Below are 230,686 nucleotides of genomic sequence, written 5' to 3' on the forward strand. Positions count from 1 at the left end.
CACATACACACGCTTACCAGGGTCTACCGATAGCGTTAGTTGTACTTCTTTATTTTCGTCATCAATTTCAGGGACTGTTCGCACTTCAGCGTTGGCATATCCAAAACGCGCCAAATAACTCTTAATGAAGTCTTCCGTCGCCGTTACAACTGAGCCGTTGTAAAGCTCACCAGCGCGAAGTGGCACAATACCTTTAATTAAGTCTTCACGGCCTAGTAAGTCACCAATGAAATCAAATCCTTTAACGGTATACTTTTCACCTTCGGTGATGTTTGCCGTAACATAAACTGATTCACGTTCTGGGCTTACTGAAACTTGCGTTGAATCGATGTTAAAACGTAAATAACCACGGTCTAGGTAAAAACTGCGGATCTTTTCTAAATCGCCTTCAATGGTTTGTTTTTGATAACGGTCATTAGATAGGAAGCGCCACCACGGCAAGTCCTGCTGAGATTCAATTAGGTTAAGAAGTTCTTCGTCCGAGAACAGTTCATTACCAACAAGGTTAATTTGACGTACAGAAGCAGCATCACCCTCTTCAAACTTCAGCATCAACTTCACACGGTTACGTGGCAATTCTACAATGCTCACCTCAACCTTAGCATTGTATTTACCAATACTGTGGAAGAATTCCGTTAAGCCTTTTTCGATACTATCGAGTACCGTTCTGTCTAACGGCTCACCTTGGCGAATATTTTGCTGTTCTAAACTCTCATTTAGCTGCTCGTCTTTGATGTCTTTGTTGCCATCAAATTCGATTGAGCTGATAGTTGGACGTTCTTTAACCTTAAAAATAATCTGATTACCATCACGGAATACCGCAATGTTGTCAAAGTGGCCAGACTTATACAACGCCTTGATTGTGCGTGAAATAGTAAACTGATCGACATTGTCACCAACGTTGATCGGAATATGTGTCAATGCAGCACCTAGTGCAACTCGCTGCAGCCCTTCTACTTTTAAATCTTCTACGATAAAGGAGTTTTGCCCTAAGGCAGCAAAACTAGCGCCCAGTAAACTGGTTACTGCAATGTGTTTTTTTATAGGCATTTTATTATCTTTATCCTTTACAACAATTTTGGCGCGATACGCTAAGGCCCACTACATCACAACATTCAAACGTTACAGCTTTTGTATTATGTTATCCGTTGTATGCTTGAACAAAAATGCAAACATTTAAACTGCATATAATGTGCGCTTTTTAGCACCGCACGGCTTAAAGCCGAGAAACATCATTAAATAGTGCAAAAAACGTTAAGGCAAGAAGAAGCGCTGCTCCAATCTTAAACCCAAACTCTTGTGTCTTTTCAGAGACTGGTTTTCTGCGAATTAGTTCAATTAAGTAATACATTAAATGCCCACCATCTAGGACAGGGAGCGGTAATAAGTTAAAAACTCCTAAATTCACGCTGATAAGCGCTAAGAAGCCTAAAAATGCAACTAACCCGTAACTAACGCTATTTCCGGCACTAACCGCGATCCCCACAGGCCCGCTTAAGTTTTTTACCGAGACTTGGCCCGTGATTAAGTTGCCGATCATGTCGAAACTTAAGGCAATCAAGTCGTAAGTTTTACGAATGCCAAGCACCATACTATCTAGGATGCCATATTGTCTAGTTTCAATATAACCATTTGGCCATTTTTCCATCACAGGCACAACGCCCAAGTAGCCTTGTACGACACCTTCTGATGACGTTTTTGCCCGAGGGGTTACCGTTAGGGTTTGTGGCTTACCATCGCGCAGAATATCAATGCTTATGGCTTGATTTGCAGATTTTTGAACTCGGCTCACCAGCTGTTGCCACGACGCCAATTTGTCACCATTTATCGCAACTAGCGTGTCTTCTACTTGTAAGCCACCTTTGTCGGCAGCCGCACCTTCTTCAATATAACCGAGCTGCAGCGTCAGCGGCGGCCTATATGGCGTAATGCCGACTGAGGTCAGCGGCGCTTCGTCCTGCTTTTCCAGCTTCCATTCACTCAAACGTAGCGTGCGAATTGCTAAGCTACCCTTTTCATCTTGTACTTTGGCAACCAGTGATGGTTCACCTAAATGCGCCATCAATTCAAACGTAACGTCTTGCCATGAGTGCACTAACTCATCATTCAGTGCAATGATGTGGTCGCCTGATTGAAACCCTGCATCCGCCGCGATACTGGTTGGTGTCACAGCTCCAACGACGGGTTTTACTGATTGAACCCCTACCATATACATTGCCGCTAACGTGACAATGGCAAACAAAAAGTTCGCAATGGGGCCTGCAGCTACCACAGCGATACGAGAAAGTACTGGCTTATTATTGAAGGCAAGGTGGCGCTCCTGCTCTGGCACATCGTCGACACGTTCATCGAGCATTTTGACATAACCACCAAGTGGAATTGCGGCGATAACGTATTCGGTTTGGTGTTTGTCATACCACTTAACTAAAGGCTTACCAAAACCGATAGAAAAACGTAAGACCTTAACGCCGGCTTTTCTGGCAACCCAAAAATGGCCATATTCATGAACGGTAACTAAAATCCCTAAAGCAAGAATAAATGAGCCTAAGTGCCAGAAAAATTCAAACATGGTTACCTCAATGTGGCGATAATTTGCTGCGCTCGGTGGCGTGCCGTTCGGTCTGTTTCCATAATAGACTCAACGGATTCTAATACGCTTAGCTCACTGTGCTCAAGCGTTAAGGCATTGACTCGATAGATATCACAAAACCCTATCTTACCCTCTAAAAATGCCGCAACGGCAATTTCATTTGCAGCATTCACTGTTGTTGTTGCGGCCTGACCACTACGACATGCGTCAATCGCTAATTTGAGGTTGGGATAACGGTTAAAATCTGGTTTGGTAAAAGTGAAATCGACAATCTGAGAAAAATCTAATGGCTTGACGCCCGCGTCAATTCTGTCAGGATAGGCAAGCCCATATGCAATCGGCGTTCGCATGTCTGGTTGCCCCATTTGTGCCAGCACCGAGCCATCGCGATACTGCACCATAGAGTGGATCATGCTTTGTGGGTGTATCACCACTTCAATATCGTCAGCTGAACAGTTAAATAACCACTTAGCTTCAATAAACTCTAACCCTTTATTCATCATGGTCGCAGAGTCGACAGAGATTTTTCTGCCCATAGACCAATTAGGATGTGCAACCGCTTCTTCTACCGTTACTGAAGCTAAGGTAGCCAATGAACGCTGCAAGAAAGGTCCACCTGAACCGGTTAATAAAATCTTACTAACACCGCTGTGGCTTAGATTTGAAGATTGTCCCGTTTGTATAGTCGTTGGTAGGCACTGATAAATGGCATTATGCTCACTGTCGATAGGGAGTAAAGTCGCACCATGCGCTTTTACTTTATCCATAAACAGCTGGCCACTCATTACTAACGACTCTTTGTTCGCCAGCAACACTTTTTTACCCGCTTCGACTGCCGCTAAAGTCGGTAACAACCCAGCTGCACCAACGATTGCAGACATCACGATATCCACATCCACGTGGCGAGCCATCTCAGCCATTGCTTCAACGCCATGGAGTACTTCGGTGGTAGTGTCCGTCAAACGTTGAGAAAGTTGCTGAGCTGCGTGTTCAGAGCTCATAACCGCGTATTTGGGTTGATGATGTAAACAAAGCTCAGCCATCTTTTCCGCGTTTTGCCCTGCGACTAAGGCAAATACACGATATTGTTCTGTATTGCGGCTGACGACGTCTAAGGTTGATAGTCCAATTGAGCCTGTCGCCCCCAGTACTACCAAGTTTTGCTCGCTCATAGCACTACCGTCCAAGCGTAGCAAAAAGCAAAAATGGGTGCTGCAGCCGTTAAGCTATCAATGCGATCTAGGATACCGCCGTGACCTGGCAAACAACGGCCTGAATCTTTAAGGCCTACTTCGCGTTTAAACATACTTTCAAGCAAATCACCAACGGCGGAAAATAGCGCGATAATAATGGTCATTGCAGCGTAAATTGGCCACATGTTGAGATCAATCGCAGCGAAGTGACAAAACACCAAAACAAAAACAACCGCGGTGATCACACCACCAACTAGGCCTTCAATCGTTTTATTAGGGCTCACTTTAGGCATGAGCTTGTGCTTACCTAAATTCTTTCCAGCGAAGTAGGCGCCAATGTCTGCGCTCCACACTATACCCAATACCACCATGATAAGAACCGAACCTATGTGTTCGCCATCTTCGTATCCGGCACTACGCATCACGTTTAACGCAAGCCACAGCGGTACTAGTGTCAGTACACCAGCGATGGAGCGCATCATGATCCCTTCATTCCAAGCACGAGCTGCTCGTGGATATTTAACTACCAAGAAAGTAGCAACCAGCCACCACGCAAAAGCGAGCGTAAATACATAATTAGCATCAGCGACTAAGCGCCCTTGCTGCCATAAATCCTGTATTGGCCAGTGGGTGTTAAGCAATAGAATTAACACCGCCATGACGCCAACGAAAGTAAAACGCTGACGCTTTTGACATAGGCCAGCAAGCGCCGACCACTCCCATGCACCAAGCAAAACGATTAGTGCGGCAATCGTACTAAACATTGCCAGCGGTGTATAAAACACCAAAAGTAGAGCCAGAGGTGCAAGCACCGCTGACGTTAGAATACGTTGTTTTAACAAATTTGAACCCTTAACTTGTTGCGTCTTTCTCTGCGAGGAGCTGCTTTATCTGCTCTCCTGTGCATCCGAAGCGTCGCTCTCTAGACACGTAACAAGCAATGGCTTCAGAGAATGCTTGCTCGTCAAAATCAGGCCAAAGCGTGTCGGTAAAATAGAGTTCGGCATACGCAGCTTGCCATAGCAAGAAGTTACTGATGCGGAAGTCGCCTCCCGTTCTGATCAGCAAGTCGAGATTCGCTTGATCGGCCATCGTCATCTGCTCTGTCAAGGCATCTTCGGTTATATCACTTGGTTGCAATTCACCCGCAGCAACTTGTTTTGCGAGGTGTTGTGCTGCCTGTGTGATATCCCAACGTCCACCGTAATTTGCTGCAATGTTTAAGTTAAGCCCTGTATTGTCCTGGGTCAATGTTTGAGCTTCATGAACACGCTTTTGGAGGCTGTCAGGAAAACGAGAAAGTTCGCCAATAATGGTTAGCTTTACGTTGTTCTTATGTAATTTTTTAACTTCTTTAGTCAGCACATAAATAAATAATTCCATTAACGTGCTGACTTCATCTTCTGGCCTACGCCAGTTTTCACTACTAAAGGCAAATAGCGTCAGAGACTCTATACCTAACTTGGAACAGAATTGTACAGCACTACGAACAGAATCTACGCCCTTCTTGTGTCCGAAGGCGCGTGGACGCCTGCGAGCTTGAGCCCAACGACCGTTGCCATCCATTATTATCGCAACATGTTTTGGCAATGATTGCTGCGAAATAACCTCTGCTTTTAAAACCATAATTCCAATTTAAGTGAAAAAAAACGCCGCCTAGTATACCTTAGGCGGCGCTTCAAACCTAATAAATTTGTCAGTGTACCTAGCCCAAAAAAACCTAACTGCTCAGAAACAAAGCAGAATTTTCTGCAATACGTAAACAGTGCGTAAATATAAACGCTAGGATAAAGACATTTAGATTTCCATCAACTCTGCTTCTTTCGCGCTTAGTTGAGTATCCATTTCTTTGATGAACTTGTCAGTCAGTTTTTGGATATCATCTTCAGCTTGACGCGCTTCGTCTTCAGAAATTTCTTTGTCTTTTAGCAATGATTTAATATCACCGTTTGCATCACGGCGAATGTTACGTACTGCAACACGACCACCTTCAACCTCACCACGTACGATCTTGATGAGATCTTTACGACGCTCTTCAGTTAGTGGAGGAAGTGGAACACGGATCACAGTACCTGCTGACATTGGGTTTAGGCCTAAGTCAGAAGACATAATTGCTTTTTCTACCGCTTGTGCAAGTGACTTGTCGAATACGCTGATAGCCAGCGTACGAGAGTCTTCCGTCGTTACGTTTGCTACTTGGTTTAGCGGTGTATCTGCACCGTAGTATGAAACAGAGATACCATCTAGTAGTGCTGGGTGTGCACGACCTGTGCGGATTTTAGAAAGCTGGCTTCCAAGTGCCGCCACACTTTTTTTCATGCGCTCTTGAGCGTCTTTTTTAATATCTTCGATCACAATACTTTCCTAGTCTGTTCTTGTTATGCCAGATTATACTCGCAATTTAGAGATTCGCTACTTAACTGCGAGTTGCTGAAATAGTCGTCAGATTATTCTGCTGCTTGAGAAGAGATAAGGGTACCTTCCTCTTCACCCATGATGACATTTTTCAATGCACCCGGTTTATTCATGTTGAATACGCTGATTGGCATATTGTGGTCACGTGCCAATGTAAATGCAGCTAAATCCATCACTTTCAATTCTTTATCGATCACTTCGTTGTAAGTCAACGTGCGGTATAGCGTAGCATCTGGGTTTTTCACCGGATCGTCACTAAATACCCCTTCAACCTTAGTGGCTTTAATCACGGTATCCGCTTCAATCTCTATACCGCGCAAACATGCTGCTGAGTCTGTAGTAAAGAAAGGATTGCCCGTACCTGCTGAGAAAATAACAACACGGCCAGATTTTAATAGGCTAATTGCTTCTGCCCAATTGTACGCATCACACACACCATTTAGCGGGATAGCAGACATCAAACGTGCGTTTACAAAAGCACGGTGCAGCGCATCACGCATCGCAAGGCCATTCATGACGGTCGCCAGCATGCCCATGTGGTCGCCCACCACTCGGTTCATGCCCGCTTCTGCAAGTGAACCACCACGTAAGAAGTTACCGCCACCGATAACCAAACCCACTTCTACGTCGAGCTCTACTAACTCTTTGATTTCTTGTGCCATACGATCCAATACTTTTGGATCGATACCAAAGCCTTCATCTCCCATTAAAGCTTCACCACTAAGCTTTAAAAGAACGCGTCTAAAAACAGGTTTTTTATTGATAGTCATAATATCCGGGCCAATTAAAAGTGAGGTAAAAAATAACCGCGCTTATGCTAGACATAAATGCGCGGTTATTTTAGAGAATTTTCAGCAATGACGCAAAGCTAATGTCAGCTTTTACGTCATTAGGCATCACAATAAGTGATTACTGACCTTTTGCTGCAGCGATTTGTGCTGCAACTTCTGCTGCGAAATCTTCTTCTTTCTTCTCGATACCTTCACCTACCTCTAGGCGAACGAATGAAGAAACAGATGCATTCTTCTCTTTAAGGTAGTCACCCACTGATTTCTTAGGTTCCATGATGAAAGCTTGACCAGTAAGAGAGATCTCACCAGTGAACTTCTTCATACGACCAACAACCATTTTCTCAGCGATTTCAGCTGGCTTACCTTCGTTCATTGCGATTTCAACTTGAACCGCTTTTTCTTTTTCAACTACTTCAGCAGGTACGTCTTCTGGGTTTAGGTAGTCTGGCTTAGAAGCAGCAACGTGCATTGCAACGTGCTTAAGTGTTTCTTCGTCAGCATCACCAGCTACAACAACACCGATACGCTCGCCGTGACGGTAAGCAACTAGCTTGTCACCTTGAATGTAAGAAACACGACGGATGTTCATGTTCTCACCGATTTTAGCTACTAGTGCAACACGAGTCTCTTCAAACTTAGCTTGTAAGTCTTCGATAGTTAGTTGCTCAGCTACAGCTGCGTCAGCAATTTCGTTAGCAAATGCAAGGAAGCTTGCATCTTTTGCTACGAAGTCAGTTTGACAGTTAACTTCTACTAGTGCAGCAAAACCTTCGCCTTGCTTGATGATGATTGTACCTTCAGCAGCGATGTTGCCTGCTTTTTTAGCAGCTTTAGCAGCACCACTTTTGCGCATGTTTTCGATTGCTTGATCGATATCACCGCCAGTTTCTGTCAGTGCTTTTTTACAATCCATCATACCAGCGCCAGTGCGGTCACGAAGTTCTTTTACTAGGGCAGCAGTTACAGCCATTAGAATATCCTCAAATCTGAATTCAGTTCTTGATAAAACCAACCTTAGGTTGGCTGAATATCAAATCAAGTACAGCTCGCCTCAATTTGATAAAAATCCGTTATCTTTCAAGGTCTGCTTGGCAAACAACGGGATAAGCAGTTAATCACTTATAAAGAATATCAAGTCTTCATCAATAATTTGATGAAGACTTGATGACAGCTAATACCTAATCAGGTAATTACTCAGCTTCAACGAAGTCGTCGTTTTCTGCTTGAGCAACGATGTTGCTTTCACGACCTTCAGTGATAGCAGTCGCTACTGCACCAGTGTATAGCTGGATTGCACGGATAGCGTCGTCGTTACCAGGGATGATGAAATCAACACCATCTGGGTTAGAGTTAGTATCAACAACAGATACTACTGGGATACCTAGGTTGTTAGCTTCACGGATAGCGATGTGCTCGTGGTCAGCGTCGATAACGAAGATAGCGTCAGGAAGACCGCCCATATCTTTGATACCGCCAAGGCCTTTTTCAAGCTTTTGCATTTCACGAGTAAGCATTAGCGCTTCTTTCTTAGTAAGCTTCTCGAAAGTACCGTCTTGGCTTTGAGTCTCAAGCTCTTTAAGACGCTTGATTGATTGACGAACTGTTTTCCAGTTAGTCAACATACCACCTAACCAACGGTGATTTACGTAGAACTGCTCACTTTGGATAGCCGCTTCTTTAACTGCTTCGCTTGCAGCGCGCTTAGTACCTACGAAAAGGATTTTGCCTTTGTTAGATGCTACGTTCTGTAAGAACTTAAGAGCATCGTTGAACATAGGAACAGTTTTTTCTAGGTTGATGATATGAACGCGGTTACGTGCACCGAAGATGAACGGCTTCATCTTAGGGTTCCAGTAACGTGCTTGGTGACCGAAGTGAACACCAGCTTGAAGCATATCGCGCATTGAAACGTTTGCCATTGTATATTTCCTCTAAAAGTTAGGGTTAGGCCTCCACATATCCCATAGCACCAACACGAAGTTTTTATAACTGCATGCACCCAAGTGTATGTGTCGATATGTGTGTGTGTTAATATTAATAAGTGTGTTGTCTTAACTACAAACATTCAATCTCATCGTGTGAGGAAGAATTATTTGTAAAAAGACGGCGCGCTTTATACCATATATAAAGAATTAACTCAATCTTATGCGTAAAATTTGTGCATAATAAATGTTCATCTAAATTGACTTGGAGTCTAAATGAGTGCTGTGATCAAAACCCCTGAAGAAATCGAAAAAATGCGTGTTGCCGGGCGTTTAGCCGCGGAAGTACTGGAAATGATCGAGCCGTTTGTTAAGCCAGGGGTGACCACCGACGAATTAAACACCATTTGTCACAACTACATTGTTGATGAGCAAGGTGCTGTTCCTGCACCGCTAAATTATCACGGCTTTCCGAAGTCTATTTGTACCTCAGTTAACCACGTTATCTGTCACGGTATCCCAAACGATAAACCGCTAAAAGAAGGCGACATTATCAATATCGACATCACTGTGATCAAAGATGGGTATCATGGTGATACGTCAAAAATGTTTTACGTCGGTACACCAACGATCCAAGGTAAGCGCTTAAGCGAGATCACGCAAGAAAGCCTATACCTTGCGATAAAAATGGTAAAACCGGGCGTGCGTTTGGGTGATATTGGCGCTGCAATTCAAAAGTATGCAGAAGGCTTTAACTACTCTATCGTGCGTGAATATTGTGGTCACGGTATTGGTAAAGAATTCCATGAAGAGCCACAAGTAATGCACTACGGCAAACCAGGTACTGGCGAAGTGCTCAAAGCTGGCATGTGTTTGACTATCGAGCCTATGGTTAACGCCGGTAAGCGCCAATGTAAGCTACTAAAAGATGATTGGACTGTCGTTACCAAAGACCGTAGTCTTTCGGCGCAGTGGGAACACACGCTGCTTGTCACAGATAATGGCGTTGAGATCTTAACGCTGCGCAATGACGAAACGATAGACCGCGTTATTACGCATTCAGCTTAATTGCAAAAAGCATTTATTAAAGCCAGCCAGATTGCTGGCTTTTTTATTGCAAAACTCACACAACAGCGATTACAGCACCCCTTGGTTTAGATATCAGTTACACACGATGATAGTTGTCCAATCCTTGACCCTTCACCTCCTCGTCACTCGCAATTCTTATTTATTTAGTGTAAAACAGGACTCTACTGTTTTTGCGCGCATGACACAGGATCCTAAGTGGCATTACCGAACAAAGTGAAGACGCTTCTTGACGAAGCACAAGAACTTACCGATTACCGTGATTGTCTTGCTTTTTTCTACAAATGGTTAAGCAATCAATTTGCCAAGCAACCCGTTAGAAATCTAATTAACTCTCGAGCCGAATTTATCGATCGATTGTTGATTAAATTGTTTAATGAAACTGGGCTAGCGCACCAACCAGACTTGTCGTTAATCGCCATTGGTGGTTATGGTCGTGGTGAGCTACACCCGTTCTCTGATATCGATTTTTTGGTGCTGACTAAATCCGTTCCCTGTGAAGAAGTGACCAGCTGTTTAGAGCGTTTTGTCACTTATTTATGGGACTTAGGTCTAGATATTGGTCATAGCGTAAGAACCCATGAACAAGTCCTAGAACAAAAACAAAATGACGTTCACTTTGCCACAAGTCTGCTAGAAAGCCGCCTAATTTGTGGTAACCACATTGAGTATGAACACCTCAAACGACATATCGTTGAAACCCCAATTTGGCAATCTAGTGACTTTTTTATCGCCAAGGTCAACGAGCAGAATATTCGCCATAAAAAATGCCACGGTACCGCCTATAACCTTGAGCCTAATATTAAAGAAAACCCCGGTGGCCTTCGCGATCTGCAAACCATTTTTTGGGTCGCTAAAAAGCACTTTCGCGCTGAAACTTTGGAAGAGTTGATCAATCACGGTTATTTGACCCATGAAGAATATCAAGAGCTGTTAGAGTGCATCGAAAACCTGTGGAACATTCGCTTTGCGCTACACCTGGCTGCTGGTCGCAGTGAGAACCGTTTACTGTTTGACCATCAACCACATGCCGCTGAGCTCCTCGGTTTTGGCTCTGAGGGTAAAGCCTCGGTCGAGCGCATGATGAAACGCTTATTTAGGATCATGAGCCGAGTGCGCGAAATGAACCAGATGCTACTTTCCTATTTCGAACAAAGCATTCTTCCCGAGCAGTTGGAACAAGAAGCCGTGCCACTCGACAGAAACTTTGAGCGTATTGGCAATAAAATTCGCGTTAAAAATCCTTCGGTCTTTTTTCGTCGAGAGAATTTGTTTGTCCTCTTTGAGCATATTGCGGACAACCCTAAAATCACTCACATTGACCCAAGTACCATACGTACTATGCGCCAAGTCAGACGCCGTTTATTAGGCGATTTGCAAGATTACGCAGGCTGTCGTGACGCTTTTTTAAGGTTATTGAAACACCCTAATGGCATGGGACGAGCGTTTACTCTGATGCACAAACACGGGATCATCGCTGCCTATTTACCGCAGTGGCGTAATATTTTTGGACAAATGCAGTTCGATCTGTTTCACGCCTACACGGTAGATGAGCATACCCATAAACTCATCAATAACATCTACCGCTATTTCGATAAAGAGCATATTAGTGAATTCCCGATTTGTTCTGAGATTGTTGCCCGCATGGACAAACCAGAGCTACTCTACTTGGCTGGGATCTTTCACGATATTGCCAAAGGTCGAGGTGGCGACCATTCCGAGCTTGGTGCCGTTGACGCCATGGCATTTACCAAAATGCACGGTTTTACCGCTTCCGACGCTAAATTGGTAGCTTGGCTGGTGCAAAATCACCTCCTGATGTCTGTCACAGCCCAGCGTAAAGATATTAACGACCCCGATGTTATTGCAGAATTTGCACAAAAAGTGAAAAACGAACGTCAGCTAGATTATCTCTATTGCTTAACGGTTGCCGACATTCGTGCCACCAACGACAACCTCTGGAACGACTGGAAAAACACCCTCTTACGCGAGCTATATCTACATACTCAACGGGCATTGCGCTTGGGTCTTGAAAACCCAATGGATATGCGCGACCAGATCCGTGATAAGAAACGCCAAGCCAAGCAACGACTGATTAATTTGGGCTACTTCGAAGAGTACATTGACCTTATTTGGTCACGCTTTAAGGCCAATTATTTTACTGCCTTTAGTGAACAGCAGATCTCTTGGCATACTGAGCACTTATTACAGTCTGATGATTTAAGTCAGCCAAGCGTGATCGTCTCTAACAAGCCCATGCATGGCGGGACGCAAGTATTCGTATACAGTCCTTATGAATCGGCGCTATTCGCCAAGCTAGTCAGTGTAATTGGTTCTAAAAAAGCACAAATCCAGCATGCTCAGGTCATGACCACAAAAGATGGCTATGTTGTCTTTAGTTTTGTTATCCTAGAAGTGAATGGCGACCCACTCAGCACCAGTCGTGCAGCGGGGATCAGGAGAGGCTTAGAGACACTCTTAAAAGACCCAAAAAAGAAAATCAGAGTCAAAAAGAATCGCTCACAGAAGTTTAAAGATTTTAATATTAGGCCAAAAATTATCTTGCGCCCTCATGCTAGAGCAAACCGTAGCCTTATTGAAATTCAGGCCATTGATATTCCGGGGTTACTGACTAAAATTGCTGAGGTATTTCAGGCCTATTCACTACATATTCATGCCGCACGCATTACAACCGTCGGCGAACGCGCAGAAGACTTTTTCGTCGTCTCAAACAAAGATTACAAGGCACTAGATGAAGTACAAAAAGCTGAGCTTCATCGCGCCCTACTCAAAAAATTAAATGCTGAAACAGATTAACGAGGAATTTATGTCTGATTTAAAAACGACTATTGAAACCGCGTGGGAAAACCGCGATACCATTACTCCAACCACGGTATCGGACGAAGTAAAACAAGCGATTGTCAACGCATTGGAAATGCTAGATTCAGGTGCAGCGCGTGTTGCTGAAAAAATTAGTGGTGAGTGGGTTGTACATCAATGGTTGAAAAAGGCGGTACTCCTGTCTTTTAGAATTCGTGACAACCAACCAATGAACGATGGCGTTAACCAGTTTTACGACAAAGTACCATTAAAATTCTCAGACTATACGCCAGAGCAGTTCCAACAAGGTGGTATGCGAGTAGTACCAAACGCGGTAGCGCGTCAAGGCAGCTTTGTCGGTAAGAACGTGGTACTTATGCCGTCTTACGTTAATATTGGTGCATATGTTGATGAAGGCACTATGGTAGACACTTGGGCGACCGTAGGCTCGTGTGCACAGATCGGTAAAAACGTACATCTATCTGGTGGTGTGGGCATTGGTGGCGTTTTAGAGCCGCTACAAGCCAATCCAACGATTATTGAAGACAACTGTTTTATCGGCGCACGTTCTGAAATCGTAGAAGGTGTGATTGTTGAAGAAGGTGCCGTCATCTCCATGGGTGTCTATATTTCACAAAGTACTCGTATTTACGACCGTGAAACAGGCGAAACCCATTATGGCCGCGTACCAGCCGGTGCAGTGGTAGTACCAGGATCGCTACCAAGTAAAGATGGCTCTCATAGCCTGTATGCAGCAATTATTGTGAAAAAAGTAGATCAGCAAACCCGCGAAAAAGTTGGGATCAATGCACTACTTCGCTCACTAGACGACTAAATATCACGATAGTTTCACAAAGGGAGCTTTCTGCTCCCTTATTCATGTATTACCAGCGGTAGTCCAGTGACACTAGAATGTTTCTTGGTCTTCCCGGAAAGTACCTGTCACCACTAAATGAAGTGTAATCGGCACGCTCAGCATAACGTTCGTCGGTTAGATTTTTCACTCTCATCGTCAACGCCAAATGCGGATTTACCTGCCACTTTCCTCGTAAGCTCAGTAAATCGTGACCAGAATAACGATGAAGATTTTCGGGGTCAGTAAAATACTCTCCTACATGGTGCCAAGCTAAAGACCAACTGAGATTATCCCGTGCTTGCCAGTGTAATTGGGCGTTAATGACGCTCCTTGGTGCTGAATCTAGATCGTTGCCGTTAATATTGATGCCACCAAGAATATTATCTTGTTCATAGGTATGCTTAGCACGCGTTGCGGCGAGATCTAGTTGCCAATGTGCTGTGAATGAATAACTCAGCTCCAACTCCACACCTCGGTGTCTTGAGCGACCATCGTTGATATAGAAAAAGTCACTATCTCGGAAGATCAAATTTTCTTTTTCCATGTCATAAATCGCGACCTGATAGCCAAGACTATCTGCACTCCCTTTTAGGCCAAGCTCGATATTGTCCGCCTTTTCTTCCTCTAGCGATGCTTTTACCTGCTCTCGCTGCAATTGGTAAAGCTCAGCAGTTTGTGGTGCGCGATAGCCTTGAGACACGTTAGCATAGGCAATATTTCGCTCAGTGAACGCATAGCTTAGGCCAAATTTTGGTGAAAAATAAGCAAAGCTATCTTTGCCACTGGCTGGGCGACTATAACGACATCCTCCCATTGCACACACCGAGCCATCTTCTTTGGTGCGCCCAGTAGGCAAAAAGTTGCGATAATCGTACTTCATTGACTCAAAACGACCGCCCAGTTCAACTAACCAGTTACCCTGTCGCCAACTGAGATTTGCAAAAGGCGCGAGTTGCCTTGCATCTACTTCATAGTCGTAATGCTTTCCTGTAGGAATAGTTGAGCGCAAAAATGCAGAGCCTTCAGTCGGCGTAGGCTGATACTGCAACATCTCGCCTTGGGTATATTCCGCATCCATTCCCCAATCTAGTTGTATTGAGTCACTTAATTCAGTGTGTATAAGCGTTTGCAGCCCCACACCAGTTTGACCATTTTCTTCAAACGGCTTACCCGGCAAGAAATGCTTAACAAATTCCATCTCTTGCCAGCGTACATAAGGTTTTATCAGTATGGTGTTACTATCATCAAAGTGCCCGGTTATTTCTGTCCAAGCTCTAAATGACTCTGCCTTTCTAAATGCTTCAGGGTTTTCGTTTTGCTTTGCCAATTGCTTATTTTTATAGCTGTCCACTCCGGTTACATAACCCGCAGTTTGCTGATCTAAGTGGGTGTATGTCATTCCAGATACGACACCAACCTTCTCACCTTCATATTGGTGTTTGACGCTCAACTTTTGTTGCTCAACGCTTTCATCCTCACGATAACCCGTATCTTTTGTAAGGGTTAACGCTGCGCCCAAGCCAAGGGCTTTATCGCCAGCTTGTATCCGAGTTCGGCTATAACCATAGGAGCCGATATCTAATGCAATCCTAGGTGTCTTTTGAATGCTGTTTGAAGTAATCACATTAACCACTCCATGCACCGCATTAGAGCCATACAATACGCTGTTTGGCCCTTTTAGCACTTCTATACGATCAGCCGCTTCAAAGTGCGATTCAAAGAGTTCATTAATATTACAAAAGCCTGCGGCTCTGAGTGCAATACCATCTTCAGCCATTAAAATGCCGCCACATGCGCCTGCACCAGAGAGCACTTGTGAGCGCAATGCAGGTAGATACTCTTGACCATTACCATGTTGTACATTTGCGCCAGCAACGAGCCTCAACGCCTTTTCGATATGCGTGACGCCTGTATCATCTAATTGAGCTTCTGTTAGCAAAGAGAGGCTTACAGGGCGCTCTCCTGCCGCCTCAGCCAATCTGGATGCCGTAGAAGTGATGATTTCAAATTCGTTGTTCTCTGTCGCTTCGCTAAGTTGTGGTGCAAGGGCACAACTTGCAAAGACCAACACCATTTTTTTCATTTTGATACCAACTGTATTAACTCGATTACAAGGCAAAAAGAAAGGGCTACACAGCCCTTTCGTTTTCTTTACCACTAAACGTTATGCTTGTCTCGCCTCTAACATCAAACGCTTCATATCTCGTACTGCCTTTTCCAGCCCATCAATTGCTGCTCGAGCAACAATGGCATGACCAATGTTAAGTTCGTAGATTTCTGGCATTTGTGCAATCGGTTTAACATTATGGTAATGCAAACCATGGCCAGCATTGACGATAAGACCTAGGCCATGAGCATACTTAACGCCTTCACGAATGCGCTCAAGCTCGGCGCTCATTTCGGTGTCGTTCTCAGCATCAGCATAAGCACCGGTGTGGATCTCAATGTAAGGGGCACCGGTTTGCTTTGCAGCATCTAGCTGCTTTTTATCCGCGTCGATGAACAAGCTTACTTTGATACCTGCATCAGCTAGGCGCTGAGTTGCCGCTGTGATCCTATCTAGATTACCCGCAACGTCTAAGCCACCTTCCGTGGTTAACTCTTCGCGTTTTTCTGGCACTAGGCAAACATATTCAGGTTTTACTTCGCAAGCGATGTCGAGCATTTCGTCAGTTACTGCAATTTCTAAATTCATACGTGTTTGGATGGTTTTTGCCATCACATAAACATCACGATCTTGAATATGGCGACGGTCTTCACGCAAGTGAATAGTAATGCCGTCGGCACCTGCGTGCTCAGCTACTGCAGCTGCATGTGCTGGATCAGGATAGCTAGTGCCACGCGCCTGACGAAGCGTTGCAATATGGTCTACGTTGACGCCAAGTAAAATATCTTTCATCGTTTATCCCTTGATAATATGACGTAGCAAGTGGATCACCCACTTATTACTGCGATACCAATTTATCGATTTATACTTTTGATTAAATTGGTATTATTTCTTTGAAATAAATAGTTCTCTACTTTTCAGCCCTTGCTTACCAACCAGCGGTGCCATTAATTTTCGTGTTAATAGCTTAGCCGCCCTTCTCACGGCAAGGTCTTGGAAATCTTGATTGGCAATGGCCAATAACATACTGCCCGGTATCGTATCAGGTTCACGACCGACTGCAATAAAACCGTACTCAGATACGTACTTATACGCGGCTTTTGGCCGCACTGGATTACCTTCAGCGTCAAATTCCAGTTCCACCCCGAAACCCAGCTCACCTAACAATTGCAACTCAAAGCTACGTAAGATAGGTTCCACATCTTCATCTTGGGCCAAACGCATTAAATGTAGCTGATAGAGCGCAAAGATCTGCTCTAGCGGTTCGTTGGTTGGTACCACGCGTTGCGTTAATTCATTGAGATACAAACCACAATATAACTGCCGCCCAACGAGTTGGATTTGATTGTCTGTGGGTTCAAAACGGTTTAGGTATTTAAAATCGTATCTGCCTGCATATTGCAGTAAAAGTAATGAAAATGGCCGCAGCTGGGCATTATGTTTGAGGGATTGCTTGCCCTTGACTCGGGCAAGCATTTTAAGTTGTCCAACGCCTTCGACCAGCACGTCAAGCAGTACCTGAGAATCGCTGTAAGGTCTGCGATGTAACAGATAGGCCTGTCGAAAGTCGCTATCCAATCAGTCTTCTCCGTACCCTAAGCTACGAAGAGCACGTTCGTCGTCTGCCCAGCCAGATTTCACTTTAACCCAGCATTCGAGATAGACTTTGTTGTCTAGCATGTTCTCAAGATCTTTACGCGCTTCGCGACCGATAACTTTGAGCTTTTCGCCTTTGTTGCCGATCACCATGCGTTTTTGCGATTCGCGCTCAACAAGGATCAACGCGTTGATCTGCCAAACGCCGTTGTCTTGCCACTTAAACTGTTCGATCTCTACCGTCACCGAGTACGGTAACTCATCGCCCATAAAGCGCATCAACTTTTCACGCACGATCTCTGCCGCCATAAAACGCATTGAACGATCGGTAACATAATCTTCAGGGAAATAGAATTCACACGCAGGCAAACGCTTGTGCACTTCTTCTCTGATCATTTCAACGTTCTTACCTTGCTTCGCAGAGATAGGTACGATCCCGATAAAATCCCCCTGTTCACTCAACCACTGAATATGTGGCATCAACAAGTCTTTATCTTTTACCTGATCGGTTTTATTCATCACCACCAAGATAGGACGACCGCTGTCTTTAACTTTAGCCAGTACCATTTCGTCATCAGGCGTCCAATGCGTCCCTTCTACGACAAAAATAACCAGTTCAACATCGCCGATTGAGCTTGATGCTGCTCGGTTCATTAAGCGGTTAATTGCACGCTTTTCTTCAATATGAAGTCCTGGCGTATCAACGTACACCGCCTGATAGTTACCCTCTGTATGGATCCCCATGATGCGGTGACGAGTAGTTTGAGGTTTACGCGAGGTAATACTTACCTTTTGCTCAACCAATTTATTTAATAGTGTCGATTTACCTACATTAGGTCTACCGACAATGGCAATCATGCCGCAATGTGTATCAAGCGTCATTCTTTAATATCTTAAGCGCTTTTTCGGCAGCTTTTTGCTCAGCTTTACGTCGCGAGCTGCCTACTGAAATTATACTTTCCATCCCTTCCACTATACATTCGACCGTGAATGTTTGGTTGTGAGCTTGCCCTTTGGTATCTATTACAGTGTAGCCCGGTAAAGGTAATTTTCGAGCTTGTAGATACTCCTGCAGCAGCGTCTTCGGGTCTTTTTGGTTATGACCAGGTGAAATCGCAGTTAAGCGTGATTCGTACCAACTTAGTACCAAATCTCTACACACGTCGATGTCAGAGTCTAAGAAAACGGCACCAATTATGGCCTCTACTGCATCTGCGAGCGTTGACTCACGGCGAAACCCGCCGCTCTTCAGCTCACCTGGGCCTAGGCGCAGATAATCACCAAGCGCGAATTCCACACCGAATTCCGCCAGCGTTTGACCACGCACTAACGTTGAACGCATGCGGCTTAAATCACCTTCACGCGCTTTTGGAAACTTGTGATACAAAGCATTTGCAATCACAAAGCTTAAAATAGAGTCGCCCAAAAATTCGAGACGCTCGTTGTGCTGGCCTTTGTGACTGCGATGCGTCAAAGCCTGCTCAAGCAGCGCCTTATCAGAGAAGTTGTACCCTATTTTATTATAAAGTTCTTCTACGTTTCTTTTCATTTTTACTGAATACTACCTAGGCGTTCAAAACGAACACCAGTTGGAACCCACCCTGGCAAAATGCTGTCTGGGCCATTATCAAAATCAAAACTTAACCAAATAAATACCGCTCTTCCAACCAAGTTTTCATCAGGTACAAAACCCCACATACGACTATCTTGGCTGTTATTACGGTTATCACCCATCGCAAAATAACTTCCCTCTGGTACTACCCACTCATCGCGGCGAGTACCTGGTTGTTGATAGTAGCGATCTGTTAACTCTAACACTTCAGGATTAATTAAAATATCATGTTCTACGTTTGGCAAATGCTCGGTTAGACGCACTAACTGCATTGGACCTTGCGTAAACTCGTCACGATTTACAATGTCTACATCAATCTTGTTATATTCGCCACACGTCAACCCGTTTGCTTCGCTCTGCCCGTCTTCACACTTAGGTTTAATGTAAAGCTGACGATTGCGATAAACAATATGGTCGCCCGGTAAACCAACAATACGTTTGATGAAGTCAATTCTCTCATCTAGCGGAAACTTGAACACCGCAATATCACCGCGCTCAGGGGTACCCGTTTCAACGATTTTGCTACGCCACACTGGGTCTTTAATCCCGTAAGCATATTTTTCCACGAGAATAAAATCGCCATCCAATAAGGTTGGCATCATTGAGCCGGATGGAATTTGAAACGGTTCAAAAATAAACGAACGGAAAATCGTGATTGCGGCAATCATAGGAAAAATTGATTTCGCGTTTTCAACAATGGCAGGTTCAGGTGCGATTTCCGCAATGATGTCGGCATCCAACTGAGTGTCAGACGCACCTTGCGCAATAGCAAGCCTAGCTTGTCTTTTTGGTGCATACACCAAATGATCGATCAACCAAATAAGGCCTGAACCGACCGTGAGTAGCACCAATAAAATTGAAAAATAACCTGCCATTTGTATTTCCTGTTACTTACCTACTTTCAATATTGCTAAGAATGCGTCTTGTGGCACTTCAACGTTACCAAGTTGCTTCATACGCTTCTTACCTTCTTTTTGCTTTTGCAGTAGCTTTTTCTTACGGCTCACGTCACCACCATAACATTTTGCGATTACGTTTTTACGTAACTGCTTAACTGTACTACGCGCAATGACGTGATTACCAATTGCAGCTTGAATAGCAATATCAAACATTTGGCGAGGGATCAATTCTCTCAGCGCTTCAGCTAACTGACGGCCACGCGTTTGTGAACCATCGCGGTGAACAATTATTGCAAGCGCATCAACGCGGTCACCATTGATCAGAATATCCACACGCACCATGTCTGATGCTTCAAAACGCTTGAAGTTGTAATCGAGTGATGCAAAACCACGGCTGGTAGACTTCAACTTATCAAAGAAGTCCATCACCACTTCTGACATCGGCAGTTCATAGGTTAACGCAACTTGCTTACCGTGATAGGTCATCTTGGTCTGCATACCACGCTTTTCAACACACAGCGTGATCACGTTTCCTAAATATTCTTGCGGAACGAGAATATTTGCTTCAACGATTGGTTCACGAATTTCAATAATGTCGTTTACTGGCGGTAAATCAGACGGATTATCGATTCTCACCACACCGTGCTTAGTTTCTACTTCATAAATTACCGTTGGAGCTGTGGTGATCAGATCCATGTCGTATTCACGTTCAAGGCGCTCTTGAATAATCTCCATATGCAGCATACCTAAGAAACCACAACGGAAACCAAAGCCTAGTGCTGTTGAGTTTTCAGGCTCGAAGAATAGTGATGCATCGTTGAGGCTCAATTTATTAAGCGCATCGCGGAAGTTTTCATAGTCATCAGATGAAATTGGGAACATTCCCGCGTATACCTGAGGCTTCACCTTTTGGAAACCAGGCAAACGGTCTGTTGCAGAATCACGAGCCATGGTAATGGTATCACCAACTGGTGCACCATGGATGTCTTTGATACCTGCGATAACAAAACCTACTTCACCTGTTTTCAACACCCCGGTATTAGTCTGCTTAGGAGTAAAGATACCAACCTTATCTACTTGGTGAGCTTGCTCTGTAGACATGATCTTAATCTTTTCGCCCGCTCTTAATTCACCGTTTTTAATACGCACCAATGACACTACGCCTTGGTACGGGTCAAACCATGAATCGATAATCAGTGCCTGTAGTGGCGCATTTGGCTCACCTTCTGGCGGTGGAATATCACGTACGATCACTTCGAGTACTTCATCAATGCCGATCCCCGTTTTCGCACTACAACGAACCGCTTCTAATGCTTCAATACCAACGATATCTTCAATTTCTTCGGCAACGCGAAGTGGATCAGCCTGTGGTAAGTCAATTTTGTTCAGAACCGGAATAACTTCCAAGTCCATCTCAAGTGCGGTGTAACAGTTCGCTAGTGTTTGTGCTTCTACACCTTGACCCGCATCAACAACCAATAGCGCACCTTCACAAGCGGCTAGAGAGCGTGAAACTTCATAAGTGAAGTCAACGTGTCCCGGTGTGTCGATAAAGTTTAGCTGGTAGGTTTCACCATCTTTTGCTTGATAGTTAAGCGTTACACTCTGTGCTTTGATGGTAATGCCGCGCTCACGTTCGATGTCCATCGAATCCAGTACCTGCTGCTGCATTTCGCGGTCTGTTAAACCTCCACAAACTTGGATTAAGCGGTCTGATAGCGTCGATTTTCCATGGTCAATGTGGGCAATAATAGAAAAGTTACGGATATGCTTCATATACTGGATTCAATACTTCTGTTAGTCACAAATAGAGATTAAGGCCTCGATTTTACATTTTATTTAGTACAATCACCATCTATTTGCGTTATTGGTAGGCTAATTGGGTAAATTTTTATCACTTTTACCTGATGTTTGAGTTTATCCCCTTGGACTCTGGCGAAAAATAAACCGAGTGCTGCACTCGTAAATGCAATAAGTATCTGCAAAGGTTCATTGAGACCAAGTACGAGGGCTGCGATAAACATGCCGGCAAAAGCAAAAAGTAATGGCATCATGTAAACATAAAACGCATGTTTCACCACATTAGAGTCGTCTAATGCCAACTTAATTTTTTGGCCAATTTCGACAGATTCCATCAAATCTATAGGGAATTGTTTTTTGTGGGTGCCAAAGAGTTTGGCGAATACTTGGGAGCCGCACTTGCCGTTACAACCTTCACAGGCGGGCTTTGGCTGTGCTTCTAAGTAGACAGTTGCGCCTTTTATGGCGGCAACTGTCAGAGTTTGTTCTATCATAAAGGTCTTTTCACAGACTCAGCGATTGCTTTTGCGGTCATTGCTGGAATATTTCCAACTACAGATACGTCAAACGCACCTGTGTTGTGTACGTACACCGTTGTCGCACCTGACGAAAGCGCTCCACTTGGGCGCTGGCCCGGTAAAGGACGTTGTACAAATACCGAAATATCGACAAGGCCGTCGGAAAACAAGTAGTAGTCTGCCAGCTCATTGTTTAAATCTAACTTATGTCTGTCAGATTTTAGCAGCTCAAAGCCCTGAGGTAACCAACCAATTTGCCAATTGTTTTTTGTGCCATTCTCAAGTGTCTTCAACAACCCAGATACGGCTTCAGGAAACTGTTTTTGGGAAAGTTCTAACAATTGTTCAGCAGGGGTTTCAGTCACTCTGATATGGGTAAGCTGAAGCTGTTCTAACAACTCGCCTTGTTGGTTTACGTAAGCGGATTTTAGCAACAGAGATGACTCGGTATCGATCCACAACCAATAGTTGTATTTAGCGTCGTCCTTTGCTTCTAACCTGACAAGCTGAGCAGGTCTGTCAACGATCCGACCTTTACCACCTAAGACAAAATCATAGCTTTCTTTGAGGCTGTCGATATTTTTGAATAAAACTTCGGGAATTGGACCTGCTATCGAATCTGTTTGGATGGTGTAAGGCTCAGACTTTGGTTCAAAATAAGTTACTTTGTCACCAATGCGGATCATTTCAAGTCCAGCGCCATTGAGCAAACTTAAAAGCTCAAATTCAGTCCCATCTTGGTTACCATGAAGCCAACGGTAAGGCTCCATAGATTTTCCTTTCACCACGACAAACGATGCATCAAAGTTTCTATGATGCACCGCTTCGGCCATGTCTTTTAGCAGTTGTTTGGCTGATACGCTTTCATTTGCCCACAGCCAACTAGAGAAAAATACACTTACTACAACTAACAGTGCTCTCATTTATTGCTCTTTTTCCTCTTGCTTTTTAGCGGTGTTGTTTTCACCAGATTGCTGCAGCGCATACGCCATACGTGACTGTCTTTGATGCTCTAGCACCAATGCACCAATACGTTGCTGCTGTAACTCTCTAATGCCTTTAGCCGCTGATTCAAGCGCAGGCTCAGTTGATAAGCTTACAGGAGAAACGCCTCCGGCAAAAGGAGTTGATTGCAACTGTAACGTATCGCCCGCAGGTAAAGTCGCGTCAGTGCTTAACGTATTAACCCCAAGCACAGCAAACAATGACACACTTGCCGCGATAGCCACTTGTGCAAACGGCTTACGCCATGCACTTAGCTCAATCACATTGCTCTTCGGCGTCGTTTCTTTCACTTGCCCAACGGCCGGATCACTATACGTTTGCTCTTGTTCAAGTGCCGCTGCAAAGCTGCTGGTGATATCAATGCAAGGTGTGTCTTGCTTTTGACTACGCATTACATCACCAATCAAGGCATACCGAGCAAACTTTTGTTCGTCTAAACGAACATCGGTTTCAGCGTTGAGTGACAGATCACCGTCAAAAATTTGCGATGTCGTTAAATCTTCTGTCACTTGTTTTTCAGCTTGTGCCATATTAAGACTCACCTATTAATGGGTTCAAATTGTTATCTATCGCTTCCCTTGCGCGAAAAATTCTCGAACGAACTGTACCAACCGGACAATCCATAATGACAGCTATTTCCTCGTAGCTCATACCTTCGATTTCACGCAAAGTAATTGCGGTTTTTAAATCGTCAGGCAAGCGCTCGATAGTTTTGAAAATCACTGCTTTCACTTCGTCGCTTAACAATAGATTTTCCGGTGAAGCGTTCGATCTTAATTGGTCTGCACCATCATAAAACTCGGCTTCTTCCGCATCTACGTCGTTTGCTGGCGGCTTTCGACCAAGCGCCACCAAATAATTTTTTGAACAGTTAACCGCGATTCTATACAACCAAGTATAAAATGCGCTCTCGCCCCTAAAGTTAGGCAACGCTCGATAAGCTTTAATGAACGTTTCCTGTGCCACATCTGCCACATCGCCTTGATTCGCTACATAACGAGAAATCAGCGCTGCGACTTTATTTTGATACTTGGCAACTAACAGGTTGAATGCGTTTTTATCTCCCTGTTGAACGCGTTTAACTATATCTAGATCTAAATCCTGCTCGCTCATTCGAGCCGGTACTCCTCTTTTTGCTTTTCTAAATCGTATCTAGTTGCCATCATTCACAGCTACTCTGACTTAGTACTGAATAAAAAGTTCTGTTTTTTTGTATTTTTTTTTAAAATAAACGAATTCATCCATCTTTGCGTACTAGTTTCTTGGCTGCTTTTTAGCATTATTCCATTAGCAGTCACACAAAATGTTCTAAATGATTCTCATTAAACGGAACAAACTCTCTGCCTTCTATGATAGCAGATGTGGTATAAATAGCAGAATTAAACGCAAAAACAGTAAAGATCTTCGAATATGAAAAATACGACTCACCACAATACTGATGTAGTCATTATTGGCAGTGGCGCTGCTGGACTCTCTCTTGCGCTCTCTTTAGCAAACCACTGTAAAGTTACCGTGATAAGCAAAGGGGCGTTAAAAGAAGGCTCCACACTTTATGCTCAAGGTGGCATTGCCGCAGTATTCGATAAGAAAAATGACAGTATCGAATCACATGTCGAAGACACACTTGCGGCAGGCGCTGGCTTATGTGACCGCGATGCGGTGCACTATACCGCCTCAAATGCAAAAAATTGCTTGAAGTGGCTGATTGAGCAAGGCGTACCATTTGATATGGAAGTGGATAGCAAAGGGAAAGAGCGCTTTCATTTAACCCGCGAAGGTGGGCATTCACATCGTCGTATATTGCACGCAGCTGATGCAACGGGTAAAGCCGTTCAAACCACATTAATTAGCCAAGTACAGTTACACCCAAAAATTAATATATTAGAGCAATACAACGCCATCGATCTCATTAAAGATAAATATGGTGACTCAAGCGATATTAAAGGTGTTTACGTCTACAATCGCAAAGCAGATAGAGTTGAGAGCATCTCGGCTAAGTTTGTCGCTTTAGCAACGGGTGGCGCAAGTAAAGTTTACTTGTATACCTCAAATCCAGATGTTTCTTCAGGTGACGGCATCGCAATGGCGTGGCGTGCGGGTTGCCGTGTAGCCAACATGGAGTTTAACCAATTTCACCCGACCAGCTTATACCACCCTGAGCTACAAAACTTTTTAATAACCGAAGCCATGCGCGGTGAAGGCGCGCTGCTTAAACGTCCTGACGGCACACGCTTTATGCCTGACTTCGATGAACGCGAAGAACTTGCCCCTCGCGATGTAGTCGCCCGTGCCATTGACTATGAGATGAAGCGATTGGGTGCAAATTGCGTCTATCTGGATATCTCACATAAAGACAAAGAGTTCATCATTGAGCACTTCCCTACGATTTATGCTAAGTGCTTAAGTGTTGGTTTAGATATCACCAAAGAGCCAATCCCCGTAGTGCCAGCGGCGCATTATACTTGCGGTGGTGTTATGACTGACTTTAACGGTCGTACTGACATCGACAATTTATATGCAATTGGCGAAGTGGCTTACACAGGTCTACACGGCGCAAACCGCATGGCGAGTAACTCGTTGTTAGAATGCATTGTGTTTGCCCACGCTGCCGCAAAAGATATTTTAGCTAAAATCGATAATCGTCCTGAGCCATCTAAGTTACCAGATTGGGACGAAAGCCGTGTCAGCGACTCGGATGAAGAAGTAGTTATCACCCACAACTGGCATGAACTTAGATTGTTTATGTGGGATTATGTTGGCATTGTTCGCTCAACTAAACGGTTAGAACGTGCGCTACGCCGCGTTGAGTTATTGCAGCAAGAGATCCACGATTATTACGCCAACTTTAGAGTGAGTAACAACCTGCTCGAATTACGTAACTTAGTACAAGTAGCTGAACTTATTATTCGCAGCGCGTTAGAACGTAAAGAAAGTCGCGGACTGCACTACACCATTGACTTCCCTGACATGGCTGAAAACTCCACACCGACCGTTTTGTCACCGACAAAATAATAATATTTGCATGTAGAGTATGTGCTGATTTTTATCGCCATGCTCTCGTTGCTTTTTCTAATTGGCTTGCAGTACGGTGCGACAAAGTAAACGCCAGTCCGCTTCTGGTATTGCCCGTCGAGTCAAAAATATCTGCTGCTTAGCTTGGTTCGCATCCATGATTTTTAGCGCTATTTGACTATCAAACCATATGGTCGCACCAATAAGCTGCCCTTTGAAATTTATCGTTTTCGACTGTATTTCAATGAAGTTTTCCTTCGGGATCAAGAGTACAGTACCCGCCTTTGGTGTACGAGATAGAACAGTTTGCCAACTGCAATAACCCGTAACAGCAAACACGATTGCGACTAACCACCACAGCGCTGGAAACAGCAGAAAAAGGATAAAAGTGAGGCAAGAAAAAAGAACCACAAAGAAGGTGTGGTTCTGAAGATTGTGTTGAAAGTCGATTCTATACGCGGATCCGATCAAGGATTAACTTAACCATGCGTTTTAGCTCTGGATCTGGACATTCTTCATGGCCCATAAACCAAGCAAATAAATCTGGATCCTCACAGGTAACTAGACGCTGAAACACGTACTTACCTTCGTCGGATAGCGCGTCATAAGCCTGCTCAACAAACGGCTCTAAAATAACGTCCAGCTCTAACATGCCACGACGGCAAGCCCATTTAACTCGAGCTTTAGGCAGTAACTCAACCATAAACTGATTAACCCCTCATAAACTATTGAGAAAATTATACCCACTGTGCAGGACATATGCCATAAAACTTATAGAAATGGCACATTGAAATCGTCCGTCCCTATCTCCACTTATGATTTTACGGTAACATTACGAAAACACTTTAATAGGGATCAACATTATGTCAATTGCTCGTGCTTATGCGCTTCCGTTCAAGGTTATTCGCATTTCAGGACAAGATAAACTTAGCTATTTGCACGGTCAGGTTACTCAAGACATTAACCTTATCAAAGAAGATAATTTTATGTGGTCTGGGCATTGTAGCCCTAAAGGCAAACTTTGGTCTGTGTCGCGCTTAACTCGCTATCAAGACGACTACTTAATGCTTGCAGGTGTAGCCGAAGCTGAAGCATCACTTCGTGAGCTAAAAAAGTACGGCGTTTTTGCCAAAGTTGACATTGATTTTGCTGACTGCGAAGTCTTTGGCTTAATGACTCAGGACAGTAAAGCGCTTGCTACTGCCTTTGGCGTTGAGCTTTCGTCTGACGCAAGCGCTGTGGATGTTGCCAACGGCAAGCTGCTAAAACTCGCAGACGAGCGCTTTGTTTTCATCGCGTTCGAAGGCGCAAGTTTACCCACGGACGTGGAACAACAAAGCAATCCAGCACCGTTTATTGCGGCCAGCATTTTAGCAGGAGAGCCAAGCCTTGATGCCGATCACGTGGACGAATTTGTACCACAAATGGTTAACCTTCAAGCCCTTAACGGGATCAGCTTTAAGAAAGGTTGCTATACTGGTCAAGAAACCGTAGCTCGTATGCGCTATCTTGGTAAAAACAAACGTGCCATGTACATAGTGACAGGCAATGCTGCAGAGCGCATCGAAGAGGCAGACATTGAACTGCAGATTGAAGATAACTGGCGTCGTGGTGGCAAGGTTATTCAACAAACCTTCGATGCAAGCAGCGGCCGTTATTATGCGCTGGCTGTGATGCCAAATGACACACCACAAGACGCGGTGCTAAGAGCAAAAAATTCACCAGAGGTGAGTCTTACTATTCAACCTCTACCTTATTCTTTAGAAGACAACTAACGGGATCTTATATGATTATTGGCCCTAACTCGGTAGTGACAATCCACTACTCAGTTCAAGACAAAGACAACAACACGATTGATAGCACATTTGATGATGAGCCTGTGATAGCGATGCTTGGCTCAGGTTATCTGATCCCAGGTCTTGATGATGCCCTACAAGGCAAACAAGCTGGTGACACTTTCAGTGTGACCATAGAGCCACAAGAAGGTTATGGTGAGCGCTTTGACGAATTGACTCAAGCTGTTCCTAAGTCAATGTTTGAAGGCATGGAAATCGAAGTGGGTATGCAATTTAGAGCTACCACCGACGAAGGCGACCAAATCGTTGTGATCATTGGTATCGAAGACGAAGAAGTCATTGTTGACGCGAACCACCCGCTTTCTGGGATCACACTAAATTTTGACGTTGAAGTGCTTGAAGTACGTGAAGCAACAGCAGAAGAAGTTGCCCACGGCCATGTTCATGGCGAGGGCGGTTGTGGTCACGACCACTAAGATTAGTCGAGTTACTAATAGAAAGCGCTGATCATTCAGCGCTTTTTTCTTGTTTAAGTTTACTTTCCATTGCCGTAACCAAGTTGGATTGGTCATTGGTTCCTAAGCGATATTTAGTGCCATCCTTCATCACCACTTCAAGTGCCTTGAATCCGGCAACTGTGTATACCCAACCATCTGTGCTGATCCGCATGCCAATGCCATGACGAAGAGAATTAGTCACAGGCTGAACATAATCGATATCGTCAAACTTTAAGGTCATTTTGGCGACCGATGGTCCAAACCACCAGCTTAACGTTTGTTGCTCTTGGTTCACTTGAATGGTTAAGCCGTAAAAAATAAACGCAACAAGCGCGAGGATCACCAAAAAGCTGACAAAGGCTAGATTGCTACCAGTTAGGAAAATTGCCAATATGGTAAAACTGGCGATAAAGGCTAGAAACAGCCATATAACCCATGCAAACTGTGTATTTTTATACATCGATAATCTTCTTAATCAAAGCTGTAAACTAATGTAGCACCAAGTTCGGTGTCTACCTTTTCTTTTTCATTTTCTGGCTGCGAATTATAACGGTAAATAAACGCAAACTTCAGCGCAATCCCGCCAATCACTTGTGTAACTAGCGCGGACTCAGCAAACAATCGGGAGTTTAAACCTGACAGCGATTGCTCAAAACTGACGTCTTGATTAAAGCGGGTGCGCTTTGACACGTTTCTTTCCCACTGCAATGCCATACGCAAAAGCTGGCCTTGCTCCGTTCTATCTTCTTCCGGCTCAAGCTCGATTTCGTTATCCACACGAGAGATAGACATACCGGGACCGATGTCGACATCTACCGTGTTCTTTCGTCCCTCATACACACGATTGCCATAACCGAGCGCAAATGTCGTGGTATATTCCTTGCCATTAAACCTGTCACGCTCATAGTCACCGTACATAAAGAACGAGGCGTTATCGTCCCCTAGCTTATAGTTACCTTGCGCAGAGCCAAAATAGCGCGACGCTGAGACATCTTCGACGTCTGTTTCTGTATTTTGCTCGCGGCGATAAAGGCCATTAAATTTAAATTGATTACGCCACTTGGGGAAATCTTGGTAAAGGTTACTTTTAAACTTAAATGACGTGTTTTGCGTATTACCTTTGTTAACGATAAAGCCAAATTCAACGTCGCCGTACAGCATTTCGCCCTTGTGTTTTTGATGAATTTCGTCATCGGGCATTTTGCCATATTCGTGAAAATCTTCGAATGGATCCGTAGCTAAGCTTGGTAGCGAAACCAAGCCAATTGCAAATAAGGCGAAAGTTCTAAAAAACGGCACTGACAACTACTTTCCGGTTATTGCTTCCAAATGATATGACAAAACGGCGCATCTAAATCTCTGCTAATCAAGATTTTTGCGTACACCTGATCCGAGTCATCAAACTCGATACCGACCAAAACCTGAACGAAGTGCTCTGGTTCTGCTTCTTGTTCATACGCAGTGATGCTCGACCAACTCTCGTCCGGCTCACTTTCTTCAATAAAGCCACGATCTTCGCGATGTTCGTTGAACATATTAATATCGTGTTCTTCAAGATTATCCGGGGCCAACTCAAGGAAGATATCATATGCTTGGTGAGTGGCTTCTTCGATGCTACAAAGTCTCGCTGTCATGGACGCTAGCCTGTTGTTTTAAAGTTGGCGCAATGATAGCAAAATGAGGTAAAACATAAATACTTAGTCGCGATAATCAAACAGAAAATAACGCTAAATGACGAACAAATTATCGGTAAAAGTTGAATGTCACACCGCTTTTGAGTTATTACTCTAAAACTATCGCATAAAACCCGCAGGGAGCATCTCATCATGATTTCATTTTCCGAAGCGAACAACATCGCATTTGTGACCTTATCTCGACCAGAAAAACAAAACGCGCTGTCTGTTGACATGTTTGTTGGTTTAGATAATGCGATAAAGAAAATTAGAAAAAGCAAATCAATTAGGGCTGTCGTTCTCCAAGGTGAAGGCGCACATTTTTGTGCTGGCCTAGATGTAAAAAGCGTGCTGAATAAACCTTCTGGGATCATCAAGCTACTTAAAAAGTGGTTACCTGGCAATGCTAACTTAGTACAAAGAGTCGTACTCGGCTGGCAAACTTTGCCAGTTCCTGTCATCGCCAAGATCACAGGCAATTGTTTAGGCGGAGGCTGTCATATTGCATTAGGTGCAGATATTCGTTTAGCCGACAGCAGTGCGCAGTTTGCCATTATGGAAGCCAAATGGGGACTTTGCCCTGACATGGGCGGCAGCTTACTTTTGCCTGCCACAATGAACAAGGATAAGGCATTGCTAATGACAGTCCATGCACAGCGAATAGACGCCCAGCAAGCACTAAAGGACGGTCTCATTACCGAGATCTGTGATGATGTTGACGCTAGACTCTCAGAGTTACTCTCTCAATTTAGCGCACGCTCGCCAGATGCCATTGCAGCAATTAAGAAAGTGTATAATCGAGCCTACAACCAGCCCGCACGTAAACTATTGTGGTTAGAAACGTGGTCACAAATTAAATTGCTCGCCGCTAAAAATACCAAAATTGCAATGAAGAATGCCTCTGTAGCAGATGATAATAAAAAGCCATTTTTGCCTCGCATGAAGTGGTGACGCTAGATTGAATGCCTGTTTGCCCAAAGTATAATGGTCATCGCAATACGAAAGCGTACAATGAGCCATCATACATACTAGAGCCATTACAGCGCTAAGGATTTACATTTAATGGTACACAGAGCGAAGTTGATATTACAATTTGCACTAGGCTTTGCCATCATTTTAGCGTGCCTCTTCAGCGCTAAGTGGATAATTCAGCTTAGTGCTTTACAGATCCCAGCCGCCCTACTTGGCATGGTGCTTCTTGTCATACTCCTTGCCACAAAAATCATTAAAGTAGAATGGTTAGCCCCCGCAGCAGAGCCCATCTTAAAATACATGGCGCTGTTTTTTATTCCAGCGGGAGTGGGCTTGGTAGAGCATCTCAGTTTGTTTCAATCCCACTGGCTTATGCTACTGTTATTGCTAGTTGGTGTACCAACAATAAGTCTTGTATTGTTAAGCCCTATCGTTAAGAGCATCAAGTTTCGTGATTAATATGATTATGGCGTCAGCGCTTACTGTGCTGTTATTTTTTAGTGCTCGCAAACTATATCAGCGTATCTCCTTACCGATATTAAACCCTGTGCTGATCTGCATTTTGGTCATTTCGGCATTTCTACTATTCACGAAGTTCGACTACAAGATATATCAACAAGCAACGCTACCAATTCATTACTTGTTAGAGCCAGCGGTCGTTGCACTCGCTTACCCTTTGTATAAACAATTTCACCAAATTAAACCGGTATTTTTTGCATTGTGCTTAACCAGTTGGTTGGGTGTTTCACTGTCTACGTTAAGCGCTTTTCTTATTTGCCAGTTTTTCGCAGCCGATCCACAGCTCTCAGCTTCAATGGCGGCCCTGTCGGTTACAACACCAATCACTCTACTCATTAGTGATTATCTCGGGGGGATCCCCGCTATTGCAGCGATTATGGTGATACTAATTGGTGTATTTGGTGGCGTGTTTGGGCTACATATCTTGCACTGGTGTAAAGTTGACCATATGCAAGCGAAAGGCACTGCGCTTGGTGTTGCTTGCCATGCGATAGGCACAGCCGCAGCGATAGAGCATCACCCCATGGCTGGCGCTTTTGCTTCAGCGGCGATGACAATTACCGCCATGATAACTGCACTTTGGGTGCCTTTGTTTTATCATTGGTTGGCTACTCTAATTTAATAACTCGGGATATGACTGTGATCAATCAAGAAATCGAGCAAATAGAACACTATTACAACATTATTCGAGAGTATCTGGTGACGTACAGTTTCCAATTGCTCGCTGCGATATTCATCTTCCTTCTCGGTTTGTGGTTATCAAGAAAGCTGTCTAAAGCGACTGAAAACTTGATGCTAAAACACAATATCGATCCTGCTTTAACCAACTTTATTGGCAATGTGATCAAGGTGCTTATCATTGCCATGTTTGTGATTATTTCTCTTGGCAAGGTTGGCATCAGTATCACACCATTTGTCGCCGCCATCGGTGCAGCGTCTTTAGGTGCAGGTCTTGCACTGCAAGGTATGCTAGCAAATTATGGCGCAGGGCTTGCCATCATCGCTACCCGCCCATTTGTGATTGGCGATACCATCAGCATCAAAGGCGTTAACGGCCAAGTTAAAATGATTGAGCTTGGACATACCACGCTCATCAACGAAGACAAAGTAGAGATCACAATCCCAAATAAACATGTGGTGGGAGAAATTCTCCATAACTCGTTTGCAAACTCTTTGGTTAAAGGTGAAATAGGGATAGCTTATGATGCTGATTATCAAAGTGCATTAACACTTATCAATCAGGTACTCGCTGATAATGCTAAGGTCAGTCAAGACCCTAAGCCGCAGGTGGGGATTGAGGAATTTGCCGACAGTGCAGTGATATTGAGCTACCGCTACTGGGTGCCTACGACTTCACTTATCGAAACTAAATTAGAAGTGAATAGAGCGGTGTTTGCCGCGATTAAAAATGCGGAAATCGAAATTCCATTCCCGCAACGAGTGGTTAAAATCATTCACTGAGTAAACTCAATAACGGCTAGCACCCTAGCCGTTATTCTACCCTCAGTTTTCATCAGGCTTTTCCATAGAAAAGCCACTGCGTAAATGAAGATCGCGCTGTGGAAACGGGATCTCGATTTGATATTTTCGAAAGGCATCATCGATAGCCCAGAGGTAATCAGAAACCAGCGCTGTTGGTCGCTTTACCTGCTCAGGTTGCACCCAAACTCCTAGCGTGAAATTCAAGCTACTATCACCAAACCCTGTCATCCATACCGTTGCTTCTCGCCCCGGCGTATTCAAGGTATATTGGACATTTTTGGCCGCTTCCAATGCGGCACGCTTCACCTTCTCTTTGTCGCTGCCGTAGGCCACCGAAAAAGGAATACGGAAACGACGATATTTATCCGACATTGTCCAATTGGTAATTGTATTTGACACCATTTCCGAGTTTGGAATAAGCAGGTCGACGTTGTCATTTGTACGGATCCAAGTTGAGCGCATGTGAATGGCGATGACTTCTCCCACCACCCCGTTGGTCAGCTCCACAAAGTCCCCAACTTTGACGGTTTTCTCTAGCAGTAACACCAGACCTGAGACAAAGTTATTCACCAGACCTTGTAGGCCTAAGCCAATCCCAACGCCGAGCGCACTGGCAACAAGCGCTAATTCAGTGATCTCTATTCCTAACGCCGTCAGCGCAATAATAAGACCAATAAATAACACGATGTAGTGAATGATCCTGCCTATCACATAGGCTGAGGTATGCTGGATCACCCCTTGTCTTGACGCGAGACGATTAAATGCTAGTCGTAGGATCTTGGAGATCACCAAAGTCGCAACGATCACCGCGATAAATGAGAGTGCTTCTCCCACCTCTAATGAAAATTTACCTAATGAAAATAGCTTTTGGTCAAGCCACGGAATATCTACGTCTATATCTATTGGTGCTTTTATCATGGTTATATTTTTTGTTATCTCGTGAAGTTAAGTGTGTGTGGCTAGCAGCAAAAATACAAGTTTTAAAGACGCCTAAATCATGCTTTGTTCAGGCTACTCGCTTGACCTTTTACAGGGCTCGTGACTAAATAAAGGACAAATAAATAACAACAATACTACTGCGGATTGGTAAAATACGTCATGAAAAAATCCCTACTCGCTTTAACCACTTGTCTCGCGCTTGCGTTGCCAGCTTATAGTCAATCGCTTGCGGACCTTACCACGCTCGAAGCACAAACCAAAATACAAAATCGAACTTTATCAGCAACGCAACTCACTGAGTTTTATTTAAAAAGGATTTCACAACTTGACGACAGTGGCCCTATGCTCAATGCAGTGATCACGCTCAATCCCAACGCTTTACAAGACGCTAAAAAGCTTGATGCCGAACTACGCGCGGGAAAATACCGAGGGCCACTTCATGGCCTGCCAGTTATTGTTAAAGATAATATCGACACCAGGGCGCCAATGGCAACAACCGCAGGCGCGCTCGCCCTGCAACACAACGTCAAAACCCAAGCTGCACCGCTTATCATCCAGTTAGAACAAGCCGGCGCTATCATCCTTGGCAAAGCCAATTTAAGTGAATGGGCAAACTTTAAATCAAGTTTCAGCTCGAGCGGCTACAGCACGCTCGGTGGTCAAACCAAAAACCCGTATGTGTTAGACAGAACACCATGTGGCTCAAGTTCCGGCTCTGCTGTTGCCGTCTCCGCAGGTCTTGCACTGCTCGCCATTGGTACGGAAACTGACGGTTCTATTGTTTGTCCTTCAGCACATAATGGCGTTGTAGGTATTAAACCGACTGTCGGTTTGGTTTCTGGTGAAGGCATTATTCCTATTAGTCATAGCCAAGATAGCGCTGGCCCTATGGCAAAGTCGGTGATGGGCGCCGCCTTATTGCTCAATGCTATCGTTAGCGATGCAAAACAGCCGATTGATTTTACCCAAGGCTTAAATGCAGCCAGTTTCAAAGGCAAACGAATTGCTATCACCAGTCATCTAGGTCAGTTTCCACCAGCAGTTCAAGCGGTATTTGCAAAAGCCGTTGCAACCATGAAAGCAAATGGCGCAGAAATAATTGAAGGGTTAGACTTACCTGAGCTGGAAGCTTTAGGCTCCGCCGAATTGGATATTTTGCTCTATGACTTTAAACATGATCTCAATGCTTACCTTGCCAAGACACCAGAGCAGGTAAAAGTAAAAAACCTAAACCAGCTCATCCAATTCAACCAGCAACATCCCTCCACCATTAAGTACTTTGATCAATATTTGATAGAGGAAGCAGCAAAGAAAGGCGATATCACAGAACACCGATATCAAGAAGCCCAAGCTTTGGTTAAAAAATTTGCCCGCCAACAAGGCATTGATAAAATAATACAAGAACATCGCCTTGACGCATTTATCGCACCAACGAATACCCCAGCTTGGAGTATCGATATCATTAACGGTGATAATTTCTCCGCTTCCTCGTCATCTCCTGCCGCGATTGCAGGATATCCAAGCATTACAGTACCGATGGGTTTTCATCATGAGCTACCGCTGGGTATTTCTTTCTTCGCTGAGGCTTATAGCGAAGCGAAATTAATCAAGCTTGCCTATGCTTTCGAGCAGTTGACTAATGCACGCAAAGCGCCTGAGTTTAAGGCGACATTAACGCCTTAGCAGCACAAATAAAAAGCCTCCGCACCACTGCAGGAGGCTTTCTGTTAAAAATAGCGATAATACCGCATTTCTTTATGCTCCTTTGTATTCAAGGTAACATTTCAGCTCAATTAAACTAGTTGTACATAAGGCCTCAAAATCAGTGATTACATCTGGAGTTGGTAGCTGTTTGTTGCTTTCACACTCTCTTTGTAATTTAGAACTAAGCTGACCAAGCTTTGAGCACCCGAGGTTCATCGCAGCTCCCTTAACTTTGTGAAAAAGCTTAGCCAACTCACCGACATCACCAGAGGTGAGGCAAGACCTTAAATTAGAAATTTCTTCATCAATGCTGCGCTCAAAACTTTTAGATAAGTTACACAGAAGTGCTAAAGGCAAAGAGTTTAGTCTATCAATGTCCAATAACTCAGAGTCTGGTTCTCTAGTCACCTTAGGTGTTGCTTCACACTCACTACTCTCAATTGGTGGTGTGCTAACTTGTTCAGACCGTAGTTTTTTCGAGCACTTCTGCAGACAAGAGACCAAGTCAGCTTCTACAACTGGTTTAGTCAAGAAATCAACCATACCTGCAGCTAAGCATTGCTTTTTATCTGCAACGGTTGCATTAGCTGTCAGAGCCACTATTTGAGGAGCTTGATCGCCATAAATACGGAACACTTCGCGCGTAGTTTGCAATCCATCAAGTACTGGCATTCTCATATCCATTAATATGAGATCATATTGCTTCTCGCAAAGCTTATCTAAAGCAATTTGTCCATTTTCAGCAAAGTCCGCTTTGTAGCCACATGCTCCAAGATAGTGCTTCATAAGCTCAATATTAACGAGATTGTCTTCTGCTACGAGGATCTTTAGTGGATAATTTTCTGCTAAATAAGGTAACTGGTCAATCGCTTGGGTGCTTTCACTATTGGATTCATGGCGATAACCTGCAAACAATGTGCTCATCAAGGCATCATAAAATGCCGATAACCTAAAAGGCTTATATGCTATATGCTCAAAAAGGTTTCGCGCGTTATTAGGTAGCGTTGTTGATGACGAAAATAGCATCATTGGTGGCCCATATATGAGCTTTTCTTTTAATTGCGCAGCAAGCTCAATACCATTTACTTCCGGCATTTGGTAATCAAGAATCACCAAATCTGCTGATTGCGCATCTGACACTATCGCTTCTATATCTAGAGGGTCCTGAAAGGTAGAAACTTTCATTCCCCATAATTCAAGATTGTGCTTAATCACTTCAAGGTTTACTGATAAATCATCTACCGCTACAACGGTCTTCCCTCTTAAAGCAGGGAGTTCACCTTGAGTATAAGGACTGCTTGTTGTTGGATTAACTCTAACGGGTAGAGTGAAAAAGAACTCTGACCCCTTGCCTTGGCGGCTGTTCCATCCAATTTCTCCTCCTAAAGCTTCTACGATACTCTTGCAAATTGCCAGCCCCAGTCCTGTCCCTCCATATTTTCTTGTGGTGGCACTTTCAACTTGGGTGAAAACGTCAAACAATTTATGCTCGCCACTTTTAGGAATACCAATTCCAGTATCTTTTACCGAAAATCTGAGCACGGTATGAGGTAGCTCAACACCTGTTTTAGAGACATGTATTTTTACATATCCCTCTTTGGTAAACTTAATTCCATTGCTAATCAAGTTACAGAGAATTTGAGTAATGCGAGTTTTGTCAGCAATACATGTAACTTGCGCATTAGCTTCAATGTTATAGACAATTTCAAGGCCTTTTTCTTGGGCTTTATTTGCATATAACATGACACAATTTTCAACTAGTTCGTTCAAATCAAAAGAAATATTCTCAAATTCCATCTTCCCTGACTCAATTTTTGAAAAGTCCAAAACATCGTTAATCAAAGACAGCAAATGCTCACCACTATTGTGGATCGTTTGCAAAAAGTCAGCTTGCTTTTTGGAAAGGGACTCTCTTGCAAGTAGGCTCGTCATACCTAAAATACCATTCAGCGGTGTTCGTATCTCATGGCTAATATTCGCAAGAAATGTAGACTTAGCCTGATCCGCTTCCTCAGCAGCGCGGCGCGCGCGTTCTTCTTCGGTGATATCGTCTAGCACCACTAAAATTTGTTGTTGTTCATTGTGTTGAAACTGCTCTAAAGTGATAGTAAAAGTACGCAGTGATGTCCCTTCTTGAGGGCACCATAAGGTTTTAACGAGTCTATTATTGTTCTTTTCTTTTAATTTACTGACTAATGTATCTTGGCTAGCTAAATAGTCGCTCAACTCATTTTTTAGACTACAGTCCAAAGCTGGCTTATTAACCGCTTTCAAATCCGGTAAACCATTGGAAATAAAAATAGCGCTAGGCACTGAATTCAATACTGTTTCATTGAAGCAGCGCCAATATTCTGATTGAGCCATTGTGTATTGTAACTCAATCTCCTTTCGCTTTAGCTCAACAAACACATTCACCTTAGCAAGTAGAATATCTTCGTTAAGTGGTTTGTGAATGAAATCGACTGCACCAAGTTGATATGCCTCAATTAGGTCTTCTCTTGATTGCTCACCTGCTGTGATGAAGATGATCGGTGTGGCAACTAAGGCTGGGTCATCCCTCATTAAGCTGGCCACTTCGAATCCAGACATATCAGGCATGTTTACATCTAACAAGACTAAGAAGATATCAGGGTGCTTTACTAACTTTTTCAATGCTTCATTACCGCTAGCCGCTTCAATACGTTCTGCAGCCACATTTTTCAATAACTTTTGCAGCACAATAATGTTTTCTTTGCGATCATCAACGAGAAGTATTTTCGGTAAATTAGTATCCATGACTTGCTCCTGCAATAAGTTGTGCTATCGAATAGTGGCTAAGTTCAAGATCGATTTTTGTCGTACTTTTTGCCGCACTTACCATCTGCGGGAACTCACAAAGTTCAGGTGCAAGTATAGTTGTTAAGGCGTTGACCTGACTCAGCCCTAACATACCCTGTACACCATCTTCATTGGCACCAGAGAGTAAAATCCCAATTGCTCGATGTTGGTAAACATTGGCAATACTTAAAAACAGATTGTCAATGGCAGGGCAACAGCCATGGATAAGTTCACCAACATCTAATCGAATACAGTGATCCGTTGAAATGCTGATATGTAGGCGTGAGGGGGCGATGTATATGTGGTTCTTTTCTAAGGGCGCACCATCTATTGCAATAGATACAGGGTAACGGATCAAGTTAGATAACGTCTGCTGCAGCGCAAGCCCACCTATTTCACTAGAGTGTAGTACTAAAACCAGCGGCGGTATTATTTCTCCATTGAGTAAGCGACATATAGAAATAAAATCTGACGTCGCACCGGCTGAGCCTCCAATACCAATGACTTGACATACATCCTCAATTTCGTTTGTACACCGAATTTCCACTCGATAACTCCTTAAATTGCCGTGAATTAAGTAACGACTCCGACTCTCCGACAACCAAATATGCGTCTTTTTTCATCGCTTTTGAGATTGTTAACAGCACTTCATCCTGCGCGTGTTGAGTGTAATAAATAAGCATGTTACGGCAAAATACTAAATCAAACTCGCCCTCAGGTAAGGCTTTCGTCACATCACAAACAGAAAAAATAGTATGTTCTGTTAGGGCGGGATTAAAATGAACCACACCAGATTGATACTCAAAGTAATTGCGAAATTCCTGTTTTCCACCAGCGCTAAAATAATTGCACGTAAATTCTTTAAAATCTGAAATTTTGTATATCGACTTCTTTGCGACACTAATCGCCCTCGGACTTATGTCATAGGCAAAGCTGCGTGTGTTCCCCAACATACCCAGTTCAAGCAACATAATATTTGCACTAAGAACCTCTTCACCTGTTGAACAACCAATATGTGCAATCCTATATTGTTTATTGCTATCCCAGTTTTGAGAGAGTAAAGCCCGAAGATATTTGAATACATGCGGTGCCCGAAACATACTAGTAACGTTGATAGTTACTTCGGCGAGCACATCACTACACTCCTTTTCACCAGATAAGATTTTTGGAATCAACTCTGTGATATGCGACACGCCTAACTCGTTTCCAGCTTTAATAATTCGCTGTTGTAAAAAGTCATCAGAGTAACGTACAAGTGCATAACCATTTTTGTATTCCAATGCTCGTACTACAAGACCTATTGAAAACGCATCACTTTGCATTATGCTATTTACTCTCTATTGCAACCAAACATGTAACACTGACATTAAGCGTTTGCTATCAACAGGCTTCGAGATAAAGTCATTCGCACCCACATCAATACATTTAACTCGCTCAGTTGCCATCGCTTTTGCAGTAACGGCTATTATAGGTACTGTTTGCCATCTATCGTTTTCCCTTATCTTTGCAATAGCTTCATAACCATCCATCACGGGCATCATGATGTCCATCATCACCAAGTCAAACTCTTGTTCTGTCATTAACTCTAGCGCTTCTGCGCCATTACATGCCTTGCTTACTTCAATTCCCTCTTTGTTTAACACCTTAGCTAAAGCAAAGGTATTGCGCATATCGTCATCAACTAGCAACACTTTTTTACCCTTTAAGCTATTAGTATTATGTTGATATTGATACAGCAGCTCCCTTTGCATCTCTGGCAACTCAGATTCTAAGCGATGCATAAATAATGTTGTTAATTGAATTAAATGGGCTTCTTGTGCATCTTCAGATACCACAAAATGTCCCTGATACGCCTTGAGTTGTTGGCTCAGGACTTCAGGCGATTGCGCGTTGTATAACAAAACTTTCGGTGGGATATCGTATTCTAATATGGCATCGAACAATTTCATCAGTTGCTCAGACCGAATACTGGTTACGTCGATTAAAATTAGATGGGGCTTAATCTCCTTGAATAGCTTACAAGCAGTGGTAATATCATGACAAGATTCAAGTGCGACGTTTTGCTGTTCAAACACCGTTTGCAACCGTTTCAGTTCAACCAATGACGCAATCATTAAAAGCTGCATAACATGCTGTTGATTTTCAACAGAGATCTGATTAGCAAGCCGCTCAATATCGTCGTCTTTCAATGGTTTATTCGTTATCCCTAAAGCACCAAGCTGAAGCACATTTTCAACATTTATTTCAAGCCCGGTGATGATTTCAACCGGTATTCTCATCGTTTCGGGGTGACGCTTTAACCTTTCTAGCAGACGAACGCCATCTTCGTCTGGCAGACCAACATCCAGTAAAATACCATCAGGTAACATAGACACAGCCAACTTGAAGCCATCCGCCGCACTGTGTGCTAGAGCTGAGTTAAAGCCTTGTTTAGCTACCATCTGTGCAATTATTTTCGCTAACTGAACATTATCCTCTATTACGAGTATTACTTTATCTGCTTTAGAGGGCGCTTCAACAGCTTGCTCTGTTTTAGTCATTCCTTCATTACTCTCTAGGACAGAACCAGCTTGCTCACCAGCTAGCATTGAAGTCGATTCTTCGCCTATCTTACGGGAGATATCTGCTAGATTATCTGACACTGATGAATGCGTTTGCTTTGACGAACGAATATCAACATTACTGGCGCTCCCATTAAATGGTAATATCAGCTTGAAAGTACTACCTTTACCAACTTCACTGTCAACAGATATCAGTCCCCCTAGCAACTCGGTCAACTGTCTTGAAATTGTCAGCCCCAGACCAGTACCACCAAATTTTCGACTAGTAGAGCCATCTTCTTGCTGAAAAGCCTCAAATATTAATGACAATTTAGACGTGCTAATCCCTATACCAGTATCTCTTACAGTAAACTCAAGCGCATCGCCCATATCCTCAAAGGTTATTTGCTCGGTACTAAGAGTGACTTTTCCTTCACTGGTAAACTTAATTGCATTACTCAACAAGTTTTTCAAAACTTGCTCTACACGCTTTCTATCAGAGTTGATAAGCGCTCCTTGGCAATGATCATTAATTTCGAAGTGAATGTTTTTCCCATTTGCCACTGGAGTAAACATTCTTTTCATGTTTTCAAGTAGTAAGTTAACTGAAAATTCCTCTTTAATGATCTCCAACTTACCAGCTTCTATTTTTGATAAATCTAAGATTTCATTGATCAAACTGAGTAAGTCATTACCGCTTTGGTGAATAATGGTTGCAGATTCGACATCTTCGTCTGTTAGCTGCCCACTCTCATTGTTCATAAGGCCTTTTGCCAATAACAACAAACTGTTAAGTGGTGTACGTAACTCATGCGACATATTCGCTAGAAACTCGCTTTTATATTTGCTCGCAAGTTGAAGCTCATCGGCCCTTGCTTCGAGCTCAGCTTTCAAGGTGTTAAGTTTGAGATTTCGCTGCTCTAACTCTTCCTTTTTCTGTTCTAATTCAACGGTTTTCTGCTCTAAATCAACATTACTTTGCTCTAATTTGTCTTGCTTTCGTTCTAAGTCCGCTTGAGTCGATTGGAGTGTTTGCGTTTGCTCTTCCAATAAACAGCTCTGCTTTTGCGTTTTTTCGAGTAGCTCATCCACCTTTTGCCGCGCTTGCAAAATATTCAGCATAACAGCAATAGACTCACTCGATTGAGCGAGAAACTCTTGGATGACCTCATCTTGCTTTTCGCTATATGCAATCTCAATAATACCTTTTAGATCTTCTTCAATTAACAATGGCAAAAAAATGATTTCCGTTGGCTGAGCTTTACCTAAGCCAGAACTAACCTCAATATAGCCTTCAGGTACAGGGCTAAAGGTCACTATTTTCTTTTCTTTCATGACTTGCCCAACTAACCCTTCGCCAACCTCAAATGTATGTGTCGACTGCTTCCTATTGTCAAAAGCATAGCTAGCTTGTAACTGGCACTTATCCTCTTCAACGAGATATATGCCGCCAACACATGCTTTTGTATAGCTCGCAAGATAATGTATTGAAGCTTCAGCCAACACAGCTGTTTTGTCGATGCTACGCAACTCAACATTTAGCTGATTTAGGCCATTTTTAATCCAGCTCTGGGCCCTATTCTCCATCTCGCTCCGTTGCAATGATTCAAGCATGTCACGCAACGCCGATGAGAGTCGATCTTTGGGTCCTCGCTGCTGTATATCAATATTATAATTATGCTTGGCTATCTGGTTTGCCTGCTGCTCAACTTGCTTAAAACTCAAACGCATATCCGACAAAGTTCGAGCGATTAAATCTCGGTCGCTTCTTTGCGAAAACTCCACATCCAGCTCTCCTTGAGCCATCAGTTGTGCTTTAGCTAAAATCGCTTTGAGATTATCAGATACTGTATTTACGGCTGTGGACAATTCATGTAATTCGTCATTGCTTGATAGAGTAAGTCGCTCACCATCAAGGAACCCCTGAGCAAGCTCTTCTGATTTATGTTGAATTGCACCAATAGAGCGGGTGAGAAAACGTGAGAACCCCAGTGCAACAAAAAGAGACAGAAGTATCGCAACCAAGGTGGTTACCCAAATAATATTGAGGATGGCATTTTCAGCATCAAATAAAGCTGTCACATGCTCTTCTTCTTGAATAGACATCATCTGGTCGAGTTCATCGACCGTTAGATTAATATCATTTACTAAAGGGATTGCACGATTCGTTAAAATAAATTGCGCTTTGTTCCAGTTTTTTTTATTCCTTTCCGCCACTATGTTTTTTGCACTATCCACATATATATCTTTGAGGCGTAGAATATTCAACCACGATGCGGAACTGCCCATCGTTGATTGATAGCTAGTATCTATACTGTCAATAACACTGCTAAACTCACTCAGCTTGCTGTAAAGCTCTGACTCGCCACCATCAAAGTCACCAGAGAGATAATAGCCAAGTTGAGTTTCAATTAACGTCGTAATATAGCGAAGGTTAGCGAGTTGAATAGAAGCCTGTTGCGGCACTTTATTCGTGTTAATTAACGTTGACAGACTTTCTTGTAAGCTTTGAGAAGAGGGTTTAAAACTATTTGTAAATAAGTCTTTCGAGGGCGTATTTTCACGACTCCAAGCGATATTCTCGATTTCGTATTGGATCTCCCTAAACTGCTTCAGCTGTGCATTCAATTCGTCGAGTGAAATAGCTATACGACCACTTAACTTCATTTCAGATAAACGTGTCGTTTGCCTATCAATAATCCGCCAAGACTTAGCTCTTTTTGCGATAAAATACTTGCTTTCAGTCTCTATATTCCCCAACAGCATATAACCACGTAGCAACGCGAGAGAAGTTTGTAATTCAGTTTCTATTACACCTAACGATCTGACCATTGGTAGCACATGATCAGAAAGGTACTCTCGCATCGTTTTTACATCTACGGTTTTTTGATAGATAAAAATCGAAGAAAATACCACTATCAATAAAATTGAAGAAAATGTAACGGTAAGTTTATGTGCCAGCGTCATTGATGTTCCCTTTGCTTTGTTCATCCAATACGGATAGGAATGCGGCCTCAGGCATTGGCTTATAAAACAAAAAGCCCTGATACATCTCAACACCAAGCTGAGTCAAAAAAGTAAATTGATCGCTATTCTCGACCCCTTCTGCAACCACCTTCAAATTCAATGCATGTGCCATATTGATGATGGCGGTAGCGATTGCCACATCGTCTTTACTGTGTGGTAAATCATCGACGAAGGATTTGTCGATCTTCAGCTTTTCAATAGGTAGCCTTTTTAAATACGCCAGTGAAGAATAGCCGGTGCCAAAGTCATCTATTGAGATGGTAATACCCCGGTCTTGAAACTCTTTTAAAATGAGCACAGCACTTTCAACATCATGTAGTATTGTTGATTCGGTTATTTCTAACTCAATTTGCTGCGACGAAATATTCCATTCATCCATAGTACTAAACATAAAGTCACATAATCGCGGGTCCAAAAACTGTTTCCCAGAGAGATTGAATGCAATTTGAATCGTTAAGCCGGCGTCTTTACATTTAGCCAAGAAACAACATAATTGCCGAAAAAGTAACTTACCTAGACCAATGATTAGGCCTGACTGCTCAGCGATTGGAATAAAATCAGCGGGCGAAATAAATTGGTTATTTTGATTTCTCCACCTTACTAGAGCTTCTGCTCCTTGAATTGTCCCATAGGCATCAATTTTAGGCTGATAATAGAGCTCAAATTCATCGTGCTCGATGGCATGATGAATCGCTTCCTCTAGTTCTACTCTGTCTTTTAAAGATACCTGTTGCGTAGGTTTGAAGACTCGGACTCTATCACCATCTTGTTGAATTAGACCCGCTAATGCAATTTCAGCATCACGCAAAATATCATGTGAGTATCGATATAAATGCGTATCAAAAACTAACGACGCAGAAAAGCTAATATGAAGCTTTTTTTCACCTGCTAATAAAGGCACCATCATCGTTTCCAATACTTCCTCATTCAGCCATAGCAACACCTCGTTTATAGGAGCAGGGTTTTCTATAACAAACGCTAGTTTATCGTTTGCTACTCTGGCTAAAGTGCTTTGAGGCTGTAGTACACTCGTAACTCTACTTGTAACTTCAACGGCCATGTGATCGCAAAAATGGTGACCATAACTGTCACTGATCAATTTATAGCGATCGATAGAAATCAGCACCACAGCAAAGCTAGTAAGCTGCTTACTTTTCCGCGCTTGAATGTACATATCAAGCTTGTCGAGAAAAGCCGAAGTATTTAGAGTTTGAGTCAGTGGATCCAGTACTTTGCGTTCAGTAATATCACTTATTGAACCGGCCATCCGGTAGGGCTTACCATTATCAAAACGTAAAGCGGAACCGCGCATCAACAACCACCTAAATGCGCCGCTTTTATTTTGCATTCGACATTCATATTCAAAGTAGTCTGTCACTCCAGACAAATGTGCACGCAAGGCTCGTTTAAAACCAAGCATGTCATCGTCATGTAAGCGCGTTACAAATGTGGAAAAATCTGGCTCTACTTCGCCCTCTTCTAGCCCTAATATCTGTTTCCATCTAGCGGAAAGGTAAATCTCATCTGTGGTAATAAACCAGTCCCACAGAGCATCATGTGCTCCTTTTGCTGCAAGCGCGAAGCGTTCATTTGCAACATCAACATCCTGCTTTAGTCTCTTAATAGTCAAAATGGTACCAATACGAGCCATTAGTACCTGAATGTTTATAGGTTTAGCTACAAAGTCGTTAGCTCCTAATTCTAAACACTTCACAACATTGTTAGTCTCATCATCACCGCTAATCATGACAACAGGCAGTGAAATAGCAGAGTGTTTTGCTCGTATAGAAGTAAGTACTTCGACCCCTGATCCATCTGGTAGACCAATATCCATCAGAACAATATCAAAACGATTTTTTGCCAGACAATCATACGCCATAGCAACACTGTCTCCAGCGACAATCTGCTCAAATTCATATATTTTTAAGCATTCGACAATTAACTCTCGGCTTACGAGGTCATCATCAATAACTAAAATGCTCACTTTTTTGTAATCTGGCATAATCCTTCTAACATCCTTAATTCGTAATGCTCAGAGTGATCAACATTAGACTTGCGTTAAATTCACTTCCAATAGCCAGCTATTGGTGCGTAAACTCGCCTTGCCATCTCAAAAACTCCTTGGTTAGATAAGGAAATAATTTAATATACATTTAAAAACAATGAGTTAACTCATTTCTTACCCAAGCCTAGAGTTAGTTATCTAACTTCCCGCGATTCTAACTTCAAAGATGAGCATATTGAGATCCCCAATACTATTATTAGAGATTAGTCTAAAAAGTGTATGTTGATAAATATTTAACCAACTAAGTCCGCAAGCTTTAACTGCTGATGAAAGAGTTGGTTGTCCTCTTTCCAATATAGATATGAACTATCTAACGATAGTTAAGTACATAGTATCTTTGTACGAGGGTGCTAATATCTCCGCCTCGAATGTAGAGGAAAAAGATAAAATACTTTGTGAAAATATTAGAAGTGAGTTTTAGTTAAAGGCTGTGATAGGGCCTGTTTATCCTGCAAGTTTGTTTTTGCAGCAGTTTGATTGGTATTTTACAAGACAGAGCCTGCGTAGCATAGCTATTCCATGTGAGTCAGGCGACAAAGACTTTGTGCTCCTACAAAGTTACCTTACCCCACATCCTTGTGGGGTAACACAGAAAAATGCCAATTTAGCGCAGTCTTTTGGGTTCACCTGAGTCCGCTTTGTTCATTGTTGCTCAACTTTTGCCTAGATTACTAGGCGGTAAGTCGAGTGTCGCGATCAAAACACACTCAGGAGAACAAAAATCGAACAGAAAAGATGAACAGGCCCAAGAGAATAGTTCGAATGACATCAGCCTATTTGATTACATAGATCAGCATAATACTAGAGGCTACTTATCTCGCAATTTTTTAATAACCCTACTCCAGCGCCCTGTGTCACCAAGACAGCTAGAGCGGCTATTCATTAGCCTAAACTACGGTTAATTAAGCTTTACGCCAAGTTGTTTTGCCCGCGCTATCTTCTAACACAACGCCTAAAGCAGTTAGCGCATCACGCGCTTCATCCGCTGCAGCCCAATCTTTATTTTCACGAGCGCTGCGGCGCTTTTCAATCAATGCTTCAATTTGCGCTACTTCGTCGTCGTCTTGTTCACCTTGTAAGAAAGATTCAGGGTCTTGTTGCGCAATACCTAAGACTTCCGCGAGTTTCACAAGAATAAATGCATGCTCACCTGCAGCTTCTGCGTCACTCTCTTTTAAGCGATTCACTTCTTTTGATAATTCAAAAATCACTGGCAGTGCTTCTGGCGTGTTAAAGTCGTCGTTCATTGCTGTCTCAAAACGTTCAGCGTAAACATTACCTTTAAGCTCGACTTCCACCAGCTCAACGCCACGTAGCGCAGTGTAAATACGCTCAAGCGACGAACGTGCTTGTTCAAGGTTTTCTTGTGAATAGTTTAGCTGGCTACGATAATGACCATTGATCAAGAAATAGCGTACTGTTTCTCTATCAAAAGCTTTTAGCACTTCACGTACGGTAAAGAAATTGCCAAGAGACTTAGACATTTTCTCTTTGTTAACTTGTACCATGCCGGTGTGGATCCAGGTGTTCACATAACGGCCATTATTTGCGCAGCAAGATTGGGCAATCTCGTTTTCATGGTGCGGGAATTGCAAATCTGAACCCCCACCGTGAATATCAAAAAATTCACCCAAATGCTTTGAACTCATTGCGCTACATTCAATGTGCCAACCCGGACGACCTTCGCCCCACGGAGATTGCCACGCAGGCTCACCCGCTTTGGCTTTTTTCCACAATACAAAGTCGAGTGGATCATCTTTGTCTTGTGCGACCTCAACGCGTGCGCCCGCTTGTAGCATTTCTAAATCTTGCTGAGATAACTGACCATATTGCTCAAACGTTGAGACATCAAACAATACATCCCCATCCTTCGCAACGTAAGCATGGCCTTTTTCAATCAAGCGCGCGATCATCTCGATGATTTCATCCATATGCCCTGTTACCGTCGGCTCAATATCCGCAGGTAGCATATTCAACGCAGTAAAGTCTTCATGCATGGCTTTGGTCATGCGAACGGTTAGATCATTAATCGACTCTTTGTTTTCCGCGGCGCGTTTAATGATTTTGTCATCCACGTCAGTAATATTACGCACATACGTGACGTCATAACCTAAATAACGTAAATAACGGTTCATTACGTCAAATGAAACGTAAGTGCGTGCGTGTCCTACATGACAGAAATCATAGATAGTGATACCACACACGTACATATCAACCTTGCCTTCTTTGAGCGGTTTAAAAGGGGCTTTTTGGCGAGTGAGTGTGTTGAAAATCTGCAACATGTAGTTTTCTTCCTAAGTACGGTTCATTTTTTAACAAAAGTGCTTTTAATCATACCACCTGCATAGCAGCGCCTCTAGATTTTAATAACAAATTACGACAGTTTTTTGATTTTTTACGCTGATTTTTAAGGAATGCTTTTTCACAAAAGCCCAGTTGATATAAAATAGGGTTTTATCATTCAACACGATGGACACTAACATGGTTGTTTTAGAAACAAATCACGGCGAAATCCGTATTAATCTTTTCGCTGACAAAGCGCCTGAAACGGTAGCTAACTTCCTAAACTACGTAAACAGCGAGTTTTATAACGGTACTATTTTCCACCGTGTAATCGACGGCTTTATGGTTCAAGGTGGCGGATTCGCATCGGGTATGGAGCAAAAGCCAGTTGAAGCACCGATCAAAAACGAAGCAAACAACGGTGTTGCAAACAAAGTGGGTACTCTAGCAATGGCACGTACGCCAGATCCACACTCTGCAACTGCACAATTTTTTATCAATGTTAACGACAATGACTTCCTTAACTTCTCAAGCGAAACATCGCAAGGTTGGGGTTACTGTGTATTCGGTGAAGTTGTTGAAGGCATGGATGTGGTAAATAAGATTAAAGGTGTTGCTACTGGTTCTTCTGGTTTCCATCAAGACGTACCGCTTGAAGATGTGATCATCGAAAAAGCATACGTTGCTGAGTAATATACAACTTTTTATTCAAGGCCAGTATTTATGCTGGCCTTATTAGTTTTGAGGTCCCATGGGTAAAACCTATTTTATCGCCGACTTGCATTTAACCGAGCACCGCACTGATATCACCGACGCATTTTTCGCTTTTCTCGACCATCATATGACCGCCGATGTCGACGCTTTATATATTCTGGGTGATTTTTTTGAAGTGTGGATTGGAGACGATGAAAAAGACCCCTACGCCCTAAGTATTGCACAAAAACTGCGAAGCTTGAGTCACCTTGGCATTCAAGTATTTTTTATTCACGGTAACCGTGATTTTTTAATCAAACAAGCCTTTGCTGACGAATGCCAAATGACTTTGCTACCTGAACAAGCGGTGATAGATCTATACGGCACACCAACGGTGATTTTGCACGGCGACGAGATGTGTACACAAGACGAAGCCTATCAAAAGTTTCGTAAGAAGAGCCGCGGTTGGTGGTGGCCAAGACTGATGCTTGCTATGCCACTTTGGTATCGTCGCAGAGTCGCTGCAAATGCAAGACGTAAGAGCATTGAAAACCAAAAAGGCAAGCCCCTCGAGATTCTAGATGTCACCGAAGAAGCAGTGGCAGACATGTTCGCAAAACATGGCGTAGACAATATGATCCACGGCCACACCCACAGACCAAAGGTGCACACATACCAAGGCGGTAAGGTACGCACTGTGCTTGGCGATTGGTATTCACAAAGTTCATATATCGTCGTTGATGACGGTGGCAAACAGCAGCTCCTTTGCCACCCTTTTGAATAAATTTAGTGCTTAAATAGGCGCACCTGAGTGGAACTTGAAATCAAGGTCCGGTGAGCGGATAAGCTCGTTTTCCACTTGCTGAAATAGTTGAATGCGCCCAGCTACGTCACAGCGCTTAGGATCGGTTGCGTTGGCCACTTGATGCGCCAAATCAATATAGTCTTGGTAATGTCTGGCTTCAGAACGCAATAGCGACACATAAAACTTAGCAATTTCTTGATCTAAGTGTGGCGCAAGTTTAGCGAAACGCTCACATGAACGAGCCTCAATGTAGGCACCAATGATCAGTTTATCAACCAGAGCTGCGGGTTCATAAGTGCGAATGTGTTTAATCATTCCAGACGCATAGCGAGATGCTTGTACGTACTCAACAGGAATATCACGTGCCCTTATGATTTCTAGCACCTGTTCGAAGTGATGTAGCTCTTCTTTGATAAGCCTCACCATCTTACTCAAAATATCTTGATTGTAAGTATATTCAGGTCGTGCAGTTAGCTCACCAATCAATTCATTTTTACTGCCTGAAAACTCGCCATCACCAACACTGCGATAAATAAAATCTTCGTAAGGTTGCAACCAACTTAACAATGTTTTTGCAGACGCATCATCTATTGCATATTTACGAATTAAGAAGGCCGCGCTTTGTGCCGCTTTTAACTCACAATGCATATGATCGATAAGCAACAATGGTAAGTGCTCGCTTTGTTTTGCTTTTTCAATCCAAGCTTGCGGGGTTTCACAGCCTAAAAATTGGTTAATAGGCGCAAGTAAATCTGTGTACTTTTCTAACATAACAACAAAAGACTAATGTGTTTGCGCCATTTTATCATAACTTCTCGCTACAAGGTGCACCACTAGGCTATTCCCCAAGAAGTTTTAGATCATTCTGAAAATAGTAATATTGCTATTCAACTACATTTTCTTGACAAAAATTAACTCATCTCTCATAACTTAATTGAATTGTACAAAAATAGTACAAACCTATGTTTGAGGGGCTAACTATGATCTTTAATCATCTATGGGGCTTATATGCTCACCCGCACGAAGAGTGGCAAACAATTGATAACCGTCACGAAAGTATGTTTTACAGTTTGTCACATATTGCACTTGTTGCGCTGATCCCAAGCATTATGGGGTATTATTCTTCAGTCTACTTAGGCTGGAGTGTTGGTACTGGGGATGCTGTCTATTTAACTCATGAGTCGGCAATATTAATTGGTGTTGCAATGTACTGCGCATTAATTGCAGGCGTCTTTATTCTGGCGTATCTCGCCCACTGGATGGCCATCACTTTTGGCTCAACACCGACCTATACACAGACTCTAGAGTTATCGGCTTACACGGCAACACCAATGTTTATGTCGGCTTTTGCGGCATTTTATCCTGAGCTTTGGTTTGTCGTATCGGTTGGGATGGTTGCACTGGCGTACTCCGTTTACCTGCTTTATACGGGCGTGCCTATTCTTATGCATATTCCTGAGGAGCGTGGGTTTATTTATGCCAGCTCGGTTGTGACTTGTGGCCTAGTGCTGTTAGTCATCATTCTTGCTGCAACCGCTATCTTGTGGACTAATGGCATAATTAGCCCTACGTTTACGTAGCCTGAGGGTGGGATAAAAATAGATTAATCTATGTCTGCTAACGCTAGTTGTATTTGCTTGGAAAATGAAAAGACGAACGTTTTCTTGGCTTTTATCCTAAATGATGAATAAAAACGGCGCTTGTTTAGCGCCGTTTTTATTTTGTAGGTCGAAATATGACATGGGTTGTCGATATTTGTCGATATTTGTCGACATAAATGTCGACCTACTGTGCTGCGAATACTTCGTCAGTTTTAGCGGCACAAATAAAATCGTTTTTATGAAGACCTTTAATAGAGTGGCTCCACCACGTTACCGTCACTTTACCCCATTCGGTAAGTAGACCTGGGTGATGGCCTTCTTCTTCAGCCATATCACCCACCTTGTTTGTGAACGCAATTGCTTGTTTAAAGTTTTTAAACTTGTAAACACGCTCAAGCTGCATAATACCATCGCGTACTTCAGGTACCCAATCAGGGATCTGTTTGATCAGAACCGCTAGTTCTTCATCTGATACTTTAGGCGCATCCGCACGACACGCTTCACATTTTTGTGCACTTAAATCAGACATTGATAATTCCTTAACTTGCTAGTTTTTCTTTTGGCGGAAACTTAGGTTCAAATAACCCTAGCTCTTTTGCTTGTTCAACCTGCGACATGATATCCATTTTAGAGATCTCAAATAAGTCGTTGATTGAGTTAATTGTATAGTAAACAGGTTGCATAATGTCGATGCGATAAGGTGTACGTAACACATCTAACACTTTAAGCGGATTAATTTCTGGTTTGTCAGAGTAAACATATTGAGTCTCACCTGGGCTTGACAGCACACCGCCACCATAGATACGTAGACCTTGCTCAGTTTGCATTAAACCGAACTCGACGGTAAACCAGTATAAGCGTGCAAGGTATACGCGATCTTTCTTCTCAGCGGCATAGCCTAGCTGACCATACTTGTGTGTAAACTCAGCGAATGCTGGGTTTGTTAGCATTGCACAGTGGCCAAAAATCTCATGAAAGATATCTGGTTCTTGCAAGTAATCAAATTCTTCTCTGGAGCGAATAAAGGTCGCTACAGGAAACTGTTTGTTGGCAAGTAATCGAAAGAACTCATCAAAATCAATCAGTGCCGGCACTGGTGCTACCTGCCAACCCGTTTCTTTCGCTAGTGCTTCGTTTAATTCACTTAGTTGTGGAATGCGGTCTTTTGGTAAGTTAATTTTCTCAAGGCCCGCCAAATATTCATCACAGGCTTTGCCTTCGATACACGCTAGCTGACGTGCAACTAACTCTGACCAAATTTGGTTCTCTTCATCTGTCCAAGCAATAACGCCATTTTCATCTGGCTGCTTAGATACATATTTACTTGCTTTAGCCATTTTACATTCTCACTTACTTCACCCCGAGTTTATGATCTTGCAATTTCAATTGCCGTCCTGTTGATGGTTCGGAGCGCTTCAACTTGTGACTTTGATACTAAGTAAAAGTGAAGGAAAGTTTAATAGTGCGCACGTTTATCACATTTCGCACAACAAGCATTTTCGTAAACTATAAAATACACACCTGTAAAACCAAAATTACACACATAATAAAAAGGGGCTAAACCCACCCCCTTTGTAAAAATTAACTTACAGCGATATTTTATCAAACGCCTGCTTAAGATCGTCAATAATGTCTTCTACGTCTTCAAGCCCCACTGAAATCCGAATTAGTCCATCAGAAATTCCCGCAGCTAACCTTTCCTCTTGTGTATAAGGAGAGTGTGTCATTGATGCCGGATGTTGAATGAGCGTTTCCGGATCACCTAGACTTACCGCTAACGTACACAGCTCAGTCGCATTGATAAATTGCTCACCCTGCTCTAGCGAGCCGTTGATTTCAAAAGCAATTACCCCACCAGCCCCTTTCATTTGTTCACCAAGAAATTGGTAACCAGGATGCGAAGGTAAACCAGGGTAGTAGACTTTATTCACTTTAGGGTGCGCTTCTAGGAACTCTGCTACCGTTTGTGCGCTTTGGCAGTGGCGTTGTACACGCAAAGCTAAGGTTTTCAATCCTCGATTGATTAACCAAGCATCATGCGGACTGATTGTAGCGCCAATGTCTTTTAACACGGTTAATTTGATAAGTTCTATGTGCTCTTTTGAACCGCACACGAGCCCTGCTACCACATCCCCATGACCATTTAGATACTTGGTTGCGCTGTGCACAATAAGATCAGCACCATAATTCACAGGCTTTTGTAAAAGCGGTGTCATAAAGGTATTGTCAACGACAAACAAGAGCTCGTACTGTTTAGCGATCTCTCCTAACATTGTCAGATCTAATACCGTCATGTTGGGGTTGATCGGCGTTTCGGCAAACAATAGTTTTGTATTTTCCTGTACCGCATCACGTAACGCGTGCTCATCGGTTAAGTCTACAAATGACACCTCAATACCGAATTTAGGCAACATATGCGCAAATAGTGCGAAGCTACAGCCATATAATGCGCTTGATGCAATCATATGGTCGCCTTGCTGCAAAAAGCTCAGCACCGATGCAGACACAGCCCCCATACCAGTGGCGGTCGCCGCAGCATCTTCCATTCCCTCAAGTCGAGCTACTTTTTCTTCTAGCTCTCGCGTCGTAGGGTTGCCTAAGCGAGTATAGATATAGCCGGGCTCTTCACCGGCAAACCGTGCGGCTCCTTGCGCTGCGTCTTTAAAGTGGAATGTTGAGGTTTGATACAAAGGAGCGGTTAACGCCCCATGTGGGTCGTCAAAATGATTGGGTCCGTGAATACACTGACTGTCATCTCTTAATTTTTTCATACTTGCCTGCTGATTTTATTATTGCCAACCAAATAAACATGGTAGTGAATTGATTAGCGTCGTTTTTGTGTAATAACCAATATGTAGGGCAGTTTAGAATAATAGACAAGCATGCCAGATGGGGAGACGGCTAGTTCACTTATTGTGACTAGCCAATTTTACTTAAAGAGGTGTATAAAATTGTTGCCGCTTAATCTTTTTTGCTACGCCTTAATAGCACATCAACGACTGAGCTAATCGCATTTTTTAAAAGACTTTGTTTGTGCTCCAAGCGTGGCAATGGTCGACAAAGTTCCATCGCCTTATAGCCCAAGCGGGCTGTGAATATCCCAGCACTTAGGCCCTGTGCCGAACGGGTAGAAAGCTTGCCAAGTAATTCAGCCCCCACACTGGTCGCAGCAAGGTCGCTTACCAGTTCACTTGCGCCAACAAACACCATTTGCTTCAACAACATTTTATACAAGGTGATGCGGCTACGATACGCTAATCGAATACCATAATGTTTGCTGATCTTTTCCACCAGCACGACTCCGCGCCAAAGCACCGCCAGCATATCCACAAGTGCAAGTGGACTTAAAGCAACTAAGAGCGCCGATGTTGTTGCATGCTCCTGAATTAGCTTTTTAGCTTCAGCATCTTGGCCTCGGAGCAAAGTTTTTTCATATAAAGTGATGACTTCTTTGTCTGTGTGGTGAGGCTGTAACGCCTCTTCAAATGCGGCAACCTTTTGCTCTGGATGCGCTTTTAATAGTGGCCCAAGCCAAGCTCGCGCCTCGCCAATTTGGTCACTCTGTAATAAGCGCTGGGCATCATGCTTAATTTGCTGATGTTGTTTAAGCTTGCTAAGTGCGATGACTTCCGAAAATAAGAACTTAAATAGCGCAAGTAAACCAAGAGACAACACGGTGGTGTATAGACTAAACAGCAGAATATTTTGCTCATAGCTCTCTATCAAGGTCAGTGCTGCTTCCACAATGATAAGTATTAATAGCGCAAGCAAAAAGCACTGCTTAAACCCAAATCGCCAAGGCGATTCGTAAATACGTTCAATTTTCGGTAACTCGGGTTCAGGCACAGCATCAAGGCTTTCACTCACAACCAGCTCGTTGCCGAGAACTTTGCCTTCACCACCCAAATGTTGAGACTCATCTTGGCGTTCAGTATCGATGTTTAAGCGCCTACCCGAGCCTTGGTAAGATTTTGTCTGATCTGTCATCTTAATTTATCTCCAATTAAGAACTGCAAAGCATGATCAAGCCTAATATGCGATAAGTTTCCTTGCCTCGCAGGTAGCGGTTCAAACGCTAAAAACTCAAACCCATTTCGGGGCCAAGCCTGCGCTTTTGGAACGTGATCGGGCGGGGTTGGTGGTACATAATTAATAAACTGCTGCTCGCCGACTGGCTTGCCGTAAATACATTGCACATGTTGCGTCCCCTCTTTCACCGCTCTCGACTCAACACTTCTCACCGAAGAGAGAGACATCGTGTCCACGGTTACCCCATTGAAGCGAAGCTCATTGGCGCTGTCCACCAACATTTCATTTAACAACCTTGTCAGATTGGTCTGCTGCTCGTTCAAAACGCCATCACATTTGTTGGCGGCAAATAGCACCTTATCTATTTTTGGGTTAAATAAACGAGACAAAAAGCCACTTTTACCATGGGAAAACATGGCGAGGATCTGCTTTAACGCATCTTCTTGCTCTTTCAGTGTGTCATAGCCATCACTTAGGCTACCCAATAGATCAACTAACACGACTTGGCGGTCAAACTGACAAAAGTAATCTTTGTAAAAAGGTGCGACGACTTGCTTTTTGTAGGCTTCAAAACGCTCCACAAGCTGTTGATATTGTGAATGCTCGGTAATGTCGTTTGGGTGAACTTGTACCGGGAAAAACAGCAATATTGGCGCTCCCTCAAGGTCACCTGGGATCAACGCTCGGCCAGGTTGCAGGTTAGATAAACGAGTATTCCGCTGCAACTGCGCTAAAAGCGCATGGTAACTTTGTGCAAGCATTTTCAGCTTACTTTCATCCACCGCTTCAGTCCCATCAAACTGCTCGAGGAGCTGTAAAAACGTTTGTGCAAATGGCTGATATTTAGGCTTATTTAATAATGCAAATTGCTGCTCACACCACTCGGGAAAAGTCATTTTAAGTAGCGGCAAGTCCATTAACCATTCACCCGGGTAATCATATAGTTCAAGGTATAGTGTATGAGTTTGCGCTAAGTGCTGTTTGAGTCCGCGTTCACTATGATACCTAAACGCCAATGTTAAGGTATTGATACGTTTGGTTGACGCAGGCCATGTTGGCGGCTCTTCCAACAAACAAGTTATTGCTTGCTGATAGTCAAAAGTGGGTACCGCCAGTGCCTTCTGTGGCTCAGGACGACACGCAACAAGACGCCCTTCACTCACGACATCTAAAAACGGTAAGTTGTCGGTGCTCGTTTGGGTAGTCAGATGCTTGATAAGAGCCGTGATAAATGCGGTTTTCCCGCTGCCACTAAACCCGGTTACGGCAAGCTTTATATGCTTATCAAAAGAGCGGTGGAGCGTTTTTTTGGCTTGTTGTTTTAACTTATCTAGGGAAGATGGGGTTCGAAAACGTGACGTAGTCATAAGTAGAAAAGTGCCCCTCAAGAAAATGCCAAGGCGGCCAATACCGCCTTATAGCTTGTCAATTTCTCTGCTAACCGTAAATTCAGGGGAAGTTACGTAGCGTTCCATGTTCTGAATGCGACCATCAAGTCGTGATAACCTGTCTTTTAGGTCATAAAGTGCCTGTCTTGGCGGCTCGCCTTTTTGCCACACCTTAAACTTCACCGATACTTTATCCTCATCTTTCGCATCAGGCGAACGGTTTGGTGTCACTTCACGTTTATCTAAAATAAACCAGCATGCCACATACACGACGATAAATAATGGACCACCAGATAATAGCACGGCTGTGATGAATAAAATCCTAACAAGCCATAACTCCATGTTGAAGTAATCGCTAAGACCTGCGCATACTCCGGCTACCTTGCCGCGACTTGGGTCACGATATAGCTCTCGCTTTAGTCTACTCATAACTTGCGTCTCCATTGTGGTGACTCTTGATCAAGTAAAGCTTCTAACGTTTCAACACGATCTGCCATTTTTTCTGCCTTGCTGGCTAATTCGATAAGCTGACGATGCTCGTGTTCACTTAACCCTTGGCTTACCTGCTTTTTGCTACGGTAGTGCAAAATTAACCAAAGTGGTGCCACGATGACCATAAAAATAATCAACGGAGCCATCAAAACTTCTGCGTCAAACATAATCTTCTCCTGCCTTCAACCTGGCTGTTATTAATGTAGTTGGTTAGCACCTACCCTGACAGTAGGTGCGACTATTTTCACTTTTCAGCCATTTTCTTTTTCAGCTGTTCAAGCTCATCGTCAATCTTTTCGTTCTTTTGCAGATCAGCAATCTCATCCGCTAAAGATTTCTTACCTAAATCGTAAGATTCGATTTGCGACTCTAGGCCATCGATTTTGCTCTCATAACGCTCAAAGCGATTTAGGGCATCATCTACTTTACTGCTGTCGAGTGCCTTTTTCACCTCTAAACGAGATTCTGCTGAGCGCTGACGTAGTACAATCGCTTTTTGGCGCGCTTTTGCGTCGGCCAGTTTATCTTGTAATGTACTGACTTCTTGCTGCAGCTTTTCAATGTGCGTGTCTACATGCTCTAGCTCTTTTTCAAGGGCTGCAACATCTTCCGCAGACTTTTGCTTTTCAAGTAAAGCAGCACGTGCTAAATCTTCACGTTCCTTACTTAGTGCAAGCTCTGCTTTGGTTTGCCAATCATCTACCTGTGCTTTTAGCTGATCTAGACGGCGTGTTAACTCCTTTTTCTCAGCGAGTGTTTTTGCTGAGGTCGATCTTACTTCGACTAGTGTATCTTCCATTTCTTGGATAATTAGGCGAACCATTTTTTCTGGATCTTCGGCTTTATCCAAAATAGCATTGATATTAGAATTCACTATGTCTGCAAAACGAGAAAAAATTCCCATAGTGGTTACCTCTTTGGTTAATAGCTAAATTGCTTACTTCTATGTATCAAATAGCTTGCCAACTTTAACAAAATTAAAAACATAATAAAATCATAAGGTTATTTTATTTTTAAAAAGCCTTTAGTTATCACTTTTTTTAAAATACACTAGTTATTAGTAAAAACCACTAAGAGTTAGGCAATATGAGCCGTTTTCGCCAACAGGATAATTTATTAGGCCAATCTGACAGCTTTTTAGCTGTGCTAGACAAGGTTTCACAGCTCGCTCCTTTAGAAAAGCCCGTGCTTATTATTGGCGAGCGTGGCACAGGTAAAGAGTTAATTGCGGCACGTTTGCATTATCTCTCAGAGCGGTGGGATCAGGAATACGTCAAACTAAACTGTGCAGCCCTAAACGAAAACCTTTTAGAGAGTGAATTATTTGGTCACGAGAGCGGTGCCTTTACTGGTGCAAGCAAGCGCCATGAAGGTCGATTTGAACGCGCTAACAGTGGCACACTGTTTTTGGATGAGTTAGCTAATACCTCTGCGATGGTGCAAGAAAAGCTCTTGCGTGTAATTGAATACGGTGAGTTCGAGCGAGTTGGCGGCAAGCAAACCGTAAAAGTAGATACTCGACTGGTATGCGCTACCAATGAAGACCTCCCCACTCTTGCCGATGCTGGAGAGTTCAGACACGACTTATTGGACCGCCTCGCATTTGACGTCATCACCTTACCGCCATTAAGAGCGAGAAAAGAAGACATCTTATTATTGGCCGAACATTTTGCGATAAATATGGCTCGGGATTTAGGATGGGAGTTATTTAGCGGCTTTACCCGCAAAGCCATCGAAAAGCTGCTTGATTACCCGTGGCCCGGCAATATCCGTGAGCTCAAAAATGTAGTTGAACGTAGTTTATATCGTCATGGCAATGATCAAATTCCGGTTCATGATATTGTGTTTGACCCCTTTGCTAGCCCATTTAGGCCGAGCCAACGGATCAAAGCACCAAATGCCCAGCCAACAACTGCTGCCATTCATAAAGTTGAGCCTTTGCCTGCAGCGCAACCGAGTAACGAACAACAGGCAGATCCTGCCCTCGAATTCGACTTCCCTTGTGATTTAAAATCGCTTTCCAACGACTATGAAATCACAATGCTGCAAAAAGCACTTGAATTTAGTCAATTTAATCAAAAGAAAACTGCACAAAACCTTGGTTTGACGTATCATCAACTTAGAGGTTATTTGAAAAAATACAACCTACTGGACCAAAACCAAAAACAAGAGGCATAGTGGTGCGTAAATTGTTTTTTGGTGTGCTGTGTACCGCTTTATTTGGCTGTACAGATCAGGCGCCAAATAAAGTGAATGATAAGTCACAAGGCTTAGTATATTGTGCAGAAGCGAACCCTGTGTCATTTAATCCACAAGTGACCACAACTGGGTCTACGATTGATATTATTGCCAATCAGCTTTATGACACCTTGATCAGTATTGATCCTGAAAGCGGCGAATTCTTACCTGAGTTGGCAACGTCTTGGCAGGTCAGCGATGACGGTAAATCTTTCACTTTTACCCTGAGGGATGATGTCCAATTTCACGATACCCTCTACTTCACACCAACAAGAAAAATGAATGCCGATGATGTGGTATTCTCATTTAACCGTTTATTTGATGTTTACAATCCGTACCACTTTGTTGGTGATGCAAATTATCCTTATTTTCAAAGTATTGGACTCGACCAACTGATCCGCCAAGTAAAAAAAGTGGATGAACATACCGTTCGCTTTGATCTGTTCAACGCGGAAAGTAGCTTTTTATCCAATATCGCCACAGACTTCGCTGTCATTCTTTCTAAAGAATATGCCGATCAGCTTATACAGCTTGAACATAAGCAAGATTTTGATCAAAAGCCCGTAGGCACAGGTCCGTATAAGTACCGTGAATTTTTACGTGATAACCTGATCCGATATTATCGCCATGAGCATTACTGGAAACACCCGGTATACATGGAACAATTGGTCTACGATATCACCACCAATGGCACTAGCCGCATCGCAAAAATGCTAACTAAAGAATGTGATATTACGGCGCACCCCAGTGCTACCCAGCTCACCGTGCTTGAGCAAAGAAAAGACATAGAAGTTGAAAAGGCCGCAAATCTGAATATAGGCTACTGGGCATTCAACACCGAAAAGCCACCATTTGATAATCCGTTGGTCCGCAAAGCGCTGGCGCACAGCATAGATTTTGAAAAAATCATGCAAGCGGTATTTTACAACAATGGGATTTTAGCCCGCTCAATGCTTCCCCCTTCTTCATGGGCATTTGAAGCGCAACAAAAAATGCCAACATATGACCCTGAAAAAGCCAAAGAGTATTTGAAACAGGCTGGTCTTGAGGATGGTTTTTCCATGACCTTATGGGCCATGCCGGTGTCGCGAATTTACAATCCTAACGCGCGGAAAATGGCAGAGCTTATTCAACGTGATTTACGTGATATTGGCGTCAATGCCAGGATCGTTGAGTACGAATGGAATACCTTTATTGAACGCGTTGGCCGCCATGAGCATGATAGCGTGTTGTTAGGCTGGGCAGCAGATACACCTGATCCAGACAATTTCTTCAGCCCATTATTGAGCTGCACTGCAACATTTAGTGGCAAAAACCCTTCCAACTGGTGTAATCCGGAGTTTGACTTATTGCTCACTCAAGCGTTAGACACCAACAATATGGAAGAAAGAAAATACTATTATCAGCAAGCACAAAAAATGGTCATTGAGCAACTGCCTCTCGTTCCAATTGCGCACGGGCTAAGGTTCCAAGCAACTAGCTCTGATATCAAGGGCGTCTCATTACGTCCATTTGGTGGTATTTCGCTCGCTGAGGCAAGGAGAGACTAACATGTTCGCAAAATATGCTTATCGACGACTGAGCTTGCTTTGCTTTATGTTGTTTACCCTAACTATATTTACTTTCGCCCTCAATTACCTGTTTCCTGGTGAGTTGATCACTAACTTCAGTGGTGAAGTCAACTCGAGTTATGCCCAAACGCAAGCGCTAGTTGAAAAATACCGTATCGAAGAAAATATCTTTGTGCAATATGGCGCGTTTATGGCTCGTATGTTTGAAGGCGACTGGGGTTTATCTTTATCATCGGGGCAGCCCGTGCTTTCTCATGTGAAACATCTATTTCCAGCAACGCTTGAGCTGTGTTTATATGCTTTGACGGTTGCAGTCTTGATTGGTGTACCAAGTGGAGTAATAGCCAGCGCTTATCATAAAAAGTGGCCAGATAAGCTCATTAACTCATTAAGCTTGATGGGATTTTCCATTCCAGTTTTTTGGTTAGCCCTGCTGCTTATTATGGCATTTTGTCTGGGCCTTGGGCTTTTCCCCATGTCCGGTAGAATTGGCTTACTTTATGAAATACAGCCCGTTACTCATTTTATTCTGATTGATATTTATCTTGAAGATTTTCCCTATGGTGGTGCCGCATTTTGGGATGCACTTCATCATTTAGCGCTGCCGACAATTGTGCTGGCTATGTACCCAACGACAGTTTTGATCCGCTTTACTCGCGACTCTATGCTCGAAGTCCTCGACCAGAACTATATTAAAACAGCTAGAGCAAAAGGCCTTAATCGCAGCCAGCTTATCATCCACCACGCGCTGAGAAATGCGCTGCTTCCAGTGATAAAACAAATTGGTCTCCAATTTAGCACGCTCATCACACTTGCGATGATCACTGAGGTGATATTCTCTTGGCCTGGGATCGGTCGATGGTTAATTGAAAGCATCTATCAACGTGATTTCCCCGCCATCCAAGGGGGACTGCTCGCGGTGTCTTTCTTTGTTATCATTGCCAACATGTTGTCTGATTTTATTCACTCGATACTCGATCCGCTCGCAAGGAATCAGGCTCATGGCAAAGTTTAATCTATTTACCGAAGAGTCTAATCGCTCACCTTTATTTAGGTTATGGCGTAAATTCCGCTCAAACCACGTTGCGCTAGTGGGTTTATGGCTGTTTGTTGCTCTGACGGTGTTGGCTTTAACAGCGCCGCTGATCGCGCCCTATGGTGTTAACCAGCAGCATGCTGATGCCCTGTTGCTACCACCTTCTTGGCATGACGATGGCGATGTGCGCTTTATACTCGGTACAGATGATTTAGGGCGAGACATCTTATCGCGCTTAATGAATGGAGCAACCTACACGTTTGGTTTATCTATCATTGCAGCCTTGGTTACCACGGCGCTCGGCGTCGTACTTGGTACGCTTGCTGGCGCCAGTCGAGGCTTAAAATCCAGCTTTCTTAATCACTTATTGGATATTACGCTCGCCATTCCTTCGTTACTGCTGGCCATTATCATCATTGCTATATTGGGGCCAGGTTTGATGAATACAGTGTGGGCAATTATCTTCGCGCTATTGCCACAATACATCCACTCGATTAGAAACTTAGTGGTCACTGAGCTGAGTAAAGACTATATCATCGCCTTTAAGCTTGATGGTGCAACACGCTGGAAACTGCTCGTCCGTGGCATACTGCCTAACATTTACGAGCATATCGTGGTTATCTTCACCATGGCGCTGTCGACTGCTATTTTGGATATTGCGGCACTTGGTTTCTTAAAGCTCGGTGCGCAGCCTCCATCGACCGAATGGGGTGCAATTCTCCAAGAAAACTTAAGTTTAATTTATCTAGCGCCTTGGACTGTAGGTCTCCCAGGTGTATTGCTCTTTTTGGCAGTACTGTCTACCAACTTGGTTGGTGATGGACTGCGTGAAGCGCTGAAACAACGTAAGGCAGATTAATGCAATTACTAGACATTAAGAACCTCACCATTGAACTACGTACCGAAGACGGTGTTATTCGCGCGGTTGATAAGGTCAACCTTAGCCTTAAAGAAGGCGAAGTACATGCGCTTGTCGGTGAGTCTGGCTCTGGTAAAAGTCTAATCGCCAAAGCCATTGTGGGGGTACTCAATCAGCGCTGGACAGTAACCGCAGACCGCATGCACTGGCGTGGCGTTGACCTTATGCGTTTATCTTCAGAAAAGCGCAGAAAGCTCGTCAGCCAAGATATTGCGATGATTTACCAAGAGCCAAGTCGAAGCCTTGACCCAACCGCTACCATTTTCGACCAAGTCGCGGAATCTATTCCCGATAGCGTCTTAAAAGGTGGCTTTTTTGGTCGTAGAAAAGCACGAAAAGAAAAGGTCCGAGCGCTATTGCACAAAGCTGGGATCCGAGACGATAAAAAGATCTGCAGCAGTTACCCACATGAACTTTCTGAGGGGATGTGTCAAAAGATCATGATTGCGATGGCCATCGCCAGAAGCCCAAAACTACTTATTGCCGATGAGCCAACCACCGCACTTGAAAGTACCGCCCGCGCGCAAGTATTTCGATTGCTCAAGGCATTAAACCAGCTTAAAAACATGTCGATATTAATGATTTCGCATGAGCTAGAAGAGATCTCCGACTGGTCCCACGCAATGCATGTGCTCTATTGCGGACAGATGGTTGAAGCAGGTCCTACTCAGGCTATTTTTAAACAGCCATTACATCCCTACACCCAAGCGCTAGTTAAGAGTTTACCTGACTTTGGTCAAGGGCTCGGCCATAAAGAAGCATTTTATGCCTTGAAAGGCACTATTCCCCCATTACAGCATTTACCCATCGGATGCCGCTTGGGGCCGAGATGCCCTCAAGCACAAAAAGAATGTGTCGTCACGCCAAGACAAAGTCGCTCGCATGGCCATAGTTATGCTTGCCACTTTCCGTTAATTAAGGTGAAGCAAAAATGCAACCCGTCTTAAAAGTACAATCTTTAAACAAGTCCTACACTTCTCGTCAAGGACTGTTCAGACGCCGCTCGTTGCAGGTACTCAGAGATGTTTCGTTTGCGCTTGCTCCCGGACAAACCCTCGCAATCATAGGCGAGACTGGCTCTGGTAAAAGTACGCTCGCCAAAGTACTTGCCGGTGCCGACATGGCAGACTCAGGACAAATATTACTAAACGGCCAAATTGTAGAAGACGCTGGTATTCGCAATCATGACTGCCGTACTATTCGCCTTATCTTTCAAGACCCAACTCGCTCGCTCAACCCGGGTCTCACCATTGGGGATATGCTTGATGATTGTCTACAATACAATACTGAACTCACCGAAGAGCAGCGTTATAAGAAAATCCGCATCACACTCAGCCGCGTCGGGCTACTTGGCGAACACATAGACTATTATCCTCATATGTTTAGTGGCGGGCAGTTACAGCGGGTTGCCTTAGCGCGGGCCCTTATTTTAGACCCAAAAGTGCTGGTATTGGATGAAGCGTTGTCATCATTAGACCCATCCGTACGCGCGCAAACCGTAAATCTGCTGCTAGAGCTACAAGCAGCAACGGGACTTGCGTACGTGCTTATCACACATCATTTGAGTTTGGTTCGTCACATGAGTGATGAGATTTTGGTATTAAATCGCGGTAAAGTCGTCGAATATGGCGAAACCGAACGTGTGTTCAATACTCCAAAATCTAAAACCATGCAGAAGCTGCTATCTGCTTAATTTCGCGGGGAATAAGTAATGGATTTTAGTGCCCATCTGTTATTTTTCTTCTCACTTATCGGGGTGTTTAATGGCTTTATTCTCAGCGCCCTACTGCTAATAAAATTTCAGGAGGCAAAAGCACTGCGCTGGGTGTCGGTGCTTCTCATTTTACTTTGTATTCGAATTGGCAAATCAGTCCTTTTTTACTTTAACCCAGAGCTGGATAAAACGATTCTGCAAATAGGTTTGAGTGCCTACTTTTTGCTTGGCCCCTGCCTGCTTAATTTTGTACTTGCAAGCTACAGTGAAACCAAAAATCGTTATCTAACAATACACTTTTTGGCATTAAGCGGTTTTATTATTGGATTTGGTATACTTATGCCCTATCAGCTTCACCCTGAAATTTGGCAAATGTGGGGTTACAAAGGCACATCCTATTTTTGGCTAGGTTATTTACTGATAAGTTCTTATACTTTTTATCGTCTAGCTACAGACAAAAGCGCCAATGGCAACGCTGAGTTTCATCTAACTTTGGTTGTGATCTGCGGTTGCTGGCTCATTTGGGCCGCGTATTTCTTTTCGTCATTCACTTCTTACATCACAGGAGCACTCACGTTCAGCTTTGTGCTCTATTTAAGCATCCTTTTCGCACCCAAATTACTACGAAAACCAACTGCTAATGAAAAGAAATATGCCAATACGCACATAAGCGACGATGAATACAATCAGCTCATAGCCAAACTTGAGTCGTTAATGTCAGAAAGCAAGCTATTTACTGAGCCGGATTTAACGCTCCCCCGATTGGCCAAACGATTAGGCACGAGCCACAACAAATTATCGCAAATAGTAAATCGCCACTATCATTGTAACTTTAAACAATATCTCAATGGCTTGAGAGTTGAATATGCGAAACACTTGCTTTCGAGCACCAACATGCCGCTGGAACACCTTGCACTGGAGTGTGGTTTTAATTCTGCATCCACATTTTTTGCCGCATTTAAGAAGCTCACGGGGTACTCTCCAAATAGCTTTAAGCACTCCGAGAACATACTCTCAGACTCCTAAAATATACTCTAGGTGACTGCTTTAATTAAATAAGTTTATGTTTCTTCTGAGTCATTACAGGAGAAGCTTATGACCCTATCAAAACTAGTACCATTGTTATTTTTACTACTTATCCAAACCAGCATCGCCATCGCTTTTGAGGATGAGACCGCTAAAATTACCGCTACATTAAACCACTACATCGGTGGCACCGCGAATAACCAGCCTGAAATGATAAGAAAAGCGTTTCATCCCGATGCGATGCTTATTTTAGAAAAGTCAGACCAAGCGATGTGGCAAGTCCCGTTGAAAGAGTATTTGAGTTGGTATAAAGGTCCGAAAAAAGACACAGGCAGGCGCGCAAAAATTCTAAATATCAGCGTGAATGATCACCTTGCACAGGCCAAAATCCGCATTGATATATTGAAGTCAAACGTGCAGTACATCGATCACCTACTCCTAAAGAAAATAGCTGGCACATGGAAAATCATCAGTAAATCTGCGCAGCAAACCACGCTAACTTCCGAGCAAGTAACGAACTTAGGTCGCCGAGTGCTCATTGTCGCGTCAAGCAAGGCCTTTCACGGCGATAGTCAGCTGCCAGCTGGCACGAGCTTCGAAGAGCTTCTCAGTGCCTATGACGTATTTACTCAAGCAGGACTAATTGTTGATTTTGTCAGCACACAAGGTGGCGCGCTAAACCTGAGCTATATAAATACTTCAAACGGTGAACATAAAAAGTACCTTTACCAACCTGACTATATGTATGCGCTCAGCAACACAATGCGCCCAGCTGAAGTCGACCCTAGCCAATATGCGGCAATCTATTATGTAGGCGGCAGTAATGCCATGTATGAAGTAGCAGAAAACCTTACTCTACAGCGTATTGCTATGCATATATATGAACAAAACCAAGGTGTTGTTGCCGCTGTATGCCACGGCACAGCTGGTATCGTTAATTTGCGCTTGAAAAATGGCGAGTATCTCATCAAAGGAAAACAAATCACCGGTTACCCTACCGCATTTGAAAATCCAGATAGAGCGTATTTCAAGCATTTTCCTTTTCAAATTCAGCCTAAAGTGGAAGAGCTTGGAGGGAATTTTGTATATGGAGAGCGGGATGCGTCTTTTATCAAGGTAGATAGCCGCATAGTGACGGGCCAGAATTATCAGTCTTCACTAGAGGTTGCAAGCACCGTACTTGAGCATATTCAATAATACCGATATCCCTTCACAAGGCATAAAAAAGGCGCCGTGTTGGCGCCTTTCTGCTATCTAAAAACGATTATTGCTGCTCTGTGACCTGTAACTGTGGTCTTTTCACTTCAGACTTAGCTTCAAGTGCTGCTAGTAGCTCAAGATAGTTTTTGTTTGCATAAGAAGCCGTGATTGACTGCTTCTGCTGCGCATCAACTTTGCCATCAACTTCAGGCGTGGTTACAGACTTCAGCACCACAAATGCCGAGTCACCATTACCAAGCTCTACAAGTGCAGATTCTGTTTCTGCTACACCAGGCTGAGGCAATTTAAATGCTTCTGCTGCGATAGCTGGCGGTACGTCGTAGCTACGACGCTTAAGCTCAGTCACGCTTTTCACTTCGATATTTTGTGCTTTGGCAATCTCAGCTAAAGTAGAACCACCTTGTAGTTGCTCAAATAGCGACTGTGCTTTCTCTGCAATTAATGTAGACGCTTTTTCATTGCTCAACTGCGTTTTGATCTGCGCGCTGACTTCCTCAAGAGGCTTAGTCGCTGCCGCTTTATGTTCAGCAACACGAACCACCACGATATGCTCTGGTGCAACTTCTAACACTTCTGAGTTTACGCGGTCTTCTAGCAGCTCTGGCGTGAAGATAGTATTGCTTATCGCTGGCGAATTCAGTGGCTCAGGAAGCGCGTTACGACTTACCAGCTCAGTTGATTTGATCTCAACGCCTGCGGCTTCGGCAGCGTCTTGTAGCGAGTCAGCCATTTCAAAAGCAAGTTCAGCTACACGGGCTTGCTTTTGATAGAAGGCATCGATCTTAGCTGCTTTTTCAAGCTCTGCACGAAGGTTGTCTTTTACGTCTTCAAAAGATTGCGCTTGTTGGCGCTGAATGTCTGTTAGCTTGATAATATGGAAACCAAACTCAGATTCAACCACTTCAGATACATCACCTACCGCGGCAAGCGCAAATGCTGCATCTTCAAACGCCGGATCCATCATGTCTCTTTCAATCCAATCTAGATCACCGCCAAGCTCAGCGCTCACCACGTCGTCAGATTTTTCTTCTGCAACAACGGCAAAATCAGCACCATTATTCAATTCAGCCAGAATTTCATCTGCTTTTTGTTTAGCAGCTTCAGCATCTTCGCTTGCATCAACAAGAATGTGTGACACGCGGCGTCTTTCAGGTTCAAGATATTGGTTTTTTTGCTCTTCGTAATACGTTTTTAACGCTTCTTCAGTCACTGGCTCTGCAGGCGCTAAATCTTCAGCTTTTAGCTCGATATAGTTAACCGCCACCAATTCTGGAGCTTGGAACTGAGTTTGATTCAAGTCGTAATAGTTCTGAACTTCTTCGTCTGACACTGACACTTCATCTTTCACCAACTCTTTGCTTAATACCGCATAGTCGATAGCACGAGTCTGCTGCTGTAGCGCAATAGATTGCTGAAGTTCGTTTTTCAGTACAAAATCAGTGCCAGCAACTGCAGAGATTAACTGCGCACGAGTCATCTCGTCACGAAGATATTCACGGAAGCTATCTGGCTGGAAGTTCATTTGACGGATAACTTGTAAGTAACGGTCGTTACTGAATTCTCCACCAATTTGAAAATATGGCATTTCAACAATCGCTTTTTTAACCTGCTCATCGCTTACACGAAGACCAAGCTCTTTAGCTAGTTGGGTTTGTAATTCTTGTTGTACTAATTGATCAACAACACCTTGGCGAATTTGCGCCATATAATTAGGATCGGCTGCAATTTGTGCAAAGTATTCGCCAAACTGTTGCTCTAGTCGTGCGCGTTCATTTGAGTAAGCACGAGAAAACTTAGTTTGTGAAATCTTTACTCCGTTCACTTCTGCGACAGGCTGCTCTGTGGTTTGACCTAGGTAACCACCGATCCCTGCTAACGCAAAAGATAAGATGACTAAACCTAATACGATTTTAGCCGCCGGGCCTTGCGAGCCTTCTCTGATCTTTTCAAGCATTTATTGTTTCTCTTATCTAAGTCAAAGCACTAAAGCACTTTGTGTTTGCTAGGTTTGGGTTAAGCATTACACCAATCAGATTAGTGATGGTATAAAAAAAGCGTATCTTAGCAGATACGCCTTTTATCTTGAAGCAGTTCGCGATGACTCTGCACCGCCTAATTCAAATTGAATTAGTTTACTGCGTCTTTAAGCGCTTTACCCGCTTTGAAAGATGGGATGTTAGCTGCTGCGATTTGAATAGTCTCACCAGTTTGTGGGTTACGACCAGAACGTGCAGCACGCTCGCGCACTGAGAAAGTACCAAAACCTACAAGTGCAACAGAGTCACCGTCTTTTAGTGCACCCGTTACAGACTCAATGAATGAATCTAGCGCACGACCAGCAGCCGCTTTAGAAATGTCAGCATCAGCTGCGATTTGATCGATTAATTGAGATTTATTCACAATATCATCCTCTTCCATAGTTATTGTCAAAAGTTACTTCTTACTGGTAACTTTTGCTATTCATTTAGAGACATCACAGCGACTCTCTAATTCTCGAAATCTTTCTCAAGCCTAGTGATTACGGGGCTTCCGAACCAGTAGGCTTGAATACAGTGCCTAACTTAACACACCTTTTAGATTTGAAAAGCCTTTTCACTCAATTTTTTGGCTTTTTTCTTAGTTTTTTTGCGATTCCACACTAAAACTGTCTATTGGGTGCGCTAACGCCAGTGATAATACCTCATCAATCCATGACACCGCATGAATATCAAGCCCTTCAAGAACATTCTCAGGAATTTCTTTTAAGTCGCGCTCGTTCTTTTTCGGTATTAAAACTCGTTTAATTCCCCCACGGTGCGCTGCCAATAATTTCTCTTTCAGACCACCGATAGGCAGAACTTCACCACGCAAGGTAATTTCACCTGTCATCGCGACATCTGCACGCACTGGATTGCCAGTGAGGCTTGACACTAAGCCCGTTACCATCGCAATACCGGCGCTCGGACCGTCTTTCGGTGTTGCACCTTCAGGAACATGAACATGAATATCACGTTTCTCGTAGAAATCGTCATTAATGCGTAGTTTGTCAGCGCGGTTGCGCACAACCGTCATTGCCGCCTGAATTGACTCTTGCATCACATCGCCCAGCGAGCCGGTGTAAGCAAGTTTGCCTTTACCTGGTACTGCCGCACATTCGATAGTGAGTAAGTCACCCCCTACTTCCGTCCATGCAAGCCCGGTAACTTGACCAACTCTATCGCCGTCTTCCGCCTTGCCGTAATCGTGACGTTGTACACCTAAGAAGTCTTCAAGATTTTCTTGGTTAATCACAACTTGCTTAACATTTTTATCTAGCAAGATGTTCTTAACGGCTTTTCGGCATAACTTAGAAACTTCGCGCTCTAGATTACGGACACCCGCTTCACGCGTGTAGTAGCGGATAATGCCAATGATCGCACTGTCTTCAATATTGATTTCAGACTCTTTTAATCCATTGCGTTTCACTTGCTTTGGAATTAAGTGCTGCTTGGCAATATTTAGCTTTTCGTCCTCGGTGTAACCAGAAAGACGAATGACTTCCATACGATCTAATAATGGACCTGGAATGTTAAAGCTATTAGAAGTCGCAACAAACATAACATCAGACAGATCGTAGTCCACTTCCAAATAGTGGTCTGCAAAGTTGCTATTTTGCTCTGGATCTAACACTTCTAGTAGAGCCGATGCAGGATCGCCGCGCATATCCGATGACATCTTATCGATTTCATCCAACAAGAAAAGCGGGTTCTTTACGCCAACTTTCGACATGCTTTGGATCAATTTACCCGGCATTGAGCCAATATAAGTTCGTCTGTGTCCGCGAATTTCAGCTTCGTCGCGCACGCCACCGAGCGCCATACGTACGTACTTACGGCCAGTCGAACGCGCGATAGATTGACCTAAACTGGTTTTACCAACGCCTGGAGGACCAACCAAGCATAATATAGGACCTTTAAGCTTATTGGTGCGCTGCTGTACCGCTAGATACTCGATAATGCGGTCTTTCACTTTCTCAAGACCATAATGATCGGCATCTAGTATCTTTTGTGCACCAGCTAGGTCTTTTTTCACCTTTGAGCGTTTTTTCCAAGGTACATTGATCATCGTCTCAATGTACGAGCGCACAACTGTCGCCTCTGCAGACATAGGTGACATCATTTTAAGTTTGTTAAGCTCTGAAAGCGCTTTTTCTTCCGCTTCTTGCGGCATATTCGCTTCGCTAATACGCTTTTTCAGGGCTTCAAATTCGTCAGGAACATCATCCAGCTCACCAAGCTCTTTCTGAATAGCTTTCATTTGCTCATTCAGATAGTACTCTCGTTGGGATTTCTCCATTTGCTTTTTAACGCGTGAGCGGATCTTCTTCTCTACTTGAAGTAAATCGATCTCGCCTTCCATCAACGCCATCAAATACTCGAGACGCTCAGTCACATCGTTAATTTCTAGCACCTTTTGTTTTTCAGGTACTTTAATTGGCATATGAGCAGCCATCGTATCCGCTAAGCGTGCAGCTTCATCGATACCCGATACTGAAGTTAGTACTTCTGGTGGGATCTTTTTATTTAGCTTCACATAGCCTTCGAACTGGCTAATTGCGCTGCGAACTAATATGTCTTGCTCTTGCTCATCCACATCCTGAGATGGAATGTACTGAGCTTGCGCCAAGAAATATTCGTCTGTAATTAGAAACTCATCTATTTTTGCGCGTTGAGTACCTTCAACTAGCACTTTCACTGTGCCATCAGGTAGTTTGAGTAACTGTAGTACCGTTGCAATGGTACCAGTCTGATAGACATCATCAGTGCTTGGGTCATCAACTGAGGCGTCTTTTTGCGCAACTAAAAAGATTTGCTTGTCATTGTCCATCGCAGCTTCTAGGCATTTTATTGATTTTTCTCGACCTACAAACAGCGGGATCACCATATGCGGATACACCACTACATCGCGTAGCGCTAGCACAGGAATTTCTACTCGATCCGTTCTTTCAAGCGTCATTATGTTCTCTTCGCACTTCAATTAATTTTGGGAATACTGAGCTATATGGGGATAACGCAGATAAAGTTCAATAGTTTATAGTAATCCGCATCAAGTAGAGATCAATTTAACGTATAAAAAGCTTAGTTTTGACACTCAATTTACCGTGGTGAAATGTATGAAATATTCACCCTAAAAACTTGTCTCGCTATTGCCCTTTATTGTTATAGCAATTTGACTATATTGGTTTCTATCTGATGTGGACTAAGAAATAAAAAGGAGCGCTAGGCTCCTTTTTTCAATCTCATACTGAGCTATTCAGACGCCGCCTTTTCTTTACCGTTATTTTCGTAAATCATAATAGGGTCTGATTCGCCTTTGATCACCGTTTCATCAATGACGACTTTACTCACTTCTTCTAGTGAAGGAAGCTCATACATAGTATCAAGCAGTACGCCTTCGACAATCGAACGCAGACCACGGGCACCCGTTTTACGCTCCATCGCTTTATGAGCAATCGCTCGTAGCGCATCTTCACGGAATTCAAGGTCAACACCTTCCATCTTAAATAGCGCCGCGTATTGCTTAGTGAGTGCATTTTTCGGCTCATTTAGGATTTCAATTAGTGCTTCTTCGTCCAGTTCAGTCAAAGTTGCAACTACAGGCAAACGGCCAATAAATTCAGGAATTAAGCCGTACTTAACTAAATCTTCAGGCTCTACGTCTTTAAACGTTTCGCTTAATGAGCGCTCAGAGTCTTTAGACTTAACTTCAGCACCAAACCCAATTCCGGTATTTTTTGTACTGCGCTGCTCGATGACTTTATCTAAGCCTGCAAACGCACCACCACAGATAAACAAGATCTTAGAAGTATCTACTTGTAAAAACTCTTGTTGCGGGTGCTTTCTACCACCTTGTGGCGGAACAGATGCAACCGTGCCTTCAATCAGTTTTAGTAGTGCTTGTTGTACACCTTCACCTGACACATCACGGGTAATTGATGGGTTGTCAGATTTTCTTGAAATTTTGTCGATTTCGTCAATGTAAACAATACCACGCTGTGCTTTCTCAACGTCGTAATCACATTTTTGCAGAAGCTTTTGAATGATGTTTTCAACATCTTCCCCCACATAACCGGCTTCGGTTAATGTCGTTGCATCTGCCATGGTGAATGGGACGTCAAGTAAACGTGCAAGCGTTTCCGCTAGAAGGGTTTTACCACTACCCGTTGGACCAATTAGTAGAATATTACTCTTGCCAAGTTCTACATCACCTTTACCACCTTGGTTACGCAGGCGCTTGTAGTGATTATAAACCGCAACAGACAAGACTTTTTTAGCGTGGTCTTGACCTATCACATAATCATCTAAGTGATTTCTGATCTCTTTTGGCACAGGTAATTTATCAGACGCGTCATGCTTAGGCGCAATATCTTTGATTTCTTCCCTAATAATGTCGTTACAAAGTTCAACGCACTCGTCACATATATAGACAGATGGACCGGCAATTAACTTACGAACTTCATGCTGGCTCTTACCGCAAAATGAGCAGTAGAGTAGCTTGCTATTCTTATCGCCGTCTGTTGGAGTGTCTGACATTCAGCTACCTCATTCAATTGCTGTTATCTCTAGATAACATCGTATTTCTTTTAACTATACCAAAGAAATTTGGCTTTGGCACAGTAGAAGCCAATGAATTCAATTCATCGGCTAATTCATAATCACTTAAGCTCTCGACGAGAGTGAACCGCATCAATCAGACCATATTCTAACGCTTGATCTGCAGTCATAAAGTTGTCTCGGTCTGTGTCATGCGCAACCACATCATAAGGTTGACCGGTGTGATCCGCCATTAAGCGATTCAATTTTTCTTTGATCGCCAAGATTTCACGAGCATGAATTTCAAAATCAGAAGCCTGACCTTGGAAACCACCTAAAGGTTGGTGGATCATCACACGCGAGTTCGGCAAGCAATAACGTTTACCTTTAGCACCGCCAGATAGCAAAAATGCTCCCATACTCGCAGCCTGACCAACACAAACCGTACTAACGTCAGGCTTGATAAAGTTCATCGTGTCGTAGATTGACATTCCAGCAGTCACAGAACCACCTGGCGAGTTGATATACAAGAATATATCTTTGTCAGGGCTTTCTGATTCCAAGAACAGCATCTGCGCCACAATTAGATTGGCCATATGGTCTTCGACTTGACCTGTTAAGAAAATAATACGGTCTTTTAACAGTCGTGAGTAAATATCATAAGAACGCTCGCCTTTAGCCGTTTGCTCCACGACCATAGGTACTAACGCATTGATTGGATCGATCATACCATCATTCATGTTTTTTATTCCTTATTAGCACAGAATCTATTGCCTATTCGCTGCAACTTTCATTGGACTTAGCGCGGTCCATAAAAACATTCTGTGATCGGTGTTTAGGCTAATACTTTTTTGAGCGAATTGAAACGAGTAGATATAACTGTATCAGTAATACTCAACGAAACCTGACTCGTAAAATAAGTATAGCTAATAAAATAAGCCATGCCTCAAGATATAAGTACTTAATGCTTCAATATCAAGGCTTAAAAACAAAAATGGCCCGAATTCTCTATTAGAGTAACTCGAGCCATTTAAACTTCAGCTTAGCTGTAAGTCAATGATTTCTTCAAAGACTTATTGAGCAGCCTGTGGATTCATGATGTCGTCGAATGACTTTTCAACATCAGAAACAGATGCAGCAGCAAGTACAGCTTCAACTGCTAGCTCTTCCATCGCAACGTTGCGCATTTGCTGCATTAGTTGATCGTTTGCTTTGTAGTATTCAACTACTTCACTTGGATCTTCGTATGCAGAAGCAACTGTATCGATTAGTTCAGCAACTTTATCTTCATCAACTTTGATGTCGTTCGCTTTGATCACTTCACCTAGTAGTAGGCCAGTTTTCACGCGAGTTACCGCTTGCTCGTGGAATAGCTCTGCAGGAAGCTCAGGCATGTTTTGAGCGTTGCCACCAAAACGTTGTGCTGCTTGTTGACGAAGTGCGTCGATTTCTTGGTCGATTAGCGCTTTTGGCACTTCAACTTCGTTAGTTTCTAGAAGACCTTTGATCGCTTGATCTTTCACGTTAGCTTTAACCGCTTGGTTTAGCTCACGCTCCATGTTCTTCTTAACTTCTTCTTTAAGTGCGTCAACACCACCTTCAGCAACACCAAACTTAGTTGCGAACTCGTCAGTTAGTTCAGGAAGCTCTTGAACTTCAACTTTCTTCACAGTGATTGTGAATTGAGCCGCTTTACCTTTTAGGTTTTCAGCGTGGTATTCTTCAGGGAAAGTTACGTCAGAAACAACTTCTTCACCTGCTTTTTTACCAACGATACCGTCTTCGAAACCTGGGATCATACGACCTTGACCAAGCTCTAGAGGGAAATCTTCAGCTTTACCGCCTTCGAACTCTTCACCGTCGATTGTACCAACGAAATCAACCGTTACACGGTCTTTTTCGCCAGCTGCAGCATCACTCTCAGTCCAAGAAGCGTGTTGCTTACGAAGCGTTTCAAGCATGTTCGCTAGGTCTTCATCAGTGACAGAAACTGCAGGTTTCTCAACCGCGATTTTGTCTAGATCTTTAAGTTCAACTTCTGGGTATACTTCAAAAGTTGCATCGAATTCTAGATCTTTACCTGCTTCTAGTGACTTAGGAGCAAAAGATGGTGCGCCTGCAGGGTTGATTTTCTCAGCAATGATTGCTTCGATATAGTTACGCTGCATCAGATCGCCAGCAACTTCTTGACGTACAGCCGCGCCGTAACGCTTAGTGATGATTGACACTGGAACCTTACCAGGGCGGAAGCCATCGATACGCTGTGTTCTTGACAGTTTTTGTAGGCGTTTTTTAACTTCAGTCTCAACGTTCTCTGCAGGAACGGTGATGGTCAGACGGCGCTCAAGGCCTTGAGTCGTCTCAACAGAAACTTGCATGATTTACCTCAATCTTCATTTTTGGGCGACAAAGCGCCTTCCTTACTAACAAGACAACCATCATGCTTTTTATGGGCCTTCGGCTAAATTGCCAAACTCTCCGTTGCATGTGACGCTTGTTGCCTGCCCTACGGGCACTACGTTAATTAATAGACGCGGCATTATAACCTATTCAACGACGGAGTCGAGCAATCAGGTTAAATAATTAGGCATATTGGTGCTAATTGATTAAAAGTTAGTAAATTTGAAATAAAGGACTGAAATACTAGAGAGAAAGTGGTCGGCGATGCAGGATTTGAACCTGCGACCCCTTGGACCCAAACCAAGTGCGCTACCAAGCTGCGCTAATCGCCGAACATATATATTTTGTAGAAGTGGTCGGCGATGCAGGATTTGAACCTGCGACCCCTTGGACCCAAACCAAGTGCGCTACCAAGCTGCGCTAATCGCCGACTAATTTTGGTATGTAGATGGGGCGACTGATGGGACTTGAACCCACGACAACCGGAATCACAATCCAGGGCTCTACCAACTGAGCTACAGCCGCCACTACATGTGGATTAAAATAAGATGGCGCACCCTGAAGGATTCGAACCTTCGACCGACGCCTTAGAAGGGCGTTGCTCTATCCAGCTGAGCTAAGGGCGCAAACTCGTAAACATCTTCATGCTACATTCTTATTTTAAAAGTGGTCGGCGATGCAGGATTTGAACCTGCGACCCCTTGGACCCAAACCAAGTGCGCTACCAAGCTGCGCTAATCGCCGACTGTGACCTTGGAGAACTAAGAACCTTTTTATCGGTGAGTCCTCGTTGGCAACGGGGTGCATAATAGTGATTTGCCCGAAGTAGGTCAAATATTTTTTTTAGTTTTTGTTTCAACTGCCTAATTTTGCCACAAATTGTTGATAAAACAGCTGACTTAAACAATTTTTGAGCGGTTCTTGTAGAACCGATCATGAAAACCTTTGCTTTTACGCAATGCAAACTTGGCGGGCTGGCTGTTTTTTGAGAAAATAGCGGGCAAATGTCCTCCTTTGTTGTAACTAAAGGGACATATAAATAGAGCGACCCCATTTTCATCTTTATTAAGCAATCATTTCATCAATACATGAAAGTGCTTGTATAGAAGAATTTAAAGGCTCTATCATCGTTCAAGTTTTTTAACCCTTAATATAGGTCAATCATGACGGCAAACATCATTGATGGCAAAGCTATCGCGAAACAAGTTCGTTCTACTGTTGCACAACGAGTTCAAGACAGACTAGCGCAAGGTCTAAGAGCGCCAGGCTTGGCTGTGGTATTAGTAGGCCAGGATCCCGCGAGCCAAGTTTATGTTGGTTCAAAGCGTAAAGCCTGTGAAGAAGTCGGATTTGTTTCTAAATCTTTCGACTTACCAGGTGACACAAGCGAAGAGCAATTACTTGCGCTTGTTGATGAGCTTAATGCAGATCCTGAAGTTGATGGGATCTTAGTACAATTGCCGCTACCTGAAGGCCTAGACGCAGAAAAAGTGTTAGAGCGTATTGATCCTCATAAAGACGTCGACGGCTTTCACCCATATAACGTAGGTCGTCTTGCCCAAAGAATGCCAGCACTGAGACCTTGTACGCCAAAAGGGATCATCACCCTACTCGACTCTACCGGTGTGCGTTATAAAGGCATGCATGCTGTTGTGGTTGGTGCTTCAAACATCGTTGGTCGTCCTATGTCGCTAGAACTATTACTTGCCGGTTGTACTACAACCGTTTGCCATAAATTTACGCAAGACTTGGAAGCTCACGTTCGTCGCGCCGATCTATTAGTTGTGGCGGTTGGTAAACCTGAGTTTATTCCAGGCGACTGGGTTAAAGAAGGCGCGATTGTCATCGATGTAGGCATTAATCGCTTAGAATCTGGCAAACTGGTAGGTGACGTGCAATACGACATCGCAGAACAAAACGCGAGCTTCATTACCCCAGTGCCAGGTGGTGTGGGCCCAATGACCGTCGCGAGCTTAATCGAAAATACGCTAGAAGCGTGTGAAAAATATCACAGCTAAACGCTGTTAGTTTATAGCTATAATAAAAGCCTCAGTTGAGGCTTTTATTATTTTAAGCCTCATTAACTCATTAGCGTGTCCTTGTTCGCTTTGTTTTCTTCCTGAGTTACCGCTTCTCTCATCGCTTCTTGTAAGGCAGCCATCCGCTCTTCTAATTCTTCAGGTGAAATTTTTCCCTCAGCCGCGAGCTTTTCAAGTTCTGCCATTTTCTCTTTTAATTCGTCTATTTTCTCTTTATTTGCCCCTAAGCGGCTAAACATTACCGCTTCTCTCATTTTTTCTAGAAATGACTGATTACGCTCCACCACTTCATATTTATATGGCTCGTCGGCTTTATTATCCAGTACAGGGGATGATTGGGTTGCGATGTTAGCAGCCGCGACATAGTCTTGCTCCTGCGCAGCGGTATTAGCTCGTTTAGTTTGGGCAAGGCTTTGCTGCTCCGAAACAGACTCAGTGGTACGAATTGCGGAGTGGGTTTGGTAAGTGATCATGATTGCTCTCCTTGATTTGTCCAAGAAAAGCAATCACTGTGCCAAAATTAGCTTACTCGCTACTGGCTAGATATGACCAGGAATTGGCTTATGCGGCAAATTGACGTCTTGGTTTTGACCACGGTGACGTAATAAGTGATCCATGAGCGTAATAGCCAACATGGCTTCTGCGATTGGAATGGCACGAATACCAACACAAGGGTCATGGCGACCCTTAGTCACAACTTCTTGTGGTTGGTTGTGGGTATCAATACTCTGCCCCGGTACCGAGATACTTGAAGTCGGTTTTAGCGCAATTGATGCGATAATATCTTGCCCTGTAGAAATACCCGCTAAAACGCCGCCTGCATGATTAGAAGTAAATCCCTGTGGCGTTAGCTCATCTCTATGCTCAGAGCCCTTTTGCTCAACCACATCAAAGCCATCACCAATCTCTACACCTTTTACGGCATTAATGCTCATCAAGGAGTGCGCTATCTCAGCATCCAGACGGTCAAACACTGGCTCACCTAAACCAACAGGCACATTTTTCGCCACGACTTTTACTTTCGCGCCGACTGAATCACCTTCTTTTTTCAGCGTACGCATATATTCATCTAGCGCTTCTAGCTTAGCTTCATCGGGAAAGAAAAATGGATTGGTCTCAACCGCTGACCAATCATAATGCTCGGCTTTAATCGGGCCTAATTGAGAAAGACAGGCATTGATTTCGATGCCGTGGACTTGCTTGAGATACTTTTTCGCAATTGCACCTGCTGCAACTCGAATGGCAGTTTCACGTGCCGACGACCTACCACCACCGCGATAATCTCTATGCCCGTATTTGTGCCAATAGGTATAGTCGCCATGACCCGGGCGAAACAAGTCTTTGATGTTTGAGTAATCTTTTGAACGTTGATCGGTATTTTCAATCAACAATCCAATGCTCGTACCTGTGGTCTTGCCTTCAAACACACCCGAGAGAATTTTTATCTCATCGCCCTCTCGGCGCTGCGTTGTGTAGCGGCTTTGGCCTGGTTTGCGTCTATCTAAATCGATTTGTAAATCAGCTTCAGTGATCTCAAGCCCTGGTGGTACACCATCCACCACGCCACCAAGCGCGGCGCCATGGCTTTCACCGAAGGTCGACACCTTAAATAATTGGCCAATGCTATTGCCTGCCATCGTTTTTCCTCATTCCTAAATAGACGATAGAGAGCATTGGCTCCCTATCAGTTTTTAAAGTATTCAAATAGTTGTTGTTTGGATACGACAAAGACCCCTAAACCACCATGCTCAAAGTCTAACCAAGTAAATGGCGCTTCAGGAAATTGCTGCTCCATATGTACCATAGAATTGCCAACTTCGACAAATAACAAACCATCATCATTTAGATGATCGGCCGCTTCTGCAAGTAGTGTGCGGGTCACATCAAGGCCATCTTCTCCTGACGCCAAGCCAAGCTCTGGCTCATGATGGAACTCCTCTGGCAGATCTGACATATCTTCTGCATCAACATAAGGAGGGTTTGCTACGATTAAATCGTACTTTTGACCCGGTACACCACTAAATACATCAGACTGGATAGCAAAGACTCTGTCTTGCATCATATGCTGATTAATATTGTGATCAGCCACTTCTAAGGCTTCAAAAGAAATATCTACTGCGTCTACTTGTGCGCGCTCAAATGCTTTGGCCAATGCAATCGCAATACAACCAGAACCCGTACACATATCTAAAATACGCGTTACTTTATTCGGTGCAGCTACCCAGGGGGCAAAATGTTTTGCGATTAACTCTGCAAATGGTGAGCGTGGTACTAATACGCGCTCATCAACATAAAACGGCATACCAGCAAACCAAGCTTGATTGGTTAAGTAGGCGACGGGAATACGCTGCTCGATACGTGCTTTGATAAACTCCATCAGATGCGCTTTTTCACTTTGTGTCATACGCGCATGCATGATTTCTTTGGGGGCATCAATTGGCATATGCAACACCGGAAGCACTAAACTGACCGCTTCGTCCCAAGGATTATCCGTACCATGACCAAAAAACACCTCGTTACTCACAAACTGGCTCGCTGTCCAGCGTACCCAGTCCTGAATGGTATGTAAGTCTTGAAAGGCTTCAACGGCCATTTCTTCGGTAATAAGTGGTTGCGACATTTCCGTCATGATGACTCTCTAAAGATCAAACTATATGGCGCTATTGTAGCGGTTTTTAAGCTAGGTTTTTATGCTTTTTTTATTTAAAATGCCATCATGAACAGAGAATCTAAAACTAATGCTGACCTAAATGACGATTTCGCGATGTTTCGTGAGTCTTTGAATGGTGTAAAACCCCTCAAACAAGATCAGGTGCAGCTCAAACAAAAGAAAAAAATTCAGAGCGTTGAGCTGAAGCAACAAGTCAAGCAGCAGCAATCTGAGTTTTACTTTTCTGACGAGTATATTCCTGATATTGATACCTCGGGAACCATTAATTTCGTAAAGCCCGGAGCTGATCGCTATTTAGCAAAACAGCTAAGGCGTGGTGACTACGCGCCCGAACTCATCTTAGATTTACACGGGCTAAATAAAGAAACGGTAAAACAAGAACTGGCAGCATTAATTCATGCTTGTAAGAAGCAACATATTGCTTGTGCGTGCGTGGTGCATGGAATTGGTGAGCGTGTGCTTAAACATAAAGTACCGCAGTATCTTGTCCAGCATCCAGATATACTGGCGATGCACCAAGCACCTTTAGAATATGGTGGTAAAGGGGCGGTATTAATCTTGGTTGACCTACCTGATGACCCTAACTTAGGCCGTTAATTCGGCCCAAACATTGTTTTTCATCCTTTCTTACTTCGCTTAATCCAGCCTTAATAAATTTAACTAAATCTTAGCCATTTCACCCATTCTGCACTGGTCAAATTCACCACTTTACTAATTCCCCTGTGCAAAATAAAAATTAAAGCACATAAAAATCAATAAGATAAAATTTAAATTCATTTTGGCACAACCTTTGTAATAGTTATTGCGACTAACAAATTACAAGGAAACTTATTATGACTACTTTAGCGAAAATCACCATGACAACTTTATTGTTTACAGCAAGCATGACAACAACAGCTGCAGAAATTGATGCTTCATTACTTCAAGAAGTAAAAACCAAAGTAACGCAAGCTATCACTGAGTCAATCAAAGCGAATCTAGAAGAAATAAAAATTGAGACCAAACAGTCTTTAGAGAAAGCGTTTCAAACAACCAATAACAACGAGCAAGAAAAAAAGGAAGAGACTAATGATTAATGAACTCGAATTTCTGAGTCTGCTCGCAACTCCCGTGATCAGTTTATTTGCCGCTTACCTAAGCATTCAACTGATAAAATCACTGGGTCAGTTTATCAACTTTAACTAGCATGGCACTTGCTAAAGTAGGCAAGGTAGCCGAGTAGTCAAAGTTTTACCCTGAGAAAGCTATTGAGGTATCAGTAGCCATTAAAAAACCCGCCAATTGGCGGGTTTCTTTTTGATATCAGCGAGATATCACAAAGTCGACACTAAATTATAGTGCGCCTTCATTTTCAGATAGGAACTTAGCAACACCTTCAGGGCTTGCATCCATACCTGCTTTACCTTCAGTCCAACCAGCTGGACATACTTCACCGTGCTCTTCGTGGAATGCTAGTGCATCAACCATGCGAAGCATTTCATCGATGTTACGGCCTAGTGGTAGGTCGTTAACTACTTGGTGACGTACATTACCTTCAGCATCAATTAGGAAAGAACCACGGAAAGCAACACCAGCTTCTGGGTGCTCAACGTCATATGCTTGACAGATTTCGTGCTTAACATCAGCGATTAGATCGTATTTAACTTGACCGATACCGCCTTCGTTTACTGGAGTGTTACGCCATGCGTTGTGTGAGAATTGAGAATCGATAGAAACACCGATCACTTCAACACCACGCTTTTGGAACTCTTCGTAACGCTTGTCGAACGCGATTAGCTCTGAAGGACAAACAAACGTGAAGTCTAGTGGGTAAAAGAAAACAACCGCTTTTTTACCTTTAATACGCTCGTGCAGGTTGTAGCTATCTACGATCTCACCGTTACCTAGTACTGCTGCTGCTGTAAAGTCTGGTGCCTTGCGGCCTACTAATACACCCATTTTTATCTCCAATAGTTAGGTTTATTTCCAATCTTATTTGGTATCTCGTGTCGAGACCAAAATATCTTGTTCATAATATTGTGGCGTGCTTATGAAAAAACAACCCTAGCTAGATTCATAACCAAAGTCTCTTTGTCATTCTCATCGCCAAAAACTGCGCCTAGTGTATTTGGCAAGTGCCATAATTAACAATCGAATTTACCGATAGCACCAATCTATAAATTCGATGAGACAAAAATGCCTCCGCTCAAAATGCCATTCGGAGATCAAAAAAGGCTTCACGAAGAAGCCTTTTTAAGATGTCTATCACTCAGTGGACATTAGTCCATGATATTTTCTGGCATATCGCCGCGGATCTGCTGCCAAATTTCACCCGATTGGTGACCATACTTACGCATCAATGAAATAGCACCATCGTGTTCTTGATTTTCTGCCAGTTTGGTTAAATCTGCATAGAACTGTCTCGCCAGTCCTCGTGTTCTTGAATCAGAAAAGTAATGGCAACCAATTTTTGAGTATAACCCTCTGAAGCCATTTAAAATAAGCACATAAATTTTGTTTTGCCCAGCACCTGCCAGCTCATGGTGAACTTGGTAGTCATAATCGGCAAACGCTTCTGCGGTGTCTTCTAGCTCTTCATGCTTAGACAAAATATCGATAACACGCTGCGGATTGAATTTTATCGCCGCACGCGTATAGATAGCACTAATATTAGTACGTGCTGACAGCAGCTGATCGGTCAGCTCAGGCATCTTGTCTTCATCGAGACGCGCTAAGGTTTCTAATATATTAAGCCCTGACGTTTCCCAAAAGTTATTTACTCGGGTTGGCTTACCGTGTTGGATAGTCAACCAGCCATCTCGAGCTAGCCTTTGTAATACTTCGCGCAGTGTTGTTCTTGTTACACCAATGAGTTCAGAAAGCTCACGCTCAGCAGGTAGAATGGATCCCGGAGGGAATTCGCCGTTCCAAATTGACTCAACAATATATTCTTCAGCAAATCCAGCTGGGCTCTTGGCTTTGAAAATTCTCATCTCACACCACTTTATTATTACATCAATGCCTTGATTGGCAGGTTGTGCTTGTTAATCCACTGATTGTACCAGATGAAGCTCAACTAACAAGCTACAAATCACCCTAGCTGAAAATAGCCATGTTTAATGCAGATGAGATTGTTACGCGGTGTGAGGCTTCGAACTCACTTAAGGCGATATAGACTTGGCCATAACAGGCTCATCTTCGCTCAACACTGAGCTGTTAATGTAAACAAATTGCTCCCCATCAGACCATCCTGCCTCTGCTTTCATTTTGTATAACTCAAATGCTTCTCCTTAAAGTGCACACGAAACGACTGCGAAATAAACAGACAAAGCGGCATGTAATAATGTTATTGGACATCTTTTGCAATTTACTTTTGAGCGTTACTTGCAAACAACAAAGCAGCTTAAGGAAACCAAAACTCACAGGCAACAAAATCGAACCTTGTTTTTAAAAGCCAATATCAAAGTCTGCCGAAACACAGAACCCCTATTCAAGGAATCACCAAGAAAATTCGCTCCCTACTTTTAAATCACATAGCGAATTTTATGTATGCGTAACCTAACGTTTTAGAGCTCGTTCTGTCTGCTTTCAAGCTTATTCAGCCATGCTTGTTTAAATTCGTGCTCTGATGTCAAAGCGAGATAAAGATCCGTAGCAAAAAAACTATCATTGTAGTCGGGTAACCAGCCAGTGTTGAGCAGCTGCGTCAGTGCTTGTTGTGTTTCTGCTGCGTCATTGTTAAGTGCGGACCAATATGGAGATAAAGCTGCATCTAGCTGATTTCCTTGATTAAGGTATTGTTCTAACAACTGTGTTACTCGCTTAAGCTTGCTTTGTTCACCTGTACGTTTCAGCATCAGGGCATAAGTAAGGTATTGCCCTACATTGTCTGCCTCTGGCAATGTAAACGCCGCGATATCAGCAAAATGCTGTTCAAAAAGCGTTAGCGCAGGTTGTATTTTCTGCCGTGCAAGTAAAGCAAGAATATAAGGCATCACATAATGATTACCCTTTGAGTCGAGCTCGTATCGCTGTTTTAAGAGTTCTTCGGCCTTTTCGAAATCGCCTTGTCGCCATGCGATCCCAGATTCAACATAGAGTCTAAATGCTGTAGAAATTGAACCTAAATTTGCGGCTTGCTGATATTTTTCCTCAGCTTCTTCTGCTCGCCCTAAACTCAATAACACCAATATGTGGCTCAACTGCTGCGCGGGGTACAATTTACTATGACTGATGTGATTGTTGTGGTACCACAACAAATATTGTCTTGCCCTATTCTGGTTAAGCGGATAAAAGTCTAGCGCATAGAGCGGATTGTTTTTGGTGTGAGGGGCTACGGCAACGCTACGATCAAAATATTTTCGAGCGAGTACTAACTCTCTAAAATTCAAATAGGCATAGGCTAACCCTCGGATAATAACCGCATCGTTTGGTGCTAACTGATACGCTTGTTTATGCGCAGCAATTGCATCGGGTATTTTGTGTTGGTCCCGAAGAAATCGACCGTACCAATGCCATAGGCGAGCATGCTTGGTTGAGAGCTCAAATCCGCGCTTAAAATAATTCTGTGCTTGGTCAATTTCATTCTCCATCACCGCAAAGCGTGCAAGAGAAGTTATCACTTCAATATTTGTATCATCTAAGATCCGTGCTTTTTCTAACAATGGCCGACATAAGGCAAGCGATTCATACTCTGACACCGCGCCATATACGCTTAGCCCCATAAAGACATTGCACAAGCCACTAAGTGCCTCGACATTATCACTTTGTTTAGATAACACTTGTTGATAAATCGTTTTCGCTCGCGCTAACTCTTCCACCGCTGTACTTTGGGATAGGTGTGTGGCAAGAGTGATCTCATCAAAATACGGGTTGTTTTGTGTCTTGTGCTTTTGATCAGTTTGAATATAAAAAGCAAAAATAGCGATGAGAGCGAGCAACGTAATGGTGACACCAAGCAGCCAAATTCGCTTTTTGCTCACAGGCATCACAGCCGCTTTATGCTCTCTAAGCGCAATGTTTGGATGAATGCGGTAACCTTGAGCTGATATTCTTTCTATGTATTCTTCGTATTGCGGATCTGTGTTTAAAATCTTTCTTAACTGCGCAACAGCTTGATAGACCGAATTGTCAGACACCACCTTCGGGTGCCAAACTAACTCGACGAGGGTATCAATACTCAGAGGCTCAGGTTTCGCATCGACCAGCACCAACAGTAATTTCATCACTTTTGGAGTGACGGTATATTCACGGCCAGTCGGATACTCCACAATCTGGTTCAATTTAGGCACGACAAGCCAATTTCCCAAAAGCAAATTTTTCAACCCACGAACACCTTACATTATTGATTGTTATAGTTTTAATTAAATTAAGAAAAATTTCAGAGTTAATTTATATGAAAATTAAAACACAAAGTACCTCGCCAGTTATGCTCGAAGGCATCTAATACAACACTAACTGGTTTTCATTATGAAAAAACAAACATTAATATTTGCGGCCTGTTGCGCCCTGTCTTCTCATGCATTATTTGCAGCAGTGGACCTTCGTATCGACAATGCTACCATTTTAAATCCTATTGATAAGCACCAAGTCAATATCATTTCCAATCATTGGCTCGCCATCCGAGATGGCAAAATTATACAAGTCTCTGACTCAAGTCAAAAACCGGATGCAGCAAAGGTTATTGATGCTCATGGTCAATACCTCATACCAGGGTTAACCGATAGCCATGTCCACTTAAAAACAATGCCGGGATTGCTTAACACTTCCCCTAAAGCTCGCCAAATGCAGGCAGCATTTTTACAACGGCAAGGCGCTAATTATCTTTACTATGGCGTCACGCAAGTTATTGACCCGTCAAACACTGCAATCGGCATGACCGAATTTACAGCAAATGGCCCCGCACCCGACGCCTACTTTTGTGGCGCAATGCCGGTTTACCAAGGGTATAATGCTCAAGGCCTTAGTTACTCAAAGCTACATCAACATAAACCCTACTTTGCTGCACAACACAGCGATCCTGCTCATGAGCTAACGCCATCTCAAGCACACGCTCACCAAGGAGCTCAGCCCTTGACGCGAATGAAATCTGACGGTGCAACTTGTGCCAAACTGTACTTTGAAGATGGCTTTGGAGAAAACAGTGCTATACCGCTTATTAACCAAGAAACTGCTAAACAATTAGTCGAGTCCGCAAACTCATTGAAGTTACCCGTAATGGCACATGCGAATGCCGTTGATATGCAACAACTTGCTGTAGATGCCAATATCAACGTTATGGCGCATGGACTTTGGAACTGGTTAGCGCCAAATACAGCCCCTAGCGAAAGCGAACTACCAACCAATGTAAAAGCTGTGCTGGATACCATCATCGAAAAAGACATCGCCTATCAAGCCACATTAAATGTGATGAATGCTCTGGCGAAAGTGACTGACAACACTTTCACCCTCTCATCTGAATATCGTACCGTATTACCTCCGTCTCAAATTGCTTGGTATCAAAGTGAACCTGGTCGCTGGTTTTCTCGAGAAATGGGTCAAGGCTGGGGTGAAATAAGTAATCAACAAAAGGTGGCTAAACTTGAGCAAGTTTTCTCACAAGGGCAACGAGCACTAAATTATCTATATAAAAATGGCGCAACCTTGCTGCTTGGCTCAGATACGCCACCCGCACCAACTTATGTCTCGCAACCTGGCTTATCGACTTATCAAGAATTAACGATGATGGATCAAGCCGGAGTAGGCCTCGTTAGCTTGCTATCTGCTGCTACCATTAATAATGCGAAAGCATTTGCGATAGACAACCAGTACGGCAGTATCGCAGCTGGGAAAGTGGCAAATCTATTACTTTTAAATAGTAACCCTTTGCAGTCAGTCGCGGCTTATAACGATATCGAATATGTTATCTTACATGGCTCCGCCATTGAACGTGCTACTTTTCATATCGATGCCCTCGAGAAAAGTGAGTGAGTAAATACGCCAGAATAGAAATGCTGATAATGTCGGTCTCACTTCAATTGACTTAATCAAGTGATCTATTCTGATATTTTCGAACTTCTGCTGGTAACAAGAGTCGAAAAATCGTCGCAAAGATAGCGCACACAGCCGAAGTAAGGTTGCTCTAACGCGGCCAGATAAAGCATAATAAAACAAAAAGGGTTTCTCTATAATGAAGATTTCATCTTTTCATCTCTCTAGGCAATCTTGGGGATTGCTAGCACTATCCGCTGCTATTTTTGAAGCCGTTGCACTGTATTTCCAATACGGTATGGGTTTAGAGCCCTGTATTATGTGCATCTATCAGCGTTTTGCTATGTTGGGGTTATTAGCAGCTGGTTTAATCGGTATGATTTCTCCTCGCTCTTTCGCACTGCGTAGTCTGGCATTTGTTTCGTGGGGTGTAGGCAGTATTTGGGGTTATTTTATCGCCCGTGAACATATCAATATGCAAACCACAACGGATCCATTTGCTTTTACCTGTGACTTTGTACCAAACTTTCCTGCGTTTATGCCGCTGCATGAATGGCTGCCAAGCTTTTTTGCTGCAACGGGTGACTGCGGCAACATAGATTGGTCTTTTGCAGGATTATCTATGCCTGGATGGATGGAAATTATCTTTGCATTTTATAGTGTTGCATTTATTCTTTTCTTATTTTTCCACGTTACCAAAAGAAGTTGAGATATCACATTCATGCATTTTAGGTTAAGCCAAATTGAGCAACTGAGAGCGTTTAAATTACGTGACAAGCAGATGATCTTACGTCTTGCACTTAGCCACCTTGATGCAAAAACAAAGGTCGTGTTAAGAATAGCCAAGTTGCTACTGCTCACACCGTTTTTTGCCTCATTGGTCGTATTTGAAGGCTGGCTGTTATTACCTGTCTTACTCGTGGCAGGATTAATTTATCCGCTACTGACCACACCACTGGAAATACAATTTGGCAAACCCAAGTTAGCTCAGGCAATCGCTGAGTTTAACGCCTCGAATAAGCCCTGATCTTCAATCTACCTGTGTGCGAGCAACTAAGCTCGCACACAATAACTACGACTAGACTCTAATTTTCCCCTCCAGTTTTGCCAATATTCCTTTCCCAATTCCTTTTACTTCCAGCAACTCCGTTGTTGTTTTAAAGCGCCCCATTTTCTTACGGTACTCTACGATGGCTTCAGCTTTACGAATACCAATCCCTGGTAAACTTGAAAGCGCCGAAGCGTCAGCGGAATTAATATCGAGTACAGCACTTTGCTGCTGTGTTTGAGAGACAGATTTTGCTTGATCCGTAGGTTTTGCGAGCACACTTGAACAGCTTAAACCTAGCGCCAATAAAATAGAAAGTATGGTGGGTTTATTGAACATATATACACTCCTTGTGCGTAAAAAGTATCCAAAGCTTACTGCATTTACCTCGGTGAGTGATTGCAGAAGCTTTTTAAATAAAGATTGGAATATTGACTTTGTCAAAAAACATTCATTCTTTCAAAAATCAAAATAAACATTAAGCTTTTGTTTTTAATGAATTTAATTAATTCTACTTCACTCAACAGCACTTGAAAAATTTTCAAAATAACTTGCTTAATCACTCGATTCGATTTACTGTATAAAAAAACAGTGACTAGGGGAATAACCATGGCCGTTATCATCAAATATGTTGTTGAAAGAAATGGAGTCGAGCGTATGACTTTCACGTCTAAAAAAGAAGCTGATGCTTATGATAAGATGCTAGATGTAGCTGAAGCATTGGAAGACATGCTAACGAAAGTTGACGTGCCGCTAAGTGAACAACAAGTTGAATCCCTAGCGCTTGAAATTGCAAAACAAAAAGATGACTTTGTGTCTGTGTTAAAAGGTGGCAAAGTAGCACCAAAGGCCAATACCAAAAACAAATCTGAAAACGAAAAAGCGTCAGATCCAGATAAAGTGACCAAAATTAAGCAAGCCTAAATGATAATAACCACTTACTTCAGTGGGTGGTTTAGGCTGAAAATAAAAAACCGCATGTTCTGCGGTTTTTTATTTTGTGCTGTGTAGCGTGGTATTATTTAATCACGCTTGCCACTGCGTCAGCAAAGTAGTCAATATTGTCTTTGCTTACGCCAGCTACGTTAACGCGGCTAGAGCCTACCATATAGATAGCATATTCAGTGCGTAGTCTGTCAATTTGCTCTTTATTAATACCCAAGAAAGAGAACATACCGTGCTGACGGTCAATGAACGAGAAGTCTTGCTCAACACCTTTTGCAGCTAGGCTTTCTTTGATCAACGTACGTAGACCATTGATACGACCGCGCATTTCGTCAAGTTCGTCGTACCACATTTGCGTAAGTTCAGTACTGCTTAGAATGGTATTTACAATATCAGCACCGTGTGCTGGCGGCATTGAATAGATACTACGAACCACACTAAGTAATACTGAGTTTGAAACATCAGCAGTTGCACTGTCTTTTGCAATGATTGAACACGCACCGATACGCTCGCGGTATAAACCAAAGTTTTTAGAGCAAGATGAACAGATGATCATTTCATCAACTGTATCCGCAACCGTTCTAAGGCCTTGTGCATCTTCTTCAAGGCTAGTACCAAAGCCTTGGTATGCAATATCAATTAATGGCGTAAAGCCTTGCTCTTTTGCAAGTTCAGCAACCACTTTCCATTGCGCTTGATTTAAGTCCATACCACTTGGGTTATGACAACATGCATGAAGTAGTACTACATCACCTTTAGGTACTTGCTTCAGCGCATTGATCATCTCATCAAACAACAACCCTTTGTTTTCGTAGTCGTAGTAAGGATACTCTTTAACTGTTAGACCCGCTGCTTCAAATAGGCTGATGTGGTTTGCCCAAGTTGGAGTCGTAACCCAAACAGTTGCATTGGTGTTGCAACGTTTAATAAATTCGGCAGCAACACGTAATGCGCCAGTACCACCAGGTGCTTGCGCCGTACGTACGCGATTTGCCAATAATGTACTATGCTCTCCAAGTAACAGTGTTTCCATCTTTTGACAGAAGTCTAAATTACCAGCCAAACCAATATAAGATTTTGTCGTTTCGTTTTCTAAACGAAACGCTTCCGCTTTTTTAACCGCTTTAAGTACCGGCGTGTTTCCCTGCTCGTCCTTATAAACACCTACACCAAGGTCAATTTTGTTTGGGTTAGTGTCCTGTTTATAAGCGGCCATCAGGCCTAAAATAGGATCTGTTGGAAGTGGTTTTAGCTCTGAGAACATGGCTTATCTCTTTTATTTTAATTAATGCAAACTCGAGCGGCTGACGCCCGATTCCAGTAGACTTGATGGTAACATAGAGACTTGCATCTCAGTTACCATATTTATCTAGAATTTTATTCATTTTTGTAAACTTGGCAGCACCACAAAGGCGTCAAGTTTACAGCCGGACATTCCGATAATTATTTGGGTAAATATTCAGGGATTCTCGTACATGCTGCTGCAAGCAATGCTAAAATTTCTTCGTTGAAAAATGACTCAAAAAACGCTTCTGCATCAATAATTCCAATACAATTTTGAGCATCATCGAATAATGGCATACAGGTTTCTGCTTTCACCTTTGGATCGCAAATGTAGTACTCTCCACCACTGGCGACATATTGAGGGATGTCATTAATCACTCGAGCTTTAGCACTTAATACCGTTTGAATATTATTTGACGTAGCGGCAAAAGCCTCCGTTATTGGGAATAGCGGTCTACTCGGCGCGCCAGAGTACGCTAATTTGAGAAGTTGTTTCCCTTCATTTGTCGCTCTTGCTTGGTATATGCCAAACCAATCAACAGCTGTAAATTCAACTACCGCTGACACTATCGTTTGTAGCTTAGCAAGCGATTGCTCATTCACCGTGTTCTTTTCAACGTAGTCACTCAGAAAAAAAGGCGCTTCCTGAAGGTGCCCAAACAAGCTACAAGCGCCTCCTTCCCCAAGCTCAGGGATCTGATATGACCACACAGCAAGGCTTGAGTTTTGCTCAATATAAGCATCTAGTTTTTCTAATTGCAGCAAAAGCAATTCGCGGGAGATAGATAATCCACTCAATGAAATATAATCTGACATTTTAGCCATCTAAACATCTAAAGTTAATACAACTTTACCACGCTCTTTATACCTTGCCAACACTAAAAAACAGGTACATAGAGTAATAGGAATAGATATTAAACTAAAGCAGAGGTGAAATGCGCTTGAGTGGAATTTAGACCGATTTGGAGGTGAGTGAATAAATCATTTCTACTTCATTTCCAGCACTGTTGTAGCTAACGCTTTGGGCAATCTCGTTAAGTAAGCTAACACCTCGACCGTGGCTATGCTCTTGCTGCGCTTTATTGCGCTCGCTTGATTCAAAACCATTACCTGAATCACAAATGTTGAAGTATAGCTTTAGCTCTTCAGGGCTATAGCGCACAGAAATAATAATTAGCGCTTCTTTTAGCTCCTTCAAAACACTCTCTCGCAGACTATAGAACTCAAAAAAGCCATCTTCTTTGTTTTTAATCTCAGAATCTAACCCCAGCACTCCGTGATCTAAAGAATTATTGTAGGCCTCGGAGAGTAGTAAGAAGATGTTAGAGCGATGCGCCGAAATACCGTCAACTTCACTAAGCAAGTCCACCAGCTCAAGTACCGGATCTGTCGTTTTCATCTGCTTGGCATCTAAAGATAACGAAATATTAAACGGCAAACTTGAATAATGGTTAGGCGCAGAAACAATTGACTCGCTGGCAACGCAATTAATAATCGCGATACTTAAGTCATCTTGTTGCTCTGTATTGCCAGAAAACTCGCGAACTTCAGAGATAATTTGATCCGTGGAAATATGCTGCCGACTCGCCAGCAAGCGCTTTAACCGTCGTTCGCCATACATTTCCCCCCGCTCAGACTCAGACTCGATGATACCGTCTGTCGCCATTACGAGGCGTTGGTCGGGGCTAACTTCAAAATGCAGCAGATTACGTTCAAACTCATCGACTTCTAAAATGCCGAGTGCCATATGTTGGCTCTCAATGGTTTTAATAAGGCTACCATTTCGGTCAACCAGATATAAATCTGGCAAACCACCAAGCCAAGCAGAAACACTTTTCCCTGAGCTGCTCAATTCAATGATTGCTGCTGCACAAAACATATGACCGGGTAATAACTCATTAAGGGCGGTATTGAGCTCAACGGCTATATCACTAACCGCCATCCCCTTTTGCACCATAGTATAGAAAATGCGCGACGCAGGAAGCGCGCCGACCGCAGCTGCTAAACCATGGCCAGTAAAATCACCAAGTAAACAATAAAAGCCACCCATCGGGCTCTTGGCCATTAAAAACATATCGCCATTAAACATTGACGCGGGTGACAAGTGATATTCACAAATCTCAGGATATTCAGATTGTTGTGCAAGCGCATTACTAAAGATGTGCTCAACAATCTCGTGCTCTCGCTCTATTTGGTTATAGTGATATTCTAGTTGTCGGCGTTGTTCGTTGCTTTGTTGGCTGAGCCTACGAGTCCTCGCATGCGCTTTGATTTTGGCTGATAAAATGACTTTATCAAACGGCTTATGAATAAAGTCATCGCCTCCTACAGCGAGACACTTTTCAAAGCTGCTTTGATCTTCAAGTGCAGTGATAAAGATGATGGGGAGGTATACGTCGCCCGCATATTGCTTTATTTTGGGGGCAGTCTCAAAGCCATCCATTACGGGCATGACAACGTCTAGCAGCACGATGTCGATGTCCTGACTTTCGAGAATTTTTAATGCATCACGACCATTGTGCGCACAAAAAACGGTATAAAATTGTTGCTCAAGCATCGCCTTGAGCAGCTTACAGTTTAATACCTGATCGTCGACTACCAAGATATTCATGAGGGGCTAATCTATCGGCGTTCAGTCAATATCAAACTTCTTATCAAAACGAGAGATCTGGAGGATTTTCTTAAGTTGCGGACGACAATTACTAATTTGAATGCTAGAAACTGAGCTTCCTAGTGTTTTTTTCATATTTAACAGCATACCCAAAGCGGAGCTGTCCATATAGTCGGTTTCACGCAGGTCAACAACAACCTTTTCGGTTTGATCATTCACCTCCGCATACGCCTGACGAAACGATTGCACCAAATTAAAGTCGAACTTGCCTCTAATTTGAATGGTTAGTGTCTTACCGTCAGCAGAAGCGTTTTTACTCAAGCTCATCATTAAGCTCCTAAATTATTTTGATTTGTTTCCCCTCACCAATTTAAATATAACGCTTAAAAATCATTTAGCAAAAAATAAAAAACATCTAATCTGCTTTTTGCTATGATCTCTGCAAAGAACCCGTAAGAGGACCAAAATCAATGTCAGAATCAAGACTTGTGTACTCCACAGATGTAGGCCGTATTGACACCAAAGAGCCAAAGCAAGAAGTTCAAGGGAAAGTTTTTAAGGACGGCGCCGTTCGTATTGAAAGACAAACTAAAGGGCGCAAAGGTAAAGGTGTTATGCTTGTTGTTGGCATCGATAGTGAACAGCACGATCTCAAGAAATTGGCAAAAACGCTTAAATCTAAAATGGGTCAAGGTGGTGCAGTTAAAGAAGGCGTTATTGAAATTCAAGGCGATGACAGAGAAAAGCTTAAGCAATTATTAGAAGGCCAAGGCTTCAAAGTGAAAATCGCTGGTGGTTAAGCGCTTATTATTTTCAGCCCCAAGCTTTGGGGCTGAGTCGCTATACCGCTGGGGCAAACCGCAAAATCTCGGCTTCACTTAACGGCGGGCTGTAGTAATAACCTTGTACAATATAGCAGTTATTTTTCGCCAAGAACGTCATCTGAGCCTCAGTTTCCACCCCTTCAGCAATAACCTGCAAATTTAATTTTTGCGCCATCGCAATGATAGCTGCAGTGATTTCCATATCGTTCGGATCTTCAGGGATATCCTTTACAAAGGAGCGGTCTATTTTGAGTATATCAACTGGGAAACGCTTAATGTAACTCAAAGACGAATAGCCTGTACCAAAGTCGTCAATAGACAGTGAAACACCAAGCGCTTTGATATCTTTAAGTTGTATGATTGCCGCTTCCACGTCTCCCATCAGCATACTCTCGGTAAGCTCAAGGTGCAGTAGAGTCGGCTCCATCTCAGTTCTGTCTATAATATCTGACAGCGTGCTGATCAATTGTGCATCTTTAAACTGCCTCGCAGAAAGGTTGATGGATATGTTGGCAATCTTCCCCGCGGCTTTTAAACGACGAGAAAAATGGCACGCTTCTTCTAACACCCATGCACCAAGCTCTACGATTAGGCCTGTCGCTTCAGCAATTGGAATAAACTTACTTGGCGGAATAGTTCCCTCGCTTGGGTGGAACCAGCGAATAAGCGCTTCATAGCCTACAACCTCTCTACTTTCACTGTTCACTTGTGGCTGATAATGCAAGGTAAATTGTTGCGCTTTAATTGCTATACGCAGCTCGTTTTCTATATATAGGCGCTCGTTAGCAGCTTCGTCTAAATCTTGGCTATAGAAATGGTAAGTGTTCCGCCCTTTTGCTTTGGCCTGATACATTGCCAAATCTGCATGTTTAAGCAGCTGCTCTTCTTCTTTACTGTCAAACGGAGCCATGGTGATACCAATACTTGCACTGACGATCACTTCGTTATTCCCCAGTTTTATTGGTTCTGCCAGTGTCTTTTGAATGATATTGGCAACTTCCATGGCATTTTCTCGCTCATTGATGCCACTCAGTAACACCGCAAACTCATCCCCACCCAATCTGGCAATGGTATCTTCTGCACGGAGCCGCTTTTTCAATCTCGTCGCGACTTCAAGCAATAAGCGGTCACCCGCGTCATGTCCCAAGGTATCATTGATGCGTTTAAACTCATCTAAGTCAAAGTAAAATAGAGCAAAGGCGTAATGACCACGTTCGGCAAGCGCCATGGATTTACGTAACTGCATCCTGAAAAACGTTCGGTTGGCAAGGCCAGTTAAGGTATCAAAGTAAGCCAATTCTTCCATTTTACGCTGGCTTTCTTTTACAAACGAAATATCTTGGGCTGAGGCGACATAACTTGAAATTGCACCGCCTTCTTCACGGATCGGCGACACGCTCAAACTGACCCAAATAGGCGCCTCTCTGTTACCCGCCAACATGGTATCCCCGCGCCAATGATTGCGACTGCGTAAGTCAATATCGATATCATCAATGAGAATTGCCATGTCTTTTGAAATAATACTCAAAAGCGGAGAGCCAATAAAATGCTGTTCATCATAGCCCGTCATTTCCTGCATTTTTGGATTGACGTACTCAATTTGAAAATGCTCATTGGTCAATACAACGCCTGTACCAGAGAAAGCCACAGCTTTTGACAAACGGTTTGCCGCCTTTTCAGCGATTTCCTTTTCTGTAATACGTTGATTTAGGCCATTTACAAGCTGTTTTATCTCAACACTCATGTCATTAAATGAGGCGTTCAATTGACCTATTTCGTCATCGGTATGCGGCAAGGTTGGCGTATCCCACTGCCCTCGGCCAAATCCCTTCACTGCTTTAACAAGCGCATTGATGCGTTTGAGTACTAATTGATATAGAACCTGATGCAGTAATATCGCAACAAAAATGGCATACAGAATAAACAAACCAAAGAACTTAACTTTAAGCTCTTCAATGGCCGAGATAGCCGACGCCCGCTTCTTGTAGATCCCAATGTACCAATCTAAATTGGCAATATGGGTCACGTGCATAATATGCCAGTTGTCTTTATACCTAAATTCATCTTGGATATTTGGTAGCTTAGTAATAAGTGCAGTTTGTACTATTTTACTCAAGTCTTCAGGTAGTTTGTTGTGGTCCAATAGCTGCCCGGTCGTAGCGGTGGTTTTAAACAGACCGGGAGCTGCCAATAATCGACCCTGTTTATCAAAAACGATGAAGCCTTGCTGATGGTCAGATTTAGGTAATTTTTCGAGTAAGGTGGTCAACTCTATATCGCTACCCGTTAACCCAAGGTATTTATCATGTAAGTATAAAGGCACCAAAATACTCACCACCCACTTGTTCCAAACCCTATCAAAATACACGCCCGACCAAACCGCTTCCCTCGTTGGGTTTTGTTCAGCGTGTAAAACAGGCAAGTTATGAAGCTGATTATTTACCAGCCTTGGGTCTTTCGCTAATAAGGCATTAGGAGGTGCAACACGAACAAAGCCGTCTTTTGTAGATAAGTAAAAATTAAAGAAATCTTGTAACAGTGGAGGCGCAAGAATGTTCCAGAGCAATTCAGATTCAGAAAATAGCTTTTGCACTGACTGCAATTTTAAATTGCCAGTATACATAGCTGCAGAGAGGCCATTTTTAGCTGTACTCGCTAAGTTTTCGCCACGCACGTCAACGCTCGCTTGTGCGCCAGATAAATCTTGTACGCCATAAAGTAAATGTTTGGAGACCACTGAGTTGGCTTGTTCGGCCAAGTTGGCTTTAAGATCGAGGTAATTTGAGAACTGATTGTTCACCTGCGCACTAAAACGCTTGAGCTCATCATACTCTTCATAGATTAACTGCTTTTCTTCAGATTTTAGCATCAATGCCGCAGCAAAAACCCCCGCGATCAAACACACGGCCGAAATCAACATCGACAGCTTTACACTTAAAGAGCTTGCACCATATCTTGATGGGGGACGACGATTGCCCACAAGTTAACCTATTCTTTTATTTACAGTGGTGGTGTTGCCTGAATATACCAGAATATTTTTCGACTCGCCAATAAGTTACGTTTGATTAACGTACTTAACTCACTGAGATTGGACACTTATCTACCAAATAACTTAGGTTTTTGCGCATACGTCCAAAGTAGTACTTGTTTTCTCGTTTAGTTCTATGCTAATAATGTATTCAGTTTCAAAGTAAGGTTTGAATAAATGAATTTCATCACACGCAACAGCAACACATATTTCTTTTTTAGCTTCTTTAGGTGAAGAGGCTTGACTGTTCGCGAGTGAAAAAGAATAGCTAAGCCTCCCAACTTCGGGAGGCTTTTTTTTGGCTAAATGGGAGTGAGGACCTATGACACAAAATACATTAGATGCCCTTAGGCATGACATCAATGAGATAGATTCAGAATTACTGATTTTACTGGCAAAGCGACGTCGCATTAGTCATGGCGTGCTGGAATATAAGATTACCAACAACAAACCTATCCGTGATGAAGCACGTGAGCAGGCATTGCTGGAGAAACTGATCCGATATGGTAAATCTCTGGGTCTTGATGCCTTTTATATAAACAGCGTTTTCCAAACTATCTTAGAAGACTCTGTATTAAACCAGCAAGCCATGCTGCAAAAGAACTTAAACCCCGATGCCGTAGGTGATACACACCGCGTTGCCTACTTGGGTGGACAAGGCTCTTATAGCCAGCTTGCTTGTCATAAATACTTCAGTCGTCGTCCCGGTAAGCTTGTGGAAATGGGTTGCCAAAGCTTTGAGCAAATCACCGAGCAGGTAGAGAAAGGCCAAGCTGACTTTGGTATCTTACCTATTGAAAATACCAGTTCAGGCAGTATCAACGAAGTATTCGATTTATTGCAACATGCGCAAGTATCTATTGTGGGCGAAGTAACGCATACCGTAGAGCATTGTCTCCTAGCTTTGCCAGACACAGAATTACAAGCGATCGACAAAATTTATGCGCACCCTCAACCTTTTGCCCAGTGCAGCCGTTTTATTCAAGGTCTTGGGGATATTCAGCATGAAACTTGCGACTCAACCTCTAGTGCATTAAAGCAAGCTGCAGAGCACCCAAATAGTGCCGCGATTGGCTCTGCACAAGCTGGTAAAAATATGGGTCTAGAAGTGGTGAAGTCTGGCCTTGCGAATCAGACCGAAAACCATAGCCGCTTTATTGTGGTAGCAAGAAAAGCACTTCAAGTGTCTACTCAAATCCCAACGAAAACCAGTTTAATTATGGCCACCAAACAGCAAGTAGGCTCACTTGCTGACGCGCTGATGGTATTTAAACAGCACAATATCAATATGGTTAAGTTAGAGTCACGCCCAGTACCTGGTAACCCTTGGGAAGAAGTCTTTTATGTAGATTTGCTTGCCAATATTGCAGACTCACAAGTCCAAGTAGCACTTGAAGAATTAAAAGACCATACCCAGTTTGTACGCTTGTTGGGCTGCTACCAAAGCGAGTCTTTGCAAGCAGTAGAGGTGTTATAATCCCAATTTGACTCAATACTTGCTCAATTTGAGGGATTAAATCTGACGCTAGCTGCGTTAAAAATTTCTCATGTAGAGCAACTAAATAGCAAAATTTTTGCCTTGCCTACACGGAGGTAGGTACCTTGGCGATAGCAGGACGCGGTAGCGGGGCTATCGACAAGATTTTCTTGCCTCAAAATAGACCTCTTAATTAACCTGAGGTTTGGATAAGGAATGTTCCAACTCATTGTTTCTAAAGCACAGCTTAGTTTTTTCCTTTTCTAGCCAGAGAGTTTTAGGGAAAACAAGGCGAATTTACGCACCAATAGCTGGCTATTGGAAGTGAATTCAACGCAGTTAGCGCTAAAACTGGCTGCTAGAAAGGCATTAATTATCCGCAGCTCAGGTTAATTACGTAAATTGGCATAATAAATCATACTAAGTCACTCTCATTGAGAAAAATAAAAAGCCAGAGCGCAAATCGCATTCTGGCTTTTTTGGTTGAGATTTATTTAACCTTAGGTTATTCAGGCTATTTGCCGCTAAGGCCTAGGAGCTCGATTTCTGAGATCTGTACTAAGCCATCGTTATTCGCATTTTTGCTAATATTTAGACGATAACTGCTATAGGCAAAAGCATTGGAGAAAGTAAACGCTCTTCGTTGTAAGCGCTCATCCCAGCTTTCTCCCACCCAAACCGCAACTTCTGTCCACGTCTCACCGCCATCATTAGAACCCAGTAACTGGAAGTTTTCGGGATCGCGTTCTGGTGCATCATTAGCACTGGTGATAGCCAAACCACTCACAATCTGTGGCGCAGTAAAATCGGCTTGGATCCAAGATGGTGATTCCTCTGTTGGCGGGCCTTGCCACTCATTGTGATCTAGCCATTTTGTCTCGGTATCATTATCAAACGCTTTTTGTTCACTTTCTGCATCTCCAATACGATTACGCGCGGTGAAGCTTGTTCCAGCCAAGTCAGACAAATCTTCAAGTGCATACTGAGGTCCAGCGAGTTCAATTTCGGCTATTTGCACTAATCCATCATTGTTCGCATTTTTACTGATAGACAAGCGATAATGTGAGTAAGCCAAGCCATTAGCAAACGCGAAGGCACGACGTTCAAAACGCGATTCAAACGATTCCCCTACCCAAGTATTTAATACTTGCCACACTTCCCCATCGTGAGATGCTAAAAGTTGGAAGTTTTCAGGGTCACGCTCCGGTGAATCATTGGCGCTAGTAATGTACAAAGTATTTACTGCTTGCGCTTGCGGCAAGCTAACTTGAACCCAAGCCGGATTTTCAACAGTGGGTGGCCCCTGCCAGTCGTTGTGATCGAGCCATTTAGTCTCAACATTTTTATCAAATGCTTGCGCTGCGCCCTCTGAATCACTAATGCTAAAACGCGCCGAGTAACTCGCACCTTGTACTTGTGCATGATCTAATCCAGAGATTTCTGGCCCGATTAATTCAATCTCAGCAAGCTGCATCAGGCCATCATTATTTTTGTTCTTGGTTATCTCAAGACGATAGCTTTGGTATGGCAATTGATTCGCTACCGCAAAGCTTTGGCGCTCCCCTCGCGCTTCAAAAGATTCACCAACCCAATTACTCAACTGCTGCCATGTAACCCCGTTATCGTTAGAGCCAAACAAAGCAAAGTTCTCAGGATCTCGCTCTGGTGCATCATTGGCGCTCGTTATCGCAAGCTGATTAACCGCCACCGCCTCATTAAAGTCTACTTGGATCCATGAAGGCGCTTCGACGGTAGGCGGGCCTTGCCAATCATTATGATCTAGCCACTTAGTAGTTGGATCGTTATCAAATGCCTTATCCTGGTTTTCCCCCTCACCGATACTATTGCTTGCCGTGACCGCAAACGTCTCAGTATCCGTATGGTCAACGCTCGGATAAACCGGCCCAACAAATTGAATTTCTCCAATTTGCAGTAAGCCATCGTTATTTTTGTTCTTTGTCACTGCAATTCGGTAGCTTGTATACTTTTGCGCATTGCCAAATACAAAGCCTTGACGTTCAAAGCGCGCTTCAAACGACGCCCCGACCACATTACCCAAATTAACCCAACTCGCGCCCTCATCGTTAGAAGCTAATAAAGAGAAGTTTTCAGGGTCTCGCTCTGGGGCATCATTAGCACTGGTAATGTAAACACCGCTAATTGCTTGTTGAGTGGGAAAATCCACCTGGATCCAAGACGGCGCTTCCTCAGTAGGTGGCCCCTGCCAGTCATTGTGGTCAAGCCATTTAGTTTGTGTATCGCCATCAAATGCTTTGTCTGCACTCTCAGCATCACCAATAGCATTTCTTGCTGTGATAGTGGCACCTGATGTCACGACTTGCTGCATCGGTCCCGTGGATACCGGTTCATCAAATAATGGTAACGCTAAGTCCATAATACTATCGGCACTAAGATCTAGCTGCGCAGTTAATGGGTGAGCTTGAAGCGCGTTGTAAATTGGCAATCGAAGCGCTTCAAGTGCAACTTCATCACCGCCAAGTGCGGCGCTAAGATTGCTAGCTGAGTCGCTTAAGACGCCTTGCAAAGAACCTTGCTCGTCAAACTGTGCAAACGCGGCATTGAATAGAGAAAGCTTTTGCACACTTTCGGAAACATATGTCATCTCGCAACTTTGCTCACCAGAGTCAGAGGTTGCGCAAGTTTCTCCTAATTCAAAATTCGTTAATTGATCAGCGCTAACCACAGGTAACTCAAAAACATTGATGTTCCCGGTTTGCCAGCCAAGGGCCCGAAGCAATAACGCAGACATCTCCACTTTTGCCAATGCCATTAATTCGGGAGTAGAGACATTACGCCCCTCAGCAATTTGCTGCTCTACCAGCATGGTTGCTAGTGTCGTCAAGGCGTTGATTTGTATGGTAGCATCAGCACTGCCATCGGCATTTGAACCAAACGGCACGGCGACATGACTCAAGGTAGCCAAAGTCACACCAGCAATGTAATCGCCACTTACCTGCTCCCCAATTCCTACTGAGCCACAGCGACTGGCGTCGCAGCGCATCTGCGAGCCTTCACTCGTTGTGGCGGTCACTTTAATGGTGGAATTAATGCCAAACCCGGCTTTACCCGTCAGTTCAATAAACAACTCCCCCGATTGACTGGTTGCCGAGTTCTCATCCATCATCATGCTAGAGCCATTGAGCGCCGTCACCGAAATGCGGGCTTGGCTCAACGCGCCTTTTATCACTGAACCTGATACTTCTGCCGTCGTCACAGCAGGGGTTACTGGCACTTCTTCAACTTTTAGGTCATCGCTCCCGCCGCCACATGCAGCCAATAAACTGCTAACGGCAATGAGCGGGATCGCATTTCTTATTTTATTTAACGTTTTCATATTTATCCCTTCTTACATATCAACCAACTCGTGTGACTAGGCTGATATAAACGCACCACAAGCAGGTGATAAGCCGTGGTATTGTTTCTCGTTGTGCTGACACGACTTCACCCTGTTTGCATTACTTTATGGTTATCGCCAAAGTTAAAATCGATAGGTGATCCCGGCATAGTAGCGCTGCCCGGTGTAGCTGCTGCTGCGCAATCTCGCTTTAGAATCTTCACCATAAAAGGTTCTCGGTTCTTCTTTGGTTAGGTTGATCACAGACGCGGTTAGGATCAGGTTTTCCATCAAGTTATATGAAGCGTTCACATCAACTTGTTGGTATGGTTCCTGATATACAGTGAGCCCGTCAGCAAGCCCCAAAGCGGTTTCTCCTCGGCGGTTATATGATGCTCTGACACTAAAAGTGTCATTCTCGTAATAGGCGGAGAAGTTAAATTGATTATCGGCACTGCCAACAAGCGCAGACTCACCGACCTTTTCACCGTCTACGCTAATGTCTGCCTGATTGGTATCGTTTAGGGTGTAGTTAACGTTGAGACCAAAGCCATTGTCGAATGCATGTTGTGCAAACAGCTCTATTCCCCGAGAGGTTGCGTTTGTACCATTGGCGGTGGTGGTAAACGGCGTGACGGTAATATCACCCGGCGGTACAATTTCAACACCGGTAAAAGGGTTATCAAAGCCCTCAAACGGCCTTACTGAGGTAATAATCAAGGGCACGATAAAGTTATCTACGTCTTTGTTGAATACCGCAATGCCAACCGCAGATCCTTCGCCATAATAATACTCCGCAGATAAATCCATCTGTACCGATTCAAATGGTTTTAGCGCCTTGTTACCACCTGAGCCGCGCCATCCTGGCTCCACAGGGTTGCCTCTAAACTCGAGCCTGTCGTCTGCCCATTCTTGAGAGATAAAGGTCAGCTGCTCTGGTGCCCCCATGTCGTTGAACGGAGCTCGAGACATCGTTTTGGCGATAGCACCACGTATGACAAGATTGTCGCTGGCATCCCAAACAATATTGAAGCTAGGCAAAAATTGCGAGTCGGTTACGGTACGCACGGTGGTGGTTTCAACGTCAATAAGGCGCTCATCACCTAAAATATCCTCTTCGGTGACATCATCAATGTCATCTAAAAAGTAGTTAATTTTATCCGACGACATAATCTGCGTTTCGGTCTCGACATAGCGTACCCCGATGTTTCCTCTAAAATCTCCAAAAGAAAAATCGGCCTGTAGATAGGCGGCCATGATCTCTTCTTCTATGTCGAACACAAAATCAGGCTCACGGCGCGTGTGCTTAACATATTCACTGGTCACGATTTCGCGGTATCGATCCCAATTGATCGTGGGCATCGCATTCACTTCAAAACCGCCTGGGATATTTTGTTCAGACGTTGCATTCAAAATATCCTCCAGTTTTGGCATACCCCCAATCCACTGATAAGACACTTCATCAATGGCACCTTGACTAAATGGATCTAGCTCGCCACTGGCAATTCTGTCAGCCCCATCTTGAGTAATGAAGAAGGTGTTGTTGGTTTCGCGGTGTAGTGTTGCTTTACGATATTTAGCACCGACGCGCAGCGTATCAACGATGCCGTACCCGACGCGATAATCAAGGTCTAACTGAACATAGTCCTCTTCTAAGTCACTGACGACAAAGCTTGAACCTGTCGAACCCGGATCGGGATCGCCGGCAATACCAGCCTGAAGGTTAGACAACAAAGCGGGATCAGCGTACAGCGACACTCTGTCACCTAATCGCCACCCTGCAAATGAAGCGGCGTTTTCAACCTGCCCGGAATCGCTGCGACTCGCAGGTTGGCCGCTTTTATACGCCGCACTCCAAGATTCTGAAGGGCCACCGCTGGCTTCAGTGTGACCAAATTTACCGCGTAAGTCATATAAGTCACCGGCATACTCAAAGGCGAAGTCGTAGGTATCCGAGGTATCTTTTTCTACCGTATAACTACCAATGATCCAAGGAAATTCAAGATTCCCTTCAGTGCCACCAGCGCCACTGGTAAAGTCCATGCCAGTCACAATCGTACCGGTTTCGTCTAGAGTAATACCGGTAAGATAATCTGGGTTGTACTTCCATTCTGGGATCCACATTTGTGACGTGGTGCGATTTTGCCCAAGCTCAAAATGAAAATGATTGAATGTTAAAGATAAATCGTCTATTGGACGCCATTGAATGGTGGCTTGTAGCCCCTGACGTTCACGTTTTTCTTTGGTTACCCCAATACCTGCAACTTGCGGTGCCCAAACACCATCATAAACGTTACCATAAGCATCTTCTAACGCTGCAAATCGACGTGTACTATCAGCAATCACATTGCCCGCCGTGTCCGTTGCTTGCAAGTCTGAACTCGTTGCCCAACGCCAACCGCCACCGCCCGACATATCACCGCCTAAAGAACGGTTGGTACGGTCTTGTTTAGTATAACCAATTAGCAAGCCAAAGGTTTCTTCTTCGTTCTTCCAAGAATAAACGCCGCTAAAATTAGGCTCGTACTCTTCAGTCACATCAGCGTAGGTATATTCAACATTCAACGCCCCAGAATTTGCCTCCATATCCAGCGGTTTCCGGCTGTGTAGAATAACCGTGCCGCCAACCCCACCTTCATCTAAACGCGCCTCAGAAGACTTAAACACCTCAACCGATTGCACCATGGTAGAAGGCAACAAAGAGTAACTAAAAGAGCGCGACGGCGAGCCCGGAGAAGACGCGATAAAGTTGCCGTTTAACTGCGTAAAAGTAAGATCAGAGGAAAGACCACGAATACTGACGTTTTCCCCTTCCCCGCCACTACGAGAAATCACCACACCGGGTACGCGTTGCAGTGAATCCGCCACATTTTTATCGGGAAACTTGCCAATGTCTTCTGCTGTAATGGCATCCACAATCGCGTTTGATAAACGCTTAATCGCCAAGTTTTCGGCCATAGATGCGCGGATCCCACGCACCTCAATCGTTTCGATTTCCTGCGCTTCCTCTTTTTCGGTTTCTTCAGCCATTGCCCAGTTAGTAGCTGATAACATAGCGAGGACCAGTGCAGACTTGCTAAATTGCCGTGACCTTCCTGTCACATGGCGTCTGTTATTATTATTGGCCATTCCTATCTCCAAGTTTTTTATAATTTGTAAAGCCACGACGTCCCTTGCTGCTCCATGACGCATGACTTTGTGACGACCCTTTTTTGTTTCCCTATAGGGGTTAATGGTTTGTGAAACACTCGTTCAGAATAGGAGCGCTCTACAAAAAGTGATAATAGAATTTCGGTTTGCACTAAGACAAAATCGGCGTTTAGGTCAAAAAAAGATCCAATTTCAATTTCCTTGGTTTATAGTCTGATTAACATAAAAACTCATTATTAGTTTCTATATTAGGCAATTTAAAAACGTTCCAAACACGTGTAACCAAATGTTTTTATTGAACTAATTAAATATTCAAAACCAAGCATTTTAAACTTTAAAATTATTCAACTTCAAGAGTGAAATATGAATTCGGCAAACTATTCAGGTAAAAACTTGGAAATATGCCTCAGCAGCGATAATCCTCATTTGTTGCAGCGAAATGCACAAATTGCTTTTGCATCAGGTGCAACAAGGATAGAGCTCTGTGGTGTTCTGAGTTGCGGTGGCTTGACCCCAAACCCGACGGCGATAGCGGCAGTTGCCCAGTATTTACCAAGCTTTGGCGAATGTATTGTGATGTTACGCCAAGCACCGCATTTTTTTATTGATGACACCATGCTCTATCAGTTACAAAAAGAGATAGATGGCATTGCTTGCGCGGGTGCAACCGGTATTGCGCTTGGTTTTATCGACGACAATCAGGAGATAGCGGCTGACCACTGTAGCGCACTCATTGCCACGGCAAAATCCTTAGGCCTTTCTGTCACCTTTCATCGCGCCTTTGATGCCGCTGCAAACTGGCAGCAGGCAGCCGAGACGCTGCTAGAGTTAGGCGTTGAGCGGGTCTTAAGCGCCGGCAATACATGGCAAAGTGGTAAAGGCGCAGCGTTTGGTACCAGTCAGCTCATTGCCTTACTGAAAAAACTCAATGCTGAAATCGAAGTGGTGATCGGTGGAGGGGTCAACACGAAAAACGCCGCGGATCTTTGGCTTTTAAGTGAATTTGGTCCACTCTCTCTACATACTCACTCTGGCGTGCATCATGGCGATGAAGTTTGCCCAAGGCTAGTTAATGCAATACTCACCGGATCAGAAAAGGCAATACAATGACAGCATCGAAGCTATTTTTAGGGATTGATGGTGGCGGTACGAAATGTAAAGTCCGCCTCGAGGATCAACATGGACAGCTCCTTGCCGAGGCCACCAGCGGCCCTGCAAACATAGCAACATCAATACATCAGGCCCAAGAGTCAATGTTGAGCGCAACAATGACAGCGCTGACAAACGCAAAAATCCCCCACCACGATATTGCCAACATCAGTGCTTTTGCAGGACTTGCCGGCGCGAATGTCACGACGGCTTGTGAGGCGATGCAGCAATGGCGTTCCCCTTTTGCACGTTTTCAATTTTCAACCGATGCACACATAGCTTGCCTTGGTGCGCATCAACACGAAGATGGCGGTGTAATCATTCTTGGCACCGGATTTTGCGCGGGTCTGGTGACGCATGGACAATTTAGGGAGTTCGGCGGCCACGGATTATTACTCAGTGATGGTGCAAGTGGCAGTTGGATCGGTTTGAGTTTAGTGAAGCATGCCATCGAGGTGCTTGATACACTGTCCCCTAGCAGTCTGATGATTGAGTCGTTTTTGGCTGCCATGAATTGCCACAGTACCGAACAGCTAGTCAAACTCACGCTAAACGCCACTCCCCAGTATTTTGCCCAGTTTGCTCAACATGTTTTTGCTACGCCAAACGATCCCTATGCTGAGCAAATCTTAAGTAGCGCGGCACGGTTTATTGAGCGTTATGTCCGTCATTTGCAGAGCTTAGGGGCACATAAAGTCGCGTTAGTTGGAGGCATTGCCACGCCCATTCGTCCATGGTTAGCTTCTGAGTACGCAGATACGCTGGTGACACCGGCATTACCACCAGAAGTCGCAGCATTAACGCTCGCTCGACGTTAACTCTTTACGTAATTGCGACGGGATTTCACCAAATAAACGACGAAACTGCTTGCTAAAATAACTTGGCTCTGAAAAGCCACACTGATAAGCGACTTGTGATACCGGTAAGCGTGTTTCGACCAGTAATTTACGGGCATTTTCCAATCTCACTTCGTTGATAAATTGATTGGGAGTTTTGGCTAAATGCTTTTTAAATCTACGCTCCAGTGCGCTTACCGACAGGTGAGCAAGTTCCGCCAATTCTTCGATACAAATATGACGATGGTAATGTGCCCGAATAAATTCAACGGGCGCTTCAATGGCTCTTACGTGAGACAACGCCTTTGACGTTTTCGCTAAATGTCGTGTAACACCATAAGTGCCCATAATCGCATTCTCGCCATCAAGTAACACTTTTTTTGACGTGGAAAACCATGCCAACTCCCCATTTGCGGTTTGATTGAGTTCTAATCTATCCGTCACGATAAAGCCTTCCATCACTCGTTTATCATCGTTAACGTATTGGAATGCCAAGTGTTGCGGTGAAAAGTCAAAATCGGTTTTCAGTAAGATTTGATCTAGGGTTTTATAGCCCTGATGTTCAACAAAGTGTTGGTTCGCATGCACTATTCTACTTTTTGTGTCTTTGACCCAAAAGAGGATGTCTGGGATCAGATCAAATGCTGCAATCAATTGATTTACGCCAGCTTTATTCAATATTGTTTGCTCTTCCATTGCCCTACTTACCGCCTTTTTATAATTATAATAATTTATTTTAAACGCCGATTTTGTTGCATTGTCAACCGAATTTTTATTATCACTTTGGCGCCTCTGTTACCTATTATCAATAACATCAGATTAACTTACCTCGATAACTCGACGGAGACGGAGCTAAACGATGGATAATAACAAAATCCGCATGGCCATGATCGGTGGTGGAGAAGGCGCTTTCATAGGTGCTGTGCACCGCATAGCCGCGCGTTTAGATGGTCAAATTGAACTTGTTGCAGGCGCATTTAGCGCCGATCCAAACAAAAGCCTAGCAATGGGCCAGCAACTCGGGCTTAACCCAGCACGTTGCTATGCCAGCTACCAAGCACTCTTACAACAAGAGGCGGAACTACCAGAGTCGGAGCGCATCCACTTTGTTGCCATCGTGACCCCAAACCATTTACATTTTCCGATTGCCACAGCCGCGATCGAACACGGCTTTCACGTCTTGAGTGACAAGCCAGCAACGCTCAATTTATCTGAGGCCCAGCGTCTACAAACACAGCTTCAGAAGAGCAATTGCTTGTACGGATTAACACACACCTATACCGGCTACCCAATGGTGAAAGAAGCACGCCACCGCATCGCAAATGGCGAACTTGGCAAAATACGCAAAGTCGTCGTTGAATATAGTCAAGGATGGCTTGCAAGTGCTGATGACGAAAACAGCAAGCAAGCCAGCTGGCGACTAGATGCAAGTAAGTCTGGCGTGAGTTGTTGTATGGGCGATATCGGTGTACACGCAGCGAACCTCGCCGAATATGTGAGTGGCTTGGAGATAGAGGCGCTTTGTGCGGATTTAAACACGGTTGTGTCCGGCCGACAGCTCGACGATGACGGCACAGTGTTACTGCGCTTTGGCAACGGTGCAAAGGGCGTGTTGATGGCAAGCCAAATAGCACTTGGCGAAGAAAATAATCTCACCTTAAAAATCTATGGTGACAAAGCCAGTATCGAATGGTCGCAAATGGAGCCTAATAGTTTGTGGTTACGTGCGGCAAACGCCCCAGCTCAGTTGATCCGCACAGGAGTGGGTTCACTTAGCCAAGCAGCCATTAGCGCAACTCGTGTGCCAGCCGGTCACCCTGAGGGATATCTGGAAGCATTTGCAAATATCTACCTTAACTTCGCCAGCCTTATTCGTGCACACCAGCTGCAACCCGATGTGCAGCACGAAGAATTTGACGTGCCAAGTATTAACGCTGCAGTCCGTGGCATGGCATTTATTGAAAACGCGGTCGCAGCTAGTGCAAAAGACACTAAGTGGCACCCCTTTACCATTGGATAAAATAAGAATGAAGCAAATTAAAGGACCCGCTATTTTTCTCGCGCAGTTTGTCTCGGACGAGGTGCCATTTAACAATTTTAATAGTATTTGCCAGTGGGCAAGTAACCTAGGTTATAAAGGTATTCAGCTACCAAGTTGGGAACAGCGACTGTTCGATCTGCAAAAAGCCGCTGAAAGCCAAGATTATTGCGACGAGATCACTGGTATTGCTGCAGAGCATGGCCTTACTATTTCAGAGCTATCAACCCATTTGCAGGGTCAATTAGTGGCGGTGCACCCAGCTTATGACCAAATGTTTGACGGCTTTGCACCAGCAAAAGTGCATGGCTCGCCTCAGGCTCGTATGGAGTGGGCAACCGAGCAGCTAATGTTAGCGGCCAGTGCCAGTGCTAAGCTTGGGCTAACTAGTCACGCAAGCTTTTCTGGCGCCTTGCTCTGGCATACCTTTTACCCCTGGCCACAACGTCCAAATGGCTTGGTGGAACAAGGGTTTGAGGAGCTCGCAAAACGCTGGTTGCCTATTTTGAACCGCTTTGACGAGGTTGGTGTGGATGTCTGCTACGAGCTTCATCCAGGTGAAGATCTACACGATGGCGTGACTTTTGAGCGCTTTTTAGCGGCGACGAATAATCACCCGCGAGCCAATATTCTTTACGATCCAAGTCACTTTGTTTTACAGCAATTGGACTACTTAGCGTTTATCGACATCTATCATGAACGTATCAAAGCGTTCCATGTAAAAGATGCCGAATTTATCCCCAATGGCCGCTGCGGTGTTTACGGCGGATACCAAGGATGGCAACAACGGCCAGGACGGTTTCGTTCATTAGGTGACGGACAGGTCGACTTTAAGAAAATATTTAGTAAGTTAACACAGTACGGTTTTGATGGTTGGGCTGTATTGGAATGGGAGTGCTGTATTAAGCACCCTGAGGATGGGGCCAAAGAAGGTGCCGAATTTATCAAACAGCACTTGATAAGACCAACCGAAAAAGCCTTCGATGATTTTGCAGGAAGTAGCACCGATACCGAACGCAATAATCAAATCCTCGGCATAAAATAAACAGGACTACGACCATGAATAATAATAATCATAATCGGACCGTGTTTCAGCTCTGTTGCCTTGCACTGGTCGTCACATCAATGACGTTCGCTATTCGCGCAGGCATTTTGGGGCAATTAGGTGAGCAGTTTGGACTCTCAGATACAGAACTTGGTTGGGTTAACGCCATGGCATTTCTGGGCTTTCCCGTCGCAACCATGTTAGGTGGCGCAATCTACAACGCCATTGGCGCTAAAAAGTTAGTTGCCCTCGCCTTTATCTGCCACTTTGCTGGGTTGGTTTTAACCATTACCGCTGACGGCTTTTGGTTACTGCTGATCTCGACGTTTTTAATCGGCTTTGCGAATGGTTCAGTGGAAGCTGGCTGTAATCCACTGATTGCCGAAATGTATCCGAAAAACACCACGACCATGCTCAACCGGTTTCATGTCTGGTTTCCAGGCGGCATTGTGATTGGTGCACTGGCATCGAATGCCATGACTGCATCGGGCTTTAATTGGCAATGGCAAGTTGCTTTGATATTAATTCCAACGCTGATTTACGGAGCAATGATGGTCAAGTCACGGTTTCCTGAATTTGACCGCACAGATCATTCTACCACCAGCAATCTCAAGCACCTGTTTTCTCCGCTCTACCTATTTTTAATTTGCTGTATGACACTAACAGCAACAACTGAACTTGGTACACAACAGTGGATTGAACGCATACTGGGAGCGTCAGGCGCCTCTCCTATGATGATCCTCGCACTGATCACAGGCTTGATGGCTTTAGGTCGCTTCTTTGCCGGCCCCATAGTCCACCGCTTTAATCCAACAGGCGTGTTACTCGGCTCTGCGGTATTGGCAACCGCGGGGATTTTCATGATGAGCCAAGCACAAGGGTCAGCAATCTACTTGGCCGCAATATTATTTGCCTTGGGTGTCACTTATTTTTGGCCAACCATGCTGGGCTGTGTTGCAGAATATACCCCAAAAACAGGCGCACTTGGTATGTCTTTAATGGGCGGTGCGGGGATGTTCGCTGTCAGCATGTGGAATCCAGTAATTGGTAGTTGGATTGATTCGGCGCGACTCGAAGCCCAAGCAGCAAACTTAACCGCGCAGCAATCAGAACTAGTTGCAGGTCAAGCGGTGCTTGAAAATATTCTGTTATTCCCGGCCATTCTCATTGCCGCTTTTATCGGCCTTTACCTTTATATCAATAAAAATAAACGCGTTGAGAAATACGCGTAATACCCTTTGTATTAAGTAGCAACAAGTAAAAAGTGAACAGACGAGGTTCCAATATGCTCAACTCTATAAAAATACTAACGCTGGCATTGGCCGTTAGTTGTGCAGCTTGCGCTAGTACAACTGACAACCAATTGAGCCCGCAAGAACAACAAGCCGGATGGCAACTGCTTTTCGATGGCAAAGATATGTCGCAATGGCGCAACTTTAAAAGTGACGGCCTAAATAGCCAGTGGCAAGTTGAGGACGGCGCGATGACACTTACCCAAGGTGGTGGCGGCGATATTCTGACCAAAAAACAGTATCAGAATTTTGAGCTCCAGCTCGATTGGAAGATTTCTAAAAAAGGCAACAGTGGGATCTTTGTATTGGCGGATGAAAAAGGTGGAGCTATATACTCCCACGCCCCAGAAATCCAAATTCTAGATAACAAAGAACACCCAGACAATAAAATAGACTCTCACCTTGCAGGTTCTATTTATGACCTGTTTGCAGCGCCAAGTACGGCACATAAACCTGCCGAAGCTTGGAACCAAGTTCGCATTAAGCTACAAGATAGTCACCTACAAGTTTGGCAAAATGGTGTAAGCACGACGAGTATCGTGATTGGCGGCACCACTTGGAATGCTTTGGTTAAGAATAGTAAATTTGCAACATGGCAAGGGTTTGCTGAAGGTAAAAAAGGCCATATCGGCTTGCAAGATCACGGCGACAAAGTCTGGTTTAAAAACATTAAGATCAAGGAGCTGTAACCATGGCAACATTTGATCATAAAGTATTGGTCGTTGGCTCAGGTGCCGGTGGCGCAATGGCCGCTTATACACTCACTAAGCTAGGTCACAAAGTTTTATTGTTAGAGGCTGGCAGAAATTACGACCCAAAAACAGAAAGCCCAATGTTCCGCCGTAATAGCGAAGCCCCACTCATGGGTGCTGGCAATAAGGATAAGAACTTTGGTTTTTACGACGCGACGATTGATGGCGGTTGGCAAGTGCCAGATGAACCATACACACGCGCAGAAAACACCGACTTTTATTGGTGGCGTGCACGTATGCTCGGTGGCCGCACCAATCACTGGGGTCGCTACTCGCTACGTTTTAGTGAACACGACTTTAAGGGCAAAAGCCGCGATGGACATGGCGCTGATTGGCCGTTTGAATATCAAGACATTGCGCCTTGGTATGACAAAACAGAAGAAATAGTCGGGATCTGCGGTACCAATACCGGCTTGGATGACATGCCCCCTTCTGCGCCTGGCGTGTTACAGCCACCACCAACACCAAGAGTACCCGAATTATTGGTTGCAGCTGCCGCGAAAAAAATGGGGATCCCAGCGGTTCCCATGCACAGAGCGGTGCTGACTCGTAACAAAGACGACCGCTTAGCGTGTTTTTACGCCACGCCTTGTGGCCACGGTTGCTCGATTGGTGCGGCATTCCAAACCACAACCTCGCTTATTCCGATGGCCAAAGCGACAGGAAACCTTGAAGTGATCACCGATGCCATGGTGAAGTCAGTGGCGGTGAATGAAGATGGCAAAGTAACTGGTGTGACTTATGTCGATAAAAAGTCTGCACAAGAACATGCAGTCAATGCTGATGTGGTAATTTTGGCGGCCAGCGCCTGTGAATCTGCACGTATTTTGCTTAATTCTAAACATGCAAAACATCCCAAGGGACTTGCAAACTCAAGTGGTCAGGTAGGTCGCAATCTAATGGACTCTACAGGTGCTTGGCTTGGTGCACAAATCCCTGCGTTAAAAGGCCGCCCGCGTTATAACGAAGACGGCCATACCGGTAACCACCTTTTTATTCCTTGGTGGGGACACAAAGCCCATGAGAAAGGTGAGCTTAATTTCCCGCGCGGCTATCACTTTGAAATTAGCAGCGGCTTTAATCAACCGGGCTCTGGCGTGTCTGGCAATAAACAAGGTTATGGCCCCAAATTAAAGCAGCAAGTGCGTGACGCTTATGGCTCCTATGTTGGATTTGCACTGCGTGGAGAAATGCTACCGAACAAAAATTCTTACATGGAAATTGACGAAAACGTCAAAGATAAATGGGGGATCCCGGTTGCTAAGTTCCATTTCAAATGGTCTGACAGAGAGCTCAAGCAAATCGAGCATGGTCTCAAAACCGCTAAGCAGATCCTTGAGAACATGGGTGCCAAAGTCGGCGAGCTACCGCCTGCGGAAAAAGCCATTTCAAAAGGCGGTGAGATCATTCATGAGGTCGGCACAACGAGAATGGGCAGCTCACCAAAAGAATCGGTAACGAATCAGTGGGGGCAAACATGGGACTGTGACAATCTATTTGTGATGGATGCCGGCGTCTTTGCGTCTAACCCCCATAAAAATTGCACCTTAACCATTATGACCTTAGCGATGCGAAACTCCACCTGGTTGGCAGCACAAATTGATAAAGGAGCGCTGTGATGAATACACCTGTCCGCGTTGATTCTTATAAATATATTTCAGGCATGACACGTCGCGAGTCATTAAAGTGGTTAGGCTTGCTTGCTGCTGGATCTGCGGTGACACTCACCGCTGGTTGCAGTAAGGCCATTGAAGGTGAAACGGCTGCAGCTGGGCACTGGCCAGATATTGAAATAAAGCCAGTTAGCGCTCAAGGGTATGGCACCGATCCAAACATGATCATGCCGCCAGAATCACCTTGGCCGCTCACCCTCACCGAAGCGCAGCTCACGTTAGTTGCAGTACTAGCTGATTTTATTGTGCCAAAGGAAGGAAATCATCCATCGGCTTCTGAAGTACAAGTACCGAGTGTGATCGATGAATGGGTAAGCGCACCGTATCACGGACAACAAAAAGACAGAGTGACAATACTCCATGCGCTTGCTTGGATTGACGATGAGTCGACTTTGCGCTTTAAAAAGCCATTTATACAACTTAGCGCAACGCAGCAAAGTAAGATTATGGATGATATTGCTTATTTTAATGCACAAACACCAGAGCAATTTCAGCGTATAGGTAAAGCATTCTTGCGCTTTAAAGATCTCGTTCTCGGCGCTTACTTCTGCACACCTGAGGGCTGTCAAGACATAGGTTATCTGGGCAATATGCCAATTGCAGGTGATTATCCAGGGCCTACTGCCGAAGCCAAGGCGCATCTAGATGGCGTACTCGCAGAGCTTGGGCTAAGCCAGTATGCGTACCGCGACTAACCCTTGAGTCATTTTGTTATGACTAACCGAAGCAGAGTCTAGCTCTGCTTTTTCTTTAGGAGTAGATCATGTTTGTTGAAAACACCAACCGATTAAAGCAAGTAATGCTGTTCATTGCTTTAATTTTTACCTCGCCACTGTATGCACAGCCTTCCCTTCAGTCTTTGTCCGTTAGCGTTCAACTGTGGTCGGTAAAAGATGAATTGGCAAGAGACTTCGACGGCACCTTGCAAGCACTCGCTAGCATGGGATTTGATGGCGTTGAGTTTGCGGGAAACTTTGGCAGCTATGCCAATAACCCAAGTAAATTAAAACAAAGGTTAGCCGAACTCGGCCTAGTTGCGAGCAGCGCCCACATCGGCTTTGACGCATTAGCTGAAGAAAAACGAGCAAGCACCCTACTCTTTTACAAAACCTTAGGCGTATCCACGCTCTTTATTCCTTGGGATGAAAGAGCATGGGATAAAAACCAAGTGCAAGCATTTGTAAAACAGCTTAACCAAGTGCACCAAATTGCCAAACGTTATGATATGAGGATCGGATTTCATAATCACGAGAAGGAATTTAACCCATACGCTAATAGCACGTTTTGGGATTATATCGCCACCAATACCCCTAGCGATTTCCCACTGCAGCTCGATGTCGGCTGGGTGATTTACGCAGGTAAATCACCCAGCGATTATGTTAAGCGATATGCAGGAAGAACCGTATCGACACATATTAAAATACGTACTCATCAAGGAGATGACAAAAGCCCAATCATTGGCGAAAACCACTACCCCTGGAAAGCGCTCATCCAAACCATGCAGCAACACGGCGGTACACAGTGGCTGGTAATCGAACAAGAAGAATACCCAAGTGGCCTTACACCACTAGAAAGCGTCGCCCGCTCAAAAGCGAATTTAGATAAGATACTGAGTGAGTAACAAGCGGGAATATGTTTATCTGAAATAGTTAATTGTCACTGTCAGGTTTGATCGTGGGGTTCGATCGAACTTGACTGTTGAATGATGCGAGAGTGGGAAATGGTAAACGCCCTATTATGTGACGGGTTAAGCTTGACTACACTAGCGAAGAATGAGCGCTAGCCAAGCTTTAGACGTCCACTTCATAAACAGCTTGTTATTTACCGAATACAAAATATAAGCAAAGCAAAATAGAAACTGACAGCAATAGCGATATAGGCCTTTGAAATACTGTACCTGATAGTTTTTGAATACCATGTACCTTTGTTCGACTAAAAAAATTGAAAACATGTTCGGCACAAAACAATACAAATACGCCACCAAAACCTAATGCATAAAGTGGCTTTTCATATAATAAAAACCAACTAAAGCAAAACAAAAGTAGAACCCCAACAAACGGAATTAATACTCTCTCTAGTAGTTTGCTGATAATGAACTTCCTTAGGAAAATAACAGCCCATTAGCTTGAACGCTCGAGTATCTCACTTATTTTTAAGTAAAAAACGACAATTATCAAACTAGCTTTATTTAATAATTTTAGTAACTTATCAGTCAAAGGTTACAATTTCAACACACAAATCACTTGCTATATGCGAGGGGTGATCTATCCGGGTCTTCTGTTGGCTCGTTAAGTACACATAGTGTTTAGTTATCGCATTAAAACATGCTCAACTTCATATGTCGCAAGGTTATTTGTCGCCATAAATGGCGACCTACGTAAGATTACTGCGTAAAGTGTCAAAGCTAGGAAGGTTGGTTAGTCTTGATAATAAATGCTCAGACTCGGCTTGCAGCGCTGAGAACTTGCTTCGCTAGAGCAACAATGATTGCTATAACAAAGCAAACAAATATTAGTAACTTGCGTATAGGCAGATACATTAGCCATAGATGCAAACCAAGTAACGTTATCATCAATTTTGCAATGGCAGGTAAATATCGGTGATCAAGTCGCACTCATCCACTTGATGCACAAAATTATGATATTCAAAAAAGCAGCAATGCACATTTGGCAATTCGCCACTGTCTGCTAACCAGTTTTGATACAACCAGCGTATAGTTTGCTCCATATTGTCGTGACTCCCTAAATGCCTTACCTTGGCGCAACGCATTTGTGGAATAACACCACTTTCGACGCCAAACCCGTTATCTGGTACTTCAGTGTTTACTGAGCCACACAATTTAAAACGAAATGCGTCTTCAGCCATGGCTTCAGGGTCGCCATTTGGCATGCCAAATGTTCGACTCGTATTAATTGGTGAAAGTCCGCTATTTTGTCGCCAAGCAATAAACTTGCCTGCACTTTCAAATATCAGTTTTGCTGCCCCTTTGTGCTCTAAAAAAGCAATTTGAGTCTGTTCAAAGTTAATAATATCGACCTGCATTGTCTGCACTCCTAAATTTTGTGGTGAAAAAGTAAAAACGTCATACCAACTAGGCCAATTTGCAGCTTGTCTAAACTGTGAAGGGCTTTGTTCAAAAGTACGTTTAAAAGCTCGAGAGAAGGCCTCAGCACTATCAAACTTTGCTTCGAGTGCAATATCAATAATTTTAATATCGCGCTCAAATGCTAGGCGAAAAGACGCCCGCTTTAATCGCGCCAGCAAAATATACTTACCCACATTCACGCCCATAAAAGCCACAAATACACGATGAAAATGAAATTTAGATAAAGCAGCAACATCACTAAGCAAACTCACCGTCAATTCATCATCTAAATGTTGATTGATATAATCGCAAACGAGCGAAATACGCTGCTGTAAAAGATTGCTTTGCATAAAGCGCCTATGTGTTAGTAGAACTGCAGACAAGCTTAATCATATCAAAAGCAAGATACTTGATTGAAATTGCTCGATGTAAGAAAGAATGAGGAAATATCCATCCACAAAGATGGAAATAGAGAGCGGTGTCACTTATTTTACTATTTAATCGCGCTACCGGGCCAGCTGGTGGTCGAACGCGCTAAACGCCCGACTACAAGCCCAGGGGATCCCTCGCACTACTTATAAGCGCAGCGCGAGGGGTTAATATTCAGAGGGTTACCCTTGCGTCTTTCCAGCTGCGATTCAAACTTGCTGGCCAACTGGTGTCGCCAGTACGGTGCCATCATCTCTTTGTTCGGCGCTTTGGGGCCAAGCGTAACGTACTCAATCGGAGTCAGATGATCATCTCTGTGCAGCTCCAGATATAAGCGCGGTGCTTTGCCATTTGCAAAGTCGGGATCTTCACTCTTTATTTCTTTTGCGCCATAGTCCAGATGCGTGACTATCACCCTGTGTTCCTGCTCATCCTTATAGTTGGCATCTTTTAGGAGATAAGGCAGCGGGCCGAGTAGCCAAGCAAGTGTTTGTAATTTTTCAGGCGTAGGTTTCTTGCCAACAAATTTATCAACTTCTTTTTTGAGGTTTTTAAAGTCATCTTGCAGCTTTTTGGCACCCTGGCCCAGTATCTTAAAATTACCCTTTAGATAAACAACCCGGTAAAAAGCAGCACTTTCCTGAGGAGATTGTCCGGTATTGGCAAATGAGGGCACTCGCAGCTCTTGCTCAGTGTGGTTGCTCTGATCTTTCATTAAACGATAGTCAAAAAAGCGCCCGGTATTAAAGGTAATGGCGCAGCCGCAGGCATCGTCATTTAAGTGGTTTTTACTGTAAAAGCGCCACATATTTAGGCTGTCGCTGTCTGGTAAAAAACAACCAATAAACACGGGGTTACCCTCTTCCGGCTCGTAACCTAATTCCTGCCAGAGTAATTTTCCCTCATTAGGATCATTTACTGCGTTAATGTGCCCCAGCCTAAAAGGGCTTTTTTCCAACAAAATTGCTTGGCCAACGTCGAAAGCGGTATAGTGAGTCATCGTAAGATTTTTACTGACTGTCAAATGAGAGAGTATCTCCTCTCTTAAAGCGCTAATTGATTTTGATTGTTCAAAACGCTCAGCTCTATCGTGAAGCTCATAGGCTTCAAAGCTTAGTAGAGGGTCTTTGAACACTTGTTCACACAGAGCTTTGGTCTCTGTAAAACTTTGAGTGACACCTTTTCCCCGAAAGTAGCAATAGGCCAGAGTAAATATAGCCCGAGCGTTTTCTTGCTCAGCAGCCAACTGGAAATATTCAACTGCTTTCTCATCACTTTGTGCTACGCCTTGACCATTTATATACATAACACCCAGGTTGCACTGACCGCTCGCAGCTCCCTGCTTTGCGGCCAAACTGGTAATACTTAACCGCTTTCTCATCACTTTGCGCTACGCCTTTTCCTTGAGCATACATAACACCTAGGTTGCACTGACCACGCGCATCTCCCTGCTCCGCCGCTAACTGGTAATACTTAACCGCTTTCTCATCACTTTGCGCTGCGCCTTGACCATATTCATACATGAGACCCAAATAGCACTGACCGCGCGAATCTCCCTGCTCTGCAGCCAACTGGTAATACTCAACCGCTTTCTCATCACTTTGCGCTACGCCTTTTCCTTGAGCATACATAACACCTAGGTTGCACTGACCGCGCGCATCTCCCTGCTTTGCGGCCAACTGGTAATACTCAACCGCTTTCTCATCACTTTGCGCTACGCCTTGACCATATTCATACATAACACCTAGGTTGCACTGACCCCATGCATTTCCCTGCTCTGCGGCCAAACTGGTAATATTCAGCCGCTTTCTCATCACTTTGCGCTACGCCTTTTCCTTGAGCATACATAACACCTAGGTTGCACTGACCGCGCGCATCTCCCTGCTCCGCCGCTAACTGGTAATACTTAACCGCTTTCTCATCACTTTGCGCTACGCCTTGACCATATTCATACATGAGACCCAAATAGCACTGACCGCGCGAATCTCCCTGCTCTGCAGCCAACTGGTAATACTCAACCGCTTTCTCATCACTTTGCGCTACGCCTTGACCATTTATATACATAAGACCCAGGTTGCACTGAGCATCTGCATCTCCTCTCTGAGCTTTTTCAATCAGTGCTTGAGTCTCTGGGGTTAATTCGGGGTTCTGTTCTAACATCAATATTCCTTTTAAACTGCTTAACCCCGTAAACATCATGATTGGGGCTGAATGCCCTTATTAAACGATATTTTGTGATGACTGACAATGGGATAGATTTTAATCAGTAAGTGTAGGTTGTCTGTACTAAGAGGGAATGCTTTCACGTAGTTTGGGCACAAGCGTGAAAATCGAAGAAGTCTCTGACCCCCACCTCAAATTTGGAAATCTTGTTATTGATACTTCGCTTCGTTAGGCTAGGGCTAAGAACAAATTTCTTTTGTATCAGCATCGAAGTTATTTGTCGCCATAAATGGCGACCTACATAAAATCGTGGCGTAAAGCCACTCCCACAATACTATTTGTGCGAAATCGCTGACACTCACCTGAAGCTTAGAGCTGCATTATCAGCATCGAAGTTATTTGTCGCCATAAACGGCGACCTCATAAGGTTGTGGCGTAAAGCAGCTTTCACAAACCGCTCCACATTGGCATCCACAAAACAAAGATATATGGAAACATCAACTATGTGTCTCTCAATCTTGGATTGATTGAGCCGTAGTGCTCAAGCATGTAATCTATAAATAAGCGCAATCTGTACGGCATATTAACGCGGTCGTGATAGAGCATCATTAACCTTCTTGACTGACCCGCCCAATCACTAACCAATTGAATCATCAGGTTCTGGTCTATCTGATGTTGCGCTATAAAGCGGGGAATAAAACCGATACCCAGACCGTCCCTGACGGCTTGTGAAACCACGTTCAAGTCGTCCGCTTCCAGACGAATCATTGTACTGGGAGTATAGCTATACTGCTCTCCACTTTGCTGATTGTGTAACTTCCAGACTCGCACCGGATTACTAAGGATCACTGGCAAATCAAGTAACTGTTTGGGGTGCACTATGTCGCTATTGAATGCCATGTCCGGACTGGCACAAATTATGGATTCCACGGACCCCAGTGGCCTAGCTATCCAATCCTGGGGAAAATGCTCGCTAGCCCGAAATGCAATGTCGATATGCTCCCCCTCGATATCGATATTTCTGTTCGACAGTGATAACTCAATTTTAATTCCGGGATACGCATGTAAAAAGGCACTAAAGATATGGGCAAGCTGGTGTTGAGCGAGGTTGCTTGGAGCGGATATGCGAATGCAGCCGTGTGCTTCGTGCCTTTGCGCCGATAAGGCATCACTGATGTCTTGTAACTCACTTAGCAAAGGCCCACAGCGCTTGGCATACTGTGCCCCGCTACCAGTCAATGTTACACGATGAGCATCGCGGTTTAGCAGCCTCAGTCCGAGGGTATTTTCCAGCTGTTTGATTCGCCTACTCAGAGTTGAAACAGGCATGTTCAGGCTTTGCGCCGCCTGACTAAAGCTGCCGTGTTGTGTCACAACCCAGAACAAGCGCATATCATCTAGTGAATAGTTATTTTTCATTAATGGAATTTAAAGTCTCAAAAAACGGTATTTTTTACCTTAAATGGAAAATATAAACTAGCAGCTCAATAAGTCAATGAAAAGTAAGGATATATGAGTACACCAATTCGAACCACAGTGATGATGCTGATCTGCGTATTTTGTTGGGGCAGTGTTTTTCCCGTTGCCAAAGACATTTTGCTGCACATGTCCGGACTTTCGATGTCAATCTGGCGCTTTGCTATCGCGCTGATCAGCCTGTTTATTTTTATTCGTCTGGCCCGAATGCGCATGATACCTCTATCGTTAAGCAGGTATCTCATACTTGGCGTTATAGGTGTGATAGGCGTGGGCGGTCTGAATTTGGCGTTGTTCTCGGGGCTGTCTCATACCTCGGCAACCAATGGCGCGTTAATCATGGCACTCAGTCCCATAGTAACGACCCTGATGGCTGCGTTACTGAACAAAACACTGATAGCCCGAGTTCAGCTTTTGCAGCTGATGGTCGCTTTTGGCGGTGTATTGCTGGTTGTGGTAAACGGTGACCTGAGGAGCCTTTTGAACTTACAGCTTAATCATGGAGATATCACTATTATGCTGGGCATGCTTGCTTGGTCAGGTTATACCGTGTGTGGTTCCAAGGTATCGAGCTGGCTGCCGTCGCTGGAATTTTCTTTGCTTACCATGGCTGCTGGTCTAATTGGGCTATCTGTTGCAAGTGGGTTTCAGGCAAAAGTACACCCAGTAAAAGAGCTGATTGCACTACCCTGGCCGTTATTGATGAGCATGCTGTACATAGGTGTGTTTGGCACTGTTGTTGGATATTTGTGTTGGAACAATGGAGTGAAGACACTTGGTTCTGCCAATGCCTCTTTGTACTTTAATTTAGTGCCAGTGTTCGCAGCTCTGGTTTCTTTGCTGATGGGGCAAAGTGTAACAGGGATTCAACTGGCAGGTATGTTGATTGTATTAACTGGCCTGACACTACCATTGATGATAAAGCAGGTGACAAGAAACCGAGCCGTAACTTTACCTTTTAAAAGTTGAGTGAATATATTAAACGCAAGTGAATAAGACACTTGCGTATTCATTCAGAATTATTTCATACCATATTTACAGCGCACCACTCAACTTTGAAGTTGACTTATCAGCATTGATGCAGATAGTAACGGGTGTTATTTGATACTTCGCTTCGTCAGGCTAGGGATTGGAACAAATTTCTTTGGTATCAGCATCAAAGTTATTTGTCGCCATAAATGGCGACCTACGTAAAATCGTGGCGTAAAGCCTCCCACAACGCTATTCGCACTGTGATGTAGGAGGCATAACTTGGCGCTAAATACTTTCCTCATAATCCAACACTTTCGCGTCATTGGCTTTGTTAAGCAGGCCTCGGCTTTGTGATAGGAAGTGTTTCGCGCTTTCTGAGAAATACTGTTTGGCTTGTGAGAAAGATTGCATTAGACCTTCTTTATCGCCTTGTTGTAGCTTGGTCAATGTCTGCTCAAAGGTATCTTGATAGCTTGCCAATAACCCTTCTACATCATTAAATTGCGCGAGCATAATATCTGAATAAAGCTCAGGGGATTGTGCAAACAGTCGCCCAACCATCATCAGCTCTAATTGGTAGATAGGCGATGAGCAGCTTCTTAGCTCTTTTAATGAATGGCACTGCTTAGATAAAAACTGACCATATACAAACGTAGTTAAGTGGCGCATCACCTGAATGATCTGCATGGATTGGTCGTGTTTTTTAGCATCCATCGGTACCAACTGGCTGCCCCAGATCTTTAGTTGCTTGATTAATCCTTCACATTGCTTTGGCATACGCCCTTCGCACACCACAACAGTTTGCTTAACCCAGTGAGATATATCTGGACCAAACATAGGGTGTAGACCGACCACAGGGCCGTTGTGCTTGTTCATTAGTACTTTGAGCGGGGCTTGCTTCACAGAGGTAATATCTGCAAGAATACAATCATCAGGTAGCGCTGGTAACTCGTTAACGACTTGCTCTAGCGCGTTAATTGGTACGCTCACCAGCACCAATTTTGCATCACTCAGTAGCTCAGTAGCCTGTGATTGATTGTCTTTGTCTAAAATGCGTACTTCGTAGCCTGAGCGTCTAAACTGTTTCGCAAACAATTTACCCATGGCACCTTGGCCGCCGACAATAACGACCGGCGACATTTTTGGTGCAGCACAGGCGAGTTCACTTTGCTGGTTTTCGTAGGCTTCTCGCATCATACGACGCAGAATATCTTCAACTAAATCAGGGTTTACCCCTTTAGCATCCGCTTCTGCGCGCCGGGCTTTGATCAGCTCCGCTTCGCGCTTCGGCACATGTAGCGGTGCGCCCTTTTGCTGTTTTATTTTTCCAACCTGTTCGGTCAATGCTTTGCGCTTTGCAAGTAGCGCGACAAGCTCGCTATCGCAATCATCTATTGCAACGCGTATTGCTTCTAAATCGTTAGCCCCATTCATGATGTAAACTTATATGTACAGTAGTAAATTAAATAATACACCGAGTCTAACAAGAAGTACGCCGCTTTAAAAGTAAGCAACCATGAAAATATCGTGACAAGACGCCTGAGATGTCAGTGAGTATTCACAGAATGGAAATAATGAGAGGGATAAAACCAAAACAGGCCGCATAAAGCGGCCTGTTTTATCTGCATTTGATAAATGCGACGTATTAATTAAGTTTCTCTTTAATACGTGCAGATTTACCAGAACGCTCACGTAGGTAGTAAAGCTTAGCGCGACGAACCGCACCACGACGCTTAACTGCTACGCTGCTGATAAGAGGGCTGTGCGTTTGGAATACACGCTCAACACCTTCACCGCTTGAAATCTTACGAACAGTGAAAGATGAGTGTAGACCACGGTTACGCTTAGCGATTACAACACCTTCAAAGGCCTGTAGACGCTCTTTGTTACCTTCTTTTACGCGTACCTGTACAACTACTGTATCACCAGCGCCGAACGCAGGTACGTCTTGCTTAAGCTGTTCAGCTTCAAGCTCTTTAATAATATTTTGGTTTACTTTTGCCATTTTATTTCTCACATTCCTAGGTGTAACTGTCTTCTAGCCACAAGCTTGGCCATTCTCTTGCTGAAATTCAGCAAGTAATGCCGCCTGCTCCTCAGTCAGAGCTAGGTTACGCAACAAGTCAGGACGACGTTGCCAAGTTCTACCCAAAGACTGCTTTAAGCGCCATTTGGCTATTTCTTGGTGGTTTCCGCTGAGTAATACAGCAGGCACCTGTTTATCATCCAATGTTTCCGGCCGAGTATAATGAGGACAATCCAACAAGCCATCCGAAAATGAATCTTGTTCTGCTGATTGGTTATGACCTAACACACCTGGCACTAATCGCGCGACTGCATCGATTAATGTCATGGCTGGTAACTCACCACCACTCAGTATAAAATCGCCGATGGACCACTCTTCGTCTATATAAGACTCGATGATCCGCTCATCAATACCTTCATAACGACCCGCTACTAAAATCAACTTTTCAGATTGCGCCAATTCAGTCGCACCTTGTTGATCTAGCTTTCGCCCTTGAGGGGACATATAAATTACTTTAGCGCCTTCTCCTGCTGCCGCTTTGGCATCAAGAATAGCTTTTTTCAGAGGCTCAACCATCATCAACATTCCCGGGCCACCACCATAAGGGCGGTCATCCACGGTTCTATGTTTATCAGTGGCGTAGTCTCTTGGGTTCCAACAATTAAACTCAATCAAGCCGTTTTTCACAGCTCGACCCGTTACGCCTTGCTGAGTTATCGCATTAAACATGTCAGGAAAAAGTGAAACCACTCCAACCCATAGCTTTTGCTGATCGCTCATTAAAACGCTGGATCCCAATCTACCGTAATTTTTCTCTCGTCATGATTAATATCCAAAATAACAGAGTCTGTTAAGAATGGAATTAATCTTTCCGATTGGCCAAATGCATCTTTTTTGTTTGCTTTCACAACCAAAACGTCATTTGAACCAGTCTCCATCAAGTCATCAACTATGCCTAAGTCGTAGCCTTTATCGGTTACTACTGACATGCCGATGAGATCTCGCCAATAAAACTCCCCTTCAGGTAATTCAGGAAGCTGCTCAGCATAAACAGCGATTTCAGCATTGGTATAAGCCACTGCTTCGTCTCTGTCGTTTACCTGTGCAAATTTAGCGATATATCCCTTGTTGTGACGACGCCAGTCGCTCACTTCAAGGTTTTGCCATTTACCTTGTTGCCCTATCAACCATGGGCTGAAATCGAAGATCCCTTGGGGATCGTCAGTAAATGAATGCACCTTAAGCCAACCCTTGATGCCATAAGGAGCACCAAGCTTACCAACAACGATTGTCGAGGTTTTACTTTGACTCATGGTTACACTTACGCCTATTAAGCCGCTTTACGAGCGTCTTTAACCAGCTTCGCAACACGATCTGAAAGAGCTGCACCTTGACCTACCCAGTGATCAACACGAGATAAATCTAAACGTACTTTTTCTTCCTGACCTGCAGCGATAGGGTTAAAGAAACCTACCTTCTCGATGAAACGACCGTCACGCGAGAAACGGCTATCCGCAACCACGATTTGATAGAATGGACGCTTTTTAGCGCCGCCACGTTGCAAACGAATAGTTACCATACCGTCCTCTACATAGATTGACTGTTTTCATTAATAAGTTTGTACTTCCCATTACGGGAAGCTCGGGCATTTTACGCATTTTCACGCGCAATGCAAGTTAATTCCAAAGTTGATGCTTTATTAGGCCCTGCTACAAAAATTACCGCTGAAGTTTCGCACGCCACATTCGTCCCAATAGTGGTACAAAAAATTGACTTTTTCAGCACTGCTGGAAAGTCGAAAATCCCTGTTGTTTCATTTATAAGGAAAGCACACATATGAACCAAATGCGCAAAGCAAAACGTTCAATTAAACATCTACTTCTAGGTATACCACTCTTTTCTTTTGCGCTCATTGCTACTTCAACACTTGCAGCAAACAATGAAGAAATAACGGCTTGTAAACTGTTACGTTTTGGTGACTTCTCGCAGCTAGAGCAAGGTAATGCTGCAATGAGTATCACCAACGCAGAATATGTACCAAGCCAAACCCTAGATGCCGACACCGAACTCTGGACATATAAGTATAGTCGCCTATTGGGTGCACCTATACCAAAAGGAATAAACTCTTTACCTGAGCACTGTTTGGTTGAAGGCTATGCGGCACCGACGATACGTTTTCAGCTTAGGTTGCCAATGAATCAAGTTTGGAACCAACGTTTCTTACTCAATGCCTGTATGGGCTTTTGTGGCGAAGTATCCAACTACCCAACGATGGCTGGCGTTATGCGTAATTACGCGACCATGTCTCATGATGGCGGCCATACTGCTGCCGGATTCGATGGTTTGTGGGCTAAAAACAATGTGCCATTAAGGGAGGACTTTGCCTACCGAGCGAATCATGTGGTTGCTGTTGCAGCAAAGGTGGTTATTGAGCGCTTTTATAGTAAACAACTTACGTACTCATTTATATCGGGTTGTTCGAAGGGAGGTCATGCAGGGATAATGGCCGCAAAGCGTTACCCAAATGATTTTGATGGCGTGATTGCCAGAGGACCGACGATTAATTACACCAAAGTCAACCTAATTAACTGCATGGATAACGCAAAAGCTATTTTGGATGAAAACGATAACGCACTGTTCGATGCAAGCTACACTGACTTTATTTCACAGGCCGTCATGCAAGCTTGTGACCATAAAGATGGCTTAGTTGATGGATTAATAAGCGACCCAAGACGCTGCGATTTTGACCCGCAAACGCTCCTGTGCAGCAACAACACCACGGGTAAATGCCTGACACCTCGCCAAGTTAACGCAATTAAGGACATATATGCACCATCCTACGACCAACAAGGTAACGTCATTTATGGCGGCCTACCCTATGGCTCCGAGCCTGAATGGACAGGTTGGTTGTTTCCTGAAGCACCGTTTATCAAGCCTTATCACTATTATGCTGCAACCGAGTACTTAAAGTACTTGGCTTTTCCTCGAGAAAGATACAATCAAGGCAACTGGAGAGACTTTTCTTATAACAATGAGGTTGGCGAGCTTTCACTTATCTCAAGCTTTATGGACGCCGATCACCCTGATCTCACTGGATTTAAAAATAGCGGTGGCAAAATGATTGTATTACATGGATGGTCAGACGCTGCAATACCCGCATATGCAACTATTGATTGGTATAAGTCAGTTATCAACTATATGGGTAAAGACAACACCTACGACTTTGCTCGGCTATTCTTGCCACCAGGATTGGTGCATTGTGGTATCGAGGGACCTGGCGCTGAAACCTTTGATGCTATCACAGCGTTAGTGCATTGGCTTGATACAGGCATAGCACCGGATGCGCTGATGACGCAAAAAGAAGATCCGCAGGGTAATATTCTTTTCACTCGCCCTGTTTACCCCTATCCACAAGAAGCCCAGTACATTGGTACAGGCGACCCTAAAAAAGCAGAAAACTTTAGGCCAATAGTGCCCAATTTTAAGAGTAACTAAGTAAACAAAAAGGCAAGCCCCATGGCTTGCCTTCACATTATACAAACTATAAAACGGTGTTAGAACTTAGGCCCACCGCCACCGAACATGCCCGGTGGCATCATGCCTTTCATGTTCTTCATCATTTTCATCATGCCGCCTTTGCCTTTCATCTTCTTCATCATCTTCTGCATTTGGGTAAATTGCTTCAGCAACTTATTAATGTCTTGCACTTGCGTACCAGAACCCGCAGCGATACGCTTTTTACGCGAGCCTTTGATGATTTCAGGACGTGCACGCTCTTTTGGCGTCATTGAGCTTATGATGGCTTCCATTTGGTTAAAGGTCTTATCGTTTACTTGACCTTTTACTGCATCTGGCAAGTTCGACATACCAGGCAGCTTTTCCATCATCGACATCATACCGCCCATGTTTTTCATCTGGCGCAGCTGCTCAGCAAAATCTTCCAGTGTAAAACCGTCGCCTTTAAAGACTTTCTCAGCCACTTTTTGGGCTTTGTCTTTATCGACTTTCATTTCGACTTCTTCAATAAGCGACAGTACATCGCCCATACCTAGAATTCGAGATGCAACACGGTCAGGGTGGAATGGCTCTAAGGCATCGGTTCTTTCACCCACACCGATAAACTTAATGGGTTTACCGGTAATATGACGAATAGACAGAGCCGCACCGCCGCGCGCATCACCATCCGTCTTAGTTAAGATAACACCGCTAAGTGGCAGCGCTTCATCAAACGCTTTTGCTGTATTTGCAGCATCCTGACCTGTCATTGAGTCAACGACAAATAAGGTTTCAATCGGATCAATCGCCGCGTGTAAATCTTTGATTTCGTCCATCATGTCTGCATCTACGTGCAAACGACCTGCGGTATCCACAAGTACCACATCAATGAACTTTTTCTTCGCGTGAGAAATAGCACCCGTTGCGATATCTACCGGCTTTTGTGAAATATCACTGGGGAAGAACTCGACGTCAACCTCTGCTGCTAGCGTTTCAAGCTGTTTGATAGCCGCTGGACGATAAACGTCAGCACTCACCACCAACACAGATTTCTTTTTGCGCTCTTTAAGGAATTTAGCCAGCTTACCAACACTGGTGGTTTTACCCGCACCTTGAAGACCTGCCATCATGACGACAGCTGGCGGCTGCGCGTTTAGGTTCAGCTCCTCGTTGGCCTCACCCATCGACTTTTCAAGTTCTTCGCGAACAATCTTGATGAAAACCTGGCCTGGGCTCAGACTCTTTGTGACTTCTACACCAACCGCGCGTTCTTTTACTTGTTTTACAAAGTCGCGCACAACCGGCAAGGCAACGTCAGCCTCAAGCAATGCCATGCGTACTTCACGGAGTGTTTCTTTAATATTGTCTTCAGTTAGTCGGCCACGGCCACTGATGTTTTTAAGCGTTTTTCCTAAACGCTCTTGGAGGTTTTCAAACATGTATCGGTTCCAAAATCTCGAAATTGTCGGGCATTATACTGATATGCGAGCCACTAATACAGTATTCAAGCCGATTGTTCTGCTTTTTACGCTTTCGTTGAACGAAAATAAGAATAAGTTAACGGATTGAAATAAAACCCTATGCAAGCGCAGAGGCTTTAAATACAATAGCTAAAAAAGGAAAGCAAAAATTAGGCACTTATTTTTATGTTGATTGTTAGCTTGTCATTAATCGCCTGTCTCTTTTACGTCATGGCCACTAGCCATGTTTTATCGCGCTTATTTGACAAACAAGGTCCAGATCAAAAGAAAACCTTAATATTAAGCACCGTCGCCATTTTGACTCATATGCTAGTGTTGGTGAATTCAGTGTTTACGCATCAAGGACAAGATCTCAGTACCGTCAACGTTGCCTTGTTAACCTGTTGGGTTATCGTTGTTTCTGTAACGACCGTATCTTTACGCTTCCCTGCAACACTATTACTACCTGTGGTGTATGGCTTTGCCGCTATTTTGTTATTAGCAAGCCTGTTTATTCCGCACCATATTATTATGCATACAATAAACATAGATGTTGGTCTCGTTTTGCATATTTCACTTTCATTGTTGGCTTACTGCGTACTTATCATCGCCACGCTCTACGCCATTCAATTTATGTTTATTGATAAACGTCTAAAACAGCGGGATTTGGCGATTATGACCAGCCATCTACCGCCACTTATGCAAGTGGAAAGGCAGCTTTATCAACTGTTATTTGTAGGCACAGGTTTATTAACGCTGGCATTGGCATCCGGTTTTTACTTTTTAGACGGTATGTTCGCTAGAGAGACTATTCACAAAACCATTTTATCTATCGTTGCATGGCTTATTTATGTCGTCGTCGCATTTGGGCATAAGCAGTTCGGCTGGCGCGGTAAGTCTGTGGTGATTTCAATCATAACGGCTTCTGGCATCGTAACTTTAGGTTACTTTGGTAGTCGCTTTATACAAGAAGTGATTTTAGGCAGGTTTTAAACTTTAACTTGACTATCGTAACTCACTAACGCTTAATACTCTTTCGTAAGTAAAAAAGGGATCCACTGTTGGAAGACATATCGACCAGCGCCTTGTTTATCATACTCGGCGTGCTCATTTTGATGTCGGCTTATTTTTCTAGTTCAGAAACCGGTATCATGTCAATCAACCGTATTCGTCTACGCCATCTTGAAAAAGAGAATCACCGTGGTGCGAAGCGTGTAAGTAACCTCCTTAACCGTCCTGACAGACTGATTGGTCTGATCCTGATTGGAAATAACCTCGTCAATATTGCCGCTGCGCAAGTGGCTACCATCATTGGATTACGCCTGTATGGCGATATGGGTATCGCAGTTGCTACTTTTGGTCTCACACTTGTGGTTCTTATCTTCGCTGAAGTTACACCTAAGACTCTCGCGGCTTTATACCCTGAGAAAGTCGCGTTCCCAAGCTCTGTTATCCTCAAAGTATTGTTGAAGGTCTTGTTCCCTTTGGTTGTGGCAACCAACTGGATCACCAATGGTATGTTGCGATTGGTCGGGATCACACCACAAGAGATTGAAGAGCACAGCCTAAGTAAAGAAGAATTAAAAACCGTGGTAAATGAGTCGAGCGCTATGTTGCCCTCAAACCACCAAAACATGCTCACTTCTATCTTAGACTTGGATCACGTGACCGTAGAAGACATTATGATCCCACGCAGTGAAATCAATGCGATAGATATCAATGACGAGTGGAAAGATATTGCTCGCCAGCTCACGAATGCGCAGCACACCCGAGTGCTACTTTACCGTGACCAAATTGATGATGCAGTTGGTTTTATTCACGCTCGTGATGCGCTACGCCTACTGACAAAAGAGCAGTTTGATAAGCCGTCACTACTACGTGCGGTAAGAGAGATTTACTATGTACCAGAGAATACCTCGCTCAATACACAGCTGATTAAATTCCAAGAAGCCAAAGAGCGTATTGGTCTTGTTGTTGATGAGTATGGTGACATTCAAGGTCTGGTTACACTCGAAGATATTCTTGAAGAAGTTGTAGGTGACTTTACCACCACGCAGACGCGTGCGCCGAGCGAAGACGTAAACATGCAGCGTGATGGCTCAGTTATGGTTGACGGCAGTGTAAACGTGCGTGACTTAAATAAGGAAATGAGTTGGGACTTACCTACCGAAGGTCCTAAAACCCTGAGTGGCCTGATTGTAGAGCACCTTGAAGATATTCCAGATGCGCCTCTTGGCTTAACGATTTCTGGTTATAAGATGGAAGTCATTGAGATAAAAGAAAACATGATCAAGATGGTGAAAATTTCTTCTAATACCAATTAGCTTAATTAAGTGGTCTATGTTGAGGCAAGAAAATCTTGTCGATAACACCGCTACCACGTCCTGCTATCGCCAAGGTACCTACATCCATATAGGCAAGGCAAAAATTTTACTATTTAACCTGAGGTTTGGATAAGGAATGTTCCAACTCATTGTTGCTAAAGCAGAACTTAGTTTTCTCCTTGTCTAGCCAGCAAGTTTTAGGGAAAACAAGGCGAATTTACGCACCAATAGCTGGCTATTGGAAGTGAATTCAACGCAGTTAGCGCTAAAACTGGCTATTGGAAGTGAATTCAACGCAGTTAGCGCTAAAACTGGCTGCTAGAAAGGCATTAATTATCCGCAGCTCAGGTTATTTAGTTGTTCTAAATGAGAAATTTTTAACGCAGTTAGCGTCAGATTTTATCCTTCAAATTGAGCAAGTATTAAGACTAATTGGTATAACTCTTAAGCAAGTAAACTCAATTGCGGTGTTGAAAGTAACACCGCAATTTCCTCAAGAAAAAATTCGCTCGAACCAGTTCTTATCTAAATCATCTTCACAGCGTTTAAGTTGAACGGCATAGCGCGCAGCTCGATGCTTTACCTTATTTGCGACTTGCATTAACCATTTCTTATTTTTATAAGTGCCACGACGATAACCGCCCCAGCCTTCATGATAATTGAGGTATTGTGCATAAGCGTCCCATTTTGACACGCCGTTTACTTTGTGAGTTTTGTATACGAACCAAGCCATAAAATCGATGGCGTCTTCAAAGTCATCGCGATCTGCACCTGAGTTTCCAGTTTCACGAATATAATCAGACCAGGTCGGAGTTTTGGCTTGAGAGTAGCCATAAGCAGAGCTCACTCTGCCAACAGGAATAAACCACAGGAAATATTCCATAGGAGGAGCCGCATCGTGACGAAAAGAGCTTTCTTGGTACATCATACTCATCAGTACATGCTTTGGTGAGCCCCATTTTTCTTGAGCATCACGAGCATCATAATACCAATCTTCTTTTTCCTCAAAAATTTTACAAATATCATGAGGTTGTTTAGGTGGTGCAGTAGCACATCCGGATAAAACGGCGACGAGGCTAATTAAAATTAATTTTTTTTGCATTTTTTCGAAACCTAATGAACTTTTACAATTTGCATTGGTCTGAACTTATGAATGCAGCAGTTTAGCATTGTTTCATCCCTGAAATTTATTTGCGCAGCCTTATGGCTGCGCTTTTTTTTGCCTTGTGCATTATGCCCTTGAAAAATAATCGTCAAGGAAAGCCGTGAAGTCTACCGTATCCGCAGCTCTAACCGCAGCCTCATCCTCGAAAGACTGACGTGCAAATGACTTCAGCGTATCTTCATCGTAATAACCATATTTAATATCTTGATGAAGTTGCTTATATTTTTTCGCAAGTTCAATGCCCATTGAGCCTTGTTCTAAGGTACGACTCTTCAGTTGAGATAGCAACTGCCCAGAAAAAGTAAGTGCAGGCGTTTCAATTGACAACATTAATTTTTCCACCGTCGCCACATAGACTGATTGTTCAGTACTCGCATCTAACATTTTTGCGACTTTGAGTAAGTCTGTAAAAATCTCTGTGCCCCACTGTTTCACACTCACAGGCTCACCCGCTTTACTCAGTTCAAGTGCTGTGCAGCGACCTTGGTTAACCACCTGATGTAAATTCTTACCAGCGAGCTTCTGCGCTTCAAACGAAAGTTCAGGGCTTGGCTTTAACAAACAATAGGTTAAAAACACGTCTAGGAAGTGGATTTGCTCCAGACTCACACCGGTGTGCTCGAATGGGTTAACATCCAGCGCACGAATTTCGATATATTCGATACCACCACGTTCAAGTGCCTGAGTCGGCGTTTCACCAGACTTGGCATTGCGTTTTGGTCTAATTGGTGAGTAGAACTCATTTTCAATTTGTAAAATGTTGCGATTCAGCTGTTTTGGCTCTGCTGCTCGATAGTCTGGAATTTCATGATATAAGTCGGAGCGGCAACGAATGGCTTGTCGCAAGCCTTCAATATACTCATCCAGATCGTTATACATCACCTTAAGCGAGCTTTGTGCGCTATTGGTATAACCTAAATCACCCAGTCTAAGTGCGGTGCCATATTCAAGATATATGGAGCCATTTTCTAGCTTACTAAATGGCAAGTCGCTCTTTTTGCCTTGCAAAAATGACGGACAAAGCGCAGGAGATGCGCCAAACAGGTAGCTTATCAGCCACATTTCACGCTTGAAGTTACGAATGAGGCCTAAATACTGCTGGGAGATAAATGATTGTTGAGGGTTATCATCTTCAGACATCACTTGCAGGCTTTGCCATACGGTCTCTGGAAACGAAATATTGAAGTGCACACCCGCAATGGCCTGCATCATACTGCCATAGCGATTTTTCAGCCCTTCACGATATAGGGTTTTCATTTTGCCGATATTAGAAGTGCCAAACTGTGCTAGGACAATATCTTCTTCATCCTCAATAAAGCACGGCATCGACAAAGGCCACAGTAACTCATCACCCATGTTAGCTAAAGTAAACTTCTGTAGATCAGAAAGTTGCGCTAATGTCTCTTGTGGGTCCTCACTCACTGGAGTGATAAATTCGAGTAGCGACTCTGAAAAATCAGTGGTGATATGACCATTGGTCAATGCATGGCCCGTCTTTTCTGGATGCGGTGTTTTCGCTATTTTTCCCGACCCTTGGATCCGCAATGCCTCACGTTCGATACCTCTTTTGATACCTTTGAAAACGCCGCGATGCGCGCCGTCAGACAATAAGTCCAGCTTAGTGTTTAAGTCTAATTGTTTCAAAAATTCTTCCTCGAACCTACAGGCCAATTTCAAGTTTATGGGGTCGAAACCAAATTATACCAAGTGTATTCATTAAATGAGTGATTTAAACCGAGCAATCAATTTAAATATGGTTACTTTTAGTACACTTAGGCCTTAATAATAACTTTGCCAACATGCTTACCACTTTCCATAGTGATGAGCCAGCGCAATATCCGCCATAGCAAAGTAATGACTTACATTTATGCTGATTTTGCCAGCTTGGTACGCCTGATACAAATATTTAAGATCGTCTAAATTACTCGCAACCAACATCCCCTCAGCCCTTACACCCCTTGTCGTAGCTCGCTCACAGACCATTTCTTTGGTGACGCTGGGAATAGTCACTAGGTGCGAATCCGGCTTCATCGAGTCGACACACTGTAATGCAATATCGCCACCAATTAAGTCCAGTAAATCGCATTCAACTTGGTGCTGATAAAATTCGTCATAACTTATTGCCGTTACCTTAAGCTTTGACAACAATTCGTGCTCAGGGCGGGTCGAGACAGCAACTACCTTTCGACCTTCAAGCTGTGCTAGTTGAACTGCTAAATGCCCCACGCCACCGGTTGGTGCCAATACATATAGTGGACGATTATGATTCGAAAATTTATCTAGCGCCTGTTTTGCCGTAAGACCCGCAAGACAAAGACCTGCAATATCTGGATTTTCTTGCAAAGAAACCTTAATGAGCTCTGGCTCAAGCGCCACTACATAATCACTATAGGTTCCGGGGTTACTTGCAAACCCAATCATACCGATGACAAGGTCGCCTACTTTAAATTGGCTATCTGGGCCATAAACCTCAACCACCTCACCATACAGATCATATCCGAGCGGCAAAAAGGCATCTGCGCTTTTTTGCGCTGCAACATAACCAAGGCCTTGCCTGGTTTTCACTTCAATAGGATTAACGCTGGTACTGTTTACTTTTATGCGCACTTGGCCTGAACTAAGCGCTGGCAAAGAAATGGTGGTACTACACAGCTGATTGCTATCACCAAATTCGTAGATCCCGTAAGTGGTTGACTTATTTATCATGTGCGGCTTTCTTAGAAGACAGTTTGTTATCTTTGTAGAATACGCGAAAGGGTAAAGAGTTTGAAGAAATTTACAGTATGGGAAAGAAAAACGCTCTTACAGTATGGCTGTAAGAGCGTTTAGCCATATTAGTGATTGAACACTATCTGGTCGTCGACAACCTCGACTTTAATGGTATCTCCAGTCACAAACTTCCCTTGTAACAAGTCCTGCGCCAACGGGTTTTCAATGTATTGTTGCACTGCTCGTTTTAGAGGGCGGGCACCATATACAGGATCAAACCCGCTTGCAGCGATTTTATCAAGCGCGGCGTCACTGAGCTCAAGCGCAAAGCCTTTTTCAGTCAAGCGTTTACTTAATCTGTCTAACTGGATACTCGCAATTTCTTTAATATGTTCATTGATAAGCGGGTGGAACACCACAGTTTCATCAATGCGGTTAATAAATTCAGGTCTAAACTGACTTGCGAGCACGGCCATAACACGCTCCTTGAGTGTCGCGTAGTCGTTATTTCCTGCTTGCTCTTGAATGACATCCGACCCTAAGTTCGAGGTCATGATGATCACCGCATTTTTAAAATCAACCGTGCGACCTTGACCATCAGTCAAGCGACCATCGTCCAAGACCTGCAATAAGATATTAAATACATCTGGATGCGCTTTTTCCACTTCATCAAGCAAAATCACAGAATAAGGACGACGCCTTACCGCTTCTGTCAAATAGCCGCCTTCCTCGTAGCCAACATAGCCAGGAGGTGCACCAACCAAGCGCGCAACTGAGTGTTTTTCCATAAACTCGGACATATCAATGCGCACCATGGCGTCTTCTGTATCAAACATAAAGTTGGCTAACGCTTTGGTCAGCTCCGTTTTACCGACCCCTGTTGGACCTAAGAACAAAAACGAACCAATTGGGCGATTTGGGTCTGCAAGCCCGGCTCGCGAGCGACGGATAGCGTTGGCAACCGCATTAACGGCTTCGTCTTGACCAATCACTTTTTTGTGAAGCTCGTCTTCCATTTGCAGTAACTTTTCACGCTCACCTTGAAGCATTTTTGCGACTGGGATCCCAGTCCAGCGCGATAAAATTTCTGCAATTTCATCTTCACCGACCTGATTTTTTAAAAGACTCATTTCCTGCATTTCAGCCTGAGAAGCAAGGTCTAGTTTTCGCTCAAGCTCAGGGATCCGACCATATTGTAGTTCGGACATACGTTGCAAGTCACTTGCTCGACGCGCGACTTCTAGATCTAAACGCGCTTGCTCAAGCTCAGCCTTAATCACTTGTGTGCCTTGTAGTGAGGCTTTTTCGGCATTCCACACTTCATCAAGCTCTCGATACTCAGCTTCTAATTCATTAATGAGCGTTTGCATCTCAGTGCGACGCTTTTGACTCGCTTCATCTTTCTCTTTTGCCAGCGCGTTATCTTCCAATTTTAGTTGGATAATACGGCGCTCTAGTCTGTCTAATTGCTCCGGCTTTGAGTCAATTTGCAGCCGAATTGAAGACCCTGCTTCGTCTATCAAATCGATAGCTTTATCTGGAAGCTGCCGATCTGAGATATAACGATGTGATAAATTAGCCGCAGCGACAATCGCGGGATCGGTAATATCCACTGAATGGTGCAACTCGTAACGCTCTTTTAAGCCACGTAGAATCGCGATGGTGTCCTCTACGGTTGGCTCTGCAACAAATACTTTTTGGAAACGACGCTCAAGTGCCGCATCCTTTTCAATATACTGACGATATTCATCGAGCGTGGTCGCCCCCACACAGTGAAGCTCACCACGAGCAAGTGCGGGTTTTAGCATGTTACCTGCATCCATTGCACCGTCGGTCTTGCCAGCCCCTACCATAGTATGGATTTCATCAATAAAGAGAATAACTTGACCTTCTTCTTTAGCCAGCTCGTTCAATACCGACTTTAGGCGCTCTTCAAATTCACCACGGTATTTGGCTCCTGCCACCAATGCGCCCATATCTAGCGATAGTACGCGCTTACTTTTCAAACCTTCAGGAACTTCACCGTTGATAATACGCTGCGCGAGCCCCTCAACGATGGCGGTTTTACCAACGCCCGGTTCACCGATAAGTACAGGGTTGTTTTTAGTACGGCGCTGTAGCACTTGAATAGTGCGGCGAATTTCGTCGTCACGGCCAATAACAGGATCAAGCTTACCTTGCTCAGCACGCTCAGTGAGATCGATGGTAAATTTCTCAAGAGCTTGGCGAGTGTCTTCAGCATTAGGGTCATCCACTTTTTGACCCCCTCGAATAGCCTTAATGGCTTGCTCGATCTTTGGCTGGGTGATGTTAAGCGCTTTGAAAATCTCGCCTAATGGGCCTTTATCTTCGCACGCAGCAAAAACAAATAACTCGCTGGAGATATATTTATCTTTACGCTTTTGTGTATATTTATCACACAGATTGATCAGTGAAATAAGGTTATTTGAAAGCTGTACATCACCACCTACACCTTCTACTTTAAATAGCTTTTCAATGGCTTGTGACAACTTAGTATTAAGCTCGTCGGCGCTCACACCTGCTTGTGCTAATAATGCGCGCACACTCGAGCCGCTCTGTTGGAGCAAAGCATACATTAAATGAACAGGTTCAATAAATTGGTGATCGCGCCCAAGCGCTAATGACTGCGCATCAGAAAGCGCAGCTTGGAACTTGCTTGTAAATCTATCTAAACGCATGATTTATTTACCCATATAAAATATCGAATTACCTTATTTATGGGTATTAACTGAACGAAGATCAAGCGTAAAAGTAATAATTTACCCTGATTATTTGCGCCAAATCAAAGTTGCCATACGGCCCGTTGTTTTGTCTCTACGATAGGAAAAATACTGCTCGGACATAGTTACTGTACAGTGTTTATCGCCGTAAAAATTTTTTACACCTTGCTCGCGTAGTAACGATTGTGCAAGCTCGAAAATATCCGCAAGATATTTACCGTCTTTTTTGGCAACAAATGCCGTATTTCGTTGCGCCTCAAAAGCCTCTACTACGTCTTCGCCCACCTCGAATGCTCTAGGCCCAATCGCAGGGCCAAACCATACACAGATCTCTTCAGGTGCACAGTTAAACTTAGCCAGTGTTTGCGAGATAATTCCAGCCGCAAGAGGCTTCCAACCACCATGGATAGCGGCCACCTCTTCACCATCTTTTGATGCAAGCAGAATGGGTAAGCAGTCTGCTGTCATGATAGCCAGTGGTATTTGACGCAATCGAGTGTATAAGGCATCGGCTTGATGGACCTGTGCGATTTCAAACTGCTCGTCGACCACCACCACTTCTGCGCCATGTACTTGCTCAAGCCATACAATCGGGTTGGCCACATAACCATGTAAAATTCGACGGTTTTCGGCTACATGTTCAGCATTATCACCAACATGAAAGGCTAGATTGAAGCTATCATACGGCGGCGCTGAAACACCGCCCTTACGCGTTGTTGATAATGTCCCAACGAATTGGGTTAATGGCCACTGAGCAAGTTGCATCTTATAACGTTAAATCCGGGTTTTCTTTGGTATCTTCTCTGAGCGCTGCCACCAACTTAATCATATCTTCAGGCACAGGCGCTTCCCATGTCATCTTCTCGCCAGTAATAGGGTGAGCGATACTCAATTTTATAGCATGCAATGCCTGACGTTTAAACTCTCTTAATTGTTCGGTTAATCCTTGAGTCGCATTTCTTGGTGGACGAGGACGGCCGCCATAGAGCTGATCGCCAATTAGTGGGTGATTTAAATACGCCATGTGTACACGAATTTGGTGCGTTCTACCGGTTTCTAGGCGCAGGCGCAATCGCGTGTGTGCTCTGAACTTTTCAGCAACACGGTAATGAGTGATAGCTGGCTTACCCATCTCATGTACTGCCATATGTGTACGCTTGGTTGCGTGACGACCGATTGGCTTTTCAATCATGCCACCTGCGGTCATCGTGCCATTACAGACAGCTTCGTATTCACGTGTGAAGTTTTCACGCGCTTGCAGATTCTTCACCAAGTGCGTTTGTGCTTGAATAGTTTTCGCTACGACCATTAGACCAGTCGTGTCTTTGTCTAGACGGTGTACGATACCAGCACGAGGCACGTTAATGATTTCTGGGTGATGGTGCAGTAGAGCATTTAACACAGTGCCATCTGGGTTACCGGCACCAGGGTGAACCACCAGCCCCATCGGCTTGTTTATCACAAGAATATCATCATCTTCGTAAACAATGTCTAACTCTATATCTTGCGCTTCGTATTCACGTTGTGCTTCGATAACCGTCTCGATAGCGACACTTTCACCACCAAGTAACTTTTCACGAGGGGTGTTGAATACTTCGCCATCTACGGTGACTTTATCTTCAAGGATCCAAGTTTTTATTCTTGAACGAGAAAAATCCGGGAACAATTGCGCCAATATTTGGTCTAGACGTTTACCACCGAGTTCGACTGGAACCTCCGCTTGGAGGGAAATTTGCTCTGACATCTGAAACTTTACCTAATTTACCAGTGCAAGCCGTGCTCGACTGGGTTAGAATCGTATTAATGCATAGTTTACTCGGTTTTGCCGAGTTGGCCTAGCCGAAGAAAACAAAGGTAGTAAAATAAAATGATTAAAAACTTAAGGACACACGCCTTTAGGCTGGCGTTAGCCGCGTCTGTTTTGGGTTTGGCAGCCTGTTCATCCGCACCAGAACAAGAAGATATTGAACGCGTACCAAACAAATCCGCCCAAGCGCTTTATGAAGATGCTAAACAAACATTAGATTCAGGTTTATATGCCCGTGCCATTGAATTATTGGGCGCGATTAATGCTCGTTACCCGTTTGGCCCTTATGCAAGACAAGTTCAAATGGACTTAGTCTATGCATATTATCAAACAGGTAACACTGACCAAGCTCTTGCCACTATTGATCGTTTTATTCGCTTAAATCCAAATCATAAAGACCTAGACTACATGTACTACATGCGAGGCCTGGTAAGTATTAAAGCTGACGAAAACGCATTCCAAGAATATTTTGGTGTCGACAGAGCCGACCGCGATGCCAATCGCACCCGCGTTGCTTTTCAGGATTTAACCACGTTAGTTAAAAACTATCCAAACAGTCCGTATGCACCAGAGGCTAAAAAACGCTTAGTATGGTTACTAAACAAAATGGCTCGTTACGAACTGAGAGTCGCTGAATATTACTTCGAGCGTGAAGCATATCTTGCCGCAGCAAACCGTGGTAAATATGTAGTAGAGCACTACTCTCAAAGTAGTTATCTGACCCAAGCTTTTGACATTATGGAAAAAAGCTACCGCAAACTCGGCCTGCCAGACCTTGCAGATAACGTGAAAAAAGCCAAATCGGTTAACGCACGTAACAAATAAATAGAGTGCTAAGTCACGATATCACCGATGTCGTGACTTCTCTCCCAGCAGTACTCGCCTTCAAGCATCCTACAGCAGTAAAAAATACTTGTTTTCTGTACATAGACATCAGCCGTCAGCGTGTTTTATTTGATTCTAGTTGAATAAGGAAGGAACTAGGCTGCCCATAATAGAAGGTAAGCAGCCTTAAAAGGTAAGCATTTGACTTAACAGCGTATTAAATCGCTTCTTCGTCCTCTTCACCTGTACGGATCCGAACCACACGCTCAACATCGGTCACAAAGATTTTACCGTCACCAATTTTGCCCGTTTGCGCAGTTTTTAGGATAACTTCAATGGCTCTGTCAACGTCTTCATCTGCGGTAACAATATCAAGCTTTACTTTAGGCAAGAAATCTACCATATATTCAGCACCGCGATATAACTCAGTATGACCTTTCTGACGACCAAAACCTTTTACTTCACATACCGTCATACCTGTGATCCCCACATCCGAAAGCGCTTCTCGGACATCATCAAGTTTAAACGGTTTAATTATTGCTTCTATTTTCTTCATGACTATCTCGATTCCTTTGGTATAGCGTCGATTTTAGACAATCCGCTTGCCCAAGGCAAACAAAGACATTGAAAGTTGAGGTGATTTCACGCAATAATATTAATCATAAATTATTACTTTTTGGTTGTGAGGCGGTAATGAAACAATCAGCAGGATTCAATCTACTAGAACTGATGATAACCATCGCTATATTGGCTATCGTATTGGCCATTTCATTTAGCTTTGATGGCAACCTGCTGCAACGCAACCGAGCAGAGTCCTTCTTACAAGAATTACAGCGCAATATCGCTTTTGCTCGTGTAAAAGCAACCGCCGCAGACGAAATTGTCATTCTCTGCCCGGCCCCACCAGCAAATATTCAAGCTAGAACCGCATTTACTTGCCAAGATAATTGGGCAACGAACAGAATTAGCGTGTTTGTTGACAGAGATAAAAATGGCACATTTAGTAATGGTGATACTATCCATCGTACGATGGAGGTCGTAGACGATAACGACACTATGGTATTCTCTGGTGACAATCGTCTGAGGTTTGATTCAAGTGGACTCTTGAGTGGTTCAAGCGCTGGTAATTTTACCTATTGTCCTGGTAGTGACGACAACAATCAGCAATTGAGTGTTTCAACTGCCGGCACAGCATTATACCGAGGGAATACGACAGATACCTGTGAATAGCCACAAAAATACTAATATCTCGAAGTGCCAATCTTGCCTTTAATATATAAACGACTAGGCTTAAAGAAAATATAATACGAGGCAAAGGATATGCATCGTCACATGGGTTTTTCCCTATTGGAATCTTTAGTGTGTTTGGCGATTATCACCATCGTCAGTTTATTTTCTCTTCCCAGTCTTACGGCTTTATTTCATTTTGATAAACCAAAAATGAAACTTGAAGCATTGCGGCGAGCCATCAATTTTGCTCGTATTCAGGCTGTTGCAAGCGGTGCAACCGTTACTTTATGCCCACTGAAAAACAATCGCTGCGACGACAAAGAGTGGCACACTCAGTTAACGGTTTTTATCGACTACCGCCCCCAAGGTGAGTTTTCAGGCGATGATTATAAATTAGCGGTTGTGGACTCAGTAGACTCAGGTGACAAACTCACCTACCCAAGAAACGCCATTATATTTCGCCGCTTTGGCCATCTCGCGGGACTCTATAACGGTACTTTTGTCTATTGTAACGCAAGTTCTACCGTGGGGTTGTCGTTGTCAGTTAGCTACACTGGGAGAAGCACTCTAAAAGATACTGATGAGTGTCAAAAGTAAATAACCTAAGCTCGGGGATAGTTAGTATGAATACAAAGGGGAGTTAGCTACTCCCCCCGAAAATTAACGTTCCCAGCACCTATCTATAGCGTCTTGATCCGTTGTCCCAGTCACACCACGAACCCCAAGTTCATCAATAGTTAAAGCTGGGCACTGTTCATCGCCTCGAACCGGCCCTGCTGCGGCTGTTGCAACGATTCTAAAGGTATCTGCAGTAACGTTTTCAAGTGTTACATTGAAATAACCATTTTCTGTTGCCGTCGCTACACCGATTGCCGCTAGATTATCGCTGTAAACTCTATTATCAACAAAAAACTGCTCTTGCTTATTCGCGGCGTCAAGTAACAAAGTCATGGCATCAGCCCTTGCCCCTCTTCTCACATACTCAGTGTAATTAGGGTACGCAATCGCAGAGAGAATACCGATGATCACCACCACTATCATTACTTCAATTAAGGTAAACCCTCTTTCGACTAAACAACCTGCGGAGTTATTTCTATTCATCTTTCCCTTTCTCATCGCTATCTTCTCTCTTATAGATATAAAGCTGTTTAGTCTTTATCTTTGTACTTTTGATTGTGAATATTTCGACCGGCTCTTTAGAAGGTACTGGTTCACTAGGAATACTCGGTGGTGCAAAAGGAGTACTTGCATCAGGTCCTGCTTCAATCCCAGGACCTGGAATATACACAATATTGTCTCTTACTATGATCGAGGGCTTATCTGGTAAGTCTTGTGATGTAATATAGGTTTTTCCTGTTCCATAGTGTAGGTGAAACATATAGAGCTGCCCCTTACCGCCTGTGAGCGTACATTGCTGAGTAGTCTGGTCTGCTGGGGTAAATGACGTAAAATAAGCGACCCCACCAATCACTGTTGATTCTGCTAGCGACTTTTCTCCACCAGACAATTGATACTTCCAACCTTTAAATTGAGCCAGCTTAGCCTCTTCTTTAACGAATTTTTCCAAGTCATTTACCGCATTACCAAAAGGATCATCTTTCATTTCCATTAAATCGCTGATTACTATCGGTTCCGGGATATCCTCAACAAAGGATTTTGTCTTGGTATTCATATCCCTAACCATAAAGAGATAATCTGTTACGCTTGAATCTATTGGCTTTGCGCGATTGCCGCTCCCTATTACAATGGCATCAAACGGCGTATCTTTTCTATCCATTCGATAATCATCTTTTCCTGTGCCAAAGATAGTTTTCGTTACTTGGCTATAGAAGGTTCTTGCTATCGTAGGTTTATAGAAAAAACGTCTATCCTGATCAGCGGCTGTACTACCCAGTTGTGCAAGCTCAAAGTGTGTCCACGGCTCCGTAGGATCATTAGGGTTTGGTCCAGGCATATCTATTCGCCATATACTGCCTGCGGTATCCGCTAAATATATTCGGTCGCTAAAGCCATCGTAGTCCGAATCCGTCAATGCAGGTTGCGCAACGATGCTATGCTCCCCCTTAAACGCATCTCCAGTAAGCGACCAAACGATATCAGCATTGTTTGACATGATATCGACCATGTAAATACCAACACCTTTGTTATTCTCATCGACTGAGCGCGATACATTATCCTTGTTGGTGTTATAACCTGCAGCAAAAATCAATACGGGTCTATTCTTTTGCTTTTCAATAAAGCTGACGACAGGCTTAGACCACGTTTGTCCCAAATCTTTAAACTTATTTGAATCACCAGAAATAGGCCCACCCCAAAGTAATGATGGCGAATCAGGGTTAGTGATATCGAAACCATAGTACTTGTTTCCACCACGGCGCATACCAACAAAGGCCCACACCTTGTCACCAGACTCTACTTTTCGGTTTTTATTGATATCATGAAAATAGACAGTAATTGGGCCATCCATGCCATATAACTTGGTTTCTGCTTTTTCCGTTTTCACTGGGTTTAAGATAGATAAAAGCGACTTCGGAATAAATGCCCAACTTTCGCTTACACTGTTACCATTGTCTTTGAACATGTGTAACACACCAGCATTGGTGCCTACTAAGATGCGAACGTCACCATTCCCATAGTCAATTGATGCTGGCTTTGAATGAAGCGGATCTGCAAATATATCGGCTCTTCTATCCGAAGAAAAACCATCTCCATCGTCATCATCTACATCTTTGCCAATTACCCAGTTGAAGACTTCTTGTAACTGGCTTTTACTGGCACCACTTAGGCCCATCGCATCCGCTAATTGTGTTCGGCCACCGTATACACTCTCTGCATTATCATAAGTAAATTCAACTAACGAGCCGCCGTCAAAATCCGACAGCACTTTTCTCGTTAGTTGATTTTCCAAAGCGTAGTTAACACCACCCTTTTCAATATTATTGCCATCCTTCGAGCCTCCAGCTGACCAAAAGGTGGTAATACTGTTTGAGATTGCGCCTTTTTCATCTATCGCGGGGGTACCTTCTTGGCCCACCACTTTTTTATTTTCAAATTTTAATTTTTTAAGGTTACCGCGCCAGCGAGTATGAGTTTCCGGCTTAAACTGAGTGTAGTATAAAGCGTTTCCAGTTTGTGTCGGGTCTTGTGCGTTGGCAGACACGGTTGGTGAACTAAAGCTTGCACTCACATTTCTGATATTGGTAATCGTGGTTTTGAGCACGTCCGACAAGTCGTTTGCGGTATGCGCATGAAGATATTGCCCACCACCTTGCGTCGCGGTTTCTTTAAGCAGATCTATGCCTGTACCCGACATACCATTACCAAAACCAATCGTGAAGACCCGTGCAAAATCGTGTTCATCAGGTGTAGAAGGATATAAGTCAACTTTAACTTGAGACGTACCGCGCATTGTTTTAGCTAATGCGGGTAAATAATTTTTAGTGACACCAGAACCTTCATTTATATCAAAGTAATTGGGATAAGAGCCATAGACTGAAAAATATTCATTCACTATGCTATTGTTTGAGCTAGTGTCACTGGTTGGATCTCCATCTGTCATTAAAATTAAATTAATTGAGGTATCGCAGCGTTCATCCGCGCCACGGGCTGGAGTAAACGCGGAGATATAATTACCACGACGCTCTATACTCTTATCTCTATCGTTTCCACCGTTTTCGCCCCAGTAGACATCTCCACCTTTAAGGTAGTTATACAACTCCCATAAGGTTTCAGATAACGGCGTTGAGCCAGACGCTGGTAATGCATTTATTTTTTCTACAATGTCATCACTACTACTACCAATACCATTTAATATATAACCGCCACTTGAAGAATATAGGCGAGATAAACCAAATTGGATATCTGCGTTGTCTCTCACCAGTTTACGCATCGCGTTTTGCGCAACTTTGAGGCGGCTATCAGCACAGCCCTGTACAGCTTGATTGTACTCATTTGCTTGATAACAGTTACTACCGTTAAAGCACTCTGTTTCTCGGTATCCATAACGTGTTTCATAACGCCAGCCAGTCCACACGCGATATGAGTAACGCTCATAACACGCCTTACCATTTTGTGAGTCCCACGCCATACTGCCCGATGTATCAAATAACATTAATACTCTGGGCTGCTCACGGGTAGAGACATTATGTTTAACGTAAAGCTCGATATCTTCGGCCTGAGCGATTTGTGTCAACGCGGACCAAGTAATTAAAATACAAAATAACTTTTTCATAATTTATATCCGAAGAAGTCTATAATTAATTTGAAACACTGACTATTTCTTGCCCAATACCCATCACAATAGTTACATTGTGACGACCTCTATCGCCGTAATCCACCGTCGCCTGGACTTCCGTCATGTTACAGACGAATCCATCCGTGTAATCAAATTGCCGAGGACAAAATAACTCAAGCTCTCCATTGTTTAAGTTCGTTACGGTCGCTTGTAAGCCATTGGGTGTTTGTACTGTTGCCCCATCGTCTGCTAGCTGCTGCCGTGAGCGTAAAAACACATTATTGGGGGCTCGCTGCTCTTGTCGTATTAATCTCTGCATTTCACCAAACAGTAAGCTCTCGGCTTCTTCTCGTTCCATCACCGCATGCGTCATTTTAATATCCAAGGTACTTGTGCTCATTAAAGTCACTGCAACCGCCATAACAGCAACCACCATCACCATCGCCATGATCAGCACTACACCTCGTTGCTTTACATTTCCCATGCTGAGCCTCCCATGTTGTACATCGAAATCGTGGTTGAGAAAACCGTTCTGCGAACCGCATCTGTATAAGTTAGCTCTCGACGAGCAGGATCATTACCAAGATAATATGTTCGCTTTTGCACCCCGAAATCTGCATCAGGCTGTAATACTCTAACTAAAACAAACAGCTGCAAAGACAAAATGCCTCGTGTTCCGCTCCAATCAGCCTCAGACATATTCGCAGTATGCCTGTATCTGTCTACGCGGCCGTCATAGTCGGTATCTAAACCAAACACAAACCGTATCTGTTCAACACCTTCAATCACTAGCTCATCAACCATTCCACCGCTAATTAATAGCCTCTTCCGCCTCAACACTGGAACAGTAATCGTACGATTATTGATAACTTGCTCTTCTTCACTCACATAGTAAACATGATGGCTATAGGGCCATAATGTGGCATTTACACTTGGCATATCGACAATGCTATTACCAGCAATAAACTCTGCTTGCTCCTGCTGTGCAATAAAATAGTACCTAGTCTTCTGTACCTCCCCTGCATTCGGAACTAATCCCGTGATACCTACAGGGTTACCTTCAAGAAATTTCATTTGCAACACCTCAGACTGAGGCACAGCTCGAGAGATACACCCTAGTGCTGATGCACCATTTGTGACTGTTGCCCATATAGGCCTAAAATTTGTTGGGTCATTGTTAGGGAAACTTCCGTTGTTAGGTCCGCCAGAACAATCGTTCCCAGGGTTTGCCGGTGCATTTTGATTAGTAGCAGTGAAACCCTTGTCGTAAAAAGTTCCCCAGAAACCTACTTGCTCAATATCACGGCGCATTATTGATAGAGCCAAGCGACCCTTTTCTTGTAATTCTCCAATTTGCATCGTGTCATTGGTGGTCGCCTTCATACCTATGTATGTTGCTATAACACCTGCCAATAACATTACACCAATGAACATGGCGATCATTATTTCTAATAAAGTAAACCCTAACATCCTTTTCATGGCTCACTCCTAATTAAAACAAATGTGTCCATAACTACTGCTCTGCGTCTATCATCAACCGTGCCACAATCTCCCGCGGGATTATTCGCAAGGGCTGTCATGGCTTGACGACCTCGCCAAGTGACAATGACCTGTACATTTACCCCTGATGTATCACCGGCAACGGAGGTGGGGTTAATACACACTACCGCGTTATCCAATGAGCCTGTATTTTCCCTTGCTCTTATCGCTTGACGCCAATTAGCAATATCTGTTTTCGCAAGCGTTTCTGCATTACAGCGCTGTGTATAACACGTGGTGTTTGCCTGTACGTCTTCGGTACTATTAAAGTCAACATCGTAAAGTGTGGTTATATTTGCCGCATCATTACTACGAATACGATGCATAATGTCACTGGCAAGCTCGACCGCTGCTGCTCGCTGCATAGAATCAAAACTTGCCTGCTTAGCTTTTGCTTGTAATGCCACAGCACCAAGCAGCCCAAAGCTTAAAATCATAAACGCAATAAGCACTTCTAACAGTGTGAAGCCATGTTGCTTTAGCGAAATATGCATATCTCAACCAGAATTCAATTGTCCTAGCTTCAGTGTAAGCAGTCGTCTTTGAAACTCAATACGGGATAGTATGAAAGGTCTATTGAGGCGATAAACGGTTTATTCACCGCTTAGCTTAACACTCAAAATAATGTTTTTAGTTGGGTGTAAGCTCTACGGCTAACTTCATAGCGATTGGGCAGCGACTTGAGGCAAACATAGTGCTTTTGTTCATGTAGTTCTAAAGCCGAAATTTCTGTTCGCTTAACTAATGTACTGCGATGGATTTGAATAAAATGTGTTGGAAACTTATCTAACAGTGACTTGAGTGACATGTCAATTAATGCTTGTAGGCCGGAATTCAAGGTTATTCGCGTATATTTTTCATCCGCCTCGGCAACAATAACATCCGAAACCTGAACGTAACGCAACTCACTGCCAACGTAATAGCTGAGCGTCTCCATACTCGGAAAGATAGTAGTCAATAAAGCATCTAGCTTATCACTATCTAGTGGCTTCACTAAATAACCATTGGCGTGCAGTTCAAATGCTTCTAACGCATATTCCGGATGCGCCGTTAGAAACACGATTTTCATCCTCGGAAATTGCAGGCGTAATTGACTCGCAAGCTCAACACCTGACTGACCCGGCATCGAAATATCAAGAAAAATTAGCTGTACAGGCTCCTGATTTAGTAGCGCTTCCACACCGTCAGCGCAGTCAACTTCACCGATACAACGAAAGCTTGCGTGCTTTTGCATTAATCGTTTAACGCGAGCTCTTGCCAACGGCTCATCATCCACAATAAGGTAAGATATTACTGTTTTCATAGCGGTAGCGAAAAACTGACGGTATAGCTATCTTGACTGGCTTCGGTTTTAAAATCAATTGGCTGATTGTAGTGTAAAGCCAAGCGGCGTCTGATGTTACTTATCCCAATGCCATGCCCTTGGTGCGTCGGCTTTAATTTTGCGTCATAGCTGTTAAAAATTACCACCGTTAAGGTGCGTTTACTACAGTGAATATGAATACGAATATCCGCTCCATTTGGGTTTGGCTCTACCCCATGGCTAACCGCGTTCTCCACCAATGGCTGTAATATCAACGCAGGGATCAAAACATCTCCCAAGACATTGTCTAATTCCCACTCTACCCTCAAACGCTCTGCAAAGCGCCACTGCTCAAGTGCTAAATACGCTTTGCATAAAGATATTTCACTTTCTAGCGGAACAATATTTTGTGTGGACATCGCAGCGCGAGATAAATCGGCAAGGGCTAATGCTGACTTTTCTGCTGCAGTTGGATCGATATGAGTCAATTCGGCCACGGTATTGAGTGAGTTATATAAAAAGTGCGGCCGAATTCTCGCATGTAACGCTTCAAGTTCCGCTTGAGATAGCGCTTTCACCTTACGAATATTATCGGTAAAGATAGCTAAGAAATGCGCGAAAAGTGTGATAATGCAAAGACATATTGCGATGTTACGCCATAAGCTCAATTCAATTTTTGCCTCATCAATCCAACCGAGCAGTGTAAAACCATAGGGAAAAGCCGTACTAGTGACAACAGTACAAAGCACGAAGACAGAAATGAGAATACCTGCTTCAACTAGATCTGAGCGCTTCTCAACAGCGTGGCGCACAATCGCTATCACGGCAAGTGATAAAAAGGCAGTGAAATGAATAAATAAGCTGCTTAATCCAAGGGATTGCCAAAACGCAGTCGCGGAAATCAGCGTATATAAAAAGGCGAGGATTTGCGAGGCAACTAGCAATGCTAGCACACCTCGCTCACTCAATAGTGCAGACAACAACCTGATACGCGGTGTCATCGTGCTAACTCTCTTATCTGAGTTCTACTGGTACGGCAAACACGACATTTTCTTCTTGTCCTGGGTTCTCAACTACCGTTTCCCCACCAAGTTCTTTAAGTCGAGTGATAACCTGTTGAACCAACACTTCAGGTGCAGATGCGCCGGCAGTTACACCTACCTTTGCAACCCCATCGAACCAAGTTTCTTCGATAGAAGATGCATCATCGATAAGAAACGCCTTGGTGCCCATTTTATCTGCAAGTTCTCTCAAGCGGTTAGAGTTCGAGCTATTTTTCGCCCCAACCACAAGCAACAAATCAACTTTGTCAGCTAAGTCGCGAACTGCATCTTGGCGGTTTTGCGTAGCATAACAGATATCATCTTTTCGAGGACCACTGATGTTCGGAAACTTGCTACGCAGTGCGTCAATTACATCCGCAGTGTCATCTACCGATAATGTTGTTTGACTGCAATAGAACACATTGTCAGCATCTTTCACTTCGAGTGCTGCTACATCCTCTGGTTTTTCAACGAGATAAATACCACCATTCGGATTGTCATACTGACCCATAGTACCCTCAACTTCAGGGTGCCCATGGTGCCCAATCAAAATACACTCAGTACCTCTGCGGCTAGCACGCGTCACTTCCATATGCACCTTTGTCACTAACGGACAAGTTGCATCAAAGACTTTTAACTCTCGGCGCTTCGCTTCATTACGTACTTGCTGAGAAACACCATGCGCGCTGAAAATAACAATACTGTCGTCTGGCACTTCATTTAGCTCTTCAACGAATACCGCACCACGAGACTTCAGACCATCAACAACATATTTGTTATGAACAACTTCATGGCGAACGTAAATAGGCGCTTCGAAAATATCGAGTGCACGCTCAACAATGCTAATCGCTCTATCTACACCTGCACAGAATCCTCTCGGGTTTGCCAGCAAGATATCCATTAGTTATTTACCTCAAGAATTTCAACTTCAAACGTTACTTTTTGGCCTGCAAGCGGGTGATTGAAATCGACAGTTACCGAGTCGCCAGCTACTTCTCGGATCAATCCAGGTAAGTCAGTACCATCTGGTTGCGTAAATGCAATGATGCTACCTACTTGAGCGGGGGTTTCTGCGCCAAATTTGCTTCTATCAACATAGTAGATATTGTCAGGATTTGGTTGTCCAAACGCGTCTTCTGGCTCTAGCTCAAAAGATTTCTCATCGCCCGCTTTTAATCCAAGCAAACACTTTTCAAAATTTTCCGTCAGGCTGCCATCACCCATAAACAACTTAGCGGGTTTATTATGAACTTTGGTAGAATCTGCTGCTGAACCGTCTGATAACTTGATTGAAAAATGGAACAAGACTTCAGACTTTGCTCCAATTAGTTGCTCACTCACGCATTTTTCTCCTGTGGTTTATCGCCACTGGTAAAGGCATCGAAAATTAATAGGGCAGCACCGCCGACAATGGCTATGTCTGCGACATTAAACGCTGGATAGTGCCAATCCTGATAATAGAAATGTAGGAAGTCAATCACATAACCATGAATAATGCGGTCGTATAAATTTCCTACCGCACCACCTAATACCAGCGCATAAGCTAATCCCAACTTCCAATTTGATGCTGGCAATTTACGAAGCCAAAAAATCAATAAAGTGCTAATAGCAACGGCAATGCCACTTAAAAAGTAACGCTGCCAGCCACCAGCTTCACTTAAGAAGCTAAAAGCCGCACCATAGTTATGCATATAGGTGAGATTGAATATAGGCAAAATATCTATGGACTCATAGAGTTCCATTTCAGCCATAACCAGTGCTTTGGTGAAATAGTCTACTGCAAAAAGCAGTAGACTAAGCCACAACCACACCAGACCACTTTTCTGTGTAGTTTGTGTCACGTTTTACTCCTAGGCGAATTGACGCTGCTCGCCGTCACCTTCAACGTTACTAATACAACGGCCACAGATATCTGCATGTTGCTCATTCTTACCTACGTCGTCCGTATAGTGCCAACAACGATCACATTTTTTAGCCGATGTTGCCGCTACACTAATGTATAAACCATCAATTTCTGATGAAATTGCATTTTCTGGTTTGTTGTTGACTACTTCTACCGTTGCTTTCGAAGTTAGTAAAACGAAGCGCAATTCGTCGCCAATGGCATTGAGCTGCTCAGCTAAGTCACCGCCAGTATATAGCGTTACTTCAGCCTGTAGCGTCGCACCGATCACTTCTTCTTTACGTGCATTCTCGAGTACACGGTTTACTTCATCACGTACCGCCAGTAGGTTTTGCCAGTACTCGTTATTTAACGAGCCTTCTGTCGCCCCTTCAATTGCATCATACCAAGTATCCGTGAATACAAACTGGCCACGCTCACCTGGTAATACTTCCCAGATTTCTTGTGCAGTAAAGCTCATGATTGGCGCCATCCAACGTGTCATCGCTTCGGCGATATGATAAAGCGCTGATTGACAAGAACGACGGGCATGGCTATCACTTTTCGCCGTGTACTGACGGTCTTTAATCACGTCTAGATAGAACGAGCCCAATTCACCAGTACAGAAATTCATAAGCTTCTGTGTTACTTGAAGCATTTGATACTTGTCGTACGCTGTTTTGATCTCAGTTTGTAGCTGTGCAGCACGCGCAACAATCCAGCGATCTAGCTCAACCATATCTTCAATTGCTACTAAATTCGTTTTTGGATCAAAGCCGCTTAGGTTCGCAAGTAGATAACGACTTGTGTTACGAATACGACGATAACGGTCAGCTGAGCGCTTAAAGATTTCATCAGACACAGTCATTTCGGCCGTATAATCGGTAGAAGCTACCCATAAACGTAAAATATCTGCACCTAGTTTGTTCATGATGTCTTGCGGCGAGATCACGTTGCCTAATGACTTAGACATCTTGTGGCCTTTTTCATCGACCGTGAAGCCGTGCGTTAACACTTGCTTATAAGGTGCATGACCATTGATAGCAACTGAAGTCATCATTGATGACATAAACCAACCACGGTGCTGATCCGAGCCTTCAAGGTAAAGATCTGCAGGACCTGTTAAATCTTCGCGTGCATCAACAACACACGCATGCGTTACACCTGAGTCAAACCATACGTCTAGCGTATCTTGTACTTTTACGTACTGTTGAGCATCTGCTTCACTTAATAGCGCGCTAGGCTCTAAGTCGTACCACGCCTGAATACCCTTTTCTTCCACTAATTTAGCAACGGCTTCAATAAGGGCTTCCGTTTCAGGATGTAGGCTACCGGTGTCTTTATCGACAAATAATGCGATTGGTACACCCCAAGTACGCTGACGTGAAATACACCAGTCAGGGCGACCTTCAACCATGTTTGCGATGCGGCTTTCACCCCACTCTGGTAACCATTCTGTCTTTTTGATTTCATTCAGTGAATCAGCACGTAGGTTAGCCTGATCCATGCTGACGAACCATTGTGGCGTCGCACGGAAAATAATAGGAGTTTTGTGACGCCAGCAATGAGGGTAACTATGCGTTAGCGCCTTATGACGGAACAACACACCTTTCTCAGTTAATAACTCAATGATGCTGTCATTTGCTTTAAATACGTGCTGACCTGCAAAAATCGGCGTATCTGGTAGATAAACACCATTTGCACCAACAGGGTTAGCAACTTCTAGACCGTAAGCCTGACCCGCTGCAAAGTCTTCTTGACCGTGACCAGGTGCTGTGTGAACGATACCAGTACCTGAGTCTGTTGTTACGTGCTCACCTAAAATAACAGGCACATCGAAATCTAAGAATGGGTGTGCAACGCGCAGATTCTCAAGTGCAGCGCCTTTCGCGTAACCTAGTACGTGGAAGTGCTTGAATCCAAAACGATCAACAGCGTCTTTTACTAATTCAGAACCAAGCACAATACGCTGCTCTTGACCTTCATCTTCAATTTGTACCAGCGCATACTCTAGCGCGCCGTGTACTGCCACAGCGCGGTTTGCTGGTAATGTCCAAGGCGTTGTAGTCCAAATTGCGGTACTTACTTCGCCCTTGCCTTCATGGCCTTCGGCCAAGCCAAACGCACCAATGATTGCCGCTTGATCAGCAAACACAAATTTTACGTCGATTGCTGGCGATTGTTTGTCTTGGTATTCAACTTCCGCTTCTGCAAGCGCTGAACCACAATCCGTACACCAGTGAACTGGCTTTGCACCTTTGTGCAGGTGACCATTTTTGATAATACGACCAAGCACACGAATAGCATTGGCTTCAAAATCAAAGTTCATGGTTAAGTATGGCTTATCCCAGTCACCTAACACACCAAGGCGTTTGAAATCTGTTTTTTGGCCATCAACTTGCTTTTTAGCATAGTCGCGGCACTTTTCACGGAATTCAGCAGCCGATACTTTCTTACCTGGTTTGCCTACTTTCTTTTCCACCTGTAGCTCAATTGGAAGACCATGACAGTCCCAACCAGGTACGTAAGGTGCATCAAAATCAGAAAGCGTTTTTGACTTAATAATAATATCTTTTAGGATTTTGTTTACTGAGTGACCTAGGTGAATATCACCATTTGCATACGGAGGACCGTCATGCAAAATAAATGGCTTTTTACCTTTTTTCGCAATGCGAATTTGACCGTATAGGTCTTCTTCATACCATTTTTTCAGCATCTTTGGTTCGCGTTGCGCCAAATTACCACGCATCGGAAACTCGGTTTCCGGTAGATTTAAAGTATGTTTGTAGTCGCTCATTTATCCTACTTTCCGTATCGGCTACGTTAAAGAAAAACACTGTTTTGCATTGCTAACATCACGACTGATTTGTTCTGTTAACTGCGACAATGTTTCGAATTTTTGCTCATCGCGAAGCTTTTCAATTAGCTCCACTTTCATAAACTGACCGTAGATGGTCTCATTAAAATTAAACAGATGCACCTCTAAAAGGGCTTTCGTTCCGTTTAGGGTTGGCTTAGTGCCAACATTTGCTACACCATAATGTGTTTTGTGATTCACAGTCGCTTTGACCGCATACACACCGCGCACAGGGCTCACTTGGCGTTTTAAGGCAATATTTGCAGTATGGAAACCAAGCTCTCTGCCTTTCTTCCAACCGTGAATAACACGGCCTGAAATGGCATAGGTATGGCCCAACATATCATGTGCTTGACGCAAATCACCAGCCGCAAGTGCCGTGCGGATCAACGTGCTACTTACACGACAATCTTGCTTGCGAAAACTTGCCGTGTCTTTTACTTGCATACCTAGCGGTTCGCCTACTTGCTTTAACATTGCAAAATCACCAGCACGTTCACGGCCAAAACGAAAATCATCGCCGACCGTGAGCGCCTTGGTTCCAAGCTTTGTCACTAGGACTTCTTTGATAAATTGCTCTGCATCTTGCGAGGCAAATTTGCGATTAAAATTGACGCAAATGACTCGCTCTATGCCAAGCTCTTGCAACAGGACTAGCTTATCACGTAATCGCGTCAGCCTAGCCGGTGCTTTATCTTTGGCAAAAAACTCCAAGGGCTGCGGTTCAAATAACATCACTGTGCTTGGAAGTTGATAGTGTTTTGCGTCGCTAATCAGCCCCTTCAAAACCTCTACATGTCCAAGATGAACCCCGTCAAAGTTTCCAATCGTCAACACACAACCAAAATGATGTGGTCGAATATTATGGATCCCTCGGATTAGTTGCATAGTGCCGTGCCTTTGTGCAGCAAATATCAAAGAGCCCGATTATACCCAAGTTGCTTAAAAATGCGAATCAAGCATCTCGGATTGTGCTCAATCTTACCCCTAGTATAAATAGTAAACTAAAATAGCTCACCATTGCGGTTACTAATAATCCGCAAAGTAATAGCACCTGCTCCATCAGTCCCCACTCTAGCCATTCAAAGCGGGCGCCGAGAAAGTATACGCATGCTGCCATCATGGCCGCTGAAATAAAGCATTTGGCAGTAAAACCAAGAGAAAATGCGCTTAGCTGATACACACCTTGATGTGACAGCTGACGATAAAGTAAAAACGCATTACAAGACGCCGACAATGAAGTTGCCAATGCTAGGCCTAGATAACCAATAAACGGTGCTAAGATAAGATTGAAAACCATATTGAGTGCCATGGTAATAATACCAATACGAACAGGCGTTTTGGTATCTTGTCTGGCGTAAAAGCCCGGCGCCAGTACTTTAATCAACATAAAGCTTAACAAGCCAACGGAATATGCGGCTACCCCTAAGCTTACCTTATTTATATTGTCTGCATTTTGAGAAACAAACTCACCGTGTCCAAACAATACTGAAATAATAAGTGGGCTTGTCACCATCAGCCCTAGCATCGCTGGTAATCCCAAGAAGATGACAAAACGTACACCCCAATCTAGTGTTTTCTGAAAGTCTGCACTTTTTTCTCCTGCGTGTAATTTAGAAAGTGCAGGCAGTATCACGGTCGCAATACCGATACCAAATAGGCCGAGTGGAAACTCAATTAATCTGTCTGAATAATAAAGCCAAGCAATCGATCCCGTCACGAGAAAAGAGGCAATGACGGTATCCAGTAGTAAGTTAATTTGGCTAACAGAAACACCAAATAATGCTGGGATCATCAGAGTTCTTACTTTGGTTATTTCAGGGCTCCGCCATGCAAATTGAGGGCGACTCAAGACTTTTAAGCGCAACAAGAATGGGATCTGGAATAATAGTTGAACAATACCACCAATAAATACACCGAGTGCTAGAGCGTACGCACCTTGTGCAAATTTATCATGGAGAAAAATAGCGCAGCCAATAATCGACACGTTGAGTAAAACTGGCGTAAAGGCCGCTGCGGCAAAGCGATTATAAACATTCAGTACCGCCCCACTAAGTGCAACTAATGAAACAAAAAATAAGTAAGGAAAGGTGAGCTTTAATAGTGCGCTTGCAAGCACAAATTTTTCGGCATCTGCACCACCTTGCCACCAGTCGAGAAACCAGCTTGTGCCAAATAATGCGGCGATCACAGGCGAGCCTATCACCCCTAAAATAGTAACAATAAGCAATACAGTCCCGAGTGTCCCAGCGGCTTGTGCAACGAATAACCTTACTCTATCGTCTCCATGCTTTTCTTTAATTTCTGAAAGTACAGGAACAAAGGCCTGAGCAAACGCGCCTTCTGCAAATAACCTACGCAAAAAATTAGGGATCCGGTTGGCGAATAAAAAGACATCGGCGGCCAATCCTGCGCCCAATAGGTTTGCCACGACGGCATCTCGAACGAGGCCCAGAACCCGCGAAATCATAGTCATGGCACTGACAATCATACCCGATTTAAATAACCCTTTTGCCACCTTAACTCCTAAATTCAGTGAATCGCGGCAGATTATGCCACAGTCGTTGTGCATTTAGCACTAGGCGTGCCCTGTCAGCTTTGATACAATACGCGCCATTAACCTTGGTAGGCCTGTTTCACCTTGTGAAATTTGACTGTTTACTTTGGTTCAGACCTGAGATTTTCAAGGCACTTTGTGAAGCTACGCTTTGCAAATTATTAGTGCAACTTGGGATATTACGGGTTTACTTGCCTGCTATAGAAGTAAAAATGTCGCATAGCAACGTTTTGATTTGTACAGGTTAAGAATTGAGAATAGCCCAAGTCGAGTCTTGGGTGTTGAACATTAGGCCGCGCTTGTTAATTTATATTGACTTTTGCGATTAAAACAGGCATATTCCTCGGCCTTTAAATTAAGCTTATTTTAAGATTGTTAGGAGCAAACCTTGGCTAACATCAAGTCTGCAAAAAAACGCGCTATCACTAGCGAAAAGCGTCGTAAGCACAACGCAAGCCGTCGTTCAATGATGCGTACATACTTCAAAAAAGTAATCGCTGCAATTGAAGCTGGTGATAAAGAAGCTGCAACTCAAGCATTCGCTGTTGCTGCACCTATCCTAGACCGTTACGCAACTAAAGGTCTAATCCACAAAAACAAAGCTGCTCGTCATAAGAGCCGTTTAGTTGCTAAGATCAAAGCACTTTAATTTGTTGCTGGATTGAAAAAACCGACATTATGTCGGTTTTTTTATGTCTGTAATTTATATACTTTGGTATCAAAAGATAAAATCAGTGCCGTTTTAAACCAATTCTAAATCTGGGTAAAACTTCTTCAGCATAGCCGCGATTTTCTTTGGCGAAAATGGCTTAACAACAAAACCTTTAGCACCGCGCTCAATCGCATCTTTAACATTGTCTACCGTTGAGTGTGCCGACACCATAACGACATTAATATTCGGGTTTATTTCATTTAGGGTTGCAATTAACTCTTTACCATCACCATCGGGCAGCTCAATATCTAAAAAGACAATATCAAAATGTTGCTCTTCACATGACTTTACGCATTGCGTTGCAGTGGAGGCTTCTCTCACATGATCAATGCCTAAGTGCATTAAGGTTTGATGTAAAAAGCTGCGAACTGTCCCTACATCATCGACGATTAAAATAGAGATGTTTTGATCCATAGTCCTTTCCCGTAGGCTGTAGTGTAAAAATAAGCTATTATACTTAGCATAGAAGCATTATAGAGACCTGCAACTAAAAGGCTACTTAAAGCATGGCAAAACCATCAAAAAAACAATCGCTTTTAGGTCAAGTACAGTCCAATCAAAAGAAACGCACTAGTACAACAAAAAACCGTCGACCATCGCCACAACAAATTGCAGCGATAAAGGCTCAACAAACCGCGCAAGCACGGCAAACAAATACACCTCAAACACAAGCAGCTACAGATAACGATAAACCCAAGGGTAAAGGTAAGTGGATAGTGTTTGCTGTGATTGGTGTTTTATTTATTATCCTGCCAAAACCACAACTGATTACTTATGAAAAATTAGGCCTTGTGGCTAGTAGTGTATATTGGTCTGGTCTTCCTGGTATAGATCCTGTGCTATTCGATTCAAACTTACATCCAAAGCCTGCGCTTGAGCGCAATACACTATATTTATGCCACGATTTGAAAAATCCTGACTCCTGTCAGAAGTACCAAATCGTTAAGCAAGAAGGGTTTATTGCAGCCATGATGAAGCTGCTCCAAGGCTAAAGCGAAAAAGCAACGAAAATGCCTCTCTATTGGGGCATTTAAACCTTATACGCATATGTGAAACGCATTTACGAAAGGCCGAGCACCTCACAAGCAATTAATGAAAAGCGCGAGCCTTAATTGTCATCGCTGCTAGTAATTCACTTCTATCGATTAACCTACCAGCAATAACATGTACCACTTCACCCTCTTTCTCTACTATACCCTTTATTTCTAATAGCTGTGCGCCCATATAGGCTTGCTTTTGTGCTCGAGCAGTACCAGACCACACAATTACATTGATGTTGCCTGTTTCATCTTCTAAAGTAAAAAAGGTCACGCCTTTTGCGGTACCCGGGGCTTGCTTTCCTGTCACCAGCCCTATCACTGTTACTAACGATTTATGCGGTCGATAAAGCAGTTCATTGGCCTTAACCGTTCGGTGTATAAGCTTTTCTTGCTCAAGTTGCTTGATTGGGTGAGTGCGTAAAGAAACCTTAGTGCTATTGTAATCTTCCTGTAAGTTTTCAAACTCTGTGGCGCTAAAGTGACTATATTGCGACTCTTTCTCTTCAATATCGCTGAATAGTGGCAAGGTTTTACTTTGATCTGCAAGTGACCACCTAGCCGCATAACGGCTATCTACAAAGTGATGTAAAGCATCCGCGGAAATCAGCTTTTCAATAGTGCTGTTAGTAATACCAGCTTGCTGTAACTGCACGATATTCCCAAACCCCTCTTGAGGTCTGCATTGTAATAATTGCAGTGCTTCTTCTTCACTTAACCCTTTTATAAGCCGAAGTCCTAAGCGGATCGCAAACGTTGCTTGTCTTGGCTCTTGTACGACTTGATGTTCGTAATCGGACTGGTTAACACAGATAGGTAAAATGCTAACCTCATGCCTTGATGCATCTTGCAACAGCTGTGAAGCCGAATAAAACCCCATTGGAAAGCTATTGAGTAGAGCGGTATAAAACATTGCGGGGTAGTAGTATTTCAACCACGCAGAGGCATAAGCCAGCACTGCAAAAGAAGCTGAGTGACTTTCAGGAAAACCATATTCACCAAAGCCGCAGATCTGCTCAAAAATCCGCTCAGCAAATTGTGCTTCATAGCCCCGATCCAGCATGCCTCGAATAAGCTTTTCTCTAAACTGCATTAGCTCCCCGGTTTTTTTCCATGACGCCATGGCTCGGCGTAGGCTATCCGCTTCTCCTCCAGTGAACCCAGCAGCAACCATAGCCAGTTTTATCACTTGTTCTTGGAAAATAGGAACCCCCATTGTCCTCTCTAATACCGATTTAACCGCTTCGGATGGATAAGTCACTTGCTCTTCACCATCCCGTCGCTTTAAAAATGGATGCACCATATCCCCTTGAATAGGGCCGGGACGTACAATCGCTATTTGGATCACTAAGTCGTAGTAATTCGCGGGTTTCAGCCTTGGCAACATACTCATTTGTGCACGAGACTCTACTTGAAACACGCCAACACTATCCCCTTTTTGCAACATCTTATAGACCAAAGGGTCGTCTTGCATACGAGTCAATTGGGCAAGATCCAGATTTCGCTTCGTATGCGCTGCAATATAGCCAAAACACTTACGGATAGCGCTTAGCATACCCAAGGCCAAGATATCGACTTTGAGTAACTTAAGAGTTTCAAGGTCATCTTTATCCCATTGAATAATGGTGCGCTCTGGCATAGCTGCATTTTCTACGGGCACTAATTCATGTAATGGACTTTCTGAGATAACAAAACCACCAACATGCTGCGATAAATGCCTTGGAAACCCCATAATGTCATTAACCAACTGAATAAAATGCTGACCTTTTAATGAGTTTGGCTCTAACCCTAACTCCACTAATTGGGCCTGCCAGTTAAGCCCTTTATCACGGCGGTTGAGGTGCTCAATAAAGTACTCTATTTGCGCCATTTCAATGCCCAAGGCTTTGCCAACATCACGCATGGCACTTTTTAAACGATACGTGATCACCGTTGCTGCTAATGCTGCGCGTTTACGACCATATTTTTTGTAGATATATTGGATCACCTCTTCACGACGTTGGTGTTCAAAATCCACATCTATATCGGGTGGCTCATTACGCTCTTTACTAATAAAACGCTCGAACAATACACCCACTTGCCGAGGGTCAACCGCGGTTATCTCTAAGCAATAACAGACCACAGAGTTAGCGGCTGAGCCTCGCCCTTGGTATAAGATTTGATGCTGTTTGGCATACATCACAATGTCATGAATAGTGATAAAGAAAAACGGATAATCAAGCGCTTCGATAAGCGCTAGCTCTTTATCAATAATGGCTTCTATATCTGGCGGCACGCCATCAGGAAAGCGAACTTGTTTACCCTTTTCGACCAACGCGCGTAAATAAGTCATTGGAGTAAAACCTTTAGGCACTAACTCCTGAGGATATTGATAATGCAATGAGTCTAAATTAAATACACATCGCTTCGCGATATTGGCACTTTCTTCAAGAAAGGTAGGTGAAAACAACTTATTAAGCTTAGAGATAGATCTAAGTGCCGACTCGCTATTGCTAATCATTTTCTCAGGGATCTCGCTTATCACACGATTCTGTCGAATGGCTGTCAGTGTATGCTGTAGCGCAAGTCTAGACGAGCAGTGCATAAGCACCCCACCAACAGCGCAAATAGGTATTTGGTAAGCTTTTGACAGTTTTACACAATGGGTAAAATAATGTACATCTTTTGCACTCAAGTTACGTCGGTAGCCAATCCATATTCTATTATGGTGATATTTACACAGCCATTGCAATGATTGAACATCTTGACTGTTCCCCTTTGGCAACCATAACAATAAGACATGCTTAAGCGACATAATATCCCACTCACTAAGCTGATATTGTCCCTTCTCCGTTCGCTGGCGAGCATTACTGATCACTCGACATAACTCTGTATAAGCGAGCTGGCAAGGACAAAGAGCAACCAACTCAATATTGTTGTACTTCAGTAAACTCCCAACTATCAGTTTTATCTTGAGTTTATGATCACGAATATAAGCATGAGCACGGACAATACCAGCCAAAGAGCATTCGTCAGTAATAGCTATTGCGCTGTAACCTAAAAAATCTGCTTGTTTGACCAACTCTTCTGGTCGCGATGCGCCAGTCAAAAATGAAAAGTTGCTCTGGCAAAAAAGCTCGGCATAAGACATTAGCTAAATACTCCATGAATATACCAATGATTATTTTGCTCTCGAAATACCCATAACCGCTGCGCTTGTTCATTTTGTACAATAAAATAATCTCGCTGGACCGGCTCACCGTCCCACCACCCCGAAGCGATACGCTCTGGACCAGAAATAATATTGACTCTTTCACATAACGGCTGTGGCTTCGGAAATAGGATAGTAGGTCTTAATTTACTCTTGAGTGTCGTGAAACGTGGCTCGTGGCTATAAGTGCTGGCCTTTTCAGGACGAGGATCGCCTGTAAGTTGTAAACCTTGCACTGCCTGCTCACCGAGCTTAGCACATAGAATAGCCCGCAGTCCTTGCGCAGACATCGCACTTTGCTGCGTTGAGAAGAGATCTTTTATTGTGGCATGCTGCGCTTCTAGTGCATCAGCTTTGAGTGAAACACTTTGTACGGGTGCATCTAAGGTTATGGATTCTAGCTTGAGGTTTAACAAGCGCTGCCAATTTGCCGCCTTATATTCAGGCTCCGCGCTGTTTAATGTGATCTCTAAAGCCTCTTTATCTCGAAGTGCTAAGGTAAAATAAAGCGTTCGAGTTACTAAGTTACGTTGCTGTAGGAATAACGCTAAACGCGATAGCAAATGCTCGATTGGCTTTTCTAACCAAGCCATTACTTCGACTTCGTAAAGTAAAGGTGCAGTAAGCTCAAAGGTTTCCACAGGTTGGTAATAGTTAAGGGTTTCCTTTAGTTTTCCAAACAAGCAGCCTACATAATGTACGAGTTCAGTATCAAAACGTTTGGCCAGTTCACTGAGTGAAAACTGCTCTAACTGCGCCACGTTTTTAACTCCGGTGCGAGCAAGCAACTCAATCACTTGACTGTCTAGACTTGTACGTGTTAATCCTATCTTCCCCAAGTAATGACGCTTTTGGCACTGCGTTAACATAAGCGCATTGCAATGCTCTCGCGCTAAGAGCTTAGCCATTATTGTGGACTCACCCATGCCGTAATAATAACTCTTGCCAAGTTGCGCTAATTGTCCAGATATTACTTGCCAGTAACTTGGCAAATCATGATAGAGCGACAGCATAGAATCGACTTTAAGCACAAGGCCATTAGGTTCATCGATTACAATATCTGCACTTACTTGATAAAGCGTATTGGCAATTTCTAATAGCTGCTGTCTTTCTAGAAGGTCGTCGTAGGGCAAAACATGAAGCTGTGTACACAATGCACAAGCAGTCCCAAGGCCCATTCCTATTTTTATGCCTCGCTGCTGCGCTGCATCATTGAGCTGCACTATCTGGTTTTTGCGGCCATCAATAATAACAACGGGTGTAACAAAATCACCGGAAACCGTTTGCTTTGTCATTCCCTCTAGTTGCAGCATAGGAAAATAGAGATATAACCACATAACTAGCTCGTTAAACGCCGCTCATAGCCTGTAAATGCAACTATATTATCGCTAACATGAGGTAGATTTGGCTTTTCAAGCTCTGGCCAATAGTGGGGGTTTTCTAGTTTAAGACTACGATGTGCCAAGTGCCCCTTGTGCTTCTTCACTATCACATCCAAGCCGCTGTGCTGTGCTTGTAAAGCCACTGAAAGCGTAAATGGTAGAGTTTGAGCGTACTGTGCTTGATGTAAAACAAATAACCTACAACCTCCCGTCTGTGCACCTAGCTGCAAACGCTTTACAGCGGCAATAGAAAGCGCTTCGTGCCAAAGTACAAGCGCACTACACGCACCACTTTTTACACACTGCTCCGCAGCCCACAGTGCTTCTTTTTCACTTGGTGGCTGCAATATCATAAATTCACTCAGGTCTAACGATAAATAATGCAATGCCGCGGCATGTATTTGTCCTGGTGGATTAATTAATACCTTCAAACGGTTATCATCCGCAAAGTGGGGCAATATCAACCTTAACTCCCCTATTCCCATTGCAGTTTTTACACCAATCACACCTTGTTGCGGCCAACCACCACACAGCACATCATCAAGTGCAGCAAAGCGAGTACTGACGACATCATGCTGCACGGCCTTTCCACGCCCACGCCAAAGCAAGTTTTTACGCTCAAGAAGATCTATATAATTCGCCATACATCACCAAACACTGTTTATACATACAGTATATTTAAATAAAAACAGATCGCAAGTAGATCGCTAGAAAAGAGACGAGTTAAAAAGTAACCATGGTTTACGCTTTAAGTTAATCGTGTTTTGCTTAGAGGATATGAGAGTTGCAATGAGTACGGCGCGTAGATAATCGTCTTAGGCCTAGTTATCTAAGACAAGAGCTAACCAACTGAGCCTGCCACTTTGCCACAACAGGCAAAGTTATGTCGACATTATTATAAGCTTATGTTGAAAAGTGAGCTGTTTGATTACGATGACAAAGGAAGGGCTAAAGTAAATGAGATTTTTGGATTTTTGGATTTTTGGATTTTTGGATTTTTGGATTTTTGTAAAGGAAGCTCGCTTAGAAGAGGAAATGCAAGCTGGCCCAGTGGTCGGGATTCGAATCGAAGCGTCGAACCGCCGTAACCCCAGCGTGACAGGCCGTGCCCACTTCATATTGTTAATCGGGCTTAATAGGTACAACCCATAACTCATTGGTTTTATTTAATTTAATGCGCCAACACCGAATAAAAACTTTTATTTGATCACGAGTTTTGTAAAGTTTTATTTATCAGAGTTTGGAAGGCATAATATTACAGTTATCAATTATTATCTGAATTCGGGTATACTTACTGCGAAATTAAATTATCACTTATAACATTTGGCAAGTTTTTGACTAATATTTTTTCAATCGTTTAAATATTTTACGACTAGCTTTTACCAATTTTCCAACTTTTTTCTTTCTCGGTGAATATACTGGCAACGGTTTTGAATAGTCCAACACCACAGCTTGCGCCATTAAATCTAAATCATTGTTTTGCATATACCATTTCTTCTCAAAACGATAAAAACCCAAAACACCATTATTAACCAAATAGCAGTCAGTTAACTGTCTAAGTTCCCTGATTACTTGTGAGCCACCAGTACCTCCCTTATTCGCACTATTATGCATTAATTGTGTATTAGTATTAAGTAATTGAGCAGCAATAATACTATCTTTTTCACCATACAAACCAATTCTTTGTAAATCCAACATATGGGCCGCTGCCATTATATCACCCATCACATGAGGCTCAGCAAGATAATCACAAGCAGCAGTCAAAGCGTTGGCAAAATCATCTATTTGTAGTTGATCATCAAATAAACTTGAATATCGTGCAGCCTGACGAAAAAAGCCAACATCAGCACGGGCATAAGCTTGATAGTTTTCAGCAACATTCCCCTCACTTTCGCGTCCCGAGCGCTGAAATGCCCCCGTAAATTGCATTTGGCGGATAAACTTACACAGGTCTGTTTGAGCCGCAACCAATTGAACAATATCTTGTCGGAACTCATCAGGGTACTTACCCACCAAGCGAATAATATCTCCAGACAAACGACCTTGGCGAATACCATGATCTAATGGATGATTAGGCCTAAAAACTTCTACACCATACGCTTTTATTTTGTCATTAGGTTTTAGCAAATAAGGCCGACCAAAATGAAACTTAATCAAATCCAGTAACGTTCGAACAAACTCCCATTCAGTCTTAGCTCTGCCCGTTTGTTCAGCGTAGAGTTTCATCTTCTGCAATTGTTCAGGGCTATAACGACTGGTAACGGTCACTGCATTGCGATCAGGCTCTATTGAATGGAACTCATACAAATAGCCAGAGCCGAATGTACGACGGAAAAACAGCTCAAAATCAGTCTTATTAATATTACCAATTTGTTCTGTCAATTGCGGATGAGCCTGCTCAATTAAATGCAACTCAAGTCGCGACCAATTCAATTGAGTACCTAAACGCTGTGTAAGCTGTTTAAGTAATCGACTCTGTTTGACTTGGACAACAGGGCCTCGCAGCCTATACCACCAGCTAAAAATAAATAGCGATACCAGCACAATAACCAATAACACAATGGATTGATTCTCGTTCATTACAATAATATCCATAGCAAATAAAACTTAAGTGGGCCGCCTTTTACCAGAATGACCATACCACCCAACTTGCCGAATTGGTTTTTTCAACCAATATCTTACAGTGATCTCGGCTAGAAACAGCCCATATAAACCATATAAGCAACGTTTTACCAAACGAGTTTTAGCAGTGCTATGATGGGATTTATCCATCAATTCTTTAAAAATAATCTGATTAAATGCGTATTTTGCAGAGCTTTCATCCACTCTAGATAACACAATAAAATTGCTCAGAACCAAACGACGCAAGCGTTTTAGATTAGACAAGGGTGTCGCCCCCGATTGAAACTCCCCCACAGCCTGCTCAACAATAGCAATTTTATTCATAGGTTCGGCATCAATAAAAATATTAGCGAATGTAAGATAGGTATCATCACTAATAACCCCTGAATCGAATTGGTGATCAATTTTATCTAATTTAAACGCTAAATATGCTTGCGGATATTTATTAACCTTATTATGTGAATTTCGGATGCTACTCCATAGGGTTTGGCCTTTTTGCTCAATCAACACCTTACGGCAGCCTGCAAGATGGCAATCATCCGACTTAATTTTGTCCACCAACATACCCAAGCTTCCAGAAGACACTTTAATATCATCGTCACACCAACAGAAAAACAATGAGCCAGCTTGACGTGCCAATTCCACAGCAGTATTTATCGCATCAATTTTATTTGGATAATCCATACTAATGAGTAATGTAGTTAGGCCTACAATCGACTTCGATGCCAATAACCCTTGCAACAATTCAATGTAAATATCACTTTCATGCTGATGAGCAGGATGATATTGTGCAGCCACGACCAGCTGCACATCTGAGCAAATTTTCTTTTCTAGCACCAACTCGACTTCTGCAAACAAACTTTCAAGCGTTTTATACAAATCAATAAGACTATCGCTAGTAAGTAAACAAGGCACTAAAACAGTTAACTGTGCAGACTCAGCAACTCCTCCCCACTCTATTTGATAACCATTTTTCGGCGCATCATATTGATAAACTTCACCAATGACACGTCTAATTGTGTTTAACATGGCGATAACTCACCGAATAATTGTTGTTTAATAGCCTCAAGATGATGAACTTGCAAATAAGCCCATTCCATCTTAAACCAAGGAGTCACTTGCTGTTCATTAGCAGCAATAAAATCGGCGACACCATCAATATCAATATACTGATATGCAGCCACTTCATCGGTATTTGGTTTTGGCAAATCATCGCAAATAGCCCAAAACACGTGACACAACTCATGCTCATGACCAACATCCAAATATTTAGCGCGATACAAGAACTTATACAAGTATTCCACTGATGCCTCTAAGCCTAGCTCCATTTGAACACGGCACTGAGCAGAATCTTTAATAGCAACACCCACTGACGGATGAGAACAACAAGAATTAGACCAACTTCCCGGCCAAAGTGGTTTTGGCGCAGCCCTTTGTTGCAATAACAACTGCCCTTGACGATTAAAAATAAACACCGAGTAAGCCCGATGTAATTGACCTTCACCCAAATGAGCCGCCAATTTACTCTGATGACCAATAACTTGATCATTTTCATCTACTAAAAGTAACTGAGGATTAATATCACTCATATTGATATTCTCCATAATCCTGAGTATAGAGGTTCTTGATAAACACACTCACACGCTCCTCAAGCTCAACTTGAGTATTTACTTTCGATTGATTGTGTATCACTCCGACATCAACACCAAGCGGCGTCAACTCCTTGGACAATTGTTCACTATCTTCCATCTTTACCACACGATAATTGTTATCATTCAAAGCCTCTCGAATTTCTTCAGGCAAAATCGCATATTGTGGAGTTAAGTGTTTAGTATGAGGATACAAATGAGGTAACATTTTTAAAGCAAAAACATCAAAACGCACCGCCCGCAATCCAGCCAAAATATCGGCTACTGTGGTTTCTAAACTAAGCTCCATTTGCATCATGGCCAACAACATATATTGGCAATTTTGAATTTGAATTTTGCCATTATCATTACGTCTACCAGCATCGATAATTTTATCTTTATAAAAAGAAACGACCCTATCCACCGGATTTCTAACCAGTTGCAATATAGGCCAACCTTCATCGAACAGCGCCTTAAATTGGGCCAAGTCAATCTCTTCAAGAGTTTGCGCGCACGTTAAGCTGGTATACATCACCTTTTTATTGGTCACCAACAATTGCCGTTGCTTTATACTTTTAAAAAAAGCCATCACATCATCCCTTAATTTTCAATGGTATTGATCACCTGTTCAACGCCCATAGACAGCACCGACTCTTTCACTGCCACCACACCGCCAAGAGCATCAATCACCAAATGATACAAGGCATCAATGTTTTCCATTCTCAGCTCTTGAGGATTAGGTGCCATAGCAGATTCAAATTGCTGGTGCACTTTAGGATCTATCGCTTTGAGTTGTCTTGTTGATTCGCGAAAGCCCTGTAGCCCCCAATGACAATGCAGACGAATAAAAGCATCAGCCAAATTAAGCAATAGTTTTGAACAAGCAAATTCAAAAAATCCGGGATGATCTTTAACCTGATGGATTTTGCGATGCAGGCTTTCAATCACCAGCGCTTTTTCCCGTCTGGCATCATGAGGAAAGGTCTCATCAATAGACTTGGCAGTAATATCTATAGCGTATTGTTTTAGTTTTTCAGCTATGCCGTTTGGATCTGACACAATAGTGGCTTCCAACATATGTTTGATGGTAGGACCATGCCTTCGGCTAAGCAGTTCAAGTAAGAAATCTTCAGTCACATAACGAAATTCAAATTCCAACCCTTCATTAAACACTTTCTTTTTATATGAAATATCTTCGCCATCGCGTATCAAAATCAAATCAATATCGCTGCCAGATTTAAATCTGCCTTTAAAATATGAGCCGTAGCCCATCACAGCAAGCACTTCATCGTCTTGTTTAAGTTTTTCGATTTCTGCATCGAATTTTTGATTCACTAATTCTAAACCCATCTTCATTTTCCCTAAAGTTGGTTACTCGATGTTATTGCTTCTATAGTTACCACTTCGACCAATGAGTCGAGTATGGGTCTGCCGAACATGGCAATATTCTCTACCACCTTCGAATTATTTTGTTGTTTAGCCTTAGGATCGATTTTTGCCAGAATAGTAGATGTAGCCGGATAGATAATGCCATCAAAACCAGCCTGTTTAGCCAACACCGCAATTCTGCGAGTCAGAGGATAAGAAAAACGACTAAACATAAATACCATATGCAAAGCTTTTTGCAGCGGTTCGGCTGCAATACAAGTCAAATCCAGCAATTTTAAATGTGACGTCGGGCGCAATGTCGCGACAAAAAGGCTATCATTTGCCGCCGCCCGGCACTCATGAATACATATCTGAAGATTTTGCGATGCATACATGACAGGCATGTTATCCGAATCAAGTCGTCCCGAACCCAACAATTCATCTGGAGGGCTATCATATTCTGCTGAATTTTGTGGCTGCTCTGGCGATACTCTTATACGGTAAAATTGATCTGATGGGGTTAAAACCCGAACCGGATAACTCTCTAACGCTCGCAGTAGTATCTGGGAATCAGTATTCTCCAAATAGGCATCATTAATGGCATTTTCAATGCACAATATATCCTGTTTCAGGGTTTTCCCCAGACTGCTTGACAACTTTTGCTGTTTATTGCGCTCTATATTCTTATCATTGTAATAAGCAGCCTTAGCTATTTCCCCGTGCAAAAAGCACTTATCAGCCAATTCAATAACCATAGCGCCACTTAAACAATGGCCTTCAGTCGAATCGCAACGAGGGCACCCAGCTAAATCAGCGACAAACAATTCCTCAACATATCTTTTCAAACCCGGATTGTTAAAACAATCAGAACACAATACAACAGCAGACATCCGCTATACCTTATAGCCTTGGCTCAACTGCCAATATCGATTCAACATCACCAGCACCTGAGCACTACAAAAGACGTCTTCATTTTTCTTGATTTTGACATTCGGATGAGGAAATACCCCACCATGCCAGCAACCGTTTTCACTTTGTTGGCTAAGCAACCATTTAAGGGCTTTTTGAACGTTAGGATCATCTAATTGAATGCCCGTCGCCAATAAAGTTTTTAGCCCCAATACCGTATGCAAAGACTCACTGATCTGATTTTCACCATCAGTTTGGCCACTAACCAGACGTCCATCACTTTGTTGCTCAGATAAAACAAAACGTTGCGCTTTAGCAAGATAACTATCAAAACGGCCATTATCATTTAAGCGCTGCAACAACTCGCAAATTGGAGCCATCAGATAAAACGGCGTTTCATAATATTGCCAATGTTGACCCCAAGTACCATTAGCCAACTGTCCTTCAGTTAAAAATGTCAGTGCTTGTAAAAAATATTTAGGCTCAGTATCAACCCTAAGCAAAGCCAACATGGCAAAAGCGGTGACACTAGGCAAGTGCTGTACATCTTCGCTTACCGCCGGATTTTCGATTCTCCAACGACCATCATTAAGTTGTTTCTCACAGATATATTGCGCTTGATTTATCACATCGGTGCGCTGAGGAAATTGGCGTTCTAGCAAGGTCTTTAATAATTGTAGATATTCACTGGAAGTCTCAATGCAATATAAATCCGTGCGTTTTGCTGAGTCTGGCACCATACCATCATCAGTTTCGCTACTGGCCAAAAACGCCATAGCGGCACTTAGCACAGCATCATTTTGCAAACTTTCCTGCTCAGCCCACAAAGTGATAGCCATAGCCGCTTCAATAGTTTCCCAAACATCAAAAGTGCCGTAATTAGCAGCTGTAATTGCTCCATTGGCTTTTTGTTGCTGACGCAAATAAGCCAACCCTTGTTCGCAGGCATCTTTGAGTTGTGTTGTAGAAATTCCTGTTGTCATATGTATCCCTTTTAAAATTCCTTCAAACTAAAATCTTCATCATTAGGCGTATTGCGATAAAACTCTTGGCTTAAGCCAGTTTTAATTTTCTTACGCAAATCGGCCATTTTCTGTTTATAAGCTGCACGTATAGGTGATTGATAGCCAGTCGTCTCATCGGTAGTCAACGACTTAGCTTGTTCTATTTTTACATAGAGAGGCTCACTTAAATTACGCACCTTTTTGCAATGTACAGCACGTAAGGTAAACTCATCGTCCGCACCAATTCGAGTAGAACCATCAAATCCACCTAAAGTGTCAAAACAGCTAAAGCGCACTAATTGAGAGGGTTGATAACTGATGTATTTAATCCCCACTTTATGGGCAAGATAAGGCATCTTATAAAACCGTTTAATGTAATAACTATCGCCTTTATCTAAATCCGACATGACTTCCATATAAGCAGAGCCAAGTATATCGATATTGCTGTCTCTCATCCCATCATATAAACGGTCTAAACGCATAGCCACACTGAAGTCATCAGCATCGTGAAAGGCCAAATATTCAGTATCCAACTGCTGGATAATGGCATTTTTCATCCGATAAGTACCAACATTTTTACTGGCACGAAACAAACGAATAGGATGTTTGCTTAGTTGTTTAGTTTTATCTAACTGCTGTTGCAACTGAGCAAAGACATCATCTGATGAGGCATCGTCCATTACCAATAATTGAATATCTTTAAGACACGTCAAAGACAATGACTCAATAGCCCTACTAATCAAATGAGGTTGATTATAATGAGGAATAGCAATACTGATACGGCTCATTCGTCACCACCAGATGAAGCAGACCACACAATTCGTTTTAACGGTTTGTCTATCAGCACTCTTAAAAGCAATTCAAAGGTCACTAACAAATAACCAAAATAGAGTAAAGACTTTACAACCAGTTGACGATTAAACTTCAAAGGCCGTGCAAACAATGGTGCAAACATAATATTGTGATAAATATATTTAGCTTTAGTCTTATCGAACTTATGCAATAAGATCATATGACTAAGACTGATACGGCGAAAACGAATTAACTTTTGTTTAAGATTCAAATCGGTCAAATAATAAATTTTGGCCGCTTCAATAACCTGTATTCCATTCATAGGTTGACCATCCAAACACAGATTGGCAAATGTTAGATAGCCATCATCACTGATATCTCTTTCATCAAAGTCATGCTCAACAGCATTGAGCTTAAACAGCACACAGCCTTGGGGATATTTATTTGGTTTAGTCCTTGGAAGTTTTAAGTAACGCTGCTCAATAAAATCTTGCGGATTTTTAACTTGAACATGCACTGGACCTACGATGCAATTGTGTCGCACATAAATACTACCAATTAATGTTTCCATAATATTGTCAGACAACAGCAAATCACCATCACACCAACCAAATAATTCACTTTGTTTTTCTTTAGCACATTTAATTGCTCTTTTGATCATAGCGATTTTATTGGCTTTATTTTGCTTTATCAGTGTCACATGTACATTAGATTTAGCCAATTTAGCGCATAAATCAGCAATAATTTGCTGGTATACACTTTGTTGCCAATTTCCCTGAATGCCTAAAATCAACTGAGCACTAGAGATCAACCCACTTTCAAGCTGTGCATTCAATTGTTCACACACTTGACAAACACAACGATAAAACGCGGCAATATTATCATTTGGCAATACCAAAGGTAGTAAAAAACTCAATTGGGCAGTATCACCTTCGCGGATGAATTCAACTTGAGCATCAAAACGGCCAAAATCAGCTTGCCAAGTTTTCCCAATGAGCTTACGCATTTGATTAAATAAAAAAGACATTGATTAGCTACTTCCACAGGCGGCCAGCAACATCCCCCACTGGCGGCAAATTTTCATTTGATAACGGATAGAGTGTGCAGGGTGCCAACACAGCAGCGCCAATCTAACTAAATTAACCAAAAATCTGGCGAAAATTTTTAAGCTAAAAATGAAGCCACTGCGATTTTGATGAAAAATTTTGACATTAGTTTGGCCGACTCTAAAACTACGCTTACGCACCCAACTTTTAGTTGCTCTTAGTTGATCATAATCTTCATAGGCCAAAGCCTTACCCTCATAGGCAAACTTAGCACCTAAAGCTTTAGCCCGATGGAAAAAGTCGGTATCCTCACCACCTGAAATGCCAAATTGCAGATCGAACAATTGCCCGTGCATCTTTTGATAAATAGCCTTAGTTATCAAAATATTGCAAGAACTCAACGCCATTGAATCATGACTGCTCATCAATTGATGGCGATAGAAAAAAGGCACTTGGCTCATCCAAGGTTCAACCTTAACTAAAAAGTTAGGAAGTGTATTACCCTGGACAATATCCGCTTCGCTTTGCAATTGACAATTAACCAACTGGTTAAGCCAATCACAATCTACTATTTCATCATCATCTACCATAGCAATGACACTAAAGTCATGTTCTTCAAATACCATCTGCAACAACATATTGCGAGCTACAGAAATATTGGCAGGCGCAACGGCACGAGTATGCAAAGTAAAACGATAATCGGCTAACCTGCTAGCCAACAAATTAACTGCTGATTGACTGTGATTATCATTGTCCACTACAAAAACACAAAATTGTGCAGAAAATTTCAGTTGATTAATTGAATCAAGCAAACGTAACAACGACTTTGGCCGTTGATAAGTTGGAATTCCTATGGCTACCTTATGCATCACAATACAACTAGCTATAAACTACCTTGGGACAAAGCAGCAGGCGCGTTGCCACTAATTAAACCAATACCATGCAGCAACAAATTATCACTGTGTTGATAGCTTTGATGTTTGGTCCATAAATAAACTCGGCTACCATGCTGTTGCGCTCTGGCAGCAAACTGTTCAGGCCACCCCCACAAGTATTCAGCAAATTCAGGTGACACAATAATGATGCGGTTTTTACACGAATTAGGATAAGACTCACTCCAACCAACCAGCGCGTAATCAATCAGACAAGTCTTTAAATCCCGTTGGGTAATACTGTTCACTTGCGGATTGAGGCTATGAATATAATCCACAACCTGAGCATTGCCGATATGTACAATTTGTTGCTGCATTTGAGGCTCTAAAGTATCGATAAACTCCAACAAAATACGCGATGCACGTTTAGCGGTGGTTTTTAGATTCAACCAGTAAGTAACATCTGGATCTGTAACTAAAGTCTCTAACAAAGCTATTCTTAATCCTTGATTGCGATAAGGAAAAGTTTTGCCGCCATCTAGGGTATAACCGTAGCCAGCATCTAAATCTTTTATTTGCTCCCAAGTCAATTGGTGAACTTTACCTTCACCATCAGTAGCACAGCTCAAGTCATTATCATGAAACGCCACCAAACGGTTATCACGAGTTAACTGCACATTCAAATGAATATTACGTACACCGTTTTTGATTTGTTGCTCAACCGCCGCCAGCGTGTTTTCGATTAAACCACTTTCACTTGCCGTAATACTTTGAGCCATACAACCAGTTTGCTTGAGTTTAAGATAGTCCACCACCAAACCACCGCCACGATAAGCAACAACATCACCTTGGTGGCGCAATTGAAACTCAGGGCTTTTAAAAAAACCAACAATGACTGTACCAACCAATGCCAATATCAGCAGTATGTTAGCAAGCTTCTTCATCTTTGATCCTCGGAATATTTTTCATTAAAGCGCTGTTGCAACCAATTAAAGTTGTTAATGAAGCTAGCGTGATCTTCTCCTGTTGCACTACATTGACGATAAAACTCTATACCTTCAACACAACCCCGTGCAACCCATTGCGCATATTCAACATCCTCTTTAACATTGGACCACTGTCCTAAGCGTTGTTGACGTATAAATTCTTCCCGCACTCGCTTTCGCGGCACACTCAATTTAACCGACTCGCGAAACGCTGCACGCCACGCATGAAAAGCGCTAGCATTAATAATAGTGGTAGAAGCAACCACATCCACTGGCTTGTATCGCTTACTTAGCGACATTGTCATATCGCCCCAAAACTCATCGACCGTAGCAAAAACTCGTTTATTAAACAGTTTTACCCCACCATTGCCATAACACAACCCATTGACCGAATTGATACAACGCCAAACATAAGTGGTGTCGTCACACAACTGTGATTCAGGTAAGGCAAAATCAAACTCAGAATGAATTTTATTATCACCATCAACAACAAAAAACCACTCACCACTAACCGCTTGAGCTGCTAATTTATGCGCATTGAGAATACCATCAACACCATGAACCCGCTTAACTTTTGGAAAACGTCTGCGTAAATTTAGCCAGTTATCCTCAGCACACAGCTCATCATATGAAATAAAAACAATATCGTACTGCATCATAATTCTCGCAATAAACTAGCCAAGGCATGAGATTGCTTGCCTTGGTTAAATAATTGACTAACTTTAGCTACAGCCTGTTGCCCAATATGAAGACGCATATCAGATGTAAAATTAGCTATTAGTTCAATCTTCAACGAAAGCCCTTCAATATCACCTTCTGCAACCAAAAAACCATTCTCACCATCATCGACCAACTCACCAATCCCCGAATGAAAACTCGACAACACAACTTTTTTCATGGCCATAGCTTCCATCAACACTACTGGCACCCCTTCCATATCACCGTTATCCGCAGTCTTAGAAGGCAACAACAAAACATCAGTTTGCGCCATAAGCTGCAAAGTTTTGTGATGGGCCAAAGCACCGTGTAATGTCACTCGATCCTCAAGTTCTAGTTCTCTAACCGAATTTTCACAAATTAGGTTTAACTCGCCATCACCGACAATATCAAAATGAAAATTGACTCGATTAGAAACTCTGGCCAAAGCTTCAAGAGCATCCAGTATCCCCTTCTTTTGAGTCAGGCGACCAACAAACAGGACACGCAATAACCCCGCATCCATTTTATGGTACTCAGCCAATTGAGCTAGTTGTTCAATATTCACTCCCATATGCATAACATCAACTTTCTCTCGCGCGCAGCCCAAAGACGTGATCTTATCTTGCATAAAACGGCAGACCGATAACACCTTATCCGCTTGAGTAAATAACTTATGATAATGTGGTGTTAAATCTTTAAACGCTGGAAGCTTAGTAAGTTCATAGGCATGTAAAACACTAACTAACGGCCCTTGTATATAGCCAAACTGCTTTAACTGTGCCGCCATAACGCCTGCTCCCCCAAAATGAGTGATGACAATCTCATCAGCTGCAATACGCTTAGGACCTGAAACAATTTTATACAGTAACTTAGTGCGGTAATGTTTAGCATTTAAATTATCCCAGCGCTGTTTAAACTTACCTTGAGAATAAGGATGTAATAACCAACGAAGCATACGCCCTTTTGAATAAACTAAATCTTGCTCACCAATAACATCGACTTCACACCGAGCCAACAGCGGATGCTCGTTAGCCAAATCCACATGATTACTCTGTTCTGAACAAGCTACTGTGACCACTCGAACGCTAATCCCCTGCTGCAACAAACCCAATATTTCTTGGCGAATAAAGGTTTCACTCAGCTCCGGAAATCTTTCGAGAAAATAGACTATTTTCATCCGTTTAAACCAAATTTATCCAGCCTTTAACCGACGCTCTGGTAAATCTGTCGCAACACCGTGTAAAACTGGACACATGATCGAATCGGCTATATCAACATAAAAATTCGGTTGTGGCGGCTCGTTTGTAACATGAATAGGATCGCTAAACAGCAACTTGTTATGCTCAAAACGCAAATGCAATACAAAAGTTTTACGGGTACGACCTGAGAGTAAATTATCAGTGGCATGGATCAAACGACTATCATGAAAAGTCACATCACCACGCTTAGATAGATATTCCACCACATTCCACTTAATACCTGTCTTTTGGGCAAACTGCTGTCCCAATTCATCCAACGGTTTACGGAAACTGAATCCAGACACTTCGCGCTTATTCAGCGGCTCAAGTCGGTGAGAATTTTCAACATAAAGAATTGGCGCATCATCACTGTTAACATCTTCAAGAGCGATATGAGCTGTAATCCAGTGACCACTAAACAAATGTTTACCGTATTGACCGTCTTGATGCCAACTTATGTTGTACTCTAAACCTTCACCGGGCACCTTGTTAACCAAGTGAATAAAAAATGCCTGAGCAAAATCACTATTCATCAAGCGACTAGACAATACCCCAATCCCAGCTTCCATCAATAAACCAACCAAAGCAGGATCTGCCACAGTAGGATAAGAAACACGAGTAAGGTATTTTTCTGAATCTTTAGGAGGGTGAGTACGACGAGGTGGCGGATTACCACTAACATATTCTCCAGCCATAATACGGTCATAACAAGCCTCTAGCTTATCTAGCATTTGCTCGTTAAGTAGCCCTTCAAATTTTACCAAGCCAGTATCATTCAATTGCTTTTGATGAGCAGACATATCATAGTATTTATCAAACACAGTTTAGTTCCTCAAATGTTTGTTTAGGCGCAGCAAAACCGACCAAATCAGTAGCAACACCATGAATTACCGGACACATCAATTGATCGGCAAAGTCCAAGTAATAACTAGTTTGTGGCGGATTATTCCGAATTAAAAACGGTTCGTTGATCACCAACGGGTTATGACTAGTACGCATATGAATACTAAAGGTCTTACGGGTTTTACCACTGCGTAGATTGTCCGAAGCGTGAATTAAACGACTGTGATGAAAATTAACATCACCGCGCTTAGAAGTATGATACTTAACCTTCCAAGGTACATTTAAACGCTCAGCTAATACCAAGCCATGCTCATACAAATCAGCCTTAAAGGCCTGCCCAGTAATTTGTCCTTTATGTAAACCTTGTTTGAAAGTCGGTAAATGATGTGAATCTTCAATATACAATACTGGCGCATCATCTTCATTAACATCAGATAAAGTAATGTGAGCGGTGATCCAATCTCCTTCAAATAACCAAGGAGAATATTGTCCATCTTGATGCCAGCCGATATTAAACTCAGGCCCCTCGCCGGGCACCTTATTAATCAATTGAATACCCCAAGCCTGAACAAAATCACTCTCGCTTAATGCATTGGCCACAACCCCAATTCCAGCTTCCATTAATAAGCTGACCATTTGCGGATCTGCAATTGCCGGACAAGAAATTCTGGTCAAATTATCGTATGAGTCATTTGGCATATGAGTGCGATTAGTCGGTGGCACACCTGTTAGATAATTACCTTCAATAATACGGTCAAAACAAGCTTCAAGTCTTTCAAGCAAATCTTCACCTATTAATTTTTCGAAACCAACAACACCATTATCTAGATAATGTTGCCGCTTTTGATTAAAATCATATTCGCACTCAAACAAAATGCCCCCTCCTTGCAATCAAATCACCAAATACATAAACATCAACATCTCTGTCGGCAAAATCATTGATTACATCTTCTGGTGTCAAACAAATTGGCTTGCCACGACCATTAAGAGAAGTATTAATCAACGCCCCAACACCACTAAACTTTTCATATGCTAGTAATAACTCATGAACTTTAGCATTATCTGTTGAGCTAACGATTTGCAAACGCGACGTGCCGTCAACATGAGTAGCCTCTGGGATTAAGTCCGAGTCAATATCATAATTAAACAACATATATTTTGACGGAAATATATCATTGGTGATTTTAGCCAAAGACTCTTCAGCAACTATCGCCGCTAAAGGGCGATACCATTCACGAGACTTAACCATGTGATTGAGTCTATCTTTCATTCCATGAGCCTGACAACTTGCAAATAATGAACGATTACCCAAAGCTCTTGGTCCCATCTCAGATTTACCCTGATACCAAGCAACAACCTCATGATTGTGTAGATATTTTGCTAATTTTTGCGCTGTATAGTCCTCGACAATAAAACCTTGCTTTTCAAGCCAGTCACGCTCAACTGTATAGCTTTCACCACAGCTATATACAGACACAGGCTCAAGTAAATGACCTTTCAATTGTAACTGGGCAAATATCGCCGCTCCCAAACTTTGACCTGAGTCATTGCAAACAGGAGGTACAGAATAACGTTCACCATAGCGCTGCCACAGCAGAGTATTCACCATAAGATTCAATGCGCAACCACCAGACATGGAAACTGAGAGGTCCTCATCAGTAACAATGTGACTAACATGCTCAACCACTGTCTGAGCGAACAATTGTTGTAAAGTCGCCGCCAAATTAGCCTTAACTTTAAACGTCGGTTGCCCTATATATTGTTTAAACAACTTAGCTAAAAACTTAGGTCTTTCAACTACTGAATAATCATAAAGATTATGTGGTGCAGCCAAAATCATCTCAGCATATCTCGGTTCATATTCACCATATGCCGCCATACCCATCACTTTGCCTGCAGCTGAAGGAGATTTTTCTATGCCCATCATAACCGCAAGAGAAGTCCAACCCATACCAGAGCCAAACCAAGGCAATTCATTGCAATGAGTAATAGTTAATTGTTTGCCATCACGACGAACCACACAATTACGTGAAAAATGCCCCCGCCCTTCATTAACAAAACACAGCTGTTTTTCCGCTGGTTTAGCATATTGAAAGCCAACCATTGCATGGCACATTTCATGGGCAACAACAAAACATTTAACTGACTTACCTGTAATCAGAGTTTTAGACTCAAAATAGAAGTTATGCTGGTCAATACCTTGATTCAACGTTTCAAAATCATCGATTTTTGCGACTTTATTGCTAACGTGAGTACTAAAAGACACCACATCGACCCTTTGCAACAAATCGGCCTTATGCTCTTTTAGATAATCCAGGGTAGTTTGAATTTTTCCATCGTGTTTGACCCGAGATAATCGCTCGGTTTCAATCGACCAAATCAATTCTCCATTTTCAACAAAGCTAACAGCCGAGTCATGACCTATTGAGTGAACCCCCATAATCAACATGATGCTGCTTCCTGCGCTTGTTTGGCCGCAACCCATTGTTCATGCATCATTGCTAATAAACGCACAGTCCGATTAGTGGTCAGGCGCAAAGCTCCAAACTCCTCAATATACATTTGACTAATCTGTTCGATATTGAGCTTTTGCAACAGCAACACCAAATCCTCTGGTGAAGTAACAACTTTGTCAGTCAACTGAGCATCAACAAACATATTCATCATTGCCTTAGCGCTATCTGTCATCTCAACTTGATGCTCAGACATTTTAGCTTCAAGACCAGCAATCAGTTGAACCTTGCACTGACCTATTTGCCCGAGAACTTTTTGCTCTTCGGTAGGTGGTTGTAACCACGCTAAGTTAGGCCTTAAATTAATCGAATCACCAGCCAAATACTTCAATACATTGGTTCTTAGTTCACAATAAGCCTGTGGCGAGTCAACCAACTCAGCAATCTTGTTGTAAATATCTTTCCAATCATCTCTGATACAACCAAGTTGATGCTGCTCAAGGTACTGTGCTCCCCACTCTTCCATTGGCAATCCAGAACGCAAACCCAACACAGGTTGCTTACCAAGTACAGCTTCGATCAATGTATTAATACTACCTTTACCAACATACACAGTGCCTTTCTTACCAAGTTCGGCCACTAAAGCTAAAAAATCCTTTTGTTGCAGACCATCAAGGACTTTTGCACGGCCCGGATAATCACGGGCGCTTTGTTCAGCTACCGCCAGCTCTTCAGCATCATTGATCACAATATAATGAAGGTTTAAATTGGTGTTTTTCAACAACTCTTGATACAACAATGTATATTTACGCCCACCGCGATTACTTACCAAAATCACATCTGTCAATTCACTAACTTGCTGCGTATCAGCTAAATTTTCCATTTGCACCGAAGAGATATAACCAAAATCATGAATTTGTGTTGCAGGCACTTTCACTATATCGCGCAGATATTCAGTTGCAGCAGGTAAACGAGTCAGATATTTCATACCGCTATCAATTGCACTACGGTGAACATCCATACTAAAGTGACCGTGATTAGTCACATAGTTATATAATTGTTCCGGCATTTTCTTAATTTTCTGGGCTGCTAACATACGAGCCACCACACCTTTAGTGCAGATAACGGTCGTAGGTTTACGCTGTTCAATCGCCTCAAGCAAAGGCAAATATTCAGAAAAATCTTGCTCTTCGGTTTGCTTAGCCACCCTATGATCTAAACGGGTAACAATATTCAAATAATTATCAAATACTTCATCACTATTAGCGGCACTCTTTACCGCCATCTTAATGTCTTGACCCACTTGAACAAAATTGTCAATATAATCATCACCAGCAATCAAATCCACAAGCTGACCCGAGGTCTTAGTCAAAAACGCCTGCAACTGTTTAGCAGCCAGAAAATTCCCAAATTCTCCCCAGGACTTCATACATACAATTAAAATCATCCTCAAGTCCTCTTATTGTGCATTCATAGTAGTAGTAATGTAATCAACTATATCCAAACGAATTTGAGCAAATTGCTGCTGACAATCTTGACTCCATATGCTTTCAAGCAGTTTGCTCAAAGTACTGTATTCCCTATCAAGAACTTGCAAAGCAGCATTAATGCGGATTTGAACGTCAGATTTAGATTGCTCAAAAGTCGCCTTATCCATAACTTCAAAAATAATATTCTCACCTTGGATTTCGACATCTTTAGTAAAATCAATGGCATCATCAATCAAACAACAAATACGACCGAAATAACGGGTCGCTTCAATGAGGTTATGGTCATTTTGTTGTGGTAAAGCATCAACAAAATCTCTGGCAATCATCGCGAAGAAACTACCGATGCGGTCAGTAGAAACATATTCGTCACCATTTTCCCCCTTTGCTTGGGCTATTTTACTTTGAATAATGGAGTCGTAGAGTCCTTTACAAGTCTGCTTAATATTATCTAAACGACTTTTCTCACCGCAGCTTCTTTCAGCAATTGCTAACATCATGATGTAAAAGACATACATATCTTTATCGCCGACCCTTTCGTCGCCATCAATAAAGTCGTCGGCGATACTAGTAGACAAGCTAAACAGTAAACTTTGCATCACACTTTCAATGCGCTCAGGCCATTGCTCTTGAGGAATATCGCAAACACGAAATAAAAACCAAATTGATGGGTATCCCATGCACTTTGACGAAAAGTATTGAGCCGACTGACCCAATACAGAACTAATAAGAGGGCCGTATTCTTGCAAATGCTCACAAACCTGTTGAGATACTTGATTGCGGACAGGTGTCGCATCCAAGATGCGCTCAAGCGCATCAGAAACATATTTATCCATGGACTATTCCTTATTATCAATGACAAATTAAACGATATACGGGAAGAAAATCCCAAACACATACTCATAGAGTTTTACCCCTTCAAGGGTAATAAAGGCTTGAGTTGAATTACCATGAACTAACTTAAAGTCTTTCATATCCACAATATCAATAATCACTTCAGCACGACCATCCTTTACTCCCATAATGGTTTTAACCTTTCCTTTAATAGAACCATACTTAAGATAATTATATGCGCTGAGTTTAACTTCAACCTCTTTACCCAAGGCGATATCGAGAATGTGCTTTTCATCGACATAACCTTTGGTAACAAAGTGCTGTCCTTCAGGGTAGATGGTGTAAACCAATTCGCCTTTTCTATATTGGGTTTTGCGAATGCCATTGAGACTTTCAAACTCAACTCGGCCATCAACTTCAGCCTTGCCCTGCAAGCGGTTATGATTTTTTTCCAATTGCGCTAACTCTAATTCTTTAAGTTTTAGGCTATCGGCAAACACTTTAGCTTCGTTTTCCAATACAGATAAAGTCACCGCCATATCGCGCTGACGGGTTAAACCTATCTGTTGTTGGCTTTGTTGATTTTTTAATTGCGCCAATTTCAGCTGTTGTTGATGAATATCTTGCTCCATCTCAATGATTTCCGCTCGCTTATGGAATAAATCCTGTTGATAGCGGATTTTGCGGTCTTTAGAGATATGACTTAAATTAGTCACTCCTTCGACAAAGGTCGATTGCTTAAGATAATCCTTATTAAGTAAAGTCAATTCTTGCTTCAACCTAACCAGCAGGTCTTCGATCATGATAATCTCAGCCTTTATACTTTTGACTTCAACCTCTTCAAACTGACTGAGCATAGCCACCGAACTTCGAGTTTGCTCTATTTTCTGCTTTAAAGCCTGCGCTTGCACTTGATCGCGGATCTCTTCTTGCCGAAGCAAAACCAACTGATCCTTAAGCTGAATATTTTCCGCTTGGTACATAGACATATCGGACACCACTTTACTCCCATCAGGCACCTGATATTGATCAATAATAATATCTCGCTCAGCGTAATGAAGGACAGGTTCGGGAACGATATAAATAAACGCTTCTTCCAGCACCACTCGCAATTGAATCGTTACCGCCAATGACGCCACTAATGCAATAGAAAATAACCAAAAAGTCACTTTTAACAACTTAGAGCGAGCTTTTCTCAATTCACCGTGAATATTGTCATTGACCTCATGCATATGCCACATCCTTGCGTTTATCAGTCTGTTTACTATCCGACAGACGTTTAGTTAACGTCAGAAGTTCACTGCGTTCACTATCAATAGTAAAATCATGGGCAACATAAAGAATGATACAGTTTGTTTTCTGATTAATAAGCTCACCAACAATCTTACTAGTGTGCTTATCTAAACCACGAAACACCTCATCAAACACCAATATAGGCTTATTCGACAAATACACTCTCAAAAACAAGATAATCTGTCTTTGTCCCTCAGAAAAAGGATTCACCCTATCACTAATTTGCGTATGCAATTGCTCCGGCAAAGCTGCAATTACAGACCATAGACCTATTTTCTTAAGTAAATCAACGACCGTTTCTTGTTCGATTGCTTGGCCTAAAGTAATGTTTTCCCACAGCGTAGTAGTAAACAGAATGTCATGGGGAAAGTACGCCGCACAATGGTTAATACGACGGTTTGAGTTAACCAAACGCTCGCCAATTTTAAAAGAAAATTCGCCATCAATGGGGTCAAACAAACCGACCAACGACTTACAAAAAGTCGTTTTACCTGCACCATTAGCACCAACCAATTTATAAATTCGATTAAGTTTAAAGGTAGTATCAGGTACATCACAAACAGCCTTACCATTAACCCCAACCTTAAGACCACAAACACTTACTTGCTCAATTGGCTGACATTCAACAGGTTTATCATTCAACTCCTTTTCATTGATACTGACACTATCCAAAAACTCCCGATAACGCTTTAGAGTTATACTAGTGCGCTTCAATTGCATAAAAGACATCAATATTTGCATTGTGGTTTTCATCGAAATTTCAGAAAATGCCATTAAAGTCAACATTTCACCTAAAGTGAACTTATTTAAAGACAAAATACTTATCACCACAATTGCTCGGATAGCAATACTGCTAACAGTACGGACGACAGAAGTACTAGTTTGAATTTTTTGCTGTAAAAACGACACATCCCGCTCACGATTGAGAAAATCCTCCATACGAGCAGTACATCGTTTAAAGACTTGACTTTTATAATTATTAGCGCGGATAGTTTCCCGCCCATCAACAATATCATCGACTACAGACAAAAAATCTGATTTAATTTGAAAACGCTGGGTTTCATACTCAACAGTTTTAGGAACGGCTTTAAGGTAGATCACCACCAACAACCCCAAACTGATAGCCATCACCAAACCTATCAGAGGGCTCATATACAAAATAATCGAACTAAGAACAAAGATGGTCAAAAAGCTAACGGCGATATCAACTTGCAAAGTTAAATAATACTTTTTGATATTCTGAGCATCATAAATCCTCTGAATCAAACTGCCCTTCTTATAACTGTTTAATTCAGGGATTTTGGCCGTAAGTAAGGCCACCAAATACTTATCTAAATGATGGTAATCGAGAAATTTTTCTAACACCACTCGATAACTTCTAGACAAATACCCGATAGTCAAATTTAGAGTTTCGTAGCAAGCATAAAACATTAAGAAGATTAGCAAAAATCGCATATCCCCCGACGGAATAACGCTATCGATAAGATACTGGGTAAAAAACGCCGTAAACGAGCCAATTAAACTAATTAGCAAAGCGAAAACAAACAATACCCGAATATGTTTGGAGTAAGAAAAACTAAGTTTTAAACGTTTAAAAGGCATAGACAAAACCAGATATAATACTCACAAACTAAATCGTATACTTAGTCAACATATGCCAAACGTAAGCATCTAAGTCACTCAGCGCTTGAGTATTTGGAGTATCGATTCGAGCAAGAAGAGCATGTGCCGCCTCTCGATGTTCAGCAAGAGTCACTTGAATCGCCTTTTTCACTTGTGTTCTGGTCATTGATTTTAAGTCATCTTTGTTACTGACCAAATCCACAATAGTCTTTTTACCATTTAACCGATCAAGCCCCGGCGTTTTACTTGTTTTCTCATCACCAATAAAGGCATCATAAAAATCATCTAGAATCTGCAAAATACGAGCAACTTCTCGGGCGTAATCAAACAAATGCTGACTAAGCTGTTCATTTTCATTAATCACACCAAGAATTTTCATCGGAAGAGAGATAATCGAGGAAGTTTTACCATCAATGAGTTTATAATAACTATCGAGATCTTCAGTATCAAAAGCATTAATATCCAATAGCTGACCATCAACTAATTCCATGCAAATATCACACAAATACAAACTGCAACCTGCAGCATATTTTGCCTTAACAGAATTAGCCAATTTAAATGCCAGACTAATAAGAAAGTTACCAGCCAAAATGGCAGTATCGGTACCATATTTTTTGTAAATTGTTGGCTCATTACGACGATAATCAGAATTATCCATAATATCATCATGTACTAACGCTGCCGCGTGTAACATTTCAATAGCAACAGCAACTTTCATTGCATCAGAAGCAGATTCTTGAGGTTCGTCATATACTTGGTTGGCCATGAGAACCAAAATCGCTCGAATACGTTTACCACCTTGAAGAGCATCACAAATCGGTTGATAGATATTTAAAAAACGAACCTTGTCCATTTCTTTTAAGATTTCATCATCAATTCTTTTTCTAAAAGATAACCAAGATTTCCCTTCCAAAACATCATTTGGTTGCTTAACTACGTCCATATCATCCATCATGCTTGCATATCCTTTTAATTTTCGAGACGCGGAATTATACCCAACTTTCTAAGTTTTACTACTAAAAAATCACATTTTACTTTCAGTTCACCCCTCATGCTTAACATAAAAACAACAACCAACCAAACTAAATAAACAGTCAAACAATCAAGAGTTCAAGGTAAAACAAAATTGAGCTTACTGCGCCCCTTCGCCATGTAGTGGGCTTTCCCCACCTCGCACTACTACGAGCGCTCCGGCCAATATATTTATCGATTTCAGACAGGTTCGTGGTTCAATTTAAAACATCCTTGTTAGCCCTGAACTCCGGGCACACGGTAAGTTATATCCCATGACTAAACTTCATTCGGTGTAGCAGCTGTAAAACTCGTGGGTTTAGCCACTTTTCTCAGTGCTTTGCTGCGACCACGATGATGTAATTGGTTTTCAGCCTTAAGCACACGATAGAAGCTTGAAACTGAGCCAAGATAGATATTGTTATCTAACAACCTAGGCACTATCTGTGAAGGCGGTAAGCTAGCAAATTCAGGCTCATTACAAACATCAACAATGGCTTGTTGCTCATGCACGGTTAGTTTATTACTTGGCACTGGACGCTCTGCCTCTGGGCGTTTGTCTGTTTGTACTATGCCTTGCTGATACCATCGTCTATACGTTCTCAAGCTGATATCCATTTCTCTGCAAGCTTTCTCTACAGCGCAACCCGATTGTTTTGCTTCTTGAATTAAATCAATGTATTGCTGCCTATGGTCAAGCTCTGTTAATCGCCCCCTGAGTCCTCCCCGAATAAGGGCACAGACGTTATCGTAAAGGTTGCCGAAGCAAACGTGTCATCATCCTAAATCGGGTTGGCATTGAGCATAAACCTGCGATTGTTGACATTAAAACACGGTTTGGTGATTGGGAAGTGGATACTGTACTTGGCAAGCATGGCACGGGTGCAATCGTTAGTCTGGTCGAACGTACAAGTAAGTTTTACCTGATACGCAAAGCTCCAGCAAAAAGTGCAGCGCAAGTGAGCAGAGCGATGAGAGGCATGCTGTGGCGCTATCGACGTCATGTTCATACGATAACCGCAGATAATGGGAGTGAGTTTTGCGAGCATGAATATGTCTCAGATAAGCTAAAAACCGATATCTATTTTGCTAACCCCTACTCCTCATGGGAGAGAGGGTTGAATGAAAACTTTAATGGTCTGCTGCGTCAATATATTCGCAAAGGAACAGATTTACGAACGGTGACAGATAAGCAAATTGCGCATATAGAGCGGGCGATCAATGCGAGGCCGAGAAAATGTATAGGGTTTAGGCAACCTGTGGTGATATTCAATGAATTACGCAAAGCAGCCTAATTTAGCGAGTGGTGCACTTCGGACTTGAATTCGCGAGTAACAATGAAGAGAAATAAAACAAAGATAAAAGATAGATATGCTAAGAAAAAACAAAGTTGATCATGAAAACCAAACCGCATTCTCGTGACCAATGAATACCATTTTTAAACGCCCACGGTCACCAAATGGTGATCATCTGATCACAGGATCAAATAACAATACAATAGAAAAAGAAAATTAGGAGATAAGTAATTGAAATATGAGAAGAGAAATTGCAAACTGGCGGAGTGGACGGGACTCGAACCCGCGACCCCCGGCGTGACAGGCCGGTATTCTAACCAACTGAACTACCACTCCGCAGTGATAGATTTGCAAGATATCTTAAATGGCGGAGTGGACGGGACTCGAACCCGCGACCCCCGGCGTGACAGGCCGGTATTCTAACCAACTGAACTACCACTCCGCAGAGATATCTTAATGACATTATTTTACTCGTTTTAGTGTTGGCGGAGTGGACGGGACTCGAACCCGCGACCCCCGGCGTGACAGGCCGGTATTCTAACCAACTGAACTACCACTCCAGCGAGTAAACAAGCTGTCATAAAGCTTGAATATAGTTATGCGATACATTGGCGGAGTGGACGGGACTCGAACCCGCGACCCCCGGCGTGACAGGCCGGTATTCTAACCAACTGAACTACCACTCCACTGAGTATTCGCATTTTTTGCTTCGAAGTGTTGGCGGAGTGGACGGGACTCGAACCCGCGACCCCCGGCGTGACAGGCCGGTATTCTAACCAACTGAACTACCACTCCATAAGAAGCAAATGCACGTTTGTAATAAGTATTGGCGGAGTGGACGGGACTCGAACCCGCGACCCCCGGCGTGACAGGCCGGTATTCTAACCAACTGAACTACCACTCCAGCGCGACTTATTGATACCACGAAGAAATTTGGCGGAGTGGACGGGACTCGAACCCGCGACCCCCGGCGTGACAGGCCGGTATTCTAACCAACTGAACTACCACTCCGCGTCATATTCTTGCAGTGTTTGCTGTAAGGTGTGCTCCCTGACAGCGGCGTGAATAATACGAATGACCCCCTCATGAGTCAACCGTTTTTTGAAAAAAAACCGTGTTTTTTAGTTATCTTTCATTGAAAGGTTCAAAATATCACCTGATTTATCATTTTTTGAACCATTCCCTGCTGCGTTATTTTCAGATGGTCCTAAATCATCAAGATCAATGACTTCTTCGGTTTTCTTAAATGGATTCTTTGGCATTGGTACTTTTAGTCTAATTGGCTTTTTTTGCACCAGAACACGAATGGCTAACCAACCGAGCAATAATACAACTAAGTTACCAGCAACAATAATACTGACTAATAGCGCTGTACTTATAGTCGGCTCTGGTTCTGGCTCGGGTTGTATCACTGCCGGTAACGCAGCGGCTTCCAATTCAGGCACTTTTTCAATGGGTCTTTCAATTTCAAAATTGTAGTTTGGCAACGTTGCCATAAACTCACGGCCATTGATATTTTCACCAAATACGGAGATTTCTACACTATAACGCCCCCAATCATAATTCTTGATTGGCAGCTGACGATAAAGCCGTTCTTCTGTATCTAAGGTAAACATCTGCTCTTCACCATTAGGGTAAAAGATTTTACCCTGTAGCAATATGGTCTCAGGTTTCACAACCGTGTCGTCTATCGTAATAGTAAGGCCATGTTCAAGCTCGTTTTCACCCGCTAGCATCAATTCAAAGTTGAATGGCGGCTCAGCGATAACAATAGGTGATTTGATCACTCTTCTTTTTAGAATGGGCGTTTCTATGAAAAATTCAGGCTGCCACTCTCCCGCAGGAAAGTTTAATTTAAACTCACCAGTAAAAATTCCATCCAAGGGTCTTTCATCAAACTCTCGGCCATCATCTTTAAAGTCGGTCACGCTTTGCGTACCTGCACCAAAGTTGGCATATTCATCGTTATTGGTACTAGAGAACTCCACATACAAAGTCACGACATCCCGGAAGTAACCCACATCTATCTGTTTGCCATCATTAGTCACGCGCCCTGTTACCTTCAGCACTTCACCACGGAATAATAGCGGGGGCAAAGCTTCAACTTCGAGTTCAATGTCACCAAGCACCATTATGCGGCTGTTTTTTTGGATCTGTCCGATGACTTGCCAAGGGCCTGGCGTTGGGTTCTTTAGAATGATCAAGTCATAACTGACTTCGTCATACCATCGTAGTGCATCATTATCCAGTGAACTGGTCGCATAATATTTACTACCATCAGGCTTCACAAGTACCACGGCGGGAGCGCCTGGGGCGCGAAAAAACAGTAAAGTGATCTCTTCAATATTATAATCAATACGAAAACGGTTATCTAAAAGAGGGATTTCATTTACCTTACCGTCCCGCTGCAACATCGTTATCTGTGGTGTTTGAGCGCCAACAACCGTACTTACTAGCAGTACAAACCCCAAGATAAGCTGTTTTAGATTCATGTATTAACCCTACATTGCGTTGATGGCCTGAGTGATCTTTTTTTGGGACAAAGCCCCTAGTTAAGCGTCTACTCCACCCCAACGATACCGATTATATTCATAATTGTTGCCACAGACTTTGTCCACAAGCTTTGTTTACAAGCTCTAAACGTTCTGTATGTGCTTGTTCTTCATCGGCAGAAGCACGTAAAACTTTAAGTGCAGGACGATTGCTGTCTAAACGAATAATGCCACCGGCTGAGTTAGCCTGATCACCTTTATTTTGATTTGCCAAATTCAGCTTTTTTTGGCCTCCCGTCATCGACAGGTAAACATCAGCAAGGATCTCGGAATCCAGCAAAGCGCCGTGCAGCGTACGCTTTGAGTTATCGATATCGTAGCGACGGCAAAGCGCATCTAGGCTGTTCTTCTGGCCCGGATGAAGATCCCTTGCCATCGCCAAAGTATCTAGCACTTGACAATAGTCATGGGTTGCCGGAAAGCCTTGATTTAACTTAGCAAACTCGTGATCCATAAAGCCGACGTCGAACGGCGCGTTATGAATGACAAGCTCAGCTCCTTTAATATAGTCAAAAAACTCTTGCGCAATTTGATGGAAAAAAGGTTTATCACGTAAAAATTCGTTGGTGATACCGTGAACATCAATGGCTTCTTCTTCAATGTCGCGCTGAGGGTTGATATATACGTGGAAGTTATTCCCCGTTAGTCTGCGATTGACTAGCTCAACACAACCAATTTCAATGATCCTGTGCCCTGCTTTAGGATCAATACCTGTGGTTTCTGTATCCAGTACTATTTGCCGTGTGTGCATATCGTTGCTCGCTTAACTTTGCTATTATTTTGCCCTATTCGCACATTTTACATAAAAATAGGCAATTCAGTGCAAAAAACCGTAGAGATTTATACCGATGGCTCGTGTTTAGGCAATCCAGGTCCAGGTGGTTATGGTGTTTACCTTTCCTATCAAGGACATGAAAAAGAAATGAGTGCAGGGTATAAACTCACAACCAATAATAGAATGGAAATGCTTGCGGCTATTGTTGCACTCGAAACATTAAAGCGCCCCTGCGATATCATTCTGTATACCGACAGCCAATATGTTAAGCAAGGCATTGAGTCTTGGCTTGAAAACTGGAAAAAGCGCAATTGGAAAACCGCAGCCAAACAACCAGTAAAAAATGTCGATTTATGGCAAAGACTGGACGCTGCCACCAGCCGACACACGATCCAATGGCGCTGGGTAAAAGGCCACGCTGGAAATAAATATAATGAGCTTGTTGATGACTTAGCGCGTGAAGCGGCTTCAGGTCCAAACCTACTTGTAGATGAAGGCTACGAAGCCAGCGTCTAACTAAGGGATCATTCAATAACAAATAACAGCTCCCTTAAGATTTATATTAAGTAATAATACTCGTTATTCTTTATCTTGGCAGGTTTGTCTGAGTCCAGCCCCTTTCACAGCGGGTGTCCACTTAGGCTTTACATGCCACTTAGGTTTGATTGGAGTGAGCGGCATCACCCGCTTTCTTGCCACCAACATATACACGCTTCCCATCGGCTTTAAGTAATGACGGCAAAAACGACGCCATGGCGCAAAACGAGAAAGCCTCGAGCCTCGCGCTAAAGACGCATAAATAAAGCGCTCGTCACCAACAATTTCAAACCCGAGTAAATCTAGCCAATCCTTCACCCGCGATGGAGTAAAGAAGCGCCCTGACCAAGGTAGTTTTTCTTTACTAAAGGGAAGCATTTGCGCCACACCACATAAACTAAACGGATTAAAACCTGAGATCACAATATAACCTCCAGGAATAAGCGTTCGGTGGGCTTCGCGTAGAATATGATGCGGATCAGAATGATATTCTAAGCACTGGCTTAAAATACAAGCATCGACTGAGTTTTCGTAAAAAGGTAGCTCGTCAATTTCAGCAAATACTCCGACATGTTTGCCTTGTGGGGCAACACAAACTTGATGCTTAATCGGGCTGGCAGAGGTATTCATTTGACCGCTCAAACAGCCGAGTTTTAGCATGTGGTAACCAAACATTCTTGGTAGCCATTCATCCAGTCGTTTTTGGATCCCCACCTTTAAATATTCACCGTGAGGAAAGTCTTGCCACTCATCGGGTTTGGGTCCTTGTAAAAAACTTAACGCTGGTTTCATTTACTAAGCTCGTTATACTGGTGTTATTAATCACTTTATAGAGCATTGCGTTATGGTGCAAGTCGATGCAATCAAAGCATTTGATGACAATTATATCTGGGTGATAAAAGACCCTCGACGTTCAAACTGTTGGGTGGTTGACCCAGGTGACGAACAACCTGTTTTAGATTACCTCGCCAAGTTTGATTTAACACTCCAAGGCATATTAGTCACCCATCACCATTGGGATCATACTGATGGCATTGCCCCGCTTTTATCACATTTTCCCAGCTTAACAGTCTACGGGCCTAAAAATGGTAAATATAAAGGCATTACTCATGGCCTTAGTGAACACGATAAGATCACACTTTTTGATACCACGCTGAACATTATTGCCACCCCAGGTCACACGTTAGACCATATCTGTTATGTAAATGATGAACTGGCTTTTACGGGTGATACATTATTCAATGCGGGCTGCGGTAGACTTTTTGAGGGAACACCTAGCCAAATGTGGCACTCCTTTGAAAAGCTACTCACACTACCTGACACATGTAAAGTGTATTGCACGCACGAGTACACACTCGCGAACCTTGCTTTTGCTGAGGCCGTTGAGCCCACTAACCAAGCACTGATCCAGTATCACCAACAAGCAAAGTCATTACGTGCCAGTAACGAGCGCACGGTACCTACGACAATTGAACAACAAAAAGCAATCAATCCTTTTGTACGTGCCGCAAATGATGCCATTCTCACCCATGTTCCAACGCAATTTATCGCGTCAGAAAATACACCTGAAGCTCGCTTTAGTGCACTGAGAAAATGGAAGGATAACTTCTAAAATATTCAATAGTGACCTAATGTAACGCCAAAATGACGCTTTTTTGGCGTACTTACATAGGAAGTATTGAATAAATTATCCATTTTCTTTGCAATACCGCCAAAGATAAGCATTTCTAACGATTTTTAGGAAGTCGAAATAAAATAATAAAGAAGCTTTAAATGCTGATACAAACTCGGTAATATTGCCGAGTTTTTGTCCGAACCCCCAAGCAAAAGAACGCATTTATGAAAAAGCTCGCCTTTATTGTTGCTTCATTAGCAATGTTAAGTGGTTGTGAAATCACGCAAGAAACCCCGTTGGAAACTGCAACTGAACAAGTTAAGCAGGCCAACTTAGATCACGCGAGCCCTTATGATATCTCCCAAACACTCAGTACCTCATGGCAAGACGAAGATGAAGAGGCTGTGCCTGTATTTGACGACGTATGGGAGCGGATCCGTTATCAGTTATCTATCGAAGTGCCACAAAATAGACCTGTGGTCGCCGAACGTAATTACTATCAACGTCACCAAGCCTATTTAGACCGTATCGCAAAACGTGCAGAACCTTACCTCTACTACATTGTTGAAGAAGTAGAAAAGCGCAATATGCCGGTAGAAATCGCGTTGTTACCTATTGTGGAAAGCGCATTCGATCCATTTGGCTATTCACACCGCACCGCTTCCGGTATTTGGCAATTTATGCCTCAAACCGGTGAACGCTTTAACCTCAAACAAAATTGGTGGTATGACGGCCGTCGCGATATTATTGCATCAACGCAGGCTGCATTAGATTACCTCACCTATCTCCATAAAACACTGGAAGGCGATTGGTTAAACGCAATTGCCGCTTACAATTCAGGTGAAGGTCGATTGCTCAGAGCAATCCGAAAAAATCGTAAAAAGCATTTGCCTACCGATTTTTGGTCTCTCGATTTACCTCGCGAAACCACCGCGTATGTGCCTAAATTACTTGCCTTATCCGACCTCTTAAAACGCTCAGATGAGTTTAAGGTCGCGTGGCAACCTATAATCAATGCCCAAGTTGTTGATACCGTTGAGGTAGGGTCACAAATTGATTTAGCGCTTGCCGCTGAAATGGCCGATATTTCTTTAACTGAACTCTATCGCTTAAATCCAGGTTTTAATCGTTGGGCCACCGATCCAGATGGCCCACACCAGTTATTATTACCCATGGAAAAAGTTGACGCTTTTCAAGAGAAATTAGCTAAAACTGAAGTAAAAGATCGACTTCGTTGGCAATATTATACAGTGCAAAAAGGAGATAGCCTGTCGGTCGTTGCGACTAAGTTTAATACTAGTATCGGCGCCATTCGCTCACTCAATAGCATCGATGGCAATATGATCCGTGTTGGCCAGAAGTTATTGGTGCCACTCAGTGATGGCGAATTGCAAAGTGAGCATTTACCACCAGAAGTGCGCCTTGCCGCCAACAAAGTAACTAAGAAAAAACTCAGCCACACAGTAAAATCAGGTGATACATTGTGGGATATCAGCCGCGAATATGATGTTACCGTTAAGCAATTAGCTAGCTGGAATAAGTTAAAAACCAATGCCGTTTTGCGCCTTGGACAAAAGCTTACTGTCTTTAAAGATGAAAAAGCAGCAAATCAAACCGTCCTCGTCAACACCGAGCGCACAATCACTTACAAAGTGCGTAAAGGCGACTCATTGGCACGTATCGCCACTAAGTTTAACGTCAGCGTGAATGAAATCGTCAAATGGAACAACCTGACTGGACAGAAGTATCTTCAGCCTGGTCAAAAGTTAAAGCTGAAAGTTCAGACGAAACGTGTTTAGCGCTAAGAACCAGGGTTTAAAAATAAAAATCCAATATCAGTAATGATATTGGATTTTTACATATTAAAGCAGCACTTTTGACTCACTTTTCCTTAAAGATTACGACAGTTCTATCGTTTAAATACACAGTTTTTCAACGTCGCTTACAGCTGATTTAAACCCAAAAATTTGGTTAGGCTTCAATGCTGATTAATATTATCTAAAGGAAGTTTCATAAAGAACTGATATCGTTAGTACATTATTGGCGTACCACCAATCCTCCTGCAAATTCTCGATGCGTTATCCGCATCTCGATAATCAGAAAAAGAGTCAGCCCATAACAACTCACCATTTTTGTAACATTCAAGGTAAATTTCTTCGAATGCGGTAGTATTAGACGACATTGCGGTGGCGAAAATAGCAGATACAGCAAATAGAATCGGTTTAATCATTGTCTTTTCCTTTTCATTATTTTGAACTTTATAATATCGGTCACTTTTCATACAACCCAGACCAATGTCACACAACGTAACCGAAATGTAAATATTTATATTTTTCCGTTACTATGATTATGCTGATGAGTTTGCTATTTGAGCTGGCAACGCGGCCTATTAAGCCGCGTAAATTGAAAGGTAATGCTTGAACAGAAGATAAAACCTAAAGGTTTTTTGCCAATGATTGAAGCCAAGCCTCTGCCGGCTCCCAAGGCTCAAAATATTCACAGGCATCGATGTCTAGACGCGGTTGTGCTCGAGTGGCGTTCAACTCTTCAATCAGGGCATCAATTTGCTTTCCAGCACCACAATAAGTATCGCCATAACTAGAATCCCCCAATGCGATGACCGCTACTTTCTTGCCCGTTAGCATCGGAAATTCGCTTTGCATTTGCAAAAATAAAGGCAGCAAGTTATCGGGAATATCACCAGATCCGGTAGTAGAAGAAATAAATAAAATGTTTTCAGCTTGCGTTACATCAACGATGGAAGCAGGCTCAATAACACTTGCCTCATGACCCGATTTATTCAAAAACTCAGCACTGTCGTTTGCCAAGTTTTCAGCATTGCCGTACATACTTCCCACAAAAATGGAAACTTTTGCCATTATTTATAATCCTTCTCGTTGTCTGACCAGCCGAGCTGAGCGAAGACAGCCAATGCTTCTTCTCCCAAATCCGCGGTAATTGAAATCGTCGTGTTGGTATAAGGATGTACAAATTCCAATTTAGTTGCAAATAACATCAACCGACGTAAGCCAAAATGATCGACAAAAAAGTGGTTGTGTTTATTATCACCGTGATTGACATCACCAATAATCGGATGTGCTAAATAGTTAAGGTGGCGCCTGATTTGGTGTTTTCTACCCGTTTTAGGAAAACACTCCACCAATGAGTAGCGAATACTTGGATACTTACCAAAAGGAATTGGCAAGCTACCCTGCAATAAACAATTTATCTGTGTTTGCGCCTCCTGCGGAGCTTTATCCTGACAGGCAAACTTATCAGCAATTTTATCAAGTTCTTCTTTGAGTGGTCTGTCGATGAATCTAGATTCCGGAGCAAATCCGCGAACAAGCGCTAAATAGCGTTTTTGAATATTACCGCTAATAAAGATTTCATTCATGTCTCGCGCGGCCTCAGAGCTTAGTGCAAACAGTAGCACGCCTGACGTTGGCCTATCTAAACGGTGAACGGGGAAAACATGTTGACCAAGTTGATCACGTAGCATTTGCATCGCAAATTGTGTTTCTCGCTTATCCAAAAATGAGCGATGAACCAATAACCCTGACGGCTTATTTATCGCAACATAATGTGCATCTTGATATAAAATCTCAAGCATTACGCGCTCTTTGCAATTGTATTATCGAGGTTTTTTAAACACTGATGCACCGCATTAAAATAAAGATGTTCACTCAGCACCATTTCAGCCATTGGCGCAATCGCCATATTTTCCGGTAATGCTTCACCACTTTCTACCATTGTTCGCATTTTGCCCAAGAATACAAATTGCAACCACTGCGCGAAGGTCATCGTATCGCAGCAAAATGGCTCCGTAGAGGTAAGTGCCTTAGCCGAAATTGGCTCGTCTTGCCAAAGACCCGTCGCCTTTAAACAAGTCTCAAGTTCGTCTAACTGAATCAATAATTCCGAGTTCATCGGTCCTGTCTCTTTCTCAATTTTTTACATTATAGCAATTTGCATTATTTAGGAGCTAGCCAATTCTCTCAAGTGCACCTTTTTCATAGGCTTATCAGCGCTCCCAAAAGTAGCTATAATTGCCGCTATTGAAAATATAAGTAACATATAGAGCATTCATGACAGCGCAAATTTCAACTTTAGGTGAATTACTAACAAACGCCGGAACGCAGTGGCGGGCCTATGATCTGGGTCGACGTATCACAAAAATAGATAAGAAGCAGTTTGCGCAAATCGAGAGTACTCAAGTCCCTTATCCTTACCCGCTTGGCGGCCATGCCATCATGGCGATTCAATTTTGGGATAATGAGGCGACCGCTGATCCTTATGTGTGGTTTTTAAAGTTTCCACTGGATGAGCAAAGCAAGCTCATTATCGCCAGCCGTGACCACTTTGCCTCCATGGTACTCGAAGCATTAGGTACTCAACTCACGGGCGAAGCCGCTCAAGGGAAACTTGATAACAACCCTTATGTCTTCACGCCAAATGCGAACAAACTCGCGGCATTCAATGCGCTATTAAAGCGTGAGCTTAATCGCCCGGCTTCTCAATATTACGAGCACGCCGAACTCTATTTTTCTGGCAAGCTTGGGTTTGAACGCTGGCAAGAAATAGCGCTACAAGGTATTGCAGACTTTGCCCTACGTCTAGACCATGGTTATAACGCGAGCAACCTGCAACAGGCGTGGTCTTTTTTGCCAGCAGAAGTTAAGACACCATTAGCTGCAATGCTTGAACACGTTACGGTCTCAACATCACAAACCGAAGACTTTTTAGCCGCTTTAAACCGCGCATGCCAACAGCAAAATAAGGACGCCGTAGTCACCAATTTGCGTGCAATGTCGGGAAGTCACGCGCTTGGTCTCATCGCACATGCAGTAGACGCCATTTTAGCATCTGAGTTGGGATCAGATGCCGATTGCTTACTCACTATTGCAGGGCGTGCTTGGGAGACACTAACCGACCAGCAAAGGCTTTTTATCTATATGGAAAAAGCCGCTGAGAATAATCAAATCGATGGACTTTTCGGCAGTATTTTCGCAGACTTAGTTGCAATACCTATGTTACGCCCACATGTTTTAGGGATTATTAGAGCAGAAAATCGCAGTGAAACTCTGTCTCGTGCAATTGGAAGGTTATTTTCTTAAATGACAACACTTTGGCTTTTTATCATCGTATCATCTGGTATCGCGCTATTTTGGTATAGCCGCCAGATCGCAGAAGCGGCAAATAGACATGCACAACATCAAACTGAAAGTTTGCAAGTGCAACTGTTAAGTGTTGCCTGTATTAAGCGCCGTTTCGGGGTATTAAAGGACGGTAAGCTTGGAATAAAAAGCCAATTTATGTTTGAGTTTAGTTCAGATGGCGAGTCAGCCTATCAAGGTAAGCTTTACTTAGAAAATGAACGATTAGTCAAAAAAGAATTGCCCGCTTATAAAATCGCAAGTTAATCCGATGGGTGCGAAAGTAGGCACTTAAATTCATATAAATACAAGTGCCTGCTCTGAATTTATAATAGTACAACTATTTTAAACATACCCTTTGACGCTTGGCCCGTAGTCGTTTTCACCAACCTCACTATCCATGGTGGTGAAATATATAATCACTAATAAACCGACGATAGGCACAAAGCTCACTAGAAGCCACCAGCCCGAGCGTCCAGTGTCGTGAAGACGACGAATAGATACTGCAACTATCGGTACTAGAACCACCAAATAATAGATACCTGTCAAAAACAGAGTGCCAAAAAGCCCGTCGACAATACCAATTGCAAAGCCTATCAACGCATTTATTAAGATAAACATCCAGTATTCTTTGCGTCTTGAACGTCCACTAAAATCGGAATATCTTTTTAATACTGTTAGATACCATTCCATTTCTTTTTCCTTAACTATTGCGCCAACATCGCGCACTAAAAAACAATACCAATTCGCTTAATTAAGTGATCTATTTTGAGGCGGGAGAATCTTAGCGATAACACCACTACCGCGTCCTGCTATCGCCAAGGTACCTACATCCATGCAGGCAAGGCAAGGCAAGGCAAGGCAAGGCAAGGCAAAAATTTTGCTATTTAGTTGTTCTAAATGAGAAATTTTTAACGCGGTTAGCGTCAGATTTGCTCCTTAAAATTGAGCAAGTATTAAGACTAATCAGTATAAGACTAAAATGAGAGTGGAATAATCTAGCAAGGAGATCGAAAGATAAGAATGAAACTGCAAGCGGAGAGTTTTGAGAACTTCAACTAAGTTACTAGGAAAATATACATCAAATTTACAACCGTCACAAAAAACTAAGGCGCTAGCCTATCTGCTGCGCCTCAATCCTGACGATTATCCCAAGAGGTATCCAATTCCTCTGCTTTACAACCCAAAAGCCATCCGCCAATTCTTCTTCCCCTGAACGGGTATGTACTCCGACCTACCCGAATCCCATCCTTGTGTCATCCATTAGCACTTCCAATGCATCTCCATTTTAGCCACCTTGGCCTCCTCTTCGCTTCCCGCGCTCCAATGCCACCTTGGCTCCGCTTCACATAATCCCTATGTGCTCCCTATACATTGTTACGTCCAGTGTAACCCATCCACTTCGCAATCATCCAGATTGCGCTCCCTCATCCTAGAGCCTTGCTCGTCCTTATCTGCTCTTCCTTGCTCCACTACGCTTCCCGCGCTCCTTGACACTCCATGTGTCTCCTTATCCCTAGTGAAGCTCCGCTTCACACTCGCTTCCTCGAGTTCCTGATCTTCCTTGCCCTATGCAATACATCCTTCTCTTGTTGTCAAATTCCTTATCCTTTGACGCTGAGCTCCTGCTCTTGTGTTTCCTTACATTGTTAAGTTTACGGGGATTGAGCACTTTTGTTAGATAGCTCCGAACAATCTTTTTGCTGTCATTTAAAAGAAAAACAAAGTAACTTCTTTAAAAACAGAAGGGTAACTAAAAATCACACTACAAATTCGGTACTACAAAGCGCCTTAACCCACATTCTCGTACGAGATCTCTTACATGGTAATTTCCATTGTTGCTATTTGCTCTTAAATAGTAATGTGCCCTCTACTGAGCTAAACGCCATCTTTTGCAGAACTTGATAACCGTGACCCGCAAAAAACTGCGCTTGTTCTGGCTTAGTAATAAATACTGCCATCCCTTTCGTTTCTTCACTTTGTGCAATTAAATCATCCAACGCAGTGAGTAAATAGTGGCCATAGCCAAGCCCTTGAACATGTGGGTCAACGGCAATTAGAGATAAAAAGTGACACGGCTCTTGCGTTTGCAACGCTTGTCTAATCGACTTTTCTTTATCGATAAGCTGCTGCGTTTGCAAATATCCCGCACTCATCATGAGTCGTAATCGCCAATGCCACTGCCGATTTGCGTCCAATTCATCGCCATTTGCAATAACGCATGCTACCGCGACCAATCTATCTTGATGATATAACCCCACCATCGGCTGCCCCGTTTGACCAAATGCCGACAGCTCTTCTCGTATTAAGGCTCTGAGTTTTTTTTCAAAAATTGCTTCTTGTTTTGCCTCCAATACCTGCTTGAGTAACGGATCATCATGGTAAGCCTGATACAACACACTCGCGGCTACGTTGATATCTTCTGGATTTAAATATCTAACGATTAATTCATGTTGAGAAGTTTCTACTGACATCATGGTTCCTTATTGTTATTGCCCCAAGCTTCTGATAATCATGCCGAAATACTACTTAATATCAAAACCTCAGAATTTTTTCTGTGTACTTTAATAATGTACGGCTACTCGCTAGTGATAGATATTGATACAAGTCACAATTTATTCAGTCGTGGACAGGTATATTTATCCTCGCATTAGTCATTATGGTTTTTATCGATGATGACTTGCTAAAGGTTTTACAACCACCTTTACTATAGTTAGTGAGTAAAATTCAAGCAAACGAGGGAGAACGAAATGGATACTAGTCGCCACACTATGAGTACTTTATTTGCCCAACTTGGGCTCGACAACAATCCCAAGGCGATCGAAGGGTTTGTCAAACAACACCGCCTTCCTGACGATATGCTGTTAAGCCAAGCACCATTTTGGAATGAAGGGCAACGTCACTTTATTGAAGAATCGCTAAAAGAAGACGCCGATTGGAGTGAAATCATTGACGAACTAGATGCGATGTTAAGATAGCTAAAGCAATCGCTCCTTACGTAACTTGGTGCTATGATCCACTCCTATGATTAAGGCGTTTAGGAACCTCTATGCATCCTGCCGTTGCCAGAGCTATCAAAAAATTAGTCGATAGTGGGAAGACTCCAACTGTCGCGCTAACAAAAAGCAAATTAACTCAAAGCGTCGCAATGCCAGACGTTATCTCAGGCATTGCTGCGTACAAACAAGACCCTACCTGTATTGAGCACTATCAAGAGGTTGAAGAGGTCGTCAAAACAAGTTCACAAAGCCAATTAGATAGAATTGAAGCTAAGCTTGATAAGCTCATTGCCTTATTGGAGAAGTCGTAGTGTTTGTTGTCGACTTAACTTTTGATTGCTATGAGGAAACCACCTTAGATGCTGCCGAGCAGGCCATTAACCGGGTGGTCAATGCGCTTCGCTTTAATGGTCAAATCATTGGTGACGAATTTCCAACTGTACTTAAAGATGGCTATTTCGTCACTCGTGTGATGTGTCCAGAAGAAGACGCTTTGCATCCATTAAACCATAGTCCTTTTGTGAAGTTTGCGATTGACCAGCTACAGCAATCAGGCTTGCTTGCACCTAAGGTTAAAGTTTTTGGGCAAGATATACATGCCAACAGCGCTGATGCCTGTCATGAGCCGTCAAGCTACATTCTCTACACCACATACGTACACACTTGTAGTCCACTGTATTGTGGCGACGACTTTTTACCAGTGCCTTTATATAAAATCCCTGCTATTGCCAATGGTGATTACAAAACACTGATCAAATGGAAAGAAGATTGGCAAGCCTGCGATCAAATACAGATCAACGGTGCGACTCGCTGCGAATTTGCTGCACTGGAGGAAATTTCCAGTACGGGTAGTGATTTGTTTAGACGTGGCATGGATTTGAGCAAACGTATTCGCTATCTCACGAAAAAACCGGTTTACTATTATCTGTATCGTGTTGGCGGCGAAAACCTCGCCGCAGAAAAAGCAAGAAAATGCCCAAGCTGTCAGGGAGACTGGTTACTCGAGGAGCCTTGGTTCGGCCTTTTCGACTTTCGCTGCGAAACTTGCCAATTGGTCTCGAATATTTCGTGGGACTTTCAATAAGGAGCGCAAGCTCCTTGATACCAACTAGCTATATTGGATAGTTGACTGTCAGTTTTTCTACAAACTCCGCGATAGAATCAGCCAAAACATGATGCTGTTTCTTACCGACAAACTCTAACCCAACTTGACCCGTAGCGACATCGACCGACACCAATAAGTCGTCTGCTTCTGTTAAGCCAATAAATACGGTTTCAGGTTGTTTGAGCCTGCGCTTCATTAAAATATGGCCGGTGATATTTTGCTGCAAGCGCTCGAAGTCATCTTCGTTCCATGCTTGCAGTAGCTCAATTTGCTTACCCTCAATAAATGCCACGATATTGCCAGCAAAGAAATCACCATACAGTCCGTTCAATCCCTCAGGAAATTGCGTTTCCAACGCTCTGGCTAAATCATTTAGATGTCCCGCTGGCGAGCGCGCTACCGCTAGCCATTTTATCTCGTTAAGCTTGTTCGGTTCACCCTGCTCACATGGGCTAGGCCAACTTTCATCATGCTCGGTACTCGGTAAATCTTTGAAGGTCTGTTGATGATAGTCTACATAGGCTTGATGCAAGCGCGCCATATTTACGGGCTGAGTCATATATAAAGCTCTCTTTATTTTTCTCACCACGGGCTGAATACTTGTTTCGTGTAATTAAGCAAATTGCTATTAATCCCGAGGTGAACATTCGTTATAATGACCGCATTGTAACGAGATTTGAATTAACATGACAGACTACAGTAACTCGCCAGAGCTGCAATCTTCTGTGCTTGGTAAAACCACAGAATATGCCAGTGTTTATACTCCAAGCCTGCTGCACCCCATTGCACGTAAACTCAATCGTGACCAAATCAATGTTGATGAGTCCGCTTTACCATTCAAAGGTGAAGATACTTGGACAGGCTACGAATTGTCTTGGCTCAATAACAAAGGTAAGCCTCAAGTTGCGGTTGCCACTTTTGTGTTTCCTTGCCAAAGCTCGCATATCATTGAGTCAAAATCGTTCAAACTTTACTTGAATAGCTTTAACCAAAGTCGCTTTGATACGATGGAAAGCGTGCGCCAAACGCTAGCTGCGGATCTTTCCACGGCATCAAATAGCCAAGTTAGCGTGACACTATTTGGCGCAGACGAATTCGATTGTATTCCTTTCTCGCGTCTCCCTGGTGAGTGTATCGACGAGCTGGATATTGAAGTTGATAGCTACACACCAAATAGTAACTTACTACAACTTGCCTCTGAGGATGTGGTCGACGAGACGCTTCACAGCCACTTACTCAAGTCAAATTGCTTGATCACCTCACAGCCAGACTGGGCAAGCGTGGTGATAAGTTACCGTGGTAAGCAAATCGACCGAGAAGCGCTGCTTAAGTACCTAATCTCATTCCGTGACCACAACGAGTTCCATGAGCAATGTGTGGAGCGCATTTACTGCGAGCTTTGGCGCACCTTTAACCCTGAAAAATTATCGGTTTATGCACGCTATACTCGCCGTGGCGGGTTAGATATCAATCCATATCGTTCGAGTGAACAAGATCAGACTCCGTATACGGTAAGAACTAACCGACAGTAAAACGTAAAAAAGCCATGTTCTCACATGGCTTTTTATCACATCTAAGTATTGCTATTTAACCTGAGGTTTGGATAAGGAATGTTCCAACTCATTGTTGCTAAAGCAAAACTTAGTTTTTTCCTTGTCTAGCCAGAGAGTTTTAGGGAAAACAAGGCGAATTTACGCACCAATAGCTGGCTATTGGAAGTGAATTCAACGCAGTTAGCGCTAAAACTAGCTGCTAGAAAGGCATTAATTATCCGCAGCTCAGGTTATTTATTCCCCTGTCGTGCCTTCCATTTCAACAGGGACGGGGACCGAACATATATCGGTGTGATTTGGCGTATCAACAAACCAATCTCCCGCTCTATTTTTACGTGCAGCAATTAGCGACTCAAAAATCGGCGTATTTGTCTTTAGCCTTTTAAAAGAAGGTGCACCTTTTACATCAGCAAGTACCGTAACGCCTTTGATAATATTATACGCTTGTCCAGCAACTGGTTTACGATCTAGATGCTGAACATGCTCCATTCCCGATAACAACTGCCCAAACACGGTGGTGTTTTTGTCTAGGTACCGCTGCGGCGTCAACGTGATGTAAAACTCGGTACCACCACTATTAACATCATTGGTTCTGGCCATGGCAAACGAACCAACGCAGTGTGTCATCCAGGTTTTAGTTCCAGCTTCATTTTGTCCTACGGCAAAACCATTTAAAAACCCGGTACGCGGCGCGTAGCCGTCTACAGCAGCAAGAGGTGTGATCTTCAAGGTTGATTCTGTGCTATGAAAAAACTCAGCGGCAATCGCTTTTTTTCCTTTTTGCGGCATTTTATTGTCCGACATATCGCCGCCTTGGGCCACAAAGTTTTCCACGAACCGATACATACTCAAGTTTGTGTAAAACCCCTCTCGCGCTAACGCTTTAATATTTGCCACATGATTGGGCGCAAGTTCAGGGTTAAGCGCGATATAGACCGATCCTGTTTGTAATTCTATTTTAAGAATATTTTCAGGGTCCAGCTGCTGCCAGTCGCTGCTTTTGGCCTCAGCAACGACTTCCGATGGTGACTTTGTATAAGGTTTTGCAAAGACAAGAGATGAACTTATGCCAAGCGCAATAAGTAGTAAGGTTTTTTTCATTATTATTTTCCTTGTTTATACCAATAAAATGACACCTCCAACGGCGCACTGGGTGGCAGGTTTGGGTTGTCTAATTCTATGACTGTTTTGTTTTTAAGATCTAGCTTTTCAAGACGAGCGGAAAAGTGTTTTAAAAATAACGCCTCGAATCGGCCATCTTGCAGTGCGCTTTTAAGGCCTTTCTCAATTTGGCTATGGAGCAACGGGTTGTCGTGAGAAACAAAAAAATATACCGCCGAAGGATAGTAAAACACCACATGCTGATCTGCTACCAAATCCGTGTCACTCAGGGCAGCTTCAATACTCACTAAATCGCTTGGTAGCACATCAAAACGTTTTTTCAACAGCATGTCGTAACCACTGTCTTCTTGTGAGAAAGAAGTCACACTGAGGCCATTACGCTCAAAAATCTGATGGTCTGGCCAATCTCTGCGTAAACCAAAAGTAACTCGGCGCAAGTCGCCAATGTAGCGTACTCCGCTCAGTAAGGCTTGATTATGTTTGTGCACTAAAGGAATGCGATAACCCAAAATCCCTTTCACTAGGGGAATGCGAATTGCACTCGCGGCCTTTTCGCGCTGTGAGTTAGTCACTAACCAACTGACATCCAGCCCCCCTTTTTCTCCAAGTAGGCGCACCGCTCTGTCTTGAGAAGGAATACTTCTCACTGATACGAGCCTCGCTGACTCTACCTGGTAGGATAAACTCAAAGTAAGCAGCTCTATAATGTACGGATCGGCACCAGCGCTGATTCTAATTTCCGTTGTTTCTTGTGCTTTGAGAGGAAATATCACAAAACCTAGAACGAGCCAAAGCAGTTTCATTTATCATCCCAATCAAATTTGTATAAGAAGTCTATACTGTTGTACAAACCGCTCGTGGCTTCAACATAAAACTTCGAAAAAACACGATAACGCAGCGCAATTTCATTAATAGACTCAAATACCCCAACACGATAACTGACCTGAACATTGGGGGTGATGTAACCTGACACCTCGACCTGTGTATCGTCACCACTGCCTTTTGCTGACAGGTTAACATCCGAAAGTCCAAGCGATTCCCCCGCCTTACTAAAGAATCCTTCACTGCGGTCAATTCCCTGTGAGAGTAAAAACTGCGTGAGTAGCGCATTATTAGAGGTTTCAGACTCCCCTAAAGGCTGACCGTTAAGTAGGTATGACAGTGCCTTGGCTTGGTCCATTGCAGGCTCTGAAAATACAGTCAAACGCGGCTTAGCAATATTGCCAGTGAGCTCAACACCGGCTATCACATCATTGGCGGTTGTCGCTGGATTTCGAATAGCTCGAATGTTCAAATATGGCTTATCTAATGCGCCATTGAAGCCAATTTGTCCTGTACGGATCAACAAGTCTTGGCCAAATGCACGATATTTCCCCTCTCGCAATTGCAACTCTCCCGTTGCTAACATTGGCGACTCAACTTGCTTGTCAATTTCGATTGCACCGGTAACAAAGCTATCTAGCCCAAGCGCCTTCACCCTAAAATTATCTTTAACGGTCAGTTTTAAATCTATTTCATGTTGAACTGGCACCGACATCTGCTTTTGCACCTTAGCATCAACAATGACTTCATCGTCGCTTGGCGAGGTGACTCCCTCAGGCAGAGATTCAATGTTTACTCGGCCAAACGGCACCACAATTTCTCCAAGTACTCGCGCAATCTTATCTTTATAGGCAAGTGTTAGATCTGGGCTTGCGGTTAGTTCAATCTGTGAGTCTGGTTGCACATAAATATTTTCGCCCTTTATTTTGACTTCAGCAGAGAGCTCGGGCGACCAATAGGCTTCGCCAGTTAGTGCTACCTTGCCGCCTTTTGCTGCTGTTAACTCAGCCTCAAGTTGAGCTGAAGTGGCATTAAAATCAAGATTGATGTGACCTTTATCAATTTCAACAGGCAAAGAGTCAGAAGACATAAATAAGCGCTGAGCAGTTAGTTTACCGTTCACTTCAGGGGCCGCGAGGCTACCTGAAATATTTATATCCCCTAACACTTCCCCTTGCAGGTCAAAACTTTGTTCCGTTACTCGGTTTAGTAGCGCTGACAACTTAGCCAGCTCAATTGACTCTATTTTTACGTTACCAGCTAATTGGGGGGATTGTTTATCTAGCGGCACACGCGTATCACCACTGAACTTACCTAAGGTTTCGGAGGTCATGCGCCAATCAGCGTGGATTTGTTTGTTATTGGTTTTTAGTAACGCTTTAAATTCAGAAATTGAAAATGTTTGCCCATGAGTCGTAACGCCGGCATCAACAATGTTCAGCTCGCCATCGGCTCGCGTTACTTGGCCATTTTGCCACGCAAGTTTAGCCACGGCCTGAGTTTCACCAGTTACTTTGAGCTCTGCTGGCAACCAAGTTTGTAGTTTAGCAAGTGCCAATTTCTCCAGTTTAACATCGGCTTGCCCTTGTGTGCCTTGTTGCTCGGCTGCAAAACACAAATCAGTATCATCCATCCGCCAACACTGCTTTGCAATGCGTTGACTGACTTCACTGATCACGATTGCGGCAGGACTTTGCAATGCTATCGTTTGCCCTTGAGAAGTTACCTCTCCAGACGATAATTCTCCCTGCCAAGTGGACTGTTGCAACTTGCCATTGACTTCAAAGCTTGCAACCACTCGCTTATCACGAATATCCAATGTCGCGTTATGTTGCTGCTGATTGCCTTTCACAGCTAAACGAATGTCTTCAACCATTTCAGAGTCAACAATCAAACGGTCTAATGCCAGTTTAATTTGCCCAGTCACTTCATTGGCAATATCAACCGTGCCTTTCGTCGTTAAGCCATGTAGTGCTATATTCTGGTAACGCACAGAGTCAAACTTAATATCGGTCTGAATCCTTGGCTTGAGGTGGTCGCCCTGAACAAAGATTTCACCACTGCCCTTTAAGTCAGCTGGAATAAGCGTATTTGCCGCCTGCTCAAACTGAAAGTCAATATCGAGATCTAACTGCTGACCAAGCTCACCGCTTACCGTCAGGCTATTTTTGCCATAATTCAGGCGTGCATGGCTAAACTCACCTAGCAGGCTTTCATCCACAACGACCTTAACGTCCGCATTAAGTGGTGTGCCCGCTACTTTACCATCGAGCTTAAAGCGCTCAACATTAACCTGCCACTGTTCACCTTGACTCATAAAATCAAACGCGAATTGCCCTGCCAGCATATCGTTTTTCGTCAGGCCTGCATCGTATTGCACTAGCCCTAGTAATCTATCGACTGGTAGCTGAGAAAAGTCCCCGTTCACTTTACCCTTCACCCCTTGCGACCAGTTCACTTGTCCCGCGATTTGCGCTTGCGCTTTTTCAAGCTGAAGCTTTGCTTTAGCTAATGTAAACGCTTGTAGTCCACCTTGCCCTTCAAGTGTCGCGGTAACATCACCAAACTGCACAGTATTAACAGCGATTGAGCCTGACAAATGGTATTTTGAGGCATCCCCGCTCAAGCCGAGTGTCGCACCTTTTAAAGTCGTGGGCTCTGAAGGAATAACTAATTTATCTATTTGACCCTGTAAATCAAAAGGCCAGTTTGTCGCTGTCAAATCCGCATGGGCTTGCAGTTTTGCAAACGCCATTCCCTCGCTATTCAAAGTAAGCGTGAGATCGTGAGGGCGACCCGCCAGTGTTAAACTGGCTAACCCCTGTGGCGCACTCAAGGTTGACCTCAGATCAATAGTCCAGTCATTAAGCAAGATTTCTGCCGCTGCTGATATAAACCATTCTTGATAGTTAAGCTGAACCTGCTCCACGTCCACATTTTCATCCACTACAACTTGAGAAAGCTTGATATTCTCAAGTGTTTGCTCATCTACCGCGAGATTGTTAATCTTTAACTCGCCGAGCTCAGCGGTTAGCGGCAGATCTATCTTAGGCAGTTGGAGTGGCGCTATTGCATTAAGTGGTGCTGGCGATTTTGCAGGCACAGGCTGTTCAGTTGCCTTTGTGGTCAACTTCACACTGTCTAACAGCAAAAAAGGGACATTAAAATGTGAGCCAGAACCTGAAAACTGCGTGTCTAAGCCTTGCAATCGCACAGTAATTTCCGGCGTGTCCAACGAGAATTGCTGAACTTGAGCACGTTTTATTGCAATTGGCAGTGGTAACTCAACTTGGCCACTTTCAGTAGTTTCCGCTTCGCTGACACTTTTCTGCTTTTGTACGATCGCTATCGTTTTTGCGTCTAGCGCAATGCAAACGCTGGCACAGGTCAACCACTCAACAGTGACTTTGGTGTCTCTAAGACGAATATCTATATTGTCATTGTGATAACGCAACGTAAGATTGGCGCCAGATAACAAGCGCTTATCTAAGCCATCGATTTCTAACCCTGAAACCGTTTTATTCGCTGTCCAAACCAGTAACTTTTGCCCAGGCAAGGTAAAGCATAAACAAACCAAAAGTAAAAATAAGCTAATAATGGCAGTAATGATTTTGATTCTTAAGCTTCTGAACTGCATTAGATTTCAGGTCCTATAACAATACTGAGACGGGTGCTTTTACTTTCTTTGGTCAGCCCCCAAGCATGATCGAGCCGGATTGGACCAACGGGGGTTAAATAACGAAAACCAAACCCAGCTCCAACTTCCCAAGCGTCCGAGAAATCGTTCGTTGCAGTACCCGCATCAACAAACAAAGCAGCTCGCCAACTTGGATGGAATTGATAGTTATATTCCACTGTACCAGTGGCTAAATATCTGCCGCCAAGTATGCGCCCTTCGTCATCGCGAGGGCCGATAGATTCATAGGCAAAACCACGGATACTCTGATCCCCCCCAGCAAGAAAACGATGGGTAAACGGAATTTGGTCAATATCCTTTGTCACAATCGCCCCTAAGTCTAAACGACCAAAAAACAAGTGCTTGGTTTCAAAGCTTCTTAACCATTCATTGTTCCATCTCACTTTCAACATATTTGCAGACGATAGTACAGAATCTGCTGCAGCTTCAATGGAGATCAGGCGCTCGTTCCCCCAATAAGGTAGCGCGCCACCTTTACTTTCTTTCTTTAAGTAGCTAATACCTGGGATCAACATTTCCGTCCGTTGTTTTTCGCCTAGCTGTTCCGTAGTTTCGTGTTCACGTTTCAAAAACGCCGTCCTCACCCACTCGTCATCCGTTAGCCATTGTCGCTGTACTTGTACGTTCCAAATCCGGCTGTTGATCCCTTCAGTTACTTCATCCTGCACCTTATAACCGCCTAACACACGCCATAAATCGTCGTTAGGATTGTCTACTGGAATGGTATAACTGGCAGTGATATCTTGTTGCTTTTGCGACAGCCTCAGATTGGATTCAAAGGAATGGCCATCCTCGGTGATCCAAGGTTTAGTCCACTTAAAACGGGTTTTTGCACCCACATCATCACTGTAGCCAGCACCCACTTCAAAGCTATTTGCGGGTTTGTCTTCAACACTCACTCGAACGGGGATCTGATCGCTCGTCCGGTCCTTTAACAGCGGATAAACCTTTATCGCACTAAAATAAGGTGTGGCATTTAAAGACAGATTAAAATCAGACAAGAGGCTAGCTTCAAACGGCTGCCCTTTCGAAAATGGGCTTAGCGAACGTATATAGTTAGCCGCTTTGGTGTTTCCCTCAATAGCAAGGTCGCCAAATTGATAACGTTTACCTGTGTTGAGAAGTAGTCGCACGCCAGCATAGCGATTCGCTTTGTGAACAAGCAACTTGGACTCCTGCCATTGATAATCAAAATATCCAAGTTCTAGTAGCTCGCTTTCAAAGCGGCTTTTCGTTGCCTGATAATCACTATGATTAACTTGCTTGCCAACTTGGATTGGTACATCTTTGATAAGCGAAACTAAATCCGCATTGTCCTTCCCCGTGCCCACAAGCTCAATATTAATATCTTTCCATTTCAGTGGTGCTTCAAGTTTGACTTCGGCTATGACGTTTTGCCCTGCTCCACTGAGTTGAATATCAAAATGATAATAACCTAAAGCATGCAAAGCGCGACGTATGTCCGCACGTACCTCTTTCATCACCCGAGGGACTTTTGGCTTACCTTTGTAAGATTTTAAAAAACCAGTGATGTTGTCTTCTACGTCGCCGTTTTCGACTTTGACTTCAATGTTGGAGATTTTTACTGATGCAGGGCGAGACTCCGCACCTGCGTTAAACGAGGAAAAGCAGCACAAAAAAAGCGCTAGTGTTAAACAAGAGAAATACGGCTTCATTAAAATAAAACGACCTAAATATCGCGACTTATGGGCATCGATAACGCCATTGTGCTTGTGAAAATGGATACTGTAAAACGACTTTTCAGAGAAAGTGCAATTTTACTGAGCTTAAGCTGAACATAGGGTGTATTTTGATGTAACGCAGTGGCTTTATCGCACATTTATTTACATTCATCCTTTTTATTTTCTTGCAGATGACGGACAATAGCAGCAATTGAACCTGCAGAGTGAAATTATGCAATTCCCAAATGATGATAACGGTGAACTTTTAGCTGAGATTGCCGCTGCTGGCGTTGATCTGACGCAAATGCAGAATATCGATTTTTATATTCTTTTCGAGCAAGCTGATGATGCTAAGCGCTTCAGTAGCGCGATTGAGAAAGATGAATTAGCACCTAAAACCCAGTTACAACAATGTCCTGATACTGGCGTTTGGGAAGTGATCACCACAGTGACTATGGTCCCTATGCACGAGCTGCTGAGTCAGACAGAGCAATACCTAGAAAGCATAGCCAATGGCTATGAAGGATATGGTGATGGCTGGGGCTTAATGGCCTCGGAAGAATAAACTTGCTACAGAAAAGCTAACTTTTGTCGGCCTTTCTGTAGCTTCCTTGATAATCAAACAGCTTTTCAGAAACCTGCCAACCAAACTTCTTGTGTAATTTAGCAATCACAAAATCCGGTGCAATTAAGTCAGTATCTATCACTTCTTCAGCTGACTGCCATTGCGCAGGTGCCGATGTTGACTTTCTCCGCTTTGCAAATTGCTGGTGGAATATAAATAGGCTCTTTTGATTAGAAAAGTCATAGACTTCACTGCAACTTGCCCCATCCTCATCAAAGTAAGTAATTTTTAATTTATTGCCACCGAGTACTTCGCTACATAGCCCGCTACAGCGTAATACCATTGCATGTTTTAAATTCAGTGCCGCGCGCAGCTTATCATCTGGGTCTGCCATTATTCCGCCGCACTGATGACATTGCCTTGCAGCAATATCATTTTCTGCACCGCACTGCTCACATTCTTTAAACTTAAAACGATAATCACATTGCTGTGAGTGACCTTCATCGTGTTCAAGCAACCCCTGACAGCGCCTACCAAAATGCTCAATAAGCTTGCCTTGCTCGTCTACCTTGCCCCAGAAAATATTGGCAAAGCCACAACCAGGACACAGCACCTGTACGGGCTCATTGTCTGAATTTGGCTTTTTACTTCCCACTTCAGGTGCAAATAAGTCAAAGTCATTGCCAGCATAATCAATGACAAAGCAATCTTCTTTATTTTCGTCTAACCTAAGTCCTCTGCCTACAATCTGCTGATAGAGGCTCACGGACTCCGTGGGTCTCAAGATAGCGATAACATCAACATGGGGCGCGTCAAACCCGGTAGTCAGCACAGAAACATTCACTAAATACTTAATTTCTCTATTTTTGAACTGGACGATAAGTGCATCTCTCACGGCAGATTTGGTTTCACCCGTTATTAGCGCACTATATTGCTCAGGTAAATAGCCGAGAATTTCTTTTGCATGCATAACCGTCGCGGCAAAAATCATTACGCCGACCCTATTCTCACTTAGCGCTAGTAAGTGCGAGATAATGCTTTTTGTTGCACGGGTCTGAGCCTGTAATAATGTATTCATATCAGATTCTGAATAACGCCCAAATGAATCTGTACTTAAACTAGAAAAGTCATAATTTTCAACCGCTGGATCAATTTTTTTAGGTGGCGTTAGGTACGAGTTTTTTATCATATATCTGAGCGGCAGCTCATAAATACACCGCTTAAATGGTGATTCTGCTTTCCCCCTCACAAAACCGTGATAATGCTTATGATATATCCATCCCATACCCAAGCGATAAGGTGTTGCTGTTAAGCCCAGTAACTTTAATTCAGGATTAAATTCAGTCAGCTGGTTTAAAATTTGCTGATACTGACTATTATCATCACCACTTACTCGGTGACATTCATCAATGATAACCAATGAATAGAATTGATTAAGTTGTGACAAATTTCGAGACAACGACTGCACACTGGCAAAAGTCACCTGATGCTGTAACGACTTTTCTTTTAATCCAGCAGAAAAAATGCTCGCTTGTAATCCATAGCTTTTATATTTTTGTGCATTTTGTTCTACAAGCTCTTTAACATGAGTCAACACTAATATTTTGTGCCTAGCAAGCCGTGCAAGCTCCGCAATAACTAAACTCTTTCCGGCGCCAGTAGGCAAAACAATTACTGCAGACTCGCTAGATTTACGAAAGTGGAGCAGTGTATTTTGTACCGCTTCCTGCTGATAAGGTCTTAAAACGTAAATAAGCGCCTCAGGGGATATATAATTAAGTCAAAAAAGGCGTACCTACTAAGGTACGCCTTTTATTTAAGCAATTTAAACAAAGGTTGTTCAATACCGAACCACCTTCATAATAAAGCATTATTAGATTAGATAATCATCTAGGTTAACACCTTGGAATACTTTAGGTGTTTTACCACGGCCAGTCCACTCGATTACCTCACCGTCTTTTTCAATACGGTATTTTGCTTTTACTTTAGAACGACGGTCAGCTGACGTAGTGCCCACTAAATCATCAAGCGTAAGTCCTTTTTCTTTCAGCATAGCCAATACCTCTTCTTTAGCTTGCTGTTGTTCCTTTTGCTCGTCCAGTGCTTTTTGGATAAGCTCTAACGCTTTTTCTAAATCACCGTAGCTTGCATTTTTAATAAAAGACTTGATCTCACGCATTGATACTCTCTCAATTAAGCTTAGTTTTAATATTTATATTGAATACTATATTAAAATTAATAAAAAACAAATTGTATTCTGTGAATTTTAATTTTGTTACGAAAAAAGCGCCATAATAGCGCTTTCTAGTTAGGATTAAGAAGATTTAATTACATTTTGTTTAAATCTCATTCAACTTTCCAGTCAATAGTTGTACCCGCTTTAATAGGAACAACAGATCCTTCACCTAATTTGTATGCATCAGGCACTTGCCAAGGAGACTTAGTCAGCGTAATGGTATCTGTATTGCGTGGTAAGTCATAAAAGTCCGGACCAAAGTGACTCGCAAAGCCTTCTAATTTATCAAGCTCTCCCGCGTCTTCAAATGCTTCGGCGTATAGCTCTATTGCGGCATGTGCAGTGTATGCACCGGCACAGCCACATGCGGCTTCTTTTTTATCTTTCGCATGAGGGGCTGAATCAGTGCCCAAAAAGAATTTCTTACTTCCGCTTGTCGCCGCTTCAATTAGCGCTTGTTGATGTGTATTACGCTTTAAGATAGGTAAGCAATAATAATGAGGGCGAATACCACCAGCCAACATATGATTGCGGTTATAAAGCAAGTGATGAGCAGTGATAGTTGCTGCAACGTTGTCAGGTGCTTGATTGACAAAATCAACGGCATCTTTTGTTGTGATATGTTCGAGTACGATTTTTAGCGCTGGAAAGTTATCAACGACTTTAGATAGCTTCGTCTCAAGGAATACTTTTTCTCTATCAAAAATATCAATAGATGAGTCCGTCACTTCACCGTGCACAAGCAGCAACATGCCAACTTCTTGCATCGCTTCAAGTGCTGGATACACGTTTTCAATATCCGTTACCCCCGACGCTGAGTTTGTCGTCGCACCGGCTGGATACAACTTAGCAGCAACGATATGACCGGTTGCTTTCGCTTTTTTTATTTCTTCAGGAGTAGTGTTATCCGTAAGGTACAACACCATTAGAGGCTGAAAGTTACCTTGAGGATTAGCGGCCATTATGCGGTCACGATAAGCCAAAGCAGTCTCTGTGCAAGTTGCAGGCGGGACCAGATTTGGCATGATAATCGCGCGGCCCATATAGCGACTAATATCTCTTACCGTATCGACCAATACATCACCATCACGTAGGTGCACATGCCAATCATCTGGTCGTGTAATCGTTAGCGTTTGTTTGCTCGTCATTGCTCTCTTCCACTGCTGAATTTGCCCGATCATAGGCTGCACATGGGTGTTAGTAAAGTTTTTCAGGCCAACCGCAGATTATTTCACTTTGTGAGTTTACTTTAGCGCGTTTTCATTTTTCACAATATTGGTAAATATGTACAATTTAAGTTAACTTAGTAGCATCTTTTCATGAGAAATATGTATGCTATCTGAGAACCAAAAATTAGAATCAAAAACTGAGCAGCTTAGCATCATTAACCAGTTTTCTTCGTCGCTGCTGCATCTAACCAAACTTGACGAATTATTTGAATACGTTACGACACAGGTTGTCAACCGACTGGGGTTTGTCGATTGTGTTATCTATCTCGCTGATCCTTACCAAGAATATCTAGAAGTCGCTGCAAGTATGGGCGTTTCCCATGCTAATGGTGATTATCGTGTTGAACAAACCAAGATAAAGATTGGTTTAGGTATTACTGGTCAAGTAGCAACGACTAGAGCGCCCTTTATTTCTGGAAACGTCGCCGCTCACCCTATGTACATTGCTGACTTACGACCCGCCATGTCAGAGCTTTGTGTACCACTTGAGTATGACGGTCATTTAATCGGTGTGATTGACTGTGAGCATCCAGAGGCCGATTATTTTACCTCCGCGCATTTACAGATATTATCGACGGTCGCACATCTGCTCAGTGCCAAAATCCATCAGTTACGTACCTTAGAAAACCTCCAAACCACGATTGCCCAGTTACACCAAGCACAGAATTTAGAAAAGTCCCTGCTTAAAATTGCAAACATCACTTACCGCTTTGAGAACCTTGAAGCTTTTTATGATGACTTATATAAAATCATTGCCTCTCAGCTTTGCGCCGAGAACTTCTTTATCGGCCTTTATGATACTCAACAGGATATTTTAGAAATCGATTATTTGATTGAGGGAGGCGAAAAATGTAATGCACATCAAAAAGTATCAAAAGATCAGATTAAGCATACTGCATCCTACTATATTCTGAAGAACCAACGACCACTGCTGTGTGATAACAATCAATTTAGAATGCACATTACGCGGGGTGATTTTAAAATGGTGGGCCGCTCGCCGCGCTCTTGGTTAGGCGTACCATTTTTGGTTAATAATCAATATCAGGGCGTGATTGTACTGCAAAGCTACAATAACGACCAAGCTTTCGTGAATCATGATTTATCTATTTTGACTTATATAAGTCGCCAAGTCAGCATGGCCATAGACCGGCAGCTTTCACGACAAGCGTTAGAGCATAGAGCCTTACATGACGACTTAACAGGTCTTGCCAATCGCTATTTATTGTTAGAGCGGATCAAGCATGCCATTTTGAGGCTTGCACGAATCGAGTCCTCTAATTTGCACTGCCTAATTTATCTGGATTTAGACAGATTTAAGAGCATTAATGACTCACTTGGCCACGATGTTGGAGACCATTTCTTGATTGCTATTGTCGAGATGATAAATGGCTGTATTCGCAAAACCGATACATTCGCGCGGCTCGGGGGTGATGAGTTTGCAATTTTTATGGAAAATGTCCAAGACAGGCAACAAGTCACTCTGCTACTTGATAGGATCACCACAGCAATAACCAAGCCCCTTCATATAGATGGTCATGTTCTGCAAGCTTCTGGCAGTATTGGCGTTGCGTTCACTGATAACGAGTCCGATAGCGCAATTAATTTACTGCAGCAAGCAGATGCCGCCATGTACGAAGCAAAATCTTCGGGTCGGGGTCAGGTCTGCTATTTTAATAATGCCATGCGCAAGCGCCTAAAACAGCAAGCCGATATTGAAAATGATCTGCAACATGGCATAAAAAACAATGAATTTGCGCTGTACTATCAGCCGATATTTTCTCTCACGACTGGCGCTATTGTGAGCTTTGAAGCCCTTGTCCGTTGGTTTCACCCCAAAAATGGTCTCGTCTCTCCAGATGCTTTTATTCCAATTGCAGAGCAAACCGGACAGATCATTGAACTTGACTTACATTTGTTGGAATTAGCAGCCAAACAACTCAAACGTTGGAAAGCGCAAAAGCTGCCGAAGACTCGTGTTACGGTAAATGTTTCATCGCGACATTTCGCAAGCTTAGAGTTCGTTGATACGATCCAGCAACTTTATCATCATTATGAGCTTACACCTGGCTCTTTATGTTTGGAAATCACAGAATCTGGATTAATAGCAAACTTAGCTCTCGCAACCAAAATTATTCAAGGATTAGAATCCCTTGGAGTGAAGCTTTATCTTGACGACTTTGGCACCGGTTACTCTGCTTTAGGTTATTTGCACCAGCTCCCCATTCATGTGCTTAAAATTGATAAGAGCTTTATTGACCAACTAACTGAAAGAGAAAACCCCCTAGTTGATGCGATTTTGAAGCTTGCACAATCACTTAACCTGACCGTTGTCGCCGAAGGTATCGAGCTCGAAACCCAGTGGCAGCTATTAAAGCAAAAAGGCTGTCAGTTTGGACAAGGTTATATTGTTTCCAAACCACTCGCCGCAGATCAAGCGATGGCATTTTTACTGAGTAGAAACTAGCAAATACCCATTGTTTATAAACAATGGGTATTTAGACTGGTTTAGTTTAACTTCTACCTAATTCGCTTCTAAGCTCCTTGGTTGCTGCCACCATATTCTCAAGTGCAGCCCGGGTTTCTGTCCATGCTCGAGTTTTAAGCCCACAATCAGGGTTCACCCATAATCTTTCTACTGGGATTTTCTTCGCTGCTTTGTGAATTAGGTCTTTTATCCATACCACCTCAGGTACGTTTGGCGTGTGAATATCATAAACGCCAGGCCCGATGTCATTGGGGTAGTCAAAATCTTCAAAGGCGTCGAGTAAGGTCATATTTGAACGTGACGTTTCAATTGTGATCACGTCCGCATCCATATCCGCTATGGCGGCGATAATATCGTTAAACTCCGAATAACACATATGCGTATGGATCTGTGTTTCGTCATTCACACCACTTGCAGATACCCTAAACGCATATGCCGCCCACGCTAAGTAAGTTTTCCACTGACTGGCTTTGAGTGGCATCCCTTCTCTAAATGCAGGCTCATCGATTTGGATCACCTTAATCCCTGCATTTTGCAAATCCACTACTTCATCTCTCAGTGCTAATGCGATTTGATTCGCGATGCTCGGCTTATCTAAGTCATCTCTGACAAACGACCAAAATAAAATAGTCACCGGCCCTGTTAGCATGCCCTTCATCGGTTTTTTGGTTAAGCTCTGTGCATAACTCGTCCACTTCACTGTCATTGGTGCTGCACGCGAGACATCTCCCCAGATCACAGGGGGTTTAACACAGCGCGACCCATAACTTTGCACCCAACCAAACTGAGTAAAGGCAAAACCTTCGAGTAATTCACCAAAATACTCAACCATATCATTGCGCTCTGCTTCGCCATGTACAAGCACATCTAAGTTAAGCGCTTCTTGTTCTTCAACGGCATAACGGATCTCCGCTTCCATCTGGCTTTGATAAGCATCAGTACTCAACGTACCCGCTTTATAATCACGTCGCGCCTTACGAATAGCTTGGGTTTGTGGGAAAGAGCCTATCGTTGTGGTTGGCAATAAGGGTAAATTTAGCGATTGTGCTTGCTTTTTAATTCTGGTTGCGAATTCACTCGTGCGTTGACCGTCTTTTGCTGTAAGCGCTGAAACACGCTGCTGCACCTCATTATTATTCACTCGAGTAGAAGTCAAACGCGCTTTTACAGGCTTAGAATATTCGACCAACTGGGTAATATCACGCTGCTCCAATGCATTTTTCAATAATGCCAGCTCTTGCCCTTTTTGTTTGGCAAATGCGAGCCAAGACTTTAACTCACTATCAAGCTTTTGCTCTTGCTCTAAGTCCACTGGCGTATGTAATAATGAGCACGAAGGAGCGAGCCAGAGATTATCACCGCGACGTTCATGAACCAGAGCAAGTTGCTGATATACACCTTCGAGATCCGAGCGCCAAATGTTACGACCATTCACAATTCCGAGAGACAGTACGCTATCTTGCCCAACTACTTCCTCTAACGCAGCCAAGTCGTAGTTTGCCGTTACGCAGTCAAAATGCACGCCTTCTACGGGGTAAGATTGAATATCTTCAACATGCGCTTGTACGGAGTCAAAATAACTGGCCAACAACACTTTTACTCCTTGGCCACTCAACGCATCAAAACTCCGGCGCAGCGCGTTACGATAAGCATCGTCGATTTCCAGTGCTAAAATAGGTTCATCAATTTGTACCCACTCAACACCTTGAGCTGCAAGCTTGGCAAGTACCTGCTGATATACAGCCAATAACTTATCTAATAAAACTAATTTATCAAACTCTTGGCCAACACATTTAGCTAAGTAGAGATAGGTTACCGGGCCGACCAAGACGGGTTTTGCTCGGTAGCCAAGTAATTGTGCTTCCTCTACTTGAATGAATAACTCAGTCCAAGTCAGAGCAAACTCCTGTGTTTGAGTTAGCTCAGGGACGATGTAATGATAATTGGTGTTGAACCATTTTGTCATTTCACTTGCTGCACACGCACAGCCGCTAGGTGCTCGACCCCTGCCAATCCGAAACAAAGTATCGAGATTTACAGACTCATCATTTTTGTGACGACTAGGAATAGCGCCGACAAGTAATGAAATATTCAACACGTGATCATACCAAGCAAAATCGCCGACAGGGAGAAGGTCAACACCAGCATCAGCTTGCAATGCCCAATTTTCTGCACGAATGCGCTTTCCTTCCGCGATTAAGTCGTCTTGCGTTAAGTCGCCCGACCAATAGCGCTCTACTGCAAATTTAAGTTCACGTTTTTTGCCTACGCGTGGAAAACCCAAATTATGTGTTAATGCCATGATTTTAATTCCGTCTAGATGTATGGATGTCTAAATTTAATTATCATAATCAAAAACAACAATTGATGCTTTTTCAGATTTCATATGAATAAAATTAATTTGTAATTTTTTGCAAAATTTTTACAGAAGTAGTGACAACGCTGTCATTTTTAGTGTTATAGTGGATTTGTGAATTTTTGAACAATTCACCGCAGGTATTTAGACGTCTAGACATTGATAATAACTAAATAGAATCGTAATATTGAGTAATGCTGAGATTTGCTCACTTCAAATATGAGAATTGTTGATAATGATTGATATAAAGCACCTAAAGACTATCTCCACCTTGAAAGAAACTGGTTCTCTTGTGAATACAGCACGAGAGCTATTCCTGACTCAATCCGCTTTATCTCATCAGATCAAAGATCTAGAGAACAAACTCGACTGCCAACTATTCGAGCGCAAGACCCAACCGGTACGCTTTACCCCTCAAGGCATGTTGCTATTAGAGCTCGCCAATGATGTATTGCCTAAAGTTGAAGCAACAAAGTGTCGTTTGAAGGAAAGCCTTAACCAGCCCATCTCACAACTCAGATTAAGCGTGGAATGTCATGCTTGTTTTCACTGGTTGCTGCCAACAATTAAAGAATTCAATACCTTTTGGCCTGACATTAAAGTCGATTACGAACGAGGCTTTAGCTATGATGCGATTCCTGACCTTATTGAAGATGAGCTGGACTTAGTGCTTACTTCGGACATTCGAGAACCAGAACAGCTCGAATACGCGCATCTTTTTGACTTTAAATTAAAGTTAATCGTTGCACCAGATCACGAATTGGCCAAGAAGGCCTATGTCACAGCACTCGACCTAAAAGATGAAACCATCATTTCTTACCCTATTCCTCGCGAGCGTCAGGACATATTTAAGCACTTTATTCAAAATGCACGCTTTGATGGTACGCTAAAAACCGTCGATCAAGGTTTATTAATCTTCCAACTTGTGAGTGCAGGTATGGGGGTTGCGGCATTACCAGACTGGTTGGTCACACCGTATGAAAGCCAAGGGCTGATTAAATCGATTCCTCTAGGCGCTCTTGGGCTAAATCGTCCAATGTATTTAGCAATGAAGAAAAGCATGAAAGATAACCCTGTTTATCGCCATTTTCTGAATACCTGCCGTAAAACCACGGCAAGATAGTTGACTGGGCTCTTTTTGAGCCCTAATTGTTATACATTTCTACAGCTCCCATCTCATGCTAGCATTGCGTCAGGCTTATCTAAATCTAAGGCATGTTTAAATGTTTGAAGTCAAAAAGGTTATCGGTCAACTTCTGATGCCGTTACCGTTATCTTTGGTTGCACTTATGGGGCTCATGTTTTTTATCGCCAAAACACGCAAAGGGTCGTATATCGCAGTCTGGTTGGTCCTACTAACTACTTGGAGCATATCCACTCCTTATGTCGCGCAACACATTATCGAGTGGGATAAGGGCACGCTCACCGCATTCAATCCAAGCAGGCACAAAAACATAGACAGAATTGTTGTGCTTGGTTGTAATTTATACCCCGATGATTCCCTCCCCAGTAATGCTCAATTAGGTAGTTGCGGTTTAGCTCGACTAGTTGAAGGCATTAGACTTGCTAATATTTACCCAAAAGCCCAGCTGTATGTTTCTGGTTATGGCTATGGCAACGCAACAAGCGCAGGACTCATGGCTAAAACTGCACAGAGCTTAGGTATTTCCGCTACCCGTATCAAGCAAAACCACAATGCCAAAGACACCGCAGACGAAGCGAAAATGCTCGCGCCCGTTTTGGTAGATTATGATGTTGCACTTGTCACGTCAGCTTCGCACATGAAACGCGCAAAAAACCTATTTGAAGCACAAGGCGTTGAAGTATTCCCTGCCCCGACAGAGTTTTATAATTTTAAGTCACTCCCATTAAGTCGGCAGTTTATCGCAAATGATAAGGCGCTAGATATAGTCACTCGAATTTGGCATGAACAAGTTGGTAGTATGTGGATCACGATACGTCGCATTATCGACCCTGAAGCACTTTAAGCGTCGAAAAAGGCATCAAAACCAGGCTAAAGTTCGATAAATTGGCGCTGAAAAACGTAAAAAATTGAAAATTTGCGCAAATATGGGTATAAATAGAGTTTAATCTTAACCCGCGTATCCGCGTACAACACGACTAGGATCTACGATGAGTAAACTAGATAAAACTGAAGTACTAAGCGCTTTCGAAGCTGCGTACGAAGCTGCACATGGCAAAAAGCCTGAAATCACTGCAAAGCCAGGTTGGTATAGCATCGATGGTGGCAAAAACATGCGTCTTGCTGAGGTAGCTGAATTAACAGAAGAGCTAACTTCAGGGTCAGCTGTAGCAAGTGAGACAACGCAGGCGCCTGCCAAAAAAGCGAAAACGACTAAGAAAGCGCCGAAGGCAGCAGCTGTAAAATCAGCAAGCTTTACTATCGTTACAGAAAACGAAGATGGCTTCAAAGCGGAAGAACAGTGGATTGCTGAACTAGCAGCAAAAGATCACGACTGTCGCTTACCTCGTGGTGTTGTGTAAGCACAGTTTCATGAGTGAAGAAACCTCGCTGCTGCGAGGTTTTTTTTGGTCAGCTGCAATTAATACCGATTCAACCTGAGCGAAGAAGAGCTATTTTTATGACGTAAATTGAGCAGGGCGGCGCTCCAAACCAGGATAATCAAGCAAGTGAGTGACACCCAGCCTAATAAAAAAGTCAACGAAGCAAGCGGCAATTCCGGCCACTTTCCTGCCATACCATAACCCGCAATTGTGCGATGGGCGTAAAAACAAATGCATAAGACCAATCCGAAACTCAACGCTAGTGATACCATTACACCTCGGTACTTATCTTTGCGGCGCAATTTAAACTGCCGCTTGATATACATGTAAGTACCACTGAGAACCAAAAATGAGAGCACAACCCCAAATATAAACCACAGTATCTTCCCCCATATCCCCGCAAAATTGCCAAAATGTAGAGGGTCTGCGGTGTCGGATAATCGCCAATATAGTCCTTGGCTCGATGCTGTTTGGCTATAAACAACTTCCCCCGTGTAAGGGTTGACATAGATCTTGTTTGCCCTATCCCGAACTATCCAATCCTGCGATTGTCCTTCAGCATAAAAATAACCCCCAGAATAGCGAATAGCTTTCACCTCAAGATCGGGTCTCGTCGCTTTTACTATTGCGAATAATTCCACAACAGACAATTGTGGTTTATCCTGTCTCGGCAGTTCTGCCAAGGGATTAACGGCAAAATCCCCAACATCAGTATAAGCTGTTTTACCATCGACCATATCCATTCGTACAAACTCAAATAGATACCAGATACTCGTAAGCGAAATAACAACCGCAAGCCATAAGCCCCACGTCCCACTTATTTTATGCATACTTGCCATTTTGGCACGTGCATCCCCGCTAAACGTAAATACAAATAACTTTTTCCACCAGAGGCGATATACATAATGCGCACTCACGGTCGAAATACACAAAGGAACTGCAAAGATAAGCACAAGATAGTATGAAATGATGCTGTCAAACACGCCGAAAAAATGCATGTGGAAATCGCGAAAAAAGCGCTGAATATTAAAAAAACTACTTTCACCTTGGATAGCTCCTGAAAGTGGATCGACATAAACGTGTTGCCAAGGACTATCAGGCATCCGCATCACGATATCATACGAAAAATAGGTATCAGGACCTGTAAAGGCAATCCCTATTCGGGCGTCAGGATACGCCTTTTGTACCATCTCGTAAGCTGCTGCTAAGCTTATGTTTGATTGCCCGTCTACTGCCCTCACCTGATCGTTGAATAGCCAATCTAGTTCGTGGGCAATACTCGCAAACGCGCCAGTCCAGCATATTATGAACAGCAACACCCCAAACCACACGCCACTCAAACTATGCCAGTTGAACCATTGTTTTGCCGTCATGGACCACCCAATAGCGAAGACATAAAACGACTTCACTTCCTTGCCTTGTATTAATATTCAAACATAGATAAGCCCCCGTGACAGTGCTATCCAACCTAATTGACATCCCACCTAACAATCAGATCCTAACAACTATGAGATTTGGGTAAGCCATTATTTTTGCAATAATTCATTTTTTGCATTACCCCTTATAGTAACAAAAAGAATTATCATTTAGAATTGAAAATAATTTCTGTTTTCATTTAGAACCATTCAAAAGCTTGGTTCAATCTCAGAAAAATAGCTCCTACATATCATAGGAACTTTCATCTTTATCTCTTGTGACGAAAAAACAATTTAGGAAAGGAAACACCCATGCAAACCAAAGCGCATCAATCTACAGCACTAGCTCTGATGTTATCACTCCTTTATTTTTCTCCAAATGCGGCAGCAAAAGCCGAGCGCGACAATATTGAACGGATCAGTGTTGTAGGCCAGCCAATCAAGCGTAACTCGGGTCCAACAGGACTTGACCTTACCATTAAAGAAACCCCCCAGTCTGTTACCGTGTTAAGCCACGACTACATAAAAGACTTCGAACTGAATGACCTTGAGGACATCATGGTACAGGCAACAGGTATCTCAAGATACAAATTTGGCGCGGGTGATAATACTGAGTTTACTTCTCGTGGGTATCTCGTCAATGCATTGGTTAAAGATGGCTTACCGACCTCAATTGCTGGACCACAAGAGAGTCGCTTAGACACTATTGTCTATGACCGAGTAGAGGTTCTTCGGGGCGCTGCGGGGTTAATGGCGGGTGCAGGACAACCATCGGCAACCTTAAATGTCATCACAAAACAACCAGACCGAGGTGGATTTGTTAAAGTTGGTGCCGAGATTGGCTCTTGGAATAAAGTGCGTACACACATAGATGCAACAGGCTCCCTAACGAAAGATGAAGCATTGGCCGGACGAGTTATTCTAGCCTATGAGGAAAAAGATAGCTTTGTCGACAAAGAAAATAGTAATAAGATCGTTGCATACACCCAGTTGCATCATTATTTTTCTGAAGATACCGAAGCCTCTTTTAGTGTTCATTATCAAGACAATGAACTGAAACTATCACCGTGGGGATTACCAATTTTTTACTCTGATGGTAGTTCCGTTGAAATAGACAAGAAAACAAATTTATCATCGCCAGATAGTCACAACGGCAATACCCACCAAAGTTATCATTTAAAATTATCTCACCAAATCAATTTAGATTGGGAACTTAACTTTGGCGCACAATACAGTAAAACAGAAGCTGACATTACCTTGACCTACTTTAGTGGTAACCCAGACAAAGAAACAGGCCTTGGCCTTCAAGGCGGTGACAGACGCTGGGTTGAAACGGTTGATGGGACTAATTTTATTTTGGGACTGGTTGGTCGGTTTGAGTTATTTGACCGCGCACATCAGGTGAATATCACCTATTTAAATGCCGATTTTGAGTCCACAGACGATCGCTTCGAAGAGCTGGATGAAAACGCGAGAACAGTATTTTATCCACTCCAATCGATTAATAACCTTCACCCAGCCGCTCATTTAACTGCGACAGATAAGCAATTTATTGGCTATTGGGACAAAACGACGAAAGAACAGAGTATTGCACTCAGCAGTAAGTTAACGTTAACGGATGACCTTCATGCCATTGTTGGTGTCAAATTTTTTGATTATGAACGTACCAATGAACGTGACTTTGCTTGGAGCGGGTTCTCAAGCGACAAAGGTGAAGAAACGGGTGAGAGCTTATACTTAGGGCTGGTTTACAATCTCAATGACCAGATCAGTACGTATGCAAGTTATACCGATGCTTATGAGCCGCAACTGGATAAAGTGGATGCCAATTTAAATCAATTAGCACCAATCACCGCTCGGAACTTAGAAGTCGGCATTAAAACCACACTTTGGGACGACAAGTTACGCTTAAATGTCGCTTATTTTGATAGTTTAAAGGAAGACTTCGGTGTTGTTATCCCCGAATATGCAGACGAAAGACCTGCTAGGTATCGACCCGTAGATGGTGCAGAAGCTGATGGATTTGAAGTTGAATTAGAAGCAAAACTGACAGATGATTGGCAAGTAAACTTTGGTTACAGTGATTTTGATGTTGTCGATGAGCATGGCGAAGATATTAACTTGTATGCACCAAGACAAACGCTCAATGCGAGCACCAAGTATACTTATGGAGCTTGGCGATTAGGGCTAAATGCAACTTGGGATACGGACAGAAAAGTCGATATTTTAAACGTCCCAGGAGTTGACCTTGGACTTCCAACAGGTGGTCGTCGAGGCGCAGTGCGTGCAGATCAAGATAGCCAGCTTTTACTAAATGCACACGTCAAATATCAATTTTCTAGCCAACTGAGCGTTAAACTGAATATCAGTAATCTCACAGATGAAGGCTATTACGATACTTACGGTTTCGTGCCGAAAAAGTACAGCGAGCCTAGAGCATACAATTTAAGTATGGAATATCTGTTTTAACGTAAAGCACTATGCAAATGCTGTGGCGTGATAGGGTTACAACACCTTTAAAACTTAGCTGCAGCAGCAAAATGCCTATAATACCAATTGAATTAATTCTCTAATCAATTTGAAGGGTGAAATAGCATATTAGCTTCGTTAAAAATTTCTCATTTAGAACAACTAAATAGCAAAATTTTTGCCTTGCTACTAAAGCTATTTCCCCGCTTCAAGATAGATCATTTACTTAATACAACTGGTATAAATAAAGCGCGGGTTTCTGACTAGAAACCCGCGCTTTTCTATCTCACACCAATTAACGTAACTGTGTTTTCAAGCCCAAAAGCGAAACCTCTCAAATTAAGTGCTTAGTCGAGTTGCCATTAAACCTTAAATACCGACACTTGACCGTTTAACTGCTCAGCTAGCGCTTCTAAGTCATTACTCACATCTGCATTACTCTGCGCACTTCGAGTAATTTCAGAAATACTGCTACTGAAATCATTAATATTTTCGCTGATTTCCGCAACCACCGTTGTTTGTTCTTCCGTTGCCGTTGAAACCTGAATATTCATACCGACGATTTCATCCACCGCCTTGTCTATATCAGTCATGATTTGAGCTGACTCATTGGCCCTATCAACTCCTGCGGCTGCACTCGACTGTGCATTCTCCATTGACGACACGGCATTTTGTGCCATGCCCTGTAACTTACTGATCATATCTCGGATCGATTCCGTAGCTTTTTGCGTGTTGTGTGCCAATTGCCTAACTTCATCAGCAACAACCGCGAAGCCTCGACCTGATTCCCCAGCTCTCGCCGCTTCTATTGCAGCGTTTAATGCCAAAAGATTTGTTTGTTCAGCCACACCTTGGATCATTAGCACGACTTGGTTGATTTCATTCGACTGGTCGTTCAACGCTTTAATTAACTGCGCGTTATCTCCCACCTCACTGGCAAGGCGCTCGATGGCCTGAATATTTTGCGAAATAACATCCATCCCCTGCTTTGCAAGCTGACCCGACATCTCTGCTTTGTTTGCGGTATTCATTGCATTATGTGCAACCTCCTGAATTGCACTACTCATTTCTGTCGCTGCGGTTGCGATCATTACCGTTTGCTGCTCTTGTTCTTGTGAAGTGCCCGCAATTGACTGACTAATTCCATTTAGCTCATTGGATGTTGAGGACAGACTATTCACCATCGTAACTAGGTTGGTAACTAACTCATGTAAGCTCGACACCATAGTATTGAAGTCGTTTCCTATCTCACTCAGCTCGTCCTGCCCCTCAACCACTACACGTTGGGTTAAATCAGCATCTCTTGCAATGTTGCCAATACGCATACGCAAACGACTGAGTGGTTCGTTAATTGACCTAAATATCAACATACCAATCAGCACCATTACGATCACAATAGTAACGGAAGAGATAATCATCGCCGTTTTTGTCGCACTGGCTTCTGAGCGGCCAACATCTCTTAGTGCACTTGCCTCTGCAAGTTGTAACTCAATTAGTGCATTGTAGCTTTCACTTAGGGGGTCAAAGGCGGCATAGAGATCGTGTACAAATTTATCATAAGGAATTTCTTCAAAAGTATTCGTATTAACACGACTCGTGTAGTTGGTAAGTAATTGTTTAACAGCAAGCTCAGCGGATTCAACCTGCTTCACCAAACTTCGCTCTTCACTCGTCAATTCTGTAGATAAATATTGGCTCCATTCTTTTTCAGCGATATTTTTAGCTTCTGCGATTTGCTTTAACGCGGCACTGTTGGATAATTGATGGCCTCGTAACTTGTGAAACGTATCCACAATAACCACCGCATAGTTATCTGACACTACTTTTATTTGCCTCAGCGGTACAACTCTGTCGTCATAAATACGGTCAATGTAATTGATAAGATTTGATAATGTTCCAATTGTAAAGATAGTAGCGAGAATAAAAAACACAGCAGGTATGCCCGAAAGCGACAACAATCTGCTTTTAACTGAAACCCTATTTAGCATAGTCTGATTTTTATTGAGTAAACATAGAAATAAAGTATTACTCAAAGTTCATAGATTACAATAATAATTGCAAATTAAGCAGCGCATTATTGATATGCATCATACTTCGTAACTGTGTCTCTTAACTGTATAGGTTTGATTTTTAAACCTATTACAAAAAAAGAGGAGAAGCTTTTATCGGCTTCTCCTCTTTTATTCCACGTCGAAATCACTTTCGCTTAACACTCTTCGTTTTCAGCGTTCATGTTCTCTTTTACATCTTCACACGCGTCTTCCACGCTATTTTCTACTTCCTGAACTGTTTCATCGAAACGCTCACCAGCATCTTCCGCCGGACCTTCGCTACAACCAAAAAGTGCTAAAATTGAAACAAAACCAAATGCTTTTGCTAATGTAATTGCTGATTTCATAATCTATCTCCTAAAACCGTTTTTGTACGTTAATTCCCTTTTACCTGGGAGCTCGTGCTTTGCCAAAAATAAACGAAATAATCATAAAGGCGATAAACACAAAGAATAGAATTTTCGCCATACCTGCCGCAGCGCCAGCGATTCCAGTGAAACCTAGCACGGCTGCGACAAGTGCTAGGAATAAAAACATTACAGCCCAACTCAACATAACATTCTCCTTAGGCAGTTAGCTCTTGCAACTGCTTCATTTGATCGTGACAAGTTTGCATTCTGGTTTGAATTTGCAGTAATACACTCTTGCATTTAGGTGGAAGATCTTTGCTTAATGCTTTATCAAGCTTGCTTAACACTTTGTCTTCCACTTCTTCTAGCTGAGAAATATAGGTGTGCTCTTTGTCGGTGCTCACCATACCAACCAACTTGGTGTACGATTCACGAATGTCGATGCTAAGCGCTGAATCTGTCTCAATTTCACCTTCGTCAATAAGAACAAATGGTTGTAGATCCGAGATTGCTTGCGCTTTATCTACAATCATTTGGTCAAATACGCGGTTTAATTCGATATTATCTAGCTTCTTTTTAGCTTCAGTGTAAAAATCAACACCACCATTTAATACTTTGATGAGCTCTTTTACCGGCCCCATGTCGTAATTTGAATCTGCCATAAATAACTCCTTTCGTTGCGATATTTAATAAGTGCATTTTGCAAATATTATTTTCTGTCCCTTTCACTAATGCAGATTAAATGCCAAATCATAAACCTTTATTATATAAGGCTTTTTAATCTAAGCACCTTCAGACCGGTGAAAATATTACAAACTAGATGTAAATTATTCCTGTGATAATTGCGTACTTAAGGTTGTGCTCCCTTTAGCATTGAAATCCATAGTCCTAATTGGGAAAGGAATTAAGATATCGTTATCAACTAATACACGGTTAATGGTGCAAATTGCTTTGTGCCTGACCACCATAAAGCCCGGATCTGCTGGGTAATCTATCCAAAACCACACTAATAGATTAATAGAGCTGTCACCAAAAGACTCTGCATAGACATCTGTTTCTTTTTGGCTTACTACGAAATCAAGCTTGTTAATTGCCTCAACAATCACCTCTCGGGCTTGCTCTGGGTCGTCCGCATACGAGATACCAACTGGTACTTCTATTCTTCGCTTGCCAAGCTTAGTGTAGTTTTGTAACTCATTCTTAAAGAGAATTTTGTTGGGGATATAAGACAGCTGGCCATAAAAGTTTTCTACTAAGGTGTTTCTCAAATTGATTTTGCTTACCGTGCCAAAGCAATCCTTGGTTCTTATAATGTCACCGACCATAAAAGGTTTTCTGACCCCCATCACAAATCCAGC

General features: G+C 43.2%; 206 protein-coding genes, 12 tRNA genes and 2 pseudogenes (2 of these 220 only partly in view). 65 read left to right on the plus strand and 155 right to left on the minus strand.

Going from position 1 to position 230,686, the window contains the following annotated elements:
* The 9 genes from bamA to rpsB form a co-directional block, all read right to left on the minus strand.
* On the minus strand, window positions 1-1,050 hold the beginning of the coding sequence (gene bamA, locus L3V43_RS00250) for an outer membrane protein assembly factor BamA (protein ID WP_010606775.1). 1,422 nt of this gene lie to the left of the window's left edge; 1,050 of the gene's 2,472 nt are visible here — the first part of the coding sequence; the start codon lies at window positions 1,048-1,050; its stop codon lies off the left edge, out of view.
* Window positions 1,051-1,216: 166 nt separating this feature from the next.
* Window positions 1,217-2,569 (minus strand): sigma E protease regulator RseP, encoded by a 1,353-nt coding sequence (gene rseP / locus L3V43_RS00255; RefSeq protein WP_102057108.1) that lies wholly within the window; start codon window positions 2,567-2,569, stop codon window positions 1,217-1,219.
* Between the two features lie 2 nt (window positions 2,570-2,571).
* Window positions 2,572-3,762 (minus strand): 1-deoxy-D-xylulose-5-phosphate reductoisomerase, encoded by a 1,191-nt coding sequence (ispC, locus tag L3V43_RS00260; RefSeq protein WP_235366683.1) that lies wholly within the window; start codon window positions 3,760-3,762, stop codon window positions 2,572-2,574.
* Window positions 3,759-4,625, minus strand: a complete 867-nt coding sequence (locus tag L3V43_RS00265) for a phosphatidate cytidylyltransferase (protein WP_017216091.1) — start codon at window positions 4,623-4,625, stop codon at window positions 3,759-3,761. The genes ispC and L3V43_RS00265 overlap by 4 nt, the downstream gene beginning before the upstream one ends.
* Before the next feature lie 10 nt (window positions 4,626-4,635).
* A complete protein-coding gene (locus L3V43_RS00270) occupies window positions 4,636-5,409 on the minus strand; it encodes an isoprenyl transferase (RefSeq protein WP_010606771.1) in 774 nt (257 codons plus the stop codon).
* A gap of 171 nt (window positions 5,410-5,580) precedes the next feature.
* Complete coding sequence (gene frr / locus L3V43_RS00275) at window positions 5,581-6,138, minus strand: ribosome recycling factor (protein ID WP_010371327.1); 558 nt, start codon at window positions 6,136-6,138, stop codon at window positions 5,581-5,583.
* Window positions 6,139-6,230: 92 nt separating this feature from the next.
* Window positions 6,231-6,968 carry a UMP kinase gene (gene pyrH, locus L3V43_RS00280; RefSeq protein ID WP_010371324.1) on the minus strand — a complete coding sequence of 246 codons (738 nt, stop codon included), beginning with the start codon at window positions 6,966-6,968 and terminating at the stop codon, window positions 6,231-6,233.
* A gap of 139 nt (window positions 6,969-7,107) precedes the next feature.
* Window positions 7,108-7,959: a translation elongation factor Ts gene (tsf, locus tag L3V43_RS00285; RefSeq protein ID WP_102057110.1), complete on the minus strand. Its 852-nt coding sequence runs from the start codon at window positions 7,957-7,959 to the stop codon at window positions 7,108-7,110.
* A 220-nt stretch (window positions 7,960-8,179) separates the two neighbouring features.
* Window positions 8,180-8,908, minus strand: coding sequence for a 30S ribosomal protein S2 (rpsB, locus tag L3V43_RS00290; protein ID WP_010371318.1), 729 nt, complete (start codon window positions 8,906-8,908; stop codon window positions 8,180-8,182).
* A gap of 279 nt (window positions 8,909-9,187) precedes the next feature.
* Here rpsB and map point away from each other — a divergent pair, with 279 nt between their 5' ends.
* The 3 genes from map to dapD all read left to right on the plus strand — a co-directional run bounded on the left by map (window position 9,188) and on the right by dapD (window position 13,652).
* A complete protein-coding gene (gene map / locus L3V43_RS00295; RefSeq protein WP_237115932.1) occupies window positions 9,188-9,979 on the plus strand; it encodes a type I methionyl aminopeptidase in 792 nt (263 codons plus the stop codon).
* A gap of 216 nt (window positions 9,980-10,195) precedes the next feature.
* On the plus strand, window positions 10,196-12,814 hold the full coding sequence (gene glnD, locus L3V43_RS00300; protein WP_237115931.1) for a [protein-PII] uridylyltransferase: 2,619 nt from the start codon (window positions 10,196-10,198) through the stop codon (window positions 12,812-12,814).
* 10 nt (window positions 12,815-12,824) lie between these two features.
* Window positions 12,825-13,652, plus strand: coding sequence for a 2,3,4,5-tetrahydropyridine-2,6-dicarboxylate N-succinyltransferase (gene dapD / locus L3V43_RS00305; RefSeq protein WP_102057115.1), 828 nt, complete (start codon window positions 12,825-12,827; stop codon window positions 13,650-13,652).
* A gap of 49 nt (window positions 13,653-13,701) precedes the next feature.
* Here dapD and L3V43_RS00310 read toward each other — a convergent pair whose 3' ends face one another.
* The 11 genes from L3V43_RS00310 to rpoE form a co-directional block, all read right to left on the minus strand.
* Entirely contained in the window at window positions 13,702-15,756 is a 2,055-nt protein-coding gene (locus L3V43_RS00310) for a TonB-dependent receptor (protein WP_237115930.1), read from the minus strand.
* Window positions 15,757-15,837: 81 nt separating this feature from the next.
* Window positions 15,838-16,572 (minus strand): pyridoxine 5'-phosphate synthase, encoded by a 735-nt coding sequence (pdxJ, locus tag L3V43_RS00315; RefSeq protein ID WP_237115929.1) that lies wholly within the window; start codon window positions 16,570-16,572, stop codon window positions 15,838-15,840.
* Window positions 16,573-16,665: 93 nt separating this feature from the next.
* Window positions 16,666-17,358: a DNA repair protein RecO gene (recO, locus tag L3V43_RS00320; RefSeq protein ID WP_010606763.1), complete on the minus strand. Its 693-nt coding sequence runs from the start codon at window positions 17,356-17,358 to the stop codon at window positions 16,666-16,668.
* Window positions 17,359-18,258, minus strand: a complete 900-nt coding sequence (era, locus tag L3V43_RS00325; RefSeq protein WP_211866560.1) for a GTPase Era — start codon at window positions 18,256-18,258, stop codon at window positions 17,359-17,361.
* Window positions 18,248-18,925: a ribonuclease III gene (rnc, locus tag L3V43_RS00330; RefSeq protein ID WP_010371291.1), complete on the minus strand. Its 678-nt coding sequence runs from the start codon at window positions 18,923-18,925 to the stop codon at window positions 18,248-18,250. The genes era and rnc overlap by 11 nt, the downstream gene beginning before the upstream one ends.
* A 2-nt stretch (window positions 18,926-18,927) precedes the next feature.
* The gene (lepB, locus tag L3V43_RS00335) at window positions 18,928-19,863 is read right to left on the minus strand and encodes a signal peptidase I (protein ID WP_010371286.1); all 936 of its coding nucleotides are present in this window, start codon (window positions 19,861-19,863) and stop codon (window positions 18,928-18,930) included.
* A 12-nt stretch (window positions 19,864-19,875) separates the two neighbouring features.
* Entirely contained in the window at window positions 19,876-21,663 is a 1,788-nt protein-coding gene (gene lepA / locus L3V43_RS00340) for a translation elongation factor 4 (RefSeq protein ID WP_235366679.1), read from the minus strand.
* Between the two features lie 59 nt (window positions 21,664-21,722).
* The gene (locus tag L3V43_RS00345) at window positions 21,723-22,181 is read right to left on the minus strand and encodes a SoxR reducing system RseC family protein (RefSeq protein WP_237115928.1); all 459 of its coding nucleotides are present in this window, start codon (window positions 22,179-22,181) and stop codon (window positions 21,723-21,725) included.
* Complete coding sequence (locus L3V43_RS00350) at window positions 22,178-23,128, minus strand: MucB/RseB C-terminal domain-containing protein (protein WP_010606760.1); 951 nt, start codon at window positions 23,126-23,128, stop codon at window positions 22,178-22,180. Before L3V43_RS00350 ends, L3V43_RS00345 begins: the two co-directional genes overlap by 4 nt.
* The gene (locus L3V43_RS00355; protein ID WP_102057119.1) at window positions 23,129-23,740 is read right to left on the minus strand and encodes an RseA family anti-sigma factor; all 612 of its coding nucleotides are present in this window, start codon (window positions 23,738-23,740) and stop codon (window positions 23,129-23,131) included. It lies immediately after the preceding gene.
* Between the two features lies 1 nt (window position 23,741).
* A complete protein-coding gene (gene rpoE, locus L3V43_RS00360; RefSeq protein ID WP_010371267.1) occupies window positions 23,742-24,323 on the minus strand; it encodes an RNA polymerase sigma factor RpoE in 582 nt (193 codons plus the stop codon).
* A gap of 297 nt (window positions 24,324-24,620) precedes the next feature.
* Here rpoE and nadB point away from each other — a divergent pair, with 297 nt between their 5' ends.
* Window positions 24,621-26,222: an L-aspartate oxidase gene (gene nadB, locus L3V43_RS00365; protein ID WP_102057120.1), complete on the plus strand. Its 1,602-nt coding sequence runs from the start codon at window positions 24,621-24,623 to the stop codon at window positions 26,220-26,222.
* Window positions 26,223-26,279: 57 nt separating this feature from the next.
* On the opposite strand, the gene L3V43_RS00370 is transcribed toward nadB, so the two are convergent.
* Window positions 26,280-26,633, minus strand: a complete 354-nt coding sequence (locus tag L3V43_RS00370) for a protein YgfX (RefSeq protein WP_323054427.1) — start codon at window positions 26,631-26,633, stop codon at window positions 26,280-26,282.
* 40 nt (window positions 26,634-26,673) lie between these two features.
* Window positions 26,674-26,925, minus strand: a complete 252-nt coding sequence (locus L3V43_RS00375; protein ID WP_010371260.1) for a succinate dehydrogenase assembly factor 2 — start codon at window positions 26,923-26,925, stop codon at window positions 26,674-26,676.
* Window positions 26,926-27,085: 160 nt separating this feature from the next.
* On the opposite strand from L3V43_RS00375, the gene ygfZ reads away from it, so the two are divergent.
* Entirely contained in the window at window positions 27,086-27,997 is a 912-nt protein-coding gene (gene ygfZ / locus L3V43_RS00380; RefSeq protein WP_010606756.1) for a tRNA-modifying protein YgfZ, read from the plus strand.
* An 11-nt stretch (window positions 27,998-28,008) separates the two neighbouring features.
* Window positions 28,009-28,494, plus strand: a complete 486-nt coding sequence (locus L3V43_RS00385) for a peptidylprolyl isomerase (protein ID WP_010606755.1) — start codon at window positions 28,009-28,011, stop codon at window positions 28,492-28,494.
* Between the two features lie 31 nt (window positions 28,495-28,525).
* Here the strand turns inward: L3V43_RS00385 and L3V43_RS00390 are convergent, their stop codons facing one another.
* From L3V43_RS00390 to L3V43_RS00400, 3 genes are read right to left on the minus strand one after another with little or no spacing between them, the layout of a single operon-like run.
* Entirely contained in the window at window positions 28,526-28,975 is a 450-nt protein-coding gene (locus L3V43_RS00390; protein ID WP_227386999.1) for a hypothetical protein, read from the minus strand.
* Window positions 28,976-28,986: 11 nt separating this feature from the next.
* The gene (locus L3V43_RS00395) at window positions 28,987-29,814 is read right to left on the minus strand and encodes a DUF481 domain-containing protein (protein ID WP_102057122.1); all 828 of its coding nucleotides are present in this window, start codon (window positions 29,812-29,814) and stop codon (window positions 28,987-28,989) included.
* A 17-nt stretch (window positions 29,815-29,831) separates the two neighbouring features.
* Window positions 29,832-30,149: a DUF440 family protein gene (locus L3V43_RS00400; RefSeq protein ID WP_010371248.1), complete on the minus strand. Its 318-nt coding sequence runs from the start codon at window positions 30,147-30,149 to the stop codon at window positions 29,832-29,834.
* Between the two features lie 192 nt (window positions 30,150-30,341).
* Between L3V43_RS00400 and L3V43_RS00405 the strand changes: the two genes are divergently transcribed.
* The 4 genes from L3V43_RS00405 (at window position 30,342) to L3V43_RS00420 (ending at window position 33,140) form a co-directional block, all read left to right on the plus strand.
* Complete coding sequence (locus L3V43_RS00405; RefSeq protein WP_102057124.1) at window positions 30,342-31,139, plus strand: crotonase/enoyl-CoA hydratase family protein; 798 nt, start codon at window positions 30,342-30,344, stop codon at window positions 31,137-31,139.
* 111 nt (window positions 31,140-31,250) lie between these two features.
* Entirely contained in the window at window positions 31,251-31,619 is a 369-nt protein-coding gene (locus L3V43_RS00410) for a CidA/LrgA family protein (RefSeq protein ID WP_102057125.1), read from the plus strand.
* A 1-nt stretch (window position 31,620) separates the two neighbouring features.
* A complete protein-coding gene (locus L3V43_RS00415) occupies window positions 31,621-32,301 on the plus strand; it encodes an LrgB family protein (protein ID WP_237115970.1) in 681 nt (226 codons plus the stop codon).
* Window positions 32,302-32,318: 17 nt separating this feature from the next.
* Entirely contained in the window at window positions 32,319-33,140 is an 822-nt protein-coding gene (locus tag L3V43_RS00420) for a mechanosensitive ion channel domain-containing protein (RefSeq protein WP_237115926.1), read from the plus strand.
* A 42-nt stretch (window positions 33,141-33,182) separates the two neighbouring features.
* Here L3V43_RS00420 and L3V43_RS00425 read toward each other — a convergent pair whose 3' ends face one another.
* Window positions 33,183-34,079 carry a mechanosensitive ion channel domain-containing protein gene (locus tag L3V43_RS00425; protein ID WP_069018601.1) on the minus strand — a complete coding sequence of 299 codons (897 nt, stop codon included), beginning with the start codon at window positions 34,077-34,079 and terminating at the stop codon, window positions 33,183-33,185.
* Between the two features lie 180 nt (window positions 34,080-34,259).
* Between L3V43_RS00425 and L3V43_RS00430 the strand changes: the two genes are divergently transcribed.
* Window positions 34,260-35,783: an amidase gene (locus tag L3V43_RS00430; protein ID WP_102057127.1), complete on the plus strand. Its 1,524-nt coding sequence runs from the start codon at window positions 34,260-34,262 to the stop codon at window positions 35,781-35,783.
* A 72-nt stretch (window positions 35,784-35,855) separates the two neighbouring features.
* Here L3V43_RS00430 and L3V43_RS00435 read toward each other — a convergent pair whose 3' ends face one another.
* From L3V43_RS00435 to cysS, 6 genes are all read right to left on the minus strand, one after another.
* Window positions 35,856-38,579 carry a response regulator gene (locus L3V43_RS00435; RefSeq protein ID WP_237115925.1) on the minus strand — a complete coding sequence of 908 codons (2,724 nt, stop codon included), beginning with the start codon at window positions 38,577-38,579 and terminating at the stop codon, window positions 35,856-35,858.
* Window positions 38,569-39,168: a chemotaxis protein CheB gene (locus L3V43_RS00440; RefSeq protein ID WP_045989860.1), complete on the minus strand. Its 600-nt coding sequence runs from the start codon at window positions 39,166-39,168 to the stop codon at window positions 38,569-38,571. The genes L3V43_RS00435 and L3V43_RS00440 overlap by 11 nt, the downstream gene beginning before the upstream one ends.
* Window positions 39,140-39,943 carry a CheR family methyltransferase gene (locus L3V43_RS00445; RefSeq protein ID WP_237115924.1) on the minus strand — a complete coding sequence of 268 codons (804 nt, stop codon included), beginning with the start codon at window positions 39,941-39,943 and terminating at the stop codon, window positions 39,140-39,142. The genes L3V43_RS00440 and L3V43_RS00445 overlap by 29 nt, the downstream gene beginning before the upstream one ends.
* A 15-nt stretch (window positions 39,944-39,958) precedes the next feature.
* Complete coding sequence (locus L3V43_RS00450; protein ID WP_237115923.1) at window positions 39,959-44,128, minus strand: response regulator; 4,170 nt, start codon at window positions 44,126-44,128, stop codon at window positions 39,959-39,961.
* Window positions 44,112-46,190 carry an EAL domain-containing protein gene (locus tag L3V43_RS00455; protein WP_237115922.1) on the minus strand — a complete coding sequence of 693 codons (2,079 nt, stop codon included), beginning with the start codon at window positions 46,188-46,190 and terminating at the stop codon, window positions 44,112-44,114. Before L3V43_RS00455 ends, L3V43_RS00450 begins: the two co-directional genes overlap by 17 nt.
* Before the next feature lie 965 nt (window positions 46,191-47,155).
* Window positions 47,156-48,535, minus strand: a complete 1,380-nt coding sequence (gene cysS / locus L3V43_RS00460) for a cysteine--tRNA ligase (protein ID WP_102057128.1) — start codon at window positions 48,533-48,535, stop codon at window positions 47,156-47,158.
* 199 nt (window positions 48,536-48,734) lie between these two features.
* Between cysS and L3V43_RS00465 the strand changes: the two genes are divergently transcribed.
* Window positions 48,735-49,229 (plus strand): peptidylprolyl isomerase, encoded by a 495-nt coding sequence (locus L3V43_RS00465; protein WP_010371206.1) that lies wholly within the window; start codon window positions 48,735-48,737, stop codon window positions 49,227-49,229.
* 58 nt (window positions 49,230-49,287) lie between these two features.
* The gene (locus L3V43_RS00470; RefSeq protein WP_237115921.1) at window positions 49,288-50,013 is read left to right on the plus strand and encodes a UDP-2,3-diacylglucosamine diphosphatase; all 726 of its coding nucleotides are present in this window, start codon (window positions 49,288-49,290) and stop codon (window positions 50,011-50,013) included.
* 9 nt (window positions 50,014-50,022) lie between these two features.
* Here the strand turns inward: L3V43_RS00470 and miaE are convergent, their stop codons facing one another.
* Entirely contained in the window at window positions 50,023-50,805 is a 783-nt protein-coding gene (gene miaE, locus L3V43_RS00475) for a tRNA isopentenyl-2-thiomethyl-A-37 hydroxylase MiaE (protein WP_237115920.1), read from the minus strand.
* 209 nt (window positions 50,806-51,014) lie between these two features.
* Here miaE and L3V43_RS00480 point away from each other — a divergent pair, with 209 nt between their 5' ends.
* Window positions 51,015-51,614, plus strand: a complete 600-nt coding sequence (locus L3V43_RS00480) for a Yip1 family protein (RefSeq protein WP_010606742.1) — start codon at window positions 51,015-51,017, stop codon at window positions 51,612-51,614.
* A gap of 205 nt (window positions 51,615-51,819) precedes the next feature.
* On the opposite strand, the gene L3V43_RS00485 is transcribed toward L3V43_RS00480, so the two are convergent.
* The 8 genes from L3V43_RS00485 to pspA all read right to left on the minus strand — a co-directional run bounded on the left by L3V43_RS00485 (window position 51,820) and on the right by pspA (window position 58,448).
* Window positions 51,820-52,164, minus strand: a complete 345-nt coding sequence (locus tag L3V43_RS00485) for a 4a-hydroxytetrahydrobiopterin dehydratase (RefSeq protein WP_010606741.1) — start codon at window positions 52,162-52,164, stop codon at window positions 51,820-51,822.
* Window positions 52,165-52,174: 10 nt separating this feature from the next.
* Window positions 52,175-52,972 (minus strand): phenylalanine 4-monooxygenase, encoded by a 798-nt coding sequence (gene phhA, locus L3V43_RS00490; protein WP_010371198.1) that lies wholly within the window; start codon window positions 52,970-52,972, stop codon window positions 52,175-52,177.
* A 249-nt stretch (window positions 52,973-53,221) separates the two neighbouring features.
* Window positions 53,222-54,406, minus strand: a complete 1,185-nt coding sequence (locus tag L3V43_RS00495) for an aminotransferase class V-fold PLP-dependent enzyme (RefSeq protein ID WP_235366673.1) — start codon at window positions 54,404-54,406, stop codon at window positions 53,222-53,224.
* A 190-nt stretch (window positions 54,407-54,596) separates the two neighbouring features.
* Window positions 54,597-55,622 carry a TIGR01620 family protein gene (locus tag L3V43_RS00500; protein ID WP_237115919.1) on the minus strand — a complete coding sequence of 342 codons (1,026 nt, stop codon included), beginning with the start codon at window positions 55,620-55,622 and terminating at the stop codon, window positions 54,597-54,599.
* The gene (locus tag L3V43_RS00505) at window positions 55,619-57,031 is read right to left on the minus strand and encodes a YcjX family protein (protein WP_237115918.1); all 1,413 of its coding nucleotides are present in this window, start codon (window positions 57,029-57,031) and stop codon (window positions 55,619-55,621) included. The genes L3V43_RS00500 and L3V43_RS00505 overlap by 4 nt, the downstream gene beginning before the upstream one ends.
* Before the next feature lie 48 nt (window positions 57,032-57,079).
* Complete coding sequence (gene pspC, locus L3V43_RS00510) at window positions 57,080-57,481, minus strand: envelope stress response membrane protein PspC (RefSeq protein ID WP_010371193.1); 402 nt, start codon at window positions 57,479-57,481, stop codon at window positions 57,080-57,082.
* Entirely contained in the window at window positions 57,478-57,711 is a 234-nt protein-coding gene (gene pspB / locus L3V43_RS00515) for an envelope stress response membrane protein PspB (protein WP_010371190.1), read from the minus strand. Before pspB ends, pspC begins: the two co-directional genes overlap by 4 nt.
* Window positions 57,712-57,788: 77 nt before the next feature.
* The gene (gene pspA, locus L3V43_RS00520) at window positions 57,789-58,448 is read right to left on the minus strand and encodes a phage shock protein PspA (protein ID WP_010371188.1); all 660 of its coding nucleotides are present in this window, start codon (window positions 58,446-58,448) and stop codon (window positions 57,789-57,791) included.
* A 182-nt stretch (window positions 58,449-58,630) separates the two neighbouring features.
* Between pspA and pspF the strand changes: the two genes are divergently transcribed.
* The 8 genes from pspF to L3V43_RS00560 all read left to right on the plus strand — a co-directional run bounded on the left by pspF (window position 58,631) and on the right by L3V43_RS00560 (window position 67,245).
* Entirely contained in the window at window positions 58,631-59,722 is a 1,092-nt protein-coding gene (gene pspF / locus L3V43_RS00525) for a phage shock protein operon transcriptional activator (RefSeq protein WP_237115917.1), read from the plus strand.
* A 26-nt stretch (window positions 59,723-59,748) separates the two neighbouring features.
* Window positions 59,749-61,332 carry an ABC transporter substrate-binding protein gene (locus L3V43_RS00530; protein WP_237115969.1) on the plus strand — a complete coding sequence of 528 codons (1,584 nt, stop codon included), beginning with the start codon at window positions 59,749-59,751 and terminating at the stop codon, window positions 61,330-61,332.
* A 1-nt stretch (window position 61,333) separates the two neighbouring features.
* Window positions 61,334-62,368 (plus strand): ABC transporter permease subunit, encoded by a 1,035-nt coding sequence (locus L3V43_RS00535; RefSeq protein WP_237115916.1) that lies wholly within the window; start codon window positions 61,334-61,336, stop codon window positions 62,366-62,368.
* Window positions 62,355-63,248: an ABC transporter permease subunit gene (locus L3V43_RS00540; RefSeq protein WP_010371175.1), complete on the plus strand. Its 894-nt coding sequence runs from the start codon at window positions 62,355-62,357 to the stop codon at window positions 63,246-63,248. Before L3V43_RS00535 ends, L3V43_RS00540 begins: the two co-directional genes overlap by 14 nt.
* Window positions 63,248-64,255 carry an oligopeptide/dipeptide ABC transporter ATP-binding protein gene (locus L3V43_RS00545; protein ID WP_010606731.1) on the plus strand — a complete coding sequence of 336 codons (1,008 nt, stop codon included), beginning with the start codon at window positions 63,248-63,250 and terminating at the stop codon, window positions 64,253-64,255. Before L3V43_RS00540 ends, L3V43_RS00545 begins: the two co-directional genes overlap by 1 nt.
* Window positions 64,240-65,001, plus strand: coding sequence for an ATP-binding cassette domain-containing protein (locus tag L3V43_RS00550; protein ID WP_128726417.1), 762 nt, complete (start codon window positions 64,240-64,242; stop codon window positions 64,999-65,001). Before L3V43_RS00545 ends, L3V43_RS00550 begins: the two co-directional genes overlap by 16 nt.
* 18 nt (window positions 65,002-65,019) lie before the next feature.
* Window positions 65,020-66,048 (plus strand): AraC family transcriptional regulator, encoded by a 1,029-nt coding sequence (locus L3V43_RS00555; protein ID WP_237115915.1) that lies wholly within the window; start codon window positions 65,020-65,022, stop codon window positions 66,046-66,048.
* 69 nt (window positions 66,049-66,117) lie between these two features.
* Window positions 66,118-67,245 carry a nuclear transport factor 2 family protein gene (locus L3V43_RS00560; RefSeq protein WP_237115914.1) on the plus strand — a complete coding sequence of 376 codons (1,128 nt, stop codon included), beginning with the start codon at window positions 66,118-66,120 and terminating at the stop codon, window positions 67,243-67,245.
* 67 nt (window positions 67,246-67,312) lie between these two features.
* Here the strand turns inward: L3V43_RS00560 and L3V43_RS00565 are convergent, their stop codons facing one another.
* From L3V43_RS00565 to L3V43_RS00615, 11 genes are all read right to left on the minus strand, one after another.
* On the minus strand, window positions 67,313-69,223 hold the full coding sequence (locus tag L3V43_RS00565; protein ID WP_237115913.1) for a SurA N-terminal domain-containing protein: 1,911 nt from the start codon (window positions 69,221-69,223) through the stop codon (window positions 67,313-67,315).
* A 173-nt stretch (window positions 69,224-69,396) separates the two neighbouring features.
* Window positions 69,397-69,669, minus strand: coding sequence for a nucleoid-associated protein HU-beta (hupB, locus tag L3V43_RS00570; protein ID WP_010371157.1), 273 nt, complete (start codon window positions 69,667-69,669; stop codon window positions 69,397-69,399).
* 216 nt (window positions 69,670-69,885) lie between these two features.
* The gene (lon, locus tag L3V43_RS00575; RefSeq protein ID WP_017216125.1) at window positions 69,886-72,243 is read right to left on the minus strand and encodes an endopeptidase La; all 2,358 of its coding nucleotides are present in this window, start codon (window positions 72,241-72,243) and stop codon (window positions 69,886-69,888) included.
* Window positions 72,244-72,536: 293 nt separating this feature from the next.
* A complete protein-coding gene (gene clpX / locus L3V43_RS00580) occupies window positions 72,537-73,820 on the minus strand; it encodes an ATP-dependent protease ATP-binding subunit ClpX (RefSeq protein ID WP_010606725.1) in 1,284 nt (427 codons plus the stop codon).
* A 122-nt stretch (window positions 73,821-73,942) separates the two neighbouring features.
* Window positions 73,943-74,560: an ATP-dependent Clp endopeptidase proteolytic subunit ClpP gene (clpP, locus tag L3V43_RS00585; RefSeq protein WP_010606724.1), complete on the minus strand. Its 618-nt coding sequence runs from the start codon at window positions 74,558-74,560 to the stop codon at window positions 73,943-73,945.
* 333 nt (window positions 74,561-74,893) lie between these two features.
* Entirely contained in the window at window positions 74,894-76,198 is a 1,305-nt protein-coding gene (gene tig / locus L3V43_RS00590; RefSeq protein ID WP_010606723.1) for a trigger factor, read from the minus strand.
* Between the two features lie 277 nt (window positions 76,199-76,475).
* Window positions 76,476-76,552: transfer RNA gene (locus L3V43_RS00595), tRNA-Pro, on the minus strand.
* 21 nt (window positions 76,553-76,573) lie between these two features.
* Window positions 76,574-76,650: transfer RNA gene (locus L3V43_RS00600), tRNA-Pro, on the minus strand.
* A 19-nt stretch (window positions 76,651-76,669) separates the two neighbouring features.
* A tRNA-His gene (locus tag L3V43_RS00605) sits at window positions 76,670-76,745 on the minus strand.
* Window positions 76,746-76,769: 24 nt separating this feature from the next.
* Window positions 76,770-76,846 (minus strand) — tRNA-Arg (locus tag L3V43_RS00610).
* 41 nt (window positions 76,847-76,887) lie between these two features.
* A tRNA-Pro gene (locus L3V43_RS00615) sits at window positions 76,888-76,964 on the minus strand.
* A gap of 419 nt (window positions 76,965-77,383) precedes the next feature.
* On the opposite strand from L3V43_RS00615, the gene folD reads away from it, so the two are divergent.
* Window positions 77,384-78,238 carry a bifunctional methylenetetrahydrofolate dehydrogenase/methenyltetrahydrofolate cyclohydrolase FolD gene (folD, locus tag L3V43_RS00620; protein ID WP_102057141.1) on the plus strand — a complete coding sequence of 285 codons (855 nt, stop codon included), beginning with the start codon at window positions 77,384-77,386 and terminating at the stop codon, window positions 78,236-78,238.
* 62 nt (window positions 78,239-78,300) lie between these two features.
* On the opposite strand, the gene L3V43_RS00625 is transcribed toward folD, so the two are convergent.
* From L3V43_RS00625 to prmB, 3 genes are all read right to left on the minus strand, one after another.
* Window positions 78,301-78,732 carry a hypothetical protein gene (locus tag L3V43_RS00625; RefSeq protein ID WP_010606721.1) on the minus strand — a complete coding sequence of 144 codons (432 nt, stop codon included), beginning with the start codon at window positions 78,730-78,732 and terminating at the stop codon, window positions 78,301-78,303.
* A 66-nt stretch (window positions 78,733-78,798) separates the two neighbouring features.
* Window positions 78,799-79,896 (minus strand): chorismate synthase, encoded by a 1,098-nt coding sequence (gene aroC, locus L3V43_RS00630; RefSeq protein WP_010606720.1) that lies wholly within the window; start codon window positions 79,894-79,896, stop codon window positions 78,799-78,801.
* A gap of 47 nt (window positions 79,897-79,943) precedes the next feature.
* Entirely contained in the window at window positions 79,944-80,879 is a 936-nt protein-coding gene (prmB, locus tag L3V43_RS00635) for a 50S ribosomal protein L3 N(5)-glutamine methyltransferase (RefSeq protein WP_237115968.1), read from the minus strand.
* A gap of 96 nt (window positions 80,880-80,975) precedes the next feature.
* On the opposite strand from prmB, the gene smrB reads away from it, so the two are divergent.
* Entirely contained in the window at window positions 80,976-81,527 is a 552-nt protein-coding gene (gene smrB, locus L3V43_RS00640; protein ID WP_237115912.1) for an endonuclease SmrB, read from the plus strand.
* A 236-nt stretch (window positions 81,528-81,763) separates the two neighbouring features.
* A complete protein-coding gene (locus tag L3V43_RS00645; protein WP_045990797.1) occupies window positions 81,764-82,006 on the plus strand; it encodes a hypothetical protein in 243 nt (80 codons plus the stop codon).
* A 256-nt stretch (window positions 82,007-82,262) separates the two neighbouring features.
* Here L3V43_RS00645 and L3V43_RS00650 read toward each other — a convergent pair whose 3' ends face one another.
* From L3V43_RS00650 to L3V43_RS00660, 3 genes are all read right to left on the minus strand, one after another.
* Window positions 82,263-82,868, minus strand: coding sequence for a peroxiredoxin C (locus L3V43_RS00650; protein WP_010371125.1), 606 nt, complete (start codon window positions 82,866-82,868; stop codon window positions 82,263-82,265).
* Window positions 82,869-83,188: 320 nt separating this feature from the next.
* A complete protein-coding gene (fadR, locus tag L3V43_RS00655) occupies window positions 83,189-83,902 on the minus strand; it encodes a fatty acid metabolism transcriptional regulator FadR (protein WP_010371123.1) in 714 nt (237 codons plus the stop codon).
* Between the two features lie 573 nt (window positions 83,903-84,475).
* Entirely contained in the window at window positions 84,476-86,233 is a 1,758-nt protein-coding gene (locus L3V43_RS00660) for a winged helix-turn-helix domain-containing protein (protein ID WP_237115911.1), read from the minus strand.
* A gap of 145 nt (window positions 86,234-86,378) precedes the next feature.
* Between L3V43_RS00660 and L3V43_RS00665 the strand changes: the two genes are divergently transcribed.
* The 3 genes from L3V43_RS00665 (at window position 86,379) to L3V43_RS00675 (ending at window position 88,905) form a co-directional block, all read left to right on the plus strand.
* Window positions 86,379-87,878, plus strand: a complete 1,500-nt coding sequence (locus L3V43_RS00665) for an amidohydrolase family protein (protein ID WP_237115910.1) — start codon at window positions 86,379-86,381, stop codon at window positions 87,876-87,878.
* A gap of 199 nt (window positions 87,879-88,077) precedes the next feature.
* Window positions 88,078-88,587, plus strand: coding sequence for a disulfide bond formation protein DsbB (gene dsbB / locus L3V43_RS00670; RefSeq protein ID WP_102057153.1), 510 nt, complete (start codon window positions 88,078-88,080; stop codon window positions 88,585-88,587).
* A gap of 12 nt (window positions 88,588-88,599) precedes the next feature.
* The gene (locus tag L3V43_RS00675) at window positions 88,600-88,905 is read left to right on the plus strand and encodes a hypothetical protein (protein WP_017216140.1); all 306 of its coding nucleotides are present in this window, start codon (window positions 88,600-88,602) and stop codon (window positions 88,903-88,905) included.
* A 51-nt stretch (window positions 88,906-88,956) separates the two neighbouring features.
* On the opposite strand, the gene L3V43_RS00680 is transcribed toward L3V43_RS00675, so the two are convergent.
* Complete coding sequence (locus L3V43_RS00680; RefSeq protein ID WP_174170006.1) at window positions 88,957-89,265, minus strand: helix-hairpin-helix domain-containing protein; 309 nt, start codon at window positions 89,263-89,265, stop codon at window positions 88,957-88,959.
* A 270-nt stretch (window positions 89,266-89,535) separates the two neighbouring features.
* Between L3V43_RS00680 and L3V43_RS00685 the strand changes: the two genes are divergently transcribed.
* The gene (locus L3V43_RS00685; protein WP_010606713.1) at window positions 89,536-89,850 is read left to right on the plus strand and encodes a YebG family protein; all 315 of its coding nucleotides are present in this window, start codon (window positions 89,536-89,538) and stop codon (window positions 89,848-89,850) included.
* A gap of 94 nt (window positions 89,851-89,944) precedes the next feature.
* Here the strand turns inward: L3V43_RS00685 and L3V43_RS00690 are convergent, their stop codons facing one another.
* The 4 genes from L3V43_RS00690 to L3V43_RS00705 form a co-directional block, all read right to left on the minus strand.
* The gene (locus L3V43_RS00690; RefSeq protein WP_010606712.1) at window positions 89,945-91,135 is read right to left on the minus strand and encodes an amino acid aminotransferase; all 1,191 of its coding nucleotides are present in this window, start codon (window positions 91,133-91,135) and stop codon (window positions 89,945-89,947) included.
* Window positions 91,136-91,314: 179 nt separating this feature from the next.
* Window positions 91,315-91,980, minus strand: coding sequence for a GAF domain-containing protein (locus tag L3V43_RS00695; protein WP_235366667.1), 666 nt, complete (start codon window positions 91,978-91,980; stop codon window positions 91,315-91,317).
* A 127-nt stretch (window positions 91,981-92,107) separates the two neighbouring features.
* Entirely contained in the window at window positions 92,108-93,766 is a 1,659-nt protein-coding gene (locus tag L3V43_RS00700) for a fused response regulator/phosphatase (protein ID WP_235366666.1), read from the minus strand.
* Window positions 93,767-93,787: 21 nt separating this feature from the next.
* A complete protein-coding gene (locus tag L3V43_RS00705; RefSeq protein ID WP_010371095.1) occupies window positions 93,788-94,093 on the minus strand; it encodes an STAS domain-containing protein in 306 nt (101 codons plus the stop codon).
* Between the two features lie 143 nt (window positions 94,094-94,236).
* On the opposite strand from L3V43_RS00705, the gene L3V43_RS00710 reads away from it, so the two are divergent.
* Window positions 94,237-94,566 (plus strand): translation initiation factor, encoded by a 330-nt coding sequence (locus tag L3V43_RS00710; protein ID WP_017216143.1) that lies wholly within the window; start codon window positions 94,237-94,239, stop codon window positions 94,564-94,566.
* A gap of 40 nt (window positions 94,567-94,606) precedes the next feature.
* Here the strand turns inward: L3V43_RS00710 and L3V43_RS00715 are convergent, their stop codons facing one another.
* Window positions 94,607-97,570, minus strand: coding sequence for an EAL domain-containing protein (locus tag L3V43_RS00715; RefSeq protein WP_206471063.1), 2,964 nt, complete (start codon window positions 97,568-97,570; stop codon window positions 94,607-94,609).
* A gap of 370 nt (window positions 97,571-97,940) precedes the next feature.
* Here L3V43_RS00715 and pheA point away from each other — a divergent pair, with 370 nt between their 5' ends.
* Window positions 97,941-99,095 (plus strand): prephenate dehydratase, encoded by a 1,155-nt coding sequence (pheA, locus tag L3V43_RS00720; RefSeq protein ID WP_102057158.1) that lies wholly within the window; start codon window positions 97,941-97,943, stop codon window positions 99,093-99,095.
* 514 nt (window positions 99,096-99,609) lie between these two features.
* Here the strand turns inward: pheA and L3V43_RS00725 are convergent.
* Both L3V43_RS00725 and L3V43_RS00730 read right to left on the minus strand, forming a co-directional pair.
* A complete protein-coding gene (locus L3V43_RS00725) occupies window positions 99,610-102,450 on the minus strand; it encodes a discoidin domain-containing protein (protein WP_237115909.1) in 2,841 nt (946 codons plus the stop codon).
* A gap of 144 nt (window positions 102,451-102,594) precedes the next feature.
* Window positions 102,595-105,579: a TonB-dependent receptor gene (locus tag L3V43_RS00730; RefSeq protein ID WP_237115908.1), complete on the minus strand. Its 2,985-nt coding sequence runs from the start codon at window positions 105,577-105,579 to the stop codon at window positions 102,595-102,597.
* Window positions 105,580-105,963: 384 nt separating this feature from the next.
* Between L3V43_RS00730 and L3V43_RS00735 the strand changes: the two genes are divergently transcribed.
* Window positions 105,964-106,710: a copper homeostasis protein CutC gene (locus L3V43_RS00735; RefSeq protein ID WP_010606704.1), complete on the plus strand. Its 747-nt coding sequence runs from the start codon at window positions 105,964-105,966 to the stop codon at window positions 106,708-106,710.
* Window positions 106,707-107,567: a BadF/BadG/BcrA/BcrD ATPase family protein gene (locus L3V43_RS00740; RefSeq protein WP_102057161.1), complete on the plus strand. Its 861-nt coding sequence runs from the start codon at window positions 106,707-106,709 to the stop codon at window positions 107,565-107,567. The genes L3V43_RS00735 and L3V43_RS00740 overlap by 4 nt, the downstream gene beginning before the upstream one ends.
* On the opposite strand, the gene L3V43_RS00745 is transcribed toward L3V43_RS00740, so the two are convergent.
* Entirely contained in the window at window positions 107,547-108,281 is a 735-nt protein-coding gene (locus tag L3V43_RS00745) for an AraC family transcriptional regulator (protein ID WP_010606702.1), read from the minus strand. The genes L3V43_RS00740 and L3V43_RS00745 overlap by 21 nt on opposite strands.
* 163 nt (window positions 108,282-108,444) lie before the next feature.
* On the opposite strand from L3V43_RS00745, the gene L3V43_RS00750 reads away from it, so the two are divergent.
* From L3V43_RS00750 to L3V43_RS00780, 7 genes are all read left to right on the plus strand, one after another.
* The gene (locus tag L3V43_RS00750; protein ID WP_237115907.1) at window positions 108,445-109,605 is read left to right on the plus strand and encodes a Gfo/Idh/MocA family oxidoreductase; all 1,161 of its coding nucleotides are present in this window, start codon (window positions 108,445-108,447) and stop codon (window positions 109,603-109,605) included.
* Between the two features lie 7 nt (window positions 109,606-109,612).
* Window positions 109,613-110,668, plus strand: a complete 1,056-nt coding sequence (locus L3V43_RS00755) for a sugar phosphate isomerase/epimerase (RefSeq protein WP_102057164.1) — start codon at window positions 109,613-109,615, stop codon at window positions 110,666-110,668.
* Window positions 110,669-110,682: 14 nt separating this feature from the next.
* Window positions 110,683-111,900 carry an MFS transporter gene (locus L3V43_RS00760; protein ID WP_102057165.1) on the plus strand — a complete coding sequence of 406 codons (1,218 nt, stop codon included), beginning with the start codon at window positions 110,683-110,685 and terminating at the stop codon, window positions 111,898-111,900.
* Window positions 111,901-111,953: 53 nt separating this feature from the next.
* Window positions 111,954-112,649 carry a DUF1080 domain-containing protein gene (locus L3V43_RS00765; protein ID WP_237115906.1) on the plus strand — a complete coding sequence of 232 codons (696 nt, stop codon included), beginning with the start codon at window positions 111,954-111,956 and terminating at the stop codon, window positions 112,647-112,649.
* A gap of 2 nt (window positions 112,650-112,651) precedes the next feature.
* The gene (locus L3V43_RS00770) at window positions 112,652-114,331 is read left to right on the plus strand and encodes a GMC family oxidoreductase (RefSeq protein WP_235366658.1); all 1,680 of its coding nucleotides are present in this window, start codon (window positions 112,652-112,654) and stop codon (window positions 114,329-114,331) included.
* A complete protein-coding gene (locus L3V43_RS00775) occupies window positions 114,331-115,080 on the plus strand; it encodes a gluconate 2-dehydrogenase subunit 3 family protein (protein WP_010606696.1) in 750 nt (249 codons plus the stop codon). The genes L3V43_RS00770 and L3V43_RS00775 overlap by 1 nt, the downstream gene beginning before the upstream one ends.
* 68 nt (window positions 115,081-115,148) lie before the next feature.
* On the plus strand, window positions 115,149-116,006 hold the full coding sequence (locus L3V43_RS00780; RefSeq protein WP_237115905.1) for a TIM barrel protein: 858 nt from the start codon (window positions 115,149-115,151) through the stop codon (window positions 116,004-116,006).
* Between the two features lie 950 nt (window positions 116,007-116,956).
* Here the strand turns inward: L3V43_RS00780 and L3V43_RS00785 are convergent.
* The 5 genes from L3V43_RS00785 to L3V43_RS00805 form a co-directional block, all read right to left on the minus strand.
* Window positions 116,957-117,820 carry a GyrI-like domain-containing protein gene (locus L3V43_RS00785; protein ID WP_237115904.1) on the minus strand — a complete coding sequence of 288 codons (864 nt, stop codon included), beginning with the start codon at window positions 117,818-117,820 and terminating at the stop codon, window positions 116,957-116,959.
* A 221-nt stretch (window positions 117,821-118,041) separates the two neighbouring features.
* Window positions 118,042-119,145: a DUF2971 domain-containing protein gene (locus tag L3V43_RS00790; protein WP_346656498.1), complete on the minus strand. Its 1,104-nt coding sequence runs from the start codon at window positions 119,143-119,145 to the stop codon at window positions 118,042-118,044.
* Window positions 119,146-119,170: 25 nt separating this feature from the next.
* Window positions 119,171-119,713, minus strand: coding sequence for a tetratricopeptide repeat protein (locus L3V43_RS00795; RefSeq protein ID WP_237115967.1), 543 nt, complete (start codon window positions 119,711-119,713; stop codon window positions 119,171-119,173).
* A complete protein-coding gene (locus L3V43_RS00800; protein ID WP_237115902.1) occupies window positions 119,631-120,059 on the minus strand; it encodes a tetratricopeptide repeat protein in 429 nt (142 codons plus the stop codon). The genes L3V43_RS00795 and L3V43_RS00800 overlap by 83 nt, the downstream gene beginning before the upstream one ends.
* A 504-nt stretch (window positions 120,060-120,563) precedes the next feature.
* Entirely contained in the window at window positions 120,564-121,481 is a 918-nt protein-coding gene (locus L3V43_RS00805; protein ID WP_102057171.1) for a LysR family transcriptional regulator, read from the minus strand.
* Window positions 121,482-121,574: 93 nt separating this feature from the next.
* Between L3V43_RS00805 and L3V43_RS00810 the strand changes: the two genes are divergently transcribed.
* Complete coding sequence (locus L3V43_RS00810) at window positions 121,575-122,507, plus strand: DMT family transporter (RefSeq protein WP_237115900.1); 933 nt, start codon at window positions 121,575-121,577, stop codon at window positions 122,505-122,507.
* A 288-nt stretch (window positions 122,508-122,795) separates the two neighbouring features.
* Here L3V43_RS00810 and tyrA read toward each other — a convergent pair whose 3' ends face one another.
* The 5 genes from tyrA to rpsP all read right to left on the minus strand — a co-directional run bounded on the left by tyrA (window position 122,796) and on the right by rpsP (window position 126,115).
* Window positions 122,796-123,944, minus strand: coding sequence for a bifunctional chorismate mutase/prephenate dehydrogenase (tyrA, locus tag L3V43_RS00815; RefSeq protein WP_102057173.1), 1,149 nt, complete (start codon window positions 123,942-123,944; stop codon window positions 122,796-122,798).
* Between the two features lie 211 nt (window positions 123,945-124,155).
* Window positions 124,156-124,515: a 50S ribosomal protein L19 gene (gene rplS / locus L3V43_RS00820; RefSeq protein WP_017216162.1), complete on the minus strand. Its 360-nt coding sequence runs from the start codon at window positions 124,513-124,515 to the stop codon at window positions 124,156-124,158.
* A gap of 33 nt (window positions 124,516-124,548) precedes the next feature.
* Window positions 124,549-125,316, minus strand: coding sequence for a tRNA (guanosine(37)-N1)-methyltransferase TrmD (gene trmD, locus L3V43_RS00825; protein WP_237115899.1), 768 nt, complete (start codon window positions 125,314-125,316; stop codon window positions 124,549-124,551).
* Window positions 125,316-125,849, minus strand: a complete 534-nt coding sequence (rimM, locus tag L3V43_RS00830; RefSeq protein WP_010606688.1) for a ribosome maturation factor RimM — start codon at window positions 125,847-125,849, stop codon at window positions 125,316-125,318. The genes trmD and rimM overlap by 1 nt, the downstream gene beginning before the upstream one ends.
* Before the next feature lie 17 nt (window positions 125,850-125,866).
* On the minus strand, window positions 125,867-126,115 hold the full coding sequence (gene rpsP, locus L3V43_RS00835; RefSeq protein ID WP_010371051.1) for a 30S ribosomal protein S16: 249 nt from the start codon (window positions 126,113-126,115) through the stop codon (window positions 125,867-125,869).
* A 257-nt stretch (window positions 126,116-126,372) separates the two neighbouring features.
* Between rpsP and L3V43_RS00840 the strand changes: the two genes are divergently transcribed.
* A complete protein-coding gene (locus L3V43_RS00840; protein WP_237115898.1) occupies window positions 126,373-128,031 on the plus strand; it encodes a tannase/feruloyl esterase family alpha/beta hydrolase in 1,659 nt (552 codons plus the stop codon).
* A 59-nt stretch (window positions 128,032-128,090) separates the two neighbouring features.
* Here the strand turns inward: L3V43_RS00840 and ffh are convergent, their stop codons facing one another.
* Window positions 128,091-129,470, minus strand: a complete 1,380-nt coding sequence (gene ffh, locus L3V43_RS00845; RefSeq protein WP_010606686.1) for a signal recognition particle protein — start codon at window positions 129,468-129,470, stop codon at window positions 128,091-128,093.
* A 207-nt stretch (window positions 129,471-129,677) separates the two neighbouring features.
* On the opposite strand from ffh, the gene ccsA reads away from it, so the two are divergent.
* Both ccsA and L3V43_RS00855 read left to right on the plus strand, forming a co-directional pair.
* Window positions 129,678-130,484 carry a cytochrome c biogenesis protein CcsA gene (gene ccsA / locus L3V43_RS00850; RefSeq protein WP_237115897.1) on the plus strand — a complete coding sequence of 269 codons (807 nt, stop codon included), beginning with the start codon at window positions 129,678-129,680 and terminating at the stop codon, window positions 130,482-130,484.
* 68 nt (window positions 130,485-130,552) lie between these two features.
* Window positions 130,553-131,815 (plus strand): HlyC/CorC family transporter, encoded by a 1,263-nt coding sequence (locus tag L3V43_RS00855; protein WP_010606684.1) that lies wholly within the window; start codon window positions 130,553-130,555, stop codon window positions 131,813-131,815.
* 493 nt (window positions 131,816-132,308) lie between these two features.
* Here L3V43_RS00855 and L3V43_RS00860 read toward each other — a convergent pair whose 3' ends face one another.
* The 6 genes from L3V43_RS00860 to rluD all read right to left on the minus strand — a co-directional run bounded on the left by L3V43_RS00860 (window position 132,309) and on the right by rluD (window position 140,174).
* Window positions 132,309-132,917: a transglycosylase SLT domain-containing protein gene (locus L3V43_RS00860; protein WP_010606683.1), complete on the minus strand. Its 609-nt coding sequence runs from the start codon at window positions 132,915-132,917 to the stop codon at window positions 132,309-132,311.
* Between the two features lie 129 nt (window positions 132,918-133,046).
* Entirely contained in the window at window positions 133,047-134,624 is a 1,578-nt protein-coding gene (gene gshA, locus L3V43_RS00865; RefSeq protein WP_010606682.1) for a glutamate--cysteine ligase, read from the minus strand.
* Between the two features lie 159 nt (window positions 134,625-134,783).
* On the minus strand, window positions 134,784-135,686 hold the full coding sequence (locus L3V43_RS00870; RefSeq protein WP_237115896.1) for an NADP-dependent oxidoreductase: 903 nt from the start codon (window positions 135,684-135,686) through the stop codon (window positions 134,784-134,786).
* Window positions 135,687-135,814: 128 nt separating this feature from the next.
* The gene (gene clpB / locus L3V43_RS00875; RefSeq protein WP_237115895.1) at window positions 135,815-138,388 is read right to left on the minus strand and encodes an ATP-dependent chaperone ClpB; all 2,574 of its coding nucleotides are present in this window, start codon (window positions 138,386-138,388) and stop codon (window positions 135,815-135,817) included.
* A gap of 90 nt (window positions 138,389-138,478) precedes the next feature.
* Window positions 138,479-139,195, minus strand: a complete 717-nt coding sequence (pgeF, locus tag L3V43_RS00880) for a peptidoglycan editing factor PgeF (protein ID WP_237115894.1) — start codon at window positions 139,193-139,195, stop codon at window positions 138,479-138,481.
* Between the two features lies 1 nt (window position 139,196).
* Window positions 139,197-140,174: a 23S rRNA pseudouridine(1911/1915/1917) synthase RluD gene (gene rluD / locus L3V43_RS00885; protein ID WP_010371027.1), complete on the minus strand. Its 978-nt coding sequence runs from the start codon at window positions 140,172-140,174 to the stop codon at window positions 139,197-139,199.
* 123 nt (window positions 140,175-140,297) lie between these two features.
* Here rluD and L3V43_RS00890 point away from each other — a divergent pair, with 123 nt between their 5' ends.
* Entirely contained in the window at window positions 140,298-141,062 is a 765-nt protein-coding gene (locus L3V43_RS00890) for an outer membrane protein assembly factor BamD (protein WP_010371025.1), read from the plus strand.
* Window positions 141,063-141,279: 217 nt separating this feature from the next.
* On the opposite strand, the gene glnB is transcribed toward L3V43_RS00890, so the two are convergent.
* Window positions 141,280-141,618: a nitrogen regulatory protein P-II gene (gene glnB / locus L3V43_RS00895; RefSeq protein ID WP_010371023.1), complete on the minus strand. Its 339-nt coding sequence runs from the start codon at window positions 141,616-141,618 to the stop codon at window positions 141,280-141,282.
* Between the two features lie 68 nt (window positions 141,619-141,686).
* Here glnB and L3V43_RS00900 point away from each other — a divergent pair, with 68 nt between their 5' ends.
* Both L3V43_RS00900 and L3V43_RS00905 read left to right on the plus strand, forming a co-directional pair.
* The gene (locus tag L3V43_RS00900; protein WP_323054426.1) at window positions 141,687-142,292 is read left to right on the plus strand and encodes a GspH/FimT family pseudopilin; all 606 of its coding nucleotides are present in this window, start codon (window positions 141,687-141,689) and stop codon (window positions 142,290-142,292) included.
* Between the two features lie 90 nt (window positions 142,293-142,382).
* Window positions 142,383-142,889 carry a GspH/FimT family pseudopilin gene (locus L3V43_RS00905; protein WP_237115892.1) on the plus strand — a complete coding sequence of 169 codons (507 nt, stop codon included), beginning with the start codon at window positions 142,383-142,385 and terminating at the stop codon, window positions 142,887-142,889.
* A gap of 63 nt (window positions 142,890-142,952) precedes the next feature.
* On the opposite strand, the gene L3V43_RS00910 is transcribed toward L3V43_RS00905, so the two are convergent.
* The 13 genes from L3V43_RS00910 to murJ all read right to left on the minus strand — a co-directional run bounded on the left by L3V43_RS00910 (window position 142,953) and on the right by murJ (window position 157,668).
* A complete protein-coding gene (locus L3V43_RS00910) occupies window positions 142,953-143,393 on the minus strand; it encodes a type IV pilin protein (RefSeq protein WP_102057183.1) in 441 nt (146 codons plus the stop codon).
* Entirely contained in the window at window positions 143,386-146,523 is a 3,138-nt protein-coding gene (locus L3V43_RS00915) for a PilC/PilY family type IV pilus protein (protein WP_237115891.1), read from the minus strand. The genes L3V43_RS00910 and L3V43_RS00915 overlap by 8 nt, the downstream gene beginning before the upstream one ends.
* A 25-nt stretch (window positions 146,524-146,548) precedes the next feature.
* Window positions 146,549-147,010: a hypothetical protein gene (locus tag L3V43_RS00920; RefSeq protein ID WP_010606674.1), complete on the minus strand. Its 462-nt coding sequence runs from the start codon at window positions 147,008-147,010 to the stop codon at window positions 146,549-146,551.
* Entirely contained in the window at window positions 146,998-148,005 is a 1,008-nt protein-coding gene (locus L3V43_RS00925) for a PilW family protein (protein ID WP_235366649.1), read from the minus strand. The genes L3V43_RS00920 and L3V43_RS00925 overlap by 13 nt, the downstream gene beginning before the upstream one ends.
* A complete protein-coding gene (pilV, locus tag L3V43_RS00930; protein WP_237115890.1) occupies window positions 148,002-148,559 on the minus strand; it encodes a type IV pilus modification protein PilV in 558 nt (185 codons plus the stop codon). The genes L3V43_RS00925 and pilV overlap by 4 nt, the downstream gene beginning before the upstream one ends.
* Window positions 148,560-148,681: 122 nt before the next feature.
* Window positions 148,682-149,368 (minus strand): LytTR family DNA-binding domain-containing protein, encoded by a 687-nt coding sequence (locus L3V43_RS00935; RefSeq protein ID WP_237115889.1) that lies wholly within the window; start codon window positions 149,366-149,368, stop codon window positions 148,682-148,684.
* Window positions 149,365-150,369, minus strand: a complete 1,005-nt coding sequence (locus L3V43_RS00940) for a histidine kinase (RefSeq protein ID WP_237115888.1) — start codon at window positions 150,367-150,369, stop codon at window positions 149,365-149,367. Before L3V43_RS00940 ends, L3V43_RS00935 begins: the two co-directional genes overlap by 4 nt.
* A gap of 13 nt (window positions 150,370-150,382) precedes the next feature.
* Window positions 150,383-151,312 carry a 4-hydroxy-3-methylbut-2-enyl diphosphate reductase gene (gene ispH, locus L3V43_RS00945; protein WP_039496951.1) on the minus strand — a complete coding sequence of 310 codons (930 nt, stop codon included), beginning with the start codon at window positions 151,310-151,312 and terminating at the stop codon, window positions 150,383-150,385.
* Window positions 151,312-151,752 carry an FKBP-type peptidyl-prolyl cis-trans isomerase gene (fkpB, locus tag L3V43_RS00950; RefSeq protein ID WP_010370993.1) on the minus strand — a complete coding sequence of 147 codons (441 nt, stop codon included), beginning with the start codon at window positions 151,750-151,752 and terminating at the stop codon, window positions 151,312-151,314. The genes ispH and fkpB overlap by 1 nt, the downstream gene beginning before the upstream one ends.
* Window positions 151,749-152,252 (minus strand): signal peptidase II, encoded by a 504-nt coding sequence (gene lspA, locus L3V43_RS00955; protein ID WP_237115887.1) that lies wholly within the window; start codon window positions 152,250-152,252, stop codon window positions 151,749-151,751. Before lspA ends, fkpB begins: the two co-directional genes overlap by 4 nt.
* A gap of 9 nt (window positions 152,253-152,261) precedes the next feature.
* Window positions 152,262-155,090, minus strand: a complete 2,829-nt coding sequence (gene ileS, locus L3V43_RS00960) for an isoleucine--tRNA ligase (protein WP_237115886.1) — start codon at window positions 155,088-155,090, stop codon at window positions 152,262-152,264.
* A 21-nt stretch (window positions 155,091-155,111) separates the two neighbouring features.
* Window positions 155,112-156,038: a bifunctional riboflavin kinase/FAD synthetase gene (ribF, locus tag L3V43_RS00965; RefSeq protein WP_174169977.1), complete on the minus strand. Its 927-nt coding sequence runs from the start codon at window positions 156,036-156,038 to the stop codon at window positions 155,112-155,114.
* Between the two features lie 67 nt (window positions 156,039-156,105).
* A complete protein-coding gene (murJ, locus tag L3V43_RS00970; RefSeq protein WP_010606666.1) occupies window positions 156,106-157,668 on the minus strand; it encodes a murein biosynthesis integral membrane protein MurJ in 1,563 nt (520 codons plus the stop codon).
* Window positions 157,669-158,095: 427 nt separating this feature from the next.
* Here murJ and rpsT point away from each other — a divergent pair, with 427 nt between their 5' ends.
* Window positions 158,096-158,356: a 30S ribosomal protein S20 gene (gene rpsT / locus L3V43_RS00975; RefSeq protein ID WP_010370978.1), complete on the plus strand. Its 261-nt coding sequence runs from the start codon at window positions 158,096-158,098 to the stop codon at window positions 158,354-158,356.
* A 93-nt stretch (window positions 158,357-158,449) separates the two neighbouring features.
* Here rpsT and L3V43_RS00980 read toward each other — a convergent pair whose 3' ends face one another.
* Window positions 158,450-158,833 (minus strand): response regulator, encoded by a 384-nt coding sequence (locus L3V43_RS00980; RefSeq protein WP_010370975.1) that lies wholly within the window; start codon window positions 158,831-158,833, stop codon window positions 158,450-158,452.
* 92 nt (window positions 158,834-158,925) lie between these two features.
* Between L3V43_RS00980 and L3V43_RS00985 the strand changes: the two genes are divergently transcribed.
* A complete protein-coding gene (locus L3V43_RS00985) occupies window positions 158,926-159,411 on the plus strand; it encodes a hypothetical protein (protein ID WP_102057192.1) in 486 nt (161 codons plus the stop codon).
* Between the two features lie 97 nt (window positions 159,412-159,508).
* Here the strand turns inward: L3V43_RS00985 and L3V43_RS00990 are convergent, their stop codons facing one another.
* The 25 genes and pseudogenes from L3V43_RS00990 to L3V43_RS01110 all read right to left on the minus strand — a co-directional run.
* Window positions 159,509-162,586: an error-prone DNA polymerase gene (locus tag L3V43_RS00990; protein ID WP_235366646.1), complete on the minus strand. Its 3,078-nt coding sequence runs from the start codon at window positions 162,584-162,586 to the stop codon at window positions 159,509-159,511.
* Window positions 162,586-163,983: a DNA polymerase Y family protein gene (locus tag L3V43_RS00995; RefSeq protein ID WP_235366645.1), complete on the minus strand. Its 1,398-nt coding sequence runs from the start codon at window positions 163,981-163,983 to the stop codon at window positions 162,586-162,588. The genes L3V43_RS00990 and L3V43_RS00995 overlap by 1 nt, the downstream gene beginning before the upstream one ends.
* A 2-nt stretch (window positions 163,984-163,985) precedes the next feature.
* Window positions 163,986-164,672 (minus strand): translesion DNA synthesis-associated protein ImuA, encoded by a 687-nt coding sequence (gene imuA / locus L3V43_RS01000; RefSeq protein ID WP_174169974.1) that lies wholly within the window; start codon window positions 164,670-164,672, stop codon window positions 163,986-163,988.
* A 694-nt stretch (window positions 164,673-165,366) separates the two neighbouring features.
* Entirely contained in the window at window positions 165,367-166,461 is a 1,095-nt protein-coding gene (locus L3V43_RS01005) for a SidE phosphodiesterase domain-containing protein (protein ID WP_158299121.1), read from the minus strand.
* A 174-nt stretch (window positions 166,462-166,635) separates the two neighbouring features.
* The gene (locus L3V43_RS01010) at window positions 166,636-167,679 is read right to left on the minus strand and encodes a hypothetical protein (protein ID WP_010606659.1); all 1,044 of its coding nucleotides are present in this window, start codon (window positions 167,677-167,679) and stop codon (window positions 166,636-166,638) included.
* A complete protein-coding gene (idi, locus tag L3V43_RS01015; RefSeq protein ID WP_010606658.1) occupies window positions 167,673-168,239 on the minus strand; it encodes an isopentenyl-diphosphate Delta-isomerase in 567 nt (188 codons plus the stop codon). Before idi ends, L3V43_RS01010 begins: the two co-directional genes overlap by 7 nt.
* The gene (locus L3V43_RS01020; protein ID WP_102057198.1) at window positions 168,232-168,867 is read right to left on the minus strand and encodes a sulfotransferase family 2 domain-containing protein; all 636 of its coding nucleotides are present in this window, start codon (window positions 168,865-168,867) and stop codon (window positions 168,232-168,234) included. The genes idi and L3V43_RS01020 overlap by 8 nt, the downstream gene beginning before the upstream one ends.
* 11 nt (window positions 168,868-168,878) lie before the next feature.
* On the minus strand, window positions 168,879-169,628 hold the full coding sequence (locus tag L3V43_RS01025) for a nucleotidyltransferase domain-containing protein (protein WP_102057199.1): 750 nt from the start codon (window positions 169,626-169,628) through the stop codon (window positions 168,879-168,881).
* Window positions 169,629-169,639: 11 nt separating this feature from the next.
* The gene (locus L3V43_RS01030) at window positions 169,640-170,536 is read right to left on the minus strand and encodes an RES family NAD+ phosphorylase (protein WP_237115885.1); all 897 of its coding nucleotides are present in this window, start codon (window positions 170,534-170,536) and stop codon (window positions 169,640-169,642) included.
* Window positions 170,537-170,539: 3 nt separating this feature from the next.
* A complete protein-coding gene (locus tag L3V43_RS01035) occupies window positions 170,540-171,538 on the minus strand; it encodes a hypothetical protein (RefSeq protein ID WP_237115884.1) in 999 nt (332 codons plus the stop codon).
* 11 nt (window positions 171,539-171,549) lie between these two features.
* Window positions 171,550-172,347 (minus strand): glycosyltransferase family A protein, encoded by a 798-nt coding sequence (locus L3V43_RS01040; RefSeq protein WP_102057201.1) that lies wholly within the window; start codon window positions 172,345-172,347, stop codon window positions 171,550-171,552.
* Window positions 172,344-173,378, minus strand: a complete 1,035-nt coding sequence (locus L3V43_RS01045; protein WP_237115883.1) for a hypothetical protein — start codon at window positions 173,376-173,378, stop codon at window positions 172,344-172,346. Before L3V43_RS01045 ends, L3V43_RS01040 begins: the two co-directional genes overlap by 4 nt.
* Before the next feature lie 3 nt (window positions 173,379-173,381).
* The gene (locus L3V43_RS01050; RefSeq protein WP_010606651.1) at window positions 173,382-174,266 is read right to left on the minus strand and encodes a glycosyltransferase; all 885 of its coding nucleotides are present in this window, start codon (window positions 174,264-174,266) and stop codon (window positions 173,382-173,384) included.
* A gap of 14 nt (window positions 174,267-174,280) precedes the next feature.
* Window positions 174,281-175,213, minus strand: a complete 933-nt coding sequence (locus tag L3V43_RS01055; protein WP_010606650.1) for a glycerophosphodiester phosphodiesterase family protein — start codon at window positions 175,211-175,213, stop codon at window positions 174,281-174,283.
* Window positions 175,210-175,914, minus strand: a complete 705-nt coding sequence (locus L3V43_RS01060; RefSeq protein WP_010606649.1) for a hypothetical protein — start codon at window positions 175,912-175,914, stop codon at window positions 175,210-175,212. Before L3V43_RS01060 ends, L3V43_RS01055 begins: the two co-directional genes overlap by 4 nt.
* A complete protein-coding gene (locus L3V43_RS01065) occupies window positions 175,911-177,131 on the minus strand; it encodes a glycosyltransferase (protein ID WP_102057203.1) in 1,221 nt (406 codons plus the stop codon). Before L3V43_RS01065 ends, L3V43_RS01060 begins: the two co-directional genes overlap by 4 nt.
* Window positions 177,132-177,146: 15 nt before the next feature.
* Window positions 177,147-178,013, minus strand: a complete 867-nt coding sequence (locus tag L3V43_RS01070; RefSeq protein ID WP_102057204.1) for a phytanoyl-CoA dioxygenase family protein — start codon at window positions 178,011-178,013, stop codon at window positions 177,147-177,149.
* Complete coding sequence (locus tag L3V43_RS01075) at window positions 178,006-178,908, minus strand: phytanoyl-CoA dioxygenase family protein (RefSeq protein WP_237115882.1); 903 nt, start codon at window positions 178,906-178,908, stop codon at window positions 178,006-178,008. The genes L3V43_RS01070 and L3V43_RS01075 overlap by 8 nt, the downstream gene beginning before the upstream one ends.
* Window positions 178,901-180,484 (minus strand): carbamoyltransferase C-terminal domain-containing protein, encoded by a 1,584-nt coding sequence (locus L3V43_RS01080; protein WP_158299122.1) that lies wholly within the window; start codon window positions 180,482-180,484, stop codon window positions 178,901-178,903. The genes L3V43_RS01075 and L3V43_RS01080 overlap by 8 nt, the downstream gene beginning before the upstream one ends.
* Window positions 180,478-181,935 (minus strand): hypothetical protein, encoded by a 1,458-nt coding sequence (locus L3V43_RS01085; RefSeq protein WP_029215871.1) that lies wholly within the window; start codon window positions 181,933-181,935, stop codon window positions 180,478-180,480. The genes L3V43_RS01080 and L3V43_RS01085 overlap by 7 nt, the downstream gene beginning before the upstream one ends.
* Window positions 181,936-181,947: 12 nt before the next feature.
* A complete protein-coding gene (locus L3V43_RS01090) occupies window positions 181,948-182,811 on the minus strand; it encodes a hypothetical protein (protein WP_102057208.1) in 864 nt (287 codons plus the stop codon).
* A 27-nt stretch (window positions 182,812-182,838) separates the two neighbouring features.
* Window positions 182,839-184,041: a hypothetical protein gene (locus tag L3V43_RS01095; protein WP_010606642.1), complete on the minus strand. Its 1,203-nt coding sequence runs from the start codon at window positions 184,039-184,041 to the stop codon at window positions 182,839-182,841.
* On the minus strand, window positions 184,034-185,704 hold the full coding sequence (locus L3V43_RS01100; protein WP_237115881.1) for an ABC transporter ATP-binding protein: 1,671 nt from the start codon (window positions 185,702-185,704) through the stop codon (window positions 184,034-184,036). The genes L3V43_RS01095 and L3V43_RS01100 overlap by 8 nt, the downstream gene beginning before the upstream one ends.
* A gap of 28 nt (window positions 185,705-185,732) precedes the next feature.
* Window positions 185,733-186,680, minus strand: coding sequence for a polyprenyl synthetase family protein (locus tag L3V43_RS01105; protein WP_227386972.1), 948 nt, complete (start codon window positions 186,678-186,680; stop codon window positions 185,733-185,735).
* Window positions 186,681-187,018: 338 nt separating this feature from the next.
* Window positions 187,019-187,414, minus strand: a pseudogene (locus L3V43_RS01110) (IS3 family transposase); the annotation flags it as partial.
* Between the two features lie 71 nt (window positions 187,415-187,485).
* Here L3V43_RS01110 and L3V43_RS01115 point away from each other — a divergent pair.
* Window positions 187,486-188,031 (plus strand): annotated as a pseudogene (locus tag L3V43_RS01115) (IS30 family transposase); the annotation flags it as partial.
* Window positions 188,032-188,290: 259 nt separating this feature from the next.
* Here the strand turns inward: L3V43_RS01115 and L3V43_RS01120 are convergent.
* From L3V43_RS01120 to dnaQ, 9 genes are all read right to left on the minus strand, one after another.
* Window positions 188,291-188,367, minus strand: a tRNA-Asp gene (locus L3V43_RS01120).
* A gap of 29 nt (window positions 188,368-188,396) precedes the next feature.
* Window positions 188,397-188,473: transfer RNA gene (locus L3V43_RS01125), tRNA-Asp, on the minus strand.
* A 41-nt stretch (window positions 188,474-188,514) separates the two neighbouring features.
* Window positions 188,515-188,591 (minus strand) — tRNA-Asp (locus L3V43_RS01130).
* A gap of 49 nt (window positions 188,592-188,640) precedes the next feature.
* A tRNA-Asp gene (locus L3V43_RS01135) sits at window positions 188,641-188,717 on the minus strand.
* Between the two features lie 32 nt (window positions 188,718-188,749).
* Window positions 188,750-188,826 (minus strand) — tRNA-Asp (locus L3V43_RS01140).
* A gap of 32 nt (window positions 188,827-188,858) precedes the next feature.
* Window positions 188,859-188,935: transfer RNA gene (locus L3V43_RS01145), tRNA-Asp, on the minus strand.
* A gap of 30 nt (window positions 188,936-188,965) precedes the next feature.
* Window positions 188,966-189,042 (minus strand) — tRNA-Asp (locus tag L3V43_RS01150).
* 110 nt (window positions 189,043-189,152) lie between these two features.
* Complete coding sequence (locus L3V43_RS01155) at window positions 189,153-190,523, minus strand: TIGR03503 family protein (protein ID WP_237115880.1); 1,371 nt, start codon at window positions 190,521-190,523, stop codon at window positions 189,153-189,155.
* Between the two features lie 97 nt (window positions 190,524-190,620).
* Window positions 190,621-191,334, minus strand: coding sequence for a DNA polymerase III subunit epsilon (gene dnaQ, locus L3V43_RS01160; RefSeq protein ID WP_237115879.1), 714 nt, complete (start codon window positions 191,332-191,334; stop codon window positions 190,621-190,623).
* A 69-nt stretch (window positions 191,335-191,403) separates the two neighbouring features.
* Here dnaQ and rnhA point away from each other — a divergent pair, with 69 nt between their 5' ends.
* Window positions 191,404-191,874 (plus strand): ribonuclease HI, encoded by a 471-nt coding sequence (rnhA, locus tag L3V43_RS01165; RefSeq protein WP_010606636.1) that lies wholly within the window; start codon window positions 191,404-191,406, stop codon window positions 191,872-191,874.
* A gap of 63 nt (window positions 191,875-191,937) precedes the next feature.
* Here rnhA and L3V43_RS01170 read toward each other — a convergent pair whose 3' ends face one another.
* Window positions 191,938-192,687 (minus strand): methyltransferase domain-containing protein, encoded by a 750-nt coding sequence (locus L3V43_RS01170; protein ID WP_010370946.1) that lies wholly within the window; start codon window positions 192,685-192,687, stop codon window positions 191,938-191,940.
* 52 nt (window positions 192,688-192,739) lie between these two features.
* Here L3V43_RS01170 and gloB point away from each other — a divergent pair, with 52 nt between their 5' ends.
* Together gloB and L3V43_RS01180 are read left to right on the plus strand one after the other, a co-directional pair.
* Window positions 192,740-193,507, plus strand: coding sequence for a hydroxyacylglutathione hydrolase (gloB, locus tag L3V43_RS01175; protein ID WP_211866629.1), 768 nt, complete (start codon window positions 192,740-192,742; stop codon window positions 193,505-193,507).
* 227 nt (window positions 193,508-193,734) lie between these two features.
* A complete protein-coding gene (locus L3V43_RS01180; protein ID WP_102057216.1) occupies window positions 193,735-195,309 on the plus strand; it encodes a LysM peptidoglycan-binding domain-containing protein in 1,575 nt (524 codons plus the stop codon).
* 230 nt (window positions 195,310-195,539) lie between these two features.
* Here the strand turns inward: L3V43_RS01180 and L3V43_RS01185 are convergent, their stop codons facing one another.
* The 4 genes from L3V43_RS01185 to L3V43_RS01200 all read right to left on the minus strand — a co-directional run bounded on the left by L3V43_RS01185 (window position 195,540) and on the right by L3V43_RS01200 (window position 197,440).
* A complete protein-coding gene (locus tag L3V43_RS01185; RefSeq protein WP_010606633.1) occupies window positions 195,540-195,740 on the minus strand; it encodes a hypothetical protein in 201 nt (66 codons plus the stop codon).
* Window positions 195,741-195,945: 205 nt separating this feature from the next.
* Entirely contained in the window at window positions 195,946-196,389 is a 444-nt protein-coding gene (locus L3V43_RS01190) for a flavodoxin (RefSeq protein ID WP_010606632.1), read from the minus strand.
* Window positions 196,389-197,123 (minus strand): tRNA pseudouridine(65) synthase TruC, encoded by a 735-nt coding sequence (gene truC, locus L3V43_RS01195; RefSeq protein WP_102057217.1) that lies wholly within the window; start codon window positions 197,121-197,123, stop codon window positions 196,389-196,391. Before truC ends, L3V43_RS01190 begins: the two co-directional genes overlap by 1 nt.
* Window positions 197,123-197,440 carry a YqcC family protein gene (locus L3V43_RS01200; RefSeq protein WP_010370929.1) on the minus strand — a complete coding sequence of 106 codons (318 nt, stop codon included), beginning with the start codon at window positions 197,438-197,440 and terminating at the stop codon, window positions 197,123-197,125. The genes truC and L3V43_RS01200 overlap by 1 nt, the downstream gene beginning before the upstream one ends.
* A 158-nt stretch (window positions 197,441-197,598) precedes the next feature.
* Here L3V43_RS01200 and L3V43_RS01205 point away from each other — a divergent pair, with 158 nt between their 5' ends.
* Entirely contained in the window at window positions 197,599-198,627 is a 1,029-nt protein-coding gene (locus L3V43_RS01205; RefSeq protein WP_237115878.1) for a DUF3549 family protein, read from the plus strand.
* Window positions 198,628-198,933 carry a DUF3301 domain-containing protein gene (locus tag L3V43_RS01210; RefSeq protein WP_235366639.1) on the plus strand — a complete coding sequence of 102 codons (306 nt, stop codon included), beginning with the start codon at window positions 198,628-198,630 and terminating at the stop codon, window positions 198,931-198,933.
* Between the two features lie 78 nt (window positions 198,934-199,011).
* Here L3V43_RS01210 and L3V43_RS01215 read toward each other — a convergent pair whose 3' ends face one another.
* Both L3V43_RS01215 and L3V43_RS01220 read right to left on the minus strand, forming a co-directional pair.
* Window positions 199,012-199,359, minus strand: a complete 348-nt coding sequence (locus L3V43_RS01215) for a DUF805 domain-containing protein (RefSeq protein WP_102057220.1) — start codon at window positions 199,357-199,359, stop codon at window positions 199,012-199,014.
* A gap of 1,148 nt (window positions 199,360-200,507) precedes the next feature.
* Window positions 200,508-201,140: a GNAT family N-acetyltransferase gene (locus L3V43_RS01220; RefSeq protein WP_010606625.1), complete on the minus strand. Its 633-nt coding sequence runs from the start codon at window positions 201,138-201,140 to the stop codon at window positions 200,508-200,510.
* 276 nt (window positions 201,141-201,416) lie between these two features.
* On the opposite strand from L3V43_RS01220, the gene L3V43_RS01225 reads away from it, so the two are divergent.
* The 3 genes from L3V43_RS01225 (at window position 201,417) to L3V43_RS01235 (ending at window position 202,749) form a co-directional block, all read left to right on the plus strand.
* The gene (locus L3V43_RS01225; protein ID WP_010370914.1) at window positions 201,417-201,644 is read left to right on the plus strand and encodes a DUF2789 domain-containing protein; all 228 of its coding nucleotides are present in this window, start codon (window positions 201,417-201,419) and stop codon (window positions 201,642-201,644) included.
* Between the two features lie 71 nt (window positions 201,645-201,715).
* Window positions 201,716-201,976 carry a hypothetical protein gene (locus L3V43_RS01230; protein WP_010606623.1) on the plus strand — a complete coding sequence of 87 codons (261 nt, stop codon included), beginning with the start codon at window positions 201,716-201,718 and terminating at the stop codon, window positions 201,974-201,976.
* Window positions 201,976-202,749: a Zn-ribbon-containing protein gene (locus L3V43_RS01235; RefSeq protein ID WP_102057222.1), complete on the plus strand. Its 774-nt coding sequence runs from the start codon at window positions 201,976-201,978 to the stop codon at window positions 202,747-202,749. The genes L3V43_RS01230 and L3V43_RS01235 overlap by 1 nt, the downstream gene beginning before the upstream one ends.
* 28 nt (window positions 202,750-202,777) lie before the next feature.
* On the opposite strand, the gene syd is transcribed toward L3V43_RS01235, so the two are convergent.
* Window positions 202,778-203,329, minus strand: a complete 552-nt coding sequence (gene syd, locus L3V43_RS01240) for a SecY-interacting protein (RefSeq protein ID WP_102057223.1) — start codon at window positions 203,327-203,329, stop codon at window positions 202,778-202,780.
* 127 nt (window positions 203,330-203,456) lie between these two features.
* On the opposite strand from syd, the gene queF reads away from it, so the two are divergent.
* Complete coding sequence (gene queF, locus L3V43_RS01245) at window positions 203,457-204,302, plus strand: NADPH-dependent 7-cyano-7-deazaguanine reductase QueF (protein ID WP_237115877.1); 846 nt, start codon at window positions 203,457-203,459, stop codon at window positions 204,300-204,302.
* Window positions 204,303-204,557: 255 nt separating this feature from the next.
* Here the strand turns inward: queF and L3V43_RS01250 are convergent, their stop codons facing one another.
* The 4 genes from L3V43_RS01250 to L3V43_RS01265 are packed head-to-tail and all read right to left on the minus strand — an operon-like array spanning window position 204,558 to window position 211,640.
* A complete protein-coding gene (locus tag L3V43_RS01250) occupies window positions 204,558-205,424 on the minus strand; it encodes a peptidylprolyl isomerase (RefSeq protein WP_237115876.1) in 867 nt (288 codons plus the stop codon).
* Window positions 205,425-205,426: 2 nt separating this feature from the next.
* On the minus strand, window positions 205,427-206,248 hold the full coding sequence (locus L3V43_RS01255) for a transporter substrate-binding domain-containing protein (RefSeq protein ID WP_237115875.1): 822 nt from the start codon (window positions 206,246-206,248) through the stop codon (window positions 205,427-205,429).
* Entirely contained in the window at window positions 206,245-209,904 is a 3,660-nt protein-coding gene (locus L3V43_RS01260; protein WP_237115874.1) for a translocation/assembly module TamB domain-containing protein, read from the minus strand. Before L3V43_RS01260 ends, L3V43_RS01255 begins: the two co-directional genes overlap by 4 nt.
* Window positions 209,904-211,640, minus strand: a complete 1,737-nt coding sequence (locus L3V43_RS01265; protein ID WP_102057228.1) for an outer membrane protein assembly factor — start codon at window positions 211,638-211,640, stop codon at window positions 209,904-209,906. Before L3V43_RS01265 ends, L3V43_RS01260 begins: the two co-directional genes overlap by 1 nt.
* A gap of 238 nt (window positions 211,641-211,878) precedes the next feature.
* Here L3V43_RS01265 and L3V43_RS01270 point away from each other — a divergent pair, with 238 nt between their 5' ends.
* On the plus strand, window positions 211,879-212,211 hold the full coding sequence (locus tag L3V43_RS01270) for a ribonuclease E inhibitor RraB (RefSeq protein ID WP_010606615.1): 333 nt from the start codon (window positions 211,879-211,881) through the stop codon (window positions 212,209-212,211).
* Window positions 212,212-212,227: 16 nt separating this feature from the next.
* Here the strand turns inward: L3V43_RS01270 and L3V43_RS01275 are convergent, their stop codons facing one another.
* The 3 genes from L3V43_RS01275 to pyrC form a co-directional block, all read right to left on the minus strand.
* The gene (locus L3V43_RS01275) at window positions 212,228-213,982 is read right to left on the minus strand and encodes a DEAD/DEAH box helicase (protein WP_237115965.1); all 1,755 of its coding nucleotides are present in this window, start codon (window positions 213,980-213,982) and stop codon (window positions 212,228-212,230) included.
* Between the two features lie 102 nt (window positions 213,983-214,084).
* Complete coding sequence (locus tag L3V43_RS01280) at window positions 214,085-214,390, minus strand: H-NS histone family protein (RefSeq protein WP_010606613.1); 306 nt, start codon at window positions 214,388-214,390, stop codon at window positions 214,085-214,087.
* A gap of 167 nt (window positions 214,391-214,557) precedes the next feature.
* Window positions 214,558-215,595: a dihydroorotase gene (pyrC, locus tag L3V43_RS01285; protein WP_174169966.1), complete on the minus strand. Its 1,038-nt coding sequence runs from the start codon at window positions 215,593-215,595 to the stop codon at window positions 214,558-214,560.
* A 184-nt stretch (window positions 215,596-215,779) separates the two neighbouring features.
* Between pyrC and L3V43_RS01290 the strand changes: the two genes are divergently transcribed.
* A complete protein-coding gene (locus L3V43_RS01290; protein ID WP_237115873.1) occupies window positions 215,780-218,140 on the plus strand; it encodes an EAL domain-containing protein in 2,361 nt (786 codons plus the stop codon).
* Window positions 218,141-218,186: 46 nt separating this feature from the next.
* Here the strand turns inward: L3V43_RS01290 and metE are convergent, their stop codons facing one another.
* Window positions 218,187-220,463, minus strand: a complete 2,277-nt coding sequence (metE, locus tag L3V43_RS01295; RefSeq protein WP_267134924.1) for a 5-methyltetrahydropteroyltriglutamate--homocysteine S-methyltransferase — start codon at window positions 220,461-220,463, stop codon at window positions 218,187-218,189.
* 289 nt (window positions 220,464-220,752) lie between these two features.
* On the opposite strand from metE, the gene L3V43_RS01300 reads away from it, so the two are divergent.
* The 3 genes from L3V43_RS01300 to L3V43_RS01310 all read left to right on the plus strand — a co-directional run bounded on the left by L3V43_RS01300 (window position 220,753) and on the right by L3V43_RS01310 (window position 223,022).
* Window positions 220,753-221,640: a LysR substrate-binding domain-containing protein gene (locus tag L3V43_RS01300; protein WP_010606609.1), complete on the plus strand. Its 888-nt coding sequence runs from the start codon at window positions 220,753-220,755 to the stop codon at window positions 221,638-221,640.
* Window positions 221,641-221,740: 100 nt separating this feature from the next.
* Entirely contained in the window at window positions 221,741-222,505 is a 765-nt protein-coding gene (locus tag L3V43_RS01305; RefSeq protein WP_102057234.1) for an ElyC/SanA/YdcF family protein, read from the plus strand.
* Between the two features lie 145 nt (window positions 222,506-222,650).
* The gene (locus tag L3V43_RS01310; protein ID WP_010606607.1) at window positions 222,651-223,022 is read left to right on the plus strand and encodes a hypothetical protein; all 372 of its coding nucleotides are present in this window, start codon (window positions 222,651-222,653) and stop codon (window positions 223,020-223,022) included.
* A 59-nt stretch (window positions 223,023-223,081) separates the two neighbouring features.
* On the opposite strand, the gene L3V43_RS01315 is transcribed toward L3V43_RS01310, so the two are convergent.
* Window positions 223,082-224,416 (minus strand): PepSY-associated TM helix domain-containing protein, encoded by a 1,335-nt coding sequence (locus L3V43_RS01315; protein ID WP_237115872.1) that lies wholly within the window; start codon window positions 224,414-224,416, stop codon window positions 223,082-223,084.
* A gap of 354 nt (window positions 224,417-224,770) precedes the next feature.
* Here L3V43_RS01315 and L3V43_RS01320 point away from each other — a divergent pair, with 354 nt between their 5' ends.
* Window positions 224,771-226,927 carry a TonB-dependent siderophore receptor gene (locus L3V43_RS01320; protein ID WP_237115871.1) on the plus strand — a complete coding sequence of 719 codons (2,157 nt, stop codon included), beginning with the start codon at window positions 224,771-224,773 and terminating at the stop codon, window positions 226,925-226,927.
* Between the two features lie 362 nt (window positions 226,928-227,289).
* Here the strand turns inward: L3V43_RS01320 and L3V43_RS01325 are convergent, their stop codons facing one another.
* The 5 genes from L3V43_RS01325 to L3V43_RS01345 all read right to left on the minus strand — a co-directional run.
* Window positions 227,290-228,915: a methyl-accepting chemotaxis protein gene (locus L3V43_RS01325; RefSeq protein WP_267134925.1), complete on the minus strand. Its 1,626-nt coding sequence runs from the start codon at window positions 228,913-228,915 to the stop codon at window positions 227,290-227,292.
* 218 nt (window positions 228,916-229,133) lie between these two features.
* Entirely contained in the window at window positions 229,134-229,325 is a 192-nt protein-coding gene (locus tag L3V43_RS01330) for a hypothetical protein (RefSeq protein ID WP_010606603.1), read from the minus strand.
* A gap of 40 nt (window positions 229,326-229,365) precedes the next feature.
* Entirely contained in the window at window positions 229,366-229,533 is a 168-nt protein-coding gene (locus L3V43_RS01335) for a DUF1328 domain-containing protein (protein ID WP_010378934.1), read from the minus strand.
* Window positions 229,534-229,543: 10 nt separating this feature from the next.
* Window positions 229,544-229,990, minus strand: a complete 447-nt coding sequence (locus tag L3V43_RS01340; protein ID WP_235366628.1) for a PA2169 family four-helix-bundle protein — start codon at window positions 229,988-229,990, stop codon at window positions 229,544-229,546.
* 165 nt (window positions 229,991-230,155) lie between these two features.
* Window positions 230,156-230,686 carry the 3' portion of a mechanosensitive ion channel family protein gene (locus L3V43_RS01345; protein WP_235366627.1) on the minus strand. The gene runs 354 nt beyond the window's last position, so only the last 531 of its 885 coding nucleotides appear in the window; the start codon falls outside the window, past its right edge — the gene reads right to left on this strand; it ends in the stop codon at window positions 230,156-230,158.

This window comes from Pseudoalteromonas sp. L23, from assembly GCF_021728455.1.
GTDB lineage: Bacteria > Pseudomonadota > Gammaproteobacteria > Enterobacterales > Alteromonadaceae > Pseudoalteromonas.

Bases quoted from the DNA above. Each gene is read 5' to 3' on its own strand.
- L3V43_RS01095 (WP_010606642.1), bottom strand. From the start codon at position 184,041: ATGCATGAGGTCAATGACAATATTCACGGTGAATTGAGAAAAGCTCGC.
- aroC (WP_010606720.1), bottom strand. From the start codon at position 79,896: ATGGCAGGCAATAGCATTGGCCAATTATTTAAGGTGTCGACCTTCGGT.
- L3V43_RS00485 (WP_010606741.1), bottom strand. From the start codon at position 52,164: ATGTCTGATTTAAGTGCACAAAAATGTGAAGCGTGTCGTGCGGATGCG.
- L3V43_RS00925 (WP_235366649.1), bottom strand. From the start codon at position 148,005: ATGAAAAGGATGTTAGGGTTTACTTTATTAGAAATAATGATCGCCATG.
- L3V43_RS00785 (WP_237115904.1), bottom strand. From the start codon at position 117,820: ATGCAAAGCAATCTTTTACAGCAGCGTATTTCGCTCGTTTGCGATTAT.
- L3V43_RS00665 (WP_237115910.1), top strand. From the start codon at position 86,379: ATGAAAAAACAAACATTAATATTTGCGGCCTGTTGCGCCCTGTCTTCT.
- L3V43_RS00650 (WP_010371125.1), bottom strand. From the start codon at position 82,868: ATGGGTGTATTAGTAGGCCGCAAGGCACCAGACTTTACAGCAGCAGCA.
- L3V43_RS00645 (WP_045990797.1), top strand. From the start codon at position 81,764: ATGACTACTTTAGCGAAAATCACCATGACAACTTTATTGTTTACAGCA.
- L3V43_RS00675 (WP_017216140.1), top strand. From the start codon at position 88,600: ATGCATTTTAGGTTAAGCCAAATTGAGCAACTGAGAGCGTTTAAATTA.
- lepB (WP_010371286.1), bottom strand. From the start codon at position 19,863: ATGGCAGGTTATTTTTCAATTTTATTGGTGCTACTCACGGTCGGTTCA.
- L3V43_RS00705 (WP_010371095.1), bottom strand. From the start codon at position 94,093: ATGAGCTTGAGTAAAAACGCTTCTGCTGACGGTAAGACACTAACCATT.
- dnaQ (WP_237115879.1), bottom strand. From the start codon at position 191,334: ATGCACACACGGCAAATAGTACTGGATACAGAAACCACAGGTATTGAT.
- tyrA (WP_102057173.1), bottom strand. From the start codon at position 123,944: ATGAATGGGGCTAACGATTTAGAAGCAATACGCGTTGCAATAGATGAT.
- L3V43_RS01010 (WP_010606659.1), bottom strand. From the start codon at position 167,679: ATGTTAAACACAATTAGACGTGTCATTGGTGAAGTTTATCAATATGAT.
- L3V43_RS01050 (WP_010606651.1), bottom strand. From the start codon at position 174,266: ATGCATAAGGTAGCCATAGGAATTCCAACTTATCAACGGCCAAAGTCG.
- L3V43_RS00905 (WP_237115892.1), top strand. From the start codon at position 142,383: ATGCATCGTCACATGGGTTTTTCCCTATTGGAATCTTTAGTGTGTTTG.
- pheA (WP_102057158.1), top strand. From the start codon at position 97,941: ATGACACAAAATACATTAGATGCCCTTAGGCATGACATCAATGAGATA.
- L3V43_RS01265 (WP_102057228.1), bottom strand. From the start codon at position 211,640: ATGAAGCCGTATTTCTCTTGTTTAACACTAGCGCTTTTTTTGTGCTGC.
- L3V43_RS00995 (WP_235366645.1), bottom strand. From the start codon at position 163,983: ATGTGGTTATATCTCTATTTTCCTATGCTGCAACTAGAGGGAATGACA.
- phhA (WP_010371198.1), bottom strand. From the start codon at position 52,972: ATGGCTAAAGCAAGTAAATATGTATCTAAGCAGCCAGATGAAAATGGC.
- L3V43_RS00500 (WP_237115919.1), bottom strand. From the start codon at position 55,622: ATGACAGATCAGACAAAATCTTACCAAGGCTCGGGTAGGCGCTTAAAC.
- L3V43_RS00755 (WP_102057164.1), top strand. From the start codon at position 109,613: ATGAAGCAAATTAAAGGACCCGCTATTTTTCTCGCGCAGTTTGTCTCG.
- ribF (WP_174169977.1), bottom strand. From the start codon at position 156,038: ATGCAACTAATCCGAGGGATCCATAATATTCGACCACATCATTTTGGT.
- pilV (WP_237115890.1), bottom strand. From the start codon at position 148,559: ATGCATATTTCGCTAAAGCAACATGGCTTCACACTGTTAGAAGTGCTT.
- ileS (WP_237115886.1), bottom strand. From the start codon at position 155,090: ATGAGCGACTACAAACATACTTTAAATCTACCGGAAACCGAGTTTCCG.
- L3V43_RS00980 (WP_010370975.1), bottom strand. From the start codon at position 158,833: ATGGATCAAAACATCTCTATTTTAATCGTCGATGATGTAGGGACAGTT.
- L3V43_RS01060 (WP_010606649.1), bottom strand. From the start codon at position 175,914: ATGATGCAGTACGATATTGTTTTTATTTCATATGATGAGCTGTGTGCT.
- map (WP_237115932.1), top strand. From the start codon at position 9,188: ATGAGTGCTGTGATCAAAACCCCTGAAGAAATCGAAAAAATGCGTGTT.
- L3V43_RS01215 (WP_102057220.1), bottom strand. From the start codon at position 199,359: ATGGAATGGTATCTAACAGTATTAAAAAGATATTCCGATTTTAGTGGA.
- glnB (WP_010371023.1), bottom strand. From the start codon at position 141,618: ATGAAGAAAATAGAAGCAATAATTAAACCGTTTAAACTTGATGATGTC.
- L3V43_RS01315 (WP_237115872.1), bottom strand. From the start codon at position 224,416: ATGACGGCAAAACAATGGTTCAACTGGCATAGTTTGAGTGGCGTGTGG.
- era (WP_211866560.1), bottom strand. From the start codon at position 18,258: ATGACGCTTGATACACATTGCGGCATGATTGCCATTGTCGGTAGACCT.
- L3V43_RS01170 (WP_010370946.1), bottom strand. From the start codon at position 192,687: ATGAAACCAGCGTTAAGTTTTTTACAAGGACCCAAACCCGATGAGTGG.
- imuA (WP_174169974.1), bottom strand. From the start codon at position 164,672: ATGGCGAATTATATAGATCTTCTTGAGCGTAAAAACTTGCTTTGGCGT.
- fadR (WP_010371123.1), bottom strand. From the start codon at position 83,902: ATGAGAATTTTCAAAGCCAAGAGCCCAGCTGGATTTGCTGAAGAATAT.
- dsbB (WP_102057153.1), top strand. From the start codon at position 88,078: ATGAAGATTTCATCTTTTCATCTCTCTAGGCAATCTTGGGGATTGCTA.
- L3V43_RS01300 (WP_010606609.1), top strand. From the start codon at position 220,753: ATGATTGATATAAAGCACCTAAAGACTATCTCCACCTTGAAAGAAACT.
- L3V43_RS00805 (WP_102057171.1), bottom strand. From the start codon at position 121,481: ATGAAAAATAACTATTCACTAGATGATATGCGCTTGTTCTGGGTTGTG.
- tig (WP_010606723.1), bottom strand. From the start codon at position 76,198: ATGCAAGTTTCTGTTGAGACGACTCAAGGCCTTGAGCGCCGTCTGACC.
- gloB (WP_211866629.1), top strand. From the start codon at position 192,740: ATGGTGCAAGTCGATGCAATCAAAGCATTTGATGACAATTATATCTGG.
- L3V43_RS01190 (WP_010606632.1), bottom strand. From the start codon at position 196,389: ATGGCAAAAGTTTCCATTTTTGTGGGAAGTATGTACGGCAATGCTGAA.
- L3V43_RS00390 (WP_227386999.1), bottom strand. From the start codon at position 28,975: ATGTATAAAAATACACAGTTTGCATGGGTTATATGGCTGTTTCTAGCC.
- L3V43_RS00425 (WP_069018601.1), bottom strand. From the start codon at position 34,079: ATGATAAAAGCACCAATAGATATAGACGTAGATATTCCGTGGCTTGAC.
- L3V43_RS01255 (WP_237115875.1), bottom strand. From the start codon at position 206,248: ATGAAACTGCTTTGGCTCGTTCTAGGTTTTGTGATATTTCCTCTCAAA.
- L3V43_RS01205 (WP_237115878.1), top strand. From the start codon at position 197,599: ATGACAGCGCAAATTTCAACTTTAGGTGAATTACTAACAAACGCCGGA.
- L3V43_RS00445 (WP_237115924.1), bottom strand. From the start codon at position 39,943: ATGCAAAGTGATGCGTTTTCAATAGGTCTTGTAGTACGAGCATTGGAA.
- L3V43_RS01045 (WP_237115883.1), bottom strand. From the start codon at position 173,378: ATGTCTTTTTTATTTAATCAAATGCGTAAGCTCATTGGGAAAACTTGG.
- L3V43_RS01210 (WP_235366639.1), top strand. From the start codon at position 198,628: ATGACAACACTTTGGCTTTTTATCATCGTATCATCTGGTATCGCGCTA.
- clpX (WP_010606725.1), bottom strand. From the start codon at position 73,820: ATGTCAGACACTCCAACAGACGGCGATAAGAATAGCAAGCTACTCTAC.
- L3V43_RS00745 (WP_010606702.1), bottom strand. From the start codon at position 108,281: ATGGAAGAGCAAACAATATTGAATAAAGCTGGCGTAAATCAATTGATT.
- L3V43_RS00935 (WP_237115889.1), bottom strand. From the start codon at position 149,368: ATGAAAACAGTAATATCTTACCTTATTGTGGATGATGAGCCGTTGGCA.
- L3V43_RS00350 (WP_010606760.1), bottom strand. From the start codon at position 23,128: ATGAGAGCACTGTTAGTTGTAGTAAGTGTATTTTTCTCTAGTTGGCTG.
- L3V43_RS00375 (WP_010371260.1), bottom strand. From the start codon at position 26,925: ATGGTTGAGTTACTGCCTAAAGCTCGAGTTAAATGGGCTTGCCGTCGT.
- L3V43_RS00535 (WP_237115916.1), top strand. From the start codon at position 61,334: ATGTTCGCAAAATATGCTTATCGACGACTGAGCTTGCTTTGCTTTATG.
- L3V43_RS01230 (WP_010606623.1), top strand. From the start codon at position 201,716: ATGCATCCTGCCGTTGCCAGAGCTATCAAAAAATTAGTCGATAGTGGG.
- L3V43_RS00770 (WP_235366658.1), top strand. From the start codon at position 112,652: ATGGCAACATTTGATCATAAAGTATTGGTCGTTGGCTCAGGTGCCGGT.
- pdxJ (WP_237115929.1), bottom strand. From the start codon at position 16,572: ATGAAAGATATTTTACTTGGCGTCAACGTAGACCATATTGCAACGCTT.
- L3V43_RS00750 (WP_237115907.1), top strand. From the start codon at position 108,445: ATGGATAATAACAAAATCCGCATGGCCATGATCGGTGGTGGAGAAGGC.
- L3V43_RS00860 (WP_010606683.1), bottom strand. From the start codon at position 132,917: ATGCAAAAAAAATTAATTTTAATTAGCCTCGTCGCCGTTTTATCCGGA.
- L3V43_RS00405 (WP_102057124.1), top strand. From the start codon at position 30,342: ATGATTTCATTTTCCGAAGCGAACAACATCGCATTTGTGACCTTATCT.
- pspF (WP_237115917.1), top strand. From the start codon at position 58,631: ATGAGCCGTTTTCGCCAACAGGATAATTTATTAGGCCAATCTGACAGC.
- L3V43_RS00450 (WP_237115923.1), bottom strand. From the start codon at position 44,128: ATGACGCTGGCACATAAACTTACCGTTACATTTTCTTCAATTTTATTG.
- L3V43_RS00735 (WP_010606704.1), top strand. From the start codon at position 105,964: ATGAATTCGGCAAACTATTCAGGTAAAAACTTGGAAATATGCCTCAGC.
- L3V43_RS00810 (WP_237115900.1), top strand. From the start codon at position 121,575: ATGAGTACACCAATTCGAACCACAGTGATGATGCTGATCTGCGTATTT.
- pyrH (WP_010371324.1), bottom strand. From the start codon at position 6,968: ATGACTATCAATAAAAAACCTGTTTTTAGACGCGTTCTTTTAAAGCTT.
- L3V43_RS00685 (WP_010606713.1), top strand. From the start codon at position 89,536: ATGGCCGTTATCATCAAATATGTTGTTGAAAGAAATGGAGTCGAGCGT.
- ffh (WP_010606686.1), bottom strand. From the start codon at position 129,470: ATGTTTGAAAACCTCCAAGAGCGTTTAGGAAAAACGCTTAAAAACATC.
- rplS (WP_017216162.1), bottom strand. From the start codon at position 124,515: ATGGCAAAAGTAAACCAAAATATTATTAAAGAGCTTGAAGCTGAACAG.
- L3V43_RS01200 (WP_010370929.1), bottom strand. From the start codon at position 197,440: ATGAACTCGGAATTATTGATTCAGTTAGACGAACTTGAGACTTGTTTA.
- dapD (WP_102057115.1), top strand. From the start codon at position 12,825: ATGTCTGATTTAAAAACGACTATTGAAACCGCGTGGGAAAACCGCGAT.
- L3V43_RS00730 (WP_237115908.1), bottom strand. From the start codon at position 105,579: ATGGCCAATAATAATAACAGACGCCATGTGACAGGAAGGTCACGGCAA.
- L3V43_RS01020 (WP_102057198.1), bottom strand. From the start codon at position 168,867: ATGGCTTTTTTTAAAAGTATAAAGCAACGGCAATTGTTGGTGACCAAT.
- L3V43_RS01065 (WP_102057203.1), bottom strand. From the start codon at position 177,131: ATGAAAATAGTCTATTTTCTCGAAAGATTTCCGGAGCTGAGTGAAACC.
- L3V43_RS01320 (WP_237115871.1), top strand. From the start codon at position 224,771: ATGCAAACCAAAGCGCATCAATCTACAGCACTAGCTCTGATGTTATCA.
- L3V43_RS00625 (WP_010606721.1), bottom strand. From the start codon at position 78,732: ATGATCACTTACCAAACCCACTCCGCAATTCGTACCACTGAGTCTGTT.
- rseP (WP_102057108.1), bottom strand. From the start codon at position 2,569: ATGTTTGAATTTTTCTGGCACTTAGGCTCATTTATTCTTGCTTTAGGG.
- lepA (WP_235366679.1), bottom strand. From the start codon at position 21,663: ATGAAGCATATCCGTAACTTTTCTATTATTGCCCACATTGACCATGGA.
- L3V43_RS00910 (WP_102057183.1), bottom strand. From the start codon at position 143,393: ATGAATAGAAATAACTCCGCAGGTTGTTTAGTCGAAAGAGGGTTTACC.
- trmD (WP_237115899.1), bottom strand. From the start codon at position 125,316: ATGAGCGATCAGCAAAAGCTATGGGTTGGAGTGGTTTCACTTTTTCCT.
- L3V43_RS00480 (WP_010606742.1), top strand. From the start codon at position 51,015: ATGATCTTTAATCATCTATGGGGCTTATATGCTCACCCGCACGAAGAG.
- rpsB (WP_010371318.1), bottom strand. From the start codon at position 8,908: ATGGCAAACGTTTCAATGCGCGATATGCTTCAAGCTGGTGTTCACTTC.
- metE (WP_267134924.1), bottom strand. From the start codon at position 220,463: ATGGCATTAACACATAATTTGGGTTTTCCACGCGTAGGCAAAAAACGT.
- L3V43_RS00385 (WP_010606755.1), top strand. From the start codon at position 28,009: ATGATTATTGGCCCTAACTCGGTAGTGACAATCCACTACTCAGTTCAA.
- L3V43_RS01155 (WP_237115880.1), bottom strand. From the start codon at position 190,523: ATGAATCTAAAACAGCTTATCTTGGGGTTTGTACTGCTAGTAAGTACG.
- L3V43_RS00990 (WP_235366646.1), bottom strand. From the start codon at position 162,586: ATGTCTTATGCCGAGCTTTTTTGCCAGAGCAACTTTTCATTTTTGACT.
- rimM (WP_010606688.1), bottom strand. From the start codon at position 125,849: ATGAGTCAAAGTAAAACCTCGACAATCGTTGTTGGTAAGCTTGGTGCT.
- L3V43_RS00495 (WP_235366673.1), bottom strand. From the start codon at position 54,406: ATGAAAAAATTAAGAGATGACAGTCAGTGTATTCACGGACCCAATCAT.
- pspC (WP_010371193.1), bottom strand. From the start codon at position 57,481: ATGAGTAGACTAAAGCGAGAGCTATATCGTGACCCAAGTCGCGGCAAG.
- L3V43_RS01270 (WP_010606615.1), top strand. From the start codon at position 211,879: ATGCAATTCCCAAATGATGATAACGGTGAACTTTTAGCTGAGATTGCC.
- L3V43_RS00695 (WP_235366667.1), bottom strand. From the start codon at position 91,980: ATGGCTAAAATGTCAGATTATATTTCATTGAGTGGATTATCTATCTCC.
- prmB (WP_237115968.1), bottom strand. From the start codon at position 80,879: ATGTCGCAACCACTTATTACCGAAGAAATGGCCGTTGAAGCCTTTCAA.
- L3V43_RS01085 (WP_029215871.1), bottom strand. From the start codon at position 181,935: ATGATTTTAATTGTATGTATGAAGTCCTGGGGAGAATTTGGGAATTTT.
- pspA (WP_010371188.1), bottom strand. From the start codon at position 58,448: ATGGGAATTTTTTCTCGTTTTGCAGACATAGTGAATTCTAATATCAAT.
- L3V43_RS00800 (WP_237115902.1), bottom strand. From the start codon at position 120,059: ATGTTAGAACAGAACCCCGAATTAACCCCAGAGACTCAAGCACTGATT.
- rnc (WP_010371291.1), bottom strand. From the start codon at position 18,925: ATGAAAAGAAACGTAGAAGAACTTTATAATAAAATAGGGTACAACTTC.
- ispH (WP_039496951.1), bottom strand. From the start codon at position 151,312: ATGGATATCTTGCTGGCAAACCCGAGAGGATTCTGTGCAGGTGTAGAT.
- L3V43_RS01330 (WP_010606603.1), bottom strand. From the start codon at position 229,325: ATGAAATCAGCAATTACATTAGCAAAAGCATTTGGTTTTGTTTCAATT.
- L3V43_RS01040 (WP_102057201.1), bottom strand. From the start codon at position 172,347: ATGAGCCGTATCAGTATTGCTATTCCTCATTATAATCAACCTCATTTG.
- L3V43_RS00310 (WP_237115930.1), bottom strand. From the start codon at position 15,756: ATGAAAAAAATGGTGTTGGTCTTTGCAAGTTGTGCCCTTGCACCACAA.
- L3V43_RS01225 (WP_010370914.1), top strand. From the start codon at position 201,417: ATGGATACTAGTCGCCACACTATGAGTACTTTATTTGCCCAACTTGGG.
- L3V43_RS00915 (WP_237115891.1), bottom strand. From the start codon at position 146,523: ATGAAAAAGTTATTTTGTATTTTAATTACTTGGTCCGCGTTGACACAA.
- pgeF (WP_237115894.1), bottom strand. From the start codon at position 139,195: ATGCAACTTGCTCAGTGGCCATTAACCCAATTCGTTGGGACATTATCA.
- L3V43_RS00455 (WP_237115922.1), bottom strand. From the start codon at position 46,190: ATGCCAGATTACAAAAAAGTGAGCATTTTAGTTATTGATGATGACCTC.
- L3V43_RS00560 (WP_237115914.1), top strand. From the start codon at position 66,118: ATGACCCTATCAAAACTAGTACCATTGTTATTTTTACTACTTATCCAA.
- L3V43_RS00775 (WP_010606696.1), top strand. From the start codon at position 114,331: ATGAATACACCTGTCCGCGTTGATTCTTATAAATATATTTCAGGCATG.
- L3V43_RS01105 (WP_227386972.1), bottom strand. From the start codon at position 186,680: ATGATGGATGATATGGACGTAGTTAAGCAACCAAATGATGTTTTGGAA.
- clpB (WP_237115895.1), bottom strand. From the start codon at position 138,388: ATGCGTTTAGATAGATTTACAAGCAAGTTCCAAGCTGCGCTTTCTGAT.
- L3V43_RS00415 (WP_237115970.1), top strand. From the start codon at position 31,621: ATGATTATGGCGTCAGCGCTTACTGTGCTGTTATTTTTTAGTGCTCGC.
- truC (WP_102057217.1), bottom strand. From the start codon at position 197,123: ATGCTTGAGATTTTATATCAAGATGCACATTATGTTGCGATAAATAAG.
- smrB (WP_237115912.1), top strand. From the start codon at position 80,976: ATGAACAGAGAATCTAAAACTAATGCTGACCTAAATGACGATTTCGCG.
- rpoE (WP_010371267.1), bottom strand. From the start codon at position 24,323: ATGAGCGAGCAGGATTTAGATCTAGATATAGTTAAACGCGTTCAACAG.
- ygfZ (WP_010606756.1), top strand. From the start codon at position 27,086: ATGTCAATTGCTCGTGCTTATGCGCTTCCGTTCAAGGTTATTCGCATT.
- queF (WP_237115877.1), top strand. From the start codon at position 203,457: ATGACAGACTACAGTAACTCGCCAGAGCTGCAATCTTCTGTGCTTGGT.
- L3V43_RS01335 (WP_010378934.1), bottom strand. From the start codon at position 229,533: ATGTTGAGTTGGGCTGTAATGTTTTTATTCCTAGCACTTGTCGCAGCC.
- L3V43_RS00690 (WP_010606712.1), bottom strand. From the start codon at position 91,135: ATGTTCTCAGAGCTAAAACCACTTCCAACAGATCCTATTTTAGGCCTG.
- L3V43_RS00765 (WP_237115906.1), top strand. From the start codon at position 111,954: ATGCTCAACTCTATAAAAATACTAACGCTGGCATTGGCCGTTAGTTGT.
- L3V43_RS00985 (WP_102057192.1), top strand. From the start codon at position 158,926: ATGGCAAAACCATCAAAAAAACAATCGCTTTTAGGTCAAGTACAGTCC.
- L3V43_RS00870 (WP_237115896.1), bottom strand. From the start codon at position 135,686: ATGATAAATAAGTCAACCACTTACGGGATCTACGAATTTGGTGATAGC.
- rluD (WP_010371027.1), bottom strand. From the start codon at position 140,174: ATGTCAGAGCAAATTTCCCTCCAAGCGGAGGTTCCAGTCGAACTCGGT.
- L3V43_RS00400 (WP_010371248.1), bottom strand. From the start codon at position 30,149: ATGACAGCGAGACTTTGTAGCATCGAAGAAGCCACTCACCAAGCATAT.
- L3V43_RS00920 (WP_010606674.1), bottom strand. From the start codon at position 147,010: ATGGGAAATGTAAAGCAACGAGGTGTAGTGCTGATCATGGCGATGGTG.
- L3V43_RS01260 (WP_237115874.1), bottom strand. From the start codon at position 209,904: ATGCAGTTCAGAAGCTTAAGAATCAAAATCATTACTGCCATTATTAGC.
- L3V43_RS00760 (WP_102057165.1), top strand. From the start codon at position 110,683: ATGAATAATAATAATCATAATCGGACCGTGTTTCAGCTCTGTTGCCTT.
- L3V43_RS00795 (WP_237115967.1), bottom strand. From the start codon at position 119,713: ATGAGAAAGCGGCTGAATATTACCAGTTTGGCCGCAGAGCAGGGAAAT.
- L3V43_RS01185 (WP_010606633.1), bottom strand. From the start codon at position 195,740: ATGATTAAACCGATTCTATTTGCTGTATCTGCTATTTTCGCCACCGCA.
- L3V43_RS01025 (WP_102057199.1), bottom strand. From the start codon at position 169,628: ATGGGTTTAGAATTAGTGAATCAAAAATTCGATGCAGAAATCGAAAAA.
- tsf (WP_102057110.1), bottom strand. From the start codon at position 7,959: ATGGCTGTAACTGCTGCCCTAGTAAAAGAACTTCGTGACCGCACTGGC.
- rpsP (WP_010371051.1), bottom strand. From the start codon at position 126,115: ATGGTAACTATTCGTTTGCAACGTGGCGGCGCTAAAAAGCGTCCATTC.
- L3V43_RS00940 (WP_237115888.1), bottom strand. From the start codon at position 150,369: ATGACACCGCGTATCAGGTTGTTGTCTGCACTATTGAGTGAGCGAGGT.
- pyrC (WP_174169966.1), bottom strand. From the start codon at position 215,595: ATGACGAGCAAACAAACGCTAACGATTACACGACCAGATGATTGGCAT.
- ccsA (WP_237115897.1), top strand. From the start codon at position 129,678: ATGTTGATTGTTAGCTTGTCATTAATCGCCTGTCTCTTTTACGTCATG.
- L3V43_RS01290 (WP_237115873.1), top strand. From the start codon at position 215,780: ATGCTATCTGAGAACCAAAAATTAGAATCAAAAACTGAGCAGCTTAGC.
- L3V43_RS01080 (WP_158299122.1), bottom strand. From the start codon at position 180,484: ATGTTGATTATGGGGGTTCACTCAATAGGTCATGACTCGGCTGTTAGC.
- L3V43_RS01030 (WP_237115885.1), bottom strand. From the start codon at position 170,536: ATGTCTGCTGTTGTATTGTGTTCTGATTGTTTTAACAATCCGGGTTTG.
- nadB (WP_102057120.1), top strand. From the start codon at position 24,621: ATGAAAAATACGACTCACCACAATACTGATGTAGTCATTATTGGCAGT.
- L3V43_RS00840 (WP_237115898.1), top strand. From the start codon at position 126,373: ATGAACCAAATGCGCAAAGCAAAACGTTCAATTAAACATCTACTTCTA.
- L3V43_RS00410 (WP_102057125.1), top strand. From the start codon at position 31,251: ATGGTACACAGAGCGAAGTTGATATTACAATTTGCACTAGGCTTTGCC.
- L3V43_RS01035 (WP_237115884.1), bottom strand. From the start codon at position 171,538: ATGACAACAGGAATTTCTACAACACAACTCAAAGATGCCTGCGAACAA.
- L3V43_RS00740 (WP_102057161.1), top strand. From the start codon at position 106,707: ATGACAGCATCGAAGCTATTTTTAGGGATTGATGGTGGCGGTACGAAA.
- L3V43_RS01325 (WP_267134925.1), bottom strand. From the start codon at position 228,915: ATGCTAAATAGGGTTTCAGTTAAAAGCAGATTGTTGTCGCTTTCGGGC.
- L3V43_RS00540 (WP_010371175.1), top strand. From the start codon at position 62,355: ATGGCAAAGTTTAATCTATTTACCGAAGAGTCTAATCGCTCACCTTTA.
- L3V43_RS00555 (WP_237115915.1), top strand. From the start codon at position 65,020: ATGGATTTTAGTGCCCATCTGTTATTTTTCTTCTCACTTATCGGGGTG.
- L3V43_RS01305 (WP_102057234.1), top strand. From the start codon at position 221,741: ATGTTTGAAGTCAAAAAGGTTATCGGTCAACTTCTGATGCCGTTACCG.
- L3V43_RS00780 (WP_237115905.1), top strand. From the start codon at position 115,149: ATGTTTGTTGAAAACACCAACCGATTAAAGCAAGTAATGCTGTTCATT.
- syd (WP_102057223.1), bottom strand. From the start codon at position 203,329: ATGACTCAGCCCGTAAATATGGCGCGCTTGCATCAAGCCTATGTAGAC.
- folD (WP_102057141.1), top strand. From the start codon at position 77,384: ATGACGGCAAACATCATTGATGGCAAAGCTATCGCGAAACAAGTTCGT.
- L3V43_RS00550 (WP_128726417.1), top strand. From the start codon at position 64,240: ATGCAACCCGTCTTAAAAGTACAATCTTTAAACAAGTCCTACACTTCT.
- L3V43_RS00345 (WP_237115928.1), bottom strand. From the start codon at position 22,181: ATGATAGAACAAACTCTGACAGTTGCCGCCATAAAAGGCGCAACTGTC.
- cysS (WP_102057128.1), bottom strand. From the start codon at position 48,535: ATGTTGCAGATTTTCAACACACTCACTCGCCAAAAAGCCCCTTTTAAA.
- L3V43_RS01055 (WP_010606650.1), bottom strand. From the start codon at position 175,213: ATGAAGAAGCTTGCTAACATACTGCTGATATTGGCATTGGTTGGTACA.
- L3V43_RS01180 (WP_102057216.1), top strand. From the start codon at position 193,735: ATGAAAAAGCTCGCCTTTATTGTTGCTTCATTAGCAATGTTAAGTGGT.
- L3V43_RS00505 (WP_237115918.1), bottom strand. From the start codon at position 57,031: ATGACTACGTCACGTTTTCGAACCCCATCTTCCCTAGATAAGTTAAAA.
- L3V43_RS00700 (WP_235366666.1), bottom strand. From the start codon at position 93,766: ATGAATATCTTGGTAGTCGACGATCAGGTATTAAACTGTAAGCTGCTC.
- L3V43_RS01090 (WP_102057208.1), bottom strand. From the start codon at position 182,811: ATGGATAAATATGTTTCTGATGCGCTTGAGCGCATCTTGGATGCGACA.
- L3V43_RS00545 (WP_010606731.1), top strand. From the start codon at position 63,248: ATGCAATTACTAGACATTAAGAACCTCACCATTGAACTACGTACCGAA.
- L3V43_RS01250 (WP_237115876.1), bottom strand. From the start codon at position 205,424: ATGAAAAAAACCTTACTACTTATTGCGCTTGGCATAAGTTCATCTCTT.
- pspB (WP_010371190.1), bottom strand. From the start codon at position 57,711: ATGTTTGACGCAGAAGTTTTGATGGCTCCGTTGATTATTTTTATGGTC.
- L3V43_RS01220 (WP_010606625.1), bottom strand. From the start codon at position 201,140: ATGTCAGTAGAAACTTCTCAACATGAATTAATCGTTAGATATTTAAAT.
- L3V43_RS00435 (WP_237115925.1), bottom strand. From the start codon at position 38,579: ATGGATACTAATTTACCGAAAATACTTCTCGTTGATGATCGCAAAGAA.
- miaE (WP_237115920.1), bottom strand. From the start codon at position 50,805: ATGTTAGAAAAGTACACAGATTTACTTGCGCCTATTAACCAATTTTTA.
- L3V43_RS00270 (WP_010606771.1), bottom strand. From the start codon at position 5,409: ATGGTTTTAAAAGCAGAGGTTATTTCGCAGCAATCATTGCCAAAACAT.
- idi (WP_010606658.1), bottom strand. From the start codon at position 168,239: ATGAGTGATATTAATCCTCAGTTACTTTTAGTAGATGAAAATGATCAA.
- L3V43_RS00465 (WP_010371206.1), top strand. From the start codon at position 48,735: ATGGTTGTTTTAGAAACAAATCACGGCGAAATCCGTATTAATCTTTTC.
- L3V43_RS01310 (WP_010606607.1), top strand. From the start codon at position 222,651: ATGAGTAAACTAGATAAAACTGAAGTACTAAGCGCTTTCGAAGCTGCG.
- L3V43_RS00680 (WP_174170006.1), bottom strand. From the start codon at position 89,265: ATGTTCAATAAACCCACCATACTTTCTATTTTATTGGCGCTAGGTTTA.
- ispC (WP_235366683.1), bottom strand. From the start codon at position 3,762: ATGAGCGAGCAAAACTTGGTAGTACTGGGGGCGACAGGCTCAATTGGA.
- L3V43_RS00355 (WP_102057119.1), bottom strand. From the start codon at position 23,740: ATGGCACAAGCTGAAAAACAAGTGACAGAAGATTTAACGACATCGCAA.
- L3V43_RS00430 (WP_102057127.1), top strand. From the start codon at position 34,260: ATGAAAAAATCCCTACTCGCTTTAACCACTTGTCTCGCGCTTGCGTTG.
- lon (WP_017216125.1), bottom strand. From the start codon at position 72,243: ATGACGCTTGAAAGAACGGATCGAGTAGAAATTCCTGTGCTAGCGCTA.
- L3V43_RS00470 (WP_237115921.1), top strand. From the start codon at position 49,288: ATGGGTAAAACCTATTTTATCGCCGACTTGCATTTAACCGAGCACCGC.
- L3V43_RS00565 (WP_237115913.1), bottom strand. From the start codon at position 69,223: ATGCTTGAAAAGATCAGAGAAGGCTCGCAAGGCCCGGCGGCTAAAATC.
- clpP (WP_010606724.1), bottom strand. From the start codon at position 74,560: ATGAATGATGGTATGATCGATCCAATCAATGCGTTAGTACCTATGGTC.
- L3V43_RS00710 (WP_017216143.1), top strand. From the start codon at position 94,237: ATGTCAGAATCAAGACTTGTGTACTCCACAGATGTAGGCCGTATTGAC.
- L3V43_RS00890 (WP_010371025.1), top strand. From the start codon at position 140,298: ATGATTAAAAACTTAAGGACACACGCCTTTAGGCTGGCGTTAGCCGCG.
- L3V43_RS01280 (WP_010606613.1), bottom strand. From the start codon at position 214,390: ATGCGTGAGATCAAGTCTTTTATTAAAAATGCAAGCTACGGTGATTTA.
- L3V43_RS01100 (WP_237115881.1), bottom strand. From the start codon at position 185,704: ATGCCTTTTAAACGTTTAAAACTTAGTTTTTCTTACTCCAAACATATT.
- L3V43_RS01340 (WP_235366628.1), bottom strand. From the start codon at position 229,990: ATGGCAGATTCAAATTACGACATGGGGCCGGTAAAAGAGCTCATCAAA.
- L3V43_RS00725 (WP_237115909.1), bottom strand. From the start codon at position 102,450: ATGAAAACGTTAAATAAAATAAGAAATGCGATCCCGCTCATTGCCGTT.